We start from the raw sequence: 224954 nt of genomic DNA on the forward strand, positions 1-224954 counted from the left end.
CCCTCGCTATAGGGCCAGTCCAGCACCGGGCTGGCCAGTCCGGGCATCTGTTTCTTGTCGGCCAGCGTGAGGAACTGCACGTACTTGGCGCTGCCCTGCGGCTCGACGCGGCGCACCAGGTTCGCCAGGGAGTAACCGATCCAGGGGATCACCATCGACCAGCCCTCGACGCAGCGCATCCGGCAGATGCGCTCCTCCAGCGGCGCCAGCTTCAGCAGCTCATCCAGGTCGAACACCTTGGGCTTGTTGACCAGGCCTTCCACCACGACCTGCCAGGGGCGCGGGCGCAGCGTGTCGGCGAAGCGGGCCGGATCGGACTTGTCCGTGCCGAATTCATAGAAATTGTTGTAGGTGGTGATGTCCTCATAGGATGTCTGCCGGTCTGCCACCACATAGCTGCGGTTCAGCACCGCCGCCAGCCGCGGGCCGTGGCCGGCCGGCACCTGGGCACGCGCGTGGCGCGCGGCCCAGGGGCCGAGTGCGCCGATCGCTCCGCCGCCGGCCGCCAGCGCCAGCAGTCGCCGGCGCGACTCGAACAGCGAGCGCGGCGTGATCTCGGAGGCGGGCACATCGGTGCCGCGCAGCCATCGCGGAGGAGGAATCAGCATGGTCTTTCCTTTGTACGGGCCAGCCCGGGGACACACCATCGCGCCGCATCGGGCATCGGACACCAGCCTTGGTCGGACGGTACGCCCCGAACCTGACAGTTTTCTTGCCGTGCCGCCACCAAGCCACCCATCTCCCCAGGGCATGGCGGCCGCGCCGGCTCCGTCACGCCGGCGCGGGCCGCTCGGGCCCGATGCGTCAGGGCGTGGCGACGTGCCAGACGTTGTTGAAGTTGTCGCCGGCGCGGTCCCCCGGGCTGGCATCCTTGGCGAAGCGGTAAAGCGGACGGCCGCGGTAGGCCCACTGCTTGCTGCCATCCTCGCGCGTGATGATGGTGAAGTCACCGCTCGGCGACGTGCCGGGCTGGGCCAGCAGCGGCGGCCAGTTCTTTGCGCAGGCGCCGTTGCAGGCGCTGACGCCGGCCCCGACATTGTCACGGTCGAACACATAGAGGGTCAGGCCCTGGGGATCACTCAGCGCACCATTCGTCACCTTGACCGTGGGCGGCATATTGCCGCTGGAGCTTCCCATTCCCATGCTGGAACAGGCCGCCAGCAGGACAGCCGAGCAGGCCAGGGCCAGGGCGCCGGCGCGCGCGAAGGGAGCGGTACGACAGAAACGGGCCATGATGTCAGTCTCCAGTCAAAAGAAAAAAGCAAAAAAAGGCGCCGCCAGCCGGCGCCGTCCTCTCAGTAAACACCGAATACGGCGCTTTTCATCCTCGGCGCGAAAAAAAACCTGCCCAGGGGGCAGGTTCCTTGCGATGCGTCAAATCCGTCACATCACGACGGTGCGGCCGTGGTACGGGACTACAGCTCGCCGTAGCTGTGCAGGCCGGACAGGAACATGTTCACCCCCAGGAAGGCAAAGGTCGTGACCAACAGGCCGACCAGTGCCCACCAGGCCGCCATGGTGCCGCGCAAGCCCTTCATCAGGCGCATGTGCAACCAGGCTGCGTAGTTCAGCCAGACGATCAGCGCCCAGGTCTCCTTGGGGTCCCAGCTCCAATACCCGCCCCAGGCCTCGGCGGCCCACAACGCTCCCAGGATGGTGGCGATGGTGAAGAAGGCGAAACCGATCGCGATCGCCTTGTACATGACATCGTCCAGCACCTCCAGCGCCGGCAGGCGCTCGGCCAGGATGCCTTTCTGCTTGAGCAGGTAGGCCACTGCTACCATCGCGGCCAGCGCGAAGGTGCCGTAGCCGATGAAGTTCGCCGGCACGTGGATCTTCATCCACCAGCTCTGCAGCGCCGGCACCAGGGGCTGGATCTCCTGCGCATTGCGGCTCACCGTGTACCACAGCAGGAAGCCGACCGCGGCCGACACCACCAGCATCACGAAGGGACCCAGCGCGCGCGTGGCGTAGCGGCCCTCGTAGTACAGGTAGAACAGCGATGTGATCAGCGTGAACAGCACGAACACTTCATACAGGTTCGAGATGGGGATATGCCCGATGTCGGTGCCGATCAGGTAGGACTCGTACCAGCGCACCAGCAAGCCGGTGAAGCCCAGCGCGACTGCCGCCCAGCACAGCTGGTGGCCGATGCTGTAGCCGGTGGCGCTGCGCGCCAGCAGGCCGCCCCAGTAGAACAGCGTAGAAAGGAAGACCAGCGCGCTCATCCACAGGATGGCCGATTGGCTCGAGAGGAAATACTTCAGGAAGAAGGCCTGCTCGGCGCGCGCAAGCTGCCCCTGGTAAAGCTGCAGGGCGGACAGCGCCAGCACGGCCAATACCACCATCAGCAGGCGCACCGGTTTCCAGTGCCAGCCGAGCAGCGCGAAGGTCGGCACCGAGGCGATCAGCACGGCCTTGTCATAGCCGTTCATCCAGTTGCCGTAGCGGGTCAGCGCCACGCCCGCGCCGACGGCGAGCAGCAGGGCGAAGACCCAGTCGAGCCAGCCGAGGCGGCGCAGGAAAGACGGTTCGAGGTAAGGCGCCGGTTCGGCGGCGGCGCCGGGCCGCGCGGCGCCCATGCCGGCGCTCGCCTGGTTCACATTGGACGACATATCTCCTGCCTGCATCATCGCGCGCCGGCCGGACCGGCGCCGCTGTTTTCTCCGGCGCGTGCGGCGCGCCGCCCCGCCCGCCTGGCGCGGGCTGCCCTCGCGGACCTTGCCTGGCCGGCCTAGTGAGCCGGCCGGTCTTCTGCCGCCACCGCGGCCCCGGCCTCCTCGGCCGGCGCGCCTGCGGCGCGGCGCACATCGTCGCGCAAGGCCGTGAACTCCTTCTCGAAGTCCAGCGTGCGGCGCTGGGTCGACATGGCCATCAGCACGTGGCTGCCCGCCCCCTCGGCGCGGTCCTTGATCCAGATCCAGACGCGCCGCTCGCGGATATAGAGCATGGCGAACACGCCCAGCACCAGCAGCAGACAGCCAAGATACACGATGTTCTTGCCCGGCGCACGGGTCAGCTGGAACACGCTGGCCTGGACCTGCTGGAAGTCTTCGAGCTGCAGGAAGACCGGCGCCTGGTAGAAGACGCTGTCGGACAGCGCATTGACCGCCTGCTGCAGGAAGGCGCCGCTCTGCACGCTGTTGGGCACCACCGGTAGCTTGTCGTGCTCGCGCGATATCTGCCACAGCTCCCACATGGAACCGTTCAGGATCTTGAGCAGCACGTCGGCCGCCTTCTGCTGCTCGGCCTGCGGCACGGTCTTTTCCAGGAAGGCGGCCACCGCGGCAAAGCCGCCCGGCGGCGCATCCGGCGCCGGACGGCTGGCGCCTGCAAACAGGTCGAGCGCGCGCAGGGCGCTTTCGGCAAGTTGCGTGCGCAGCGTGGCCTTGTCCTCGCCGGGCATCGACGCCTGCGCAAAACGGCGCGCTGCCTCGCCGCGCATGCCACGGTCCTGCAGCGCGGCGCGCAGGCGCATCCAGTCGGCCACGCTGCCCTGGTCGTCGGCAGGAATGCGCAGGTAGCGGAAGGGCTCGTTGGGGGAGTCGCGCACGCCGGCCAGAAAGACCGTCTGCCCGTCGAGCTGTACCGGCACCATGTAGTTGTTGAACTCACGCGCCTGGCCATTGCGATCTCGCAGCTTGTACTGCACCGACGGACCGACGTTGCGCAGTTCCTTGGCGCGCTCGGGATTCGCGGCCGCGCCGAGATGGGATTCCAGTTTGGCATTGAGCGACTGGCGCGCCACACCGCGCGCGTCGGGCTTGCCCGAGGCATCGGTGACGTTCTCGATGTTCATTAGCCGGAAATCGCTGAACTCCACCGTCAGGCCATCCTGGTCCGCCGCGGTACCGGTGCCGGCCAGCGGGGCATTGCCGCCGACGCTGCCGGTAAAGGCGAATGTCTTGTCGGACGAGCCCTGCATCGGATAGCCGACGAACTTCAGGTGCGAGCCACCATCCTCGAAGCTCGACTGGTAGATGGCCACGCCATCCACCACCAGCGGCTCGTTGACCTTGATCGTGGCCTCGGTGCGCTTGCCGGTGGCGCGGTCGGTCACCACCACGTCCGAGGCGAACAGCTTGGGCATGCCGGTGGAATAGTGCTCGATGGTGAATTTCTTCAGCGTGAGCGTGAACGGCAGGTCCTGCACCAGGGCGCCGTCGGCCACGTTGAGAATGGCGGTGGAAACGGTGGCCCCCTCGGGCACGAAGGCATTGCCGCGGAAGCCCGGGTTGCTGGCCGACAGGCGATGCTGCGGCGGAATCTCGCTGATCACGGCATTGCCCGAGATCGGCGTCTTGCCGCCGAACCACATCTGTGCGCGGATCAGCATGTCGCCGTCGATCAGCCCGCCCAGGCAGATCACCACGATGGCGCTGTGAGCGAGGATGTAGCCCAGCTTGTTGGCAGCACCGGCCTTGGCCGCCAGCAGCGTGGCACCCTCGTGGGCCACCGGCCGGATGCGGTAGCCACGGTTGTGCAGCAGTGCCTGCAGGTGAGCGGCAGCATCGGCGCGCCCGCGCCCGGTATCGAATTCGCCGCGGTGGTGGAAGGCACGCAGGCTGCGCTCGCGCACATGGTCCTTCCACGAACGCATGTCGGCCACCATCTTGGGGGCGTTGCGCGCGATGCACAGCGAGGTCGAGATGACCAGGAAGGCCAGGATCAACAGGAACCACCAGGAGCTGTAGACCTTCTGCAGCGACAGCGCATGGAACAGGTCGGCCCAGAACGGCCCGAACTGGTTGACGTAGTTCGGGTAGGGCTCGTTCTGCTTGAGCACGGTGCCGATCACGCTGGCGATGGCGATCACCGTCAGCAGCGTGATGGCGAAGCGCATCGAGGACAGCAGCTCGACCGCGTCGCGCAGCAGGCGGTGGGGTGTCTTCAGGTGCAGTCCCGAAGTGGAAGCGGTCGACATGTGCGGTCAGGCCCTACAGCCGGTTGTGGCCAAACTTGTGGCCAGACGGGTGGCCGGATGCTTGGAGCATAGGTTGGCAAGAAAAAGGGCGGACCTGCTCGGCGAGCAGCCCACCCTGTTCGATGATACTCCGCGCGCCGGGCCGCGCCCCGTTCCTGCGTCAGCTTGCCGCAGGGCCTCGGGCCGCTCCGGCGCAGGCCAGCCTCAGCGGACGCCGGCGACGTAGTCGGCCACTGCCTTGATCTCGGCGTCCGACATGCGCGCGGCGATGGCCGTCATCACCGGGTTGTTGGTGCGCGTGCCCTGGCGGAACGCGACCAGCTGCGCCTCGGTGTAGTCGGCCCACTGACCGCCGATGCGCGGATACTGGGCCGGGATGCCGGCGCCGGTCGGGCCGTGGCAGGCGGCGCAGGCCGGCACAGCCTTGGCGGCAATGCCGCCGCGGTAGATCTTCTGGCCGGCCTCGATGGTGTCCTTGTTCTTGGCCGTGGCAGGCTTCAGTCCCTGCTTGGCCAGGTAGGCGCCGACATCGCGCATTTCCTGGTCGCTCAGCGTGGCGGCATAGGCCGACATGATGGCGTTGTTGCGGGTCTTCGCCTTGAAGTTCTGCAGTTCCTTGACGATGTACTCGGGATGCTGGCCGGCGAGCTTCGGATTGGCGGCGCCGCCGCTGTTGCCGTTGGCGCCGTGGCAGCTCAGGCAGGCGGGGACATTGCGATCGGGGGCGCCCTGCGTGTACAGCGTTTCACCCTTGGCGGGGTCCGCTTTCGGTGCCTGTGCGGCTTGTTCTGCAGCGGATGCCAGACTGGTCATGGTGGCGGCCGGCAGGGCCAGTGCCACGATAGCCAGGAATTGCGCAATGCGGTTCATTCGCACACCTTGTCTGATTTGTTATCGAAACCGTGCTGCGTGCCGCTTGCCTGCATGCCGCGGTGAGGACGCGCGGCGTGCAGGGTGGTGATGTCCAGGGTTCTACGCGACCTGCGCCCGGCGCCACCGCCCAGACCCGGCGGCGCGCCCCGCGGGCCCGCCGCGCGCCGGTCCGGGTAGAAGCTTCCGGCCCCCTCCGACCCGCCACGCACACGGCGTCGGGAAGGGACGCAGCGCCGATGGCGAGCGCGCAAAGGCCGCGCTGCTACCACAATGAAACGGACACGCAAGACCTCCTGGAGAAGCCTAGGGCGGCGCAAGGATGCCACGCGTCACCCAATCCGGAGACCGTAAACCGGCTTATTGTACAATAAATCGTCTCCTCGAAAGATGGCGCCGACCCCGGCGCGGCGGCAACGCCACCCGACCCGGCTCCCAAGGCGCGGCCTCGCCGCCGCCGGCCCCAACCCGCGCTGCCCGATGGCGCGAGACGACCTGTCTTGCCATCGTCCAGCCGCTTAGTCCCGACCGCATGTCCCTCCTACACCAGGCCCGCTTCTTCAATACCGTCAACCACCTGCGCGACCTGCCCGCCACGGCCGTGCCGGAAGTGGCGTTCGCCGGTCGCTCCAACGCCGGCAAGTCGACCGCCATCAACGTGTTGTGCAACCAGAAGCGCCTGGCCTTCTCGTCGCGCACACCGGGGCGCACCCAGCACATCAACTATTTCTCGGTGGCACCGGTCAAGGCACCGGAGCCGCTGGCCTTCCTGGTCGACCTTCCCGGCTACGGCTACGCCCAGGTCTCGGGCACCGCCAAGTTCCACTGGCAGGGCCTGCTGAGCGACTACGTGCAGACGCGCACGCAGCTCGCCGGCCTGGTGCTGATGATGGACGCCCGCCGCCCGTTCACCGACCTCGATTGCCAGATGGTCGAGTGGTTCCTGCCCACGGGGCGGCCCATCCACGTGCTGCTGACCAAGGCCGACAAGCTCACCAACAGCGAGAACGCCCTGGCCTTGCGTGAAACCCGGCGCATGCTGGCGGAATACGCGGCACAGCTCGAACAACCGGTGCCGCTGACCGCGCAGTTGTTTTCCAGCCTGAAACGGCGCGGCATCGAAGAGGCCCAGCGCGTCGTGGCCGGCTGGCTCGGCCTGCCCGAGGCGCAGGCGGCCGACGCCAAGCCCGCGACGCAGCCCGAGGCCCCCGACGCGGCCGGCGGCGAGCAGCCGGCGCCCTGAGCGCCACGGCACGCGGGCAAAAAAAACCCCGTTGCATGCAACGGGGAGGAACATTCCCGCCACGAAGGGCGACGGGTACCCGCTCAGGGAGGAGTAGCGGGGGACACCGCGCCGCGCATGGCGCAACGCAGAGTGTCCGCGAGTATGATAGCGGGCACGCCCGAAAGTTTAGTTTTTCTCGACTTTCTTTTTCACGGGACCGCCGGCCTGGCCGGCAACATGCCCATGCCGCAGCGCCGGCCAGGCCGGCCGGCGCATCACTCCGCTGATTCCGTTCATGTCCACCTTCCCCGAATACCGTCCCCGCCGCATGCGCCGCGATGACTTCTCGCGCCGCATGATGCGCGAGCATCGCCTGACCCCCGACAACCTGATCTATCCGGTCTTTGTGCTGGATGGCCACGACAAGCGCGAAAGCGTGGCGTCGATGCCGGGCGTCGAGCGCGTCTCGGTCGACCTGCTGCTGCCGGTGGCGCAGGACTGCGTGGAACTGGGGATTCCGGTGATTGCGCTGTTCCCGGTGATCGACCCGTCGCTCAAGACGCCGGACGGCATCGAAGCCACGAACGCCGAGGGCCTGATCCCACGCGCCGTGCGCGCGCTGAAGGAGCGCTTCCCCGAACTGGGCGTGCTGACCGACGTGGCGCTCGACCCCTACACCAGCCACGGCCAGGACGGCGTACTGGACGAAAACGGCTACGTGATCAACGACGTCACCGTGGAGATCCTGGTCCGGCAGGCGCTGACCCAGGCCGAGGCCGGCGTCGACATCGTGGCGCCGTCCGACATGATGGACGGGCGCATCGGTGCGGTGCGCAGCGCACTCGAGGAAGCCGGCCACATCCACACGCGCATCATGGCCTATTCGGCCAAGTACGCCTCGGCGTTCTATGGTCCTTTCCGCGACGCGGTCGGCTCCGCCGCCAACCTGGGCAAGGGCAACAAGATGACCTACCAGATGGACCCGGCCAACACCGACGAGGCCCTGCGCGAGGTAGCGCAGGACATCATGGAAGGCGCCGACATGGTGATGGTCAAGCCCGGCATGCCCTACCTGGACATCGTGCGCCGCGTGAAGGACGAGTTCCGCTTCCCCACCTACGTCTACCAGGTCAGCGGCGAGTACGCCATGCTGAAGGCCGCCGCGCAGAACGGCTGGCTCGACCACGACAAGGTGATGATGGAGTCCCTGCTGGCCTTCCGGCGAGCGGGCGCCGACGGCATCCTGACCTATTTCGCGCGCGATGCCGCGCGGCTGCTGGCACGCTGAGCGCCGCCGCCGCGCATGCAGCTGCTTGGCTTCTCCGCCAGCCAGGTCCACCCGCTCGACACCGTCGAGGCCGCGCGGGGCTTCCTCGCCGGCCATGCGTCGGCCCGTTTCATCTGGATCGATTGCACCATCGAGGAAGTGACGGCGGCAGCAAGCGCCTGGCGCGACCAGCTGGCCGCGCTGGCGGGCGCATCGGTGCTGGACCTGCATCTGGCGGATGCGACCAATCCCGCCCACCCGTCCTACTTCGATACCACCCATGCCTATGACATGGTGATCTTCCGCAAGCTGACGCTGGAGACCAGCCGCCTGATCGCGGAAGCCGGGGCGGGCAGCACGGAAGCGGGCAACGGCGAGGCAGCCGCTGCAGCCGGGCCCAGGCCGCGCCGGCGCGCGCCGGGCTTCCTGCCGGCGCTGGCGCGCATCGATACGCAGCCGGTGGCCTTCTTCGTCTTCGACAACGTGCTGGCCACGGTCGGGCCGGCCCAGTCGCGCACCATCGAGCAGGTGCGCCAGCGCCTGCTGGAACTCTGCCAGGCGCCGCCGGCGAAGGCCCGCGGCAACGGCCAGGCGGCGCTGGTCCACGGCATCCGCCCGCCGACGCGCCCCGAAGACCTGATGCTGCGGCTGCTCAATGCCATGGTCGACCGCTACCTGGAGCTGCGGGCACCGCTGACGCGCCAGCTCGACCGCTGGCAGCGGGCACTGCTGAACGCGCGACGCGGCTTCTCCAGCTGGGAAGGCCTGCTGGATGCACGCATCCAGCTGCGCCGCCTGGAACACCTCAGCGAAGAGCAGCGCGACGCGCTGCAGGAATTCCGCGACAGCCTGCTGGACAACCGCTACAGCGACGCCTCCGAGCCCGGGCCGGGTGCCGCCGCAGCCGGGGGACCGGCCGGGCGCGACGAAGTGCTGCTGGTGCGCATCAACGACCTGATGGAACACATCTCGCGTGTACTCGCCCATGCGCGGCGGTTGGAGGATTCGATCGAGTCGGCGGTGCAGATCCACTTCTCGGCAGTGGCGCATCGCACCAACCGCACCATGCGCACGCTGACGCTGATCACCGCGCTGTTCATGCCGCTGACGCTGATCACCGGCATCTTCGGCATGAACTTCGAGCGCATGCCGTGGCTGCATGAGCCGGACGGCTTCTGGTGGTCGCTCGGCCTGATGGGCGCGGTGGTGGTGGTACTGGGCGCGGTATGGCAGCTCAGCCGCTGGCTGGACCGCTGAGCCTGGCCTGCCGCCGCGGCTGGCGCAGCCTCAGGTACGCGTGGCGGAACCGAGCGCCCGCTGCAGGCTGTCGAGAAAGCGCTCGGCGGACTGGTAGCCGATCACCCGTACCGGGCGCTCGCTGCCATCGGCGCCGAACAGGATGATACCGGGCGGGCCGAACAGGCCGAAACGCTTGAGCAACGCCTTGTCGTCGGCATTGTTGCGGGTCACGTCGGCCTGCAGCAGCACCAGGCCAGACAGGCGCGAACGCACGGCGGTGTCACTGAAGGTCAGGCGCTCCATCTCCTTGCAGCTGACGCACCAGTCGGCATAGAAATCCAGCAGCACCGGCTTGCCCGCCGCCGAGGCTTGCGCGACGCGCGTCTCCAGTTCGGTCACCGAGGCGACGCGCTCGAAGCGGACCTCGGCATGCCCGGCCCCGCCCGGCACGGCGGCGCCCGCACCGCGCACCGCGGCCAGGTGCGACAGGGGCTGCAGCGGATCGCGGCCGCCCGAGGCCAGGCCCACCAGCAGGATGGCACCGGCCAGGGCCGCCAGCAGGCCCAGGCCCTTGCCCAGCCGCGCCAGTCCGTGCGGCTCGCTACCGAGCTGGTCGAAAGCGCCGAGAAAGACCGCCGCCACCAGCAGCAAGGCGGCCCAGGCCGCCATCAGCAGCCAGGCCGGCAGCACCGGACTCACCATCCAGATCGCCACACCCAGCAGCAGGAAACCGAAGAAGCGCTTGGTCACCTCCATCCAGCGTCCGGCACGCGGCAGCAGGTTGCCGGCCCCGACGCCGACCAGGACCAGGGGCACGCCCATGCCGAGGGCCATGGCGAACAGTGCACCGCCACCAGTGAAGGCATCGCCGGTCTGCGCGATATAGGCAAGCGCGCCGGCCAGCGGCGCCGTCACGCAGGGGCCGACGATCAGCGCCGAGATCGCGCCCATCGCGGCGGCACCGGCGACCTGGCCGCCCTGGCGGCGGTTGGAGGAAGCCGTCAGCCGCGTCTGCCAGCGCTGCGGCAGCTGCAGTTCATAGAGGCCGAACATGGACAATGCCAGCGCCACCATCAGCACGGCGAAGGCGCCCAGTACCCAGGGATTCTGCAGCGCAGCCGACAGCCCCTCGCCGAGCAGGCCGGCGGCCACGCCGACTGCGGTGTACACCACGGCCATGCCGAGCACATAGGCCAGCGACACCGCCAGCGCGCGGCCGCGCGTGACGTGCTCGCCCACCACGATGGACGACAGGATGGGCACCATCGGCAGCACACAGGGCGTGAAGGTCAGCAGCAGGCCGAGGCCGAAGAAGAGCGCGGCGATCAGCGGCAGGTTGCGGCTGGCCAGGGCGCCGGCGATGCGATCGCCATCGTCGCCGCCATCCAGCCTGGCCCCAGCGCTTGCGGCCGGGGCATCCGCGCCCGGCGCACGCGCCGTCGGCGCCTCGCTGCGCGCTGCCTTGCCGAGCAGTCCATCGAGCGCGCTGCCGCCGACCTGGAAGGCATGCTCCATCGGCGGATAGCACAACCCCTTGTCGGCGCAGCCCTGCGACGTCACCACCAGGGTCCAGCCGCCCTCGGGGGCCGACTCCACCGGCACGCGGATGGTGACGCCGTTGTGGTACGTCTCCATCTCCTTGCCGAAGTTCTCGTCGAACTTGACCTTGCCCGGTGGAAACTGGGGCTGACCCAGCTTCACTCCGGCCGGCTGCGCGGCAAAGGCGAAGCGGTCGCGGTACAGGTAGTACCCATCGGCCACGTCGAAGCGCACCTCGATGGCGTGCGCGTCGATCTGGCGGGCGGCGAAGCGGAAGGCCTGCTCGGGTGGCAGGAAGTCATCGCCGGTCGCTGCCACGGCGCCACCGGCCCCGCACAGCCAGGCGAACACCATCAGGCATGCCGCGGCGAAATGCCGCAGCGAGGCTGCGCGAGCCCGGCCTCCCGCCAGGCCTCCCGCTTGTCCGTGCCGTGCAGCCACCCACTCCAGAAACATACCTCGTCCTCGTCAGTCCAGTGCGCCGCGGGCGCGCCTCAGCGCCCGCCGGGCGTCGTTTCCGCGCTCACCCAGGCCAGGTAGGGCGCATGGCCGGCCGCCAGCGGCCACGCCACGATCTCCGGCACCTCGTAGGGATGCGCCGCGCGGATCGCCGCTTCCAGTGCCGGATAGCGTGCGGCAGTGGTCTTGATGAGCAACGGCCATTCGGCCGCCTGCTCGATCGCGCCCTGCCACCGGTATTCCGACTCGCATGGAGCCAGCCGGTTCACGCAGGCTGCCAGCCCCTCCTCCAACAGCACGTGCGCCATATGCCGTGCGCCGGCCTCATCGGGCAGGGTGGTCATCACTATCCAGATTGCTTCCACCGGCTCCATGTGCCACCTCGTCTCGTCTTGTCGTGCTCGTCCGACGCCAGCGACCAAAGCCCAAAAACAAAAGAGCCAGGCATCAGCCTGGCTCGATTGTAAGCGGTGCGCGCCGGCCCGTCCTCTCGGACGGGCTGCGCCACGGGCTTATTCCGCTGCTTCCTCGGCCGGAGCCTCGGTCACTTCCGGACGGTCGACCAGCTCGACCAGCGCCATCGGCGCATTGTCGCCCTGGCGGAAGCCGAACTTCAGGATACGGGTGTAGCCGCCCGGACGGGCGTTGTAGCGCGGGCCCAGTTCGGTGAACAGCTTGGTGACCATGTCGCGGTCGCGCAGGCGGGCGAAGGCCAGGCGGCGGTTGGCGACGGTGTCCTTCTTGGCCAGCGTGATGAGGGGCTCGACGACCTTGCGCAGTTCCTTGGCCTTGGGCAGGGTGGTCTTGATCAGCTCGTGCTGGAACAGCGAGTTGGACATGTTGCGCAGCATCGCGAGACGGTGCGACGAGGTGCGGTTCAGTTTCCGCAGACCATGACGGTGACGCATGATGATTCCTTTCTATTTCAGTGTTTGACCAGCTCTTCTATCGCCGCAGGCTTGCCAAAGGCTGCTTCCGACGCGGGCCGGTAGTCGATTGAAGCCGCCGGCACCTGCCGGCGGCCGCGCTTGCACGGGAGGCCGCTCACGCCGCCCCCCGACGCAAATTACTTCTCCAGGCCTGCGGGCGGCCAGTTCTCGAGCTTCATGCCGAGGGTCAGGCCGCGCGAGGCAAGGACTTCCTTGATTTCGTTGAGCGACTTGCGACCCAGGTTCGGGGTCTTCAGCAGCTCGTTCTCGGTACGCTGGATCAGGTCGCCGATATAGTAGATGTTCTCGGCCTTCAGGCAGTTGGCCGAGCGCACCGTCAGCTCCAGGTCGTCGACCGGGCGCAGCAGGATCGGATCGATCTGCGGCGCGCGGCTCGAGGCGGCTTCCGCCGACGACTCGGTGCCTTCCAGGGCAGCGAACACGGACAGCTGGTCGACCAGGATGCGGGCCGACTGGCGGATCGCTTCCTCGGGCGAGATCACGCCGTCGGTTTCGATGTTCATCACCAGCTTGTCGAGGTCGGTACGCTGTTCCACGCGGGCCGACTCGACCGCGTACGACACGCGGCGCACCGGCGAGAACGAGGCATCCAGCACGATGCGGCCGATGACCTTGCTCGCTTCGTCGCCGAACTTGCGCACGTTGCCGGGCACGTAGCCACGGCCCTGTTCGACCTTGATCTGCATGTCCAGCTTGCCGCCGGCAGACAGGTGGGCGATCACGTGGCCCGGGTTGATGATCTCGACGTCGTGCGGCAGCTCGATATCGGCAGCCGTCACCACGCCTTCGCCTTCCTTGCGCAGCGAAACCGTGACTTCATCGCGGTTGTGCAGCTTGAAGACCACACCCTTGAGGTTCAGCAGCAGGTTGACCACGTCTTCCTGCACGCCATCAATGGTGGAATACTCGTGGACCACCCCAGCGATCGTCACTTCCGTCGGCGCATAGCCGACCATCGAGGACAGCAGCACGCGACGCAGGGCGTTACCGAGCGTATGCCCGTAGCCACGCTCGAACGGCTCCATCACGACCTTGGCGTGATGATCGCCAAGCGGCTCGACGGCGATGATTTTTGGCTTGAGGAGTGCTGTTTGCATTAGGTTGTCCTTTTCAATACCCTCGGCTCGTTACACCGATAAGGCTGACGTATGGAACCTGAACATCCCATCGTGCGATGGGCAACAAGCCCGGCGCGCCGGGGCGCGTCGGGCTGAAGAGGGAGCTTGGCGAAAATACAAGCGTTGGACCGGTCTTGGGTCGGGCCAATGCCTGGAATTAGCGCGAGTAAAGTTCGACGATCAGGCTTTCGTTGATGTCGCCCGAGATATCGGCACGATCCGGCACTTGCTTGAAGGTGCCTTCGAACTTCTTGGCGTCGACAGCGACCCAGGTCGGGAAACCCGACTGCTCGGCCAGCGACAGCGCTTCGGCGATACGCACTTGCTTCTTCGATTGCTCACGCACCGTCACCACGTCACCGGCCTTGATCTGGGCCGACGGGACATTCAGGGCCTGGCCGTTCACCAGGATGGCCTTGTGCGACACCAGCTGGCGCGCTTCGGCGCGGGTCGAACCGAAACCCATGCGGTAGACGACGTTGTCCAGGCGCGATTCCAGCAGTTGCAGCAGGTTTTCGCCGGTGTTGCCCTTGCGGCGGTCAGCCTCGGCGAAGTAGCGGCGGAACTGGCGCTCGAGCACGCCGTAGATGCGCTTGACCTTCTGCTTTTCGCGCAGCTGGTTGCCGTAGTCCGAGGTGCGGGCACCCGAGGTGCGGCCGTGCTGGCCCGGCTTGCTGTCCAGCTTGCACTTGTCGGCCAGCGAGCGACGCGCGCTCTTCAGGAACAGATCAGTGCCTTCGCGGCGGGAGAGTTTGGCCTTCGGGCCGGTATAACGTGCCACTTTATCTTCCTTTGGTCGATCACGGCGCCATGCCGCCAGAAGGCGGTGCGCCGCGAGTCCGCCTGGTCCTGCCGCCTTATCGGCGCGGCTGGGCGAACGGTGGGCTTATCCGGCGCGGCCCTCCGATTGAAGGCCGCGCAAAACAGCATGTACTTGAATGGCCGCCCAGGCCACGACTGCCTGGCGGCGCAAAACGAAAACCTGCCACAAACAACTGGGCAGGCCAACGCGCGATACTACCACAAGCGATCGCAGCAGGGGAAGCCCTGCTGCGACCGTGCCTGGCGCTTAGATACGGCGGCGCTTCGGCGGACGGCAGCCGTTGTGCGGCACCGGCGTCACATCTTCGATCACCGCGATCTTGATGCCGAGGGCGTTCAGGGCACGCACGGCCGACTCGCGGCCCGGGCCCGGGCCCTTGATGCGCACTTCCAGGTTCTTGATACCCTGGTCTTGCGCCACGCGGCCGGCGTTCTCGGCTGCGACCTGGGCTGCAAACGGGGTCGACTTGCGCGAACCCTTGAAGCCCTGGCCACCGGCGGTCGCCCACGACAGAGCGTTGCCCTGGCGGTCGGTGATGGTGATGATGGTGTTGTTGAACGAAGCGTGGACGTGCGCGATGCCGTCGGCAACGTTCTTCTTGACCTTCTTACGCGCGCGCTGGGCGGCGTTGTTCGGACCTTTTGCCATTGTCTATCTTCCTCTGCCTTCGGCTTTACTTCTTCAGAGCCACGCCGGCCTTGCGCGGACCCTTGCGGGTACGTGCATTGGTGCGGGTACGCTGACCGCGCAGCGGCAGTCCCTTGCGGTGACGCATGCCACGATAGCAACCAAGGTCCATCAGACGCTTGATGTTCATCGTGGTCTCACGACGCAGGTCACCCTCGACCGTGACCTTGCCTACCTCGTCACGGAGCTTTTCCAGGTCGGCGTCGGTCAGGTCCTTGACCTTCTTGTCAAAAGGAACGCCGGTGGCCTCGCAGATTTTGCGGGCGCGCGAGCGGCCGATACCGTAAATGGCGGTCAGGCCGATCTCGGTATGCTTGTGGTTCGGGATGTTAACCCCTGCGATACGTGCCATTCGTCAATCCTCTCTACGATTAGCCTTGGCGTTGCTTGTGGCGGGGATCCGACGAGCAGATCACGCGCACGACACCGTTGCGCTTGATGATTTTGCAGTTGCGGCAAATGCGCTTAACAGAAGCCAGCACTTTCATAATTTTCCTCTTCCTTCAATTCCTGTTCGCTTCACTTCGTCCGGAAGACGATCCGTGCACGCGACAGATCATATGGGGTCAGCTCGACGGTCACCTTGTCACCCGGAAGGATCCGGATGTAATTCATCCGCATTTTTCCGGAGATATGGCCCAGTACCACATGGCCGTTCTCCAGCTTCACACGGAAGGTTGCGTTGGGGAGGTTTTCCAGCACCTCCCCGTGCATCTGGATGACATCGTCTTTTGCCATACCTAGCCCGTACCGACCCGGCTTCAGCGCAAGGTCAGATTACCCTTGAAATTCGCCTTCTTCAGCAGCGACTCATATTGCTGCGACATGACATAGGACTGGACCTGAGCCATGAAGTCCATCGTGACGACCACGATGATCAGCAACGAGGTTCCGCCGAAATAGAACGGAACATTCCAGCGCAGCACCAGGAATTCCGGCAACAGGCAGACCAGTGTGATGTAGATCGCACCAGCCAGCGTCAGGCGCACCAGGATCTTGTCGATATAGCGCGTCGTCTGCTCGCCCGGACGGATGCCAGGAATGAAGGCACCGCTTTTCTTCAGGTTGTCTGCAACTTCACGGCTGTTGTACACCAGGGCCGTATAGAAGAAGCAGAAAAATACGATTGCAGTCGAGTACAGCAGGATGTACACCGGCTGGCCGGGCGACAGGGTTGCGGCCAGGTCCTTGATGAACCGACCGACCGCCCCGGTCGAATCCGAGGTGAACCAACCCGCGATGGTCGCCGGGAACAGGATGATCGACGATGCGAAGATCGGCGGAATCACCCCGGCCATGTTCAGCTTCAGCGGCAGGTGCGACGACTGACCGCCGTACACCTTGTTGCCGACCTGACGCTTGGCATAGTTCACCAGGATCTTGCGCTGGCCACGCTCGATGAACACCACGGCGTAGGTCACGCCGATGATGATCGCCACGATCAGGATCGAGGCGATGATGCTCATCGAACCGGTGCGCACCAGCTCGAACAACCCTCCGATCGCATTGGGCAGGCCCGCTGCGATACCGCCGAAGATGATGATCGAGATGCCGTTGCCCAGACCACGCTCGGTGATCTGCTCACCGAGCCACATCAGGAACATCGTGCCGGTCACCAGCGTGATCACGGCCGTGACCCGGAACATCAGGCCCGGATCCAGCACCAGGCCAGGCTGCGACTCCAGTGCGACCGCGATCGACAGCGCCTGGAAGGTGGCCAGGACCACCGTGCCGTAGCGCGTGTACTGCGTGATCTTCCGCTGCCCTGCCTGCCCTTCCTTCTTCAGCGCTTCCAGCTGCGGCAGCACGATCGTCAGCAACTGCATGATGATCGACGCCGAGATGTACGGCATGATGCCGAGCGCGAAGACGGTAAAGCGCGACAGCGCACCGCCCGAGAACAGGTTGAACATCCCGAGGATGCCACCCGACTGACTCTGGAAAAGCTTCGCCAGCTGGTCCGGATCGATTCCCGGCACCGGAATGTGCGCACCGATGCGGTAGACGATCAGGGCCAGCACCAGGAACATCAGCCGGCGCTTGAGATCGCCGTACTTCGCCGTGTTCTTGGCTAGCGCGCTTGCATTGGGTTTCGCCGTGGCCAAACGATGCTCCGACTGTGACTCGCCTTGACTGCGAAATCAGCTGCTAGTTTATTCCGCGATCTGGCCGCCAGCGGCTTCGATCGCGGCCTTGGCGCCAGCGGTGGCACCCAGACCCTTGATCGTCACCTTGCGGGTCAGCTCGCCGGCCTTGATGACCTTGGCGCTCTTGACCAGGTCGCTCACCAGGCCGGCCTGCTTCAGAACCAGCAGGTCCACCTCGGTGGCTTCCAGGCGCTCGATGTCGCGCAGGGTCACTTCAGCGTTGAAGGCCTTGGTCAGCGAGGTGAAGCCACGCTTCGGCAGGCGACGGTACAGGGGCATCTGGCCGCCTTCGAAGCCGACCTTGTGGAAGCCGCCCGAACGCGACTTCTGACCCTTGTGACCGCGACCAGCCGTCTTGCCCAGGCCGGAGCCGATACCGCGGCCGACGCGACGCTTGGCGTGCTTCGAACCGGCGGCCGGTTTCAGGTTGTTCAGTTGCATCTTGCTCTCCGAGTTCCCGGTATCAGGCCAGAACCTTGACCAGGTACGAGACCTTGTTGATCATGCCGCGCACGGCGGGCGTGTCCTGCAGCTCCGAGACGGAGTTCAGGCGACGCAGGCCCAGGCCAATCACGGTGGCGCGATGATCCTGGCGCGTGCCGATCAGGCTCCGCACCAGTTGCACTTTTACGGTTTTCTGCGACATTTGCGGACTCCTTAGCCGAGGATGTCTTCGACCGACTTGCCGCGCTTGGCGGCGATCTCGGACGGAGTGCTCATCTTCTGCAGGCCATCCAGCGTGGCGCGGACCATGTTGTACGGATTCGTCGAACCGTGCGACTTGGTCACCACGTTGGTCACGCCCATCACTTCGAAGATCGCGCGCATCGGACCGCCGGCGATCACGCCGGTACCTTCCTTGGCGGGCATCATCAGCACCTTGGCGGCGCCGTGCTTGCCCACGACTTCGTGCTGCAGCGTGCCGTTCTTCAGTGCGACCTTGACCATCTTGCGACGGGCTTCATCCATCGCCTTCTGCACGGCCACGGGGACTTCCTTAGCCTTGCCCTTGCCCATGCCGATGCGGCCGTCGCCGTCACCTACAACGGTCAGCGCAGCGAAACCGAGAATCCGGCCACCCTTCACCACCTTGGTGACACGGTTGACCGAGATCATCTTCTCGCGGAGGCCGTCGTCGCGTTCGTCCTGCTGGACTTTTGCTTGCATCTTTGCCATGACGTATCTCTCTCTAGCGCTTAGAACTTGAGGCCGGCTTCGCGTGCAGCGTCAGCCAGAGCCTTCACGCGGCCGTGGAAGCGGAAGCCGGCGCGATCGAACGCGACGATTTCCACGCCGGCAGCCTTCGCCTTCTCGGCGATGCGCTTGCCAATCACGGTGGCGGCGGCGGTGGTCGCGCCACTGCCGGTCAGTTCCTTGCGCACTTCTGCTTCGAGGGTCGAAGCCGAGGCCACCACTTGGGTGCCGCACGGCGAGTAGACCTGAGCGTAAATATGCGAGTTCGTGCGGAACACCGTCAGACGATTCACTTTCAGTTCCGCGATCTTCGCGCGGGTCTGACGTGCACGGCGCAAACGAGCGTCTTTCTTGTTCATCTCTGCACCCCTTACTTCTTCTTGGTTTCCTTCAGGATGACGCGCTCGTCGGCGTAGCGCACACCCTTGCCCTTGTAGGGCTCGGGCGGACGGTACGCGCGGACTTCAGCGGCAACCTGACCGACTTTCTGCTTGTCCGCACCCTTGATGATGATCTCGGTCTGCGTCGGCGTTTCCGCCTTCACGCCTTCCGGCATCTCATGGATCACGTCGTGCGAGAAACCAAGCTGGAGCTTCAGCGCAGCGCCTTGGAGCTGGGCACGGTAGCCCACGCCAACCAGGGTCAGCTTGCGCTCGAAACCGGTGGTCACGCCCTTGACCATGTTCGCCGCGAGGGCGCGCATGGTGCCTTGCAGGGCGTTTGCTTCGCGCGATTCATCGGCCGGGGCGAAAGTCAGCGTGTCGTTCTCGACATTGACCTTGACCAGGCTGTGGATCGGCTGGGACAGCGTACCGAGCGGGCCCTTCACAGAGAGCACACCGGCCGCCACGTTCACTTCCGCGCCTTTGGGCAGCGCGATGGGAGCCTTACCTACACGGGACATGGTTCCTCCTTAAGCGACGTAGCAGAGAACTTCGCCGCCCACGCCGGAGGCACGTGCCTTGCGGTCGGTCATCAGACCCTTCGGGGTCGAGATGATCGCCACGCCCAGGCCGTTCATCACCTGCGGGATCTCGCTGCGGCCCTTGTAGACACGCAGGCCAGGCTTGGACACGCGCTCGATGCGCTCGATGACCGGACGGCCTGCGTAATACTTCAGACCGATGGTCAGTTGTGCCTTGCCGCCTTCTTCTTTCACTGCGTAGTCGTCGATGTAGCCTTCGTCCTTCAGGACCTTGGCGATCGCTGCCTTCAGCTTCGACGACGGCATGACAACCGACGCCTTCTGCACGCCTTGGGCGTTGCGGATGCGCGTCAGCATATCGGCGATGGGATCGCTCATGCTCATACTGTTTCTCCTGTAGCCTGTGCGTAATTACCAGCTGGCTTTCGTCAGACCCGGGATTTCGCCACGGAAGGCGATCTCGCGGATCTTGTTACGCGCCAGGCCAAACTTGCGGAAGGTACCGCGGGGACGACCGGTGATCGCGCAGCGATTGCGCTGGCGAGTCGGGTTAGCGTTGCGCGGCAGCTGCTGCAGTGCCAGACGCGCGCCGTAACGCTCTTCTTCCGACTTCTCTTGGTCGTCGATGATGGCCTTGAGGGCTGCGCGCTTAGCGGCGAACTTCGCCACCAGCTTGGCGCGCTTCTTCTCACGTTCAATCAGAGCCAGTTTAGCCACGGTTACCCCTTAATTACGGAACGGGAACTTGAATGCAGCGAGGAGCGCCTTGGCTTCCTCGTCATTCTTCGCCGTCGTCGTGATGCTGATGTTCAGACCACGCAGTGCGTCGATCTTGTCGTACTCGATTTCGGGGAAGATGATCTGCTCTTTCACACCGATGTTGTAGTTGCCGCGACCGTCGAACGAACGGCCCGACACACCACGGAAGTCACGCACACGCGGCAGCGCCACGGTGACGAAACGATCGAGGAATTCGAACATGCGCTCGCCGCGCAGGGTCACCATCGCACCGATGGGATAGCCCTGGCGGATCTTGAAGCCGGCGATGGCCTTCTTGGCCTTGGTCACCACGGGCTTCTGACCAGCGATCTTGGTCAGGTCGCCAACGGCGAGCTCGATGACCTTCTTGTCGTTGATCGCTTCGCCCAGACCCATGTTCAGGGTGATCTTGGTGATGCGCGGCACTTCCATGATCGACTTGAAACCGAATTGCTCGATCAGCTTCGGAACGACCTGTTCTTTGTAAAACTCTTGCAGACGTGCTGTCATGCTCAACTCCTATCCGTGCCCAGAATCAAGCAGCCACGACGGCGCCGGTGGTCTTCAGGAAGCGCACGCGCTTACCGTCTTCCACCTTGATGCCGACGCGCGACGGCTTGCCATTGGCATCCACGAGCGCAACGTTGGAAATATGCAGGGGCATGACCTTGTCGACCACGCCACCGGTGGTACCCAGCATCGGGTTCGGGCGAGCGTGCTTCTTGGCAACGTTCACGCCTTCGACGGCAACCTTGTCGCCCAGCACGGCTTGCACGGTGCCACGCTTGCCCTTGTCCTTGCCGGTCAGGACGATGACCTCATCGCCTTTGCGAATCTTGTTCATGGCGGCTCCTTACAGCACTTCCGGCGCGAGCGACACGATCTTCATGAAGCGCTCGGTACGGAGTTCACGAGTCACCGGCCCGAAGATACGGGTGCCGATCGGCTCGAGCTTGTTGTTCAGCAGGACGGCGGCATTGCCGTCGAACTTGACGAGCGAACCGTCCGCGCGGCGCACGCCCTTGGCGGTGCGGACCACGACGGCGTTATAGATGTCGCCCTTCTTGACACGGCCACGGGGGGCTGCGTCCTTGACGGTCACCTTGATGATGTCGCCAACGCTCGCATAGCGGCGCTTGGACCCACCCAGCACCTTGATGCACAGCACTTCGCGCGCACCAGTGTTATCGGCCACTTCGAGCCGGCTTTCTGTCTGAATCATGGTGTTATCTTCCCAACTTAATCCGCCTGGCTTGCCGGAATGCAAGCCCGCCGGTCAGTCTTGGTCCCGTCGGAACCGGCTTTGCGCCAGCACCGCTTGGGTTGATCAACTTTGAAGTCGGTAGTCGCCTGGCGACCCTGACTGGAGAGACCCCCCAGCCCGGCCCGCCGACCCCGGCTCGCCTCACAGGCCCGCCCGGGTGGTACAGCTAAGGCGAACGCAATAAAGCGGAAGTCCAGGATTATAACATATAACCCTGGACTTGCAAGCTAGGATACGACCGCGTTGTCGTTAGATGACGCGGGCGGCTTCCACCAGACGGGAGACTACCCAGGCCTTGGTCCGGGACATCGGACGGCCTTCCTGGATCTCGACCTTGTCGCCTTCCTTGTACTGGTTGGCTTCGTCGTGTGCGTGGTACTTCTTCGAACGCAGCACGTACTTGCCATACAGCGGGTGCTTGACGCGGTTTTCAACCAGGACCGTCACGGTCTTGTCCATCTTGTCGCTTACAACCCGGCCGACCAGCGTGCGGCGAAGCGACGATTCCGTTTTTGCAGTTTCAGTCATTTCGAGCTCGCCTTTTCACTCAGCACGGTTTGCACCCGCGCGATGTCCTTGCGCACCTTCTTCAGCTGGCTGGTGTTCTGCAGCTGTTGGGTGGCCTTTTGCATGCGCAGGCTAAATTGGGCCTTCAGCAGCTCGGAGAGCTCCTGGTTCAGCCCGGCGGCGTCCTTGCCGCGCAGTTCGGATGCTTTCATTCCTGCTCTCCTTACGTCCCGACCTGACGCACCACGAAGTTGGTGGCGATCGGCAGCTTGGCGGCCGCGAGGCGGAACGCCTCACGTGCCAGCTCTTCGCTCACGCCATCCATTTCGTACAGCATCTTGCCCGGCTGAATCTCAGCCACGTAGTACTCCGGGTTGCCCTTACCGTTACCCATACGGACTTCAGCGGGCTTCTTCGAGATCGGCTTGTCCGGGAAGATCCGGATCCAGATGCGGCCGCCACGCTTGATGTGACGGGTCATCGCACGACGTGCCGACTCGATCTGGCGAGCCGTCAGGCGGCCACGGCCCATTGCCTTCAGGCCGAACTCGCCGAAAGACACGGCGTTGCCACGGGTAGCCTTACCCGTGTTGCGGCCTTTCTGCTCCTTGCGGTACTTTCTGCGCTTAGGTTGCAGCATCGTTATTCTCCACTCTTCCCATCTGCGCCAGGCGCAGCGCGGCGGCCGGCACCGGCACCGCCGCGGCGGTTGCCACCCGGACGGCCTTCACCGTCACGGCGGCGACCATCGGGGCGACCCGGACGGCGGCGACGTTCGTCTTGCGGCTCTTCCACCACCGGCGCTTCGTTGCGGCCGAGGTGATCTCCCTTGTAGACCCACACCTTGACACCGATGATGCCGTAGGTGGTTTCCGCTTCGGAGAAGCCGTAGTCGATGTCAGCACGCAGGGTGTGCAGGGGCACACGGCCTTCGCGGTACCACTCGGTACGGGCGATTTCGATGCCGTTCAGACGGCCCGAGCTCATGATCTTGATGCCCTGGGCGCCCAGACGCATCGCGTTCTGCATCGCGCGCTTCATGGCGCGGCGGAACATGATGCGACGCTCGAGCTGCTGGGTGATCGAGTCGGCGATCAGCTGCGCATCGGTTTCCGGCTTGCGGATTTCCTCGATGTTCACGTGCACGGGCACGCCCATGCGACGCTGCAGCTCGGCCTTCAGCAGTTCGATGTCCTCACCCTTCTTGCCGATCACCACGCCCGGACGCGAGCTGTAAATGGTGATGCGGGCATTGCGGGCGGGACGCTCGATCACGACGCGGCCAACCGATGCGTTCTTGAGCTTCTTCTTCAGGAAGTCGCGAACTTCGATGTCTTCTTTCAGCATGCCGGCGAACTTCGTGTTGGCGGCGTACCAACGCGAGGCCCAGTTACGGCTGACGGCCAGACGGAAGCCAGTCGGATGAATCTTCTGTCCCATCGTGACTCCTTAGTTGCCGAGCGTCACAGTGATGTGACAGGTTTGTTTCTCGATGCGGTTGCCGCGGCCCTTCGCCCGTGCGGTGAAGCGCTTGAGCGAGGTCGCCTTGTCGACGTAGATCGATTTGACCTTCAGTTCGTCGATGTCGGCGCCTTCGTTATGCTCGGCGTTGGCGATGGCCGATTCGACCACCTTCTTCACGATCCCGGCGGCCTTCTTCGGGCTGAACGCCAGGATGTTGAGCGCGCGCTCGATCGGCAGACCACGGATCTGGTCAGCGACCAGGCGCGTCTTCTGGGCGGAGATACGGGCACCGCGATGAATCGCTTTCACTTCCATGATGGCACCTTACCTCTTCGCTTTCTTGTCGGCCGCGTGACCCTTGAACGTGCGAGTGATCGCAAATTCGCCGAGCTTGTGGCCAACCATGTTTTCCGTCACGTACACCGGCACGTGTTGACGGCCGTTGTGCACGGCGATCGTCAGGCCGATGAAGTCCGGCATGATGGTCGAACGACGCGACCAGGTCTTGATGGGCTTCTTGTCCTTGCCGCCTGCAGCCGCTTCCACCTTTTTCAGCAGGTGGGCGTCACAGAACGGACCCTTCTTTGCGGAACGTGTCATGTCTTTAGCTCCTACCTACCGATTAACGCTTGTGGCGCTTCTGCACGATCATGCTGGCAGTGCGCTTGTTGCTGCGGGTGCGGTAGCCCTTCGTCGGGGTACCCCACGGCGACACCGGATCGCGACCAGCAGCGGTCTTGCCTTCACCACCACCGTGCGGGTGATCCACCGGGTTCATCACCACACCGCGGACCGTCGGGCGGATACCGCGCCAGCGGGTCGCACCGGCCTTGCCGATGACGCGCAGGCTGTGCTCTTCGTTACCCACTTCACCAACGGTGGCACGGCATTCGATGTGAATGCGGCGCACTTCGCCGGAGCGCAGGCGGACCTGGGCATACACGCCTTCGCGGGCCATCAGCACAGCCGAGGCACCGGCGGCACGGGCGATCTGCGCGCCCTTGCCGGGCAGCATTTCCACGTTGTTGATCGTGGTACCGACCGGGATGTTGCGGATCGGCAGGTTGTTACCGGCCTTGATCGGCGCTTCCGAGCCGTTCATCAGCGATTGGCCGGCGACCATGCCCTTGGTGGCGATGATGTAGCGGCGCTCGCCGTCGGCGAACAGCACCAGCGCGATGTTCGCGCTGCGGTTCGGATCGTATTCCAGGCGCTCGACCTTGGCGGCGATGCCGTCCTTGTCGTTGCGCTTGAAGTCGACCACGCGGTAGTGGTGCTTATGACCACCGCCCTTGTGACGGGTGGTGATGTGACCGTTGTTGTTGCGGCCCGACTTCTGGAATTGCTTTTCCAGCAGCGGAGCATGGGGCGCACCCTTGTGCAGGTCGCGGTTGACGACCTTCACCATCGAGCGGCGACCCGGGGAAGTCGGCTTGGTCTTGACGAGTGCCATGATTACTTGGCCTCCGCTTCGAAGTTGATTTCCTGACCCGGCTTCAGCGACACGTACGCCTTCTTGACGTGGTTGCGACGGCCCATGAAGCGGCCGAAGCGCTTTTGCTTGCCCTTCTGGTTCAGGATCTGAACGGACTGCACCTCGACCTTGAACAGCAGTTCGACTGCCGCCTTCACTTCCGCCTTGTTGGCGTCGCGGGCGACTTCGAACACGACCTGTTCATTCTTGTCGGCGACCAGGGTTGCCTTTTCGGAAACCACGGGCGCGAGCAGCACCTGCATCAAACGATGATCGTTCTTGGCTACTTGCGTCATTTCAGCAACTCCTCGATCTGCGCGACGGCCGCCTTGGTGACCAGCACCTTCTTGTAGTGCACCAGCGACAGCGGATCGGCGTGGCGTGCTTCAACCACCGACACGTGCGGCAGGTTGCGAGCGGCCAGGTAGAGGTTCTCGTCGAGGCTGTCGGTGATGACCAGGACCGAGTCCAGGCCCATGGCCTTGAACTTGTCGGCCAGCAGCTTAGTCTTCGGGGCTTCGACGGTCAGACCTTCCACCACGTTGATACGACCTTCACGTGCGAGCTGCGAGTAAATCGAGCGCAGGCCGGCACGGTACATCTTCTTGTTGACCTTCTGGCTGAAGTTCTCTTCCGGCGAGTTCGGGAAGATACGGCCGCCCCCGCGCCACAGCGGCGAGGAGGACATACCGGCACGGGCGCGACCCGTACCCTTCTGGCGCCACGGCTTCTTGGTCGTGTGCTTGACCTCTTCACGATCCTTCTGCTTACGGTTGCCGCTGCGAGCGTTGGCCTGGTAAGCGACGACGATCTGGTGAACGAGGGCTTCGTTGTAGTCACGACCGAAGACTTCGGGCGAGGCGGTAACGCCGGCGCCGATCTGGCCGTTGTCCTGCAGGAGCTTGAGTTCCATTGTTTCCGCTCCTTAAGCTTTGGCTTTGGCCTTGACGGCCGGGGTCACGATAACCTTGCCGCCCTTGGAGCCGGGGATGGCGCCCTTGACCAGCAGCAGCTTGCGCTCTGCGTCGATCTTGGCGATTTCCAGGTTCTGGACGGTGCGGGTGACGTCACCCAGGTGACCGGTCATGCGCTTGCCCGGGAACACGCGGCCCGGATCCTGCGCCATACCGATCGAGCCCGGCACGTTGTGCGAACGCGAGTTACCGTGGGTGGCACGGCCGGAAGCGAAGTGGTAGCGCTTGATGGTACCGGCGTAGCCCTTACCGATGGTCACGCCCTGCACGTCGATCTTCTGACCGACTTCGAACAGGTCGACCGACAGCGAACCGCCAGCTTGCAGTTCGGCAGCCTTGGCTGCATCGATACGGAATTCGCGGATGATTTCGCCGGCTTCCACGCCGGCTTTGGCGAGGTGACCCGCCAGCGGCTTGGTGACGCGGCTGGCGCGTCGCTTGCCGAAGGTGACTTGAACCGCGGTGTAACCGTCGGTCTCGTCCGTCTTGATTTGCGTCACGCGGTTGTCGCCGACCTCGACCACGGTAACGGGGATCGAATCACCGTCGTCCGTGAAAATACGGGTCATGCCAACCTTGCGACCTACAAGGCCAAGGCTCATGGTTTGCTCCATTCCCAGCTGCGATTGGCCGGGGCTGATTGATACACGAAACTGTGTGATCTGCGGAATGCCGCAGGAGTCTGCCGCGGAGCGCATGGCTGCGCGCGGCACGGGCTTGCGCAAAAGAGGACAGCGCGAGGCCAAAACGGCCAGCCCACCACCCAGAGACACGGGTAGCCTTACACTATATCCGACCCAATTGGAAAGGGCAAGAGGTAAACCCGGATTCCGGGCGGGGCCGTTGCGGCGATGCGAAACAGGTGGCAGGCCGGCCGCCCGCTGCACGGAAGGCCGTCCCGGCCGCGATAGGCAATGGGCCGGCGGTCGGGCGATGGAGACCGCCGCCGCAAGCCGGGAACGACGGGGAGCGGTGCATCGATGGAGCCGCCTGCGCCGTGCGCAAAGGGCCTCGGGCCTAGGCAGCGATGCGCACGAAGCCGCCGCCGTAGAAGACCAGCGGCTCGCCCTCCCCCGCTTCGCAGCTTTCGACTTCGCCCACCACCAGCAGGTGGTCTCCGATCGGATCGGCGCGCACCACGCGGCAGGCCAGCGTGGCCAGGGCATCGTCGAGGTAAGGCACACCGGCCGGGCACCGGCGGTGGGCCACGCCGCTGAACTTGTCCGGCGCGGGCGTCGCGAAGTGGCGGGCCAGCGCCCCCTGGCCGGCATGCAGGACGCTGACGCCGAAACCCGCGGCCGGTACGAACAGTCCGGCGTTGGGCGAGTGCAGCGCGAGGCTCCAGAGGATCAGGGGCGGTGCCAGCGACAGGGAGGCGAAGGAGTTCACGGTCAACCCGACCGCCCTGCCCTGCGCGCCAGCCGCCCCGATCACCGCCACGCCGGTGGCGTAGCGCGAGCAAACCCGGCGCAGGGTACGGCCGTCGAGGGCGCCCGGCTGCTTGTCGGCTGCGGCGTCCATGTCAGGCCGCCTGCGGCAGGTACTGCTCGATCAGCGCATGGCAGGCCTGGGCATCGCGCCACCAGGGGAAGAAGTCGGGCGGATTGTCGAAGCCGTTGGCAATGCGGCCCGCCAGCGCCGGCGCCTGGCCAGCCGCGCCCAGCAGTGCCAGGATGTGCGGCGGCGGCGGCGCCAGCAGGGAGTTGGTCCAGTCCACCACATACGAGGCGTAGTCCCAGTAGCGGGCGAAGGTCTGCTCCATCCAGGCGGCGTCGAAGGGGCGGTCGCCGCGGGCGAGGATGGCATCGAGATAGACCTTGCAGCACTTGGCGGCATTGTTCGAGCCCTGTCCGGTGATGGGGTCGTTCACCACCACCGCATCGGCCATGCCGAACACCGGCCGGCCGGACGGCAGCGTCATCACCGGCTTGCGCACCGTGGGAGCGAAGCGCCCGGCCAGGATGCCGTTGGCGTCGGTCAGCTCGACCGCGGCGCAGCGTTCAGCCTCCCAGGGCAGCCAGGTGCGCAGGATGCGCAGGCTCTCCTGCAGGTGCTCCGCGGGCGTACGCGCGTCCTGCCAGCGGTCCATGGGGCCACCCGGCACGCCTTCGAACACCATGATCTCGCAGGGCCCGGACAGGGTCAGCGCGGGAAATACGAAGTATTCGCCCACGCCGGGGATCAGGTTGAAGCAGACCCGGGAGAACGGCTCGCGCGGCGCCATGCCATGCACATAGGTCAGGGCAAGCGAGCGCTGCGGCGCTGCGTAGGGACTGCGCGCGGCATCGCGCTCGAAGCGGCCGACGATCTCTCCCTTGCCGGCAGCCAGCAGCACCAGGTCATGGCTGGCCGCCAGCGCCTCCAGTTCGTCGATGCCGGCGTCACCGATGCGCAGGTCGCCACCACGCGCGGCGAAGGCCTCCATCCATGCCGGCATCTTGAGGCGCTGGTCGACCGCCTGCGCCGGCTTGTCCAGCGGCGCCGCCCAATCGATCAGGCGGGCGCCCGGCTGCTCGGGATGCGGCACGGCCAGGCCGATTCCCTCGACCGGCGGGCAGTCGGCCTCCCACCAGTTCAGGTCGAGGTCGCGCTCAGTCTGCAGCGCACGGTCGAACATGCACTGGCTGGACATGACCTTGCCGGCCCGGACCTGTTCCGGGGTGCGGTTGGTCATCAGGGTCACGTGGTAGCCCCGGGCCTGCAGGCCCAGGGCCATCTGCAGGCCGGACTGGCCGGCCCCGACGATGGCGATGCGTTGGCTCATGGCGTTGTCTCCTCGATGGACGGGTCGCGCGGTCTGGAAAAGGACGAAGGCAGCCGGCCGGCGGCGCGCGACGCCGCGCCGGCAGATAAGGCAACAGAGGGAATGCGGCGCGACGGCCGCGACGGCTCAGCCGGCCAGGCGCGGAATGGCCGGTTCGGCGCGCTCCGGCCCCATGGCCGAGTAACCGCCGTCGACCGCGTAGTCGGCCCCGGTCACGAAGCTGGCATGGTCCGAGCACAGGAACAGCACCACCTGGGCCACCTCGTCGGGCTCGCCGACGCGGCCGAGCAGGTGGAAGTCGGCCGCCACGCGGTCGGTGCGGGCGCGGTCGCCGCCTGACACCTCGTCCATCAAGCGGCACCAGGTCCAGCCGGGCGACACGGCATTGACGCGGATGCGGTCGGGCGCGAGGTCCATGGCCATGTTGCGCGTGAGTTGGCGCAGCGCGGCCTTGGACACCGGGTAGAGCCAGCGGCCGGTCTGGGCGACATTGGCGGAGATGCTGGTGAAGTTGACGATGGCGCCGCCACCGCGCGCGCGCATCAGCGGCTGCACCGCCTGCGCCAGCATCACCGCGGAGACCACGTTGACGTCGAGGGCGGTGCGCCAGTCGGCGCGGCTGGAGCGCAGCCCGTCATCAAGGTAGGTGCAGGCCAGGTTGACGAGGAAATCGACCCCGCCGAACTGCTCGGCAACCTGCGCCACGGCCGCTGCGACCTGGGCGTCATCGCTGATGTCGGTACGCAGGAAACGGCAGCGCTCGCCCAGTTCCGCCGCCACCCGCTCACCGCCGGCGGCATCGATGTCCAGGATGGCCACGCGCGTGCCGGCGGCCACGAAAGCACGCGCCACGCCGGCGCCGATCAGCGTCGCGCCACCGGTGATGATGGCGACCTTGTCCTGCAAGCCTTTCATGTCATCGTCTCCTCGTCTGCGGGCGGCGCCTCATGCGGGCGCCGGCTCCGGGGGTTGAAGCGGCCGCACGGCACCTGGCAGCACCTGGCGGTGCCATGCGGTGGCCATCGCGTCGGCCTTAGTGGTGGTCTTGGTGGTGGTCTTAGCGGTGGCCTACTTGCCTTCGCTGTCCTGCCAACGCGCCATCAGGGTGTTCGATGGCAGCGTTTCGTCGAGCAGCTTGCGCGCGGTCTCGATGCCGGCCACCGGCAGCCCAGCGGGGTCCAGCCTGCCGATCTGCACCAGCACGCTGGCCTGGTCCCAGTAGATGTGTTCGTGATAGAGCTTGTCGCCGCGGAACTTGACGATGGCGACCAGCGGAATCTCCACGCGGCGGCCGGTGGGCGCCACGCCGGGCAGCATCCAGTCGATCTCGCAGGTGTGCGTGAAACAGAACAGCAGCTCGTCGACGATCTGGCTCGCGCCGATGGTGCGCGACAGCGGGATCAGCGCGGTGTCCGGCGGATTGCTGTGCACGAAGTGGTGCTGGTAGAAGCGCTTGAGCTGGCGGTAGCCCACGCCGCCGGTCATGGTCGGAATATGGTTGACGTAGGGCTCGGCGACCATCGTCGCCATGGTGGCGTCGACGTCGCGCGTGGCGAATTCGTACTCGCAGTGCTTGTCCCACAGTGCCGAGAAATCGTAGTGCGGCCCCATCTCGCGACGCAGCGCGGCAATCGAGCGCTGGTGCGCCATCAGGGCGCTGGGCTTGTCGAAGTGCTCGCCGCCGGCGCGCGCGAAGGCGTGGTCCACGCCCGGGTAGACATAGACCTCGATGCCGTCGCGCCCGCCCAGCGCCGCCCCGATGCGCGCCTGAGACTCGGGCGGGCAGAAGCCATCCTGCGCAGCGATGTGCAGCACCAGGCGGCCGCGCACCCTGGCCGCCTCATCGAGGGCATGCTCGATGCCGACCCCGTAATAGGCGACGGCGCAGGCGACGTCCGGCAGCCTGCAGGCAGCCAGGTAAGCCAGCTTGCCGCCGAGGCAGAAGCCCAGCACGCTGGTGCGGCCGACGCATTCCGGGCGCTGGCGCAGGGCCTCGAGGGCAGCGCCGACATCCTTGACCCCCAGGGCCTCGTCGAAGCGCTGGTAGAGGCCCAGCGCGCGCTGGAAGTCTTCGCCGCGATCTCCCAGCTCGATGCCGGGCTCCAGGCGCCAGAACAGGTCCGGCACCAGCACCGTGTAGCCTTCTTCGGCGTAATAATCAGCTACCTGCCGCATGGTGGCGTTGACGCCGAAGATCTCCTGGCACAGAACGATCCCGGGCCCCTTGCCGGCCGCCGGGGTGGCGAGATAGCCGCTGAAGCTGCCGTCGGGGGTCTGGATCTGGATGGTCTGGCCCATTGCCTGGTCTCCTTGTTGGTGTGGGGGTCGGGCTGCCTGCGGTTGGCGCCGGCGGTGACGCCGAAGGGTGACACCGGAACCGGGCCGCGTCGCCACATGGATTCCATCATGGGCGCTCCGCACTGCAGCAAGCTAGCCGCCGCCTGCAGCGGCTATCCGATTAGTGCAGGAAATTGCAGCCGTGCGCAAGCCGGCGCACCCGCGGCCGGTGCGCGGCCCGCGCGCTCCGCTATAGTGGTGCGCAGGGAGTCCACCGCGCGGGCAGAGACCGGGCGTGGCGAGACCATCCCGGGATCGCGCGCGCCACCGGCAGCGCCCGGCCACCTCCAGTGGAGCGAGACATGCTGCTGCCCCCGACCGCCACGGCCACCATGGCCACCCCCGCGCTGGCCGCCGCCCTGCTGGGCGACCCCGGCCGCCTGGTGTTCGCCTCGACCGACCAGGACCAGGCCCGCGCGGCGGTGGGCGCCGTCTTCAAACCCCATCGGCTCGCCATCGGTGGCAACCGCCTGGCCGCCCGCCTGCACCACGCGCCGCTGGGAGCGGTCTCCTTCAACCGCCTCGCCTACGGTGCAGAGGTGGAGATCGACCCCGGGCCCATGGGTGATTTCCTGCTGGTGCAGATGCCGTTGTCGGGCCAGGCCGACGTCGCCTGCGGTACCCAGCGCATCCTGTCCGACGCCGACCTGGCCTCGGTGCTGACGCCGAGCGACCCCGTGCGCATGCGCTGGAGCGCCGACAACGACCAGCTCATCGTGCGGGTGGAACTGGGCGCGCTGGAACGTGTCTGCGCCGCCTACCTGGGACGGCGCCCCGAGCAGGCGCTGCGCTTCGCCCTGGGCATGGCCTGGCGCCGCCAGGCCGGCTGGTACCAGCTGATGCAATACCTGGCCGACCTGCTGGCCTGCTCACCCGAAGCCGCACAGCATCCCCTGACCGCCTGCCAGCTCGAGCAACTGGTGATCGGCACCCTGCTGACGGTACAACCGCACAGCTTGTCGGAGGACCTGCGCGGCCGCGGCAAGCCGCTCGCGCCGCGCCATGTGAAGGTGGTCGAGGAATACATCCACGCCCACGCCGACGACGCGCTGACGCCGGCCCACCTGGCCGAGGTCGCCGGCGTCAGCCTGCGCAGCCTGTACGCAGGCTTCCGCGAACACCGGGGCCTGAGCCCGATGGCCTATCTGCGCGCGGTGCGGCTGGAGCGCGTGCGTCATGATCTGCTCAACGTCGCAGCGGTGGGTTCGGTCAGCACGGCTGCGATGCGCTGGGGCTTCACGCATCTCGGGCGCTTCAGCGCCGAGTATCGGCGAGCGTTTGGGGAGTGTCCGGGGGAGACGTTGAGGAGGAGGGGGTGATCTGGCGGGCTGATGCCTGATGCCTGATGCCTGATGCCTGATGCCTGATGCCTGATGCCTGATGCCTGATGCCTGATGCCTGATGCCTGATGCCTGTATGAGCGTAAGCGGTATTCGGGGCAAGAGACTGTTTCGACTCCCCTGCGGGGAGCCGAAACAGGCCGTTGCCTCGCAAACCAACACCTCCGAACAGAGGGCGGAAGGGTATACAACGTACAACCCTGCCCCAAAAACAAAAACGGCGAACTTACGTTCGCCGTTTCCGCTGCAAAAGGCCACATCACTGCGGCCCAAGGCATCAAAACCTTACACCTTGATCTCGACGTCCACGCCGGCCGGCAGGTCGAGCTTCATCAGCGCGTCGACGGTCTTATCGGTCGGGTCGACGATGTCCATCAGGCGCTGGTGGGTACGGATCTCGAACTGATCGCGGCTGGTCTTGTTGACGTGCGGCGAACGCAGGATGTCGAAGCGCTGGATGCGGGTCGGCAGGGGCACGGGACCCTTGACGATCGCGCCGGTGCGCTTGGCGGTATCCACGATTTCAGCGGCCGACTGGTCGATCAGGCGATAGTCGAAAGCCTTCAGGCGGATACGGATCTTCTGGTTCTGCATGATATTTCCTTAAAAGAGCGATGGGCGGATAGCGCCCGGAAACAGGGAACAAGCCGGCGGTATTGTACGCCGACCTGCTCCAGGAAGTTTGCTTAGTCGATGATCTTTGCCACGACGCCGGCGCCGACGGTACGGCCGCCTTCACGGATAGCGAAGCGCAGACCTTCTTCCATGGCGATCGGGGCGATCAGCTTGACGGTGATCGACACGTTGTCGCCCGGCATGACCATTTCCTTGTCCTTCGGCAGCTCGATCGAGCCGGTCACGTCGGTCGTACGGAAGTAGAACTGCGGACGGTAGTTGTTGAAGAACGGGGTGTGACGGCCGCCTTCGTCCTTCGACAGAATGTACACCTCACCGGTGAAGTGGGTGTGCGGCTTGATCGAGCCCGGCTTGCACAGCACTTGGCCGCGTTCCACGTCTTCACGCTTGGTGCCGCGCAGCAGCAGACCGACGTTGTCGCCAGCCTGGCCCTGGTCCAGCAGCTTGCGGAACATTTCCACGCCCGTGCAGGTCGTCTTCACCGTCGGCTTGATACCGACGATTTCGATTTCTTCACCGACCTTGATCACGCCGCGCTCGATACGGCCGGTCACCACGGTGCCGCGACCCGAGATCGAGAACACGTCTTCCACCGGCATCAGGAAGGTACCGTCAACGGCACGCTCCGGCGTCGGGATGTAGGTGTCCAGGGCGTCGGCCAGGTTCATGATGGCCACTTCGCCCAGCTCGCCCTTGTCGCCTTCCAGCGCCAGCTTGGCCGAACCCTTGATGATCGGGGTGTCGTCGCCAGGGAACTCGTACTTCGACAGCAGCTCGCGAACTTCCATCTCGACCAGCTCGAGCAGTTCAGCGTCGTCCACCATGTCGCACTTGTTCAGGAACACGATGATGTAAGGCACGCCAACCTGACGGGCCAGCAGGATGTGCTCGCGGGTCTGCGGCATCGGGCCGTCAGCGGCCGAGCACACCAGGATCGCGCCGTCCATCTGGGCGGCACCCGTGATCATGTTCTTCACGTAGTCGGCGTGGCCCGGGCAGTCAACGTGCGCGTAGTGGCGGTTGGCCGTCTCGTACTCGACGTGGGCGGTATTGATGGTAATACCGCGTGCCTTCTCTTCCGGCGCTGCGTCGATTTCGTCGTACTTCTTGGCGGCACCGCCGAACTTCGCAGCCAGCACCGTCGCGATCGCTGCCGTCAGCGTCGTCTTGCCGTGGTCAACGTGACCAATCGTACCAACGTTCACGTGCGGCTTAGTCCGCTCGAACTTTTCCTTTGCCATGTTTCAGCTCCTAATGGAATACAGTCTGATTCAATTCTTTGCGCCGCCACGCAGGTCGTGCGTGGCGGCGCAGCGTTTATTACTTGCCCTTGGCCGTCATCACGGCTTCGGCGATGTTCTTCGGTGCCTCAGCGTAATGCTTGAATTCCATGGTGTACGTGGCGCGACCTTGCGTGGCCGAGCGCAGCGACGTCGAATAGCCGAACATTTCCGACAGCGGGACTTCGGCCTTGATGATCTTGCCACCGCCCACCATGTCGTCCATGCCCTGCACGATGCCGCGGCGGGACGACAAGTCGCCCATCACGGTACCCGTGTAGTCTTCCGGCGTTTCCACTTCCACGGCCATCATCGGCTCGAGCAGGACCGGGCTGGCCTTGCGCATGGCTTCCTTGAAAGCCATCGAGCCGGCCATGCGGAATGCGTTTTCGTTCGAGTCCACGTCGTGGTACGAACCGAACGTCAGCGTGACCTTCACGTCCACCACCGGGAAGCCAGCCAGGATGCCGTTCGGCAGCGTGTCGACGATACCCTTTTCGACCGCCGGGATGTATTCGCGAGGAATCACACCGCCCTTGATGGCATCGATGAACTCGAAGCCCTTGCCCGGCTCTTGCGGTTCCAGCGTGATCACAGCGTGACCGTACTGGCCGCGGCCGCCCGACTGCTTGACGAACTTGCCCTCGACGCCCTCGGCCGTCTTGCGAATGGTTTCGCGGTAGGCCACCTGCGGCGCGCCGATGTTGGCTTCCACGCCGAATTCGCGCTTCATGCGGTCGACCAGAATTTCGAGGTGGAGCTCGCCCATGCCCGAAATGATGGTCTGACCCGATTCTTCATCGGTACGCACGCGGAACGACGGATCTTCAGCGGCCAGGCGGTTCAGGGCGATGCCCATCTTTTCCTGGTCAGCCTTGGTCTTCGGCTCGACAGCCTGCGAGATCACCGGCTCCGGGAACACCATGCGCTCGAGCACGATCGGGGCAGTCGGATCGCACAGCGTATCGCCCGTGGTGGCATCCTTCAGGCCGACCGCAGCGGCGATATCGCCGGCCAGCACTTCCTTGATTTCTTCGCGCTGGTTGGCGTGCATCTGCAGAATACGGCCCAGACGCTCCTTCTTCTGCTTCACCGGGTTGTACACGGTGTCGCCCGAATTGATCTTGCCCGAGTACACGCGGAAGAAGATCAGCTGGCCAACGAACGGGTCGGTCATGATCTTGAACGCCAGTGCCGAGAACTTTTCGTTGTCGTCAGCCTTGCGCTCGAGCTTCTTCTCGCTGTCGTCCTCGTCCGTGCCCTTGACCGGCGGAATGTCGACCGGCGACGGCAGGAAGTCGATCACGGCGTCGAGCATGCGCTGCACGCCCTTGTTCTTGAACGCGGTGCCGCACAGCATCGGCTGGATTTCGCAGGCGATGGTACGGTCACGCAGCGCCTTGACGATCTCGGCGCGGGTCAGCTCTTCGCCGCCCAGGTACTTTTCCATCAGCTCTTCGCTGGCTTCGGCGGCGGACTCGACCATCTTCTCGCGCCATTCGTCAGCGGTGGCTTGCAGCTCGGCCGGGATGTCCTGGTATTCGAACTTCACGCCCTGGCTGGCTTCATCCCAAATGATCGCCTTCATTTCCAGCAGATCGACGACGCCTTGGAAGCCGTCTTCAGCGCCGATCGGCACCACGACGGGCACCGGGTTGGCCTTCAGGCGGGTCTTCAGCTGGTCGTAGACCTTGAAGAAGTTCGCGCCGGTGCGGTCCATCTTGTTGACGAATGCCAGACGCGGCACGCCGTACTTGTTGGCCTGACGCCACACGGTTTCGGACTGCGGCTGCACGCCACCCACTGCGCAGTACACCATGCACGCACCGTCCAGCACGCGCATGGAACGCTCCACCTCGATGGTGAAGTCCACGTGGCCCGGGGTGTCGATGATGTTGAAGCGGTGCTCGGGGTAGTTGCCGCCCATGCCCTTCCAGAAGGCGGTGGTCGCAGCAGACGTGATGGTGATGCCGCGCTCCTGCTCCTGCTCCATCCAGTCCATGGTGGCCGCGCCATCATGCACTTCACCGATCTTGTGGTTCACACCGGTGTAGAACAGGATCCGCTCGGTCGTGGTGGTTTTACCCGCGTCAATGTGAGCCGAAATACCGATGTTACGGTAGCGCTCAATGGGAGTCTTACGAGCCACTTTAATCCTCTATTCGTCCGTGAGACGCCGGCATCTCATCGCCGTCGCCCCTAACACAAACGGGCGAGATGTGTAGGAATACACAGCCCGCCCGGCAACCAACAGCTGTAATCGCGCGCCTTAGAAGCGGAAGTGCGAGAACGCCTTATTGGCTTCGGCCATGCGGTGCACTTCGTCGCGCTTCTTCATCGCGCCGCCGCGGCCTTCGGCAGCTTCCAGCAGCTCACCTGCCAGGCGCAGCGCCATCGACTTCTCGCTGCGTTTCTTTGCGGCCTCGCGCAGCCAACGCATCGCCAATGCCAAACGACGCGACGGACGGACTTCGACCGGAACCTGATAGTTGGCGCCGCCCACGCGACGGCTCTTCACTTCCACCACCGGCTTCACGTTGTTGATTGCAACGGAGAACACTTCGATGGGGGCCTTGCCTGCCTTCTTCTCGATCTGGTCGAACGCGCCGTACACGATGCGTTCGGCAACCGACTTCTTGCCGTCCAGCATCAGCACGTTCATGAACTTGGCAACTTCGACATTGCCGAACTTCGGATCAGGCAGGATCTCCCGCTTGGGGACTTCACGACGACGTGGCATCTTCTTTCCTTTAGATTCAGTTGAGAGCGCGGTAACAGGTTTCCGCTCTCCGGCCACCAACTAGCTTGCCGGCACTGGGCCTGGGCAAATTCGCCGGGTGACCACTTACTCGACGGCACGGCGCTGAACGCTCCGTTGTACCGCCGCCTGGTGACAGCACCATGACGCTGCGCGCCAAGGACCTGCCGCTTGTTGCTTGTCTTGCTTCACTGCTTCGCGACGCCTTGCCGGCGCCACGCGGACAGCCTGTCTTAGGCTGCCTTCGGGCGCTTCGCGCCGTACTTCGAACGCGCTTGCTTACGGTCCTTGACGCCTTGCAGGTCGAGGGAGCCGCGCACGATGTGGTAACGCACACCCGGCAGATCCTTCACACGGCCGCCGCGGATCAGCACGACCGAGTGTTCCTGCAGGTTGTGGCCTTCACCGCCGATGTACGAGATGACCTCGAAACCGTTGGTCAGGCGCACCTTGGCGACCTTACGCAGTGCCGAGTTCGGCTTCTTCGGAGTCGTGGTGTACACGCGGGTGCACACGCCACGACGCTGCGGGCAGTTCTCAAGCGCCGGGCTCTTGCTCTTGATGACTTCCGAGACGCGCGGCTTGCGAACCAGTTGGTTGATAGTTGGCATTGTTCAATCCAGCTTGGTTTTTACGACAAAACACCCTTCCGGGCGCCACGTGGCGGAACCGGAACGGCAACTACGGGTTTTGGGCGGGAACAGTGTGAGCGGGCGCTCTTGAGACGATAGACCGGCGGGAACCAGACTGACCAAAGAACGCGAGCTCGACCGGGATCCCCTGTGCCACACCATGCCACCGCCGCATCACGCGACTGGCCGACGGCGCTTGCCGAAAGCGCATCCGGCCTCACAGGCAGGGTGCAAGATCGACGGGCGAGCGAAATCCAAAGCCAAAAACTCGAATCTGACATGCTAGCAGGCAAACCGTAAACGGTCAAGCACGTTTACGTATACCGTAAAGCCTGACTCAGACGCCCTCGAGCGTCTCCAGAATCTCTTCGCCATAGCGCTCCAGCTTCGCGGCACCGATGCCCGGCACCTCGGCCAGTTCGTCGAGCGTGGCCGGCGCGCTGCGCGCGATCTCCGCCAGCGTGGCATCGTGGAAGATGACGTAGGCCGGCACGCCGTGCTCGCGCGCGGTGGCGGTGCGCCACTTGCGCAGCGCCTCCCAGTTGGCCAGCGCGTCTTCGTCCATGCCGGCGGTATGGTCGGTGCGGCTGCCGCGCGATGCGGAGCGCTCGCCGCCGCGGGCGGGCTTGCTGGCCTGCCGGCGCAGCGTGATGGTGGTCTCGCCGCGCAGCACCTGGCGCGCCGACTCGCCCAGCAGCAGCGCGCCGTGGCCGCCGTGGTCGATCATCAGCAGGCCGTGGGCGATCAGCTGGCGGAAGATGGCATGCCACTCCGCCACCGAGCGGTCGGCACCGATGCCGAAGGTGGACACCTTGTCGTGGCCCCACTGCCGGATCTTCTCCGACGCATTGCCGCGCAGCACGTCGACCAGGTGGGTGGCACCGAAATGCACGCGGCTGGCCTGGGCCACCCGATAGACGCAGGACAGCGCCATCTGCGCCTCGCGCGTGCCGTCCCAGGTGGCCGGCGGCTCCAGGCAGGTATCGCAGTTGCCGCACGGCTCGGACTGCTCGTCGAAATAGGCCAGGATGCGCACGCGGCGGCAACCTGCCGTTTCGCACAGGCCGAGCAGCGCGTCGAGCTTGGACGAGGACACGCGCTTGTGCGCGTCGTCGGCCTCGGATTCGTCAATCATGCGCTTCTGCTGCACCACGTCGCCCAGGCCATAGGCCATCCAGGCATTGGCGGGCAGGCCGTCGCGGCCGGCACGCCCGGTCTCCTGGTAGTAGCCCTCCATGCTCTTGGGCAGGTCGAGGTGGGCCACGAAGCGCACGTCGGGCTTGTCGATGCCCATGCCGAAGGCGATGGTGGCCACCATCACGATCCCTTCCTCCACGCGGAAGCGCGCCTGATACTGTGCGCGCAGTTGCGCATCCATGCCGGCGTGGTAAGGCAGGGCCTTGAGGCCCTGGGCGCCGAGCCAGGCCGCGGTCTCTTCCACCTTCTTGCGCGACAGGCAGTAGATGATGCCGCTGTCATGGGTGCCGTCGGCGTTGGCATGCTCGGCCTTGATGAAAGCCAGCAGTTGCTGGCGCGCATTGTCCTTCTCGACGATGCGGTAGCGGATATTGGGCCGGTCGAAGCTGGAGAGGAAGACGCGTGCATCCTGCAGCGCCAGGCGCTCGGCGATCTCCTGCCGCGTCAGCGCGTCGGCGGTGGCGGTCAGCGCGATGCGCGGTACCTGCGGGAAACGCTCATGCAGCACCGAGAGCTGGATGTATTCGGGGCGGAAATCGTGCCCCCACTGCGATACGCAGTGCGCCTCGTCGATGGCGAACAGGCCCACGCGGGTGCGCTCGAGCAGGTCGAGGAAGCGCGGCGTCATCAGCCGCTCGGGGGCCACGTAGAGGACCTCGAGCCGCCCGGCCAGCAGGTCGCGCTCGACCGCCGAGGCCTCGCTCGAGGTCAGCGTCGAATTGAGCACGGCAGCACGCACGCCGGCCTCGCTCAGCGCGGCCACCTGGTCCTGCATCAGCGCGATCAGTGGCGACACCACGATGCCCGTGCCCTGGCCTGCACGCTGGCGCAGCAGGGCCGGGACCTGGTAGCAGAGGGACTTGCCACCGCCGGTGGGCATCAGCACCAGGCTGTCGCCGCCGCCGGCCACGTGGTCGATGATTTCGGCCTGCTGTCCGCGGAAGGCGTGGTAGCCAAAGACATCTTTGAGAATGGCCAATGCGGACGACATAGGTGCGGGATCGGGAAAACGGGTGGAGCGGGTACGCCGGAAGGCGTAACCATACCATCAAGCGGGAGACGGATTGCTGCAGATTGTGCCGGCGGCCCGCTGGACGGCAGGCTGCCGCACGTGCGGCGCTGGCATGAAAAAAGCCCGGCGCGAAGGCCGGGCTGGTTCCGTTCGGCGCCGGAGCAGCGATCGCCGCCCCGGCCGGGAAACGCGTCAGGCCGCGTCGCCCTCGCCTTCGGTGGTGGTCGCCTGCACCACCGGCGGCTCGATGAAGAGCGACTGCTCTTCTTCGGCGATCGCCTGGGCGCGTTCGCGCTCGGCCGCCTCGCGCGCCTTGCGGGCACGGTGGTAGGCCAGGCCGGTACCGGCCGGGATCAGGCGGCCGACGATCACGTTTTCCTTCAGACCGCGCAGGTCGTCCGTCTTGCCCATGATCGCGGCTTCGGTCAGCACGCGGGTGGTTTCCTGGAACGATGCCGCCGAGATGAAGCTGTCGGTCGACAGCGACGCCTTGGTGATACCGAGCAGCAGGTTCTCGTAGGTGGCCGGACGCTTGCCTTCGGCGATCACGCGGTCGTTCTCGTCGAGCAGCTCCGAGCGCTCCACCTGTTCACCCGGGATGAACTTGGTGTCGCCCACATCCGAGATCTGCACGCGGCGCAGCATCTGGCGCACGATCACTTCGATGTGCTTGTCGTTGATCTTCACGCCCTGCAGACGGTACACGTCCTGCACTTCGTCGACGATGTAGTGCGCCAGTTCCTCGATGCCCTTCAGGCGCAGGATGTCGTGCGGGTCCGCCGGACCTTCCACGATCATTTCGCCCTTGTTCACCACCTGGCCATCGTGCACCAGGACCTGCTTTTCCTTGGCGATCAGGAACTCGTGGGCGTTGCCGTCCAGGTCCGTGATCACCAGGCGCTGCTTGCCCTTGGTGTCCTTGCCGAACGAGGTCGTGCCGGTGACTTCCGCCAGCACGGCGGCGTCCTTCGGCGAACGCGCTTCGAACAGCTCGGCCACACGCGGCAGACCACCGGTAATGTCGCGGGTCTTCTGCGATTCGGTCGGGATACGTGCGAGCACTTCACCCACGTGCACCTGCTGGCCGTCCTTCACGGTGATCAGCGCGCCGACCTGGAAGCCGATGGTCACGGAGTGGTCCGTGCCCGGGATCTTCACTTCCTGGTTGTTGGCGTCGAGCAGCTTCACCTGCGGGCGGATGCCCTTGGTGGCGGCCGTGCGGCGCTTGGCGTCGATCACCACGAGGGTCGACAGGCCCGTCACTTCGTCCATCTGCTTGGCGACGGTCACGCCCTCTTCGACGTTCTCGAACTTGATGGTGCCCGAGTACTCCGAAACGATCGGACGCGTCAGCGCATCCCAGGTAGCCAGCTGCGTGCCGGCCTTGATCGCCTGGCCATCCTGCACCAGCAGCGTGGCACCGTACGGGATCTTGTGGCGCTCACGCTCGCGGCCATGGTCGTCGGTGATCAGCGCCTCGCCCGAACGCGAGATGACGATCAGCTCGCCCTTGGCGTTGGTGACGTAGCGCATGGTCGCCGTGAAGCGCACGGTACCGGTCGCCTTGGCTTCCACGCTCGACGCGACTGCCGCACGCGATGCCGCGCCACCGATGTGGAAGGTACGCATGGTCAGCTGCGTGCCCGGCTCACCGATCGACTGCGCGGCGATCACGCCCACCGCTTCGCCCGAGTTCACCAGCACGCCGCGGCCGAGGTCGCGGCCGTAGCACTTGGCGCACAGGCCGTAGCGCGTGTCGCAGGACAGCGGCGTACGCACCTTGACCTCGTCCACGCCGATGTTGTCGATCAGCTCGACCAGATCTTCGTCCAGCAGGGTGCCAGCCTCGATCGCGGTTTCCTGGGTTTCCGGGTTCACCACGTCGGAGACGGTCACGCGGCCGAGGATACGGTCACGCAGGGCTTCGATCACTTCACCGCCTTCGACCAGGGCCTTCATGGCCACGCCGTTGCTGGTGCCGCAATCGTCTTCCACCACCACCAGATCCTGCGTCACGTCGACCAGACGGCGGGTCAGGTAACCGGAGTTCGCGGTCTTCAGTGCCGTATCGGCCAGACCCTTACGCGCACCGTGGGTCGAGATGAAGTACTGCAGAACGTTCAGGCCTTCGCGGAAGTTCGCCGTGATCGGCGTCTCGATGATCGAGCCATCCGGCTTTGCCATCAGGCCGCGCATGCCGGCCAGCTGGCGGATCTGCGCCGCGGAACCCCGCGCGCCCGAGTCGGCCATCATGTAGATGGAGTTGAACGACTCTTGCTTGACGGTATTGCCGTTGCGGTCGACCACGTCCTCGTGCTGGAGCTGCTCCATCATCGCCTTGCCCACCTGGTCGCCGGCGGCGCCCCAGATGTCCACGACGTTGTTGTAGCGCTCCTGGTCGGTCACCAGGCCCGACATGTACTGCTTGTCGTATTCCTTCACCTTGGCCGAGGCTTCGGCGATGATCTTTTCCTTCGCGGGCGGCACCAGCATGTCGTCGATCGCGATCGAGATGCCGGCGCGCGTGGCCAGGCGGAAGCCCGACTGCAGCAGCTTGTCAGCGAAGATCACGGTCTCACGCAGGCCGCACTTGCGGAAGGCGGTGTTGATCAGGCGCGAGATCTCCTTCTTCTTCAGCGGCTTGTTCAGCACCGAGAAGGGCAGGCCCTTGGGCAGGATCTCCGACAGGATGGCGCGGCCGACCGTGGTGGCCTGCAGCGTGATCTTGGGCGCGAAGCGGGCGTCGCCCTCGGCGTCCTTGTCCACCAGCTCGAACTCGGTGATACGCACGTTCACGCGGGAAGCCAGCTCGACTTCCTTGTTCTCGTAGGCGCGGATCACTTCGCTGATGTCGGCGAAGGTCATGCCCTCACCGCGGCCGTTGATCTTGTCGCGGGTGGTGTAGTACAGGCCCAGCACCACGTCCTGCGACGGCACGATCGACGGGTCGCCGTTGGCCGGGAACAGCACGTTGTTGGAGGCCAGCATCAGGGTGCGGGCTTCCATCTGCGCTTCCAGCGACAGCGGCACGTGGACGGCCATCTGGTCACCGTCGAAGTCGGCGTTGAACGCCGCGCAGACGAGCGGGTGCAGCTGGATCGCCTTGCCTTCGATCAGCACGGGTTCGAAGGCCTGGATGCCCAGGCGGTGCAGCGTCGGCGCGCGGTTCAGCATCACCGGATGCTCGCGGATCACCTCTTCGAGGATGTCCCACACCACCGGCGTCTGGCTTTCGACTTCCTTCTTCGCCGCCTTGATGGTGGTGGCGATACCCATCGTCTCCAGCTTGTGGAAGATGAAGGGCTTGAACAGCTCGAGCGCCATCAGCTTGGGCAGGCCGCACTGGTGCAGCTTCAGGGTCGGGCCCACCACGATGACCGAACGGCCCGAGTAGTCGACGCGCTTGCCCAGCAGGTTCTGACGGAAGCGGCCGCCCTTGCCCTTGATCATTTCGGCCAGGGACTTCAGCGGACGCTTGTTGGCACCGGTCATCGCCTTGCCGCGACGGCCGTTATCCAGCAGCGAATCCACCGCTTCCTGCAGCATGCGCTTCTCATTGCGCACGATGATCTCGGGCGCCTTCAGTTCCAGCAGGCGCTTCAGGCGGTTGTTGCGGTTGATGACGCGGCGATACAGGTCGTTCAGGTCCGAGGTGGCGAAACGACCGCCATCCAGGGGCACCAGCGGACGCAGCTCGGGCGGCAGCACCGGCAGCACTTCCATGATCATCCACTCGGGCTTGATACCCGAGCGCTGGAAGGCCTCCAGCACCTTCAGGCGCTTGGCGAACTTCTTGATCTTGGCTTCGGAGCCGGTGGCCTGCAGCTCGGCGCGGATCTGTTCGATCTGCTTCTCGATATCGATGCCGCGCAGCAGTTCGCGGATGCCCTCGGCACCCATCATGGCGACGAACTCACCCTCGCCGTACTCGTCGCACTTGGCCAGGTAATCGTCCTCGGACATGATCTGGCTCTTCTTGAGCGGGGTCATGCCGGGTTCGATCACCACGAATGCTTCGAAGTACAGCACGCGCTCGATGTCGCGCAGCGTCATGTCGAGCACCATGCCCAGACGCGACGGCAGCGACTTCAGGAACCAGATGTGCGCGGTCGGCGCGGCCAGTTCGATGTGGCCCATGCGCTCGCGGCGCACCTTGGCCAGCGTCACTTCGACGCCGCACTTCTCGCAGATCACGCCACGGTGCTTCAGGCGCTTGTACTTGCCGCACAGGCACTCGTAGTCCTTGATCGGGCCGAAGATCTTGGCGCAGAACAGGCCGTCGCGCTCGGGCTTGAACGTGCGGTAGTTGATCGTTTCCGGCTTCTTCACTTCACCGTACGACCACGAGCGGATCTTCTCGGGCGAGGCCAGGCCGATCTTGATCGCGTCGAACTGCTCTTCCTGCTGTACCTGCTTAAAGAGATCGAGCAATGCTTTCATTGCAACTCCTTGTTTCGCCGCCGTGTCCGGCTCCGGCCGGGCCGGCGGCATTCATCCTGTGGGAAATCCTTCGCTGGCGGGGCCGCACGCGCGGCCCCCGCATCGTCACGATCAGTAGCGATCGAGGTCGATGTCGATACCCAGCGAGCGGATTTCCTTCACCAGCACGTTGAACGACTCCGGCATGCCGGCATCGATCGAGTGCTCGCCCTTGACGATGTTCTCGTACACCTTGGTACGGCCGTTCACGTCATCGGACTTGACCGTCAGCATCTCCTGCAGCACGTAGGAGGCGCCGTAGGCTTCCAGCGCCCACACTTCCATCTCACCGAAACGCTGGCCACCGAACTGCGCCTTGCCGCCCAGCGGCTGCTGGGTCACCAGGGAGTACGGGCCGGTCGAACGCGCGTGCATCTTGTCGTCGACCAAGTGGTGCAGCTTCAGCATGTGCATCACACCCAGCGTGACCGGACGCTCGAACGCCTCGCCGGTGCGGCCGTCATACAGCGTGACTTGCTGCTTGGAGGCGGTCAGGCCCTTCTCCTTGGCCACGTCGCTCGGGTAGGCCAGGTCCAGCATGCGGCGGATCTCGTCCTCATGCGCACCATCGAACACCGGCGTCGCGAACGGCACGCCCTTCTTCAGGTTGGTGGCGAGTTCCAGCACTTCGGCGTCGGACAGGCTGTCCAGGTCTTCCGCCTTGCCGCTCTCGTTGTAGACCTGAGCCAGCAGCGGACGCAGTTCCTGTGCCTTCGCCTGTGCCTTGAGCATCGCGCCGATGCGCTCGCCCAGGCCGCGCGCGGCCCAGCCCAGGTGGGTTTCCAGGATCTGGCCCACGTTCATCCGCGACGGCACGCCGAGCGGGTTCAGCACGATGTCGGCAGGGGTGCCGTCGGCCATGTAGGGCATGTCTTCGATCGGCACGATCTTCGACACCACACCCTTGTTACCGTGGCGGCCTGCCATCTTGTCGCCAGGCTGCAGGCGACGCTTGACGGCAAGGTAGACCTTGACCATCTTGATCACGCCCGGCGGCAGTTCGTCGCCCTGGGTCAGCTTCTTGCGCTTCTCTTCGAAGGCGAGGTCGAACTCGTGGCGCTTCTGCTCGATGGCCTCCTTGACGGCCTCGAGCTGGGCGGCGACTTCCTCGTCGGCCGGACGGATGTCGAACCAGTGGTACTTGTCCAGTTCGGCCAGGTACTCCTTGGTCAGCGTCGCACCCTTCGACAGCTTCTTCGGGCCACCGTTGACGGTCTTGCCGACCAGCAGGCGCTCCAGACGCTGGAAGGCATCGCCTTCCACGATACGCAGCTGGTCGTTCAGGTCCAGGCGGTAACGCTTGAGTTCGTCATCGATGATCGACTGGGCGCGCTTGTCGCGCGTCACGCCTTCACGGGTGAAGACCTGCACGTCGATCACGATGCCGCTCATGCCCGAAGGCACGCGCAGCGAGGTGTCCTTCACGTCCGAGGCCTTCTCCCCGAAGATCGCGCGCAGCAGCTTCTCTTCCGGCGTCAGCTGGGTCTCGCCCTTCGGCGTGACCTTGCCCACCAGCACGTCGCCGGCTTCCACCTCGGCACCGATGTAGGTGATGCCCGACTCGTCCAGGCGCGCCAGCTGGGCTTCGGCCAGGTTCGAAATATCGCGCGTGATTTCCTCGGGTCCGAGCTTGGTGTCGCGGGCCACGACCGACAGTTCCTCGATGTGGATCGAGGTGTAGCGGTCTTCGGCGACCACGCGCTCCGAGATCAGGATCGAATCCTCGAAGTTGTAGCCGTTCCAGGGCATGAACGCGACCAGCATGTTCTGGCCGAGCGCCAGCTCGCCCAGGTCGGTCGACGCGCCGTCGGCGACCACGTCGCCGCGGGCGACGATGTCGCCGACCTTGACCATCGGACGCTGGTTGATGTTCGTGTTCTGGTTCGAACGCGTGTACTTGATCAGGTTGTAGATGTCCACGCCGACTTCGCCGGCCACGGCTTCGTCGTCGTTGACCCGGATCACGATACGCATCGCATCGACGTAGTCCACCACACCGCCGCGCATGGCCTGCACGGCAGTACCCGAGTCGACCGCGACGGTGCGCTCGATGCCGGTACCGACTAGGGGCTTGTCCGGACGCAGGCAGGGCACGGCCTGGCGCTGCATGTTCGCGCCCATCAGTGCACGGTTCGCGTCATCGTGCTCGAGGAACGGCACCAGCGAGGCTGCCGCCGAGACGATCTGCGACGGCGCCACGTCGATGTACTGCACGCGGTCCGGCGTGACCATGCGGGTCTCGCGCTCGGATCCTTCGCGCGCCGACACCAGCTCGTCGATCAGGTTGCCCTCGGCATCCACGGTGGCGTTGGCCTGCGCCACCACGTACTTGCCTTCCTCGATCGCGGACAGGTAGTCGACCTGGTCGGTCAGCTTGCTGTTCTCGACCTTGCGGTACGGCGTTTCCAGGAAGCCATATTCGTTCAGGCGGGCATACAGTGCCAGCGAGTTGATCAGACCGATGTTCGGGCCTTCCGGCGTTTCGATCGGGCAGACGCGGCCGTAGTGGGTCGGGTGCACGTCGCGGACTTCGAAGCCGGCGCGCTCGCGGGTCAGACCGCCCGGGCCCAGTGCGGAGACACGGCGCTTGTGCGTGATCTCGGACAGCGGGTTGGTCTGGTCCATGAACTGCGACAGCTGCGACGAACCGAAGAACTCGCGGATGGCCGACGAGATCGGCTTCGAGTTGATCAGGTCGTGCGGCATCAGGTTCTCGGTCTCGGCCTGGCCGAGGCGCTCCTTGACGGCGCGCTCGACGCGCGACAGGCCGGCGCGGAACTGGTTCTCGGCCAGTTCACCGACGCAGCGCACGCGACGGTTGCCCAGGTGGTCGATGTCATCGACCTCGCCCTTGCCGTTGCGCAGGTTGACCAGGATCTTGATGGTCTCGAGGATGTCCTCGTCCTGCAGCACCATGGCGCCTTCGCCGCTGGGGCGGCCCAGACGGCTGTTGACCTTCATGCGGCCCACGCGCGACAGGTCGTACGACTCTTCGCTGTAGAACAGGCGCTGGAACAGCGCTTCGACGGCCTCCTCGGTGGGCGGCTCGCCCGGGCGCATCATGCGGTAGATGGCGATGCGCGCCGCGGTCTGGTCGGCCGTGTCGTCCGTACGCAGGGTCTGCGAAATGTACGGACCCTGGTCCAGGTCGTTGGTGTACAGGGTCTGGATCTGCTTGACGCCGGCTTCGCGCAGGTTTTCCAGCACGGTCTCGGTCAGCTCGTCGTTGGCGTTGGCGATCACCTCGCCCGTGTCGGGGTCAATGATGTTCTTGGCCAGCACGCGGCCCAGCAGGTAGTCTTCCGGCACGCTGATCAGCTTGGTGCCGGCCGAGTCCAGGTCGCGGATGTGCTTGGCGTTGATCCGCTTGTCCTTCTCGACGACCACGCGGCCGTTCTTGTCGACGATGTCGAAGCGGGCGACTTCACCGCGCAGGCGCTCGGGCACGAACTCGAGCTGCGCACCTTCGGTCTGCAGCGTGAAGTTGTCGAAGACGAAGAAATGCGCGAGGATCTGCTCCGGCGTCAGGCCGATCGATTTGAGCAGGATCGTGACCGGCATCTTGCGACGGCGGTCGACGCGGAAGTACAGGATGTCCTTCGGGTCGAATTCGAAGTCCAGCCACGAACCGCGGTAGGGGATGATGCGCGCGGAGAACAGCAGCTTGCCCGAGCTGTGCGTCTTGCCCTTGTCGTGCTCGAAGAACACGCCCGGCGAACGGTGCAGCTGGGACACGATGACACGCTCGGTGCCGTTGATCACGAAGGAGCCGGTCGAGGTCATGAGCGGAATCTCGCCCATGTACACTTCCTGTTCCTTGACTTCCTTGACCTTGGTCGGGTTCTCGCGATCGTTGATGATCAGGCGCACCTTGGCACGCAGCGCCGAGTGGAAGGTCAGACCGCGCTGTTGACACTCCTTGACGTCGAACGGCGGGTTCGAGAGGTGGTAGGAGACGAACTCCATGCGGGCGAGGCCGTTATGGGACACAATCGGGAAGATTGCGTTGAAGGCGGCCTGCAGGCCTTCGCTCTTGCGACGCGCGGTTGGCGTATCCGCTTGCAAAAACTGGGTGTAGGATTCAATCTGAGTCGCAAGCAGGAATGGAACCTGATGGACCGTCGCGCGCTTCGCAAAGCTTTTGCGAATGCGCTTCTTTTCGGTGAAGCTGTACGCCATGGGATCTCCGAATCATCGCAGGGCTGGCTGGACCTGGCACAGCACCTGAGGTGTTCAGCGACTGGGAGGGGATTTGGCGGTTGGCCGCTACCAACCTCTGGCTGACGGTGCCCGCACGCAGTGGACCGGAGCGATCGTCGCGAAGCGACGCCATGCCTGCACCGGTCCGGGGACACCCGACCAAACTTGTCTTCTGCAGTCGGTTCAGAAGACAAACATCAGCAACCACTTAGTGTGCCACTGATGTTTAGCCTCTGCTGAGCCATCGGGCAAGGTCCGCATAAAAGCGCTCCCCACTCCACTCACAGGCCTCTTAAAACGCATTTGCGCGGAGAAAAAACACCCTCCGCTAAAGCGCAAAAAGGCTGGCGCCGGGATTCCCCTTTGCCAGCCCCATTCGCGTGCCCAAAAGGCACGCGAGCACCACTTACTTGACGTCGACCTTCGCGCCAGCGTCTTCCAGCTTCTTCTTGGCTTCGGCAGCAGCAGCCTTGTCCACGCCTTCCTTGACGGGCTTCGGTGCGCCATCGACCAGGTCCTTGGCTTCCTTCAGGCCCAGGCCGGTGATTTCGCGCACGGCCTTGATCACGCCAACCTTGTTGGCGCCGACTTCGGCCAGGATCACGTTGAACTCGGTCTGCTCTTCGGCAGCAGCGGCAGCACCGCCAGCGCCCGGAGCGGCGGCCACGGCCATCGCAGCGGCGGACACGCCAAACTTCTCTTCGAACGCCTTGACCAGGTCGTTCAGTTCCATCACGGACATCGCGCCTACGGCTTCGAGGATGTCGTCTTTGGTGATTGCCATTTGGATTACTCCTAGATGTGATTCGGTATCGGTATTGCGATCGGGTGGTGCGAGGCCTGGATTGCCTTAGGCTTCGGCGGCTTCCGCAGCAGCGGGAGCGCCTTCTTCCTTCTTGGCAGCCAGTGCGGCCAGCAGACGGGCAAAGCCCGACACCGGCGCCTGCATCACGCCAAGCAGCTGAGCGATCAGTTCGTCGCGGCTCGGGATCGTTGCCAGCGCCTTGACGGCGTTGACGTCGAGCACCTTGCCGTCGTACGACCCTGCGCGCAGGACCAGCTTGTCGTTGGTCTTGGCAAAGTCGTTCAGAACCTTGGCCGAGGCCACTGCGTCTTCGGAAATCCCGTAGATCAGCGGACCGGTCATTTGCTCTGCGAGGCCTGCAAACGGCGTACCTTCCACGGCACGGCGGGCCAGCGTGTTCTTCAGAACGCGCAGGTACACGCCTTGCTCACGGGCCTTGGTACGCAGCTTGGTCAGATCGCCAACCGTGATGCCGCGATATTCGGCGACGACGATGGTCTGAGCTTTCGCGACTTGCGCCGAAACCTCAGCAACGACGGCCTTCTTATCTTCAATATTGAGTGGCACGGTTAAGCTCCAAAACGATGCTTGTCTCCCGGAAGACCGGGACACGCACATCAGTCCAAACGAACGGCGTCCGATTGGCCCGAATCACCCGGGCTGGGCCCGGATTCTTCAATCCCTTCGGGTGCGCCATCTGCGCTGGTTGGGCGGTGATTGCCACGGCGGACCGGAGTCCGTCACTGCATGTCGCCCGATTAAGATCACGCTGCGCCAGGCGCGGCACGACCACCAGCGGTCTTTGATAACCAGCGGAAGCCGTCCGTGCTTGCGCATCGGCGGGCTCCACTGCCCAAAGCCTTGCTTCCTTCCCGGCCCGCCGGCGAGGCGGGTACCGTTCCGGAAGAACGCCGCGGCAGTGCCGCGGCTTGCGATTCTGTTCCGACCGGCGTTATCGGGTCCGGTCGGATCGCGCTGTCAGCCTCAGGCTGCCAGCGAAGCCTGCTCGACGCGCACGCCAACGCCCATGGTGGACGAGACGGCGATCTTGCGCAGGTAGACACCCTTGCTGGTGGCCGGCTTGGCCTTGACCAGCGCGTCCAGCAGCGCAGCCAGGTTGCTCTTCAGCGCGGCGTCCTCGAACGAACGGCGGCCGATGGTGGCGTGGATGATACCGGCCTTGTCGACACGGAACTGGACCTGACCGGCCTTGGCGTTCTTCACGGCCTGGGCCACGTCGGGGGTCACGGTACCGACCTTCGGGTTCGGCATCAGGCCGCGCGGGCCCAGGATCTGGCCCAGCGTACCGACGATACGCATGGTGTCGGGCGAAGCGATCACCACGTCGAAGTTCAGGTTGCCGGCCTTGACCTGTTCAGCCAGGTCTTCCATGCCGACCACCTCAGCGCCGGCGGCCTTGGCAGCCTCGGCCTTCTCGCCCTGGGCGAACACGGCCACGCGCACGCTCTTGCCGGTACCGGCAGGCAGCACCACGGAACCACGGACGACCTGGTCCGACTTCTTGGCGTCGATGCCCAGCTGGACGGCGACGTCGATCGACTCGTCGAACTTGGCGCTGGCGCAACCCTTGACCAGGCCCAGGGCCTCGTCGATCGGGTAGAACTTGGTACGCTCGATCTTCGCCTTGTTGGCGGCGACGCGCTTGGAAACCTTAGCCATTTACAGACCCTCCACGGTGATGCCCATCGAGCGAGCCGAGCCGGCGATGGTACGCACAGCCGCGTCCAGGTCGGCGGCGGTGAGGTCAGCGTTCTTCGCCTTGGCGATTTCTTCAGCCTGGGCGCGGGTGATCTTGCCGACCTTGTCGGTATGGGGCTTGGGCGAACCCTTGGTGATGCCTGCTGCCTTCTTGATCAGCACGGTCGCGGGGGGCGACTTCATCACGAAGGTGAAGCTCTTGTCGGCGAAGGCGGTAATCACCACCGGCACCGGCAGACCGGGCTCCATGCCCTGGGTCTGGGCGTTGAACGCCTTGCAGAACTCCATGATGTTCAGACCACGCTGACCCAGTGCCGGGCCCACGGGCGGGGAGGGATTTGCCTTACCAGCCGGAATTTGCAGCTTGATAAAGCCAACGATCTTCTTGGCCATCTTTACTCCAATCCAGACCGCTCCATCGCTGGATACGGTCCTGTTGAGTCGTAACGCGCTGTCGCCTTGCAAACCGTTGCCGGCCTGCCCGACCTCACGCTCCTCTTTCGGCACGCCATCTCTGGCCTGCCACGCTTGCTGCCTACCAGGAGGTCGGCCGCATGCGCAAAATCTTCAAACCGATCAGACCTTCTCGACCTGGCCGAACTCCAGTTCGACCGGAGTGGCGCGACCGAAGATGGTGACCGAGACGCGCAGGCGCGATTTCTCGTAGTTCACTTCCTCGACGTTGCCATTGAAGTCGGTGAACGGACCGTCCTTGACGCGGACCATCTCGCCCACTTCGAACAGCGTCTTGGGACGCGGCTTCTCGACCCCTTCCTGCATCTGGGTCATGATCTTGTCGACTTCCCTCTGGGAAATCGGGCTCGGGCGGTTGCGTGCACCGCCCACGAAACCGGTCACCTTGCTGGTGTTCTTCACCAGGTGCCAGGTCTCGTCAGTCATTTCCATCTCGACCAGCACGTAGCCGGGGAAGAAACGACGCTCGGTGACCGACTTCTGGCCACCCTTGATTTCCACCACTTCTTCCGACGGCACCAGGATGCGGCCGAACTTGTCCTGCATCTCGGCGCGCTCGATGCGCTCCTGCAGCGCCCGCTGCACGCTCTTTTCCATGCCGGAGTAAGCGTGAACCACATACCAGCGCTTCTTCGACGAAGGCGATTCAGCGGCGGCAGTTTCCTGCTGTGCGTTATCCGTCATGTCCTATTCCTTCATTTCCAGCCGAGCACGAGTGAGAAAATAACCCACTCGATCAGCTTGTCGGCCGACCACAGAAACAGCGCCATGATCACGACGAAGGCGAACACCAGCCCCGTCATCTGCCCCGCTTCCTTACGCGTCGGCCAGACGACTTTGCGGAGCTCCCGATACGATTCCTTGGCGAATCCGATGAATTCCTTGCCCGGCAGGGAGGTCAGGGCAACGGCTGCACCCAGCGCGAGACCGGCGATCAGCGCTGCCGCGCGAACGTAGGACGGCTGCTGCGCCAGAACATAGAAACCGATGACGCCGGCAACCACAAGAAGCACCGCGAGGCCGAGCTGCAATTTGCCGCCCGAGGCGTTGACGGTTTCGACGTTGGGATTGGCCATGTTTCGCAAACGAGATAGGCCGCGCCGCGAGGAAGATCGCGGCGCGGCCAAGGATTTGGCAGGGGCAGAGGGAATCGAACCCCCAACCTTCGGTTTTGGAGACCGACGCTCTGCCAGTTGAGCTATACCCCTAGAACAACTGTGGAGCCGACCGGATCGCCAGCTCCTCTGGCAACGAGCGCGACCGGTTGCTGCCGCGCTCGCCTGTTACAGCCTGTACTACTTAGTCGATGATCTTTGCCACGACGCCGGCGCCGACGGTACGGCCGCCTTCACGGATAGCGAAGCGCAGACCTTCTTCCATGGCGATCGGGGCGATCAGCTTGACGGTGATCGACACGTTGTCGCCCGGCATGACCATTTCCTTGTCCTTCGGCAGCTCGATCGAGCCGGTCACGTCGGTCGTACGGAAGTAGAACTGCGGACGGTAGTTGTTGAAGAACGGGGTGTGACGGCCGCCTTCGTCCTTCGACAGAATGTACACCTCACCGGTGAAGTGGGTGTGCGGCTTGATCGAGCCCGGCTTGCACAGCACTTGGCCGCGTTCCACGTCTTCACGCTTGGTGCCGCGCAGCAGCAGACCGACGTTGTCGCCAGCCTGGCCCTGGTCCAGCAGCTTGCGGAACATTTCCACGCCCGTGCAGGTCGTCTTCACCGTCGGCTTGATACCGACGATTTCGATTTCTTCACCGACCTTGATCACGCCGCGCTCGATACGGCCGGTCACCACGGTGCCGCGACCCGAGATCGAGAACACGTCTTCCACCGGCATCAGGAAGGTACCGTCAACGGCACGCTCCGGCGTCGGGATGTAGGTGTCCAGGGCGTCGGCCAGGTTCATGATGGCCACTTCGCCCAGCTCGCCCTTGTCGCCTTCCAGCGCCAGCTTGGCCGAACCCTTGATGATCGGGGTGTCGTCGCCAGGGAACTCGTACTTCGACAGCAGCTCGCGAACTTCCATCTCGACCAGCTCGAGCAGTTCAGCGTCGTCCACCATGTCGCACTTGTTCAGGAACACGATGATGTAAGGCACGCCAACCTGACGGGCCAGCAGGATGTGCTCGCGGGTCTGCGGCATCGGGCCGTCAGCGGCCGAGCACACCAGGATCGCGCCGTCCATCTGGGCGGCACCCGTGATCATGTTCTTCACGTAGTCGGCGTGGCCCGGGCAGTCAACGTGCGCGTAGTGGCGGTTGGCCGTCTCGTACTCGACGTGGGCGGTATTGATGGTAATACCGCGTGCCTTCTCTTCCGGCGCTGCGTCGATTTCGTCGTACTTCTTGGCGGCACCGCCGAACTTCGCAGCCAGCACCGTCGCGATCGCTGCCGTCAGCGTCGTCTTGCCGTGGTCAACGTGACCAATCGTACCAACGTTCACGTGCGGCTTAGTCCGCTCGAACTTTTCCTTTGCCATTTCGCGACTCCTGTCTTGGTAGCGATATTGCCAGTGCGGTGTATTGGTGCCCATGGGCAGGATCGAACTGCCGACCTCTCCCTTACCAAGGGAGTGCTCTACCACTGAGCCACATGGGCGAAACTTGACTTACTTCGATCGGCAGCGGCGCCTGGAGCGGGTGAAGGGAATCGAACCCTCGTCGTAAGCTTGGAAGGCTTCTGCTCTACCATTGAGCTACACCCGCCCGGTTACTACACTTGCTCACCGACGAGCCACTCGCGCCGCGATACTGCCTTGCGGCTGGCGCAGCGCTTGCTTGGCTCGCTGCCTTGCATTCTGGTGGAGAGGGTTGGATTCGAACCAACGTAGGCGTAAGCCAACAGATTTACAGTCTGCCCCCTTTAGCCACTCGGGCACCTCTCCGCAGAGAACTTGCGATTATGATGGAACTTGCCAGGGGTGTCAAGCACTTTCGGGTCGCGAAACCTGGCAGGTCCTGTTGGACCGCTCTGCTTGGTGGCTTGGCGCCGCTCAGCATTGCGTCACAATCGCACGCATCGAAGTTCGATGCTCTCACCCTATAGGGGCTCTGGAAACGCGCCAGGAGGCGCCGTCAGAGGGCTCGGCAAGGCATCGAGTGCGCCGCTGCGCAGCTCACGACACGCGCCGCGAGCGCCGCAAAGACAAAACCCCTCGCAGCGTCTGCTGTCGAGGGGTTTTGCGGGAGGGAGAGCCTGGCGATGACCTACTTTCACACGGGTAGTCCGCACTATCATCGGCGCAAAGTCGTTTCACGGTCCTGTTCGGGATGGGAAGGGGTGGTTCCGACTCGCTATGGTCACCAGGCATAAGGGGTTGCTGCGCCGGGGTTGAGCCGTCGCAGCGAATAGGGATGTAGTCTTGGTTGTGAGGTATCGGCACCGTCCTGGGCACACGCGATACGTCAGCCAGTGAAACACACTGGTTATAGGATCAAGCCTTACGGGCAATTAGTACTGGTTAGCTTAACGCATTACTGCGCTTCCACACCCAGCCTATCAACGTCCTGGTCTCGAACGACCCTTCAAGGAGGTCAAGCCTCCAGGGAATCCTCATCTTCAGGCGAGTTTCCCGCTTAGATGCTTTCAGCGGTTATCTCTTCCGTACATAGCTACCCTGCGATGCCTCTGGCGAGACAACAGGTACACCAGCGGTACGTCCACTCCGGTCCTCTCGTACTAGGAGCAGCCCCCGTCAAGATTCCAACGCCCACGGCAGATAGGGACCAAACTGTCTCACGACGTTTTAAACCCAGCTCACGTACCTCTTTAAATGGCGAACAGCCATACCCTTGGGACCGGCTACAGCCCCAGGATGAGATGAGCCGACATCGAGGTGCCAAACACCGCCGTCGATATGAACTCTTGGGCGGTATCAGCCTGTTATCCCCAGAGTACCTTTTATCCGTTGAGCGATGGCCCTTCCATACAGAACCACCGGATCACTATGTCCTGCTTTCGCACCTGCTCGACTTGTCGGTCTCGCAGTTAAGCACGCTTTTGCCATTGCACTTTAGGTACGATGTCCGACCGTACCAAGCGTACCTTCGAACTCCTCCGTTACACTTTGGGAGGAGACCGCCCCAGTCAAACTGCCTACCATGCACTGTCCCCGACCCGGATTCACGGGCCAAGGTTAGAACCTCAAACAAACCAGGGTGGTATTTCAAGGACGGCTCCACCGGAACTAGCGTCCCGGTTTCAAAGCCTCCCACCTATCCTACACAGATCGGTTCAAAGTCCAATGCAAAGCTACAGTAAAGGTTCATGGGGTCTTTCCGTCTAGCCGCGGGGAGATTGCATCATCACAAACACTTCAACTTCGCTGAGTCTCGGGAGGAGACAGTGTGGCCATCGTTACGCCATTCGTGCAGGTCGGAACTTACCCGACAAGGAATTTCGCTACCTTAGGACCGTTATAGTTACGGCCGCCGTTTACCGGGACTTCAATCAAGAGCTTGCACCCCATCATTTAATCTTCCGGCACCGGGCAGGCGTCACACCCTATACGTCCACTTTCGTGTTTGCAGAGTGCTGTGTTTTTATTAAACAGTCGCAGCCACCAGTTTATTGCAACCCCTTCACCCTTCTGGCGCAGGCCAGTCAAGCTACCAGGGCGTACCTTATCCCGAAGTTACGGTACCAATTTGCCGAGTTCCTTCTCCCGAGTTCTCTCAAGCGCCTTAGAATACTCATCTCGCCCACCTGTGTCGGTTTGCGGTACGGTCTCGTATGACTGAAGCTTAGAGGCTTTTCTTGGAACCACTTCCGATTGCTTCGCGACACATGGTCGCTCGCCCCACAGCCTTGAATCCCGCGCCCGGATTTGCCTAAGCGCCTTCTCCACTGCAGGGACCGGGACTTCCAACACCCGGACAACCTTCCGCGATCCGTCCCCCCATCGCATCATACGACGGTGCAGGAATATTAACCTGCTTCCCATCAGCTACGCATCTCTGCCTCGCCTTAGGGGCCGACTCACCCTACGCCGATGAACGTTGCGTAGGAAACCTTGGGCTTACGGCGAGGGGGCCTTTCACCCCCTTTATCGCTACTCATGTCAGCATTCGCACTTCTGATACCTCCAGCATCCTTTACAAGACACCTTCACAGGCTTACAGAACGCTCTCCTACCACGCACTTGCGTGCGTCCGCAGCTTCGGTGACTGGCTTAGCCCCGTTACATCTTCCGCGCAGGACGACTCGATCAGTGAGCTATTACGCTTTCTTTAAAGGGTGGCTGCTTCTAAGCCAACCTCCTGACTGTTTTAGCCTTCCCACTTCGTTTCCCACTTAGCCAATCTTTGGGACCTTAGCTGGCGGTCTGGGTTGTTTCCCTCTTGACACCGGACGTTAGCACCCGATGTCTGTCTCCCGTGATTGCACTCTTCGGTATTCGGAGTTTGCTATGGCGGGGTAATCAGCAATAGACCCCCCAACCATGACAGTGCTCTACCCCCGAAGGTGAGACACGAGGCACTACCTAAATAGTTTTCGGAGAGAACCAGCTATTTCCAGATTTGTTTAGCCTTTCACCCCTATCCACAGCTCATCCCCTAGTTTTTCAACACTAGTGGGTTCGGTCCTCCAGTACGTGTTACCGCACCTTCAACCTGGCCATGGATAGATCATCTGGTTTCGGGTCTACACCCAGCGACTGAACGCCCTGTTCGGACTCGCTTTCGCTACGCCTGCCCTAATCGGTTAAGCTTGCCACTGAATGTAAGTCGCTGACCCATTATACAAAAGGTACGCCGTCACCCGTTTCCAGGCTCCGACTGTTTGTATGCATGCGGTTTCAGGATCTATTTCACTCCCCTCCCGGGGTTCTTTTCGCCTTTCCCTCACGGTACTGGTTCACTATCGGTCGATCACGAGTATTTAGCCTTGGAGGATGGTCCCCCCATCTTCAGACAGGATTTCACGTGTCCCGCCCTACTTGTCGTACACCTAGTTCCACAACGCTGTTTTCGCATACAGGGCTATCACCTGCTATGGCCGGGCTTTCCATCCCGTTCTGCTAACAATGCTGCTAAAGAGTACAAGGCTCTTCCCATTTCGTTCGCCACTACTCTGGGAATCTCGGTTGATTTCTGTTCCTGCAGCTACTTAGATGTTTCAGTTCGCCGCGTTCGCTTCCCTTGCCTATGTATTCAGCAAGGGATGACCCATACGGGCCGGGTTTCCCCATTCGGACATCTCCGGATCAAAGCTCGTTTGCCAGCTCCCCGAAGCTTTTCGCAGGCTACCGCGTCCTTCATCGCCTGTGATCGCCAAGGCATCCACCACATGCACTTGTTCGCTTGACCCTATAACGAGTGTGTCTCAAGCTCGCGCTTGAAACGCTTCATTACAGGTTGAGTTCTCGCATTTGTGCCGTATTCCAAGTCATCTTTCGATCACTTAAATACTTTGGTTGATACAATCACAACCCGGTATCGTGTTGGTTACTTCAGCCTCTCATCAAGGCTTCACGACACCTTTACTACATCCCATATTGTTAAAGAACAGCCGATGCTTTCACATCGCTTGGCCAACGCCAAATGCAAGCGCTCAACGCTAAGCGCTTGCATTTGGCTTGTCCAACCCAAGGTCGATGGTGGAGGATGACGGGATCGAACCGACGACCCCCTGCTTGCAAAGCAGGTGCTCTCCCAGCTGAGCTAATCCCCCTCGGATAACTTGGTGGGTCTGGTAGGACTTGAACCTACGACCCCCGCCTTATCAAGACGGTGCTCTAACCACCTGAGCTACAGACCCTTGGCTGTAACAGCAAACAGACCGATAAGTGTGAACGCTTCACTTGGGAAGCACGCTCTGGAAAGGAGGTGATCCAGCCGCACCTTCCGGTACGGCTACCTTGTTACGACTTCACCCCAGTCATGAACCCTGCCGTGGTAATCGCCCTCCTTGCGGTTAGGCTAACTACTTCTGGCAAAACCCACTCCCATGGTGTGACGGGCGGTGTGTACAAGACCCGGGAACGTATTCACCGCGGCATGCTGATCCGCGATTACTAGCGATTCCAGCTTCACGTAGTCGAGTTGCAGACTACGATCCGGACTACGATGCGTTTTCTGGGATTAGCTCCCCCTCGCGGGTTGGCAACCCTCTGTACGCACCATTGTATGACGTGTGAAGCCCTACCCATAAGGGCCATGAGGACTTGACGTCATCCCCACCTTCCTCCGGTTTGTCACCGGCAGTCTCTCTAGAGTGCCCTTTCGTAGCAACTAGAGACAAGGGTTGCGCTCGTTGCGGGACTTAACCCAACATCTCACGACACGAGCTGACGACAGCCATGCAGCACCTGTGTCCACTTTCCCTTTCGGGCACCTGATGCATCTCTGCTTCGTTAGTGGCATGTCAAGGGTAGGTAAGGTTTTTCGCGTTGCATCGAATTAATCCACATCATCCACCGCTTGTGCGGGTCCCCGTCAATTCCTTTGAGTTTTAATCTTGCGACCGTACTCCCCAGGCGGTCAACTTCACGCGTTAGCTTCGTTACTGAAGAAATGAATCCCCAACAACTAGTTGACATCGTTTAGGGCGTGGACTACCAGGGTATCTAATCCTGTTTGCTCCCCACGCTTTCGTGCATGAGCGTCAGTCACGTCCCAGGGGGCTGCCTTCGCCATCGGTATTCCTCCACATCTCTACGCATTTCACTGCTACACGTGGAATTCTACCCCCCTCTGACGCACTCTAGCCTTGCAGTCACAAGCGCCATTCCCAGGTTGAGCCCGGGGATTTCACGCCTGTCTTACAAAACCGCCTGCGCACGCTTTACGCCCAGTAATTCCGATTAACGCTCGCACCCTACGTATTACCGCGGCTGCTGGCACGTAGTTAGCCGGTGCTTATTCTTCCGGTACCGTCATCCCTCCGGGGTATTAGCCCAAAGGATTTCTTTCCGGACAAAAGTGCTTTACAACCCGAAGGCCTTCTTCACACACGCGGCATTGCTGGATCAGGGTTGCCCCCATTGTCCAAAATTCCCCACTGCTGCCTCCCGTAGGAGTCTGGGCCGTGTCTCAGTCCCAGTGTGGCTGATCGTCCTCTCAGACCAGCTACTGATCGTCGCCTTGGTGAGCCTTTACCTCACCAACTAGCTAATCAGACATCGGCCGCTCCTATTGCGCGAGGCCTTACGGTCCCCCGCTTTCACCCTCAGGTCGTATGCGGTATTAGCTAATCTTTCGACTAGTTATCCCCCACAACAGGGCACGTTCCGATGTATTACTCACCCGTTCGCCACTCGCCGCCAGACCGAAGTCCGCGCTGCCGTTCGACTTGCATGTGTAAGGCATGCCGCCAGCGTTCAATCTGAGCCAGGATCAAACTCTTCAGTTCAATCTCTGTGTGGTTCCGCGCAGTTGCCTGCGCAAACCTCGCTCTTTCGAGCGGTCGCTCACTCTCAGAAAACTGACTGGCTCCGTCCGAAGACGAAACCAAACATGTTTACTGTGCGAGCACTGATAACTTGTAAGCTAGAAGACCGAGGTCTTCTGCTTCCCGCATCAAGCGCCCACACTTATCGGCTGTTTGTTTGTTAAAGAACTCACGCGATTCGCTTTGCTTACCGCGTCGCTGCGTTGTCAGCAGCAGAGAAACGAGATTATGAACAACTTTCTGCGTTTCGTCAACAGGTTCGAAGCATCTTTTTCGCTTCGGTCAGTCGCGCTTTGCAGCACCACCCACCACCCTGCCAACCCCGCAACCCGCGTCGCTGCTGGCTTTGCCGCTGCGCTTCGTGTTGCGAGGGGGCGAATAGTAGGCCAGTCCGGCCGCCTTGGCAAGCCTTTTTGACAAGAAGAAGAAAAGACCCAAAAAAACCAAGAAAAGAAACGCAAGCAGCTCTTTCCCCGGTCGGGTACGCATCGCCTCGCTGCCTGCAGGCCGGTCTCTATATATAGAGATAGAGGCTGGAGTACATCCATAAGCTCGCGACCCGCGTCCGGGGCGCCGCGCGGCAAGGGCCACGGCAGCCTCCAGCGCCGAGGCCGCGGGTATCATGCATTACCGCCGGCGGCGCGGATGCGCGGCGCCCGGGTCAATCCCAAGACTCCGCCCACCCGCGATGGCACTGAATTTCGTCTGGCTGTCCTTTTTCCTGCTCTCCTTCATCGTCGCCTGCGTCCGCCTGGTCGGCGGCGACGATGCCGTCTTTCCGGCCATGATGGCCAGCCTCTTCGACAATGCCCGGAGCGGCTTCGAAATTTCTCTCGGGCTGGCCGGTGTGATGAGCTTGTGGCTGGGCATCATGCGCGTCGGTGAGCGCGCCGGTGTGGTGGACATGTTCGCGCGGCTGGTGAATCCGCTGCTGCGCCACTTCTTTCCCGGCGTACCGCAAGGGCACCCCGCGCAGGGGGCCATGATGATGAATGTGTCGGCCAACCTCCTGGGCCTCGACAACGCCGCCACGCCACTCGGCCTGAACGCCATGCGCGAGCTGCAGTCGCTGAACCGGCAGCCGGACACGGCAACCGACGCGCAGATCATGTTCATCGTACTCAACACCGCCGGCCTGACCCTGATCCCGTCATCGGTCATCGCGATCCGCCAAGCGGTTGCCGTCAAGCAGGGGCTGACCGGCTTCAACGCTGCCGATATCTTCCTGCCCACCCTGCTGGCTACCGCAGCCTCCTGCCTGGCGGGCCTGCTGGCCGTAGCTTGGGCCCAGCGCATCAACCTGTTCAAGCCGCTGGTGCTCGCCAGCTTCGGCCTGACGCTGGCCGCCATGTCCGCGCTCGCGCTGTGGTTGCACCACGCGGCGCCAGGGCGCGCGGCCTGGCTGGCGGCCCAGGCGGGCAGCGGTGTGATCGTTGGGCTGATCGTGCTGTTCCTGGCCTGCGGGGCGTTGCGCCGTGTTTCCGTCTACGAGGCCTTCGTCGACGGGGCGAAAGAAGGCTTCGGCGTGGCGGTGCAGATCATTCCTTATCTGATCGCGATCCTGGTGGCGGTCGGCCTGTTCCGTGCCAGCGGCTGCATGCAGGCACTGATGGACGCGCTGACACGGCTCTTTTCCCACCTGGGCGTCGATACCGCCTTTGTACCGGCACTTCCGGTCGGACTCATGAAGATCTTGTCCGGAGCGGGCGCACGGGGCCTCATGATCGACGTCATGAACACCTACGGCGTCGATTCCTTCCAGGCCCGGCTGGCAGCAATCATCCAAGGATCGACCGAAACCACCTTTTACGTGCTGGCGGTCTATTTCGGCAGTGTCAATGTGCGCAAAACAAGACACGCGCTGGCGTGCGCCCTGTTCGCCGACTTCGCCGGCCTCGGCGCCGCCATCGGCATCGCCTACCTGTTTCGGTGATAAGCAAGATTCCGGCGCGGAAAATGCGACAATTACGTCACATGATTGAATGCCAAAGGCATGGAGTGTTGTAATGGAACAACAAAAGATCTTCGCGAGCCACGCCGCCGAACAAATTGCTTGGTGCGTCGCAGCAAAGCTAGTATAGTGAAACCTGTCTCCTCCACCACCTCGGTGGATTCCAACCCGCGCAAGCAATTGCGCGGGTTTTTTTTATCCCGATTCGACCCCGCGGAGGCAGATTCTGCCGAAGTGGCGCCAGCAGCATGCGCATCGCGCGCCGGCCGCAAGACCCTCCCGTGGGGTATCCGCGAGTCCCTTGCAGCCGTCTGCAGCCCCACGCGACCCGCCCTTTGATTCGATTTGTTGCATTGCAACAATCCCTATCGTAGAGTGGTACGGAATGCGCGCTGCGCCTTCGTCTCGTATCCACTACTTCCGCAGTCCGCCTCATCATGCTTGCCGCCTTGCGCCTGCCGCGCCCCGGGCCCGATGCCGAAATGCTCCGGCGAGGCGGGATCTACGCCACCGCCTTCCTGATGCTGGCGGGCATGGCCTGGCTGACCGGCCAGCCGGGATTTCTCTGGTCAGCCACAGCATCGCTCTGGACGTGCCTGGCCGACCGGCGCGGCACACCAGCCGAACGGCTCGGCGGGCTTGCCGCGGTAGGCGTCGGCGGCAGCGTGGCCGCAGCACTGGGTGCGGCGGTCGCCCCGATGCCCTGGCTGGCATTCCCGGTCATCCTCATCAGCGGCTTCGCCGCCGGCCTGGCCGAGACCCGCGGTCCTGCCCGCGCGCTCGAAGCCAAGCTGCTCTACGTGGTGCTGATCGCCGCCTGCCTGCAGCCGGCCACGGAGCCCGCGCTGGCGGCGCGGGTATTGGCCAGCGGCGTCGACTTCCTGTGCGGCGGCCTGTTCGCCTGCCTGGTCTGCCTGAGCCTGATCCCTTCCCGTCGCGATACCCGGCCACGGGCAGAAGTGAGCGCCGCCTTCGAAGCTCTCCGGCACCTGGCCGGCACCTTGGCCGCCAGCCCCTACCCGGCCGCCACGGTGATGACCGGCAAGCACGCGGTGCGTACCCGCCTGGAAGCTGCCAGGCAAGCGATCGCGGCCCGCCGCAACCTGCGCGAGACGCCGCAGCTGCTCTACTACGCCTATCTGCTGAAGGCCGCAGACGCTGTCTTCGGCCTGCTGATCGTCGCCGCAGAGTTGCGCGAGCGGGCCCCCGACGGTGCCGGCCTGCCACTGCGGCATATCGTCCGCTGTGCCAGCGATATCCACGAACTGGTGGCCCAGGCCTTGGCGCGGCACGCTCCCGACCTGCCGGCCCTCGCCAGCGCGATCGGGCGCGAACTGCGCCATCTCACCGCCCAGATGCCGAATGCCTGCGCCGCGCCCCCCTACCAGGCCGCGCTCGCCATGCTGGCGCGCTTCCCCGCGTTCGACACTTGGCGCGCCGCGCACCAATGGCCTCGGCCGAGCCTGCGCCATAGCTGGCAGCGCTGGCGCACGGCCGTCGGCGAGCATCTCGCGCGCGACGCCTTGGCCGGCAGGCATGCCTTGCGCTTGGCCCTCGCCGGCGGACTGAGCCTGTTGCCCGCCCAGGTCTGGCGCATGAACCATGGCTATTGGGTGGCCGTTACCGTGATCATGGTACTGAGCCCGCAGCTGACCACCACGCGCCAGATCTCGCTCAAGCGCTTCGCCGGGTCTCTGGCAGGCGCCACGCTGGCTTGCGCCGTCGGTCTGGCACACCCGTCGGAGGGACTGGCCCTGCTGCTGAGCGCCGCCTTTCTGGCCGGTGCCTATGCCTGGCGCCTGGCGGGTCAGCCGGCAGGCTTCGCCTTCTGTCTGACGCCGGCGGTCATCCTGTTTTCCTGGATCGGCACCCCTGCCGCCGACAGCAGCTATTTCGCCGCGCTGCGCGGTCTCGACACCGCACTCGGGTGCCTGATCGCGCTGGCCAGCTACGCCGTGTTGGCGCCCCGCGTGGAGCTTTCGCGCGTGTTCCGGCACAGCCTGGAGGCCTTGGCGGTGAACGCCGTCTACCTGCGCGCCGCCTTCGCCGCCAGCCGCCACGGCAGCGGAGATTCCGCGCGGCTGGAAGCCCTGCGGGTGGCAGCCGGCCGCGCCTCGGTCCGTGCCGAGCAAACCCTGCAGCAAGGACACAGCGCGCTGGCCACCGACATGAGCACTCACTATCAGCGCCTGCACGCCGACACGCGCCGATTGGCGGCCCTGGCCGGGCTGGTACGTACCCGAGTGGAGGGCGACTCCCGCGTGCCACCCGATCCGGCCACGCGATCGATGGTGGAGCAGGTCGAGGCAAGGCTGGCCAAACTGGCCATCCGCCCTGGCGACAACGGTACGGCCACGCCCTCTTTCCCCACGGCCGGCATCGACGCCTTCCTGCTGGAGCAGGCGACCTACGCCCTCGCCCATATCGCCGCGGCGCATGACACCGTGACGTCACTCAGGCAATTGGGGAAGGCCGCGCGGCAGCGCAACACGGCGCGTGCAACCGGCCTGCTCTAGCAGGAAGCCCCCCGCCTGGCGGCCCTAAGGCAAAGTACGGGGCTTCGGGATCGAATGGAATCGCCTAGAATGGTCCGCATCCACCTACCGTCGTGAGGTGCGCCATGGCCGAAATCACCTTCCCCCGCAGCCTTCCGACCTATTGCGCGGCAAGCTTGACGCTGTCATGCCCCGCCACCGTGGATGGGGAGCCCAGCCTTTATTCGGTCACCGCGGAAGCCCTCAAGAGCCAGTTCGGCGCGCGCTCGCCGCGCGAGGAAGACCTGGTCCAGGCCTTCACCGCGCATCGGGAACAGATCGAGAACATCGCCTTGAGCTGGTTCGAGATGACGCAGGCCCACGAGATCGTGCTGCGCAGCGGACATTTCCGCTTTGCCAACTAACTGACGCCAGGCGGGCCGGCGGGATGGTCAGGCTGGCGCGGTGCCACGCACCAGCAGCACGGGCAGCGTCGATTCGCGGATCACCTCCTCGGCCACGCTGCCCAGGACCAGGCGTCGCACGCCACGGCGGCCGTGCGTACCCAGCACGATCAGGTCCGCGCCCCAGGCCTCGGCCGCGCCATTGAGCGAGCCGGCCACGTCGCCGACCACGGCCGGCTCGTCCACCAATCGGGTCTCGTAGGCGACAGCGGCGGCTTTCAGGCGCTGCGCCGCATCCTCCAGCGCGCGCTTGCCGCTTTCGACAAAGGCATTGCGCAGCTGCGTCGGATCGTAGTAGCCCGCGTCGAACAGCACCTGGCCGTTATCGACCACATAGATCGCCAGCACTTGCGCGCCCGACAGACGCGCCACGCGGATCGCTTCGTCGAGCGCGCGCTCCGCCGTGGTGCTGCCGTCGACTGCCACCATGATCTTCTGATACGCCGAATCCGTCATTGCCATTGCCTCCAGCATGAGAAAGGAAAAGAGAAAGGGAATAGTCCGCCAGCAGCGCGGCAGCCGCGGCGCCAGGCCTGTCGTCACCCGGCGGCGCTACCGGCGAGGTGATCTTACCTCCGCCTGGCCGAGGTTGCTGGCGGTCTCATTGCATATTGGCCGTCGCGCCGGCCACGCCGCGTGGTGTCTCGCCCCGTACGGCAAGGGCCCCGGACACCTTGCGTGCCGAGTCCACGATGACCAGATAGCGGCCGGGAAAGGACACCGGCGTACGGTCTCGCCGCAGCACCCATAGCGCATCACCACGCGCGACCGCGTCGAGATAGTCGGCATCCAGCAGTCCGAAAGCATCGACGATGCGGTTCAAGGCTGCCGGGATGCGCACACAGCCCTTGGATGCGGCCTGACCCAGCCTGGGCTCCAGGTAGACAGGATCGGTGGCGTGCATCTGCAGCCGGATCTCGCTGCGCCCGCCTTTGCCCCAGCCCCGTTCGGCTTCCACCCAACCGAAATCGTAGACGCGCATGCCGCGCGCGCCGTAGCCGCGGATACCGTTCTCATTCAGCGTGCCCTCGGCGCGGAAGTCCATGTTGTCCAGGCTGTGCTCGAACACGCCGGTCGGCGTGACGAAGTAGTCGTAACGCCCGGGCCGTCCGGTCGAGATCGGCGCGGCACCCACCCATTGCCAGGGCCCGTCCGGCGCTGCGCGGGTGTAGACCAGGACGGTCTGGATGCGTGGATTACGGTCCACCACCAGCACCCAGCCGCCGGCCCGCGCCTCCAGCCCCTGCCGCGCCAGCGCCGCATCGAGCAGGCCGGCGTAATAGTCCGCCCTGGCGGGCGCCACCGCGCGGTGCCGTTTGATCCCGGCCACCAGCGCGGCGTGGACCCGCTCCAGGTCAGTGGCGGGCAGGGGCGCCGGTGCCGGCCATACGGCGCGCGCGACCAGCATCAGGATCAGGCTCGCCAGCGTGGACGAGCGCCTGGCCGGCGTAGCCAGCCAGTGGCCGGTGCCACTCGAAACGGGCGGGAACGGATGCCACATGGTCGGCCTCATGGTCGGGATGGCGCTTGCTGGGAACGGCGCCTCGACGCCGGGATCCGATTGCCTGCGAGGAGGATGTGCCTGCCACCAGCGGCAGACCTTGAGCAGGGTCACGGAGGGTCGGGACCTTGCGCGCGCCGCGGCGTGCGGCAGGCAACACCCGCGGCGCATTGCCGCCGTTCCCTGTTATGTAGACTGGGAGAACGGGCCCGGATATCCCGCGGGGGACAGAGCCCGTGGCCAGGAGGCCCGCTGCATCACATTCCGGAGCTGGCCGGAGGCGGTGGCAAACAGCCGTCCATGGCGCCGTTGCCGAACGCCTGGGCGCTATGGCAATATTGCAACGAAGTTGCATTTAAAAGGGGCTGTCGCCTGCGCCGTCGCCCCCTCCAAGAAGAAATACGAGTCCACCCGATGCGGCGACGCTGGCTACCCCTGCTGCTTGTCCTGTTCCTGCTGTGCGGGCAGGTCGCGGCATCGGTGCATGCGCTCGCCCACCTGCACGCACAGCGCAGCAATCCCTGTGCGGCACCAGCGGACCTGGAGCAGTGCGGGCCTTCGCACGAAGTCTGCCCCCAGTGCCTGGTGCTGGCGGCGCTGGCCGTCGCGCTGCCGGCCATGGCCCTGCGCCTGCCGGCCTCGGGACGCAGCTGGCACTTTCCTTATCTCGCGCAGCGCCACGCCGCACCGGTATGGCGGCCGCAACCCAGCAGCCGCGGCCCGCCCGTGCGGTCCGGATCGTTCTGTCTCGCTAGCTAGGGTCCTGATTCTTGAGTTCGTCGAGAAAGCGAACTCGTGATTCAGGACACTCGATGCCGGGCGCCCTGGGTGCCCGGCGACCGACGTTTCCGCACCGCCAAGGCTCACCATGTCCAGATTTCCGCTCCGCGCGCTCGCGGCCGGCGCCGCGTCGGCGTTCGCGCTCGCCGCGCAGGCGCAGTCCGCCCCGCCCGCCCCCGCCTCCAGCGCCTCCAGCGCTTCCACCAACCCGCCGGCCCTGCCAGCCGGCGACGGCACGCCGCCGCCCGACAGCAAGACACTGAACGCCGTGGTCGTGTCCGCCAAGCGCCTCGACGAGGCGCGCAACAAACTGTCCCCCGAGACCGGCAGTTCGGTCTACCGCTTCGACAAGGAAGACATCGCCGCACTGCCGCAAGGCGACAACACCGCACTGAACCAGGTCCTGCTGCAGGCCCCCGGGGTCACACAGGACTCCTTCGGGCAACTGCATGTGCGCGGCGACCATGCCAACCTGCAATACCGCATCAACGGCGTCATCGTCCCCGAGCCGATCAGCGGCTTCGGCCAGATGCTGGACACGCGCTTTGCCGACCAGGTCAGCCTGATCACGGGCGCGCTGCCAGCCCAGTACGGCTACCGTACTGCCGGCATCATCGACATCCGGACCAAGGGCGCCGCCGCCGGCGGCGAGGACGAGGAGACGCCGCCGAAGCCCTTCGGCGGCGAAATCGGCACCGTGATCGGCAGCCATGGCGACCGCGAGGTCAACGCTCAGGTGCAGGGCACCGCGGGACGGCTCAGCTACTACCTGAGCGGCTCCTTCATCGAGAACAACCTCGGCATCGAGAATCCGACCGGCTCGCGCAACGCCATCCACGATCACACCGACCAGGGCAAGGCCTTCGGCATGCTGTCCTACCTGATCGACCCCGACCAGCGCGTCAGTTTCGTCTTCGGCAACGCCAACAACCGCTTCGAGATTCCCAACCGGCCCGGGCTGACTCCCGCCTTCACGCTGGATGGTGCCGTCGCGCCAAGCTCCGCGAGCCTGAACGCCAGCCAGCGCGAGAAAACCGACTTCCAGATCCTGTCCTACCAGAACAAGGTCTCCTCGACGCTCGACTACCAGGTGTCGCTGTTCCACCGCACCAGCCGCATCGACTACAACCCGGATCCGATCGGTGACCTGGTCTACAACGGCGTCGCCTCCAACATCATGCGCAGCAACGAGGCCTACGGCATGCAGGCCGACGCCAGCTACGCGCTCAACGGCAGCCACACGCTGCGCAGCGGACTGTTCGTGCAATACGAGCATGCCATCGTCAACAACACCTCCAGCGTGTTTCCGGCCGGCGCCGACGGCAACCAGACCAGCAGCGCGCCGTTCAGCATCACCGACAACGGCACCCTCGGCGGCACCACCATGGGCTTCTACCTGCAGGACGAGTGGAAAGCCACCGACAAGCTGACGGTGAACTACGGTGCACGTTACGACCACGTCAACACGGTGGTCAGCGAACAGCAGTTGAGCCCGCGCCTGGGCCTGACCTACGAGCTGAGCCATGCCACCCGCCTGCACGCCGGCTACGCGCGCTACTTCACGCCGCCGCCGACCGAACTGATCGATACCACCTCGGTGGCCGCCTTCCAGGGCACCACCAACGCGCTGCCGTCGGGCGCCAACACTTCGGTGCGTTCGGAACGCTCGAACTACTTCGACCTGGGCATCTCGCACCAGGCCACGCGCAACCTGACGCTGGGCCTGGACGCCTACTACCGCGACGTGCGCCACCTGCAGGACGAGGGCCAGTTCGGCAACGCGCTGATCTTCTCTTCCTTCAACTACGCGCGCGGACGCATCTACGGCCTGGAAGGCACGGCCAACTACCGCCAGGGCAACTTCGGCGCCTATGCCAACCTGGCGCTGTCGCGGGCGATGGCCAAGGGCATCGAGAGCGGGCAATTCAACTTCTCCGCCGACGAACTCGCCTACATCGCCAATAACTGGGTGCACCTGGACCACGACCAGACCGTCAGCGGCTCCTTCGGCGCGTCTTACCTGTGGCGCGGCACGCAGTTCAGTGGCGACGCGCTGTTCGGCTCCGGGCTGCGCAACGGCTTCGCCAACACCACCCACCTGCCGGGCTATTTCCAGGTCAACGTGGGCGTGGCGCATACCTTCGATGCACCGGTCATCGGCAAGCTCAAGACGCGCTTCAGCATCGTGAACCTGTTCGACCGCTCCTACGCGCTGCGCGACGGCACCGGCATCGGCGTGGGCGCGCCCCAGTACGCGCCGCGGCGCAGCTTCTACCTGGCGCTGTCCAAGCCGTTCTGACATTTCCCTCCCCGGTGCGGGCCGGGCCGGGAAAAAGCGACGCCCGCTGCGCCGGCCCCTGTGCCGCGCGGCGGTGCCGCTCCCGCCCTCCCCACGCCGGCGCCGGCACACCCCAAGCCCTTGATTTTCTTATTAATTGACCGACTGGTCGGTTTATATATAATGATGCTACCCGCCCCTGGCCCCAGACCGACATGAAACGGGCGGACCGCCAAAGGAGGCGCCATGTACACACAAAGCCTGGACCTGCCCGCCGCGCCCGGTGCGCAGCCCGCAGTTTCCGAGCCGACCGATGCCGCGCGCCAGGCGGCCTTCGACACGCGCGTCGCAGCCGACGCCAAGATCGAACCGCAGGACTGGATGCCGCCGGCCTACCGCAAGACGCTGGTCCGGCAGATCTCCCAGCATGCGCACTCGGAAATCGTCGGCATGCTGCCCGAGGGCAACTGGATCCTGCGCGCCCCGTCGCTCAAGCGCAAGGCCATCCTGCTGGCCAAGGTGCAGGATGAGGGAGGCCACGGCCTCTATCTCTATTCCGCCGCGGAAACGCTGGACGCCTCGCGCGACGACATGATCGACGCGCTGCACAGCGGCCGCGCCAAGTATTCGTCGATCTTCAACTACCCGACCCTGACCTGGGCCGACGTCGGCGTGATCGGCTGGCTGGTCGACGGCGCGGCAATCATGAACCAGATCCCGCTGTGCCGCTGTTCCTACGGCCCCTACGCGCGGGCCATGATCCGCATCTGCAAGGAGGAGTCCTTCCACCAGCGCCAGGGCTTCGACGCCCTGCTGGCGATGATGCGCGGCACCGACGCACAGCGCGAGATGGTGCAGGACGCGGTGAACCGCTGGTGGTTCCCGGTGCTGATGATGTTCGGCCCCCCCGACGCCGCCTCGCCCAACAGCGCGCAGACCATGGCCTGGGGTATCAAGCGTATTTCCAACGACGACCTGCGCCAGAAGTTCGTCGATGCCACCGTCGAGCAGGCCAGGGTGCTGGGCGTGACCCTGCCCGACCCGGGACTGACCTGGAACGCCGCGCGCGGCCACTATGACTACAGTCCGCTGGACTGGGACGAGTTCTGGCGCGTGGTCAACGGCGAAGGCCCCTGCAACCGCGAGCGGCTGGCCACGCGCGTCAAGGCGCACGAGGATGGCGCCTGGGTCCGCGAAGCGGCGCTGGCGCATGCGGCCAAACAGGCACAGCGCGACGCTGAGGCGTCGCGCCAGGCCGCCTGAGCCCCACACACCGAATGGAGACAACGATGACGCAAAAGGAATGGCCGCTGTGGGAAGTCTTCGTCCGCAGCAAGCAGGGTCTGGAACACAAGCATTGCGGCAGCCTGCATGCCGCCGACGCGCAGCAGGCGCTGCACATGGCGCGCGACGTCTACACGCGGCGCCAGGAAGGCGTATCGATCTGGGTGGTGCCATCGGCGGCGATCACCGCCAGCGCGCCCGAGGAAAAGCCCGAACTGTTCGACCCGATGGCGGACAAGATCTACCGGCACCCGACCTTCTACCAGCTGCCTGCTGAAGTCAACCATATGTAAGGGCCGGCCGCCATGAGCTACCCGACTTCCCCGACCCTGCTGTCGCAATTGCCGCTGGCGCGCAGCGCGGCCTTGCAGTATGTGCTGCGCCTGGCCGACAACGCGCTGGTACTGGGCCAGCGCAACGCCGAGTGGTGCGGCCACGGACCCGTGCTCGAAGAGGACATCGCGCTGGCCAACATCAGCCTGGACCTGATCGGCCAGGCGCGCCTGCTGTACGGCCGGGCCGGCGCGCTCGAGGGCGAGCTGACCGGCCGCGCCTGCCAGGAGGACGACTACGCCTACTGGCGCGCCGAGCGCGAATTCCGCAACTGGACCCTGCTGGAGCTGCCGCACCGGGGACCGCTGGCAGGTACCGCCAGCGCCGACCGCGACTACGCCGTCACCATCGTGCGCAACTTCCTCTACAGCGCGCTGATGGCCGAGCTCTGGAGCCGCCTCGAAGCCAGCGCCGACGCCGAACTGTCCGCCATCGCCGCCAAATCGGTGAAGGAGACGCGCTACCACCTCCATCACGCCGCCGGCTGGCTGGTGCGGCTGGGCGACGGCACCGAGGCCTCGCACGCCCGCGTGCAACGGGCGCTCGACCATCTGCTGCCCTATATGAACGAGTGCTTCTCGCCCGACCCGGTCGAGGACGCCGCCGCCGCGCAGGGCGTCGGCGTGCGGGCTGCCGACTGCCGCGCGGCCTGGGAAGCGACCGTGCGCGACACCGTCGAAGCCGCCACGCTGGCCATGCCGCCCGCCTCGGGCTTCCTGACGAGCGGCAAGCACGGCGTACATTCGGAACACATGAGCTACCTGCTGGCCGAACTGCAGGGACTGGCGCGCGCCCACCCCGGCGCGCAGTGGTAAGCCGCCCGCGCCCGCCGACAGCCGATGGAGACCGCAGCCATGCCGGCAGCCACCCCGAAACCGACCACCCCTGGCGCTGGCGCGGACCGCACCAGCCTGGCCTGGGCGGTACTGGAGACCGTGCCCGACCCGGAGATCCCCGTCGTCTCCATCCGCGACCTGGGCATCCTGCGCGGGATCGGTACCGATGCCGACGGCACGCTCGAAGTAGTGATCACGCCGACCTATTCGGGCTGTCCGGCCATGGCGCAGATCGCCCAGGACATCGGTGCCGCCCTCGACGGCGCCGGGCTCGCCCCCTGGCGCATCCGCACCGCGCTGGCACCGGCCTGGAGCACTGACTGGATCAGCCCGGCCGGCCGCGCCAGGCTGCGCGACTTCGGCATCGCTCCGCCGGGCGCCTGCGGCAGCGGGCAGGAAGGCGGCGCGGCCCGGCCGCTGCGCTTCGTGCCGGGCGCCGCCGGCACGCGAGAGGCGGTGGCCTGCCCCCGCTGCGGCAGCCTGCATACGCAGGAACTGGCGCGCTTCGCCTCGACCGCCTGCAAGGCGCTGTACCGCTGCCTCGATTGCCGCGAGCCCTTCGACTACTTCAAGCCCTACTGAAAAGGCGGAGAAGCGAAGCAGCGCGAACCCTGAACCCGGTCCGGACGCCCCCCCCCGTTGCAAGGCGCCCGCGCCCCGACCCGCAACCCAGAACCGGCACCAGGCCGGAAGTGCGATGACCCCACAGTTCCATCCGCTGCGCGTGGCGCAGGTCCGCCCGGAAACGGCCGACACCATCTCGATCGCCTTCGACGTACCGCCCGCGCTGCGCGACGCCTACCGCTTCACGCAGGGCCAGTTCCTCACGCTGCGCGCGCCGCTCGACGGCCAGGACGTGCGCCGCTCCTATTCGATCTGCTGCGGTGTGCAGGACTACGAAGAGCGCGGCGAGTTGCGCGTGGCGGTCAAGCGGGTCGAGGACGGCCTGTTCTCGAACTACCTCCACGATAGCCTCGCCCCCGGCCAGGCCCTCGACGTGATGACGCCGGATGGCCGTTTCCACACCCCGCTGGAAGCCGGCGCGGCACGCCACTACGTGGCTTTCGCGGCGGGCAGCGGCATCACTCCGGTGCTGTCGCTGATCCGGACCACGCTGGCACGCGAGCCCGCCAGCCGCTTCACGCTGGTCTACGGCAACCGCAGCGTGGACAGCATCATCTTCTCGGAAGCGCTGGAAGACCTGAAGAACCAGTACCTGTCGCGCTTCACGCTGTACCACGTACTGTCGCGCCAGCCGCAGGAGGTCGAACTGCTGCACGGACGGCTGGACCGCGCCCGCGTGGCCGCCTTCCTCGGCGCGCTGATCCCGCCGCAGGGCATCGACGCCGCCTTCGTCTGCGGGCCGGCCTCGATGATCGATGACGTGGAGGCCGCGCTGCGCGAGGCCGGCATCGATCCGCACCGGATCCACGCCGAGCGCTTCGGCGTGCCGGCTGCCCCCGTGCGCCGAAGCCCCCCCGCGGCCCGCGCCAGCGATGCCGGCACGGCCGAGCTGGTAGTGGTGCTGGACGGCAAGCAGCACGCGATGCGCCTGCCGCTGCAGGATGCCAACGTGCTCGATACCGCGCTGGCGGCCGGGCTGGACCTGCCCTATGCCTGCAAGGGCGGGGTCTGCTGCACCTGCCGCGCCAAGGTGCTGGAGGGCAGGGTCGAGATGGAGAAGAACTACACGCTGGAGCCCTGGGAAATGGAAAAGGGCTTCGTGCTGACCTGCCAGGCGCGCGCGCTGACGCCGCGCGTGGTGGTCAGCTACGACGAGCGCTGAGGCCGCGGCGGACGCCGCCCGGCGCGCGCCCGCCCGCACGGTACGATCGCGCGCGATGACGCACCGCAGCTACAATGCATGGAGGAGAGGGATGCCGGGCCGGAGGTCGCCCGCGGCAACCCGTGCTCGGGTTCGGCGCCGGACCTGCCATCTACAATCTTGCCCATGCAATACATCCATGTCGTCAACGGTGACGTAGCGGGAAACACGATGCGCCAGGCCCTCGCGGAGGCCGCCCGGCCCGACCCGGTGGTGGTGCTGCGCGACGATCTCGCGGTGGGGCCGCTATCGGACATCGACAGTACCGGCCTGATCCGCTCCGGCTTCTGGCAGCGCGTTGCCCCGCACAGCGACATCGACTTCGCCGCCGAGATGCGCCAGGCGCTGGACCAGTTGCAGGACGTGCGCAAGAGCGAGACCGAAGTGGCGATCTGGCACGGCCAGAGCGCCTCCGACCAGCTGATGCTGCGCCGCGTGGTTTTCCACCTCTACCAGGCACCGCAGCGCATCAACGAAGTGGCGCTGGACGTGCGCGAGCTCGACATGCCGGCCCACAGCCATCTGGCCTCGGTCGGCATGTACCCCGCGGCACGGCTGGCGCGGCGCTTCTCCACCATCGCGCCGGTCTCGGTGCTGCGCCTGGGACGGCTGGGCTACGAGTGGCAGCAATGCGTCAAGGAGAACGCCGACGTGCGCCTGTGGAAGGGCAACACGCTGGTGCCGGCCGCCTACCACACGGTGGACGACGTGATCCTGGAGCGCTGCCCGGCCGCATGGACGCCCGCCGCGCAGGTGGTGGGCGGCGTGATGGGCGCGGTCGAGGGCCTGCTGGCCAGCGACTGGTTCGTCTTCTGGCGCTGCCGCGAGCTGATCGGCACCGGCCAGCTGGTGCTGCGCGGCAATGCCGATTCCCTGCAGACCTGCGAACTGCGCCGCAACGTCGTGGCCAGCCCGGAGTAATCGGAGCGACCCGCAACATGGCACGTACCAAGGCGCCCGACTTCGAGGCGCAGCGCGAGCAGATCCTGGAACTGGCGGCCACCGCCTTCGCCGCCAGCAGCTACCCCAGCACCTCGATGGCCGACCTGGCCGCCGCCTGCGGCACTTCCAAGGCGCGCCTGTACCACTACTACGAAAGCAAGGAAGCGATCCTGTTCGACCTGCTCGACCGCTATACCCGGCGGCTGATGCTGATCGTCACCGAGGTCGACGCGGAGGCCGAACGCCGCCACCTCGACGACCGCGCGCGCTTCGCCAACCTGATCCGCGCCTTCCTCGCCGAGTACGAGAATTCGCAGACGCGGCATATCGCCCTGATCAACGACGTCAAGTTCCTGGCCGAGGCACAGCGCGACCTGATCCTCAAGCGCGAGCGCGACGTGGTCTCCGCGTTCTCCCGGCTGCTGCGGCTGGCCTACCCCGAGCGTGTCACCCGGGACAACCAGACGGCCCTGACCATGACCGTGTTCGGCATGATCAACTGGACCTTCACCTGGCTCAAGCCCGGCGGCCGGCTGTCCTATGCGGACTTTGCCGAGATCGTCATCGAACTGCTGGCCGGCGGCCTGCCGGCCGCGGCAGCGGCCGCGGGCCAGCCGCTGACGGGCGGGGACGAAGTCCGCCTGGCGATCGGCGCCGGCAAGACGCAAGCCGGCCGCTGACGGCACGCCGCCCCGCGGCGGCGCGCCTCAGTCCCACTGCGCCCGTTCGCGCTGCCGGCGCTGCTCCCGGTCCTGCCGGAACATCTCTTCCAGCTCCTCGCGCGCCTGCCGCGCCAGCGAGACCAGCTTGGTCTGGTCGGTATAGTGCGGGTAGAAGCGGTCGATCGCATCGATATTGTGGCGGCGGAACTTGAGCGCCAGCTCGCGCGCCTCGGCACGGTCGTAGCCCAGCCCTTCCAGCACGCGGCGGCCCAGCGCCAGCGAACCCTCGAACAATTCACGCTCAAAGATTTCCACGCCACGGGCCTTGAGCTGGTAGACATGCGACACATGGCGCGCCCGGGCATAGATCTTCAGGTGGGGGAAGCGCTCGCGCACCCGGTCGATCAGCGCCAGGCCGTCCTCCATGCCGTCGATGGCGACCACCAGGATGCGCGCGTTGGCCGCCCCCGCCGACTCGAGCAGGTCGACGCGGGTGGCGTCGCCATAGAAGACCTTGAAGCCGAACTGGCGCAGGAACTCGATCTGGTCGGGATCATGATCCAGCACGGTCACACCCAGGCCCTGCGCATACAGCAAGCGCCCGACGATCTGGCCGAAGCGGCCGAACCCGGCGATCAGCACGGGGTTGTCCTGCGGTGGGATCACATCGTCCTCGCGCGCCGACAGCCGCGCCAGCCGGGGCGCCAGCAGCCGGTCGTAGGCCAGCAGCAGCAACGGCGTGCAGACCATCGAGAGCGCCACCACCAGTACCAGCAGGTCGGCACTGCCGGCCGGCAGCAGGCCGCCGCCCGCCGCCGCGCCGAACACCACGAAGGCGAACTCGCCACCCTGCGACATCACGCAGGCGAACAACAGGCGCTGGCCGCGCGCGATGGCGAAGCGCGGCGCCAGCAGCGCCAGCACGCCCACCTTGATCGCCACGAAAGCCGCCACCAGGCCTAGCACCTGCCACGGCGCCTGCGCCAGCACGCCGAAGTCGATGGACATGCCGACGGCCATGAAGAACAGGCCCAGCAGCAGTCCCTTGAAGGGCTCGATGTCGGCCTCCAGCGCATGGCGGTACTCGGAGTCGGCCAGCAGCACGCCGGCCAGGAAGGTGCCGAGTGCCATCGACAACCCGACCGCGTCCATCATCAGCGCGATGCCGACCACCAGCATCAGCGCGAAGGCGGTGAACATCTCGCGCATGTCCGTACGCGCGATCATGCGCAGCGCCGGCCGCACCAGGTAGCGCCCGCCCACCACCACCGTGCCGATCACCGCGACCGCCTTGAGCGCGGCCAGCCAGGCCGCGCCCGGCGCGGCGGCACCGCCTGCGCCCCCGGCACCCAGCAAGGGCAGCAGCGCGATCATCGGAATCGCCGCGATGTCCTGGAACAGCAGGATGCCGAAGCTGGCCGAGCCGGCCGGCGTGGCCAGCAGGCCGCGCTCGGCGAGGGTCGCCAGCGCGATCGCGGTCGATGACAGCGCGAGACCCAGGCCGGCCACCAGCGCCACCTGCCAACTGGCGCCGGCCAGCGCCGCGGCCCCGCCCAGCGCCAGCGCGCAGGCCGCCATCTGCGCACCGCCGAAGCCGAAGATGGATCGACGCAGGGCCCACAGCTTCTTCGGCTGGAGCTCCAGGCCGATCACGAACATCATCAGCACCACACCGAACTCGGAAAAGTGCAGGATGGAATCCACGTTGGTCACCAGGCGCAAGGCCCAGGGCCCGATGGCGGCACCGGCCAGCAGGTAGCCCAGCACCGCGCCGAGGCCGAAACGGCGCGCCAGCGGCACCGCCACCACCGCCGCTGCCAGGAACACCAGCAGGGCGATCAGGAAGTCATGCGGATTCATGCACGGCCTCCTTGCCCGGTACCCGGGCATGGCCGCCCAGGCAGGCCGAGACCCGGTCGATATGCCCCGCCAGGGTCGCGGCATCGGCCGCATTGGCGTCGAGCAGCAGCAGCGGCTCCAGCCAGTCCATGCCGCACAGCCGCGCGGTCTGCTCGAGCGGCAGCAGGAAGCGCTCGATCTCGTGGCCGTGGCTGCCCTGCGGGGAATAGGCATCGGCGCTGCCCCCGGCGCTGGCCACCACCAGCAGCGACTTGCCGCGCAGCGCGGTGCCGCCCGGACCATAGGCCCAGCCCATCTCCAGCACCTCGTCGATCCACAGCTTGAGCAAGGGCGGCACGCTGTACCAGCGCACCGGAAACTGGAACACCACGGTATTGGCCATGGCCAGGGCGCGCTGCTCCGCCACCACGTCGATGTCGTAGTCGGCATAACGGGCGTACAGATCGTGCATCGTCACGCCAGGCAGCCTGGCCAGCGCGGCGGCCAGCGGGCGGTTGATCCGCGAATGGCGCGGCAGGGGATGGGCGTAGATCACGAGGACAGGCGGCTCGATCATCGGGCTTGCGGATGGGTGATGTTGCGGATGGAAGATGCAGGGGGAATGGCAGGCGTCCAGGGCCGAGGATGGCTTGCTGCAAAGCAGCAAAACTTCCCCCACCACGCCTGTCGCGCCGACACCACAAGACAGACACCCTTGATTTTGTTGGATTTTTCCAAAATTTACAAAATCGAGCGCCTGTTGCGGCGCACGATTCTTACGTCAAACTGACAAATCCACTACAATAGTTTTTGCGTTGCAGCAAGATGGTGTTTGCCCGTATCGAGCATGCTGGTCTGGCAGACGATACGACAAGTGCCTGGACATCCACCTCCATCCTGCTATTTATATACTGACCGGAACAGCCGGAACCATAAGGAAAGACCGTGAATCCGCTCGAACTGAGCAAGGCCGTCGGAGCCGTCACCGACGAAGACATCCGCAAGGCAGCCGAGGCCGCACAGGCCGCGCAGCGCCCCACCATCCTGGTGCGGGAACTGGCAGCGCATCATCGCTCGCGACTGCTGAAGCATTTCCTCGCCCTCGGCGAGGAGGATCGCCTGCTCCGTTTCGGCCAGTCGGTGGGCGACCATGTGGTCGAGGCCTACGTGGACAGCATCGACTTCGACCACGACTCGGTCTTCGGCGTCTATGACGAGCATCTGGAGCTGGTCGGCGTCGGGCACTTCGCCAACCTGCGCGACAACGCCCAGGGCCGCGTGGCGGAGTTCGGCGTGTCGGTCTCGCGCAGCGCGCGCGGACGCGGCATCGGCAGCGCGCTGTTCGAGCGTGCCGCCATGCACGGGCGCAACACCAGCGTGCGCACGCTCTACATGCACTGCCTGTCGCGCAACGCCGCCATGATGCACATCGCCAAGAAGGCGGGCATGAAGGTGCAGTACGCCTATGGCGAGGCCGACGCCTACCTGGAACTGCCGCCGGCCGACACCGTCAGCCGCCTGACCGAAGCGCTGGACGAGCAGGTCGCCGACCTCGACTATCTGGTGCGCCGCAACCTGCGCGATGCGCGCCGCTTCGGGCTGCGCTTCTGGCGCTCGATGGTGCCCCAGAAGCACACGGCCTGAGTTGCACCCTGACGCCTCCGGCGCGCAAACGGCCCGCCCATGCTCGCATGGCGGGCCGTTTTGCCTGGATGGGCGAGCCGCGCACGAGGTCGCTCAGGTGCTGCCGGTGCTGCCGACCGGCAAGGCCGTCGTGTCCTTGATGCTTTCCAGCGCAAAGCTGGAGCGCACGTCGATCACCGCCGGATGCGCCAGCAGCTGCTCGTTCATGAAGCGGGCAAAATGCTCCATATTCTCCACGTACACCTTCAGCAGCAGATCCATCTCCCCCGTCATCGTGTGGCAGGCCACCACCTCGGGCCAGACCTCGATGGCGGCGCGAAACTGCTCCAGCGGCGCCTTGCCCTTGGGCGCGCCGCCATGCTTCTCGAGCCGCACGTTGATATAGGCCAGCAGGCCCAGGCCGATCTTGCCCGGCTCGAGCAGCGCCGCATACTGGCGGATCACGCCGATCTCCTCCAGCCGGCGGATGCGCCGCAGGCATGGGCTGGGCGATAGGTTGACCCGTTCCGCCACTTCCAGGTTGGTCAGCCGGCCGTTGGTCTGGAGCACCTCCAGAATCTTCCGGTCGATCTTGTCAAGCTCCACCTTGCTCACGATATTGTTGCTCCGCAATATATTTATCGGCAATTTTTTTGCGCAAATTTAGCAAGTCGTGCATAAGTACGCAATTTCTTGTGCGGGCCAAGCCCGGGCGTCGGCAACGTCGGCGTGAGCACGCGCCGACCGCACCGGCATGCGGCGGCCGCAGGAGCGCATCGGGCACTATCGCGGGGCTCGGTGCGTTCCGTTGCCGGCCGGCACGCACCGGGAACGGGCAACTGCGGCCGCGCGGCCCGGTCGAGGGTACCGACGAGCCCGGCCGTTGCGCTGCGCCCCTGGTCGCTGGCGCCTGAGGCAAGGACGGTGCCAGGCAAGCTGTGAGGAGCCCCAAAGAAAAACGCGGCCCGCAGGCCGCGTTTTTCTTTGGGGCGGGCATGGGCCCGCCGTGGCATCAGCCCCCCGACGGCGTGGTCGCGCCACCGGGCACCGGCTGCCCGCCGCCATCCTGGCGATGCTGCCAGCGCTGCATGCGCGCCTCGTGCATCTTGCGCATGCCGGCGCGGATCTCGTCCAGCGTCAGCTTGCCATCGTGATTGGCATCCAGCTGGTCGAAATGAGGCGCCAGGCGCGGCAGTCCGGCTTGCACCTCTTCCCGTGTCAGGGCACCGTCGCCGTTCTTGTCGGCAGCCTTGAACCTGGCCTCGAAACGGGCTTCCATCTTGGCCCGCCGCTGCTCCCACATCGCCTTGCGGAAGGCCTGGGCCTCAGCCTTGTCGATCTTGCCGTCGTGATTGGTATCGATGCGCCGGAACAAGGCATCGAACTCCGCCTTGGTGACGGCGCCATCGCCGTTGGCGTCGGCGGCATCGAGCCAGCCGAGGCCATCGCGATGGTGGCCCATATCCATGCCCATCATCGGCTTGGCACCATCGGCCGCCAACGCGGCGGGGTCGACAGCGCTCTGGGCGAAAGCGGCCCCCGTCACCAGGAAAACAGCCGATGCCGCCAGAAATCGCTGAATGTTCTGCTTCATCTTCTTGCCTTGCATGTCCGTGCTCCTTTCATTCAAGTGGGCATATGGCGATTAGAACGCGGACGATACCGACAAGTTGGCGGATTTAATAAGATGTTACGCCCCTCACAGAATAGCCTGAGGGGCGTAAGGAAGCGTAGGGCGCCGAAAGATACGGCGCGGGCGGGGCCGGCCCTCAGTCCTTGGCCGCCCCGGGCTCGCTACCGTGTTCGACCTGCGCAGGCGGCGGCACCGCCGGCGGATTGGCTGGCTGCGGCACGGCTGCCGGCAGGGTCTGGATCGGCGCCGCGGCCCCCGCCGGCGGAGCGGGCTGCGCCGCCGCGCCACGCGCGGGCACCGCGCCGGACTGCACCGGCAGCAGCACCTCCTGACGCACGCCGTTGCGCTCGATGACCACCGCACGGCCGCGGATCTCGACCAGGCGCAACTGAGGCGACAGCACGGCACCGGCGCGCACGGCCTTGGGCGGACCGCCGTCCAGCGAGACGATCGCCGCGCCGGCGCCATTGTCGATGTCGGCCACCACGCCGATCAGTTGTACGTCTCGCACGCCGGATTGCGCAGAGCCGCCGAACAAGGTGCCCAACGCCCCGCTCTCGACCGCCTCGCTCTGGACCACGCGCGCACTCTGCGGCACCGGAATCGTGTTCAGCGCGGCCAGCCGCAGCACCCACCAGGTGGCCAGGGCGCATAGCGCGACGAACAGGGCCACGCCTGCCAGGCGCGGCAGCCAGGGGCCGGGAGGTGCGATGCGCAGGGGGGGCCGGATCGAGAGTTGCACGGGAGCTTCGGCGAATGGTAAAGCGGCAAGGGTACCAGAGCCATGCGACAACTGTCTGACCCGCCGCCCCCCTCGCACGAAGCATCAATCCGTCATACAGCCGCGGTTATACTGAGCGGCTCGACCGGCCGCGGGCGGACGGTGCCGTCGCGTCCCGCCCCCTTCGCCGGTCCCTGCCAGCTCCCTGCCGGTCCGACCGGCTCCGTTCCAAAGACCCATGTCCGCGATGCAACGATTCGCCTCTGCTTCCCTCGCCCGCCGCCCCGGCACGCGCCGCCAGCGTGGCTTTACCCTGATCGAGATCATGGTGGTGATCGTGATCCTCGGCGTGCTGGCCGCCCTGGTCGTGCCGAAAATCATGAGCCGCCCGGACGAGGCCCGCATCGTGGCCGCGCGCCAGGACATCTCGTCCATCATGCAGGCGCTGAAGCTCTACCGCCTGGACAACGGGCGCTACCCGACCACCGAGCAGGGGCTTGCTGCCCTGGTCAGCAAGCCCACCGTCGAGCCGGTGCCCAACAACTGGAAGGGCGGCGGCTACCTGGAGAAGCTGCCCAAGGATCCCTGGGGCCACCCCTACCAGTACCTGAATCCGGGCGTGCGCAGCGAGATCGACGTGTTCAGCTTCGGCGCCGACGGCCAGGCCGGCGGCAGCGGCAACGACGCCGATATCGGCAACTGGGAATAAGCCCGTACGGCCCTCTCCATGCGTCCGGTGCCCATGCGTCCCGCGGCGGCCCGGAACGGGCGCCGGCACGGCTTCACCCTGCTCGAGCTGCTGGTGGTGATGGTGATCGCCGGCATCGTGATCTCGCTGGTGGCAGTCAATGCCTCGCCCAACGAGCGCGGCCGCCTGCTCGATGACGGGCAGCGCATCGCGCGCCTGTTCGAACTGGCGCAGGAAGAAGCGCAGCTGCGCGCGCGGGCGCTGGCCTGGGAAGGCGATGCCGGCGGCTGGCGCTTCCTGGTGGCCACGCCGAACGGCTGGCAGCCGCTGACGCAGGACGTGTTCGCCCCCGCCCGCTGGCGCCTGCCACCCGACCGCGTCAGCGTGCTCGAAGGCGGCACCATGGAGCGCGGCGTCGCACGCCTGGTATTCGGCCGCGAGCCGCTCGGCGATCCGCAGCGGCTGGTGCTGGTACGCGGCAACCTGCGCGTCGACATCGTGGGCGACGGCAGCGGCCGCTTCAGCGCCACGGCGCCATGACCACCATGACGCACCGCCCTGCGCGCCAGGCCCGGCGCGGCTTCACCCTGATCGAAGTGCTGGTGGCGCTGACCATCCTGGCGGTGGCGCTGACCGCCGCGATGCGCGCGATGGGGTCGATGATCGAGGCCGGCTCCGCCCTGCAGAACCGCATGCTGGCCGAGTGGAGCGCCGAAAACCATCTCGCCAACCTGCGCCTGACCAAGGCCTGGCCCGAACCGGGCACGCGCGGCTACGACTGCCCGCAGGGCGGCGTGGCGCTGTATTGCGAGGAAACGGTCTCGGGCACCCCCAATCCCTTCTTCCGCCGCGTCGAGATCGCGGTCTACCCGTCCGCCGCCGACCGTTCGGTGCGGCTGGCCTGGCTGGTCACCATCCTTCCCAATGAATCGCGCAATCTGCTCTGAGCGCGGGCCGCGCCGCGCCAGTCCGGGCTTCACCCTGCTCGAGATGCTGGTGGCCATCACCTTGCTGGCGGTGATCGCCGTGATCGGCTGGCGGGGCCTCGATGCGATGACGCGCGGGCGCGAACGCCTCGTCGACCACGATGCCCGCCTCGATGCGCTCAAGGTGCTGTACGGCCAGTTCCAGTCCGACTGCGAACACCTGGCGAGCCCGGCCGCGCTGCAGGGCAGCCCGGTGGAGTTCGCTCCCGGCCTGCTGCTGATGGTGCGCGATCGCCGCAGCGAGAACAATCCGACCACCTGGCAGGTGGTCGCCTACCGGCTCGACGGCAATACCGTGGTACGCGCGGCCGCGCCGCCCGCCGACAACCGCGGTGCCGTGCAGGCCGCCCTGCAGGCGCTGCGGCGTCCGGACGGCGGCCCGGCGCGGGCGCTGGTGGCCAACGCCGACGCGCTGACGGTTCGCGCCTGGGTCGAACCCGGCGGCTGGCAGACCGACAGCGCCGCGGTGCGCGGTGCGCTGCTGGCCGGCAGCGTGTCGGCGGTGCCGGCCTCCTCGGTCGTGGTCGCGGCCACCAGCGGCCCGGTGCTGCGCGGGCTGGAACTGACGCTGAGGGCACGCATGGGCGACGGCGACACGCCCCGCCGCTTCCAGAAGACCTGCCTGACCGGCCTATGACGACGCGCCGCCTGCCCGCCGCCCTCGCCACACGCCGTGCCGGTGCCCGCCGGCGTGCGCGCGGCGCCGCCGTGGTGACCGCGCTGCTGATCGTGACGCTGGCCGTGGTGGTGGTCTCCGGCATGCTGTGGCGCCAGCAGGTACAGATCCGCTCGGTGGAAAACCAGCGCCTGGTTGCCCAGGCGGCCTGGATCGAGCGCGCCGCGGTCGACTGGGCGCGCCTGATCCTGCGCGACGACCAGCGCCGCACCAGCGTCGACCAGCTCGGCGAGCCGTGGGCCGTTCCAGTCGCCGAGACGCGCCTGTCGGACTTCCTGGGCGCCGCGCTGCGCACCGACCAGGCCGGCGAGACCTCCTTCCTGTCCGGGCGCGTGATGGACGCCCAGGCGCGCTTCAACCTCAACAACCTGGTGATCTGGACCACCGTCGAAGGCCAGGGCAGCGCGGCCACCATCGATACCATCGCGCTGGCCGCCTACCGTCGCCTGCTGCAGACGCTGGGCCAGAACGGCGCCCTGGCCGATGCCACCGCACGCTACCTGCTGGCCGCCCAGCGCGGCCGCCAGGGCAGCGCGCGGTCGCCGCGCCCGCCCGACAGTGCCGAGGACCTGCTGGCGGTGCCCGGCTACACGCCGCAGATCGTGGCCGCGCTCGCGCCTTTCGTCATCCTGCTGCCCGAGCGCACCGTGGTGAATGCGAACACCGCCGACCCGGAAGTGCTGGCCGCCGTCATCGAAAACCTGCCGCTGGATCGCGCGCGCGAACTGGTGCGCCAGCGCGACCGCGCCTATTTCAACAATGTCGGCGACGTGCAGACCCAGTTGCGCACGCTGGCGCCGCAGGCCGATCCCAACAGCGTGGCCAACGCCGTCGACGTGCGCAGCCATTACTTCCTGATCTACGGCCAGGTCCGCCACGAGCGGGCCCTGCGCATGCAGGTCTCGCTGGTCTACCGTGCCGATGCCCAGCCCAACGCCAACAGCACGCGGATACTGTGGGTCCACGATATCGACCGCATGCCTGAATCGCGCTGACGGGCAATCCCCCCTTGGTCGGCCGTCAAAGGCCTGAACAAGGGCCGGAAATGCCTCAGAATTCCGTATTGACGCCAATCAGTCACACAGGCAAGGTATGCTCCGGCCTGGCGCAGGCATGCACCCGTCAGGCCGGCGCCCCAGCCTTGCGCCGGCCTGAGCGGCGCGCCACCGTAAGGGGGAGGCGGCGTTGCTCCCGCCCGGCCCGCCCGCCAGTTTCCGACCCGTTCCAGCCAGCAAGACCGCAAGACCTTGAGCACCTCCCTGTACGTCCGCATTCCGCCGCGCCCGCATGACCAGCCACAACCGTGGCGGTTCGGCGCCCTGCCCTTCGCGCTGGTGCGGGACCCGGCCGCCGCCGCGGGCCGGCGTGCCGCCGTCGCGCCGGCGTCCACGGTGTTGCGTGAAGGCAACGCTCGGGTCGAGGAACTGCCGGCGGCCGACCGCCTGGTGCTGATCCTGTCGGCCGGCGACGTGCTGCTGAGCGAGGCCGACGTCCCGCCGCTGGCACCGGCCCGCCTGAAGCTGGCGCTGCCCAACCTGGTCGAGGACATACTCGCGGGCGACGCCCTGCTCAGCCACATCGCGGTCGGCCCGGCGCTGGATGCCGCAGCGGCCGGTACGCCGCGCGCGGCGCGCCGCCGCCTGCTGATGGTGGTCGACCTCGCCTGGCTGCGCGCGGTGCTGGATGCCTTCGCCGAACACAGCCACCGCCGCCGCTGCGTGCTGCCGGCCCAGCTCTGCCTGCCGCTGGCCGAGCCGGCCGCGCCGGACAGCGCCGCCGACGGCGAGGCCGCCACCGAGCCGCCGCCAGCGGCGGCGGCCGCGCCGGCAACGCTGGCGATCGAGGATGCCACCCCGACACTGGAGCAGGCCGACGGCCTGCTCGCCGACGACGCCATTGCCGCGCCCCGCCAGGCGCAGCGGCTATGGCAGTTGACCGTGCGCACCGGACCGCATGCCGGCTACGGCCTGCTGCTCGGCAGCGAGTCGCTGGCCGGCTGGCTCGCGCTGGCGCCGGCAGGCAACTGGATTGCGGACCGCGAAGCGGGCCGCCACGCCGGCCTGCCGGTGGCGCCGGCCGCGCTCGGCTGGCCGCAGTGGCTGGCCGGCGCCCAGGACTGCCTGCGCGACGCGGCGCTCGACCTGGCCCAGTTCGAGTTCGCCCAAGGCCGTGCCGAGCGCTGGAACCTGCGCGCCTGGCGCCTGCCGCTGGCGCTCGCCGCCGGCCTGCTGCTGGTGCAGCTGGCCGGCATGAACATCCTGTGGCTGAAACTGCACCAGGAGCAGCAACGGCTCGCGGCCGCGCAGCTGCAGGCCCTGCGCAGCGCCTTCCCGCAGCTCCCCGTGGTGGTGGACCCGCCGTTGCAGATGCGCCGCCAGGTCGAGCAGCTGCGCCTGGCCAGCGGCCGCAGCGTGCCGGACGATTTCCTGCCGCTGGCCGACCGCTTCGCCCAGGCCGCCCGCCAGTTGCCGCCCGACGGCCTGCTGGGGCTCGAATACCGCAGCCGCACGCTCTATGTGACGCTCAAGGCCGGCACCGACACCGCCACCCTGCGCAGCGCGGCGCGCCAGGCCGGGCTGGCGATGGACGAAGACAACAGCCCGCGGGAAGGCAGCCAGGCCCCGGCCGGCAGCTCGCGCTGGACGGTCAAGCCCGCCCTATGAGCCCGCGCCCCGTCTCGACCGCCACTGCGCCCAGGAACGCCCCGTGATACCGACCAAAGACTCCGCACCCGGCCGCGCCCCGGGCCCGGCCGCGAACGGCGGCAAGCCGCGCAGCGCCCTGAACCGCCTGGCCGGCCTGGCGCGTCCGCGCCTGCCCGCGGCCTGGCGCGAGCGCTTCGACGCCTTCTGGTCGGCACGCAATCCGCGCGAGCAATGGATCCTGGCAGGCGGGGCGGCCGTGCTGCTGGCGGTCGCCGGCTACAGCCTGCTGTGGGAACCGGCCGCCGACGCCAGCGCCCGTCTCGCGCGCAGCCTGCCGCAGCAGCGTGCCGACCTCGCCGAGATGGACACCCTGGCGCAGGAAGCGCGCAGCCTGAACAGCAGCCCGCCGCCGGCGCTGCAGGGCGATGCCCTCACCCAGGCCCTGCAGGCCGGCCTGGCCCAGCAGGGCCTGAAGGCCACCCGGCTGGCCACCAACGGCGACGGCAGTGTGCAGGTCCAGCTCGACAAGGTGCCGTTCGGCGCGCTCGCGGCGTGGCTGCAGGACGTGCGCCAGCAGCAGCGGCTCAAGGTGACCGATGCCAGGCTGAGTTACGTCGGCGCGACCGCGCTGGTCAATATGACGGCCACCTTGCAGGGCCCCACCGCAGGCGGCCAGCGCTGATGGCACGGCTCGAAGCCCTGCGCCTGCGCCGGCCAGCCGCGCCCGCGCCACGCGGCTGGCGCCGCCTGGGCTGGCTGGCGCTCGGCGCGCTGGTGGTGGGCTTGACCACCCTGGCCGCCCTGCCGGCGGCCTGGATCGCAGACAGCGTGGCCGCGCAAAGCGGGCAGAAGCTGCTGCTGGCCGATGCGCAGGGCACGCTGTGGCAGGGCAGCGCCACGCTGGCCCTGTCGGCCGGCAGCGGCAGCGAGACCGCCACCGTGCTGCCCGGACGGCTGCAGTGGACGGTGGCCTTCTGGCCGCTGTTCACCGGCCGCCTGCGCGTGACGGTGCGCCATACCGAGGCCATGGACACGCCGGTGGCGCTGACCGTGGCGCCGGGTGGCTGGCAGGCCCAGGCCGGCGCGCTGCGCCTGCCGGCCACGCTGCTCGAAGGACTGGGCGCGCCATTCAACAGCCTGCGCCCCGACGGGCGCATGCAGCTCGACTGGACGGCGCTGAACGGCAGTTTCTCGGCATCCGGCGGCCAGCCGGCAGGACACCTGACGCTGCGCCTGGACAATCTGTCGTCCGCGGTCAGCCGCCTGCGCCCGCTGGGCAGCTACCGCGCCGAGATCGACTGGAGCGGCGGCGGCGGCAAGCTGCGGCTGCACACCGTCAATGGGCCGCTGCACCTGGAGGGCGACGGCACACTGGGACGGCAGGCGCGTTTCGAGGGCACGGCCTTTGCCGATCCCGACGCCGCCGCACAGCTGGTGGGCCTGCTGAGCCTGCTGGGAAGACGTGAGGACAATGTGACCACGCTGCGCTTCTGACCTGGCAGCCGGTACCAGCCGGCCATGCCCGCAGCCGCTAAACGATGATGAAAAAACAAGCTTTCCGCCCGTTCCTGCACACCGCCACCAAGCACGCCACCGTGCTGCTGTGCGGCCTTTCCCTGCTGGCGCCGGCGCCGCTGTGGGCCCAGCAGCCCGCCGGCGCGAACGGACGCGACCAGGTGGTGCTCAACTTCGTCAACGCCGATCTCGAATCGGTGGTCAAGGCGGTGGGCCAGGCCACCGGCAAGAACTTCGTGGTCGACCCGCGCGTCAAGGGCTCGGTCAACCTCGTCACCGAACAGCCGGTCTCGCGCGAACAGGCGCTGTCCACGCTGGGCTCGGTGCTGCGCATGCAGGGCTACGCCATCGTGGAAAGCAACGGCTTCACCAAGGTGGTGCCGGAGGCCGATGCCAAGCTGCAGGGCTCGCCCACCGTGGTCGGCCCCGCGCCGGCGCGCGGCGGCAGCGGCGGCGAGCAGGTGGTGACCCAGGTGTTCCGGCTGAACTACGAGTCGGCCAACAACCTGGTGCCGGTGCTGCGTCCCATGATCGCGCCGAACAACACCATCACCGCCTACCCGGGCAACAACACGCTGGTCATCACCGACTACGCCGACAACCTGCGCCGCCTTGCCCGCGTGATCGCGGCCATCGACGCGCCGGCCTCCGGCGAGGTGGAGCTGGTGCCGCTGCGCAATGCCATCGCCAGCGACGCCGCCGTGGTGCTGCAGAAGCTGCTCGATCCGGGTGCCGCCGGCGCCTCGGGCGGCGGCGGTGGCGGCCTGGACGCCAGCCTGCGCACCTCGGTGGTGGCCGAACCGCGCAGCAACTCGCTGCTGATCCGCGCCTCCAGCCGTGCACGGCTGCAGCAGGCACGCCAGCTGATCGAACAGCTCGACCAGCCCTTCTCGCGCCCCGGCAACATCTGGGTGGTACCGCTGAAGAACGCCGACGCGGTCAAGCTGGCGCAGACGCTGCGGGCCATCGTCGCCGCCGACAGCAGCTTCAACAGTACGCAGTCCGGCGCCGGCGTCGGCGGCACCGGTGCCACCAATACGCTGCAGAACACCGTCGCCAACACAGCCAGCCAGTACGCCACCAACACCACCAGCAGCACCGGGCGCAGCGGCACGAGCGGCGGCAGCGGCAATTCCGCCTTCAGCGCCTCGTTCGCCAGCCAGCAACTGCCCACCACCGGAGGCATCATCCAGGCCGACCCGGCCACCAACTCGCTGATCATCACCGCCAGCGAGCCGGTCTACCGCAACCTGCGCTCGGTGATCGACGACCTCGACATGCGGCGGGCCCAGGTCTACATCGAGTCGATGATCGTCGAGGTCTCGTCCACGCAGACCTCCAAGCTCGGCATCCAGTGGCAGGGCCTGCTCAACGCGAGCGGCAACACCATCGGCTTCGCCGGCACCAACTTCGGCACCGGCGGCGCCAACATCATCAACCTGGCCGGTGCCGTCGCCGCCGTGCGCGCCGACGGCGCCTCGGCCATCAACTCCGTCTCCGGCCTGGTGCCGGACCTGGCCGGCCTGAACCTCGGCGTGGTCAACAAGGCCGCCGGGCTGGGCGCGCTGCTGAGCGCGCTGAGCGCCGACGGCAGCACCAACCTGCTGTCCACGCCGAACCTGATCACGCTGGAGAACGAGGAAGCCAAGATCCTGATCGGGCAGAACATCCCGGTCACCACCGGCTCCTACGCCCAGACCGGCAGTTCCTCCACGGTCACGCCGTTCACCACCTACGACCGCAAGGACGTCGGCGTCACGCTGCGCGTCAAGCCGCAGATCACCGACGGCGGCCTGGTCAAGATGCAGATCTACCAGGAATCGTCTTCGGTGGTATCTGGCACCGCCACGCTGTCCCAGGGCCCGACCACCAACGTGCGCTCGATCGAGACCAATGTGCTGGTCAACGACGGCCAGATCATCGTGCTCGGCGGCCTGATCGAGGACACCTATGGCGACGGCGTGCAGAAGGTGCCGCTGCTGGGCGACATCCCCTGGATCGGCAACCTGTTCCGCTACGAGAACAAGAATCGCGGCAAGACCAACCTGCTGGTATTCCTGCGCCCCTACGTGATGCGCACCGCCGGCGCCACCGACCGCCTGACGCAGGACCGCTACGACTACATGCGCGCCAAGCAGCAGGGCTTCGTCTCGCCCAACAATATGGTGCGCGACCAGGACACGCCGGTGCTGCCGCCGGCAGACGCGCCGGCGGCGCCCTTCGTCGACCCGCGCGACAAGGGCGTGGCGCCAGCCGGGCCGCTGCCGCTGCCGCAGTCCGTGCCGCTGACGCGGTCCGGGCCGTTGCTGATGCCGATGCCGCAGTCCGGGCAGCCGACCTCGCAAGCGGCACCGCAAGCCTCCGCCCAGGCGCCGCAGGCCGCCGCCTCCGGCAACTGACGATGACGACGACGGCAACCGCATCTCCCGCCGCGAACGCGGCCCCCGCGCTGGAACCGCCCTCGCCGATGGCGGCCCGGCTGCTGCCCTACGCCTTCGCGCGCGAGGGCCGGCTGCTGGTCGCGCACCAGCGCGCCGACGGGCTCGAGGTCTGGGTCAGCCGCGCCACCGCACCGGCCGCGCTGGCCGAAGTGGCGCGCGTGCACGGCCCGCTGCAGCTGCGGGTACTCGAGCCCGACGCGCTGGAACGCGCCATGTCCGATGCCTACAACCGCCAGGACGGCAGCGCCGCCCAGGTGGTCGGCGAGGTCGAGGGCGAGGTCGACCTGTCGCGGCTGATGCAGGACATTCCCGCGGTGGAAGACCTGCTCGAATCCGAGGACGACGCCCCCATCATCCGCATGATCAACGCGCTGCTGACGCAGGCCGCGCGCGAAGGCGCCTCGGACATCCACATCGAGCCCTTCGAGTCGGCCTCGGTGGTGCGCTTCCGCGTGGACGGCACGCTGCGCGACGTGGTGCGCCCGAAGAAGGCGCTGCACGGCGCGCTGATCTCGCGCATCAAGATCATGGCCCAGCTCGACATCGCCGAGAAGCGCCTGCCGCAGGACGGCCGCATCACCCTGCGCGTGGGCGGCCGCCCGGTCGACGTGCGCGTCTCCACGCTGCCCACCGGCCACGGCGAGCGCGCGGTGCTACGCCTGCTCGACAAGGAAGCCGGGCGCCTCGACCTGGCCAAGCTCGGCATGGCGCCGGGCACGCTGGCCGGTTTCGACGGCCTGATCCGCCAGCCGCACGGCATCGTGCTGGTGACCGGCCCGACCGGCTCGGGCAAGACCACCACGCTGTACGCGGCGCTCTCGCGGCTGGACGCGCAGAGCACCAACATCATGACGGTGGAAGATCCGATCGAGTACGACCTCGACGGCATCGGCCAGACCCAGGTCAACGCCCGCATCGACATGACCTTCGCCAAGGCCCTGCGCGCCATCCTGCGCCAGGACCCGGACGTGGTGATGATCGGCGAGATCCGCGACCTGGAGACCGCGCAGATCGCCGTGCAGGCCTCCCTCACCGGCCACCTGGTGCTGGCGACGCTGCACACCAACGACTCGGCCTCGGCAGTGACCCGCCTGGTCGACATGGGCATCGAGCCCTTCCTGCTGTCGTCGTCATTGCTTGGCGTGCTGGCGCAGCGCCTGGTACGCCGCCTGTGCCCGCACTGCAAGCGCGAGGAGGTCATCGAGGCCGCGCCGGACGAGGGCGGGGCCCTGCAGCCGCAGGGACGGCCGCTGCAGCGCGTGTGGCACGCGGCAGGCTGCGACAAGTGCGGCCATTCCGGCTATCAGGGCCGCATGGGCGTCTATGAGCTGCTGAGCGTGGACGACCAGATCCGCACCATGATCCACCGCCAGACGCCCGAGGCGGAGATCAAGCAGGCGGCGCTGGCTCGCGGCATGCACACCATGCGCGGCGACGCGCAGCGCTGGATCGACAGCGGTGCCACCTCGCTCGAGGAAGTGCTGCGCGTGACGCGCGACTGAACGGGAGGCCCGCCACATGCCAGCCTTCCGCTATGAAGCCGTCGACGCGGCCGGCAAGACCGACCGCGGCGTGGTCGACGCCGACAGTCCCAAGCAGGCGCGCGCGCAGCTGCGCGCGCGCGGCCTGACCCCGCTCTCGGTCGACGTCCTCGGCGCCGGCAGCGACAGCGGACGCGGCAAGGCCGCCGGCCTGGTGCGGCGCCTGACCAAGCAGGAACAGGCGCTGTTCACGCGCCAGCTCGCCAGCCTGATCGTGGCCGGCCTGCCGCTGGACGAAGCGCTGGGCGCGCTGGCCGACCAGGCAGAGCGCGCCTACGTGCACGAACTGCTGGCCGGCATCCGCGCCGACGTGATGGGCGGCAATTCGCTGTCGGCGGCGCTGTCGCAGCACCCGCGCGACTTTCCCGACATCTACCGCGCCCTGGTCTCGGCCGGCGAGCACTCCGGCCACCTCGGCCTGGTGCTGGAGCGGCTGGCCGACTACGTGGAAGCGCGCAACGCGCTGACCGGCAAGATCCGCCTGGCCTTCACCTACCCCGCCATCGTCACCGTGGTGGCCTTCGCCATCGTCATCTTCCTGCTCTCCTACGTGGTGCCGCAGGTGGTGAGCGTGTTCGCCAACACCAAGCAGAAGCTGCCGACGCTGACCATCATCATGCTGGCGCTGTCGGATTTCGTGCGCAATTGGTGGTGGGCCGCGCTCGCCGCGATCGCCGCGGTGACGTTGGGCATCCGCGCGCTGTTGCGCCAGCCCGGCGTGCGCCTGTCCTGGCACCGCTGGCTGCTGACCGCGCCGCTGGCCGGCAAGCTGATCCGCGGCTACGACTCCGCGCGCTTCGCCAGCACCCTGGCCATCCTGGTCTCGGCCGGGGTGCCGATCCTGCGCAGCCTGCAGGCCGCCGGCGAAACCCTCACCAACGAGGCGCTCAAGGCCAACGTCGACGACGCCACCACGCGCGTGCGCGAAGGCGCCTCGCTGGCGCGTGCGCTGGCGGCGCAGAACCGGTTCCCGCCGGTGCTGGTGCACCTGATCCGCTCCGGCGAAGCCACCGGCAACCTGCCGACCATGCTGGAACGCGCGGCGCAGGGCGAGGCGCAGGAACTGGAGCGGCGCACGATGTTCCTCACCAGCTTGCTGGAGCCGCTGCTGATCCTGACCATGGGGGTGGTGGTGCTGTTGATCGTGCTGGCGGTGTTGATGCCGATTATTGAGATTAATCAGTTGGTGAGGTGAGGGGTTGGTTCTTTAGCGTTTGGGCGTTTGGGCGTTTGGGCGTTTGGGCGTTTGGGCGTTTGGGCCGGCGGTGTTGGTTTGCGAGGCAACGGCTTGTTTCGACTCCCCCTGCGGGGGAGCCGACCTACTTTCTTGGTCTTGCCCAAGAAAGTAGGCAAAGAAGGCGCGCCGGGTGCGGCTCAACACCCCCTCGCGTGCTGGGGCAAAGAGCGGCCGGGCCCCAACTCGGATCGCCTTAAGGCGATCCTCAGACAGGGGGCCCTCTTTTCCGCTCTTTGCCCCAGCACGCGAGGCGCCGCACACGGCAGGGAACAGATGCCACGCCTCGCTTCGCTTCGGGTGGGCGGTGTTCGGCCAGCTGCTGGCCGAACACAAAGGCTCAGCAAACCTGGCCGTTATGCAAAAGTGAGCCCGCTCGCATACCAACGGTTTGGCCTTTCCCTCCCGTGTGCGGCGCCTCGCGAATTAGCCCCGGCCGCCGATGAAGCCCGTCCGCTGTCTGAGCGGCCGCAGGCCGCGAGTTCGGACGGGCGCGGCGGCCGGGGCTAATTCGCGAGGGGGGGTCGCCGCACCCGGGTCGCCTTCTTTGCCTACTTTCTTGGGCGAGACCAAGAAAGTAGGTCGGCTCCCCGCAGGGGAGTCGAAACAGGTCGTTGTCTCGCAGACCAACACCGCCCGAACCCACACGACAAGCGTCAAGTCACGAGAGCCAAAACAAGCCATTGCCCCGCAGACCGACAGCCCCCGAATCCGGGCATCCAATCAACTGCCGATCTACTCCGCAACCTTCTTCACCGCCCGCTTGCGCGGCGCAGCCGCCCGCTTCTTCTTCACCGGCGCAGCCTCGCCCACTACCTCCGTCTCAGCCGCAGCCTCTACGACAGGCGCCGCCACAATCAACTCTTCGCCAGGCACGCCAGCCGTCAGCACGGTCGCCCCGGGCGCGGCGAACACGGTGGCGTCGATCGGCCACGGCGTCTCGCTCAGCATCACATCGGGGCGCTTGGGCGCACGCTTCGGGCGCCCCGCCGCCTTGGCCTTGGCGGGAACGGCTTCGGCCGGGGGCTCGCCCGCGTCCGCCGGTGCCGCGATCCCTGCCTCGGGCTCTGCCGCGGCCTCGGCCGGCACGATGGGCGCAGCCTCGGGTACGACCGCCGGCAACGGAGCTTCCTCGGGTTCCTGCAGCGCCGGGACTACCGCAATGGCCGCTGCCTCGGGAGCGGGAGACGGAGCCTGTCGTTGTTGCGCCCCATGGCGGTCGGGCCCGCGCCCTTCGCCGCGCGCGTGGCCGCCATGCTGCGGAGCCGCCGGCTGGGCCGGTGCCTGTGCCTTGCCTTCGCTTTCGGGTGCGTTGCGCGAGCGCTTCTTCAGGCGCACCCAGATGGTCTTGTTGTTGCCGCCGTTGCGCGTCTCCACCTCGAACAGGCCGGTGGCGACGACCAGTTCGGAGAGCTTGCCGTAGCCATAGTTGCGCGAGTCGAATTCCGGCGCCTGCTTGGCGATGTGGCTGCCGATGCCGCCCAGCGTGGCCCAGCCGTCTTCGTCCGACACGGCCTGCGAGGCGCTCTGCAGCAGGCGCACCAGGCGCGAGTCCTGGCGCAGTTCGCCGCCGCTGCGGCGCTTGGCGGGTGCCGCGGCTTCGTCGGTCTCGGCATCGGCACGCAACACGTCGGAGTAGATGAACTTGTCGCAGGCGGTGACGAAGGGCTTGGGCGTCTTGCGCTCGCCGAAGCCGTAGACGATCAGGCCCTGTTCACGGATGCGCGAGGCCAGGCGGGTGAAGTCGCTGTCGCTGGAGACGATGCAGAAGCCATCGAAGCGGCCGGTGTACAGCAGGTCCATCGCGTCGATGATCATCGCGCTGTCGGTGGCGTTCTTGCCGACCGTGTAGCGGAACTGCTGGATCGGCTGGATCGAGTGCGACAGCAGGCGCTCCTTCCAGCCGGCGAGGTTAGGCTTGGTCCAGTCGCCGTAGATGCGCTTGACGGCGGCCACGCCGTACTTGGCCACCTCGGCCAGCAGGCCTTCGACGATGGCGGGCGCCGCATTGTCGGCGTCGATCAGCACGGCCAGGGTCGCGCTGCCCTGGCGGGGGGAATTGGTCATGTCGTTTCCTGGTGTGCCGGGTGCCCCGGATCGGGGCGGGTTGCACCTGGCGCGATGTGGCGCCGGCCCGGCTTGCGCCCCTTCCGGGCGCCTGCTTTGAACGCAACGCAGTGTACACGCGAAGCCGCGTCCATACGGGAAATCACGGTCCCCCCGGGGGCGCATTTTGCTGCGCCGCAGGATATGCCGCGGCCGGGGGCGGTGCTACCATGCCGCGCAGAGACACAGCCGTGCCCCGCCTTCACAAGAGGCGCCAGCGGCTGCCCACAACCGAAGCGCCGGTGATCCCGGCAACACGCCAAGAGAGAGGAGCACGCATGAATGCCCCCCTGACCCCGCCTGTGAGCGACGCCATCCGCGAGGCGCTCGCCAGAGTTTCCCTGGACGACAAGTACACGCTCGAGCGTGGCCGCATCTATATCAGCGGCACGCAGGCGCTGGTACGGCTGCCGATGCTGCAGCAGGAGCGCGACCGCGCCGCCGGCCTCAACACGGCCGGCTTCATCTCGGGCTACCGCGGCTCGCCGCTGGGCGCGCTGGACCAGTCGCTATGGAAGGCCAAGAAGCACCTGGCCGCGCACAACATCGTCTTCCAGGCCGGCCTGAACGAAGACCTGGCCGCCACCTCGGTGTGGGGCTCGCAGCAGGTCAACATGTATCCGGACGCGCAGTTCGATGGCGTGTTCGGCATGTGGTATGGCAAGGGGCCCGGCGTGGACCGCACCGGCGACGTCTTCAAGCACGCCAACTCGGCCGGCTCGTCGAAGCACGGCGGCGTGCTGGTGCTGGCGGGCGACGACCACGCCGCCAAGTCGTCGACGCTGGCGCACCAGTCCGAGCATATCTTCAAGGCCTGCGGCCTGCCGGTGCTCTATCCGTCCAACGTGCAGGAATACCTGGACTACGGCCTGCACGGCTGGGCCATGAGCCGCTACTCCGGCCTGTGGGTGGCAATGAAGTGCGTGACCGACGTGGTCGAGTCGTCGGCTTCGGTGGAACTGGACCCGCACCGCGTGCGCATCGTCCTGCCGGACGACTTCCAGCTGCCGCCGGGCGGCCTCAACATCCGCTGGCCAGATCCGCCACTGGTGCAGGAAGCGCGCCTGCTCGACTACAAGTGGTACGCCGGCCTGGCCTATGTGCGCGCCAACAAGATCGACCGTATCGAGATCGATTCGCCGCACGCGCGCTTCGGCATCATGACCGGCGGCAAGGCCTACCTCGATACCCGCCAGGCGCTGTCCGACCTCGGCCTCGACAACGAGACCTGCGCCCGCATCGGCATCCGCCTGTACAAGGTCGGCTGCGTGTGGCCGCTGGAAGCACAGGGTGCGCGGGCCTTCGCCGAAGGCCTGCAGGAGATCCTGGTGGTGGAGGAAAAGCGCCAGATCATGGAGTACGCGCTCAAGGAAGAGCTGTACAACTGGCGCGACGACGTGCGGCCCAAGGTCTACGGCAAGTTCGACGAGAAGGACAACGCCGGCGGCGAGTGGTCGATCCCGCAGAGCAACTGGCTGCTGCCGGCACACTACGAGCTGTCGCCGGCCATCATCGCCAAGGCGATCGCCACGCGGCTGGAGAAGTTCGAGCTGCCGTCCGACGTGCGCGCGCGCATCGAGGCGCGCCTGGCCATCATCCAGGCCAAGGAGAAGGCGCTGGCCACGCCGCGCGTGGCGGTGGAGCGCAAGCCCTGGTTCTGCTCGGGCTGCCCGCACAACACCTCGACCAACGTGCCCGAGGGCTCGCGCGCGCTGGCCGGCATCGGCTGCCATTACATGACGGTGTGGATGGACCGCAACACCAGCACCTTCAGCCAGATGGGCGGTGAAGGGGTGGCGTGGATCGGCCAGGCGCCGTTCGCCGGCGACAAGCACGTGTTCGCCAACCTGGGCGACGGCACCTACTTCCACTCCGGCCTGCTGGCGATCCGCGCCTCCATCGCCGCCAACGTCAACATCACCTACAAGATCCTCTACAACGATGCGGTGGCCATGACCGGCGGCCAGCCGGTGGACGGCCAGCTGTCGGTGCAGGACATCGCCTTCCAGGTGGCGGCGGAGGGCGCCAAGCGCATCGAGATCGTCACTGACCAGCCGGAGAAGTACCACGGCGCCATCAAGCTGCCGGCCGGCGTGACCGTGCATCACCGCGATGAGCTCGACCGCGTGCAGCGCGAGCTGCGCGAGGTGCCGGGCGCCACCATCCTGATCTACGACCAGACCTGCGCCACCGAGAAGCGCCGCCGCCGCAAGCGCGGCACCATGGCCGACCCGGCCCGGCGCGCCTTCATCAACGACGCGGTGTGCGAAGGCTGCGGCGATTGCTCAGTCAAGTCCAACTGCCTGTCGGTGGAGCCGCTGGAGACGGACCTGGGCACCAAGCGCCGCATCAACCAGTCCTCGTGCAACAAGGACTTCTCCTGCGTCAACGGTTTCTGCCCGAGCTTCGTCACCGCCGAGGGCGCGCAGGTGCGCAAGCCCGAGCAGCACGGCGTGTCGATGGAAGGCCTGCCGGCACTGCCCGCGCCGGCGCTGCCCGGCCTGGCCCATCCCTATGGCGTGCTGGTGACCGGCGTGGGCGGTACCGGCGTGGTCACCATCGGCGGCCTGCTGGGCATGGCGGCCCACCTGGAGAACAAGGGCGTGACCGTGCTCGACATGGCGGGCCTGGCGCAGAAGGGCGGCGCGGTGCTGTCGCACGTGCAGATCGCCGCGCGTCCCGATGACCTGCACGCCACCCGCATCGCCATGGGCGAGGCAGACCTGGTGATCGGCTGCGACGCCATCGTCTCGGCCAGCGACGAGGTCCTGGCCAAGACCCAGTCGGGACGCACGCGCGCCGTGATCAACACCGCGCAAACCCCGACCGCCGACTTCATCAAGAATCCGAAGTGGCAGTTCCCCGGCCTGTCGGCCGAGCAGGACCTGCGCAACGCGGTGGGCGAGGCCTGCGAGTTCATCAATGCCTCCGGCCTGGCCGTCACGCTGCTGGGCGATACCATCTACACCAACCCGCTGGTACTCGGCTTCGCCTGGCAGAAGGGCTGGCTGCCCCTGTCGCTCGACGCCATGCTGCGCGCCATCGAGCTCAACGGCGTGGCGGTGGAGAAGAACCGCGCCGCCTTCGACTGGGGCCGCCACATGGCGCACGATCCCGAGCGCGTGCTGGCACTGGCCGGCAAGCTGCGCAACACGGCCGAAGGCGCCGAGGTGGTCAAGCTGCCGACCTCGTCCGGCGCCCTGCTCGACAAGCTGATCGCCGGCCGTGCCGAGCACCTGACCGCCTACCAGGACGCAGCCTATGCGCAGGCCTACCGCGATGCCATCGCCCAGGTGCGCACGGCCGAAAGCGCACTGGTCGGCGCCGGCAAGCCGCTGCCGCTGACCGAGGCGGCCGCGCGCGGACTGGCCAAGCTGATGGCCTACAAGGATGAGTACGAAGTGGCGCGGCTCTACACCGACCCGGCCTTCCTCGACAAGCTGCGCGCCCAGTTCGAGGGCGAGCCCGGCCGCGACTACCAGCTCAGCTTCTGGCTGGCGCCGCCGCTGCTGGCCAAGCGCGACGACAAGGGGCACCTGGTCAAGCGGCGCTTCGGGCCGTCGACGATGGCGCTGTTCAGGCTGCTGGCCCGCTTCAAGGGCCTGCGCGGCGGTGCGCTCGACATCTTCGGCAAGACCGAGGAACGCCGTACCGAGCGCGCGCTGATCGGCGAGTACCGCGCACTGCTCGACGAACTGCGCGGCGGCCTCAGCGCGGCCAACCACGCCACCGCGGTGACGCTGGCCGCGCTGCCGGACGACATCCGCGGCTTCGGCCACGTCAAGGAGAACAACCTGCAGGCGGTGCGTGGGCGCTGGCAGGCGCTGCTGGCGCAGTTCCGCGACCCGAAGGCCGCGCAGCAGGCAGCATGAGCCGGGACCGGACCGGCGGCCGCATGTCGGCATGACCAAGGGGCGCGATTCGCGCCCCTTTTCTTATTCCGGCGTGCGGTGGTGCCGCCGCACCTGCCCGGGTCAGGCCGCGCTGGCCAGCTTGTCCTCGCCCGGCTTCACGTACATCGAATTGCGCGGACGCGCGAGCACGCGCCGCACCATCGGCTCGAAGAAGGACAGCGGCAGCGTGTCGTAGTCGGTCATGAAGGCGGCCGCGTCGTACTTCTGGCAGAACTCGGCGGTGCGCGCGAACAGTTCGGGCTGGTCGCGGAACTGCTCGCGCAGGTTGCGGTCCAGGCCGAGGTGATGGAAGAAGTAGTAGCCCTGGAACACGCCGTGCTTCTCCACCATCCACAGGTTCTCCGGGCTGACGAAGGGCTTGAGGATGGCCGCCGCGATGTCAGGGTGGTTGTAGCTGCCCAGCGTGTCGCCGATATCGTGCAGCAGCGCGCAGACCACGTACTCCTCGTCGCGCCCGTCGCGGTGGGCCAGCGTGGCCGTCTGCAGCGAGTGCGTCAGGCGATCGACGGGGAAGCCGCCGAAGTCACCGTCGAGCAGGCGCAGGTGGGCCAGCACGCGTTCGGGCAGGGCCTGGGCGTAGGGCATGAACTCGGCGGAGATGGCGGCCCAGTCCTCGCGGGTGCCCTGCTCCATGTGGTGGAAGGTGGCGCGCGCGGCGCCGCCGTGGCCGGCTTCGTTGGTGCTCATGGGGTCTCCTGTTTCTTGTGACGGCCTGGCCGCCTTGTTGTCAGCCTGTCGGGCTTCGGGCATTGTGTCACCAAGCGCACCGCGACACTGTCAATATCCCGACTTTGGCGAGCCCCGACTCGCTGCACCGCACCATGCTGATCCGCTCCTACCGGCCCGCCGACGAGGCCGACATCATCGCCCTGTGGCAGGCCTGCGGCCTGACCCGCCCCTGGAACGACCCGAAGAAGGACATCGCGCGCAAGCTGACCGAGCAGCCCGAGCTGTTCCTGGTCGGCGAGGACGGCGGCCGCCCGGTGGCCTCGGCCATGGTGGGTTTCGACGGACACCGCGGCTGGGTCTACTACCTGGCGGTCGACCCGGCCCAGCAGCGCCTGGGCTGGGGCCGCGCACTGATGGCGCGCGCCGAGCAATTGCTGGTCGAGCGCGGCTGCCCCAAGATCAACCTGCTGGTACGCAAGGGCAACGACGCGGTGCTCGGCTTCTACGACAGCCTGGGCTATGCGCAGGACGAGGCGGTCAGCCTCGGCAAGCGGCTGATCCCGGACCTCTGAGGCGCCCCCGGGGGCCTGCCGGGACGCTCGACGCCGGCTGCCGCGCCTCGTAGGCTGGTAGGATGACAGGGGCCACCGCGAGACCGCCATGTTCCGCATCCTCGGCATCGACCACCTGGTTCTGCGCAGCGCCGACGTGCCGGCGATGCTGCGTTTCTACGTCGGCGTGCTCGGCTGCACCGTCGAGCGCGAGCAGGCCGCGCTCGGCCTGACCCAGCTGCGCGCCGGCTGCGCCCTGATCGACCTGGTCGCGCTGGACGGCCCCCTCGGGCGCGCCGGCGGCGCCGGACCCGGCGCGCAGGGCCGCAACCTGGATCACTTCTGCCTGCGCATCGACCCGTTCGACAGTGCCAGCCTGTCGGCGTGGCTGCGCGGGCTCGGTATCGAGCCGGGCCCCCCCGAGATGCGCTACGGCGCGGAAGGCCTCGGATTCTCCCTCTACGTGCGCGATCCCGACGGCAATGTGGTGGAACTCAAGGGTCCGGCGCAGCCGCCCGGGGCGAAGCCGGACGGCATGGGCGCCTGACACGCGCCACCGGAAGGCGGCGGCACCCCGTGCCGTGCACGCCACAATCGCCGCCAGCCAACGCGCACCGCCGCTACAATCGACGCTGGCAGGCCGCCGCAGCGGGTCCCCCGAGCCATCCCCGCGCGCGCCCGCTTCCCGACACCCGCACTCCAGCGAGGAAGCCCGCGCCGCCGGCCACCGGCCAGCGTCCGCGTGCCCGCGCGCACCATGACACAACAAGAACACCACACACCTTCCGGCCGGCATGCCGCACCAGCCGACCATAGTGGCAGCGCCCTGCGCAAGCTGGTCTGGGCCCTCGGCATCACCGAGGTGATTTCCTGGGGCACGCTGTACTTCAGTTTCACCGTCTTCATCGGGCCGATGAGCCAGGCCCTGGGCTATTCCAAGCCCTTCCTCGCCGGCGGCTTCTCGCTGGGCCTGCTGGTCTGGGCCCTGTGCTCCTTCGCCGTGGGGCGCCTGCTGGACCGCGTGCCGGCACGCCGCGTGATGTGCGCGGGCTCGCTGCTGGCCGGCGCCGGCATGCTGCTGTGGGCCTGGTCGCCGTCGCCGGCCGCCTTCCTGCTGACCTGGCTGCCGCTCGGCCTGGCGATGTCGAGCACGCTGTATGAGCCGGCCTTCCTGGTGCTGCGCCAGGCCTTCGGCGACGGCTACCAGAAACCCATCCTCAGCCTCACGCTGATCGCCGGCTTCTCCAGCACGATCTTCGTGCCGCTGGCGCAATGGCTGGTGCTGCATCTCGGCTGGCAGCCGACCCTGCTGGTCTTCGCCGCCCTCAACCTGCTGGTCTGCGCCCCGCTGCACGCGCGCCTGCGCTATGCCATCCACCCGAGCTATGCCGCCCCCGCCTCGCCGTTGCCGGAAGGCGCAGCGGGTGCCGGCATCGCCCGCGCCACGCTGCGCCAGCCGGTATTCTGGGCCGTAGTGGCGGCCTTCACGGCGACCGCCGTGATCGCCTCCCTGCTGGGGGCCCACCTGATCCCGATGCTGACCGAGAAGGGCATGCCGTTGTCGCAGCAGCTGATGGTGGCCGCGCTGATCGGACCGGCCCAGGTGGTGGGCCGCACCGTGATGATGCGCCTGCCGGTCAGTCATCCGGTGCGCCTGTCGATGCCTGTCTACGCGGTGATGGCGCTCGGCCTGCTGGGCTTCGCCCTGGGCGCGGGCGGCTGGCTGATGCTGGCCGCCGTCATCTACGGCTGCGCCAACGGCGTCAACACCATGCTGCGCGCGATGGCCATGCCGGAACTGATCTCGCGCCATCACTACGCCACGCTCAACGGCCTGATGATGACACCGGTGCTGCTGATGCAGGCCGCAGCGCCCTGGTTCGGCGCCCTGCTGTGGCGCGCCGCCGGTGGCTACTGGCTGATGCTGTGGCTGATGGTGGCATTGGCGCTGGCGGCGCTGGCCGCCTTCGCCTTCGCGCTGCAGCAGCGCGGCCTGCTGCGCACCGGTGCGGCACCGGCCTGAGCCGCCAGCGGCCGCGGGCGCGGCGCACGCGCGTCACGCGGCTGTGCGACCATGCGGGTCTCGCGCAGGCGGCGCGCCGGAACGGTCCGGCGCGCCACGCATGCGCCGCCGCCATCCGCATGTCCGATCCACATCACAGCCGGCCCTTGCCGGAACTTCCCGCGAGCCCGGTGCCCGCCGCCATGCCTGCCATGGCCGCCACCCGGCGGGTGGAACACGCCGCCTACGCCACCATGGCGCTGTTCTTCGTCAACGGCGCCACCTTCGCCACCTGGGGCGTCCATATCCCTACCATCAAGGCCCGCTTCGGCCTGTCCGATGCCGCGCTGTCGCTGGCCATGCTGGCGGTGGCCGGCGGCGCGATCGCGGCAATGGGGCCGGTCGGCCGCTGGGTGGCGCGCGTGGGCAGCGCGCGCGCCTCGCTGGCCAGCGGTGCGGCCTATGCCCTCGCCACCGCCCTGCTGCTGGCCATGCCGGATTTCCTGCTGCTGGTGCCGGCACTGCTGGCCTTCGGCATGGCCAATGCCGCATTCGACGTCGCCATGAACGCGCAGGCGGCCACGGTGGAAGCCAGCCGCAGCCGTCCCATCATGTCGCGCCTGCACGGCATGTTCAGCCTGGGCGGCATGGCGGGGGCGTCCTTCGGCGGGCTGATGCTGTCGCTGGGCGTGCCGCCGCTTGCGCACGCCGCCCTGATCGCGCTGATGACCGCGGCCACCTCGCTGTGCGCCGCGCCGCGGCTGCTGGACGACCATCCGGTGGCGCCGGCGCAGGCCGGTCACCACCACACCGGCCGTGTGTTGTGGCTGCTGGGTCTGATGGCCTTCCTGGGCCTGATCGGCGAGGGCGCCATGTATGACTGGACCAGCGTCTACATGCGCGAGGTCGCGGCGGCGCCGGCCGACTGGTCCGGCTTCGGCTACGCCGCCTTCTCGGCCGGCATGGCCTGCGGACGCTTCGGTGGCGACTGGCTGCGGGCGCGCTGGTCGGACCCGGCCACGCTGCGCGCCAGCGCCTGGCTGGCCTTCGGCGGCATCGGGCTGGCCCTGCTGCTGCCGTCACCGGCGTGCGCCCTGCTCGGCTTCACGCTGATGGGACTGGGCACCGCGAACATGGTGCCGATCTTCTTCATGGCCGCCTCGCAGCTGCCGGGCGTGGCGCCCGCCGAGGCCATCGCACGGGTGGCGCGCTTCGCCTACACCGGCCTGCTGCTCGGGCCGGTCCTGATCGGCGGCGTGGCGCATCTCGCCAGCCTGCGCCACGGCCTGGCCGTGGTCGCGCTGACCATGGGCTGGATCGCCCTGGCCGGCGTGCGCGTCGCCCGCCCCTACCTGCTGCGAGGCGAACGCTAGGTAGCCAGCAGCCGGGAATCAGGCTGCTGCGGGCTGCCGTTGCGGCGTGCCCAGGCCGTCGAAGACGAAGCTGTCCATGGCGAGCACGCCGTAGGTGACCTCGTCGGCCACGCGCGCAGCCTGGACGTGGGCGGATGCGCCCGCGGACGCATCGCGCGGGCCCAGCGCGGCGCCCAGCGCCACGTAGAAGGGCAGCAGGTGCTCGTCGGTCGGGTGGGCACGGCGCGCGTACGGCGCCTGCGCCCGGTAGTCGGCCAGCCGCGCGGTGTCGCCGGTGGCCAGCGTTTCATCGAGCGCCTCCAGCATCCAGCCGCGGAAGGCCTCGACATAGGGCTCCGGCGCCGGACCGTGCTGCGTGCGGTGGCCGCCGCTGCCGAACACATCCTGCAGGTTGTGGGTGAAGCTGCCCGAGCCGATCACCAGCACGCCCTCGTCGCGCAGCGGCGCCAGTGCGCGGCCGATCTCGATCTGCGTGGCGGGCGGCAGGTAGGGATTCAGCGCCAGTTGCACGACCGGCACGTCGGCAGCGGGAAACAGGTGGCGCAGCGGCAGCCAGGCACCGTGGTCGAGCGGACGGTCCTCGTCCTCGGCGACGAAAGCCGCGCCCGGAATCGCCGCCGCTTCCACCAGTTCCTTGACACGCGCGGCCAGTGCCGGCGCGCCGGGCGCATCGTAGCGCAGCGCGTAGAGCTCGCGCGGGAAGCCGCCGAAGTCGTGCCACGCTTCCTGGCGCTCGCGCGTGCTGACCGCCAGCGTGCTGTAGATCCAGTGCGCCGAGATGACCAGCACGGCGCACGGCGGCGAGCGGCGCAGCTGGTCGCCGAGGGCGTCGAATGCCGCGCCGGTCGGGCCGGGGTCGAGCGCCAGCATGGGAGAACCGTGCGAGAGGTAAAGCGAGGGAAGCATGGCGTCTGTCCTTGGAATCTTCTCTTCAAATGCTTTGTGTGGCTGCATACAAGTTTGGCAAAGAAGAGCAGATCGCACGGTCAAGCGATACGGACACCTCGCTCAATAATTTTGAATCGATTGGCGCAAGCTGCCGCCAGCGTCCCTGCGCCGTCGCCGCGCGCACGGTGCGGTGGCGGCGGACGTGGCGCCTCCGCATCACGTCCGGTGCCGCACCAGGCCGCGGCCCGGCCCCGCTGCGCGGCTGGCGCAATCGGCCTATGATGCAGTCAGGGCCGCCTGCGGCGGCCGCCGATACGGCGCCCGGCGCGCCGGCAGGAGAACAACGTGGCGAAGCGGACCCCACCCTGGCTCAAGTTGCCCCTGGCGCATTGGTGGCAGCCGGGACTGTTCGCCAGCCTGCCTGCGGTGGCGCTGTGGACCATCGCGCGGCTGCCGGCCGACCTGCTGGCTGCGCTCGGCGGCAGCACGCTGTCCGCGCTGCTCAACCATGCGGGCGACACGCTGTTCGTGGCGGGCTGGCTGCTTTCAGGCCTGCGCCTTTGGACAAGCCGCCGGCGCCCCGCCGCCGAGGACGGGCGCCGGCGCGAAGCGCCGCCCGCGGCGCCGTCGCGCCACCGCGCCGGCTGAGACGGCCCGGCTTCCCGACCTCGCCCCTGGCCTCGCACCCCGCACCGCACCTGCCCGCCGGCCGAAGCCGTCCGCGCCGCTCCCGCCATGTGACGGCTGCGCCGGATCGCTTAATATTCCAGGCAGGTGGCCGCGAGGCCCCTGGTTTTCTTCATCGCAGCACACCACAACAACATCATGCAAGGCACTGCCTACCCAACCCAACAAGTCTCGCCCGCCCATCGGCGCAAGGCCATCCTGGCGGCCACCATCGGCAACGGCCTGGAGTGGTTCGATTTCACCGTCTACAGCTTCTTCGCCGTCATCATCGCCAAGCTGTTCTTTCCCACCGGCAATGACCTGACCTCCTTCCTGCTGACCGTGGCGACCTTCGGCGTGGGCTTCTTCATGCGGCCGGTCGGCGCCATCGTGCTGGGCGTCTACGCCGACCGCGTCGGCCGCAAGGCTGCGCTGACCCTGACCATCCTGCTGATGGCGCTGGGCACGGCCATCATCGGCCTGGCACCCACCTATGACCAGATCGGCATGTGGGCCCCGGCGCTGATCGTGCTGGCCCGCCTGATCCAGGGCTTCTCCGCCGGCGGCGAGGTCGGCGGCGCGACCGCCTTCCTGATCGAGAATTCGCCCGATGCCAAGCGCGGCCTCTACGCCAGCTGGCAGCAGGCCAGCCAGGGCATCTCCTTCATGCTGGGCGCGGCCATGGGCGCGCTGGTCATCAATGGCCTGGAGCCGGCACAGGTAGATGCCTGGGGCTGGCGCATCCCCTTCCTGTTCGGCCTGCTGATCGGTCCGGTCGGCATGTACATCCGCTCCCACCTGGAAGAGCCGCCCGCCTTCCAGCAGCAGCGCGCCGAGCGCCAGGCCGCCAAGGTCAAGTTCTCGCCGCTGTCGCAGGTGCTGCGCGACCATCCGCGCGAGGTCGTGGCCGGGCTGGGCGTGACCATCCTGTGGACGGTCTGCACCTATGTGCTGGTGTTCTACATGCCGTCCTACGCCAAGCAGCAGCTGGGCCTGCCGCTGGGCGCGACCTTCAACTCGACCGCCCTGTGCGGCGCCATCATCCTGGTGCTGTGCCCTGTGATGGGTACCCTGTCCGACCGCATCGGCCGCAAGCGCATGCTGGGCGTGGTGGCGCTGGCGATCGGCGTGCTCGCCTACCCGCTGTTCCACTGGCTCAACCTGAGCCCGACCTCGCAGACTCTGCTGCAGGTACAGGTCGTGCTGGGCGTGCTGCTGGCAGCCTTCACCGGTCCCGCGCCGGCGGTGCTGGCCGAGCAGTTCCCGACCGAGGTGCGCTCCACCGGCCTGTCGCTGGCTTACAACTTCGCGGTCACCATCTTCGGCGGCTTCGCCCCGCTGATCGTGACGTGGCTGATCGAGTCCAGCGGCAACAAGCTGGCCCCCGCCTTCTACGTGATCGCGGCCGCCATCGCCAGCTTCATCGCGCTGCTCTTCATGCACGACCGCACCGGCAAGCCGCTGGCCTGAACGCCCGCGCCCCGGCCTTTGCCCAAAGCCAGCCATGCGCTGGCTTTTTTGTTGCCGCGATTCCTGGCGCGGTCCTTGGCATGATCGCGGCGCGGCCGGTGATGCCTGCGCCGCTGCCTGCGGCTACCATGGAAGGCCTGCCAGGAGACGAGCGACCATGAACCAGGACAAGACCCCACCGGCACCGCAACGCTGCGGCTGGTGCGGAACCCTAGAGGACTACTGCCACTACCACGACCACGAATGGGGCTTCCCCGTGGACGACGACCGCCGGCTGTTCGAGAAGCTGTGCCTGGAAGGCTTCCAGGCCGGCCTGAGCTGGCTGACCATCCTGCGCAAGCGCGAGGCCTTCCGCCGCGCCTTCGCCAATTTCGACATCGACAAGATGGCCCGCTTCGGCGAGCGCGACATCCAGCGCTTGCTGGGCGACGCCGGCATCGTGCGCCACCGCGGCAAGATCGAGGCGGCCATCAACAATGCCCAGCGTGCGCGCGAGCTGCTGGAAAGCGAATCCTCGCTGGCTGCATATTTCTGGCGTTTCGAGCCGGACCCGGCCAGCCGCCCGGACCGGCTCACTCCGGAGGTGCTGCGTGCCATGACCACCTCGCCCGAGGCCACCGCCCTGTCCAAGGACCTGAAGCGGCGCGGATGGCGCTTCGTCGGGCCCACCACCATGTACGCGCTGATGCAAGCGATGGGGCTGGTCAACGATCACCAGGAGGGCTGTGCCGCCGGCGAGGCGGTTCGGCGGGCGCGCAAGGCCTTCAAGGTGCCGAAGTAAACCGGGGTAAACGTCCGGCAGCAGTACATCGCGTAAACCGGCGGCGATGCGCGGGCCAGAACGAAGCCAGGACGCTGAACGTATACGCCGCCGCGCTCCCCGCGCGAGCGGGCCGCAGTAAGACAGATCCTGCCTGCGCCGGCGTATACGACAACGATCTCTCGTCTGGTTTCAATATTGTTTACGTATACAAAAATAGTAGTAGTAGGTAAACGGCACCCATTGCCGTGGATAAGCCACTTTTTTTGTTTCAATTCAATGACTTGAGTGATCGATAAGTGCTAGGAGCAAAGGCGGGTAAACGCTGATAAGTCTTGCGGATACGGAAGGGCGGCAGGTATACGTGGGGAGTTCTCCGTATACGCCCCACAAGGCGCCCCCAGGCAGGGCACAACTTGTCCAGCGGCTTATCCCCAGCCTGGCGGGGCATCTATCCACAGCCTGCCTGGATGCGGGGTGGCGGTGCGGCGGGCGGGGTATACGGCGGTTGGGGGCATCGCGATGCAGCAGAATGCAGCGAGTGCTGCGCGACGAAGAGGCGCGACAAAGAAAAAAGCCCGCCGATGTTGCCATCGGCGGGCTTCTGGTGCTGGCGGAGTGGACGGGGCTCGAACCCGCGACCCCCGGCGTGACAGGCCGGTATTCTAACCAACTGAACTACCACTCCCTGGCGCGGTGGCTCTCGCCACCGCCGCCACGCGCAAACCGCCTGTTGGCGGCCCGCGCGGATTTGGCGTCCCCTAGGGGATTCGAACCCCTGTACTCACCGTGAAAGGGTGATGTCCTAGGCCTCTAGACGAAGGGGACAGGAACCAGGTCATCGACGCGTTTCGCGCTGTGTTGCGTTTTGCGTCGCGAGGGGCGCGATTGTAACGCGACCTTTTGCGATTGTGAAGCCCCCATGCCCAGGTTTTTGCAGAGACCATGGAAATGCGCCGTACGAGCGGATGCAAACCGGGCCGGGCGCCGCTCAATTCCCTGCCGGCATGCTGTGCGGAAAGCGTCGTGCGCCGGCCTCCAGCGGCAAGCGCAGGGCATTGGTCAGGTAGCTGACGGTGCGATAGGAACCGGCCAGCATCAGCAACGCCAGCATGGCCTCCTCGCTGTAGCGGGTACGCAGGCGCGCCCACAGCGCGTCGTCCACATCGCAGTCGCGATGCAGCGCGTCACACAAGCGGATCAGGTCGGCTTCCTCGGGCAGCCAGCGGGCATCGCCGGGGCCGCCGCGCGCCGCGCAACGGCTCGACCACGATGGCTCGGTCTATGTGCTGACGGCGCGCTGCGTCGAACTGCTGGAGCTGATGCTGCCGCTCAATGCCTGGGCGCAGCGTTGGGCGAGCGATATCGAGGCGGGAGAGGATCGGCCATGAGGCGGTCACGGGTCTTGCCGGGCCTTCGCCGTCGCGGCGGTGGGAGAGCGTGCGTGGGGATGGTCGCGCGCGCGGCCATCCGCGCTGCGCAGCGGGCGCATGCCGCCCGAATGCCGCCGGGCCTGCCGGCAGAAACGACAACGCCCCGGAACACAGCGTGTTCCGGGGCGTTGAAGGAAATCCTGGTGGACCGAAGGAGGATCGAACTCCCGACCTCTGCATTGCGAACGCAGCGCTCTCCCAGCTGAGCTATCGGCCCGTAGCGAAGGATTGTAGCGCAAGTTTCCGACAGCATTCAAGCCGGCCGCCGCCGGCATGCGACGGCACGCGCTCAGGCCGCCATGCCGGGGTTGCCGTCCATACCGAGCACGCGCGGCACGTTGAGCGGGCGGGCATCGACCTCGCGCTGGCCGCGCAGCCAGTCGGCCATCACGTCCCAGACCGGGCGGCCGCCGGCCTGGCGCGCTTCCTCGGCCACCGGTGCCCAGCCCGCCACCTTGTAGGTCTTGCCGGCCTCGAGCGGCCGGCCATCGAGGCGCATGTCGCGGATGCGCTTGCCCATCGGCGCATTGGGCTCGATGGCGTACTGCAGGCCGCCCACGCGCACCATGTCGCCGCCTTGCTGGTAGTAGGGGTCGGGGTTGAACAGGTTGTCGGCCACGTCTTCCAGGATGGTCTTGATGGTCTCCCCGCTCATCGGTGTCACCGTGGTGTAGGGGTAGGTGATGGCGGTCTGGTCCATCAGGTGTTCCATCGTGATGGCCTCGCCGGGCAGCAGGCTGGTGCCCCAGCGGAAGCCCGGCGAGAAGGCGATCTGGGCATCCTGCATCTGCATCAGGCCGTCCAGGATCAGCTGGTCGAAGGTGCCGTTGAAATTGCCGCGCCGGTACAGCAGGCCGCGGTTGATCGCCAGCACTTCGCCCAGCTTCGCTTCGTAGGGCGCGCGCAGCTTGCCGATCAGGGCTTCCATGGCGGGATCGGCCGGCAGCGCATCGGAGAAGACCGGCAGCAGGCGGTAGCGGAAATCCCGTACGCGCTTGCCCTGCACGTCGAAGTCGAGCACGCCCAGGAACTTGCCGTTGGAGCCGGCATTGGTGACCAGGGTGACGCCGCCCGGGTTCTTGACCTGCACCGGCGCCGGCACGCCGTCGTGCGTATGGCCGCCGAGGATGGCGTCGAGGCCGCGTACGCGCGAGGCCAGCTTCAGGTCGACGTCCATGCCGTTGTGCGACAGCAGCACCACGGCGGCGGCGCCCTTGGCGCGCGCTTCGTCGATGACCTGCTGCAGGTTCTCTTCCTGGATGCCGAAGGTCCAGTCGGGCACCAGGTAGCGCGGGTTGGCGATCGGCGTATAGGGGAAGGCCTGGCCGATGATGGCGACCGGCACGCCGTTGATCTCGCGCATCACGTAGGCATCGAAGACCGGGTCGCCGAAGTCGTTGGTCTTGATGTTCTGCGCGAGGAACGACACCTTGCCCTTGAAGTCGCCTTCGACGATCTCCTTGACGCGCTCGGCGCCGAGCGTCATTTCCCAGTGCGGCGTCATCACGTCGACGCCCAGCGCCAGCGCCGCCTCGACCATGTCCTGCCCGCGCGTCCACAGGGCCGTGGCCGAGCCCTGCCAGGTATCGCCGCCGTCGAGCAGCAGCGCGCCGGGACGCCCGGCCTTGAGTTGCTTGACCAGCGTGGCCAGGTGGGCGAAGCCGCCGACCTTGCCGTAGCGCCGCGCGGCCTGCGCGAAGTCGAGACAGGTGAAGGCGTAGGCCTGCGCGCTGCCGGGCGCGATGCCGTAGTGGCGCAGCATGGCCGCGCCGACCAGGTGCGGCGGCTTGCCGGCGTAGTCGCCGATACCGAGATTGACATCCGGCTCGCGGAAATGGACCGGGCGCAGCTGGGCGTGGCAGTCGGTGAAGTGCAGCAGGTGGACGTTGCCGAAGCGCGGCAGCGCGTAGAGATCGCGCAGTTGCTGCGCGGCCTCGGCCTCGCGCGCGGGAAAGGTCATGCCGGCGGCGCCGGCCACGGCCAGCACCTGCAGGAACTCGCGTCGGTTCATCGTCTCTTCCTGTACCAGGGCCGCCGCGTCCGGACCAAGCCGGGCGCGGCAGCGCATGTCGTGCCGCTGCGCAGTGCGCACGCGGTCCTGTCGTGTCGTTGTGTTGTCGTGTTGCCGTCTTCTTGTGCCGCCGGGCCGGCCCGCCGTGCCCAGCGCGCGGCAGGCCACCGGAAGGGGAGCGGCCTCAGGGCCGCGCGTACCTGGCCAGCGCCGCCACGTCGTCGTCCAGCATTTCGCCCACCTCCTTCTGCACCACGCGCCCGTGCGCATCGAGCACGTAGAGCTCGGGCAGGCCCTTGCGCGGCCCGACGACGGCGCGCAGCGCCGGCGTCTCGAGTGCCGCGGGGAAGGTGTAGCCGTGCTTCTTCAGGTAGGCGGCCGCTTCGGCCGGCGTCTTGTCGATGCTGATCGCCAGTACCTGCAGCGGCGTGCCGCGGGTCGCGTCGTAGAGCTTCTGCAGGCGGGGATTCTGCAGCGCGCAGAACGGGCACCAGGAGGCCCACACCTCGATCACCACGGGCTTGCCGGCCCACTGCGAGGCGGGCACGGTGCGGCCGTCCAGCAACTGCAGCGCCGGCAGGCGCACGGTGTCGCCGACCTCGAGCGCCAGTGCCGCGCCGGCCTGCAGCAGCGCCAGCGCCGCGGCGCCGCCGGCGAGCGCGCGGCGCAAACCCGCCGCGCGCGGCGACGGCGGGCGCTTGGCGACGGGGGTGGGCATGGCCGTCATCGCCTTATTGGTTGACCGGCGAGGCCGGGTCCAGCAGCAACGCCATCACGTCGCGGATCTGCTGCTCGGTCAGGATGCCCTGGTGGCCGAAGCGCGGCATGTTGGAGCAGGCGGCGTAGGCGCTGGAATCCCAGATCTTGCCCCAGGTGTACTTGAGCACCGCCTCCGAATTGCCGCGCAGCTTGCCATACTGGTACAGCGAGGGCCCGATGTTGCCGAAGGAGATCTCGGCCTTGGTCAGCTGGTGGCAGGCGTAGCAGTTGCCGCCATTGGTGCCGCCGACCGGGTCGCTGAACTGCATGCCGCGGCCGTTCTGCGCGACCTTTTCGCCTTCCTTCCAGTCACCCAGCCAGGTCTTGTCGGCCGGGTACTTGACCTGCTTCAGCTCGGCGGCCTCGATTTTCCTGGCCACCTTTTCCGGCACCTTGCTGCGGTCCGGATACTGGCTGCAGGCCTGCTGCATGGTGTCCTGCTCCAGCACGCCGGCCACCGTGGCCGGTCCCTTGGAGCTGAACGACTGTTCGATCAGGTGCCGCATGTCGGCGTCGCTGACGGCGGGCGCGCGTGCGGCCTTGCCGCTGTCCTGCGCGTGCGCGGCCGTGCCCAGGCAGGCGGCGGCCACGATGGCGGCGGCGAATGCCGCGCGGTGGGTCTGATATGGCTTCATCTCGCGTCTCCCCTGCCTCAGCGTTTCATCGACGGGCCGTCGTAGGCGCCGCCGTTGGCGTTGCGCGCCAGGAACAGCGACAGCGCGGTGATCACGTCAGAGCCGTAGGCGGGCTCGGGGAAGCGCTGCTGGCGCAGGCAGTCGTAGAGACGGTGCTGCATGGTGCGTACCTCGCCCTGCGATACCCGGTAGGCCGGCCACGTGGTGTAGGCGGCCTGGGCGCCCTTCTGCGTCAGCAGGTTGGGCAGGTCCTGCAGCCGGATGCGCTGGCCGTCGACGGCATGGCAGGTGGCACAGGCGAAGTCATAGGCGCCGCCGCGGTAGAAGAACATCTTCTGCCCGAGTGCGTAGACCCGCTTCTCTTCCGGGTGCTTGAGCTGCACGTTCATCGGCAGGCCGCGCGATTCGGAGGTGATATAGGCCACCAGCCGCTCGATGTCGGACGACTTGCCCGGCGCCGAGAAGGGATTGCGCATGGCTTCGTCGCGTGTCAGGCCCTGCAGCGTCACGCGGCAGTAGGCCAGGCGCTGCTCCAGGTCCATCACCTTGCCGGTGTCGGGGAAGAAGCGCGGCAGCTCCGCATAGGCACCCTTGACCACACCCGGCCCCTTGCCCAGGTCGCACTGTTCCAGCGAGACGTTCCTGGGGCCGGCGGGCTTCTTCCACAGTTCCTCGCCGGCGGCCTCCCACAGTTCGGCGGGGTTGCCCTCGGCCAGCATCTGGCGGTACTTGGCGATTTCCGCGGCGGTGTTGTCCTGCGCACGCGCGGCGCCGGCCGCCAGCACGGCCGCCGCCGCGGCGGCGAGCGCTGCCGCCGGCAGCAGCGAGGCTCGGATGTGTTTCATGGGGCTTCTCCTCGCGGTCGCGCCGGCTGGCACGCCGCTGCGTTCTTGTCCGTTCTTCCCTGCCGCCAGGCTCGATGGCTCAGGGCTTGATATAAGCGTAGCCTTCGTCGAACTGCAGGCGCGCCACTTCCACCACGCCGGCCGGCACCACCTTGGCCTCCATCAGCAGGCTCGTTTCCGAGATCCTGCGCGCCGCCAGCGTGTTGTGGCAGACGCGGAACTCGACGCCGTCCGAGGCCAGCGCGCTCACCGGCGCCTCGAAGGTATTGCCGCGCGCGTCGCGCGCGCCTTCGACGAGGAAGTCCACCCCGTAGCCGAAGGCCACCACCACGATCTTGGTGCCGGGCGCGCCGTTCAGGTGGTTGCGCAGGTTGGCCATGGCGCGCACCGCCTGGTCGATGCCTTCCGACAACTGGTAGACCACCTTGACCCGCCCGCCCTTGCGTCCTTCCGGGCCGGCCTGGGCCGAGGCCTTGGCCGCCAGGCCGATGGCGGCCAGGGCCGCCGTTGCTCGCATGAATGCTCGCCGCATGCTGTTCCTTTCACACCGACTCCCCCGCGCGACGGCGCGGGACCGGATGGCCGGCAGGAACTGAACCTTAGCAGACGGCGCCGAATCCCGCCGGCATGCCGCCGGGCCCGGCCGGATCAGGAAATGGTGGCCGAGTCGGTACGGCTGTCGTTGTGGTTGTCGACCCAGGTCACGGTGACCTTGTCGCCCTTGTTGCCGCCCTTGAACTTGAAGTTCAGGAACGGGTCCTTCGACACCGCCGGCCCGAACTGGGCGCGGAACACTTCCTTGCCATTGCACTGCGCCACCACGGTCTGGATATGCCAGGCCGGGATGGTCTTGCCGGACGCGTCCTTGCGCTGGCCGGTCTCCATGTCGTGCTTCATCAGGATCTTGACGTCGACGACGCCACCGTTCTCGGTGGCGCGTACGCGCATCGGGTCTGCCATGCTGCTCTCCTGTTACGGCTGAATCCAGGCGGCTCCGCCTGCCTGGGATGACGGTCGCGGGCGCCGGCGTCAGCCGCCGCAGCCGCCCAGCGTCACCTTGATTTCCTTGGACGCCACATACCACTTGCCGCCCGCCTTGACTGCCGCGACCACCACCGAGGTCTGGCCCATCTTCACGCGCGTGGAGACGAAGGGCTCGGTGCCGGCGGGGATGGCGAAGTCGGCCGCCAGCGTGTTCGGGTTCTTTTCCACCAGGATGGCGATCTGCTCGGTGCCGGGGATATTGCTGGTCACCGCCACCGGCACCACGGCGCCGTTCTCGGCGATGTCGGGCGCGGTGAACACGATGGCCGTGCTCTTCTCGGTGCCGCTGCCGCCCAGGGCCTTGATCACGTCGGCGACGCTCTTGCCGTCGAAGGCGACCTTGTTCCACTCGGCGGCCTGCGCTTCGCTGATCAGGCCGGTGGCCGCCATCAGCGACAGCACCGCCGTCATGCGCAGCATGTCTCGTCGTTTCACATTCATTGAGGTTTTCTCCTGCGTCTCCGCTCCCGCCCGTTCCGGGCTCCGCCGCCGCCCGGGATGGCTGCGCGGCCTGTTCATGCTCGATTGTCGTGCCGCGCTATCCCATGGACTTGTGGCGCGGACTTGCCACGTAGGCTTGTTACGCGGTCTCGTCGCATCGTCTGGTCGCGCGGGAACCGGCATGGCGCCGGATCCCGCGCCGGCGGCGCCCCGCACGGGCCGCCGCCGGACTTGCCTTACTTGGCCGGGGCGCCCGCCAGCACCCACTCCACCACGGTCTTCACGTCGGCATCGCTGACGCCGGCGTTGGCCGGCATCGGGATCGGGCCCCAGACGCCGGAGCCGCCGCCCTTGACCTTCTTGATCAGCGCGGCCTCGGCATTCTTGTCGCCCTTGTACTTGGCGGCAACATCCTTGAAGGCGGGGCCGACCAGCTTCTTGTCGACCTGGTGGCAGCCCATGCAGGCGTTCTTATTGGCGATCTCCTGCGCCTTGGCGGCATCGACGGCGTGCGCCGACGCGGCGGCTGCCAGCATCAGCGTGGCGATGACAAACTGCTTCATTCTCTTGTGCTCCGAGATTTTCTAATGGCCGTGGGAACGGCGGGTGGGGCCGCGCGGATCCTGCCTTGCCCCTTGCGGCGCGGCAGCACCGGCCGCCGCGGGGGCGCAATGGCGGCCAGTGCGCTATTTTGCCTGAAGAATCCACCCCACCAGCGCCTGCAGGTCGGCTTCGGGCACCTGCGCCTGCGGCGGCATGGGCAGGCTGCCCCAGGCGCCCTGTCCTCCATCCCTCACCTTGCGCGCCAGCGTGGCCGCCGCGTCCTGGCCGTGGTAGCGGCGCGCGATGTCGGCGAACGACGGTCCGACCAGCTTGTGTCCGGCGGCGTGGCAGGCCACGCACTGGTAGCGGCTCGCCAGGGCATCGACTGGTGAAGCCGGCGCGGCAGGCGCGGTGCCATCGACGGCACCGGCCATCGCCGCGCTGGCGCCGGCCGGTGCCGTATGCAGGCCGCGCGTCGGGCCGAACCCGCGCTGCTGGCGCGCCAGGTCTCCGTGGGCATCGCGCGCGTAGTCGGGCAGCGACGACAGCAGCGTCACCGAGGCCTGGCAGTCGCGCATGCAGGCCGTGTTGTGCGTGTCCGGGCGCCCGCGTCCCGGCCACATGCCGTGGGCCGTGGTCATGCCGTTGCGATTCGGCATGCGTTGCTGCGCCTCGGCGATGCTGGTGTCGCTCAGCACGAAGTCGGCCGGCACGATGTCGCCCAGGTTGAGCAGGTAGGCGGTCACCGCGTAGACCTCGTCGGTCGACAGGCTCTTCGGCGCGTTCCACGGCATGGCGCGGCGGATGTAGTCCCACAGTGTGCTGACGGTGCTGACCTTCATCAGCGTGGTGCGGTAGGGCTGGTTGCCGGTCAGCGCTGCCACGCGGCCGCGGCGGATATCGTCCGCACTGGTGCCGCCTACCAGCGGCGAGAAGACGTCGTTGGATTCGCCGAATTCGCCGTGGCAGGCAGCGCACTTGCCGTCCCATACCTGCTGGCCCTGCGCCACGCTGCCCTGCCCGCGCGGCAGGCCCTGGAAATCGCCGCGCACGTCGATATCCCAGGCGCGCACCTCGGCGGGGGTGGCGGCGCGGCCCAGCGCTGTGCGGGCCCCCGCCGTTGCATCCGTGGCTGCCGCCGCGAGCGCCGGCCCGGTTGCGGCCATGGCAACGAGCGAGACGAGCGCGATGCGCACGAGAGGCATCCCCGGCACGGCCAGGGCCGGCGCATGCCGTGCGCCGCGCTCAATCCACCTGGACATTGGACACCTCGCCGCCGGGCGCCACCTGCCAGCTCTGGATGGCGTTGTTGTGGTAGATCGAACGCTTGCCGCGCACCGCGCGCAGTTGCGCCATCTTCGGCTGCACATAGCCGGTCTCGTCGATGGCGCGGCTCTGCAGGATGGCGGGCCCGCCGTCCCAGACCCAGTCCAGGTTGAAGCGTGTCAGGCATTTCGACAGCACGGGCGTCTCCAGCCGCGCCGTGCGCCAGTTGCGGCCGCCATCGGTGGAGACGTCCACGCGGCGGATGCGCCCGCGCCCCGACCAGGCCAGTCCGCTGACGTTGTAGAAGCCCCGCCCGACCAGCACCTGGCCACCCGATGGCGTGGTGATCACCGACTTGCATTCCTGGATCGAGGTGTACTGGCGCTGCATGCCGTCGGGCATCATGTCGACGTAGTGCACCGTCTCGTCCTTGGTATTCCAGGGCTGGTCGCCCAGCTTGAGCCGGCGCAGCCACTTGACCCAGGACACGCCCTGCACGCCCGGCACCACCAGGCGCAGCGGATAGCCGTTCTCGGGGCGCAGCATCTCGCCGTTCATGCCCCAGGCCACCAGGATCTCGTCGGCCAGTTCCATCGGGATGGTGCGCGTCATCGACGAGCCGTCGCCACCCTCGGCCAGCAGGTAGCGCCCGCGGCGCAGGTCCGCGCCTGCGTCCTCGAGCAGCACCTTGAGCGGCACGCCGGTGAACTCGCAGCAGGACAGCATGCCGTGCGTGTACTGCACCGTGGGCACGGCCACATTGCCCCATTCCATGCCGGTATTGGCGCCGCACTCGATGAAGTGGATGCGCGATACCGCGGGCAGGCGCATCAGGTCGTCCATGGTGTAGACGCGCGCTTCGCGCACCAGCCCGTTGACCATCAGGCGGTGGCGCGCCGGATCGATGTCCTGCCAGCCCTGGTGGTGCCGCTCGAAGTGCAGGCCGTTGGGGGTGATGATGCCGAACAGGCCCTGCAGCGGTGCGAAGGCGACCGAGGCGGCCGCGACGCGGGTCAGCCCGGGAGATTCGCGCCGGACCAGGTTCTGCTCGTACTGCGAGGGCTGGCCATAGGGACGCGCCGCGACCGGCTGGCCGAGCGAGGTGGCCCAGGGTTGCGGGGTCAGGATGGCGGGGTCGCCCTCGCCGGGGGTGGCGGCCGCCTCGGTGTTCCCGGCGGCGTGCGCGCCGCGCGCCAGCCCCGCCGCGGCGACCGCAGCGGCGGTGGCGCCGGCGAAGCTGCGGCGCAGGAAGGCACGCCGCGCGTCGTCGAGGCCGTGACGCGTGATCTGCTGCTGCAGGGATGCGGGAATGAAGCCTTCCGGCGCGCGCAACACGCGCCCGGGCCTGGCATGGTCCGGCACGGCGGTCTCCTCCGGCACGCTCTGGCGGCGTGCCTTGTCATGCGTGATCGGTGCCGGCCTGCCCGGGGCCGCTCAGCGCCGCGCGGCGCGCTTGCGCGCAGGCGCGGAAGGCGCAGGCTGGCCGGGCATGAAGCGGTCCACCACGGTCGGCGTCAGGGCCTCGTCTTCGAGCTGGCTCGCCACCTGCACACACACCGAGCGGCACAGCGCCACCACGCTCTCGTCGGCGATCGCGTAGTAGACCAGGTTGGCCTCCTTGCGGCGCGCCAGCACGCCGGCGCGATACATCGCGTTCAGGTGGCGCGACACATTGGTCTGCGACGAACCCACCGTCTCGACCACGGTGCCGACCGGTTTCTCGCCGTCGCACAGCGCGTGCAGGATCTTCAGCCGGGTCGGCTCCGCCAGCAGGCTGAAGTAGCCCGATACCTTCTCGAACACGCGGTCCAGTTCTTCCATGGCGTCCAATATATGCCTATATGCGTGTATGCGCATATATCGTTAACCCCCTGCTGCGCGGCAGCAGGGGCGGCGGCATGCCGGGCGGCTAATCCATTGCGTCAGAGAAGGCGCGCCCCTGGCGGCGATGCCTTTCGAATGACGCCGTGGACTAACCCAGCATCTCGCTCCAGATGCCGCGCGCCCAGGCCTGCGCGTAGATGCCCTCCTGCACATTCGGCGCGGCCGACAGGCCGCCGGCGCCGGGCACGGTCAGCATGGTCCGTTGCGCTGCGTCGTAGCGGTGCACGCTGGCCACGTGCACGGCTTCGGTCGCACTGGTGAAGCTGTAGCAGGTGTTGTTGTAGAGCGGCTCCGGATCCGGAGCCTGTCCCGACAGCAGGGCGACGATGGCGGCCGCCGCGGTCTTGCCGTGCTGGTTGGCCATGTGGCCGGATTTCGGCATCAGCGGTGCGATCTGGATGGCGTCGCCGAGCACGTGGATGCCCGCTGCGGCGCGCGACTCGAAGGTGAGGAAGTCCACCTCGCACCAGCGCCCGTTGGCGGTGGCCAGCCCCGCCGCGACCGCGATGGCGCCGGCACGCTGGGGCGGCAGCAGGTTGAGCACGTCGGCGCGCTCGTCTTCCTGTATCTCGAACTTGAGCGTGCGCGTGGCGGCATCGACGTCGACCGCCGCGTATTGCGGCCGGTATTCGACCATGCCGGCGTACTGTGTGGCCCACACACGCTTGAACAGCTCGCCCTTGGAGGTCACGTCGGGATTGGCGTCGAGGATCAGCACCTTGCTGCGCGGCTTGTGCTGCTTCAGGTAGTGCGCGACCAGGCAGGCGCGCTCGTAGGGGCCGGGCGGGCAGCGGTAGGGCGCCAGCGGGATGGCGATGACGAAGGTGCCGCCATCGCGCATGGCCTCGAGCTGCGCGCGCAGCGCCGCCGTCTGCGGTCCGGCCTTCCAGGCATGCAGGATGTGCTCGCCGCCGGGGCCGGCCAGGCCGGGCAGTTCGGCCGAGAGAAAGTCGACACCGGGCGACAGCACCAGCCGGTCATAGGGCAGCAGCGCGCCGCCGGCCAGGCGGACCTGGCGCCGCTGCGCGTCGATGGCCACCGCGCGGTCGCGTGCCAGGCGCACGCCGTGGCGCGCGGCCAGCGCATCGTAGGGCACGGTGATGTCGGCCATGGTGCGGGCCCCGCCGATCACCAGGTTGGAGAGCGGGCAGGAAACGAAGCTGGTGTCGGGCTCGACCAGGGTCACGTCGATGGCACCCCCGCTCCAGGCGCGCAGGTAGCGCGCCGCGGTGGCGCCGCCGTAGCCGCCGCCCACCACCACCACCTTGGCGTGCGCGGCCGATCGTGCGCGCGCCGCCGGCATGCCGGCGGCGAGGGCCGCGGCGGCGGCAAGGAATCGGCGTCTGCGCATCTCAGTCTCCTTGCGGCCGTGCCGCGGCGAACCAGGCGGCGATGGCCGCGATCTGCGCTTCGCTGTAGCCCTTGGCGATCTGCGGCATCACGGTGCCGTCGCGCCGGCCCGCCTTGAAGTCCGCCATCAGCGACGCGATCCGCGCGGCCGGACGCCCGGCCAGCGGCGGGATCGGGCTGCCCGCGGGCTGCTGTCCGCCGAAGCCGTGGCAACTGGCGCAGGCCGCGGCCCAGGCGCGCGCCTGCAGCGGCCGGTCGTCATCGGCGGCCGCGCGGCCGGGCATGGCAAGCGCTGCGATAGCCGCGCACACTGCCAGCAACGCCGGCATGGCCGGCAGGTGGGTCTTGCGCATGGTGTCGCTCCGGGGGCGGATGGGTGATGCGGTCGCGCGTGCCGCCGCGCGTGGCGTGGCAATCCTGGCACATCGCCCCGCGTGCGTGGCGGGGTGTCCGTGCCGCCGCCGGCATGCGCGCCGGCGGTGGCAGGAAACGTCAGGGCAGGTTGCGGCCCGGCGGCAGCGGCACCGGCGAGGTGACCGGGCTGGTGACGGGGCTGGTCACGGCGCCGCCGGGGGCGGCGCTGGCCGGCGAGCCCGTTGCCGCCGGGGCGGCGCCCGCTGCGGGGGCGTTGTCGAGGCCGTTGCGCACGCCGTCGTCGGGCTGCTGGCCCGGCGTCGTCTGGTTCTGCGCGTTGGCGGCCTTGTCGAGTCGGTCGCGTTCGGCCTCGCTGATGTAGTCGAAGGTCTTGACCACCTTGCTGACACCGCCCGCATTGCGCGCCACGTCGGTGGCGCGGTCGCCTTCGGCATTGGTGACGATGCCGAGCAGGTAGACCACGCCCTTTTCCGTCACCACCTTGATGGAGTTGGACGGCACCCCCTCGGCGGTCATCAGCTGGGTCTTGACCTTGCTGGTGATGAAGGCGTCCTCGCTGCGCGTCATGAAGGACGGGGAGGAGACCACCTCGATCTCGTTGATCACTTCGCGCGCATTGGGCAGGCTGCGCACGTACTGGTCGACCTGCTGCTTGACGTCGTTGTTCTGGGCCTCGCCGGTCAACAGCACCTTGCGGTTGAAGACCGTCACGTTGACGCGGGCGCGGTCGCCGAAGCGCGAGTTGATCGTGCTTTCGGACTCGATCTGCAGGCCGCGGTCGACGGTCTGCACGGCGGTGGGCCGCCGGTCGGTGGCGACCAGCACGCCGCCGGCCATGGCGCCGGCCAGCACGGGGAAGCAGCCGGTCAGCTGGGTGGCCGCCGCGGCGAGCGCCGCCACGGTGACCAGGGTGCGGGCCAGGCGCGGCAGGCCCGCGGGCACGGCGTGGCGCGCTGCCTGCCGGCTGGCCAGGGAGTCTTGCTGGGGATGCGGGTTCGTCGTCATGCGGTCCTTGCTGTGGCTGTGATGCGGATCGGGGGGCGGGTGCGGCACGCTCAGCCTTCGCCGAGCAGGGCCTCGTCGATGCCTTCGCAGAGGCAGTGCAGGGTGAGCAGGTGCACTTCCTGGATGCGCGCGGTGCGTTCGCTCGGCACGCACAGGTGCACGTCGAATTCGTCGAGCAATGCGGCGATCTCGCCTCCGCCCTTGCCGGTCAGCGCGATCACCGACATGTCGCGCTGGCGCGCAGCCTGGATGGCGCGGATCACGTTGAGCGAATTGCCGGAGGTGGAGATCGCCAGCAGGATGTCGCCCGGCTGGCCGAGCGCCTCGACCTGCTTGGCGAACACCACGCTGAAATCGTAGTCGTTGCCGATCGCGGTGAGGATGGAGCTGTCGGTGGTCAGGGCCAGCGCGGCCAGGCCGGGCCGTTCGCGCTCGAAGCGGCCGACCAGCTCGGCGGCGAAATGCTGGGCGTCGGCAGCCGAGCCGCCGTTGCCGCAGGCGAGGATCTTGTTGCCGCTGGTCAGCGCGCCGACCACGCGCTCGATCGCGGCCTCGATGTGCGGCGCCATCTCGGCCGCGGCGCGGCGCTTGGTCTCCGCGCTGTCCAGGAACTGCTGGTGAATGCTGTCAATGCTCATGGGGTCCGGCCGGCCTGCTTCGCCTGCTCTGCTTGCTGTCCTGTGCTGTCCTGCGCTGTCCTATCCTATGGTCCGCGCTGCCTGCGCCACCCGGGGCCACCTGCGTGGCCCGCGGCAAGGCGCATTATGACGCAGCGGCCGGCCGCCGGCGGCCTCAGTCGCCGCTCTCCAGGGCTTCCTGCCCGAAGGCACCCTGCAGCCACTCCAGCCTCGCGCCATCGATGGCCACCACGTCGAAGCGGCAGCCCGGCACGGCGGGCCATGCCGCCAGGAAATGGCTGGCGGCGAGCAGCACGCGGCGCTGCTTGGCTGGCGTCACGCTGGCCGCCGCGCCGCCGAAGGCGCGGCTGCTGCGCTGGCGCACCTCCACGAATACCAGCCCGCCATCCGCCTCCTGCATCACCAGGTCGATCTCGCCGCCATTGCAGCGATAATTGCGGGCGGCGAGCACGAGACCGTGCCGCTGCAGGTGCGCCAGCGCCCGGGCCTCGGCCTGGGCGCCGCGCGTCCTTGCGATGGTATTGGATGAGCGATGCAAAGGAAGTTCCCAAGATGAGTGACTGGATCTCGCTGGCGGCCGGCCAGTCCTACCCTGCCGGCACGCTGTACGTGGTGGCGACGCCGATCGGCAACGTGGCGGACCTGTCGCTGCGGGCGCTGCACGTGCTGGGCCTGGTCGATGCCATTGCCTGCGAAGACACCCGCAACACCGGGCAGCTGCTCGCCCGCCTGGGCCTGCAACGCCCGCTGGTGGCGGTGCACGAGCACAACGAGCGCGAGGCGGCCGGGCGCATCGTCGCGCGGCTCGCGGCGGGCGAGCGCATCGCCTACGTGTCCGATGCCGGCACGCCGGGCATTTCCGACCCCGGCGCGCGCCTGGTCGAGGCGGCGCGCGCGGGTGGCCACGCCGTGGTGCCGCTGCCGGGGCCAAGCGCCGCGGTGGCGGCGCTGTCGGTGGCCGGCGGCCTGCTGGATACCGGTGCGGGCCGCTTCACCTTCGTCGGCTTCCTGCCGTCCAAGGCGCGCGCGCGGGCCGAGGCCATCGCCGGGCTGGCCGGGCTCGACCATGCCTGGGTCCTCTACGAGGCGCCCCACCGCATCGCCGAGACGCTGGCGGCGCTGGCCGAGGGCCTGCCCGGCACGCGCCGCCTGCTGATCGGGCGCGAGCTGACCAAGCTGTTCGAGGAAACGCCGGTGCTGAGCGTGGCCGAGGCGCCGGGCTGGCTGGCGGCCGATGCGGCGCGCGCCAAGGGCGAGTTCGTGCTGGTGGTCGAAGGGGCGGCCGCGGTGGCGGCGGACGGCGCGCCGGATGCGCAGGCGCAGCGGGTGCTCGATCTGCTGCTGGCCGAGCTGCCGGCCAAGCGCGCGGCCAAGCTGGCGGCCGCCATCACCGGTGCGCAGACCGATGCGCTGTACCGGCTGGCGCTGGCGCGGCGTGGCGATGACGGCGCGGCATAGCGGGTGACATAGGGCGCGGCCGCGGTACCGGTGCCGGCGGCGTCGCGGCGCACGCGCGTACGGCAACGGCAACGGCGTGGGGATGTGCCCGGCCGGGGCCGGAAGGGATGCAGCGCTGGAAGTTATCCACAGGCCGGCAAGCTCCCGCCTGCTGCGCTCAGCGGGCCTTGTGCCTGGGCGCGGCCTTGCGCGTCTTGCTGGTCTTGCGTGCGGCGCGCGAGTGCTTGGTCCTGGTGGTGGTGTCGGCATCGGCATCGTCGGCATCGCCGCCGGCCTCGTCCGCCACGCTGTTGTCCACGCCGGCCTGCGGGCCCAGCGCCGCCACTTCGGTGCGCGACAGGCGGCGGATCTCCACCTGGGTGGCGCCGTGGTCGACGAAGCCGAGGCGCTTGGCCGCCGCGTAGGAGACGTCGAGGATGCGGTTGCCATGATAGGGGCCGCGGTCGTTGATGCGCAGCACGGCCACTTTGTCATTGCGCAGGTTGCGCACCAGCACCCAGCTGTCGAGCGGTAGCGAGGGGTGGGCGGCGGTCATGGCGCGCATGTCGAAACGCTCGCCGGTGGCGGTGCGGCGGCCGTGCAGGCCGCGCCCGTACCAGGAGGCAGAGCCGCGCTCCTCGAAAGTGCCGAGGTCCGCGCGCAGGCCGTCGAGCGAGCCCTGGCGGCCGAGGCCGGCGTCCCCGCCATTGCCGCCGTTGGCAGCGCTGTCGTCGTTGCCCCAGGAGAACAGGTTCCAGCCGCTGCCGCGCTCGTCGCTGGCGCCGGCCTGGGCATGCGCGGAGAGGCCGGACCTGGCCGTCGCGGGACGGTTGGCAGCCGGCGTGCGCTTCGCCGCCAGCGGCTGCGGCGAATCGGCATCGCCCGGGCCGGCGGTAGGCGGCAGCGCGCAGGCGCTCAGCGCGAGCGCGCAGACGCCGTGCGCGCCGAAGCGGGCAAGGCGTCGCAGGTCGGAGGGGAAGCGGAGCAGCGTGCGCATCGGGCGGAGTCTAGCATCATGCGAATGCCGCTACTGCACCGATTTTGTTACGAAATGTCCGGATCGCCAGGGCAATTCCGCGCAATCCACCAGCTGGCGCGGGATTGCGGGGAATCACCCCCCTTTGTCTTGACATGCATCATACGGCACCCAGACGGCCCGCATCCGGCGCGAAACGGGGCCGGAGGCTACAATGCGGCCACAGTTTCCGCGCGTCCGGCGCGGCGCCGACACCCCAGACGTCCACCATGAAAGTCCTGCTGATCCCGGTTACGCCCTTCCAGCAAAACTGCTCACTGCTGATCGACGAGAGCAGCGGCCGTGCCGCGGTCTGCGACCCGGGCGGCGATCTCGACCGCATCCTGGCCGCGGTCAAGGAACAGGGTGTGACGCTCGAGAAAATCTTTCTGACGCATGGCCACGTCGACCACTGCGCCGGCGCGGCCGCGCTGTCGCGCGAACTGGGGATTCCCATCGAGGGGCCGCAGCGCGACGAGCGTTTCTGGATCGAGCAATTGCCGGAGCAGACGCGGCGTTTCGGCTTCGGCCATGCCGAGGTGTTCGAGCCGGAGCGCTGGCTGGAGAACGGCGACACGGTCCAGTTCGGCAATGAGACGCTCGAGGTCTATCACTGCCCGGGACATACCCCGGGCCACGTGGTGTTCTTCTCGCGGCCGCACCGGCTGGCGATCGTCGGTGACGTGCTGTTCGCCGGCTCGATCGGCCGCACCGACTTCCCGCGCGGCAACCACGCCGACCTGATCCGCGCGATCCGCACGCGCCTGTGGCCGCTGGGCGACGACGTGACCTTCGTGCCCGGGCACGGCCCGGTCTCGACCTTCGGCGAGGAGCGCAAGCACAACCCCTACGTCGCCGACCACCTGATCGACGCCGCCTGAGCCCGGCGGCCAGGCGCATACCCCATGGCCAAGCACCAGGCTCCCGATACGCGGCCCGAGATCTACGTCAGCACCGACATCGAGGCCGACGGCCCGATCCCCGGGCCGCACTCCATGCTCTCCTTCGCCTCGGCGGCCATGCTGGCCGACAAGACCGTGGTGGGGACTTTCTCGGCCAACCTGCACACGCTGCCGGGCGCCAGCGGCCATCCGGTGCAGATGCGCTGGTGGGAGACGCAGCCGGAAGCCTGGGCGGCCTGCCGGCGCGACCTGCAGGCGCCCGAGGAAGCGCTGCCGCGCTACGTCGAATGGGTCGAGAGCCTGCCCGGCAAGCCGGTCTTCGTGGCCTTCCCGGCCGGCTTCGACTTCACCTGGATGTTCTGGTACATGATGCGCTTCGCCGGCCGCTCGCCGTTCGGCTGGGCCGCGCTCGACATCAAGACGCTCGGCTTCGCGCTGACGGGGCTGCCCTACCGCCGTACCGTCAAGCCGGCCTTGCCCGCCGAGTGGAAGGATCCGTTGCCGCATACCCACGTGGCGCTTGATGATGCGCTGGAACAGGGCGCTCTCTTCTGCAATATGCTGGCCGCGCTGCGCACACGGCAGGCCGCCGCGGCGGCCGATGGCGCGGGCGCTGCCGGTGCCACTCCGCTGGCGGCCGATAGCGGCCCGGCGTGAGCCGCCGCCGGGTGGGCCAGCGCCCGCTCGGCCCTTGTGCGCCCTGGGCGAGCGCGCGGATGGCCGCCTATAGTGATAGGGAGAGGCGACGGGCCGGGCGCGGCAGGGTGCCACTGCCGGCCGTTGCGTGCCGCGGCTACGCCTGCGGGCGACCCGGGCGGAGGAGGTGTCCATCATGCGTTTCCACCCCGATCTGCACTGGCGGCAGCTTGCCGAACGGCTGCACCGGGGGCGTCCGAGCCACCCCGCGCCGCACCTGATGCACTCACTGGACGACGATGCGGAAGCCGCCAAGGCCACGCTCTATGTCGCCACCATCGCCCTGCTGGTATTGCTGTTCGTGTTCGCTGGCATCGCTTTCGGTCAGGAGGCCATGCACTGGCTGGGTGTCGGCTAGACGACCCGCCTGAAGCAGACTGTCTGTCTGACCGGGCCGGCCCCCATGAGAATGGGGGCCGGCCTCTTTCTGGGGCAGTGGAAGGGGCAGTGGAAGTGGACCGCAGGGGGCGGTGGGCGGCGCATGGCGTGCGCCGCCGGGGTTCAGTCCAGCAGTGCCGCGACGTTCTCGGGCGGGCGGCCGATCGCGGCACGGCCCTTGCGTACCACCAGCGGGCGCTGCAACAGGATCGGGTGGTCGGCGACCGCGGCCAGCACCTCGGCATCGGTCAGCCCCGCATCGGCGAGGTCGAGTTCCTGGTAGATGGCCTCGTTGTCGCGCACCATCTGCCGGACCGGCACTCCCAGCATGGCGTGGAGTTGCTTGAGCGTGGCCAGGCTGGGCGGGGTCTTCAGGTATTCGACCACTTCCACCGGCTCGCCGAGGCGGGTGGCCGCGGCCTCGACCAGGGCTAGGGTCTCACGCGACTTGGAGCAGCGCGGGTTGTGGTAGATGGTGATCATGGCCAGGTTCTCCGGATGCGAATACCGGCACTATAACCAAGAGCGGCGTCCCGGGCACCAGGGTGGTGCACCTCGGGGCGGCCGCTTCCAGGCGGCAGCTCAGGGGCCGCGCTCAGCCGCGCTCAGGCATCGCGGCGGGAGGCCGGCGCCAGTGCGGACAGTGCCTCCACGGTGGCGCGCAGCCCGGCCTGCAGCGGCTTGTCGCGGCGCAGCACCACGGCCAGCGTGCGTCCCAGCGGGGGGGCCAGCCCGCGCACGGCGATGGCCGCGCCGCGCCGGCCGGGCGGCAGCGCCATCGAGGGCAGTACCGAATAGCCCAGGCCGGCACCCACCAGCTCCTTGATCGCCTCCACGCTGTCCAGCTCCATGACCGGATGGGCCGCCACGCCACCGCGTGCCAGCCAGGCGTCCACCAGGCTGCGCGTATTGCCGCTCGGCGAGAACAGCACCAGCGGGCGGCCGGCCAGGTCGGCGGGCGAGACCTCGGGCGGCAGCGGCTCGCCGTCGGCCGGGCCGATCGCGACAAAGGGATCGTCGACCACCGGGATGACTTCCAGCATGCGCCCGGAAGCCGGCAGCGTGACCAGGGCCAGGTCCAGGCTGTTGTCCTCGACCGCGCGCACCGCCTCGGCCGCATGGCAGGTGCGCACCACGATCTCCAGTCCCGGCAGGCGCCGCCGCAGTTCGCGCAGGACTGCCGGCAGCAGGTAGATGCAGGCCGTGGCGCCGGACCCCAGCCGCACCTGGCCGATCACCTCGGTGCCGTGGCGGGCCATGCCGGCTTCGGTGGCGGCCAGGGCCGCGGCCACGCTCCGTGCGTGGCGCAGCAGTTCTTCGCCCGCGGCGGTGGGACGTGCGCGCCGGCCGACCCGCTCCAGCAGCCGCAGGCCGTAGCGCTGCTCGAGCTGGCGCACCTGCTGGCTCACCGCGGGCTGGCTCAGGCCGAGACGGTCGGCCGCGGCCGAAAAGCTGCCGAGTTCGCAGACCAGCGCGAAGCTGCGCAGGTGATCGGGATGCAGCAGAGGACGCATACCAAAGTTCTGCTAATGCAGTGGATAAGCCGCCAAAGCTTCCCTTATAGCATGGCGCTGCGCTAAGGTTGGACCATGGCCCCGCCTTCCTGCCCGCCAGGTGCGCCAGGGCCGTGCCGGCCACGCGCCGGCTCCATCCTGCCGTCGTCACCACCCGATCATGAACGCCCCGCTGCCCGTCCACGCGCCGGCCTCCGCCGCGCCCAGCACCGCTCCTAGCATCCGCACCGCCGAAGCCGGCGATGTCCCGGCCATCCTGGCCATCTACGCCCACCACGTGCAATTCGGGCGCGCCTCCTTCGAGGAACAGGTGCCGACCCTGGCGGAGATGGAGCGCCGTTTCGCCGACGTGGGCCGCCAGGGCCTGCCCTACCTGGTGGCGCAGCGCGACGGCGTGGTGCTGGGCTACGCCTACGCTTCCGCCTATCGCACACGCAGCGGCTATCGCTTCACCATCGAGGACTCCATCTATATCGACCACCGCCATGCCGGCGCGGGGCTCGGACGGGCGCTGCTGCAGGAACTGCTGGTGCGCTGCGAGCGCGGCCCCTGGCGCCAGATGGTGGCGGTGGTGGCCAGTACCGCCAGCGGCGAAGGCGCCGGCTCGATCGCGCTGCACGAGAAGATGGGCTTCCGCGTGATCGGCCGGCTGGAGGCCGTGGGCTTCAAGCATGGGCAGTGGATCGACACCCTGCTCATGCAGCGCCCGCTCGGTGCCGGCAACGTCGGCTTGCCGGGCGCGGGCTGAAGGCGGCCCCGACTCAATCCCGGCCGGCGGCACCTGCCGCCAGCCGCGCGGCGACTGCTGCGCTCCAGTCGTCGAGCCTGGCGCGGGCGGCCTCGATGGCGGCCGGCTCGCGCCGCAGGTTCTCCAGCCGCAGCACCTCCACCTGCGTCAAGCCCATGCAGCCGAACACGGCGCGCAGGTAGGGCGAGAGGAAATCGACCTGGCTTCCCGGCCCGGCCTCGGCCTCGAAGGCCCCGCCGGCGGCGGCCACCACCAGGACCGGCCGGTCGGCCAGCAGGCCGACCTTGCCTGCCGGCGTGCTGAGGAAGGTGCGGCCAGGCCGCACCACGTGGTCGATCCAGGCCTTCAGCGCCGACGGCACCGTGAAGTTATGCACAGGCGTGCTCAACAGCACTAGGTCGGCCGCTTCGAGCTGCCCGATCCATTGCTCGGAGGCGGCCAGCGCGGCCTCCGCCGCAGGGCTGCGCGCCTGCGCCGGCGTCAGGCTGGCCTCGACCATGCGCGCGTCGGGATGCGGCGGCGGCATGGCGCCGAGGTCGCAGTCGAGCACGCGCAGCGGCCCCAGCGCCTGCTGCAGGCGCGCCAGCACGTGATGCCCGGCGGCGCGGCTGTGCGAGGCTCCGCCGCGGCTGCTGGCCGCGACGTGCAGCAAGGTGCGGGACGCTTCCCGCGAAGCAGCCCGCGCGCTCATGCCAGCGCCGTGTAAAAGCGCAGCGCCGAGGCCAGCAGGCCGTTGCGGTAGTAGAAGCGGTGGCCCAGCACATTGGTGAGCGGCGTATCCAGCACGAGCTTGGCGCAGCCGAGCGCAGCGGCCTCCTGCTTGAGGCGGGCCATCATGCGCTCGCCGTACCCGCCGCTGCGCAGCGCCCCGTCGGTGACCAGGTCGTCCACATAGAAATGCACGCCATGCACCAGGTTGTCCTGCAGCCGGAAGCCCGCCAGCGCCACCGGCCGGCCATCCTGCCACAGGGCCAACAGCCGGTAGCCGGCCGCGCGCTGGCGCTGCCAGCGCGACACCAGCTCGTCGGCCGATTCGAGGTGCGGGCGCAGTTGCTGCATCAGGGCGAAGCAGGCACGCACGCCGGCCTCGTCGTCGACATAGCGGATTCCGTCCGCTTCCGGCAGGTCGCGTACCGGTTGCGCGGCGGCGTTCATGCGGCGCTCCCGCGCACCGCCGGCGGCGGCGCGAAGCGGAAGCCCGCGGCGATGCGGTTCCAGGCGTTGATATTGGCCACCGCCGCGCTCAGGTGGGCGAGCTCGGCCGGCGCGAAGGCGGCGCTGGCCTGGGCGTAGACAGCGTCGTCCACCTCGTGCACGGCCACGCGCGTGAGTGCCTCGGCCCAGGCCAGCGCCGCCTGCTCGCGTTCGCTGTAGAGGCCGGCGTCGCGCCAGGCGGCGAGCAGGTCGAGCTTGCGCGGATCGAGGTCCAGCCCGAGCTGGCGCACGATATTGAGGTGGTACTGCAGGCAGAAGGCGCAGCCGTTGATCTGCGACACGCGCAGCTTGACCAGCTCGGTCAGGGCCTTGTCCAGGCCGGAGTCGTCGACCGCCTTGCCGAGGGCAGCGAGTGCGGCATGGACGGCGGGGGCGGCCTGGGCGAACTCCTGGTAGGCAAGGCGGACAGAATGTTGCGGCATGGACGTTCTCCTGTTGGCGAGCAAGGGAAGGGGCATCCGGCAGTCACACCGGAATGCGTTGCACCGGAATAATATCAGAGCACGAATACTATATTCGTACACTGATACCTTAGGCAAGTCACGGGGTGTTCGATGCGGGCCGGGAAAGCCATGGCGGCGGGAATCACACCCAGATCATTCTTGGTATGGATGCTGAGGGATAGTGGCTTCCTTGTGTATTCGATGCGACGAATAGTCAGGATAGTGCCGTGCGTATTGCGGCACGAATCGCCAGCGCAAAGCAGGACGCCCGCTGGCGCGGGCGTCTCGATGGCCGCCGCTGCTGCGGCGGCCTTGGCAAGGCGGGGGCCGACGCCCCCGCGGGCTCAGCCCAGCAGGTCCGACAGCGCCAGCGCGACCACCTTGGTGGCGCGGTTCAGGTCGTTGAGGCGCAGGTTCTCGTCCGAGTTGTGGCCGCGCGCTTCCATCAGCGTGCGCGGGCCGGCGCCGTACAGCACGGTGGGGATGCCGCGTGCGGTGTAGTGGCGGGCATCGGTGTAGAGCGGCACGCCCTGCACCGGGATCTCCACGCCGAACACGGCTTCCGCGCGGCTCTTGAGCGCGCCGATCAGCTTTTCCACGCCGGGCAGCTCGGACAGCGGTTCGGCCAAGATGATGCGCTCCACCTTGACCTCGATGCCCGGGCGGTCCTTGGCGGCCTGCTCGACCACCGCGCGGATCTCGCCTTCCGCGTCGAAGCCGAGCTCTTCGGGAATCATGCGGCGGTCGATGCGGAAGGTCACCAGGTCCGGCACCACGTTGGTGTTGATGCCGCCCTTGATCAGGCCCACGTTGAGCGTGGCGGTGTCGATGCCCGGCACCTTGGACTTGCGCTTGGCCAGTTCGGCGCGCAGGCCGTAGATGGCCTGCAGGATATGGGTGGCGGCCTCGATGGCGTCGACGCCGGTGTGCGGCATGGCGGCGTGGCCCTGCTTGCCCTTGACCGTCACTTCGACGTGCAGGCAGCCGTTGTGGGCCGAGGTGATGCCGTAGGAAAAGCCGGCCGAGATGGCGTAGTCGGGCTTGGTCAGGCCTTCGTCGAGCAGGAACTTGGGACCGATGTCGCCGCCGGTCTCCTCGTCATAGGTGAACTGCAGCTCGACCGTGCCGTTGAGCGGGACGCCCTGTTTCTCGGCCTCCATCAGCGCCAGCACCGCATAGGTGTAGGTGGCGAAATCGGACTTGGACACCGCCACGCCACGGCCGTACATCACCGGGCCGTGCTCGCTGTCGGCGATCTCGCCGCCGTAGGGGTCCTTGGTCCAGCCCAGGCCCGGCGGCACCACGTCGCCGTGGGCATTCATCGCGATGGTGGGGCCGCCCTGGCCGAAGGTCTTGCGCACGACCAGGTTGGTGGCGCTGATCATGCCGGCCGCCTTGACCTTGTCGTCCGGCACCTTGTGCGCCTCGACCCGGAAGCCCAGGCCTTCGAGCAGTGCCTTGGCACGCTTGCCGTGGGCGTCGCAGTCGCCCGGCGGGTTGTCCGAGGGCACCTTGACCAGTTCGGCCAGGAAGGCCTCCTGCTGCGGGCGGTGCTGGTCGATGAACTGGCTCAGGGTGGCGTCTTTGGCACTCATATTGTCTCGGGCGGTCATGATTTGGCTCGTTCTGTTCTGGGGATGGTAGGACACTTCGCGGCAAGGCGGCCGGGTGCGTTTGGTGCGGCTCAGTGCGGCCGCGCGAAATGCTCGACGAAGTCCGAGAAGACGCGGGCGGCCAGTTCGGCATCGTCGGCGCTCATGGTCTCGGTGGGATGGTGGCTGATGCCGCCGTTGCCGCAGCGCACGAACAGCATGGCGACATCGGCGATGGCGGCGATGGCCATGGCATCGTGGCCGGCACCCGACGGCAGGTGGCGCACCGGCAGGCCCTGGCGGGCGATGGCGTCGGCCCACTGCTGCTGCAGCCACGGGGCGCAGGGCACGCTGGCGGCCTCGTGGGTCTTGCGCACCTGCGCGCGCACCTGGCGCCGCGCGCAGACGCGCTCGATCTCGGCCAGCACATCGGCCACGGCGGCCTGGCGCACGGCATCGTCGCCGGCGCGGATGTCGATGGAGAACTGGGCGCGTCCCGGCACCACGTTGGTGGCGCCGTTGGGCACGTTGAACTGGCCGACCGTGCCGACCAGGCCCGGCGTGCCGCCGCAGCGGCGCTCGATGTAGAGGCCGATCTCGGCGGCCGCCATGGCGGCGTCGCGGCGCATGTCCATCGGCACCGTGCCGGCGTGGCCGGCCAGCCCTTCCAGGTCCACCAGGAAGCGGCTGGCGCCGGAGATGGCGGTGACCACGCCCAGCGGCAGCCCTTCGTTGAGCAGCACCGGGCCCTGTTCGATATGCACCTCGATGAAGCCCAGCACCTGGGCGCGCGGGTGCGCGGCGGCCGGCAGCCGGTCGGGCTCGAAGCCGGCGGCGCGCATCACGTCGCGCATGCTGCGGCCTTCGTCGTCCAGGTTGTCGAGCACCTTGCTGTCGAAGGTGCCGGCGATGGCGCGGCTGCCCAGCAGCGTGGCCTTGAAGCGCACGCCCTCTTCCTCGGCGAAGCCGACCACTTCGACAGCGAAGGGAAAGCGCTTGCCCTGGCGGTGCCAGGCGCCCACGCAGGCGATCGGCAGCAGCACGCCGAGGTTGCCGTCATAGCGGCCGGCGTCGCGCACGGTGTCGAAGTGCGAGCCGGTCAGCAGCGCGGGGGCGCCGGGCTCCAGTCCTTCGTAGCGGCCGATCACGTTGCCCGCGGCATCGCGGCGCACCTGCATGCCGGCTTCCTCCATCCAGCGTGCGAGCTGGGCCGCGGCGCCGTGGTGGGCTTCGGTCAGGTAGGTGCGGGTGAGCATGCCGGGCTGCTCGGTATGCGCGGCCAGGGTGTCGGCCCAGGCCATGATGCGCGTGCCGGTCTCGCCGGCCGGCGAAGGGGATGCTGCCATGCGTGTCTCCTGCTGGAAGTGCGTGAAAGCGACGGCGTGCCGGACGCAAGCACCGTGCCGGGCCCGGCCTTGCCGCCCGGCAATGCACCGCGCGGCGCGCCGGATGGTGGCACCGCGGCGGTCGCGCGCGGGCCCTGGCTCTCTATTCTGTGCGATCCATGGTAGCACAGTGAATTCAAAAATTGCATACAAAAATGATATGCACTATATTGGCCTCCACGCGTCGACAATCCGCCGCGGACAATCCGGTCCGGCGAGCGTATTGCGCGGGTTCCGCCCGTACCCGGGCGGCGCTCGGCGGGGTGGGCCTTCCGGCACCGGGGCCTGGCCCGGCGCCACCCGACCGGCCCCGACGGCCGGCATCACCGACAGAAAAGACGGCAAGCCAGGTGGCGCACCCGCCTCCGTGGACTGGCCGGATGGAGACAACCATGCAGCACGCGAACCTTTCGCGCCCTGGTACCGGCCTGCCCGGCAAAGGACCGGGCGTCCCTTTCCACATCCGCTTCACCCGTTCCCTGTTCGGCCAGGTGCTGATCGCGCTGGCGCTTGGCGCCGTGCTCGGCCTGCTCGCACCCGAGTTCGCCGCCAAGCTCAAGCCGCTCGGAGACGCCTTCATCAAGCTGATCAAGATGCTGATCGGCCCCATCGTGTTCTGCGTGGTGGTGGCCGGCATCTGCGGCGCCGGCGAGCTGAAGAAGGTGGGCCGGGTCGGCATCAAGGCCGTGGTCTACTTCGAGGTGGTCACCACCATCGCGCTGGCGCTGGGCGTGGCGCTGGCCTACCTGTTCGAGCCGGGCACCGGCATGAACGTCAACCCGCACTCGCTCGATGCGTCGGCCATGGCCGCCTACGTGGAGAACGCCGAGAAGATCAAGAGCGCGGGCATGGTCGACTTCCTGCTCAAGCTGATTCCCAACACGGTGATGGGCGCTTTCGCCAGCGGTGACGTGCTGCAGGTGCTGCTGGTCTCGGTGCTGTTCGGCTGCGCGCTGTCGCTGGTGGGCGAGCGCGGCCGCCCGCTGGTGGCGCTGATCGACACCTTCTCGCACACGCTGTTCAAGATGATGGGCTTCATCATCAAGCTGGCGCCGCTCGGCGTGCTCGGCGCGGTGGCCTTCACCGTGGGCAAGTACGGCATCGGCTCGCTCAAGCAGCTTGGCTTCCTGGTGATGCTGTTCTATGGCGCGGTGGCTCTCTTCGTGCTGGTGGTGCTGGGTACCGTGATGCGCCTGTGCGGCTTCTCCGTGCTCAAGCTGATCCGCTACCTGCGCGCCGAGCTGCTGGTGGTGCTGGGCACCGCCTCCTCCGACAGCGTGCTGCCGCAGGTGATGAAGAAGCTGGAGTTCATGGGCATCAAGAAGTCGGTGGTGGGCCTGGTGATACCGACCGGCTATTCCTTCAACCTGGATGCCTTCTCGATTTACCTGACGCTGGCGGCGGTCTTCATCGCGCAGGCCACCAACACCCCGCTGGCCTTCGGCGACCTGCTCGGCATCCTTGCCGTGGCGCTGGTCACCTCCAAGGGCGCGCACGGCGTGCCCGGCTCGGCCATCGTGATCCTCGCCGCCACGCTGTCGGCCCATCCCGCCATTCCCGCCATCGGACTGGTGCTGGTGCTGTCGGTCGACTGGTTCATCGGCATCGCGCGCGCGCTCGGCAACCTGGTCGGCAACTGCGTGGCCACCGTGGTGGTGGCCGCCTGGGAGAAGGATATCGACCGCGAGCGCGCCCATGCCGTGCTCGACGGCCGCGTGCCCGCCGGCGAACTCGACGAAGGCCTGTCGCCGCCGGTGCCCGCCGGGCCCGCGCCGGTGCTGCCCGATACCGTGGGCGGGCGCTAGCGCTAGAATCTCGGCATTCCCCCAACGCGCGCAGCCCCTGCGCCAGCGCATCGCCATGCCCGAGCACATCGATCCCGACATGACCGCCGAAGCGATCGCCGAAGACATCGTCGCGGCGATCGTCTCGCACCGCCTGCCGCCCGGCACCAAGCTGCGCGAGGAGGCCCTGGCCAGCGTCTACCGCGTCAGCCGCACCAAGGTGCGCGCGGCGCTGCTGATGCTGTCCAAGGACAAGGTGATCCAGATCGTGCCGGACAAGGGGGCCTTCGTCGCCAAGCCGAGCGCCGAGGAGGCGCGCGAGGTCTTCGCCGTGCGCCGCATCCTGGAGGCGGCGCTGGCGCGCGAGTTCGTGGCGCGCGCGGGCGCCGCCGACTACAAGCGCATCGACCGCCATCTCGCCGCCGAGAAGAAGGCGCTGGCGGGCAACGATGCCCAGCTGCGCACGCGCTTGCTGGGTGACTTCCACATCCTGCTGGCCGACGTGGTCGGCAACGGCGTGCTGACCGAGATGTTGCGCGAGCTGTCGACGCGCAGCGCGGTCATCACCATGCTCTACCAGTCGCGCCGCGACGCCGCCTGCTCGTCGGAAGAGCACCGCGAGTTCATCGAAGCCGCCCGCGCCGGCGATACCGAGCGCGCCGTGGCGCTGATGGTCGAGCACCTCGGCCACGTGGAAGGCGCGCTGCATTTCGAGGAGCTGCCGGCGGCCAAGGGCAAGGACCTGGTCGCCGCGCTGCTGGCCTGAGCGCGCAGCGCCGGTCGGCGCTGCCACTCCGTTATACGTAGCGCTTGACCTGCGTCAAGGCGGCCCCGGCCGCCATCGGCGATGATGGCATCGCCATGTAGCTGCGGGGGCGCGCTTCATGGCAGTCATGCCCCTCTGGGGCGGCCCGCACACCGCAATGGGTGCGGGCCTTTTTCTTTTCTGCGGCCATGCGCGGCCTTTGTCCTCCCGCCCCGCGCCCCAGCCTGGCTGGCGCCCGGTCGCCCACCGCTTGCGCCCGATCATTTCCCCGCCCGCAACAGCGCATGGTGCACTGCAGCCATGATGGAAGCCGGGCTTCGGGTTACGATGTGGCGGGCCCGCCCCCGCGGCGCCGTCGACAAGACAACGACAAGCAGAAAAAACGGAGACAAGCATGCCGATTCCCCGCGCGCGGCGCCGCCCGGCCGCGCCTGCGCCTGCCCCTGCCTCGTCGGATCCGACGAATCGCCGCCCGCGGTTTGCATGTCCAATGCCATCCATCCAGGACAGGCAGAGGAGGGGAATCGTATGACCAGTGCTTTCAAGGACCAGATGCTCGCCGGCAAGACGGCGTTCGTCGCCGGCGGCTCGTCCGGCATCAATCTCGGCATCGCCCAGGCGCTGGCGCGCGCGGGCGCCCGGGTCGGGCTGATCAGCCGCGACGCGGGTCGCATCGAGGCGGCTGCCGGCACCATCCGCGCGGCCGGCGGCAGCGCGCTGGGGCTGGCGGCCGACGTGCGCGACTTCGATGCGGTCGAGGCCGCGCTGGCGCGCACCCGCGCCGAGCTGGGCGCGATCGACATCGTCGTCTCCGGCGCCGCCGGCAACTTCCTGGCGCCGGCACTGGGCATGTCGGCCAACGGCTTCAAGACCGTGGTCGACATCGACCTGATCGGCACCTTCAATGTGTTCCGCGCCAGCTTCGCCCACCTGAACAAGCCGGGCGCCTCGCTGATCGCCATCACCGCGCCCCAGGCACACAACGCCATGATGTTCCAGGTCCACGCCTGCGCGGCCAAGGCCGGCATCAACATGATGGTCAAGTGCCTGGCGATGGAGTGGGGCCCGGCCGGCGTGCGCGTCAACGGCATCTCGCCCGGGCCGATCGCCGACACCGAGGGCATGGCCCGCCTGGCGCCCACGGCCGAGATGGAACAGCGCTACAAGGCACGCCTGGCGCTGCGCGACTACGGCGACAAGAGCGATATCGCCGACACCGCGCTGTTCCTGTGCAGCGACAACTCACGCTATATCACCGGCACCATCATCGACTGCGACGGCGGCAGCAAGCTGGGCGACGCCTCCGCCGACGCGCTCCAGCCGCCGCCGCGCGCCTGAACCGATCCGACAGACCATCCGCTACCAGAGGAGACCCCGACCCATGACCTCCCCCGTGCTCTACCACGTCGCCGACGGCGTGGCCACCATCACGCTGAACCGCCCCGACGTGCTCAACGCCCTCAACGCCGACCTGATGCGCGCGCTGCGCGAGGCCGTCGAGCAGGCCGCCGCCGATGAGGCAGTGCGTGCCGTGCTGCTGACCGGCAACGGCCGCGGCTTCTGCGCCGGGGCCGACCTCGCCGACCGCGCCGCCGGCAGCGGCGGCGCGCTGGCCGACTCGGGCACGCTGCTGCGCGAGCGCTACCACCCGATCATCCTGGCGCTGCGCGGCATGGCCAAGCCGGTGGTGAGCGCCGTCAACGGTGTCGCCGCGGGCGCGGGCATGAGCCTGGCGCTGGCTGCCGACGTGGTGCTGGCCGCGCGCGGCGCCAGCTTCCTGCAGGCCTTCTCCAAGATCGGCCTGGTGCCGGATGCCGGCAGCACCTACTTCCTGCCGCGCTATGCCGGCGAGATGCGCGCGCGCGCCCTGGCCATCCTGGCCGACAAGATCAGCGCCGACGAGGCCCACCGCATCGGCCTGGTGTGGCAGGTGCACGACGACGCCGCCCTGCACGAGGAAGCCGGCAAGCTGGCGCGCAGGCTTGCCCAGTCGCCCACTTTCGCCTACGGCCTGATCAAGCAGGCACTCAACGAAAGCCTGGACAACGACCTGCCGGCCCAGCTCGAGCTGGAAGCCACGCTGCAATCGCGCGCCAGCCGCAGCGAGGATTTCCGCGAGGGCGTGGCGGCCTTCCTGGAGAAGCGTCCGCCGGCTTTCAAGGGCCGTTGATCCAGGGCCGCTGAGCCACGCACCGCGCCGGCCGCCCCGGGGCACGGCGCCATGACACGATAAGGAGACACGCATCATGCTGGGCCTCATGCAAGACCACCCGCTGTTGATTTCTTCGCTGATCGAGTACGCCGCCGCCTACCACCCGGAGCAGGAGATCGTGTCGCGCACGGTCGAGGGCGACACGGTGCGCACCAACTACGCACAGGTCGAACGCCGCGCGCGGCGCGTGGCCAACGCGCTCGCCGGCCTCGGCGTGCGCGAGGGCGACCGCGTCGGCACGCTGGCCTGGAACACGCACCGCCACCTGGAGCTGTACTTCGGCGTATCAGGCTCGGGCGCGGTGCTGCACACGGTCAACCCGCGCCTGTTCCCGGAGCAGATCGACTACATCGTCAACCACGCCGAGGACCGCGTGCTGTTCTTCGACACCACCTTCGCCGAGCTGGTGGCGAAGCTGGCGCCGAAGCTGACCACGGTGCGGCACTTCGTCGCGCTGTGCGACCGTGCCCACATGCCCGCGCTCGACCTGCCCAACCTGCTGTGCTACGAGGACCTGCTCGCCGCCAGCAGCGAGGACTACCAGTGGCCGCAGTTCGACGAGCGTACCGCCTCCTCGCTGTGCTACACCTCGGGCACCACCGGCAATCCGAAGGGCGTGCTCTATTCGCACCGCTCCACGGTGCTGCACAGCCTGAAGGCGTGTGCCGCCGACACCTTCTCGGTGGGGGCCGACAGCAGCGTGCTGCTGGTGGTGCCGCTGTTCCACGCCAACGCCTGGGGCATGCCCTACGCGTGCGCGATGACCGGTGCCAAGATGGTGCTGCCCGCACAGCACCTCGACGGCGAGAACGTCTACAAGCTGCTGCGCGACGAGCGCGTGACCTTCTCCACCGCGGTGCCCACGGTGTGGCTGATGCTGTTCCAGTACCTGGATGCCCATCCCGACATCGACCCGCGCGCGCTCGGCCTGAAGATCGCCGGCGTGGGCGGCTCGGCCGCGCCGGCGGCGATGGTCGAGCGCTTCGAGCGGCAGTTCGGCGCGCGCGTGGTGCAGGGCTGGGGCATGACGGAGACCAGCCCGATCGGCGTCATCAACACACTGCTGCCGCGGCTGGAGAGCCTGCCGGCGGCCGAGCAGCTCAAGATCAAGACCAAGCAGGGCCGCGCGGTATGGGGCGTGGAGCTGCGCATCGAGGACGACGAAGGCCGCGCGCTGCCGCATGACGGCGTGGCCTTCGGCCGCCTCAAGGTGCGCGGGCCGTGGATTGCCTCCGGCTACTTCAAGGCCGGGCAGGATGCGCTCGACGCGGACGGCTGGTTCGACACCGGCGACGTCGCCAACATCGACCCAGACGGCTACCTGCAGCTGGTGGACCGTGCCAAGGACGTGATCAAGTCGGGCGGCGAGTGGATTTCGTCGATCGACCTGGAGAACGCCGCCATGGGGCACCCGGCGGTGGCCGAAGCGGCGGTGATCGGCGTCACCCATCCCAAGTGGCAGGAGCGGCCGCTGCTGGTGGTGGTCAAGCGACCGGGCCAGCAGGTGAGTGCAGCAGAGCTGCTGGAATTCGTCGCCGGCAGGGTGGCCAAGTGGTGGGTGCCGGACGACGTGGCCTTCGTCGACGCCCTGCCGCATACCGCCACCGGCAAGCTGCTCAAGCTGAAGCTGCGCGAGCAGTTCCGCGACTACGTGCTGCCGACCGCGCGGGTGGCGTGAGATGACATGAGGCGGCATCCCCGTCTTCAGAAACGATAGGCGAGCAAGGAACCATAGATGAGTGAAGCCAGCAGCCAGCGCATCGCGCTGACCATCGAGGACGGCGTGGCCGAGGTGCGCTTGAACCGTCCCGACAAGATGAACGCGCTGGACCCGGCCATGTTCGCCGCGCTGGTCGAGACCGGCCAGCGCCTGGCGCGCGAGCCGGACCTGCGCGCGGTGGTGCTGTCGGGCGAGGGCAAGGCCTTCTGCGCCGGGCTCGACATGCAGAGCATGTCCGGCCTGGCGGGCAAGGCGCCCGGCGAGGGCGGCAGCATGGGGCGCCTGGCGCCCCGCACCCATGGCATCAGCAACGCGCCGCAGTATGCCTGCATGGTCTGGCGCGAGCTGCCGGTGCCGGTGCTGGCGGCCGTGCACGGCGTGGCCTTCGGCGGCGGGCTGCAGGTCGCGCTCGGCGCCGACCTGCGCTATGTCACCGCCGATGCGCGGCTGTCGGTGATGGAGATCAAGTGGGGCCTGGTGCCCGACATGGCCGGCATGTTGCTGACGCGCGGCCTGGTGCGCGAGGACCTGCTGCGCGAGCTGATCTACACCGGGCGCATCGTCAGCGGCACCGAGGCCTGTGAACTGGGCCTGGCCACGCGTGTGGTCGACGACCCGCGCGCCGCCGCGCTGGCCGCCGCGCGCGAGATCGCCGGCAGGAGCCCCGACGCCATCCGCGCGGCCAAGCGGCTGATGCAGGTGGCCGCCGGCGGCGACGCCGCCGCCATCCTGCAGGCCGAGTCGGTCGAGCAGGAAGCCCTGATCGGCGGCGCCAACCAGCGCGAGGCGGTGCTCGCCAACGTCGAGAAGCGCGCGCCGCGCTTCGTGCCTGCGGCCGGCTGAACGGGGGCGGGCTTGCCCGGCTAGTGCCGCACGGGCCGCACGGGCCGCGCGCCATGCGCGCGGCGCCGCCGCCACTGGCGCCACCACAGGCCGTACCAGGCCAGGTTCAGCGCCAGCGCCAGCACGCCCAGCCACCACTGGATGGCGGGCGTCAGCCCGGCCGGGTAGATCCACGGCAGCAGGTAGCGGGCGATGAAACCGCCGGCGTAGCCGGCCTGCCCGGCGGCGTGGCGCAGCGCATTCTCCAGCGGCGTCAGCGGGCAGATCCAGCCGTTCCACTCCACCAGCACCCCCCAGGCCAGCGCCGGCAGGTGCAGCCAGGCCAGGCGCGGCCAGCGCGGCAGCAGCAGCGCGCCGGCCACGACGAAGGCGATGAAGGCGAAGTGCAGCAGCAGCACCGCGTCGGCCGCCCAGGCGCTCCAGGGGAACGATGCCGCCGCCGGCATGGTCAGCCTTCCTTGCGGCCGGTCCAGTAGCCCGGCTGCGCGAACTGCGCCTTCAGGTGCTCGATGAAGAAGCGGATCTTGGCCGGCACCGGACGCTGCTGCGGGTACACCGCGAGGATGTCGTAGTCGGGCAGCGCGTACTCGTCGAGCACGGTGATCAGCTCGCCGCTTTCCAGCTGCGGCAGGATCTCCCAGGTCGAGCGCCAGCCCAGTCCGAGGCCCTCGCCGGTCCAGCGGTGCAGCAGCTCGCCGTCGTTGCAGTCGAGATTGCCGTTGACGCGCACCGTCACCGTCTTGCCGTTGTGGCGGAAATACCAGCCGCGCTGCTGTCCGCCCTGCAGGTTGAAGGCCAGGCAGTTGTGCTGGGCCAGGTCGTCCAGCGTCAGCGGCACGCCGTGGCGGGCGAAGTAGGCGGGAGTGCCGCACACCACGCGCTTGTTGCTGGCCAGCTTGATGGCGACGAAGTTCGGGTCGATGGCACCGCCGATGCGGATGCCGACGTCATAGCCCTCGCGTACCAGGTCGACCACGCGGTCGGTCAGGTTGAACGAGAGCTGCACCTCGGGATTGGCGGCGAGGAAGGCGGGCGCGTGCGGCGCCACGTGCTTGCGGCCGAAGGCGGCCGGCGCCGACACGATCAGGTGGCCGGTGGCCTTGTGCTTGCCCTCGGCAATCAGCATCTCGGCGCGGTCGAGGTCGGCCAGCGCCTTCTTGCACTGCTCCATGAAGACGGCGCCCTGCTCTGTCACCACGATGCGGCGCGTGGAGCGGTGCAGCAGCTTGACGCCGATGCGTGCTTCCAGCGCGTTGATGCGGCGTCCGATCATCACCGGCGTGACGTCCTGCGTGAGCGCCGCCGCCGCCATGCTGCCGTGCTCCACCACGGCGATGAAGGCCTCGATCTGTTTGAGTTTGTCCATGTTCAGCAAGTCTCCTGGCCGCCATTGTGCGTCATCGGCGCCGCCGCGGCATGCGCACGGGCCGATGCCCGGGATCAGGCCCCGGCGCGCGCGCCGCGCCGCGGCGGCACCATCAGCCGTGCGCGGTGCCGCACTTCCTTGCTGAATTCGGCGCAGGCCTGCGTCATCAGGTCGGCCGAGCGGTAGACCAGGAAGACGCGGAAATCGGGCAGTTCGTCGCGTATCGGCAGCTGCAGCAGCGACTCCTGCACCAGGCGCAGCGGCCCGCCGGTGCCATGGAAGACGAAGTCGGACCACATGCTGATCAGGTCGGTACGCGCAGCGAGCTGCAGGCCCAACAGGTTGGATGCGCTCTGCACGATGCGGCGCGGCATGTCCAGCCGGTGCAGGCGCAGCAGGCTGGGCAGCGGACTGCCCGGATCGTCGAGCGGATCGAGCGTGAGCCAGTCGGCATCGAGCAGCGGGCGCAGCCGGCTGGCGCGCCGCAGCGGATGGCCCGGGCGCACTGCCAGCGACATGCCGACGGCGAACAGCGGCTCCCACTGGAAGGCACCGGTGCCCGGGCCGCTGTTGGTGGAGATCAGTCCCAGGTCGAGCCGCCCCTCGCGCAGCCCCTCCAGGATCTGCTGGGGGCGCAGCTCGAAGGCACACAGGTCGACATTGGGGAAGCGCTGGCGGAAGGCCGCCATGGCCTCGGGCAACGGCCCGCTCGAGGCCACCGCGGTGAAGCCGATATTGAGCCGGGCCTCGGCATGGCCGCGGATGGCCTCGATGTCCTCCAGCGCGTGGCGCAGCTCCTGCTCGACCACGCTGGCACGCTTGACCAGGGCCAGGCCGTAGGCGGTCAGGCTGACGCCGCGCACCGAGCGCGACATCAGCGTGACGCCAAGTTCGCGCTCCAGCTCCGCGATGGCCTTGGACAGTGCCGGCTGCGATACGTGGAGGCTGCGCGAGGCCTCGTGGATGCTGCCATGCTGGGCGACTGCCAGCAGGATGCGCAGTTGATGCAGTTTCACCGTCTCCCCTCTTCCTTGCCTCGTTGCTTCCTTGCCTTTGCCTGGGCACCGTTGTGCGTTGCCGCACGCACCGGCACGGTGCGCCGCCGCCCCGCGCCGTGCCGCTCGGTACTTTTCCCGATGGCCCCGAGACGCTGGTTATGACGGCGATTCGATTTGGTTATCAGGATGAAAATATATGATTTTTTACGGCCGCCGGCTTTATCCGATGATTGTCTGAGCCGGCTGGGCGTTCTCCTCGGAACCCGCTCCGGTGTCCCCCGAAAGCCGGCCGCCGCCTGCTGCACGGACCCAGTTCCCACTCCAGCCCCCATTTGGAGATCCGACATGAACGACGCCACCCTGGGCGCCGCCGGCACCGCCGTCCCCCATGCAGCCGCCGGCGCGGCCGCGCCGCGCCAGAGCCAGTTCCGCCTGATCGCCGCCTGCTCGATCGGCAACGCGCTCGAGATGTACGACTTCACCGTCTACAGCTTCTTCGCCATCCTGATCGGCAAGCTGTTCTTCCCCTCCGACAGCGCCTATGGTTCCCTGCTGCTGGCCGTGGCCACCTTCGGCATCGGCTTCGTGATGCGCCCGCTGGGCGGCTTCGTGATCGGCAACTACGCCGACCGCCACGGGCGCAAGGCCGCCATGACGCTCACCATCGGCCTGATGGTGGCCGGCACGCTGTGCCTGGCGCTGGCGCCGACCTATGCCGCGGCCGGCCTGTTCGGCCCGCTGATGATCGTCGCCGGACGCCTGCTGCAGGGCTTCTCGCTGGGCGGCGAGATCGGCGCCTCCACCGCCATGCTGATGGAGGCCGGCGGCGTGCAGGGCCGCGGTTTCCGCATCAGCTGGCAGCTCGGCAGCCAGGGCATCGCCGCGCTGCTGGGCGCGCTGACGGCGGCCATCCTGTACGGCGCACTGCCGCCGGACGCGCTCGAGAGCTGGGGCTGGCGCCTGCCCTTCTTCCTCGGCCTGGCGATCGCGCCGGTGGGCCTCTACATCCGCCGCCACCTCGACGAGACGCACGTGCCCGAGGCGCGCGCCGCGAGCCCGCTCGGCACGCTGTTCCGCGAGCATGGCGGCCTGGTGGTCAAGGGGATCCTGACCATCATCGGCGGCACCGTCGGCACCTACCTGGTGGTCTACTTCATGCCCACCTACATGATCCGCGAACTGCACCTGCCGGCCTCGCTGTCGCTGCTGGCAGGCTGCGTCACCGGTGTCGTCTGCCTGGCCGCCTCGCTGCTGTCGGGCTGGCTCGCCGACCGCCTGCCGCGCCGCAAGCCGCTGGTGGTCTGCGCCATGCTGTTCACGCTGGTGGCGCTCTACCCGTCGTTCTGGCTGATGACGCGCTACCCCAGCGTGCCGCTGGCGCTGGGCCTGTCGGCCATGCTTGCCGCCAGCCTCTACATCGGCGCCACGCCGATGCTGCTGGTGCTGATGGAAGCGCTGCCGGCCAAGGTGCGCGCCAGCGGCCTGTCGGTGATCTACGCCATCGGCGTGACGGTGTTCGGCGGCTCCTGCCAGTTCGTCGTGACGTGGCTGCTGGCCCGCACCCACAACCCGCTCGCGCCCGCCTTCTACATGATGGCCTGCGGCCTCATCACGCTGCTGGCCATCCTCAGCATCCGCGAGCGCCGCACCGATTGAACGACGGAGCGACTGAACAAGCGATCGCTCTTTTGCCCCTGCCGGGCCCGCGCGTCCCGCCGCGCGGCCCGCTCCACCTGCCGACGCCGGCCAAGGACAAGCTATGACACGCGAACCGACCCTGACCCCGTTCCAGTTGCTGCCGCACCTGCTGCCCGATATCCAGATCGATGCCGACACCTTCATCGGCATCCGCCGCCAGATCCATGCCCAGCCGGAACTCGGCTTCGAGGTCGGCGCCACCAGCCGGCTGGTGGCCACGCTGCTGGAGAGCTGGGGCTACGAGGTCCACACCGGCATCGGCAAGAGCGGCGTGGTCGGCCAGCTCAAGCTCGGCGACGGCAAGCGCCGGCTCGGCATCCGCGCCGACATGGACGCGCTGCCCATCGTCGAAGCCACCGGCCTGCCCTATGCGAGCAAGGCGCCCGGCAAGATGCACGCCTGCGGCCATGACGGCCACACCGCCATCCTGCTCGCCGCGGCCAAGGCGCTGGCCGACCGCCGCGATTTCAACGGCACGCTGAACCTGATCTTCCAGCCCGACGAAGAGAATTTGTGCGGCGCGCGCGCGATGATCGAGGACGGCCTGTTCGAGCGCTTTCCCTGCGACGCGGTGTTCGCGCTGCACAATATGCCCGGCGTGCCGGCCGGCACCTTCCGCGTGCTGCCGGGCCCGGTCAGCCTCTCGTCCGACGTGGCGGACGTGACCCTCAAGGGCGTGGGCGGCCACGGCGCCATGCCGCACCGCGCGCGCGACCCCATCGCGGCCGCCGCGGCGGTCGTCGCCGCGCTGCAGACCGTGGTGGCGCGCAACGTGGCGCCGGACGACACCGCGGTGCTGTCGGTCGGCTTCATCCGCGGTGGCGCCACCCACAACGTCATCCCCGAGTCGGTCACGCTCGGCCTGAACGTGCGCGCGGCGCGCCCCGAGACGCGCGCAATGGTCGAGCAGCGCATCCGCGAAATCGTCGCGCTGACCGCGCAGGCACATGGCGTGGAAGCCATCATCGATTACCGCCAGCTGACGCCGCCGATGGTCAACGCCGAAGCCGAGACGCAACTGGCGCAGCAGGTCTGCGCCGAACTGGTCGGCGCGGACAAGGTGGTCACGCAGGCGCCCAAGGGCCTGAACGGCAGCGAGGATTTCGCCTGGATGCTGAACGAGGTGCCGGGCTGCTACCTGATCCTCGGCAATGGCGAAGGCGAGTTCGGCGGCTGCATGGTGCATAACCCGGGCTACGACTTCAACGACCAGGTGCTGCCGCTGGGCGCGGCGTGCTGGGTGCGGCTGGCGCAGACGTTCTTGCGTTAAGCGCGCGCGCTGCGCCGGATCGCTCCGCTCTCCCGCTTGCGGGAGATGCGGCACACCCGTTGGTTCTGTCGATCAGCGCGGGCGCATCCGGTTGGTTCGTTCGAGCGGCTTCGGTGCACTGCCTTTGCGATTGCCTATCCCCGTGCGGTCGCTTCGACCTTCGCCCGCATTTCCGTCCCTCCCTTCCTCCCTTCCTCCCTCCAGCACGCAGGCCAGTCGCCGCGGCGCTTCGAGCAGTTCCAGCGTCGACGTCAGCCTGGCGTTCAGCGCCATCGCATCCTCGGGACGGTCGGCCGGCGGACTTCCATTGCTGCCTGCGCGCATGACCGCGCCGGAACAAAAAGGCCGTAAATCGTCCCTGGCAGCCTCGTGCGCTGCAGCGCAGCATCCCGATTTCTCGTCAGATTGCTTATCTCAGGTATCGAATCAATAGACCTTGCCTCCCTTTATCGCAACGGACCTGCGGGAATAGCATGGTCCCGAAACGAAATCCGCCAACCTGGACCTTTGGAGACAAGCATGCCGAAGATGAGAGCAGTCGACGCGGCCATCGCCGTGCTGGAAAAAGAGGGCATCACGACCGCGTTCGGCGTGCCCGGCGCCGCCATCAACCCGTTCTACTCGGCCATGCGCAAGGCCGGCAGCATCAGCCACGTGCTGGCCCGCCACGTGGAAGGTGCCTCGCACATGGCCGAGGGCTACACCCGCGCGGCGGCCGGCAATATCGGCCTGTGCATCGGCACCTCGGGCCCGGCCGGCACCGACATGATCACCGGCCTGTACTCGGCCTGGGCCGACTCCATTCCCATCCTGTGCGTGACCGGCCAGGCACCGCGCGCCCGCCTGTACAAGGAGGACTTCCAGGCGGTCGACATCGAGTCGATCGCCAAGCCGGTGACCAAGTGGGCGGTGACGGTGCGCGAGCCGGCGCTGGTGCCCCAGGTGTTCCAGCAGGCCTTTCACCTGATGCGCTCGGGTCGTCCGGGCCCGGTGCTGATCGACCTGCCCTTCGACGTGCAGGTGGCCGAGATCGAATTCGATCCCGATACCTACCAGCCGCTCGAGCCCTACAAGCCGGCCGCCTCGCGCGCGCAGATCGAGAAGGCCATCGCCATGCTGAACGCTTCGGCGCGGCCGCTGATCGTCTGCGGCGGCGGCGTGATCAATGCCGACGCGGCCGAGCTGCTGGTCGAGTTCGCCGAGCTGGTCAACGTGCCGGTGGTGCCCACGCTGATGGGCTGGGGCGTGCTGGCCGACGACCATCCGCTGCAGGCCGGCATGGTCGGCCTGCAGACCTCGCACCGCTACGGCAATGCCAACCTGCTGGCCTCGGACTTCGTGCTGGGCATCGGCAACCGCTGGGCCAATCGCCACACCGGCAGCGTCGACGTCTACACCAAGGGCCGCAAGTTCGTGCACGTGGACATCGAGCCCACGCAGATCGGCCGCGTGTTCGGCCCGGACCTGGGCATCGTCTCCGACGCCAAGGCCGCGCTCGCGCAGTTCGTCGAAGTGGCGCGCGAGATCAAGATGGCGGGACGCCTGGCCTGCCGCAAGGCCTGGGTGGCCGAGGTGCAGCAGCGCCGCCGCACCCTGCATCGCAAGAGCGACTTCGACAACGTGCCGATCAAGCCGCAGCGCGTGTACCGCGAGATGAACCGCTACTTCCCGCGCGACGTGCGCTACGTGTCGACCATCGGCCTGTCGCAGATCGCCGCGGCGCAGTTCCTCTCGGTCAACCAGCCGCGCCACTGGATCAACTGCGGCCAGGCCGGCCCGCTGGGCTGGACCATCCCGGCTGCGATCGGCGTCAAGGTGGCCTCGCCCGACTCCGACGTGGTGGCCATCTCGGGCGACTACGACTTCCAGTTCATGATCGAGGAACTGGCCGTGGCCGCGCAGTTCAACGTGCCCTACATCCACGTGGTGGTGAACAACTCCTACCTCGGGCTGATCCGCCAGGCGCAGCGCAACTTCGACATGGACTACTGCGTGCAGCTCGCCTTCGACAACATCAACGCACCGGAGCTGAACGGCTACGGCGTGGACCACGTCAAGGTGGTCGAGGGCCTGGGCTGCAAGGCGCTGCGCGTGTTCAAGCCCGAGGACATCGAGCCCGCCTTCGCGCAGGCCCGCAAGCTGATGGCCGAGTTCTCGGTGCCGGTGGTGGTGGAGGTGATCCTGGAGCGCGTGACGAACATCGCCATGGGCACCGAGATCGACAACATCAACGAGTTCGAGCCGGTCGAAGACCGCGCCGAAGACGACGACATCCTCAACGAGGAGGCGGAGACCGCCTGAGCGGTCCTGCCCGCGGGCGCTGCCCACAACACGCAGGCGCTCCCGCCACGGCGGGAGCGACCCGGCGGAACTTACCCGGAGATATCGATGACGAAACTTGCCGCCAACCTGACCATGCTGTTCAACGAGGTCGGCTTCCTTGACCGCTTCGAGGCCGCCGCGCGCGCCGGCTTCCGCGGCGTCGAGTTCCTCTTTCCCTATGCCTTCCACGCCGACCAGATCGCGGACCGGCTCAACCGCTTCCAGCTCGACCTGGTGCTGCACAACCTGCCCGCGGGCAAGTGGGAAGCCGGCGAGCGCGGCATCGCCTGCCACCCCGACCGCGTCGGCGAGTTCCAGGACGGCGTGGGCGAAGCGATCAAGTACGCCAAGGTGCTCGGCGTGCGCCAGCTCAATTGCCTGGTCGGCATCCAGCCGCAGAACGTCAAGCGCGAACAGGCGCAGGAAACGCTGGTGGAGAACCTGCGCTTCGCCGCCAGCGCGCTCGCCGCGGAGCAGATCGACCTGCTGGTGGAGCCGATCAATACCTTCGACATCCCCGGCTTCTTCCTCTCGCGCACGCAGCAGGCGCTGGAGCTGATCGAGCAGGTGGCCGCGCCCAACCTCTACGTGCAGTACGACATCTACCACATGCAGCGCATGGAGGGCGAGATCGCCGCCACGCTGAAGACCCACCTGCCGAAGATCAAGCACGTGCAGCTCGCCGACAACCCGGGCCGCAACGAACCCGGCACCGGCGAGCTGAACTACCGCTTCCTGTTCCAGTGGCTGGACGCCATCGGCTACACCGGCTGGGTGGGCTGCGAGTACAAGCCGAAGACCACGACCGAGGCTGGGCTGGGCTGGCGTGGGGAGCATGGGGTGCTGTGAGTTTCCGCCGATGGCCGTGCGGCTTGAAGCGTGAGCCTTGGACAAGGCTGGCGGTTTGCTCCCCTCTTCTTTCGCCATGAGGGGAGAGGGAGCCAGGACGTCGTGCTTGGCGCGCCGGATTGGCGCAACGTTTTTTGCTTTCAACTGAATTTCGATTTCACTCATCGTTCCTTAGGAGACTTCCCATGGCAAACCAACGCAACGTCGGCTTCATCGGTCTGGGCATCATGGGCGCGCCCATGGCGGGCCATCTGCGCGCGGCCGGCCATACGCTGTTCGTGCATGACGTGAACCCGGCGCCGCAGGCCCTGGTCGATGCCGGCGTGACGGTCTGCACCAGCGCCGAGGAGGTGGCCAAGCGTGCCGACATCATCATCATCATGGTGCCGGACACGCCGCACGTGGAAGCCGTGCTGTTCGCCGAGAAGGGCGTGGGCGCGGCGCTGAAGGCGGCCGGCAAGGAGGCTGCGCACGGCAAGATCGTGGTCGACATGAGCTCGATCTCGCCGATCGCCACCAAGGACTTCGCCGCGCGCGTCAACAAGCTGGGCGCGGCCTACCTGGACGCGCCGGTGTCGGGCGGCGAGGTGGGGGCCAAGGCGGCTTCGCTGACCATCATGGTGGGCGGCCCGGCCGAGGCCTTCGACGAGGTCAAGCCGCTGTTCGAGCTGATGGGCAAGAACATCACGCTGGTGGGCGGCAACGGCGACGGCCAGACCACCAAGGTGGCCAACCAGATCATCGTGGCGCTGAACATCCAGGCCGTGTCGGAGGCGCTGCTGTTCGCTTCCAAGGCCGGCGCCGATCCGGCCCGGGTGCGTGCCGCGCTGATGGGTGGCTTCGCCTCGTCGCGCATCCTGGAGGTGCATGGCGAGCGCATGGTCAAGCGCACCTTCGATCCGGGCTTCCGCATCGAGCTGCACCAGAAGGACCTGAACCTGGCGCTGCAGGGCGCCAAGGCGCTGGGCGTGTCGCTGCCCAATACGGCGACCGCGCAGGAACTGTTCAACGCCTGCGCGGCCAACGGCTTCGGCAAGCTCGATCACTCGGCACTGTGCCGCGCCATCGAGCTGATGTCGAACCACGAGATCGCCAAGGCCGCCAAGTAAGGCCTCCAGGTCAAGCCGCCCGGCAAGGCCTCTCCGTCAGGCCGGCCATGCCGGCGCCTCGGGCCGAGGCGCCGGCGCGGCCGCATCACCGCTCAGGGATTCCGTCATGTTCGTTCCCGCTTCACAGGCCGCGCTGCTGGCGCCCCAGCGCGCCCCCGGCCTCTCCGATCCGCGCGCGCTGCTGCGCGATCTGTTCGACACGGCGGTGGCAGCCGTCAGCGCCGGCCACTGCCTGCCGCAGCACCTGCCGGCCCCGCCCAAGGGGCGCACGGTGGTGATCGGTGCCGGCAAGGCGGCCGCCGCGATGGCGCAGGCCGTCGAGGCGCACTGGTCCGGTCCGCTCTCCGGCCTGGTGGTCACGCGCTACGGGCACGGCGCGCCGTGCCGCCGCATCGAGGTGGTGGAAGCCGCCCACCCGGTGCCGGATGCCGCCGGCCAGCGCGCCGCGCAGCGCATGGTGGAACTGGTGCAGGAACTGACGGCCGACGACCTCGTGCTGTGCCTGATCTCCGGCGGCGGCTCCGCGCTGCTGGCCGCGCCCGCGCCCGGGCTGACGCTGGCGGACAAGCAGGCGGTCAACAAGGCGCTGCTGCGCAGCGGCGCCAGCATTGCCGAGATGAACTGCGTGCGCAAGCACCTGTCGGCGCTCAAGGGCGGACGACTGGCGCTGCAGTGCGCGCCGGCGCGGGTGCACACGCTGCTGATCTCCGACATCCCGGGCGACGACCCCACGCTGATCGCCAGCGGCCCCACGCTGCCGGACGTGACCACCTGCGCCGACGCGCTGGCGGTGATCGCCAAGTACGGGATCGAGGTGCCGGCAGCGGTGCGCGCCCACCTGGAGAGCGGCGCGGGCGAGACGCCCAAGCCCGGCGATGCGCGTTTCGAGGGCCACCGCAGCGACACGCTGGCCAGCGCGCAGCAGGCGCTGGAAGCGGCCGCGGCGCGCGCGCGCGAACTGGGCCTGGCGGCCCACATCCTGTCGGACTGCATCGAAGGCGAAGCGCGTGACGTGGCGCTGGTGCATGCCGGTCTCGCACGCCAGATCGCGCAGCGCGGCCAGCCGTTCGACAAGCCCTGCGTGCTGCTGTCCGGCGGCGAGACCACGGTCACGGTGCGCGGCAACGGGCGCGGCGGACGCAACGCCGAGTTCCTGCTGGCGCTCGCGGTGGCGCTCGACGGCTTGCCCGGCGTGCATGCCATCGCCTGCGACACCGACGGCATCGACGGCTCGGAGGACAACGCCGGCGCGCTGCTGGGCCCGGACACGCTGGCGCGCGCGGCAGCGCTCGGGCAGTCGGCGCGGGCGCGCCTGGCCGACAACGACGGCTACGGCTTCTTCGCCGCGCTCGGCGACCTGATCGTGACCGGTCCGACGCGCACCAACGTCAACGACTTCCGCGCGATCCTGATCGTCTGAGCGCCTGGCCGCCGGCGCTGGTGCGCCGCGCTCCGCAGAAGATGCGCAGAAGATGCGCAGTAGGTCCGCAGTAGGTCCGCAGCACACGAGGGCCAGGGGGCCCGGCCGCGCGCCGGGCGCTGATGGTTCGCATTGATCGATTTGTTCGAGACGGGGCGCGCGGGCGCTCCGGGGATGGGAGGAGACAGCAAGATGAGACGCCAGCGCAAAGCCAAGATCGTGGCCACCCTCGGTCCGGCCAGCACGGAGATCGCGGTGATCCGGCAGTTGTTCGATGCCGGCGCCGATGTGTTCCGGCTCAACTTCAGCCACGGCAGCCACGAGGACCACCGGCGCCGCTACGACGCGGTGCGCGCGGTAGAGCGCGAGCGCGGCCGGCCCATCGCGGTGCTGGCCGACCTGCAGGGGCCGAAGCTGCGCATCGGCACCTTCGCCGCGGGCAAGGTCGCCTTGCAGGCGGGCGATGCCTTCGTGCTCGACAGCGATCCCACCCCAGGCGATGCCGCGCGCGTGCACCTGCCGCATCCGGAACTGTTCCGCACGGCCAACCCGGGCCAGGCGCTGCTGATCGACGATGGCAAGGTGCAGTTGCGCATCGAGTCGGTCGCGCCCGGCAGCCTCGCCACGCGGGTGGTCAACAGCGGCACCCTGTCGGACCGCAAGGGCGTCAACGTGCCCGATGCGGTGATCCCCATCCCCGCGCTCACGGCCAAGGACCGCAAGGACCTGGAGTTCGCCCTGTCGCTGGGGGTCGACTGGATCGCGCTGTCCTTCGTGCAGCGTCCGGCCGACATCGTCGAGGCGCGTGAGCTGGTGGGCACGCGCGCCGGCGTGCTGGCCAAGATCGAGAAGCCGGCCGCGCTGCAGCAGCTCGAGGAGATCGTGCGCGTGTCCGACGCCATCATGGTGGCGCGCGGCGACCTCGGCGTGGAACTGCCGCCCGAGCGCGTGCCGGGCGTGCAGAAGCGCATCCTGCGCTTGTGCCGGCAGCATGGCAAACCCATCGTGATCGCCACGCAGATGCTGGAGTCGATGATCGAGTCGCCGGTGCCCACGCGCGCCGAGGCCTCGGACGTGGCCAGCGCCATCTACGATGGCGCCGACGCGGTAATGCTGTCGGCCGAGTCGGCCAATGGCCGCCACCCGGTGCCGGCGGTGGCGATGATGGACCGCATCATCGGCGAAGTGGAACGCGATCCGCTCTATCGCAAGCTGCTCGATGCGCAGCACGAGGCACCGCTGGCCACGCGCCAGGACGCCATCTGCGCGGCGCTGCGCGAGGTGTCGCACATCATCGGCGCGGCCGCCACGGTGACCTACACCTCGTCCGGCGCCACCGCGCTGCGTGCCGCGCGCGAACGGCCGTGCGCGCCCATCCTGAGCATCACGCCGCACCGGGAGATCGCGCGGCGCCTGGCGCTGGCCTGGGGCGTGCACTCCACGGTCAGCCCCGACGTGCAGAGCGTCGACGAGATGGTGGATGCGGCCATCCGCGCCGCGGTGGCGGAGGACTTCGCCTGCGCCGGCGACCAGATCACCATCGCCGCCGGCACGCCTTTCGGCCAGGGCGGCACCACCAACCTGCTGCGCGTGGCCGAGATTCCCGGCCAGCCGGCGGTAGGCGTGGCGGACGGCGACGCCGCCGAGACGAGCGGCGCGCACCGCGAGGACCTCGCTACGCTTTGACCCCGTGCGCCGACCGGGCCTGGCGCGGAGACGGCCGCGCCAGGCCCGGCCGGCGCTTTTTTTCCGGCCTTGCCGCATGGCGGCCGGATACTGCCGGTCACACTTTTTTCAAATCGGGACGTGCCATGCCGTTGCTATACTGATCGGCACGCGGCGGCCGCAGAGCCGCCGCGTTCCCCATCAGCATCACGGAGTCATCATGCGTCTTGACGACGAGGCCGAAAGCCAGAACGTGGAAGATCGCCGCGGAGGTGGCGGCGGGTTCGGCGGACCGGGCACCATCGGCATCGGCACCATCATCGTCGCGCTGGCGGCGTCGTATTTCTTCGGCATCGACCCGCGCCTGATCATGCAGGGCGCGCAGGTGATGCAAGGTTCCGGGAACGTACCGCATCAGCAGGCGCCTGCGCACGCACCTGCCAACGACCCGCTCACGGTATTCACGCGCAAGGTGCTGGGCAGTACCGAGCGCACCTGGGAACGCGTGTTCGAGACCGACCTCGGCCGCCGCTACGAGCCGCCCACCCTGGTACTGTTCTCCAACGTCACGCCCACCGCCTGCGGCACCGGCCAGTCGGCGATGGGGCCGTTCTACTGTCCGGGCGACCGCAAGGTCTATATCGACCTGTCGTTCTACAACGAACTGCGCCAGCGCTTCGGCGCCAGCGGCGACTTCGCCCAGGCCTATGTGATCGCGCACGAGGTCGGGCACCATGTGCAGAACCTGCTGGGCGTGTCGGACAAGGTCGACGCCGCGCGCCGGCGCATGGGCGAGGCGCAGGCCAACCAGCTGTCCGTGCGCATGGAGTTGCAGGCCGACTGCCTGGCCGGGGTGTGGGCGGCGAATGCGCAGAAGATCAACCAGAAGCTGATCGAACCCGGCGATTTCGAGGACGGCCTGCGTGCCGCCGCCGCCATCGGCGACGACCGGCTGCAGAAGCAGGCGCAGGGCTATGTGGTGCCGGAGGCGTTCACCCACGGCACCAGCGAGCAGCGCGTGCGCTGGTTGCGCCAGGGCCTGACCACGGGCGATATGCGCCGTTGCGACACCTTCGCCGCCAAGCAGCTCTGACCGGTCTGCCTCAGGCAATCGCCGATCCAGATCTCAGAAACATCCGGGCGTGTGTGTCGTAAACGCAACTTTGTGAACATTGTTCACGAAATCAGTGGTGTTTATAATGCACCACATGTCCGCCCTGCCCCAGCCGTCTTCAGCACATTCCGGCCCGTCGCCCGCCCGCTCGCCGGGTGCCGCCGCGCGCCGCGAGGCGGTGCGGCAGGCCTTCTTCGACGCCGCCCGCGCCCTCTTCGCCGAGGCCGGCTACGCAGGCGTCACGCTGCGCCGCGTGGGCGAGCGCTGCGGCTATAGCGCCGCCGCCATCTATCGCCACTTCGAGGACAAGTCCGCGCTGCTGTTCGAGCTGTGCGCGCAGGACTGGGTACGCCTGGCACAGGCCCTGGCCACCGCGCGCGAGGGCTGCCAGCCGGGCCGCACGCTGCCGGCGGTGTTCCAGGCCTACCTGGACTGGGCCATGGCCAACCGCCATGGCTACCACCTGATGCTGATGATGGGCTTGCCGGCCGAGGCCGAGCGGGCCATCGACCAGCGCTGGCGCCAGCGTTTCCCGCAGGACCCGGTCGGCGCCGTGCTGGAAGCCTGCGTGCAGGACCTGCAGGCCGCCGGCGGCATCGCCACCCACCACCTGCCCGAAGACGTGGCCGATGCGCTGTGGACAGCGGCGCACGGGCTGGCGGCGCTGGAGATCACCTTCGAGCACCTGCCGCGCGAACACTGGCAACCGCTGGCGCACCGGCAGCACGTCTTGCTGGACGCGCTGCTGCGCGGCTTCGCCCCCTCTCCGCCTACCTAGGGTCGGCGGACCCGACAGCCAGCCGCCCCCTCCTGCCGCTCCGTTCCTGGCCTGCCGCACACCTGCGCGGTGACGCGGCCGGCCGCCGCTCGCCGCCGACGGGCGCCGACACCGGCCGTCCCTTGTCGGTCCTGCGTCGGTCCCGTTGTCACGTTGTCGTCTTCTGATCGTTGTTCCATCGTCGCTCATGGCGCAATTCTTCCTTCGCCGCCCCGCCTTCGCCTGGGTGCTGGCCATCCTGACCGTGGTCGCCGGCCTGCTGGCCCTGACCCGCATCCCCATCGCCCAGTATCCGGCGGTGGCGCCGCCCACCGTGATCATCTACGCCGACTATCCCGGCGCCTCCGCGCGCACGGTGGAAGATCGCGTCACGGCCATCCTCGAACAGCAGATGCACGGCATCCCGGGGCTGCTGCACCTGGACTCCAGCAGCGAACCCGGCGCCGCCACCGTGACGCTGGCCTTCCGCCAGGGCACCGATCCGCAACTGGCCCAGGTCAATGTGCGCAACCGCGTGGCCCAGGCCGAGCCGCTGCTGCCCGAGACGGTGCGCCGCGGCGGCGTCTACGTGGACCAGGCCAGCAGCAGCCCTTTCCTCTACGTGTCGCTGGTCAGCGACGGCAACCGCCTCGACGAGACCGCGCTGGGTGACTTCGCCGCCGGCGCCATCCTGCCGATGCTGCGGCGCCTGCCCGGCATCGGCAAGGCCGAGGCCTACGGCTCCGAATACGCCATGCGCATCTGGTTCGACCCGGACAAGCTGAACGCGCTCGGCCTGAACACCGAGGAGGTCGAGGCGGCCATCAAGGCGCGCAACGGCAACGTCACGCCCGGCCAGCTCGGCGGGGCGCCGGCCGTGCCGGGCCAGCCCTTCCAGGCCACCGTGCGGCCGCCGCCGGCGCTGGCCGACCCCGAGGCCTTCGGCCGCATCGTCGTGCGCGGCAGCAGTGCCGACGGCAGCGCCGTGCTGCTGCGCGACGTCGCCCGCGTCGAGATGGCCGCGGCCGACTACCGCTTCGGCTCCACGCTGGACGGACGCCCGGCCGCCGCGATCGGCCTCAAGCTGGCCGACGGCGCCAATGTGCTGGCCACCTCGCGCGCGGTGCGCGCGGCGCTGGATGCCGCCTCGGCCGGTTTTCCCGACGGCGTGCACTACGAGATCTCCTACGACAATGCCGCCTTCGTGCAACGCTCGATCTCGCGCGTGCTGCTGACGCTGGTGGAAGCGGTGGTGCTGGTCTTCCTGATCCTCTACCTGTTCCTCGGCAAGCTGCGCGCGACGCTGATCCCGGTGGTGGTGGTGCCGGTGTCGCTGCTCGGCACGGTGGCCTGCCTGTACGTGCTGGGCATGTCCCTGAACGCCATCACGCTGTTCGGCGTGGTGCTGGCGATCGGCATCCTGGTCGACGATGCCATCGTGGTGGTGGAGAACGTCGAACGCATCATGGCCGAGCACGGCGTGAGCGCGCGCGAAGCCGCCGCGCGCTCGATGCGCGAGGTCTCGGGCGCCCTGCTGGCGGTCACGCTGGTGTTGTGCGCGGTCTTCGTGCCGATGGCTTTCTTCGGCAGCGCGGTCGGCGTCATCTATCGCCACTTCGCTGTCACGCTGGCCATCTCCATCGCCTTCTCGCTGTTCTTCGCACTGTCGCTGACGCCGGCCATGTGCGCGGGCCTGCTGCGCCATGGCGCGCCGCCGGCGCACGGGCCGCTGGCCTGGTTCGAGCGCCGTTTCACCGCATTGACCGGCCGCTACGGACGCTGGGTGGCGGGCGCGCAGCGCCGCCGCCTGCGCTGGCTCGGCGCCTACCTGGCGCTGGTGCTGGCGTGCGGCTACGGCTTGTCGCAGACGCCCAGCGGCTTCCTGCCCGAGGAGGACACCGGTGAGCTGGTGGTCGATATCGAACTGCCGGCCGGCAGCACGCAGCAGCAGACGCGCGATCTGGTCGCGCGGCTGGAACACTGGTTGCGCGCCGAGGGCTACCCGCTCAAGTCCACCTTCGCCGTGATCGGCTGGGGCAACGGCGGCAACGGTGAACAGCGCGCCAACCTGGTGCTCAGCCTGACCGACTGGGCGCAGCGCGGCAGCCGGCAGCGCGCGGCGGCCGTGCTGGAGCGCCTGTCGGACGGTCTCGATCACTGGCCCGGACGCGGCGATGCCCAGCTGTTCGCCTACAACAGTTCCGCCTTGCCCGAGCTGGGCAGCACCAGCGGGCTCGACATGCGGCTGACCTCGGCCCACGGCGCCAGCCGCGACGCCCTGTTCGCGGCGCGCGACAAGTTGCTGCAAGCCGCCGCGGCCGATCCCGCGCTGCGCGAGGTGCGCGCCACCGCCGCCCAGCCGAGCTCGGCGCTGGACCTGCGCATCGACTACCGCAAGGCGGAGAGCTTCGGCGTCGCGGCCGAGACCATCCACCATGCGCTGGCGTCGACGCTCGGCTCGCGCTATGTCGACGAGGTGACGCGCGACGGGCGCATCCGCCGCGTCATCCTGCAGGCCGATGCTCCGCACCGGATGCAGCCCGAGCAACTGGCGCGCGTGCATGTGCGCAATGCCCAGGGCCGCATGGTCTCGCTGGCCTCGTTCGCCAGCATGGAGTGGGGCAACGGTGAGACCACGCTGGAGCGCTTCAACGGCCTGCCCTCGGTGCGCATCAGCGCCGACAGCGGGAGCGGCTACAGCAGCGGCACCGCGATGGCCCGGCTGAGCGCGCTGGTGCGCGACCTCGGTGCGCCCTTCGGCGTGCGCTGGACCGGCCGCGCCTTCGAGCAGTTGCAGAGCGGCGACCAGGCACCCTGGCTGTTCGCGTGCTCCGCCCTCTTCATCTTCCTGTGCCTGGTGGCGCTGTACGAGAGCTGGACCCTGCCGCTGGCGGTGCTGGCGGTGGTGCCGGCCGGCATGGTCGGCGCGGCCGCGGCGATCTGGCTGGGCGGCTTGCCCAACGACGTCTACTTCAAGGTGGGGCTGGTGGTGGTGATGGGCCTGGCGGCGAAGAATGCCATCCTGGTGGTGGAATATGCGCAGCAGCTGCGCGCGGGCGGCATGGCGCTGGGCGATGCCGCGCAGCAGGCGGCGCGCCAGCGCTTGCGGCCGGTGGTGATGACCTCGCTGGCCTTCATCCTGGGCGTGGTGCCGCTGGTGCTGAGCAGCGGTCCGGGCGCGGCAGCGCAGCGCGCGGTCGGCACCGGCGTGCTGGGCGGCATGCTGGGCGCCACCGTGATCGGCACGCTGGCGGTGCCGCTGCTGTATGCGCTCATCGGCAAGTTGCAGCGCCGGCACTGAGTCCGACCGGCCTGGGCGACCCGCTGGGGCGGGCCGCCCAGGCCTGTGCGGCGGAAGAAAAATCGCCTGCCCGGCGAAGAGAGAAAGAGGAGGAGGTCGAGCGGGCAGGCGGGTGGTAAAACGTGGCGGCCACCGTGAAGGTGGCCGCCGGGCGGGACCGTCCGCGCCAGGCGGACGGAACGGCGTCGAACGTGTCAGACGCGATAGCCGTACAGCGAGCCGTCGCCGGAGCGGGAGTTATCCAGCGACGAGGCAGCGATCTGGCCGGTGAAGGCGCGCGCGCCTTCCGAATACGGATCGAACTTGCCGCTGCGGGTGCCGTCGCTATACGGGTCGTACTTGCCCGACTTGGCGCCATCCGTGAAGCTGTCGAACTTGCCGGCCTTGGCGCCGTCCGTATAGGTGTCGAACTTGCTGCCGACACGCAGCGCGTCGGCGTAGACATCGAACTTACCAACCTTGCTGCGGGCGGGTGCGGCGATCGCCGTGGCCGACACGGCCACGGCGGCAACCATCAGCACGCCGCCAATCAAACGCTTGGCGATCATGTTGGGACTCCTTCAACTGAGATATCGTCTTTTTTATGTTTTCCGGCCAGCATGCACCGACGATATGGCATGTTGCGATGCGAGCGCGGACTGAAGATTAGGGCCTCGACAGGCAAGGAGAAATGCCGCTGCGACGAATGGTGCGTTGCGAGCCGTGAAACGCAGGGGATGGGGACGAACGGAGGCGCGGTGGTGCAGAGGGACGCTAGCGGCACCGGCACGCAAGTGCCCGATACGGCGCTAACACGAGACGAGTTGGCGGGCAAAGTGCCCTTCGAAAGACATTGCTCCGCCGGATCCGGAGCGGCGGCGCCGCCGCTCCGGGAGGCGGGTCAGAGGTTGAACTGGCCGTTGGCCTCCGGCTGGAAGGCGATCTCGATCACCGTCAGCCGCTGCTCGCGGCCGTCCGGCAGGCGATAGGCGACCGTCTCGCCGGCACGCGCGCCCAGCAGGGCCTGGCCGACCGGCGACAGCACGGACAGGCGGCCGGCGTCGAAATCGGCGGTGTCGGGATAGACCAGGGTCCAGTGGCGCGGCTCGGCGTCACCTTCCAGCGCGCAGCGCAGCTGCGAGTTCATCGTCACCACGTCGTGCGGGATGGCTTCGGGCGCCACGATGGCGGCGCGCTCCAGCAGCGCGTCGAGCATGTCGGACAGTTGCGCGCTCCCGGCGCGCTCGGCGATGCGCTCGAGGCGGGTCACATCGAGTTCGGTCAGGTACAGCGTGGTCTTGTTCGCGGAAGACAGGGTCATTTGAGCCTCCTTATGCTTGATGCGGCCGATGCCGTTCGGCGGGCTTCGCTGCCCGGGCGTGAGTCGGGGCGGCGCGCATCGGATCGATCGGATCGCTGGCGGAAACAGCGGCAATGCGGAAAGACGGAGAAGCGGCAATGCGCCGACCGGGACGGCATCGGCGGCCTGCGGCCCGGGCCCGGTCCGGGCCCGTACCCGCAAGCTGCGAAGACGGTCAGGCCGGGAACCGGGCCGGATCAAGCGGCTGGCTGATCCGGTAGCTGGCCGAAGCGGGGGTGGCCCGCATGCCCTCCACGCGCGCACGCGCGCCCGCTTGCCGCGCAAAGCGGGCAGGCATGGCAGCGATCGTCGGCAGGCGGTCGGGCATCATGACAAGGGGAAACTCGGGGTGATCAGGCCATCGCAGCGCCATGCTGGCGCGAGCGAGGGCTCACATACGGTGCCTCGCGATGCCTTGGCCGGCATGCGGGCGTCTGCTGGCGGCGCTTAAGCGCGCGCCCGGCCGTGGCAAAGCCTGCTCATGGCCGGAAGCTCCATCGTAGCACAGCCGCCGCAGCGGGCCGGCGCATCAGCCATGTGCGTGGCATTCGCAACTGGCGCCCGCGGCCGCCTGCTGCAGGTTCTGCAGGATGCCGCATTCGCTGGCCTGGTGCGGCTGCGTGCAGGTATGGCGCAGTGCCCGCAACTGGCCTTCGAGCGTCTCCAGCGCCATGCGCTGCGCGTGGATCTGCTCGATCTGCCGGTCCAGCAAGGCATTGATGTCGTCGCAGGCGAGACTCGGATTACGCTCGAAGTCGCGCAGGCGGCGCACGTCGGCCAGGCTCATGCCGAGCGAGCGGCAATGGCGCACGAAGTTGAGCTGGACCAGGTGGGGGTCGCCATAGCGGCGGTAGCCGTTGTCCTCGCGCTGCGGTGCGTCCAGCAGACCCTCGCGCTCGTAGTAGCGGATGGTTTCGACGTCGCAGAGGCCGCGGCGTGCCAGTTCTCCGATGCGCATGATGGCTCCTCAGCGGGCAGAACCCTGTAATGACTCAAGACTTTCAACAGTGTAGCCCAGCGTCGTCCGGCGTGCAGGACGTCACGGTACGGCCGTGCTCATCCTGTAGAATCGGCGCACGGCTTCATGCCATGTCATCGTCCTGAGCGACCCTTGCGCCTCCTACGTCCGTTCCGCCTGCTGCTGCTGATCGCGCTGCTCGCCTTCCTGCCCGTACAGGGATGGGCGGCGGCCGGCGCGCGCACGGCCGCCGCCGGCGCGCCGGCGGTGCCGGCCGGCCAGGCGGTCACCGCCGCGGACGAATTCGCACCGCTGGGGGCGGCCACCGCGCTGCCGGCGCCGAACGCGTTCATCGAGACGGCCGCCACCGCGGCCGCGGCGGGCGACGCCGACCTGCCCGGCCCGTTCGACGGCAAGGACAACAACACCGAGCGCGCCCAGGCGGGCGCCGATCCGGTCGAACAGTGGCTGCCGCCGACGCTGCCGCGGCTGGCCGCGCTGCCGGCCCGTACCGGCGCGCCGCGCTACACCGGCGCTCGCCTGTCCGACCCGGACCTGCCCCGGCAGCCGCGCCCTCCGCGCGCCTGATCCCCGGCGCGGGCATGTCCGCGCACCCTCCGTTTCTTCCGCCTGCCGCACATCGGTGCGGTGTGCGTTCGCGGCCTGGCCGCATTCCTCCGTCGTCCCCTGCGTTATCCACAACATGAAACGTATCCTGCTCTTCCTGGCGACCAACCTCGCCGTCATGCTCGTTCTCAGCCTCACCGCCAGCCTGCTCGGCGTGAACCGCTTCCTGACCGCCAATGGCCTCAACCTCGGCATGCTGCTCGCCTTCGCCGCGCTGATGGGCTTCGGCGGGGCCTTCATCTCGCTGCTGATGTCCAAGCCCATCGCCAAGTGGTCGACCGGCGCGCAGGTCATCACCCACCCTGGCACCAGCCGCGAACTGTGGCTGGTGCAGACGGTGGAGAAGCTGGCCACCCGCGCCGGCCTGCCGATGCCCGAGGTCGCCATCTACGAGGGCGAGCCCAACGCCTTCGCCACCGGCGCCACCAGGAACAGCTCGCTGGTGGCAGTGTCGACGGGCCTGCTGGAGTCGATGCGCGAGGATGAGGTGGAGGCCGTGCTGGCGCACGAGGTCGCCCACATCGCCAACGGCGACATGGTCACGCTGACGCTGATCCAGGGCGTGGTGAACACCTTCGTGATCTTCCTGGCACGCGTGGTCGGCTACTTCGTCGATTCCATGCTGCGCAAGAACGACGAGGAGTCGAGCGGCCCCGGCATCGGCTACATGGTGACGGTGGTGATCTGCGAGATCGTCTTCGGCATTTTGGCCAGCATCATCGTGGCGGCGTTTTCGCGCCAGCGCGAATACCGCGCCGACGCCGGCGCGGCCAAGCTGCTGGGCACCCCTTCGCCGATGGTGGCGGCGCTGCGCCGCCTGGGCGGCCTGGATGCCGACGGACTGCCGCAGAACATGCAGGCGATGGGCATCGCCGGCGGCAAGTCGTGGATGGAACTGTTCTCCAGCCACCCGCCGATCGAACAGCGCATCGCCGCGCTGCAATCGGCCCGCTGAGGCCGCCGGTGCCGGGGTGCCGATGGCGCCCGCGGCACCTTGCGCGGCGGGCCGTGCCGGCCTGCCGCGTTTTCGCCGATCCGCCGATCCGCCGATCCGCCGATCCGCCGATCCGCTTTTCCCCTTCCCTTTTTCCCCTGGTCCTTCCCGCGCCGCCCGGCGACTCAGGCCGCGCGGCCGTCCGCCGCAGGCACCGCGCGGAAGGCGGCGCGATAGCGTTCCGGCGTGGTCTGCACATGGCGCAGGAAGGCCTGGCGCATCACGTCTGCGTTGCCGAAGCCGGCCAGGCGCGCCACCGCCTCCAGGCGCTGGTCGCCGCTCTCCAGCAGGCGCCGCACCGCTTCCACCCGCAGGCGCTCCACGTACCGCGCCGGTGTTTCGCCGACCTCGCGGGCGAACACCCGCGCGAAGTTGCGGGGGCTCATCGCCACGCGTTCGGCCAGCACAGCCACCGACAGGTCGCGCGCCAGGTGGTCGGCGATCCAGGCCTGCAGTTCGCGCAGCTCCGGCGCCTGCGCGGCCTGGGCCTGCAGCACGGTGGAGAACTGTGCCTGGCTGCCGGGCCGGCGCAGGAACAGCACCAGTTCGCGCGCCACCGCGAGCGAAGCGGCATGGCCCAGGTCTTCCTCGACCAGCGCCAGCGCCAGGTCCATGCCCGCGGTGACGCCCGCCGAGGTGTAGAGCCCGCCCTCCCGGATCCAGATCGGATCCGGATCGACCTGCACGCGCGGGTGGCGGGCGGCCAGCCGGTCGGCGTGGCGCCAGTGGGTGGTGGCGCGGTGGGTGTCGAGCAGGCCGGTGGCGGCCAGCACGAAGGCGCCGGTGCAGACCGCGCCGAGCCGTCGCACGGTCGGCGCCTGCGCACGCAACCAGGTGGTCAGGCGCGCGTCGTCGGCCGCGCTCGCGTGGCCGGCGCCGCCGGCGATCAGCAAGGTGTCGATGGGCCCGTCCAGCCCGGCGGCGATGCCGTGATACGGCGCGTCGGCCAGCATCCTGAGCCCGCTTTCCGTGCGGATCAGGCCATCGTCGCGCACGCTGGCCACCCGCAGCCGGTACGGCGGGCACTCACGCCCGCTCACGCGGTTGGCCTGGCCGAACACGGCGCTGGGGCCGGTGACGTCGAGTTCCTGCGCCGGGTCGGGGGCGACGATGACGACCGTTCGTGGCGTGTCGCTGGCTAGGGAGAGGCGGGCTGGCATGGTGGCGTGGCGGTGGCTGTCACCGATCATACCGGGCCCGGCCCGCGCGGCGCGGCACTGCCACTCAAACCGCCGCGCCGGCCGCCAGCGCGCCGGCCTGCTCGCGCCGCACCTGGCGTTGCCAGGCCAGCGTGAGCGCCAGCGCCACCGCCAGCGCCGGCAGCACGGCCAGGTTGACCGCCTGCCAGCCGTGCCGGTGCAGCACCTGGCCCGCCGCCAGCGTGGCGAGCGCGGTCAGCACCGCGGCGGAAAACTCCGCGGCGGCCTGGGTGCGGGCCCGTTCGCTGGGCCGGTAGGACGCGGCCAGCAGCGCCGTGCCGCCCACGAACATGAAGTTCCAGCCCACGCCCAGGCACAGCAGGGCCAGGTAGAAGGCCGGCAGCGCCGTGGACGCAAGCGCTGCCAGCGCGGCCACGGCACACAGCAGCGTGCCGCAGGCCAGCATGCGCGCGGTGCCGAAACGCTGCAGCAACCAGCCCGAGAAGAAGGACGGCGCATACATGCCGACCAGGTGCCACTCGATGATCTGCGCGCCCTGCCCGATGCTGTGGCCGCAGGCGACGGCGGCGATCGGGGTCGCGGTCATTACGAACATCATCACGGCGTTGCCGATGCCGTTGTTGGCGAAGGCGGCCAGGAACACGGGCCGCCGCACGATCTCGCCGAGCGGACGTGCCGGCAGCACGGCCTCGTCGCCGGCGCCGGCTTCGGTGCGAACCGGCTCGCGGTAGGCGAGCAGCAGCAGCAGGATGGTCGCGACGCCGAACAGCGCCACCACGAGGTAGGAGCCGGCGAATGGCTCGGCCTGCAGCATGTCGCGGCTCCAGGCGGCGATCGCGGGGCCGCACACGGCGGCCACCACGCCGCCGGTCAGCACGGCGGCGATGGCGCGCGGCTTTTCCGCCACCGCGGCGGCATCGGCTGCGGCCAGACGGTAGAAGCGTGCGAAGGCCTGGAACACACCGACCAGCGCGGTGCCGACGCAGAAAGCGACGAAGTGCCGGTGCGAGATGGCCCACACCGAGACCAGGCCGCCCGCGGTGCAGGCGAGGCCGCCCAGGCAGAAGGCCAGGCGCCGGCCGCAGCGCTCGATGACGAAGGCGGCGGCGATCGCGGTGAACGCGGAGGCCACGGTGATCAGCGCGAAGGGCAGCGTAGCCAGCGCCTTGTCCGGTGCCAGCGTATAGCCGACCAGGCCGGTCAGGGTCAGGTCGACGGAAAGGGCTGCGGTGAACAGGGCCTGGCAAACCGCCAGTACCCGGGCCTGCGACATCGCCGGCGTGGCCATGGAACGCTCCTTGGGGGAAATGAGGACAGTCCCAAGGCTAAGTCCGGCGCGCCCGGCACGACGGACAACGATCCGTCGAATCCTGCCAGGCCGGCCGCCTGGCCCGGGCCTAGTTGAACACGTCCTGCCGGTAGCGGCCCTCGGCCACCAGGCCGGCGAACCAGGCCGAGGCGGCATCGCCGTCCAGGCCGCCCTCGGCCACGGCGATGTCCATCAGCGTCTTGCGCACCGCCGGCGCCATCTGGCGCCCGTCGCCGCACAAGTAGGCCACGGCACCGGCGCTGAGCTGGCGCCACAGCTCGGCGCGCTGCTGCCACAGCAGGTCCTGGACGAAGCGCGCGGGGGCGCCGGTGGCAGAGTGCGCCACGTGCAGGCGCGCCACACCCTGCGCCTGCCAGGCCAGCATCTCGTCGCGATACAGCCAGTCGTGCTGCGGGTGGCGGCAGCCGAAGTAGAGCTCGACCGGGGCCACGGCCTGTCCTGCGGCCTGCTGCGCGGCACGCTCTTCGAGGAAGCCGCGGAAGGGGGCGATGCCGGTGCCGGGCCCGATCAGGATCATGGCTTGCGCGGGGTCGGCCTCCGGCGCGAACGGCGGGTTGGGCGTGCGGATGGCGGCCGCCACCGTGGCGCCCGGCGCCAGTCCCTGCAGCCAGTTGGACGCCACGCCGCGGAACTGGCCGCGCCCCGACAGGGCCGGCGCCAGCACGGTGCCGACCGTGAGCGTGGCCACATCGGGCGAGACCAGCGGCGAGGAGGCGATAGAGTAGAAGCGCGGGCGCATCGGCACCACGCAGGCCAGCAGGCCGGCGAGGTCGAGCTCGATGGCCGGGAAGCGCGCCAGCAGGTCGGGCAGGCCGAGGCGGTGCGCCGCCACCTGGGCCGCGTAGCCTTGGGCGGCATCGTCCGAGCCCAGGCGCTCCAGCGACTGCCGCGTGAATGGGCAGCGTGTGCGCTGCGCCAGCAGGCGCAGGGTCTGGCGCGACACCACATCCTGCAGTTCGACGAAGTGCGTGAGCAGCGCGCGCAGTGGCAGGGGCTGTCCCAAGGGCAGGCCGCGCGCCGCGCCGGCGCGCGGCGCCGACAGCGTGACCACCGCTTCGGGATCGAGGTCGAGCCGCTCGCACAGGTCGTGCACCAGTGCCGGACGGTTCTGCGGGTAGACGGCGAGGTGGTCGCCGGCGGCATAGCGGGCTCCCTCGGGCAGGCGCAGCCGGATGTCGCGCGTCGAGGTGCGCGGCGCCTCGACGGCGAAGTCCCACAGGCCGGCGGGATCGCTCACCAGTTCGCGGTTGGCGAGCACGGTGAACGGCTGGGTGTTGGAAGGCAGCACGCTGGCGCGGATCTCGTCGATGCCGCGCAGCGCGACCTCGACCGCCAGCGGCGGCGCGCCCTCGGCGCCCGGGGCCGGGCCGGGCGCGTGCGGCTGCTGCTGCGCGAGCGCGCTCCACAGCGCCGCCAGCCACTGCTCGGCGGCCTGGTCGAAATCGGCATTGCCGTCGGCCTCCCCGCGCGCCAGCAGGGGCCGGGCGCCGGCGGCGGCGAAGAAGGTGTCGAGGCGCTTGGGAAAGGCCTGGTAGGTGGCCCACTGCGAATTGCCGCAGCCGAGCACCGCGTAGCGCAGGCCGCCGGCGCGCCAGTCGCCCGGCGCATCGCCGGCGGCATCCAGCATGGCTTCGAAGCGGCGCGCGTTGTCGGGCGCGCGGCCGTTGTAGGTGGCCGCCACGATCACCGCCAGCCCTTGCGTGGGCAGCTTGCCGAGCGCGTCGTCGAGGTCGTGCAGCGTGGCCTCGTAGCCGGCCGCCAGCGCGCCCGCCTGGACCTGCTCGGCCAGCTCGCGCGCGGTGCCGAGGCTGGAGGCGCACAGCACCGCCAGCGTCTCGCCGCCGGCTGCCACCACCGGGCGCGCCGCCGCGGCCGTGACGGCGCCGGAGGCGGGCGCCGCCACCACGATGCGTTCGTGCGGACGGCGCCGGCGCGCGCGCAGCAGGAAGTGGTCGGGCTTGAGGGTCAGCGTTTCCTTGATGCGGAACTGGTAGTCGTGCGGATCGTGCAGCTGGAAGTGGCGCAGCATCAGCGCCAGCGCCAGCTTGGCCTCGGTCAGCGCGAACTGGCGGCCGATGCAGGCGCGCTCGCCGTTACCGAAGGGCTTGTAGGCATGCGGATGGATGCGTGCCTCGTTCTCGGGCAGGAAGCGGTCGATGTCGAAGCGCTCGGGATCGTCCCACACGGCCGGATCGCGGTGCAGCGCCGTCAGCACCACCGCGACGCGGCGGTCCTTGTGGATGCGGTAGCGTCCGCCGATCACCGTATCCTCGAAGGGCGCCACCGAGAAGGCGGGCGCGGTCGGCCACAGGCGCAGCGTTTCCTTGAGCACGCGGTCCAGCACCTGCAGGCGCGCCAGGTCGGCGTAGGCCGGCGGCGCGTCGCCGGGCAGCACCGCGTCCACTTCGGCATAGGCCTGGGCCAGCACGCCCGGATGGCGCATCAGCTCGTACAGGGCGAAGGTCAGCAGGCCGCTGGTGGTCTCGTGGCCGGCGATCAGGAAGGTGATCACCTGGTTGCGGATATTGACGTCGTCCAGGCGCTGGTCGGTCTCGGGGTCGCGCGCCTCCAGCATCAGGTTGAGCAGGTCGCGCGCGGGCGTGGGCGACTGGCGGCGCTGGCGGATCACGTCGTCGACCAGTTCGCGCATGAAGCGCGTGTCCTCGGCGAACTTGCGGTGCGCCGCGTGCATGAAGCGGTCCTGCAGCGGGAAGCGCGTCAGCTTGCCCATGGCCTCTTCCAGCGCGCCGACCATGGCGTCGATGAAGGGATGGAGCTGCTGGCTGGCGAAGGAGTCGAAGTCGTAGCCGAAACCGGACAGGGCGATGGTGTCCAGCGTCAGCCGCGTCATGTCGTCGGAGACGGCGATGTCGGCATCCGGGCCCTGGCGGTCCCACTTGTCGACCAGGCGCATGGCCACGCGCAGCATCACGTCGAAGTAGCCCTTCATCGCGCGCTGGCTGAAGGCCGGCATCAGGATGCGGTGGGCGCGCCCCCAGTTGGCTTCGTCGGTATGCGCGGTGAACAGGCCGTCGCCGGCCACGTCGCGCAGGAAGGACAGCGGCGGGCCGATGAACTTGCGGAAGCGCGCGGCATCGGCCAGCTCCGCCGCCAGGGCCGCCGACGTGACGAAAGGCACGCGGCGCCCGGCGAAGTCGAGTTCGAAGATGCCCTCGTGCGCCCGCGCGCGCGCCATCAGGTGCTGAGCGAAGGCGCCCGGCTTGATCTGCAGGATATTGCCCACCAGCGGCCAGCCCGGATCGCGCGGGATCGGCTGCAGGGAGGCGGCGGGCCGGCCGGCAACCGGGGCCTGGGACGAGGAAGTGGCGGCTTGCGTCATAGTGGGCGCGCAGGGTCGGCTAGGAGTCGTAGGCGGCCGGCGCGCCTGGCGCGCCGGTGGGAAACATCCCGGGGCGATACCGGTAGACAATACGCACGTGGCAGCCGGTGCGGAGCACGGCAGCGGCACCGGAGATGCCACCGACACCGGAACCGGAGCCGCAGTCGATGTTCGGTAGACATTCGTCTACTTCTGCAGCAAAGTAGACGAATGTAGACAGGATGTCAATGCACATGGCGCGGGGTGCCGCGCGTTTGCATGGCCGGCGCCGCGCGCATGCGCAGGGTGCCGGGCACCGGGCACCGGGCGCGTCTGGTGCACAATTTGTAGATCTGAAGACACACGCGGGCCACCGCCCGCCAAGCTGGCAGCACATGGAAGACATCGCCGACGGCAAACGCAGATTGATCGACGCCGCCCTGCGGCTGGCCGCCGCCAAGCGCAGCTTCGCCGCGCTGGGCCTGCGCGAACTCGCGCGCGAGGCCGGACTCAACCCGAATACCTTCTATCGCCATTTCCGCGACATGGAGGACCTGGCGCTGACCGCCATCGCCGAGGTCAGCGATGCCTTGCGGCCGATGCTGCGCGAGGTGCGCTGGGCGGCCGCGCGCGACAGCTCGCAGGCCGTGGCCGAACGCACCTGCGGCGCCTTCTTCGCCTACGCGCATGGCCATGCCGATGCCTTCCTGCTGGCGCTGTGCGGCAGCACCGGTCCGCAGCCTGGGCTGCGCGCGGCGATCCGCCAGCTGCTGGCCGATATCGCCGCCGAGATCGCCGAGGACATCGAACGCCTGCAACTCATTCCCTCGCTGCCGCGCGCGACCGTCGACGCGGCCTGCGCGGAGATCGTCTTCCACCTGTTCCACCTGTCGGCCGAGTACCTGGAGGCGGACGAGGCCGGCCGGCGCGCCCACGTGGGGCGCGCGGTACGCTTCGTCGCCTGGCTGCTGCACGGCGCCGCCGCGACGCAGGCGGGCGAGGCCTGCCGCGCCGCCGAGGCCGCCGGCGCGGCGCGCCTGTCGGCCCGCTGAGACAGCCCTGATGCGGCTTTGATGCGGCGCGCGCGAGGCGCGCCTACTCGACCACCTTGCCGCGCTGCACCTTGAGTGCGCTGCGCTGGCTCTTGCCCTCCAGGCGGCGCCGGCGCGAGGCCAGCGTGGGACGGGTGGCACGGCGCACGCGCGGCGGCGTGGCCACGCTGCGCACCAGTTCGTGCAGGCGGCGCACGGCTTCCTCGCGGTTGGCTTCCAGGCTGCGGTGCTGCTGCGCCTTGATCACCACCACGCCGTCGCGCGTGATGCGGTGGTCGTGCAGCTGCAGCAGGCGCTCCTGGTGGTCGGCGGGCAGTGACGAGGCGCGGATATCGAAGCGCAGGTGGACGGCGTTGGAGACCTTGTTGATGTTCTGGCCGCCCGCGCCCTGGGCGCGGATCGCCGTGATCTCGTACTCGTGGTGGGGGATGGTCGGCTCGCCGTGCATGGCCGCATCTTAGCAAGCGGCGGGGCCGATATGGGGTACGGGGTACGGGGTACCGCGCCTGCCGCTCAGCGCGGCACGCTGACCGGATCGACGTGGGTCATCACGTTAAGCACGTCAGCGCGCGCCATGGCGCGGTTGCTGGCCTCGGTGGCGATGGCATGGCCCTGGGCCACGCTCAGGCTGCCGTCGACTTCCAGGTGCACGTCGACCAGGATCATGTCGCCCATCTTGCGCGTCTTCAGGTCGTGCACACCCTGCACGCCGGGCGTGGCGGCGATCAGCACGCGCAGGGCTTCCACCGTCTCGGCGTCGGCGGCGCGATCGGTCAGGTCGCGCAGGGCCTCCCGGCTGAAGCCCCAGCCCATGCGCGCCACCATCAGGCCCACCACGATGGCCGCCACCGGATCGAGCAGGTGGTAGCCAAGCAGATTGCCGCCGATGCCGCACGCGACCACCAGGGAGGAGGCGGCGTCCGAGCGCGCGTGCCAGGCGTTGGCCACCAGCATGCTGGAGCGCACCCGCTGCGCCGCCGCCAGCATGTAGCGGAACAGCGATTCCTTGGCCACCAGCGTGGCCAGCGCCACCCATAGCGCGACCGAGGTGACGTGCGGGATGTCCTCGGGGTGCTGCAGCTTGTGCGCGGCCGACCACAGCATGCCGATGCCGACCGCCAGCAGCAGCAGGCCGAGCGCGAGCGAGGCGGCGTTCTCGTAGCGCTGGTGTCCGTAGTGGTGGTCCTCGTCCGGGGCTTTGCCGCCCTGGTGGCCGGCGAACAGCACGACAAAATCGGCCACCAGATCCGACAGCGTGTGCACGCCGTCGGCCACCAGGCCGCTCGAGCCGGACAGCAGGCCGGCGACGATCTGCACCACGCTCAGCACGCTGTTGACTGCCACGCTCACCAGCGTGCTGAGGCGGGCGGTGGCCTGCCGGGCGGCGAGGCCGTCCTCGGCGTCGCCACGCAACGGCGCCATCGGCACCGTCTCCTGCGCCACGTCTTGCACCACGTCTTGTGCCGCCTGTCTCACTCCGTCTGCCTGCCCCACCCGTTCCGTCCCTTGCGATTCCCGCACCATGTTCCCGATCCTCTGGCGGGCCGTGCTCCGCCGGCGCACGCGCGGCGCCGGTGCCGGTGCCGGCCCTGTCGCCGGCAATGCTACCGCAGCCGCGTGTCGGCCGCGTGTCGGCCGCGCGGCAGGCGCCGCCCTGGCCGGGCGGCCGCGGTCATCGCGCGCGCGCCATCGCGCGTTAATGGCGTGGGAGCGTCGCCACGCGGCGCCTGCCCCACGTGGCGTGGCCGGCCCGGCCGCCCGCCCTGGCCGTTCCGGCCCGTATTCCGCCCCGCATCATGCCTGTCTCTTCCCTTTCCTCCCTGCGCCGGCCCCTGGCCGCCCTGGCCTCGCTCACCCTGCTGGCCGGCTGCCTGGCCTGCGCCACTGCCGCCCGCGCCGCCGAGCCCGTCATCGTGCTCGACTCGGGGGAGGCCTCGCTGACGCTGATCGACCAGGCCACGCACAAGGTGCTGCGCACCGAGCCCACCGGCAAGGAGCCGCACCACCTGCTGGCGACGCCGGACCAGCATGCGCTGATCGTCGCCAACTCGGTATCGAACAGCCTGATGTTCCTGGACCCGCACACCGGCAAGGTGCAGCGCCTGAGCGAAGGCGTGGAGGATCCCTACCAGCTCGGCTTCTCGCCCGACCACAAGTGGTTCGTCACCGCCGGCCTGCGGCTGGACCGTGTCGACATCTACCACTATGACGGGCAGCAGCTCACGCTGGCGCGCCGCCTGCCGCTGGGCCGCACGCCGAGCCACCTGAACTTCACCTCGGACGGCCGCCTCGCCTTCGTCACCCTGCAGGACTCGGGCGAACTGGCGGCGATCGACCTCGCCACGCAGAGCGTGTTGTGGAAGCTGCCGGTCGGCAGCACGCCGGCCGGCCTGTGGATGACGCCGGGCGACCGCTATCTGCTGGTCGGCATGACCGGCGAGGACGACGTCAAGGTGGTGGACTGGCGCGCACGCCAGGTGGTCAAGTCGATCCCGACCGGCCGCGGCGCGCACAATTTCCGCGATCTCGACGACGGCCAGCACGTGGCGGTCAGCAACCGCGTGGCCAGCACCATCAGCCTGATCGACTACCGCACGCTGCAGAAGACCGGCGACATCGCCGGCCTGCTGCCCGGCCCGGACGACATGGCGCTGAGCGCCGACCACCGCTACCTGTGGGTCACCTTCCGCTTCGCCCGCCACGTCGGCGTGATCGACCTGCCCGCGCGCAAGCTGGTCGATACCATCGCGGTCGGCCGCTCCCCGCACGGCATCTTCTTCGCCGACGGCGCGCCGGTGCACGCGCCCAATCCGGACTGAGCGCCGGCGCCGCACCGATCCGCCATCCGCCTCTGCTCCAACCGGGCCGCCCCATGCTGCACTCCTTGCTCGCCCTGCTCGACAACGCGGTCGCCGCGCTGCAGACGCTGCTCTACATCGACATCGTGCAGCCGCTGTGCTTCCACTTCGGCCTGATGGGCTACGACGAGGATGCCTACGATGCGCTGTACTGGGTCATCATCGGCGTACTGCAGGTCGCGGCCATGTACGCGCTGCTGCGGCCGCTCGAGGCGCTGCGACCGATCGAGCGCTGGCCCGACCGCAAGGACGTGCGCGCCGATGTGGTCTACACCTGGATCGGCAAGCTCGGCGTGATCAACCTGACCTTCTTCTTCCTGCTGCAGCCGCTGTTCCACCACTGGCAGAGCCTGCTGGTGATGCACGGCATGCCGGCCATCGCGCTGGACCGCCTGCTGCCGGACGCCGACGAGCGGCCGGTGGCGTCCTTCCTGGTCTACCTGGTGGCGCTGGATTTCGCCGGCTACTGGTACCACCGCTGGCAGCACCGCTTCGGCCTGTGGTGGGAGCTGCATGCCGTGCACCACAGCCAGCAACAGATGTCGCTGTGGACCGATGACCGCAACCACTTCCTCGACGAGCTGCTGCAGGCCGCCTTCTTCGCACTGATTTCGCTCTTCATCGGCATGCAGCCGTCGCAGTTCGTGGTCCTGGTGGCGCTGGGCAACTTCATGCAGAGCGTGCAGCACGTCAACGCCCGCCTGCCCTTCAGCCCCCTGCTGGAGCGGCTGGTGGTCAGCCCGGCCTTCCACCGCCGCCACCATGCCATCGGCTACGGCCACGAAGGCACGCGCTACGGCTGCAACTTCGGCGTGCTGTTCCCCTGGTGGGACATGCTGTTCGGCACGGCTTCCTGGGAGCGCCAGCCGGAGCCGACCGGCATCCGCGAACAGCTCCCGCCGCCGCTGGGCAGCGGGCGCGACTATGGGCGCGGCGTGATGGCGCAGCAGTGGCGCGCCTTCGGCCGCATGGCGCAGCGCCTGCGCGGTGGCCACGGCGCCGCCGTCGTCGTGCAGGACTGAGCGCCCGCCTCCCTCACCCCGGGCAGGCGTTCGCCTGCCCTTTCCTTTCACACCAGGCTTGCCGGATCGGCATCGACCGCGCCGCAGCCAGCCACCGGCCCAGCCCGGCGATCCCCCCACATGCTCAGGGCAGGCCCGCGTGCGGCACATCCACCTCCGCCATCAGGATCTGCCCGAGCCGCGTGGCACGGCGCTCGTGCTCGGCAAAGTTCGGTGCGGCCGCCATGAACAGCGTGGTGCCCCTGGGGCCGCCCAGCGCGGCGGCGAAGATGCCCTGCTCGCCGGTGTCGATCTGCTCCAGGATCCTGCCTCCCTGCTGTACGCGCACGATGCGCTTGCCGATGGCGTCGGCCACCCAGACCGCGCCTTCGGCGTCCAGCGCACCGCCGTCGGGGGCGATCGAGGCGGCGGCCATCAGGGTGCCGATGTCGTCGCTGTCGGGCATGGCGCCGAAGCTGGCCCAGTCGCGCCGCGGCCCGAGGTTGCCGCCGGGCAGGATGTCGAAGGCGGAGACGCGGTTGCCGAAGGTCTCGTTGACGATCAGGGTGCGGCCGTCCGGCGTGATGAAGGAGCCGTTGGGAAACCACAGGCCCTCGGCCACCACGCGCGCGGCGCCATCGGGCTCGACGCAGACCAGTCCGGTGGTGCGGAAGGGCGCGCCGGACATCAGGTCGAAGCCGAAATTGCCGACGTAGGCGCGGCCTGCGCGATCGACCACCATGTCGTTGATATGGCCGCCGGTCAGGGCGGTGAGGTCGGCATGCACGGCCAGCGTGCCGTCGGGCTCGCGGCGCAGTACCTTGCGGTCGCGCATCGACGAGATCAGCAGCCGGCCGTCGGGCAGCCAGCCCAGCCCGGACGGCTGCTGTGGTACCTGCGCCATCTCGGTGACGCGGCCGTCGAGGCCGGCGGCGATGACCTTGCCGGTGTAGAAATCCGACGCCCACAACCTGTCTTCATGCCAGCGCAGCCCTTCGAGGAAGGTATAGCCGGACACCAGAACCGATAACGCTCGCTTCGCCATGCATCGTCTCCTGTTCTTGTTCGTGTCCGGAACGCGCGACGGCGCACGCTCCGGGGAATGCATCAGTCGGGATGGAACGGTTCGCGCAGGCCGCGCGCGGGGCGGGCCTGCCGCGGTGCGACGGCACGGGATGAGGCGGGAAACAGCGGGAGGACGTGGCCAGGCCGGCGCCACGGGAGTACGAAAGCGGCACGTCGCCCGCGTACTGTAGCGGGGCGGTTTTTCAAGCGTCAAGGCGCGCGCATGCTGCAGCGCGGCGCCTCGGGCGGATCGCGCCGCGTTCAGTCCGGGGTGCCTGCCTTGGGTGCCTGGCAGGTGCGGATGCCCAGCAGGCTGTAGGCCGGGCAGACCCGGACGATGCCGGTCAGCAGGGGCACCACGCCGGTCCAGCCCCACGGGCCGATCTTTCCGGTGGCGGCCAGGCCGATCAGCAGCAGCCCGGCGATGATGCGGACGGCGCGGTCAATGGTTCCGACATTGGCGTGCATGGCGAGACTCCTCGCAGATATCCTCGCAGATTGGGAGAGGCCGGCACACGCGGGGATCCGCATGGGTCGGCGGTCGGTGCCGGCGGCAGCTTGCCACGAGCACTTATCCACAGGCTACGAGCGTCTCGCCTGCGCGGCCTTGACGCAGCGCAAGCGCAGAGCATGGGGAGGCCCGGCCAGGGCACGCCGCCGCCCGGCTCAGAACCGCTCGGGGATGCGCTTGTCCGAGTGGTCCGCCTCGACGTAGCCTTCCGGCCCCAGCCGCTCGGGCAGCACGGTCTTCTTGTGCGGCAGCTCCTGGTAGGGGATCCGGCCCAGCAGGTGGGCGATGACATTGAGCCGCGCGCGCCGCTTGTCGTCGGCATCGACCACATGCCACGGCGCATGGGCGCTGTGGGAGGCATCGAACATCGCGTCGCGGGCACGCGAATAGTCGTACCAGCGGCGATACGACTGCAGGTCCATGTCGGACAGCTTCCACAGCTTGCGCCCGTCGTCGATGCGCGATTGCAGGCGCCGGGTCTGCTCGGCCTGGCTGATTTCCAGCCAGTATTTGACCAGGATGATGCCGGCATCGATGATCGCCTTTTCCACCAGCGGCACGTCGCGCAGGAAACTCTCGACCTCCTGCTCCGTGCAGAACCCCATCACCCGCTCGACGCCGGCCCGGTTGTACCAGCTGCGGTCGAAAATGACGACCTCGCCACCGGCCGGCATATGCGGCAGGTAGCGCTGCACGTACATCTGCGTGCGCTCGCGCTCCGTGGGTGCAGGCAGGGCCACCACGCGGAACACGCGCGGACTCACGCGCTCGGTGATGGCCTTGATGGTCCCGCCCTTGCCCGCGCCGTCCCGGCCCTCGAACAGCACGCAGACCTTGGCGCCCGTCTGCTGCACCCAGCGCTGCAGCTTGACCAGCTCCACGTGCATGCGGAAGAGCTCCTTGTCGTAGGCCTTGGCGCCCAGCTTCGGCTTGCCTGCAGTGGTCTGGTCCGGCGTGACTGCGGTGGTGTCCTGATCGGACTGGCTTGCCATGGTCGTCCTCCTGGTCTGTGGTCGGCCTGTCCCGGTGGCCTGTCGGTGCCGGGCATGGGCGGCGCGATGATCCTGAAGCATAGCGCCGGCGTCGCCGCGGTAGCCCCTGAGCCGCCCCGCGACACTTGGAGGGCACCCGGGTCGGGCGGGAGGCCGGTGCATCACTCGCGGCGAACGAAGGCATCGGCAGCATGCGAGTGAACTATTCGGCACATTATGGACGTGCCGGCGGCAATACCAGGGGAGTCGATGCGGAAAAGCGGAAAGCGGCGGTGGCGCGCCCGGCTGGGATCGAACCAGCAACCCCTGCCTTCGGAGGGCAGTACTCTATCCATTGAGCTACGGGCGCGCGGAGCAGGTGGCGAAGGCGACAGCCTCCGCCGGAAAGGCGCATAGCATACCCTGTTTGCCCGGGATCGTCCAATCGGTGCACACCCGGCACTTTGAGCCAGGTCACGCAGCCGTCGCTTTTGCCGCCCCGAATCAGGCAACGCCGCTATAATCGCTAGCTATTTGTGCAAGGACGGGGCTGCTTCGTATCCACTTGGTGCGCCGCAGCCGTCGCGGTGGCGCCGGCGGGAGGAGAACCACGGCTCATCGCTGGCTCGACCGTCGCGCGCGAATCGTGGCGCCAGAAGAACGAGGCCGAGCCGATCAGAACTGAACGCATGCGGCCAGACAGGTTTCCTGCAAAAAACGAGAGTTCAGCATGAGCGACGTCCAACAACCACACGACGAACACGAGTCTCCCATCAAGACGCCCAAGCAGTTGATCGCGGTAGTCATCGCCGCGTTCCTGGTGCCGATCCTGGTCATCATCCTGCTGGTCAACTTCGTCGGCCATGGCGCCAAGGAAGGCGCTGGCGCGACGGACGCCACCGAAGCGGTGATCGACCGCATCAAGCCGGTCGCTTCGCTCGAGTTGAAGGATGCCAACGCGCCGCGCGTCTACAAGACCGGCGAACAGGTCTACAAGGAAGTCTGCTCCGCCTGCCACGCGACCGGCGCGGCGGGTGCGCCCAAGTACGGCACCGCCGGCGACTGGGCCCCGCGCATCGGCCAGGGCTTCGACGGGCTGCTGAATTCGGTGCTGCACGGCAAGGGCGCGATGCAGGCGCGCGCCGGCACCACGCCGGACGACTACAGCGACTACGAACTGGGCCGTGCCGTGGTCTACATGGCCGATGCGGGCGGCGCCAAGTTCCCCGAGCCGGCGGCACCGGCGGCTGCAACCGCCGCGGCTTCCGCGCCGGCGGCCGAGACCGCTGCGGCCGCCCCGGCTCCGGCGGCTGCCCCCGCGCCTGCCGCCGCCGCTGCACCGGCCGCGGCGTCGGCCGATACCGGCAAGAAGGTCTACGAGCAGGTCTGCGCCGCCTGCCATGCGGCCGGCGTGGCCGGTGCGCCGAAGTTCGGCGACAAGGCGGCCTGGGCGCCGCGCCTGAAGGAAGGCATGGACGTGGTGCACAACTATGCGCTGAAGGGCAAGGGCGTGATGCCGCCCAAGGGTGGCTATGCCGGCCCCGATGCCGACGTGCTGGCCGCGGCCGACTACATGGCGGCCGCCGCGAAGTAAGCTCCGCACGGCCGGACGCGATTCCGGCCGGCGCAGTCGACGCAGTAGAAAAAAGCCCGCGGCATGCCGCGGGCTTTTTGCTTTGTCCTGCTGCTTTCCTTCTGTTGCTGCTTCCCTTCTGTGCGGTCAATCGTCCGGCCGATCCGCACACTACGCCGGCCGCCAGCCCTGCGCAGGCGGCCGCCGGGGGCGCAGCGCGCCGCCCGGCCCCCGCTACACCACGCGCGAGTAGCGCACCAGCGGGGCCGCTACCGCTTCGTTGGCGGCCTCGCCGGCCAGCGCGCGCCGGCGTGCGGCGTCTTCGCGCAGGTGGCGGTCGAATACCATCGCCACGCGGCGCACCAGCAGGCGCCCGAGCGGTGTCACCTCGATGCGGCCGGGCCGGCAGTCCACCAGGCCGTCGGCGGCCAGGCGCTCCAGGTCCGCCAGTTCGGTGGCGAAGGCGGCTGCGAAATCGATGCCGTGGCGTGCCGCCAGCGCAGCGCTGTCGAGCACGCCGTTGCACATCAGCGCGCCGATGATCTCGCGCCGCAGGTGATCGTCGGCGGACATGTGGAAACCGCGGATCACCGGCAACCGGCCGGCGTCGAGCGCGGCGTAGTAGTCGTCCAGCGTGCGCGCGTTCTGCACGTAGCGTCCGGCCACCGCGCCGATCGCCGACACGCCGAGTCCGACCTGGTCGTAGCCGGCGTGCGTCGAATAGCCCTGGAAGTTGCGTTGCAGCTTGCCCTCGCGCTGCGCCACGGCGAGGTCGTCGCCGGGCAAGGCGAAATGGTCCATGCCGATGTAGACGTAGCCGGCGGCGCTCAGTTTCTCGATGGTGGCGACCAGGATCTCGAGCTTTTCGGCCGGCGCCGGCAGCGCCGCTTCGTCGATGCGGCGCTGCGGCTTGAACACATGCGGCAGGTGCGCATAGCTGTAGACCGAGAGCCGCTCGGGCCGCATCTCCAGCACGCGCTCGATGGTCACGGCGAAGCGCCGCGCGTCCTGGTGCGGCAGGCCGTAGATCAGGTCCATGCTGATGGAGCGCATGCCGAGGCGGCGCGCGGCATCGACCACGGCGCGCGTCTGCGCCACGGACTGCTCGCGGTGGATGGCGCGCTGCACCTCGGGATCGAAGTCCTGCACGCCCAGGCTGATGCGGTTGAAACCCAGTTCGGCCAGCAGGGCCATGCGCGCATCATCCACCACGCGCGGGTCGATCTCGATGGAGTGCTCGCCGTAGGCGGACAGTTCGAAGTGCTCCTGCAGCGCGGCCATCACACGGCGCATCTCGTCTTCGTCGAGAAAGGTCGGCGTGCCGCCGCCCCAGTGCGACTGCAGCACCTGGCGGCGCGCGCCCAGCGCCTGCGCCACCTGGGCGGCCTCACGCGCGAGGTAGTCGACGTAGCGCGCGCTGCGCCCATGGTCGCGCGTGATGATCTTGTTGCAGCCGCAGTAGTAGCAGATGTTCTCGCAGAACGGTACGTGCACGTAGAGCGAGAGCGGCGAACCCGTTGGCAGAACCGGCGCGGACGCCCCGCGGCTGCTGTCGGCCAGCGCCGTGCGGTAGTCGGCCTCGCCGATGCCGTCATGGAAGCGGTCGGCGGTCGGATAGGAGGTGTAGCGCGGGCCGTTGCCGTCGATGCGGCCGGCGAGCGCGCGGAAACCTGTCAGCGCGTCGCGGTCGAGCGTCCGCGCGGCGGGTGTAATGGGTGAGGCGGGTGTGAGGCGTGAGGTGGGAGCGGACATGGGGGCGCCCTCGGCGGACGGATTGCTGATGGCCCATGCTAGTCCCGGCGCGGCGCGGGGGGCTTGACCGGCGTCAAGCGCTGGCGGCGACGGCGGGACGGCCGTCGCCGAGCGGTGTCGACTGCCACGCTGGCGTCGCGTGCCGCCTTCGACGCCCCTGGCGCCAGGCCTTCCGGCGTTCCCGAGAGCACAGGCGCACTCGGAGGCACCTCAAACACACCTCAGCCCGCGTCAGACGCGCGGCAGCACCATGCGCACGCGCAAACCGCCTTCGGGGCGGTTGGCCAGGCTCAGCTCGCCGCCGTGGCGCGCCACGATGTCGGCCGCGATCGACAGGCCCATGCCGACACCGCCGGTGGCGCGGCTGCGCGAGGACTCCACACGGTAGAACGGCTCCAGTACACGCGGCAACTCCTCGTGCGGAATGCCGGGGCCGTCGTCGCAGACGTCGATCACCACGCGCTCGGGCGCGTCGGTCAGGCGGATCTGCGCGGCGCCGCCATAGCGGTGCGCATTCTCGATCAGATTGACCACGGCGCGGCGCAGTTCGGCCGGATAGGCCAGCAGCGGCGCCGCCTGGCCGTCCAGCGTGACGTCCTGGCCGAGTTCGGCGGCGTCGTCGACGATGGCGTGCAGCAGGGCCAGGATGTCGACCCGCTGGCGCGGCTCGCCGCTGTCGCGGTCGCGCAGGTAGTACAGGGTGGAGTCGATCAGGCCGTTCATCTCGGCCAGGTCCTGGCGCAGGCGGTAGCGCACGTCGCGGTCGTCGACGCGCTCGATGCGCAGGCTCATGCGCGTCAGCGGCGTGCGCAGGTCGTGCGATACGGCGGCGAGGAAGCGCGACTGCTGCCCCATCTGCGTGCGGATGCGCTGCTGCATGTGGTTGAACGCCACCGCTGCGGCGCGCGCCTCGACCGGGCCGGTATCCTCGTCGAGCTGCGGTGCATTGACGTCCTGCGCCAGGCGGCCCGCGCCGCTGGCCAACTGCTGGATCGGCCGCGCCAGCAGGCGGGCACCCACCCAGGAGGCGGCGACGATGGCGGCAAGCTGCAGCAGCAGGCCCGGGCGCGGCGGCCACCAGCCGTGCAGCCGCCGCGGCGGCCCGTGGGGTGGCATCGGCGGTGGCGGCAGGTCGGCGGCGAACAGATCATCGGGCGGCGGCGGTGGCATGCGCCCTGCCTCCAGCCCCGGCGGGCCCGGCGGCATCGCGCCGGAGGGCTGGCCGGGGGTGGCGTGGCGCGCGCCGGCGGCGGTGGTGTCGTGGCGCTCCAGGCCGGGGCGCGGGAAAATGCTCTCGATGACCGTGATGCCGAGCAGGTGCACGGCCAGCATGATGGTGGCCATCACCAGGAACAGGCGCACGAACATGGTGTCGTAGCGCGCCAGCGGACCGCGAAGACGCACGTTCAGCTTTCCACGTTGGCGGTGAAGACGTAGCCCTCGCCGCGCACGGTGCGGATCAGCACCGGATCGCGCGGATCGTCGCGCAGCTTCTGGCGCAGGCGCGACACCAGCAGGTCGATGCTGCGGTCGAACACGTCCAGGTCGCGGCCGCGCGCCTGGTTGATCAGCAGCTCGCGGTCGAGCACGCGGTGCGGATGTTCGATGAAGGTCAGCAGCAGGCGGAATTCGGCATTGGACAGCGGCACCACCGTATCCTCGCCGTCGACCAGCTGGCGCAGCGTGGTGTTGAGCCGCCAGGCGCCGAAGCGCAGTTCGTGCCCGGCGGCGGCGGCCGGACGGCGCTGCCCGCCCTGGCTGCGGCGCAGCACGGTGTGGATGCGCGCCACCAGCTCGCGCATCTCGAAGGGCTTGGTGACGTAGTCGTCCGCGCCGACCTCCAGGCCGACCACGCGGTCCGCCAGTTCGGCGCGCGCCGTCAGCATGATCACCGGCGTGTCGCTCTGCTCGCGGATCTCGCGGCACAGCGCCAGGCCGTTCTCGCCCGGCAGCGACAGGTCGAGAATGACCAGGTCATAGGTCTTGCCGGCCATCGCGGCGCGCATGGCGGCACCGCCCTCGGCACCGTCGGCCGCCATGCCGAAGGTCGACAGGTAGTCGGCCAGCATGGTGCGGATCTGGGTATCGTCGTCGACGACAAGTAGTTGCAGCGGAGCGGAGGCGGTAGCGGTGGATTCCATTCTCATGTCGGCAAGGCGGCATCCGCCGCAGCGCTCACTGTAGCAGCACAGCATACTCTGGCTTTGGCCGCTTTGTATCCACACCGATACAGACGAAAGCCAGGGCCGAACCTGTCTGTACAAGCAAGCGTCGGCGGCGTGACCAAGTGCTCAAGCTGGGCACGAAATCGGGGCATACCATCGAAAAAGTCGGCCATGCGCCGCTTGTTCGCGACCCTGCCATCCGGGGCCGACATCCTTCGTTGTTCACGGAGCCAAACCATGACACGCCCGACCCGCCTTCGGGACGCGCTGCGCCGCGTCCGCTTCCTCCTCAGCCTTGCCGTGCTCGGCGGCGCCTGCTCGCTGGCCTTGCCGGCCCATGCGCTGCAGAACGCCTCGTCCGATCCACCCGCACGGCCCGGGCCGAACCTTGCACCGCGCGAGGCACTCGGCCTGAATGCCGCGCAGAACGCGCTGTGGCAGGCCGCCGAGTCCACCACTCGTGAAGCACACGCCCATGCGCTGGAGCTGCGCGCGCGCTTCCTGCGTGAAAGCGGCGACCCCGAGGGCATGCGCGACGGCAGCGCACCGCTGCGCCCGCGCGTCCAGGCGATGGAGCGGCTGCACGATGCGCTGGAGAAGGACCGCCGCGCGGTCGATGAACGCTGGCTGGCGCTGGATGAGAGCCTCGATGCGTCCCAGCGGCGCCGCTTGCGCGCGATGCCCCAGGTGGCGCACTGGCTGGGCCTGATGCCGCCGATGCATGCCATGCACGAGCTGGAGATGGGCCGTCCCGGCGGGCCGGAAGGCAGGGACCAGGCGGGCCCCGGCTTCGACGGGCCGCCGCACTGAGCGCTGCCGGGAGTATCGCGGCGCGCGTGCCACGCCTCGCTGCACCCTGCCGACCTGGCTGCTGCATGCGTGGCGCCGCGGCGTGCAGCGATCGGCGGTGACCGGAATGTGGATAAAAGAACGCCCCCGCGCTTTGGGCCGGGGGCGTCAAACAGGGAAGAACCGGGCACGCATGCCCGACCGCGCAGGACAGAAGGGTTAAGCCCCGCACGGTACCCGCAGCACAAGGCCGCGGACGGGGGTGATCCTAGTCGGCGCGCCGGGGCCGGTCTTGTCTATCTCGTATCCCTATGTATCGACTTTGTATCAGACCCCGGCCTTTCCGTTACCGAGCAGCGCCTTGAGTCCGGCCAGGCGGTCCTTGGGGCTCATGGCCGGGGCCGTGTCCTTGGGCGCCGGCGCCTCTTCCAGCTTCATTTCACCGATGAAGCGCGACGGCTGGCAGGAATAGGTGTCACGCGCGCGCTTGCGCTTCTTGCACCAGCTGATGTGCAGGCTGCGCTGGGCACGCGTGATGCCGACGTACATCAGGCGGCGCTCTTCCTCGACCTTCTCGTCGCTCATGTCCTCGTCCTCGCGGCAATGGGGCAGGATGCCCTCCTCCACGCCGACCAGGAACACATGCGGGTACTCCAGGCCCTTGGAGGCATGCAACGTCGACAGCCGCACCGCGTCGGGATCTTCTTCGCGGCCCTCGAGCATGCTCATCAGCGCCACCGTCTGTGTCAGCTCGAGCAGGTTCCTGCCCTCGTCGCCGAAGCCGTCGGCGGTGTCGTAGCCAGTGGCCTCGCCCGTGCCGTCGCCACCCTCGGGCTTGGTGCCCTTGCGCTTGAGCCAATCGAGGAATTCCAGCGTGGTGGTCCACCTGGACTGTGCCTGGCGCTCGTCGAAGGTGTCGTAGAGGTAGGCCTCGTAGTGGATGCCTTCCATCAGGTCGTCGAGCACCTGCGTGGCCGGGTCTTTGGCGGCGCGCGCGGCCAGCCGCACCATCGACTCGCAGAACACGCGCAGCGGCTCCAGCTGGCGCGGCTGCAGCTTGCCTTCGATGCCGCCCATCATGGCCGCCTCGAACAGCGAGACCTTGGCCTGGCCGGCGAAGGTGCCCAGCACCTCCAATGTGGTATTGCCGACGCCGCGCCGCGGCGTGGTGATGGCGCGGATGAAAGCAGGGTCGTCGTCCGGATTGGCGATCAGGCGCAGGTAGGCGCAGATGTCCTTGATTTCCGCCTTGTCGAAGAAGCTCTGCCCGCCCGACAGCACATAGGGAATGCGTTCGCGGCGCAGGATCTGCTCGAACAGGCGTGCCTGGTGATTGCCGCGGTACAGGATGGCATAGTCGCGGAACTGCGCGCGGCGCTCGAACTTGTGGGCCGACAGGCGGAACACCACGGACTCCGCCTCATGCTCCTCGTCGTTCATCGGGTTGATGGCGACCGGGTCGCCCATGCCGTGCTCGCTCCACAACTTCTTGTCGAACAGCTTCGGATTGTTGGCGATGACGGCGTTGGCCGCTTCGAGGATGCGCACCGTGGAGCGGTAGTTCTGCTCCAGCTTGATCACTTTCAGGTCGGGGAAATCGGTCTGCAGCAGGCGCAGGTTGTCGAGCGTGGCGCCGCGCCAGCCGTAGATGGCCTGGTCATCGTCGCCGACCGCGGTGAAGGCCGGCGCGCGCAGGTGCGAGCCACCCGCCAGCAGCTTGAGCAGCTGGTACTGGCAGGCATTGGTGTCCTGGTACTCGTCGACCAGGAAGTAGCGCAGGCGGTTCTGCCACTTCAGGCGCACCGTCTCGTCGCGCGCGAACAGTTCGGCCGGCAGGCGGATCAGGTCGTCGAAATCCACCGCCTGGTAGGCATGCAGCGTGGCCACGTAGTTGCGGTAGACCAGTGCGGCCTGGTGCTGGTCGGCATCGGCGGCCTGCGCGATGGCCGCTTCGGGATCGACCATGCCGTTCTTCCACAGCGAGATCGTGCCCTGCACGCTGCGGATCAGCTTCTTGTCGGTGGTGCCGAGCTGTTCCTGCACCAGCCCGAAGCAATCGTCCGAGTCCATGATCGAGAACTGCGGCTTCAGGCCCACGTGCTCGGCCTCGGCGCGCAGGATCTGCACGCCGAGCGAGTGGAAGGTACAGACCGTCAGCTGCTTGAGCGGCAGACGCTTGCCTTCGCGCGTGGTCTTGCCTTCCATCAGCTTGCCGATGCGCTCCTGCATCTCCTTCGCCGCCTTGTTGGTGAAGGTGACGGCGGCGATGTGGCGGGGCTCGAAGCCCTTGTCCTCGATCAGGTGGGCGATCTTCTGCGTGATCACCCTGGTCTTGCCCGAGCCGGCGCCGGCCAGTACCAGGCAGGGACCATCGAGATAGCGGACAGCTTCGGATTGGGCGGGATTGAGTCCGTGGGTCATGCGCGGGAAGACAGCGTGGAAGTGTGACGGGAACGGCCGGGCCGCGGATGCGGTGCGGCGTGTGCAGGATCCGGCGCGCCTCGGCACCGTGCGAGCGGAGGATGTTAACACGCGCCGCCGCCGGGCCAGGCTGCTCGACGAGGCCTTTGTCCCCGGCCGTCATGTAACGCGCCGTAATGCTCTGTAATGAAAAGTAATGGCCGGGATCGCGTCCCGGATGGCGGTCTCTAAGAAGGATAGAGAGCTTGTATGACGGCTGCTCCAACACTGCTTCAACCAGGTGTGGCCTCATCATCACAAGGGAGCTGTCCTATGCGAACACAGAAGCGAGCACGTCCGGCCCTGGCCAAGGCCATCCTGATCAGCGCCACGCTGGTGGCGTTCGCCGGCTGCGCGGACATGTCGCCCAAGCAGCGCAACACCGCCATCGGCGCCGGTATCGGCGCGGTCGGGGGTGCAGTGCTGACTGGCGGCGATGCGCTGGGCACCGTCGGCGGCGCGGCCGTGGGCGGTGTCATCGGCAACGTCACCACCCCGAACCGCAGGGGCCGGTGAGCACCCTGCCCCGCCGGCCCGGGGCGCGTTGACAAAGCGGGGGGCGTCCCGTACATTGCGCGCATCCGGCCGGGAGAGCGCGCGAGGCATCGCGCCGCCGAAGGGGTATCACCCGAAAACTCTCAGGCACCATGGACTGGTCGGATCGGCGGGCAATATGCACACGATGCACGCCGTACTCTGGAGAGCGACACCCGCCATCGTTCGCATGAATGACGGTGAGCGTGTCCACCGAAGGGGCGCGCAGGGGCCGGTTCCGCCAGGAGCCACCCTGTAATCTCTCAGGTATCGAGGACAGAGGGGTCATCCGCCGCAGCGGATTCGCAGCGCGACGCGCGCGAGCCATGCGGCGGATGACCCTTTTTTCGTTTTCGCAACCGCAGAGATCCGTCCCCGAGGAACCCATGACGCTCCAGGCCACGCCCCTCAATGCCATCCACCGCGCCCTCGGCGCCCGCATGGTCGACTTCGGCGGCTGGGACATGCCGGTCAACTACGGCTCCCAGATCGAGGAACACCACGCCGTGCGCAGCGACGCCGGCATGTTCGACGTCTCCCACATGTGCGTGGTCGACCTCGCCGGTCCCCACGTGCGCGCCTTCCTGCGCGGCCTGCTGGCCAACAACGTGGACAAGCTGCAGACGCCGGGCAAGGCGCTCTACTCCTGCATGCTCGACGACAAGGGCCACGTCATCGACGACCTGATCGTCTACTTCTTCGCCGAAGACCGCTTCCGCCTGGTGGTCAACGCCAGCACCGCACCCACCGATATCGAATGGATCCGCGCCCGTAATGCCGCCACCGGCAGCGGAGTCGCGATCACGCCGCGGCGCGCCGACAACGCCCCCGCGGGCGTGGCGCCGCTGGCCATCGTCGCGGTGCAGGGCCCGAACGCGCGCGCCAAGGTATGGGGCGCCTTCCCCAGCACCCAGCCGAGCGAAGCGCTCAAGCCCTTCAACGCCCTCGTGGTGCAGGACCCGGCCATCGGCGAAATCATGGTCGCACGCACCGGCTACACCGGCGAGGACGGCTTCGAGCTGGTGGTGCCGGCCGACAACGTCGCCGCGGTGTGGGAAAAGCTGGATGCCGCCGGCGTGCGCCCGGCCGGCCTGGGCGCGCGCGACACGCTGCGCCTGGAAGCGGGCATGAACCTGTATGGACAGGACATGGATATCCACACTTCGCCGCTGGATGCGGGCCTGGCCTGGACCGTCGACCTGCAGAGCGAACGCGACTTCACCGGCAAGGCCGCCCTGCTGGCCGACGGCCAGAAGGCCGCCTTCGCCGGCCTGGTCCTGCGCGACAAGGGCGGCGTGCTGCGCGCCCACCAGACCGTCGTCACGCCCGCCGGCAACGGCGAGACCACCAGCGGCACCTTCAGCCCGACCCTGTCCCTTTCGATCGCCTTCGCCCGCCTGCCGCTGGGCGCGCAACCCGGCGACAGCGTCGAAGTGGAGATCCGCGGCCGCAAGCTGGCGGCGACTGTGGTTAAACTGCCGTTTGTGCGCAATGGCAAGGCACTCGTGAGCTGACGCTCGCAACGGTCAAACAAGGTCAAGAGCCAACGGTCATGGCGCGCCCGCGCGCGGGCGCGCCCAGAACAGACGAACCAACCGAATCCGGAGAATCCACATGAACTTCCCCCCCGAACTCAAGTACACCGAGTCGCATGAGTGGGTGCGCGTCGAAGCCGACGGCACGCTGACCATCGGCATCACGGACCATGCGCAGGACGCGCTGGGCGACATCGTCTTCCTCGAGCTGCCCGAAGTGGGCCGCAGCGTCGGCGCCGGCGACGCGCTGGCCGTGGTCGAGTCGGTCAAGGCCGCCTCCGACATCTACGCGCCGGTGGCCGGCGAGGTCATCGCCATCAACGACGCCGCCAGCGCCGAGCCGGAGAGCGTCAACGCCAACGCCTTCGAGGCCTGGCTGTTCAAGCTGAAGCCGGCCAACGCCGACGACGTCAACGGCCTGATGTCGGCCGACGCCTACAAGGCCAGCGTCGGCGCCTGACGCCGCGCGGCCCTGGCGACGGGGCCGCCGAGACCGAACGACCGCGCGGCGGCCGGCCGACCACCGGCGCCGCGCCTGACGAGACCCCTGCCATGAATGCCCCGCTGCCCATGAACGCCGCCCACGCCCGTCCCACGCTGGCCGAACTGGAGGCGCGCGACGCCTTCGCCGGACGCCACATCGGCCCCGACGCCGCCGAACAACAGCACATGCTGAAGGTGCTCGGCTACGACAGCCGCGCCGCGCTGATCGACGCCGTGATCCCCGCCGCCATCCGCCGCCGCGACCCGCTGCCGCTGGGCGAGTTCGCCGAGCCGCTCAGCGAGGAAGCCGCGCTGGCCAGGCTGCGCGCCCTCGCCGGCAAGAACAAGGTGTTCAAGAGCTTCATCGGCCAGGGCTACTACGACACGCATACACCCGCCGTGGTGTTGCGCAATATCTTCGAGAACCCGGCCTGGTACACCGCTTACACGCCCTACCAGCCCGAGATCTCGCAGGGCCGCCTGGAAGCGATGCTGAACTTCCAGCAGATGGTCACCGACCTGACCGGCCTCGACATCGCCAATGCCTCGATGCTGGACGAGGGCACCGCCGCCGCCGAGGCGATGACGCTGCTGCAGCGCGTCAACAAGCATGCCTCGCAGACCTTCTACGTCGCCGACGACGTGCTGCCGCAGACGCTGGAAGTGGTACGCACGCGCGCCAAGCCGCTCGGCATCGAGGTCAAGGTCGGGCCCGCCGCCGAGGCCGCGGGTGCGCATGCCTTCGGCGTGCTGCTGCAATATCCCGGCGTCAACGGCGACGTCAATGACTACCGCGCCATCGCCGACGCCGTGCATGCCGCCGGCGGCCTGGTGGTGGCCGCCGCCGACCTGCTCGCGCTGACCCTGCTGGCCGCGCCCGGCGAATGGGGTGCCGACGTCGCCGTGGGCAACTCGCAGCGTTTCGGCGTGCCGCTCGGCTTCGGCGGCCCGCACGCCGGCTACATGGCGGTCAAGGACGCGTTCAAGCGCTCGATGCCGGGCCGCCTGGTCGGCGTGACCGTCGACGCGCAAGGCAACAAGGCCTACCGCCTGGCCCTGCAGACGCGCGAGCAGCACATCCGCCGCGAGAAAGCCACTTCGAACATCTGCACCGCGCAGGTACTGCTGGCGGTGATGGCCTCGATGTACGCGGTCTACCACGGCCCGGCCGGCCTCAAGCGCATCGCGCAGCGCGTGCACCGCCTGACGGCGACGCTGGCCGCCGGCCTGGAAGCACTTGGCTTCGCGCGCGCCAATGCCACCTTCTTCGACACACTGACGCTCGAGACCGGCTTCAACACCGAGGCCATCCATGCCGCCGCCAGCGCGCGCGGCATCAACCTGCGCCATGCCGGCGCCACCCGCGTCGGCGTATCGCTCGACGAGACCGCCACGCGCGAGGACGTCATCGCGCTGTGGGAGATCTTCTCGCATGGCAAGCCCCTGCCGGCCTCGCTCGCCTTCGATGCCATCGAGGCCGCGGCGCAGGACGCCTTCCCCGACGGCCTGGCCCGCCAGAGCGCCTACCTGACGCACCCGGTGTTCAACACGCACCACGCCGAGCACGAGATGCTGCGCTACCTGCGCATGCTGGCCGACAAGGACCTCGCGCTCGACCGCACCATGATCCCGCTGGGCTCGTGCACGATGAAGCTGAACGCCACCAGCGAGATGATCCCGGTGACGTGGCCCGAGTTCAGCCGTATCCACCCGTTCGCGCCGCTGGACCAGACCGTCGGTTACCGCGAGATGATCGACCAGCTCGAGGCGATGCTGTGCGCCGCCACCGGCTATGCCGCCGTCAGCCTGCAGCCGAACGCCGGCTCGCAGGGCGAGTACGCCGGCCTGCTGATCATCCACGCCTACCATGCCAGCCGCGGCGAGAGCCACCGCGACATCTGCCTGATCCCGTCCTCGGCGCACGGCACCAACCCGGCGTCGGCGCAGATGGCCGGCATGAAGGTGGTGGTGGTGGCCTGCGACGAGAACGGCAACGTCGACCTGGACGACCTGGCGAAGAAGGCCGAGCAGCACAGCAGCAACCTGGCGGCCATCATGATCACCTACCCGTCCACGCACGGCGTGTTCGAGCAGGGCGTGCAGCAGATCTGCGAGATCGTGCACCGCCACGGCGGCCAGGTCTACGTGGACGGCGCCAACATGAACGCCATGGTCGGTACTGCCGCGCCTGGACAGTTCGGCGGCGACGTCTCGCACCTGAACCTGCACAAGACCTTCTGCATCCCGCACGGCGGCGGCGGCCCTGGCGTGGGCCCGGTGGCGGTCGGCGCGCACCTGGCGGACTTCCTGCCCAACCAGGACAGCGTGGGCTACCGCCGCGACGACAACGGCATCGGCGGCGTGTCCGCCGCGCCATTCGGCTCGGCCAGCATCCTGCCGATCTCGTGGATGTACGTCGCCATGATGGGCTCGGCCGGCCTGACCGCCGCCACCGAGAATGCCATCCTCGCCGCCAACTACGTCGCCAAGCGCCTGTCGCCCCACTACCCGGTGCTGTACACGGGCCAGCACGGCCTGGTGGCGCACGAGTGCATCCTGGACCTGCGTCCGCTGCAGAAAGTTACCGGCATCAGCAACGAGGACGTGGCCAAGCGCCTGATGGACTACGGCTTCCACGCGCCGACGATGAGCTTCCCGGTGCCGGGCACGCTGATGATCGAGCCGACCGAAAGCGAAGCGCTGCACGAGCTGGACCGCTTCATCGACGCGATGATCGCCATCCGCAAGGAGATCGCGCGCGTGGAAGACGGCAGCTTCGACCGCGAGGACAACCCGCTCAAGCACGCCCCGCACACCGCCGCGGTGGTGACTGCCGATGCCTGGCCCCACCGGTACACGCGCGAGGAAGCGGCCTACCCGCTGGCGTCGCTGCGCACGCAGAAGTACTGGCCGCCGGTCGGCCGTGCCGACAACGTGTACGGCGACCGCAACCTGTTCTGCAGCTGCGTACCCATCGGCGAGTACGCGCAGGACTGAACGACCGGGGCCGGAGCCGGCTCCGGCCCGGCCCCACGCAGGAATCCGGAGTCAGGAGTCGCGATGTGGAACCTGAGTGCTCCCTGGTGGGAGTTCGTGCTGCGCGGGCTGATCGTCTACGGCAGCGTGCTGGTACTGCTGCGCGTGACCGGCAAGCGCCAGATCGGGCAGCTCACGCCCTTCGACCTGGTACTCCTGCTGGTGCTGTCCAACGCGGTGCAGAACGCCATGAACGCCGGCGACAACTCGGTCACGGCGGGGCTGATCCTGGCCGTCACGCTGGTTGCGGCCAACCTGCTGCTGGCCACGCTGACGGCGCGCAGCCGCCGCTTCGAGCGGGTGGCCGAGGGCCGGCCCGAGGTACTCGTCCACGACGGGCGGGTCTACCATGAACTCATGCAGCGCGAGCGCATCACCCGCGACGACCTGCACAAGGCGCTGCGCCGCGCCGGCTGCGAGCGCCTCGGCGACGTGCACGTGGCCATCCTGGAAACCGACGGCAGCATCAGCGTGCTGGTGCACCGGGAAGCGCCGGCGACGCCGCGCGAGGCCGCCGGCTCGCTGTGGCACCAGGGCGCGGCGGACGACGACACGGTCTGAGGCGGACAGGGCCCTCACCCACCACCACGGCTGACCGCCATCCGGCGATCCGCCAGGCCATCGAGAAGGAGACTATCGTGGCTGTCAGCGTCTTCGACCTGTTCAAGGTCGGCATCGGCCCCTCGAGTTCGCACACGGTCGGCCCCATGCGCGCGGCCGGCCTGTTCGTCCATGGCCTGGAGCGCGACGGGCTGCTGTCGCGCGTGGCCACGGTGCGCGTCGAGCTGTACGGCTCGCTCGGCGCCACCGGCAAGGGACACGGCACCGACCGCGGCGTCATCCTCGGCCTGATGGGCGAAAGCCCCGACACCGTCGATCCCGACGGCATCGCCGCACGGCTGGCCGCGCTGCGCGCCGGCGGCCGCCTGGCGCTGCTGGGCCGGCACGAGGTGCCCTTCGTCGAGAAGGAACACATCGCGTTCTACCGCCGCGAGGCCATGGCGGAACACCCCAACGGCATGAAGTTCCATGCCTTCGACGCGGCCGGGGCCACGCTGCGCGAGGCGCGCTACCTGTCGGTCGGCGGCGGCTTCGTGGTCACCGCCGGCGCGCCCAATACGCAGGTGCTGGAGGCCGAGCGCCAGCTGCCCCATCCGTTCCGCAGCGGGCGCACCATGCTGGAGATGGCCGCCGCCAGCGGCAAGTCCATCGCGCAGCTGATGCTGGAGAACGAACTGGTCTGGCATGGCGAAGCCGAGGTTCGCGCCGGCCTGCTGCATATCTGGGACGTGATGCAGGCCTGCGTCGCGCGCGGCTGCCGCACCGACGGCCTGCTGCCCGGCCCCTTCCAGGTGCGCCGGCGCGCCCCTGAACTGTTCCGCCACCTGACCGAACGCGCCGAGCGCGCCTTGTCGGATCCCCTCTCCGCGCTGGACTGGGTCAACCTCTACGCCATCGCCGTCAACGAGGAGAACGCCGCCGGCGGCCGCGTGGTGACCGCGCCGACCAATGGCGCCGCCGGCATCATCCCTGCCGTGCTGCACTACTACGACCGCTTCGTGCCGGGAGCCAGCGCACAAGGCGTGGTGGATTTCCTGCTCACCGCCGGCGCCATCGGCCTGCTCTACAAGCTCAACGCCTCCATCTCCGGCGCCGAGGTGGGCTGCCAGGGCGAGGTCGGCGTGGCCTGTTCGATGGCGGCCGGCGCGCTCGCCGCGGTGCTGGGGGGCAGTCCGGCCCAGGTGGAGAATGCCGCCGAGATCGGCATGGAGCACAATCTCGGCCTGACCTGCGATCCGGTCGGCGGCCTGGTGCAGATCCCCTGCATCGAGCGCAACGCGATGGCCGCGGTCAAGGCGGTGAATGCCGCCCGCATGGCCCTGCGCGGCGACGGCATGCACTATGTGTCGCTCGACTCGGTGATCAAGACCATGCGCGAGACCGGCGCCGACATGAAGACCAAGTACAAGGAGACGGCACGCGGCGGCCTGGCCGTGAACATCGTCGAGTGCTGAGCGCCGGCGCGCCGGCGCGCCGGAGCGATGGGCGGCGGGCGCGGCGGAAGCAGGCCAGGCGGGCGGACAGGGCGAAGCGGACGGAAAGCACGAGTCTGCACTTTTTGCTAGGCTGGCGTCCTGCCCGCCTTCGCCGCGCCGCGGCGGGCAGGTGCAGCACGCGCCCGGCGCGGCCTCTCTTGCGACAACGAACGGGATCACCCCATGATCAAAGTCAGCATTCTCTATCCGTACCAGGAAGGCGGCAGGTTCGATTTCGACTACTACCAGTCGCGCCACATGGCGCGCGCCGACGAGCTGTTCCGCAGCGCGCCAGGCTACCGCGGCTACGCCATCGAACGCGGCCTGGGTGGCGCCGCCCCGGGCTCGGCACCGGCCTACGTGGCCATGGGCCACTTCCTGTTCGACGATGCCAACGCCTTTGCCGCCGCCTTCGGGCCGCACGCGGCCGAGCTGCAGGGCGACATCCCCAACTACACCGACGCCAGGCCATTGATCCAGCTCAGCGAGGTGCTGCTGCCGCGCTGAGCCGGGACGCGCCGCCGGCCGGCGCCACCTCCCGTGCGGCCTGAAATGGCCCCGCACTGGCCGCCACGCTGGCGCGCGGCGAGTTCGCGCCGACCGTCAATCTGAACGTGTCCTTCGCCCGGCCGCCTCTGCGCGACCGGGCGCGTGGTCCGGCGCGGCAGGCGTCAGGGACGCAGCAGCCCCGGGAAACTCAGGAGGCCCAGCTGTCGCAGCTCTGCCGCACCGTGTCGCGCAGGCTGCGCGATTCCGCATAGGTCCGGCGCAGCCAGCGCTGGTCGCCGCTGCGGCTTGCCGCCAGCGCGCGGATATTGGCCAGGGCCTCGAGCGAGCCGAGCGCCTCGGCATGCGGCACCAGCGCATCGCAGATCGACAGGATGTGATCGGCGATCGGCACCCGCGTCAGCTCGTTGGGATGCACATACTCGCCCTCCAGGCCGAAGCGGCAGGCCTGGAAACGGTTGAAGGTGTAGACCAGGTAGTCGTCCTCCTGCGGCATGAAAGGGCGCGCCAGCAGCAGGTAGCGCGCCAGCGCCTGGATGTAGGCGGCGATGTCGCAGGCCTGCCGCACCGTCAGCGGCGTGTCCATCACGCGGACTTCGATGGTGCCGAATTCCGGCTTGGGCCGGATGTCCCAATAGAAGTCCTTCATGCTCTCGATCACGCCGGTGGCGTGCATCTTGTTGAAGTAGGCGGTGAAGGCGTCCCAGGTCAGCACGAAGGGCGCGCGCCCGCTCATCGGGAACGCGGAGACCGAGTTCAGGCGCGCCGAGGCGAAGCCGGTGTCGACGCCCTGCACATAGGGCGAGGATGCCGCCAGCGCGATGAAGTGCGGCACGTAGCGGCCGATCGCATGCAGCAGGTAGAGCGACTCGTCGGCGCTCGGGCAGCCGATGTGCACATGCTGGCCGAATACCGTGAACTGCTTGGCGAGATAGCCGTACAGCTCGGAGATGTAGCGGTAGCGCGGCGAGTCGGAGATGGTGCGTTCGGACCACTGCTGGAAAGGGTGGGTGCCGCCGCCGCAGATGCCCAGGTTGAGCGCGTGCGAGGCCTCGACCATCAGGTCGCGCATGGTGCCGAGTTCATCCAGCGCCTGCGCGTAGCTGTGGCAGATGCCGGTGCTGATCTCGATCATCGACGGGCTGATCTCTGGCTTGATGTCGCCCTCGTGGCGGGCGCCCTTGAGCGCACGCAGCAGGTCGGGCGCAAACGGCGCCAGGTCATAGTCGTGCCGGTTGACGAGCTGCAGTTCCAGCTCGACGCCGAAAGTCAGCGCCTCGGAGTGCGTGAACGATTCCAGTGACATCAGTGCGCCCCTCCATTGCCATGGCCATGACTGTTGCCGCCACGCACCTCGCCGGCGAAGCGCAGGCCCAGCGCGGCCAGCGCGGGCGCCAGCAGCTGCTCGATGGCCAGCGTGCACAGGATGATGGCGGCCAACGGCTCGCCGGTGTCGGGATAGAGCCGCGCCACGGCGCTCATCAGCAGGAAGGCCAGCCCGGACATCGGCCCCAGCGCCAGCCCGAGCGCCATGCATTGCTTGAGGCTCAGCCCGGAGAAGGAGCCCAGCGTCACCACCCCGGCCAGCTTGGCGGCGTGGCGCAGCACCACCAGCACCACCGCCGCGGCACCGCCGACGGCCCAGTCGTGGGCCGTCAGCGGCAGGCCCAGCGAGACCACCATGACGATGATCAGCAGGCTGCCCGCACTGCCGAAGTGCGCCGGCCACACATGCGGCTGGCGGTCCTGGTGCTTGAACACCACGCCGGCCAGCATCAGCGTCAGCGGCATGGACAATTTTAGTACCTGCGTCAGCGCCAGCGCGAACAGCACCAGTCCGACCAGTACCAGGAAGCTGTAGTGATCGTCACTCGACATGCGCGCATAGATGGCGTGGCCGGCCTTGCCGACGCCCCAGGCCAGCGCGCAGGAGCCGACCAGCAGGTAGAGCGGGTGCAGCAGCGCGGCGCCCAGGTTGCCGTACTCGGAGTGCAGCCAGCCGGTGGCGAGCTGCACGATGATGGCCGCATAGATGCTGTTGAGCGCGGCCAGGGCCAGCAGGCGCTCGGTCACCTGGCCCTCGGCGCGCAGTTCGTTCTTGAGTTGCAGCACGATGGTGGGCGAGGTGCTCACCGCGATGCCGCCCGCCAGGATCGCCACCGCCGGCACCACGCCCATCCACTGCAGCACCGCCGCCACCAGGCCCCAGGTCAGCAGGCTCTCGAAGGCACTGGTGAAGAGCAGCCAGCGGTTGGCCCGCAACCAGGTGATGGAAAGGCGGTGGCCCAGCTCGAACAGCGCCAGCGCCAGCGCCATGTCGATCAGCACATGGGTCTGGGCCAGCATGTTCTCGTCGAGGATGCCGCGGCCCAGGGTGCCGGCGGCCAGGCCCGCAGCCGCATAGCCGATGATGCGCGGCAGGCGCAGCCAGGCGCGGCAGATCTCGCCGGCCAGGCCCGCGCCCACCAGCGCCAGCCCTACCCAGAACAGCCCGCCGGGGGCTAGCGGCAGGCTGGGAAACAGTTGGCTCAGTCCAGTCATGGCTGCCATGGTACTGGAAGCCCGTGACATTCCGTGTCGGAGTTTGTCCGACACCGCCCCCATCAGTGCGGCAACAGCCGCCAAGTTCGACCAAAAACCAGCCATCCAGCAGAAAAGGCCGGGGCAACGACGACTGTGCGGCCGCTCACACTCCCCACAGCTTCCACTTGGGACGCGTCGCCCGCAGCGCGGTCTCGACCTTGGCGTAGAGACCGCGGCTGCGCCCTTGCGCCGCACCGCGTGCGCGCGCCTTGCCGAAGTACTCCAGCGCAGTCTCGCGCCGCTCCATCCCCAGCGCGGCCTGCACCGCGACCAGGCAGGCCTCGGCATCCCAGTCGTCGCGCACGGCGAAGGCCGCGTCGAAGTCGGCCAGGGCCTCGGCATGGCGCTGCTGCTCGGTCAGGATCAGCGCGCGCTGCACGCGCGGGCCGGCCGCGTCGCGTGCATCGTCGCCGGCCAGCGCAATGGCCTGCTCGAACAGCGGGAACGCCCGCGCGCTGTCGCCGAGGCCGCGCCAGACCAGCCCGAAGCGGTTGAACAGCCAGGCATCCTCGACCAGCAGCGCACGGCGCTGCAGCGCTTCGATCTCCGCACACAGGTCGGCACGGTCGTGTTCGTGGGCGCCGACGGCGGCAGCCTGCAGCAGGGCTGCCAGATGCGCGCGCGCATGAGCCATGGCATGCGCCGACTCGCTGCGCGCCTCCACCGGCAGGCCATCCAGGCGCGTATCCATGTGAGCCAGCGCGATGCGCGCCGACTCGGTGGCCTCGCCGCCGCCGATGGCCAGCCAGGCCGCCATCAGGCGGCTGACCACCCAGCCGACGTTGGCCGGATCGCGCTCGACCGGGTAGCGGTTGAGCACCTCGCCGGCCGCTTCCACCGCCTTGTGGTGGTCGCCCGCCTCGGCGTAGCTGTCGAGCAGGTCGATCCACTGCGCGATGAACTCGCTGGCGGCGATGCCCTTGCGATGCAGTTCGATGCGCTCGGCCACGTGAGCCGCGCCGGCCGGCAGGCTGCGCGCCAGCAGGCGGCACAGCAAGGCGTACAGGTGGGGGTCGGCGTCGCCGCCATGGCCTTCCGCGCTGCCCTCGCCACCGTCGAAATAGTGCTCGAAGCGCTGCTGGCCCAGGCGCAGCGCCTGCACCAGCTGGGGCCGCAGCGCGGTCTCGGCCGCGGGCGTTTCGGCGATCAGGTCGGCCAGCGCCTCGGCCGCGCGGTAGTAGCCGGCCGCGTCCTGGGCCTGGGTATCGAAGGCGAAGCGCTGCCACAGCTCGCTGACCGCGGCGGCGTTGCCCGAAGCGGCGGCGGCCTGCTGGCGCCACGCCAGCGCGCGTACCTGCGCCTGCGGGTCGGGCTGCTGGCGCAGATAGGTGTCGAGGTCGTCGAGGGCACCGGCGATGTCGCCGACGCCATGCCGCAGCGGCGCGCGCAGGCGCCTGGCCTGCGGATGGTCCGGCGCTGCCGCCAGCACCTGGCCGGCCTGGTCGAGCGCCACCGCGTCGCCGCCCGCGGCGTCCATGCCGAGCAGGCCGGGGTTGTCCAGCGCGATGCGGCCGAGGCAAACCCGCAGCATCGGCTCGGCGCGCTCGCCCGCCGCGTTGACGTGTTCGACGCACAGCGGCAGGATCTCCTCCACGCCGAGATCGGGTGCGCGATACAGCAGCGCATACCAGAAGCGGCCGGCCTCGGCGAACTCGCCCAGGCGGAAGTGGGCCAGGCCGGCATGCAGCAGCGCGGTCCAGTCGCCCGTGGCGAGGCCGTTGCGGCGGGCCGCCTCGTGCAGCCAGGGCAGCGCTTCCCGGCAGCGGCCCTCGCTCATCAGCAACAGGCCGTAGCGCAGCACCAGCAGGCCGCGCGAGGCCAGGCGGTGGGCCGGCTGCAATGGCTGGCTCGACAGCGCCACCAGCGCCTCGTCGAGGATGGCGTAGGCGCGCGCCTTGTCACCACGGTCGAAGGTCAGCCGCGCCAGCAGCAGCACGTAGTCCACCACTTCCGGATGCGCGCGCGCTAGCTGGCCGGCGATCTGCAGCGCCTCGTCATAGCGCTCCGCGTTGGCCAGTTCGACGGCATGCGCGTAGCTCACTTCCTGCACGGACACGACAACTCCTTCTGCTCAATCTGAATGTGCGAGTGCGGATTATGCGCCAACGGCAGCACCAGCATCGCGAGCAATAGCGGCGAAAAAAAACGCCACCCCCTGCTGGAGTGGCGTTTTATGCCCTTGAGACGTGCGCTGGCTTACTTGCCGCCGACCGTCTGCAGCACGGTCCACTTGCCGCCCACGACCTTGTAGACGGTGATGCCGCCGTCCTTCAGGTCGCCGCGCGCGTCGTACGCCAGGGTCTTGGTGGTGACGCCCTGCATATTGGTCGCCGCCAGTACCGGCAGGTAGCGCGCCGGGTCGGCCGAGCCGGCCTTGATCATGGCCGTCATCATCGCGGTGGCGCCGTCGTAGGCATACGGCGAATAGGTCTGCACCTTGCTGCCGAAGCGCTTCTCGTACTTCTGCTCATATGCCTTGCCGCCCGGCATCTCGTCCAGCGGCAGGCCGGCCAGCGACACCACCGTGCCCTCGGCGGCCGTGCCGGCCAGCTTCAGGAAGTTGTCGGTCTTGGACATCTCGCCCGATACCATCGGCGACTTGATGCCCAGTTCCTTCATCTGCTTGGCCATCGGCGCGGACTGCGTCTCGGCGCCGCCGTAGAAGATGATGTCCGGATTGGCACGCTTGATGTTGGTCAGCACGGCCTTGAAGTCCACCGCCTTGTCGTTGGTGTACTCGCGCCGCACCACCTTGCCGCCGGCCGCCTTGGCCGCCTTCTCGAACTCGTCCGCCAGGCCCTGGCCATAGGCGGTGCGGTCGTCGACGATGGCGATGTTCTTGGCGCCCAGCTTCTTGACCACGAAGGCCCCGATCACCGAACCCTGCTGGGTGTCGGAGGTCATCATGCGGAAGGTCGTCTTGAAGCCCTGGCGCGTATACTCCGGCGCCGTCGCCATGGCGATCTGGGGGATGCCGGCGCGGTTGTAGACCATGGAGGCCGGGATCGTGGTGCCCGAGTTGAAATGGCCGAGCATGCCCTGGATGCCGGAATCCACCAGCTTCTGCGCCACCACCGAACCGGTCTTGGGGTCGGCCTGGTCATCCTCGGAGACCAGCACGAACTTGACCGGCTTGCCGCCGATCTTCGGCTTGGTGGCGTTCATGTCCTCGATGGCGAGCACCACGCCGTTCTGCATGTCCTTGCCATACTGCGCCTGGCCGCCGGTCATCGGCGCGGCGAAGCCCAGCTTGATCTCCTGCGCCTGCGCGAAGGCGGTGGTGGAGGCCATGCCTGCGGCGGCCAGGGCGACGGCTAGCGCCGTCTTGTGCAATGTCGAGTTCATCAGTTCTCCTTGGTCCCTTTGGGTCCCGATTGATGCCGCTTCCGGCAGTATGCGCGGAACGCCTTTGCGGCGCCTCGCTTTCTTGCGCAGGCAGGCAGGATCGCCGCCTGCCCGCGCGGTCCGATGTCCGTTGACGGCCGCAGCCGTTTCAGCCGTTTCAGCCGTTTCAGCCGTTTCAGCCGTTTCAGCCGTTTCAGCCGTTTCAGCCGTTTCAGCCGATGGTCATCAGGCTGGCATTGCCACCCGCCGCGGCCGTGTTGACCGACAGCGAGCGCTCGATCACCAAACGCTCCAGGGCCACATCCGGTTCACCGTGGGCCAGTCCTTGTACGCCGACGATGGGGCCCGTCCGTGCCGCCACCTGCTGGCAGACCGTGCGCAGCCGGTCGGAGTCGCCGTGGTGCAGCACGGCGTCGTAGCCACAGTCCGGCGCCGTCCAGTCGGCCACCAGGCGGACGCGCGATTGTACTGCCTGGGGCAGGCGCTCCCGCAGCGCGCGGCTGGCCTTGTCGTCGGGCCACAACGCCGGCGCGCCGACCGCCAGTGCCGCCGCCAGTTCGAGCAGCAGGTCGCCCTCCTCCTGCGCCAGGCACAGCACGCCTTCGCGCGGCAGCACGGTATAGGTATTGCGCTCGCCGGTGGGGCCCGGCAGCGTCACCTCCAGGCCCGCGGGCGAAGCGGCCGCGTAGCTGCGGCAGGCCTCGGCCAGCGCCGGATGCGGCTCGCCTGCCCACGCACCCAGCTCGGCCAGCAAGGCCAGTGCCGCCCGGCCGCCCGCCGTGCGCGGCGCGAGATCGCCCGCCGCGTCGTTGCCGCTGGTGCCGGCGCGCGCATCGGCGCGCGCCACCGCCAGTGCCGCGGCGCCGGCCGGGCGCAGCGCCAGCAGCCGGGGCAGGTAGAGCGGACCGCCGGCCTTGGGCCCGGTGCCCGACAGGCCCTCGCCGCCGAACGGCTGCACGCCGACCACGGCGCCGACCATATTGCGGTTGACGTAGAGGTTGCCGGCATGGATGCGCGCCACGACGTGGGCGATGGTCTCGTCGATGCGGGTATGCACGCCCATGGTCAGGCCGTAGCCGGTGCCGTTGATCTGGTCGATCAGCGCATCGAAATCTTCGCGCGCATAGCGCACCACGTGCAGCACCGGGCCGAATACTTCGCGCTGCAGTTCGCCGATGCTGTCGAGCTCGATCAGCGTCGGCGGCACGAAGGTGCCGTGCCGGCACGCCTCGGTCAGCGCCACGTTCGGCTCGGCCTGGTGCACGCGGCGGCCCTTGGCGCGCATGGCCTCGATATGGGCAACGATGCCGGCGCGCGCCTCCTCGTCGATGACCGGCCCGACGTCGGTGGAAAGCCGGTCGGGATTGCCCAGCACGAGGTCCGCCATGGCCCCCTTCAGCATCTTGAGGACCCGCTCGGCCACGTCTTCCTGCAGGCACAGCACGCGCAGCGCCGAACAGCGCTGCCCGGCGGAGTCGAAAGCGGACTGCATCACGTCGGCCACCACCTGCTCGGCCAGCGCCGAGGAGTCGACCACCATCGCGTTCTGGCCGCCGGTCTCCGCGATCAGCGGAATCGGGCGTCCGCCGGCATCGAGGCGGCCGGCCAGGCTGCGCTGCAGCAGGCGCGCCACTTCGGTGGAGCCGGTGAACATCACGCCGCGCACGCGGGCATCGGCCACCAGCGCCGCACCCACGGTCTCGCCGCGGCCCGGCAGCAGCTGCACCGCGCCGGCCGGCACGCCGGCCTCGCGCAGCAGGCGCACCGCCTGGGCCGCGATCAGCGGCGTCTGCTCGGCGGGCTTGGCCAGCACCGGATTGCCGGCTGCCAGCGCGGCCGCCACCTGGCCGGTGAAGATGGCCAGCGGGAAGTTCCACGGGCTGATGCAGACCACCGGCCCGAGCGGGCGGTGCGAATCGTTGGAGAAGTCCGCGCGCACCTGGGCCGCGTAGTAGCGCAGGAAGTCCACCGCCTCGCGCACCTCGGCGATGGCATTGGAGAAGGTCTTGCCGGCCTCGCGCATGATCACGTTCATCAGTGACTGCATCTGCGCTTCCATCAGGTCGGCGGCGCGTTCCAGCGCGGCCGCGCGGGTCGCCGGCGGGGTCGCCTGCCAGATCGGCGCGGCATTGGCGGCGGCCGCGAGCGCGGCCTGCACCTCGGCCTCGCCGGCCTCGACCACGTGGCCGACCACGTCGCGCCGGTCCGCCGGATTGAGTACCGGCACGGGTTCGCCCGCTGCACCCGGCTCCGCCGCCGCGCCCAGCATCGGCTCGGCCAGCGGACGATCGCCCGAGGCCGCCAGCAGGGCCGACGACAGCGACGCCAGGCGCTGCTCGTTCGACAGGTCGATGCCGGCGGAATTGGCGCGCACCGCGCCGTACAGTTCGCGCGGCAGCGGGATGCGCGGATGCGGGCGGCCGAGCACGTTTTCCTCGCGGTGCAGGCGCTCGACCACGGCCACCGGATCGGCGACCAGGTCTTCGATCGGCACCGAGTCGTCGCCGATGCGGTTGACGAAGGAGGTGTTGGCGCCGTTCTCCAGCAGGCGCCGCACCAGGTAGGCCAGCAGCGTCTCGTGCGTGCCCACCGGGGCATAGATGCGGCAGGGGCGGTTCAGCTTGCCCTGTGCGACCGGGCCGACCACCTGCTCATAGAGCGGCTCGCCCATGCCGTGCAGGCACTGGAATTCGTACTGGCCTGGATAGTAGTTGTGTCCGGCGATCTGGTAGATGGCCGCCAGCGTATGCGCGTTGTGGGTGGCGAACTGCGGGAAGATGGCGTCGGGTGCGGCCAGCAGCTTGCGCGCGCAGGCCAGGTAGGACACATCGGTGTAGACCTTGCGCGTGTAGACCGGGTAACCCTCCAGGCCGTCGACCTGCGCCCGCTTGATCTCGCTGTCCCAGTAGGCGCCCTTGACCAGGCGGATCATCAGGCGGTGGCGGCTGCGGCGCGCCAGGTCGATCAGGTAGTCGATGACGAAGGGACAGCGCTTCTGGTACGCCTGCACCACGAAGCCGATCCCGTTCCAGCCGGCCAGCTCCGGCTCGAAGCACAGGCGCTCCAGCAGGTCGAGCGACAGCTCCAGGCGGTCGGCCTCCTCGGCGTCGACGTTGAGGCCGATATCGTAGTGGCGTGCCAGCTGGGTCAGCGACTTGAGGCGGTCGTACAGCTCGTTCATCACGCGCTCGTGCTGGGCCCGGCTGTAGCGCGGATGCAGTGCCGACAGCTTGATCGAGATGCCCGGCCCCTCATAGATGCCGCGCCCGCCCGAGGCCTGGCCGATGGCATGGATGGCCTGTTCGTAGGCGGCGAGGTAGTGCTGCGCGTCGGCCTCGGTCATGGCCGCCTCGCCCAGCATGTCATAGGAATAGCGGAAGCCGTCGGCTTCGTAGCGGCGCGCGTTGGCCAGCGCCTCGGAAATGGTCTCGCCGGTGACGAACTGCTCGCCCATCAGCCGCATGGCCATGTCCACGCCCTTGCGGATCAGCGGCTCGCCGCCCTTGCCGATCAGGCGCGTGAGGGCATGGGTGAGCCCGGTCTCGGTGTGGGTGGTGACCAGCTTGCCGGTCAGCAGCAGGCCCCAGGTCGCCGCGTTGACGAACAGGGAGCGGCTCTGGCCCAGGTGCGACTGCCAGTTGGCGCCGCTGACCTTGTCGCGGATCAGCGCATCGCGCGTCGCCTTGTCGGGAATGCGCAACAGGGCCTCGGCCAGGCACATCAGCGCCACCCCTTCCTGCGAGGACAGCGAGAACTCCTGCACCAGTCCCTGCACCAGCCCCTGCTTGCTCCAGCCCGGGCTCCCGCCGGCCTTGCGCTCGCGCAGGCGCCGCGCCAGCGCCGCCGCCATGGCCACGGCCGCCTCCGACTGCACCGCTGGCAGGCGAGCCTGTTCCAGCAGCACCGGCACCGACTCTGGCTCGGGCCGGCGATAGGCGGAGGTGATGGCTGCGCGCAGCACCGATTGCGGCTGCACGCTCTGCGCGAATTCGAGGAAGGGCTGGGGCGCGCTCTCGGCGGCCGCGGCGTCCGCGCCGTCGGCCGCGCCCGACTCCGCCGCATCGGCGGCACCGTGCGGCAGCAGGCCGTTCTCGATCTGCTCGAGGTAGCTGAAGATGGCCTGCTTGATCAGCCAGTGCGGCGTGCGGTCGATGCGCTGGGCGGCGCGCTTGAGGCGCTCGCGCGAGGCGTCGTCGAGCTTGACGCCCAGGGTGGTGGTAGCCATGCGTGCGGTTCTCCTGGCTGGGCCGCGACCGGCCGTGGTCGCTGCGGCAATCGTTGGGTTGGCGCCATCTTACGCCGCCCGCAAGCCGCGGTGCAACCAGGCGCAACCAGCGTTTTCATAGGGGTAAACGCGGTTGCACCTCAAATATCCCGCTGGCGTGCAGCCGGGGCCGCTCAGATCCGCAGCGGATCCACCTCCAACTGCCAGCGCACGCCCTTCGCGGCCTCGCCGATGCCATCGAAAGTCAGCACCCATGCGCTGATAAACCTTTGCAGCGCCGCGCGCGAGTGGCTTTCCACCAGCATCTGGGCACGTTCGCGGTTGGCGACCCGCACCATCGACATCGGCACCGGATCGTGCAGTTGCACCTCGGGCGCCGGCACGCCCTGCTCCGCCTGCCGGCGCGCGGCCTGCAGGAAGGCCAGCGCCCGGTCCAGCTGGCCGTACTCGGCCGTCAGCAAGGCCTGGTAGGCGAAGGGCGGCAGGCCCGCCTGGCGGCGTTCGCGCAATTGGGCGCCAGCGAATCCATCATAGTCATGGCGGGCCAGCGCCTGCAAAGCCGGAGCGTCGGGGTAGCGCGTCTGGATCAGTACCTCGCCCGCCAGGCCGGCCCGTCCGGCGCGCCCGGCCACCTGCATCAGCGAGGCGAACAGGTGCTCGGCGGCGCGGAAGTCGTGGCTGAACATGGCGGCGTCCGGGTGGACGATGCCGACCAGCGTGACGCGCTGGAAGTCATGCCCCTTGGCCACCATCTGCGTGCCGACCAGGATGTCGACCTCGCCGGCGTGGACATCGTCGAACATGGCCTGGGCGCTGCCCTTGCGGCGTGTCGAGTCGGCATCGATGCGGGCGATGCGGGCCTGTGGAAAACGCGCCGCCAGGGCCTCTTCGACTCGCTGCGTGCCGCGCCCCAGCGGAGCGATGTCCATATTGCCGCAGTCGGGACAATGGTGCGGCACCGGCGCCTCCAGCCCGCAATGGTGACAGCGCAGCCGCCGCTCGGGCCGGTGCAGCACCAGGTAGGCGGAACAGCGCGGACAGCCGGACAGCCAGCCGCAGGCATCGCAGGCCAGCACCGGCGCATAGCCGCGCCGGTTGAGGAAGAGCAGGCTCTGCTCGCCGCGCTCGAGGCGCGCCTGCACCGCGTCCAGCAGCGGCACCGACAACCCCTCGTAGAGCGGCCGCTGGCGCTGGCGCTCGTGGTTCAGGTCGACCAGCCGCACCGCTGGCAGCACGGCGTCGGCCTGGGCGCGCTCGCGCAGCACCAGCTTGCGGTAGGCACCTTGCTCGGCGCGCCACCAGGATTCCATCGAAGGCGTGGCCGAACCCAGCACCACCGGAATGCCGAGCTGCTTGGCGCGCCAGACCGCGAGGTCCCGCGCCGAGTAGCGCAGGCCGTCCTGCTGCTTGTAGGAGGTATCGTGCTCCTCATCGACCAGGATCAGCGCCAGGCGCGGCAGGGAGGCCATGATGGCCATGCGCGTGCCCAGCACGATACGCGCCTCGCCGCGATGCGCGGCCAGCCATTGCAGGCTGCGCTCCTGCTCGGCCAGGCCGCTGTGCAGCACCGCCAGCGGCTCGCCCGGAAAGCGCGCGGCCACGCGCGCCTGCAGCTGCGGCGTCAGGTTGATCTCGGGTACCAGCATCAGCACCTGGGCGTGCGGGCCGGCGGCCAGCGCCTGCGCGATGGCGTGCAGGTAGACCTCGGTCTTGCCGCTGCCGGTGACGCCGTGCAGGAGGAACGGGGAAAAGCCCTGCGCCGCGCCGATCGCCTCGACCGCCTGCCGCTGCTCCGCATGGAGCGGCGGCGGCTCCGAGGGCGCCCGCCCGGGCTCGGTTGCCAGCAGCGGGCGGGCACGGGTCTCGGCCTCGATCCATCCAGCCTCTTCCCATTGCGCGAGGCGGGCCGGCGCGGCGCTGCACAAGGCGCGCGCCTCGCTGGCGGACAGGCCCGGCCCGCCATCCTCGCCGGCATCGTCGGCCGCGGCCGTCAGCGCCTGCGCCAATGCCATCACGCTGCGCGCACGCGCCGGCACGCTGTCGAGCAGGGCCTGGCCGGCCCCGGGCAGCAAGCGATAGAACCTGCCCTGCGCCCGCTGCGCGAGCCCCGCCCAGCCGGCGCTCTCGCGCAAAGCGGGAGGAAGGGCCGGCAGCATCACTTCACCGAGGCAGCGATGGTAGTAGCGAGCCGCAAAGACGGCCAGCGCCATCCAGTTCGCATCGAGCGGAGGCAGCCAGTCCACCTGCGCCCTCACCGGGCGCAGCCGCTCTGCCGGCACCTCGCTGCTGTCGGCACGGCCCAACACCACGCCGACCAGCTCGCGGCGGCCGAAGGGCACGCTGACGATCGCGCCGGGGGTGGCAGCGTCGCTGCCGAGGTAGTCGAAGCTGTCGGCCGCCGGCGTATCCAGGGCGACGCGCACGATGCCGGGCTCCGCGGCGGGAAACACCGCAGCCAGCCCCGCCGCGGCCGTTACGACGTCGGCCGCGCAAGCGCTGGCGGTGTCCTCGGTGGCGGGATTCACGGGTGCATTCCCCGCGCATGCGGCGGGCGGCGCACCAGGGGTGGGCGTCGCGCCGCGCCGCCCTTGTGCGCCGCCGCCGCGGGCAAATTTTGGGTGCGACGCAGCATCAACTTAAAGTAAAACATCAAATGTGCCTCTAAGTCGATGATCGATGACGGCTTTTCCACTGCCCCCTGGCTGCCTGTGGATAACTTTGTTGAAAACTGAGCGCCAGAACCCGCCAAGGCCCGTCAATCAAGGCATCCACCGGCTCGGGGTGTGGCTTAGGCGCAGATCCAATCCTTTTGAAATCAAGCACTTGCAGACACCCCTCAGATGAGTTAGGGAATAACCCGCTCTTGCACTGCGGCAAACCCATCGGTGTGCATAAGTCAAGCCTTGACAAGCAAGAAGCTGCACCGGATTGGCGAAATGGCACAAAAAAGTTTACTTGACAGCGCGTGCGCCGCGCCGTTTACGCCGCCGGCCAGGCGATACAGCCGCTCGCTGCAGCGCATGATCCCGCCGCCGCCTTGCGGCAGGCGGCGTTCCGGGATGTCACGCCTGCGCCGCACGCAGGCGCCGGCTGTGCCGGTGCACCTCGTCAACCAGGATGGTCACGTGCTCGGGCGGCGTGAACTGCGAGATCCCGTGTCCCAGGTTGAACACGTGGCCGTCGCTGCCCCCCGCTGCCGCATAGTCGTCCAGCACGCGCCGGGCCTGTTCGCGGATCGCCGCTTCAGGTGCGAACAGCACGGTCGGATCCAGATTGCCCTGCAGCGCCACGCGCCCGCCGCTGCGCCGGCGCGCCTCGGCGAGGTTGACGGTCCAGTCCAGCCCGACGGCATCGGCGCCGCTGTCGGCGAGCGCTTCCAGCCACAGCCCGCCTCCTTTGGTGAAGACGATGGCTGGCACGCTCTCGCCATCATGGCTGCGGCGGATCCCGGCCAGCACCCGCCGCATATACTCCAGCGAGAAAGCCTGGTAGATCCCGTCGGCCAGGACACCGCCCCAGGTGTCGAACAGCATCACCGCCTGGGCACCCGCCTCGATCTGCGCATTCAGGTAGGCGGTCACGGCCTGGGCGTTGATGTCGAGGATGCGATGCATCAGGTCGGGCCGCGCATACAGCATCGACTTCACGGTGCGGAAGTCGTCCGAGCCGCCGCCCTCCACCATATAACAGGCCAGCGTCCATGGACTGCCGGAGAAGCCGATCAGCGGCACGCGCTGGCGTCCGTCCTGCACCAGGGCGCGGCGGATCTCGGCCACGGCATCGAAGACGTACTGCAGCGAAGCCATGTCGGGCACGGCGAGTTGCTGGACGTCCGCTTCGGTGCGCAGTGGGCGGGCAAAGCGGGGACCCTCGCCCTGGGCGAAGGACAGGCCCAGGCCCATGGCATCCGGCACGGTCAGGATGTCGGAGAAGAGGATGGCCGCGTCCAGCGGATAGCGGTCGAGCGGCTGCAGGGTGACCTCGGTCGCATAGGCCGGATTCTTGGCCAGGCCGAGAAAGCTGCCGGCGCGCGCGCGCGTGGCGTTGTACTCGGGCAAGTAGCGGCCGGCCTGGCGCATCAGCCACAGCGGCGTGTACTCGGTCGGCTGCCGGCGCAGCGCGCGCAGCAAGGTATCGTTCTGCAAGGCGGTCATGGTCTCCCTCGTAAGACCGCCATTCTAAGGGATAGGCGGCCGGCCACCGGCGCTTCGGCGACGGCGGCGAGCGAACTCAGGCCTCGTCGAGCAGGCTGGTGAAGGACTGGGCCGCGCGGCGCATCCATTCGCGTGCCCGCGCGGCCTCAGGCTGCAGGCGTGCGAAGCCGTGCGTCATACCGGAGGCCTCGATGGTGATCACCGGCGCGCCATGGCGTACAAGGTAGTCGGCATAGGCGAGGCCGTCGTCGCGCAGCACGTCGTGCGCGGCCACCACCACCACGGTAGCGGGGGGCATGTGCCGCGGTGCGGCGCCCATCAGGTGAATGCGCGTGTCTTCCTGCCCGGCGCCGCGTGCGAGCGCCTCGTCGCCGATGAACTGCTGCCAGTACCAGGCCATTTCATCGCGCGTCAGCCCCGGGCCGGCGCCGAAGGCGCGGTAGCTTTCGCTGCTGAAGGCGGGCACCGCGGCCGGATAGATCAGCAGCTGGGCATCGACCAGGCCGGGGTGGGCAAACAGGCTGGCCTGGTTGGCGGCCTGCGCGGCCAGGTGAGCGCCCGCGCTATCGCCAGCGACCGCGAGGAAGGCGGGATCGAAGCCCAGGCGGACGCGTTGCTCGGCCAGCCACAGCAGGGAATCGCTGGCGTCGTCGCAAGGAGCGGGAAAGGGAAACTCGGGAGCCAGGCGGTACTCGACGCTGGCCACGGCGCACCCGGTATCGGCCGCCAGGAAGGCGGCCACGGAATGGTGCGTGTCGCGCGAGCCGACCACCCAGCCGCCGCCATGGAAGTACACCAGCAGCCGCGGGGAGACCTTTCCCTGGGGCCGGAACAGCCGTGCCGCCAGCGTGCGTCCGGGCAGGGGGATCTCGATCTCTTCGGTGCGCAGCATTTCCGCGTCTGGCGCGTGCGACATCAGCGCGATGTCGGCGAAACGGGCCCGCCGGTCCGCGGCATCCCGCGGCACGGGCTGGCCGGCGTAACGTTCGGCGAGGCGCTGGAAATAGGAGAGGAGCTGCGGATCGATGGCCATGGGCGGAAGTACGAGGACGCTGACTTGGGTACGCGATGGGCAGAGTGTAGCGGTGACGGGGGCGGTACTATGCTCAGCGGCGCATCCATTCGATCTTGCTGCAACGGTCCTGCACCGCCAGCAGGCCGGCCGCCCGGGCCCGCGCCGTGGCCAGCTCGTTGACGATGCCGAGCTGCAGCCAGACTCCCCGCAGTCCCAGCGCGATGGCCTCGTCGACGACCGCCAGCGCATCATCCGGCCGGCGGAAGATGTCCACCCAGCCGATCTCGCGCCCCTCGGCGCGCGCAGCCGCGACCGCCTCGGCCAGGCTCGCATGGCAAGGTTCGCCCAGGATGCGCTCGCCCGCGTGGCGCGGATTGACCGGCACGATGCGAAAGCCCTGGCGCTGCAGGAAGGCAGCCACCTCGTGGCTGGCCCGCTCCGGCCGGTCGGAAAGACCTGCCACGGCCACCGTCTTCATGGCCAGCATGGCCTGCACCGCGGACTCCATTACCGTCATCGCTTGATCTCCGGCGCCTGCGCGCCTGTCCCGTTGTTTGGTTGGCCAGCCCACATTGTGCGCCGAACGCCTGGAGCCGGCTGGCTCGCCCACCGCCGGCGCAGCAAGGCGATCGTACGCCACATGATATGGGAGGAGGATACGCCACAATATCCCGCTTCTGGTGCGGCCTGCTTTGCAACGCATTGCCAAAGCGCAGCATGCACCGCATTTCTGCAACGCTGGATGCCGATTGATGCACGTAACAGGTGTGGCGCCGATCGAGCCGCCACGCGCCAGATACGGCACAAACGGCGCAGATAAGCGGGAATTACGGTCAGATGCGGCTTTCAACTTCTTGCAAAACGATACACTTTGTTACTGCCATCCTAGGAAGTTTCCCCCACAATGGTTTCACAGTAAGCGTTTCGAATGCGCTGGCGCACGCGCCCCTTAGAGGGATTGGATAAGAAAGCCAGCTGGAAGAAAGCCCAGCAGAATGTCTGAAGTGCCTGGATCGCCCGAACAGATGAGGCTGTCCAGGCTTGCAGGATGACCCGATCGGCGACGCGGCCTTGGCCGGTACGCTCTGATGATGTGATTCCTGAACCGAACCCGTTCCTTCGAATTGACCCCTCGAAGGGATTTTCCCGTCCGCGCGGTGCCTCCCCGGCCCGCGCGTTTTTTTTGCCGGTTCAGGACGAAAGCATAGCGTGCCCGTAAGAAGAAAGGCAGCCTTCCGGCTGCCTTTTTCTCTGTCGCGCAAGAAAACAACAGTCCCGGCGCGCAAGACTCCAGCGACGCCTTAGCGACGCTTGCGGCGCAGGCGCGAGATTGCCGCGAGCTGGGCGGCGGCGACCGCCAGTTCGCTCTGCGCACGCGCCAGATCCAGGTCGCTGCTCTTGTTCTGCAGCGCTTCCTCGGCCGCGCGCTTGGCCTCTTGCGCCTTGGCTTCGTCCAGGTCGGCACCGCGGATAGCGGTATCGGCCAGCACGGTGACGTGCTTGGGCTGGACTTCGAGAATACCGCCGGCAACGAACACGAACTCTTCGCTGCCGTCTTCCTTCTCGATACGCACGGCGCCCGGCTGGATGCGCGTGATCAGCGGCGTGTGGCCGGGCAGGATGCCCAGTTCACCCGCCTCGCCCGGCAGCGCCACGAACTTCGCCTGACCGGAGAAGATCGACGCTTCCGCGCTGACGACGTCTACAAGAATGGTTGCCATGTGAATTCCTTTGTCCCGGTAAGCATCGGCTTCCCGTCGCCGGGAAGCCTGGTTTCCGTCCTGGCGCGCCACCGCTGCCGGCGCGCATCAGGACGAAGACGGTGCTTACTGGAGCTTCTTGGCCTTCTCGAAGGCTTCGTCGATCGAGCCGACCATGTAGAAGGCCTGCTCGGGCAGGTGGTCGCACTCGCCGTCCACCAGCATCTTGAAGCCGCGGATGGTTTCCTTCAGCGGCACGTACTTGCCCGGCGAACCCGTGAACACTTCCGCGACGTGGAAGGGCTGCGACAGGAAACGCTGGATCTTACGAGCGCGCGCCACGGCGAGCTTGTCTTCCGGAGCCAGTTCGTCCATGCCCAGAATCGCGATGATGTCGCGCAGTTCCTTGTAGCGCTGCAGGGTCTGCTGCACGCGGCGGGCGACTTCGTAGTGCTCGGTGCCGACGACTTGCGGGTCGAGCTGGCGCGAGGTCGAGTCGAGCGGATCGACGGCGGGGTAGATACCCAGCGCGGCGATGTCACGCGACAGCACGACGGTCGAGTCCAAGTGCAGGAAGGTGGTGGCCGGCGACGGGTCGGTCAAGTCATCCGCAGGCACGTACACGGCCTGGATCGAGGTGATCGAACCGGTCTTGGTCGAGGTGATGCGCTCCTGCAGCTTGCCCATTTCCTCGGCCAGCGTCGGCTGGTAGCCCACGGCGGAAGGCATACGGCCCAGCAGTGCCGACACTTCGGTACCGGCCAGCGTGTAGCGGTAGATGTTGTCGACGAAGAACAGGATGTCACGGCCTTCGTCGCGGAACTTCTCGGCCATGGTCAGGCCGGAAAGTGCCACGCGCAGACGGTTGCCCGGCGGCTCGTTCATCTGGCCGAACACCATGGCCACCTTGTCGAGCACGTTCGAGTCCTTCATTTCGTGGTAGAAGTCGTTCCCTTCACGGGTACGCTCGCCCACGCCGGCGAACACCGACAGACCGCTGTGCTGCTTGGCGATGTTGTTGATGAGCTCCATCATGTTGACGGTCTTGCCCACGCCGGCGCCACCGAACAGGCCCACCTTGCCGCCCTTGGCGAACGGGCAGACCAGGTCGATCACCTTGATGCCGGTTTCGAGCAGGTCAACCGAGGGCGACAGCTCGTCGAACTTCGGTGCCTTCTGGTGGATCGCGCGCTTCTCGTCCGAAGCGATCGGACCGGCCTCGTCGATGGGGCGGCCCAGCACGTCCATGATGCGGCCCAGGGTACCGTGACCGACCGGCACCGAAATCGGGGCGCCGGTGCCGCGCACGGCCATGCCGCGGCGCAGGCCGTCGGACGAACCCAGCGCGATGGTGCGGACCACGCCGTCACCCAGCTGTTGCTGCACTTCGAAGGTCAGGCCCTTCTCGGCGAACGAGGCCTCGGCGCTGTCTTCCAGCACGAGCGCGTCGTACACCTTGGGCAGCGCGTCGCGGGGGAACTCGATGTCCACCACGGCGCCAATGCACTGCACAATATTTCCGATACTCATTTCGTATCTCCGATAGCTTGAATTCTTGACGCCTCAGACGCGCATCAGACGGCGGCTGCGCCGCTGACGATTTCCGACAGTTCCTTGGTGATCGCGGCCTGGCGGGTCTTGTTGTAGTCCAGCTGCAACTCGCCGATCACGTTCTTGGCATTGTCGGATGCCGCCTTCATGGCCACCATGCGCGCCGACTGCTCGGACGCCATGTTCTCGGCCACGGCCTGGTACACCAGCGCTTCCACGTAGCGGACCAGCAGTTCTTCCACCACGGTCTGGGCGTCGGGCTCGTAGATGTAGTCCCACGAGTACGCGCGCTTTTCTTCCTCGGTCTGGGACAGCTTGTCCGCTGCCAGCGGCAGCAACTGCTCGACCACCGGCTCCTGCTTCATGGTGTTCACGAACTTCGTGTACGCCAGGTACACGGCGTCGATCTCGCCATTGGTGAAGGCATCGAGCTGGACCTTGATCGCGCCGATCAGCTTTTCCAGATGCGGGGTGTCACCGAGATGCACCACGTGCGAAACCACCTTGGCGCCGATACGGCCGAGGAACTGCATGCCCTTGGTACCGATGGCGGTCGCCTGCACCTGCACGCTGCGACCCTGCAGGTCGCGAAGCTCGTTCGTGACCGCGCGCAGCACGTTGGTGTTCAGGCCGCCGCACAGGCCCTTGTCGGTGGTCACCACGATCATGCCGGCACGCTTGACCTCGCGCGCTTCCATGAAGGGGTGCTTGAACTCGGGATTGGCTGCCGCCAGGTGCGCCGCGATATTGCGCACCTTCTCGGCGTAGGGACGGGCATTGCGCATCCGCTCCTGCGCCTTGCGCATCTTGGATGCGGCGACCATCTCCATCGCCTTGGTGATCTTGCGCGTGTTCTGCACGCTCTTGATCTTGGTTCGAATCTCTTTCGTTCCGGCCATATCTTCCTCTCCATTCACGCTGCGCCGGGCGCCACCTTGCGGCGGCGTCCGGCGCAGCGCTGCGGAATCACGTGGTTAGAACGCGGCGGACTTCTTGAAATCCTCGATCGCGGCACGCAGAGCGGCTTCGTCTTCCTTCGAGAGATCCTTGGTGTCCTCGATGCGGTTGACGAGGTCGGCGTACTTCGACTTCAGGTGGTCGTGCAGGCCCTTCTCGAACGGCAGCAGGTCCTTCACTTCCACGTTGTCGAGGAAGCCGTTGTTGGCAGCGTACAGCGACGCGGCCAGCTGCCACACCTGCAGCGGCTGGTACTGCGGCTGCTTCAGCAGTTCGGTCACGCGGCGGCCGCGCTCGAGCTGCTTGCGGGTAGCGTCGTCCAGGTCCGAGGCGAACTGCGCGAACGCAGCCAGTTCACGGTACTGGGCCAGGTCGGTACGGATACCGCCGGACAGCTTCTTGACGACCTTGGTCTGGGCGGCACCGCCGACGCGCGACACCGAGATACCGGCGTTGATAGCGGGGCGGATACCGGCGTTGAACAGGTCGGTTTCCAGGAAGATCTGGCCGTCGGTGATCGAGATCACGTTGGTCGGCACGAATGCGGACACGTCGCCGGCCTGCGTTTCGATCACGGGCAGCGCGGTCAGCGAACCGGTCTTGCCCTTGACGGCGCCATTGGTGAACTTCTCGACGTAGTCGGCGTTCACGCGGGCGGCACGCTCCAGCAGGCGCGAGTGCAGGTAGAACACGTCGCCAGGGTAGGCTTCGCGGCCCGGCGGGCGGCGCAGCAGCAGCGACACCTGACGGTAGGCCCAGGCCTGCTTGGTCAGGTCGTCATAGACGATCAGCGCATCTTCGCCGCGGTCGCGGAAGTATTCGCCCATCGTGCAGCCGGCGTAGGCGGCCAGGTACTGCATGGCGGCCGAGTCCGAAGCGGCGGCGGCGACGACGATGGTGTATTCCATCGCGCCGTGCTCTTCCAGCTTGCGCACCACGTTGGCGATCGTCGAAGCCTTCTGGCCGATTGCCACGTACACGCAGAAGACGCCCTTGCCCTTCTGGTTGATGATCGAGTCGACGGCGACAGCGGTCTTGCCGGTCTGGCGGTCGCCGATGATCAGCTCGCGCTGGCCGCGGCCGATCGGCACCATGGCGTCGATCGACTTCAGGCCGGTCTGCACCGGCTGGCTCACCGACTGGCGCGCGATCACGCCCGGCGCGACCTTCTCGATCACGTCGGTTTCCTTGGCGTTGATCGGGCCCTTGCCGTCGATCGGCTGGCCCAGCGTGTTGACCACGCGGCCCAGCAGTTCCTTGCCCACGGGCACTTCCAGAATGCGGCCGGTGCACTTGACCGTGTCGCCTTCGGAAATGTGTTCGTACTCACCCAGCACCACGGCGCCGACCGAGTCGCGCTCGAGGTTCAGCGCGAGGCCGAAGGTGTTGCCCGGGAATTCCAGCATCTCGCCCTGCATCACGCCGGACAGGCCGTGCACGCGGCAGATACCATCGGTCACGGAAATCACCGTGCCGGTGTTGCGCACTTCAGCGTCGGCGCCAAGGCCCGAGATGCGGGACTTGATCAGCTCGCTGATTTCTGAGGGGTTCAGTTGCATCACAATGCTCCTAATTCTTCAATCCGTCGGCCGGTGCGCTCAATGGCGCATCATGCGGTCAGCGCGGCTTGCATGGAAGCCAGGCGCGCGCGCACCGAGGTGTCGAGCACTTCGTCGCCGACCTTGACGCATACGCCGCCGATCAGGGACGGGTCGACCGCCACCTTGGGTTGCAGCTTGCGGCCGAACTTGCGCTCGAGCGCGGCGACCAGGTCGTTCAACTGGGCACCTTCCATCGGGAAGGCACTGGTGATCTCGACATCGGCCGAACCTTCGCGGGCGTTCTTGAGCACATGGAATTGCTCGGCGATCTCCGGCAGCACGATCAGGCGGTTGTTTTCCACCAGCAGCTGGACGAAGCGCTTGGCTTCGTCGTTGACCGGAGACTTCAGCACCGAGAGGAACGTCTCGGCCAGCTTCTCGCCGGGCACGTTCGGATCGGTGGCGAGCGCCTGCATGTCGGGGTTGGCGGCAACCTGCCCCATCTCCGACATCAGCTCGGACCATGCACCCAGATTGCCTGCGCTCGATTCGCTGGCGGCGCGGAACAGCGCCTCAGCGTAGGGACGGGCAATGGTTGCGGTTTCTGCCATGATTAGAGCTCAGCCTTGAGTTGGTTGAGCAGATCGGCGTGGACCTGCGCATTCACTTCACGCTTGAGGATCTGCTCGGCACCCTTGACGGCCAGCACGGAGACCTGGTCGCGCAATTGCTCGCGCGCCTTGGTGACCTGCTGCTCGGCGTCGGTCTTGGCCTGGGCGATGATGCGCGCGGCTTCGGCCTGAGCGTTCTGCTTGATCTCGTCGGCGACCAGCTGGGCGCGCTTCTCGGCGTCGGCAACGCGCTGCGCGCCTTCCGTGCGGGCTTCGGACATGGCCTGGTCCACGCGCTTGTTGGCGAGTTCGAGCTCAGCCTTGCCCTTCTCGGCGGCGGCGAGGCCATCGGCGATCTTCTTTGCGCGTTCGTCGAGCGCCTTCACCAGCGGCGGCCAAATGAATTTGGCAACAACCCACCACAGGATGAAGAACACGACCATCTGCGCAAGAAACGTTGCGTTCAGATTCATGGTGTGTTCCTTTCGGTAATCAAACTACAGATAAATGCGCAAAAGGCGGCCAGGCTGGTGGCCCGCGCCGCCCGTCAGCATCATGCAGACCGAAAAGAATTACTTGATGACAGCCAGCAGCGGGTTGGCGAAGGCGAACAGCATGGCCACACCCACACCGATCAGGAATGCCGCGTCGATCAGGCCAGCCAGCAGGAACATCTTGGTCTGCAGCGGGTTCATCAGCTCGGGCTGACGTGCGCAGGCTTCGATGTACTTGCCACCCATCAGGGCGATACCCAGGCAGGCGCCGATTGCGCCCAGACCGATGATGATGCCGATGCCGATAGCGGTCAGACCCTGGATGTTGGCGAGAAATGCTTGCATGATGACTCCTTTAATTTAGAGAGACTTAGAACCAAAAAACCAAAAAACCAAAAACCGGAAATCAGTGGTGATCGTGTGCCTGGCCGATGTACACCAGCGTCAGCATCATGAAAATGAAGGCTTGCAGCAGCACGATCAGGATGTGGAAGATCGCCCACACGGCACCCGCCAGCACATGGCCGACGAAGCCCAGCGCGCTCAGGTCGGCGCCGAAGGTCCACATCGAACCCAGCAGTGCGATCAGCAGGAACACCAGTTCGCCGGCGTACATGTTGCCGAACAACCGCATGCCGAGCGAGACGGCCTTGGCCAGGAACTCGATGATGTTGAGGACCAGGTTGAACGGGGCCAGATACCACTTGGCGCCGAACGGGGCCGAGAACAGCTCGTGCATGAAGCCGCCCGCGCCCTTGATCTTGAAGCTGTAGTAGATCATCAGGATCAGCACCGAGAACGACATGCCCAGCGTGCCGTTCAGGTCGGCCGTGGCGACCGCGCGGTGGTGCGGCAGGTGCAGGTGGAAGATGCCGAGGAAGCTGTTGAGGCCGGTGACCCAGTCGACCGGGATCAGGTCGACCGCGTTCATGATGGTGATCCAGCAGAACACCATCAGGGCCAGCGGGGCGATCCAGGAACGGTCACCGTGGATGATGCCCTTGGCCTGGTCGTCGACCATCTCGACGATCATCTCGACGAAGGCCTGGAAGCGGCCCGGCACGCCGGCGGTAACGCGGCGCGCGGCGATCATCAGGAAGCCGACGGCGATCAGGCCGCACAGCACCGACCAGAAGATCGTGTCATAGTTGAGAACGCTGAAGTCGACCACGGAGGCTTGCTTGCCGCCGATGGAGTTCAGGTTCTGCAAGTGTTCGGCGATATAGCCGGAGGGTGTCAGCGCGTGTTCCGCGCCCGGGATGGCTTCAGACATGTCGAACGAACGGTATATTGAGAAATCTGCCGCACCGGCGCGGCGCTCTGCCTGCGCCCGGTATGTTTCTTGCTCCGCCTTCGGCCCAGTGGCCGGTCACCGCGTGCAAGACCCTGTTAACCTATCCGTGCCCCGCGTCACCGTGATGACGCGCGCACTGCAACCCTTGAAAATCCACCTGCGCGCCCCATTTCGGAGCAAGGCGCCGCTTCCGGCCCCGGTCGCCCCGGGCAGCGCACTAGCGTATGGCCAGCGCCACCCAATAGGACTTGAGTGCAAGCAGGAACGTGACAAGCATCGGCACCCAGCGCAGATCGTGGTACAGCACTACCACCAGCACGAACAGTGCGGCGGTGCCGAACACCTTGATCGCTTCGCCAACGACCAGACCACTGATCGACGGACGCGCGCGCATCATCCACAGGCGCAGCGCGAAGAAGCCGCTCGGCACGAAGCACACCATGCCGCCGAACCAGGCCGACCAGGCCGATGCCGCACCGGGCCGGCCGAACCAGCCCCACGCCGCTGCCGACAACAGGGTCACCACCACCTGGACCAGTACCACCTTGCCAGGTGTCATGCGCGATGCGCGTAGCGCGCGCTCGCCGAAGAGGTTCACCGCGTCGGCATGCGACAGCGGTTCGACGATGTCGTCCTCTGTCTCCGCCTCGTCCGTCCAGTCTGCCCTGCGGGCCTTGTCTTCCCGATGCACCGCGTCCGCTTGCGGACCTGTCGCGTGATCGGTATCCGGGCCTTGCCGGTGTTGCTGCTGACGGTCTCGAGCCACTACCCTGCCTGCCTCGTTCCAGGCCGGAACTTTTCGGTCCGACCAGAATTCAAACCGCACGATTTTAAGGGGATTCCCCGATTCGAGTCAATCTGCTTACATTTGCCTTGCGAGATCGGCGCGGCAGCCGCGCCACGCCTTTGCCTTCAGCATGGGGCGGAAACGGCGGCGCGACAACGATGTGCGGGGTAATCGCACCGATTGCGATGCGGCCGCTGCATGGCGCCGTCCCTTCAGGACGGACCGGACTCAGGCGACGCGCTGGTCGCCGACCGCGCCACGCAGGCGCACCAGCACTTCATCCAGCGCGTCGTTGCTGGTGAAGCGCACGGTCAACTGGCCCTTGCCACGTGTATTGAGCTTGATCTGCACCGGCAGGCCGAGCGCATCCGAGAGTTCTTCTTCGAGACGGGCCACATCGCGCCCGCCTGCACCGGCACGGTGCTTCAGCGATGTCAGCTCGACCGGTTTCAGTGCGGCGGCAACCAGCTTCTCGGTCTCGCGCACCGACAGCCGCTTGTTGACGACCTGATTCGCCAGTGTGATCTGGGTGGCGCCGTCCACGGCCAGCAGCGCGCGCGCGTGGCCCATGTCGAGATCCCCGGCCATCAGCATGGTCTGCACCGGCTGGGCGAGATTGAGCAGGCGCAGCAGGTTGGAGACCGCGCTGCGCGAGCGGCCCACCGCTTCGGCGGCCTGCTCGTGGGTGAAGCGGAATTCGCGGATCAGGCGCATGATGCCCTGCGCCTCCTCCAGCGGGTTCAGGTCTTCGCGCTGGATGTTCTCGATCAGCGCCATCGCGGCCGCGACTTCGTCGGCCACCTCCTTCACCAGCACCGGTACCTTGTCCAGGCCCGCCAGCTTGGAGGCGCGGAAGCGCCGCTCACCGGCGATGATCTCGTAGCGATCGGGCTCGGCCACGCGGCGCACCAGGATCGGCTGCATCAGGCCCTGGGCGCGGATGCTCGCCGCCAGCTCCTGCAGCGCGCCCTCGTCCATGCGTGTGCGCGGCTGGTACTTGCCGGGCTGCAGCTGGTCCAGCCGCAGCACCTGCGGCGCGCCCTCCTGCCTGGCCGTCTCGACGATTTCGGCAGGGCCGCCCAGCAACGCCTCGAGGCCACGGCCCAGTCCCTTCTTCTTTACGGTACTCATGCTCGCTTCCTTGCTGCGCGCGGCGGACGCCACGCCTGTCCAGCCATCAATGTATGCAAATGTACTCAACCAAGCTGCTTGACGCGGGCGATCATCTCCGCGCCGAAGTCGAGATAGGCTTTCGCGCCCTTGGACGAGGCATCGAAAGCAACGCCCGGCATGCCGTACGACGGTGCCTCGGCAAGGCGCACATTGCGCGGGATCACGGTCTTGAACACCTTGTCGCCGAAGTGCGCCTCCAGCTGCGCCGATACCTGCTGCTGCAGCGTGACACGGGGATCGAACATGACGCGCAGCAGGCCGATCACCTTGAGGTCGCGGTTCAGGTTGGCGTGGACCTGCTTGATGGTATTGACCAGATCCGACAGGCCCTCGAGCGCGAAGTACTCGCATTGCATCGGCACGATCACGCCATGCGCTGCGCAAAGTCCATTGAGGGTCAGCAGCGACAGCGAGGGCGGGCAGTCGATCAGCACGAAGTCATAATCGGCATCGACCTCGGCGATGGCCTGCTTGAGCCGGCGTTCGCGCTGTTCCAGCTCGACCAGCTCCACCTCGGCACCCGCCAGCTCGCGGTTGGCGGGCAGCACATCGTACTTGCCGGACTCCGAACGCTGGCGCGCCTGTGGAATCGTGGCCAGGCCGACCAGCACCTGGTAGACGCTGTGCTCCAGCGACTGCTTGTCGATGCCCGAGCCCATCGAGGCGTTGCCCTGCGGATCGAGGTCGACCAGCAGCACGCGCTGATCCTGGGCGGCCAGGCCGGCGGCGAGGTTCACCGTGGTGGTGGTCTTGCCCACCCCGCCCTTCTGGTTTGCGATCACGAATACCTTGGCCATATGCTTCAGAGGCTCCTGCTTGTCATTCGATAGGCCGGAACGGGCGGCGCCAGGTGGCCGTGCCCTCTCCGGCATGGGTTCAGCGGCGCGACAGCACCACCAGGTGCCGTTCGGCGTCCAGTTCGGGAACAGCCAGGCGCGGCACGGCGTCCAGTTGCCAGTCGGCCATCAGGCCGGCCGCCTCCATCCGTTCCAGTTCAGCGTGCGGGTAGACGCCCTTCATCGCGACCAGCTTGCCGCCCGGTGCCAGCAGGTGGCCCGACAGGGTGACGAAATCGACCAGCTCGGCAAAAGCACGCGAAGTGATCACGGCGAAGCCCTGGGCATCGTCCAGTTTTTCCACCGGCCCCCAGTGCGCACCGGCATTCGACAGGCCGAGCTGCGCCCGGCACTGGGTCAGGAAGGCGGTCTTCTTCTGCACGATATCGACCATCAGCACCGACAGGTCCGGACAGGAGATAGCCAGCGGCAGGCCCGGCATGCCACCGCCCGAACCGACGTCCAGCACCCTGCCCCGTGCCGGAGGCGTCACGGCGGCTGCGCGCGCGGCCTCGGCCAGCGCCGGCACCGCTGCCAGCGAATCCAGCAGGTGATGGCTCAGCATCTCGTCGGGATGGCGGATGGCGGTCAGGTTGTAGACCCCGTTCCACTTGCGCAGCAGCGCCAGATAGGCGAGCAAGGTATCCACTTGTCCTGGCGCAAGCGCCAGGCCGATGGCGGACAGGCCGGCTTCGAGCCGGCGGCGCAGCGCGGTGTCGTCCGCGCCGGCGAAGGATTTCGGCGCCGTCACTCAGGCCGCCTCTTGCGGAGGCTGGCCCGTGCCGGCCTGGGCGGGCTGGCCGGCCTTGCGTCCCATGCCCTTCTTCTTCAGGTGAACCAGCAGCAGCGAGATCGCAGCAGGTGTGACGCCAGAGATACGCGAAGCCTGGCCCAGCGTTTCCGGGCGATGCTGGTTGAGTTTCTGGCTGACTTCGAAGCCCAGGCCGCGGACTTCGGTGTAGTCGAAGTCCGGTGGCAGCCGGGTTGCCTCATTGGCACCGAGCTTGTCCACCTCGGCCGCCTGGCGGGCGATGTAACCGTGGTACTTGATGCCGATCTCGATCTGCTCACGGATCTGGTCCGCGATCATCGGCTCGGCATCGAGCGGAGCCTCGGCTGCATGGCGCCCGCCCTGCAGCGCCATCAGCGCTTCATAGCTGACACCGGGACGGCGCAGCAGATCGGCCAGGCTGTATTCACGCTCGATGGCCTTGCCCAGCAGCGGCACCGCGTCCTCGGGCGGTAGCAGCGCCGGGTTGACCCAGGTGCTCTTGAGCCTTTCTGTTTCACGTGAAACAGCGTCGCGCTTGCGGTTGAACGCATCCCAACGCACGTCGTCAACTACACCAAGCTCCCGGCCGGCTTCGGTCAGGCGCATATCGGCGTTGTCCTCGCGCAGGCTCAGGCGGAACTCGGCACGGCTGGTGAACATGCGGTAGGGCTCGGTCACGCCGCGCGTGATCAGATCGTCCACCAGCACGCCGAGGTAGGCCTGATCGCGCCGCGGCGTCCACGGATCTCGCTCGCGCGCGAAGCAGCCGGCATTGATGCCAGCCAGCAGGCCCTGGGCCGCGGCTTCTTCGTAGCCGGTGGTGCCATTGATCTGGCCGGCGAAGAACAGGCCTTCGATCGCCTTGCTCTCCAGCGAAGCCTTCAGCGCGCGCGGGTCGAAGTAGTCGTACTCGATGGCATAGCCGGGGCGCAGGATATGTGCGCTTTCCAGGCCACGGATCGAGTGCACCAGTTCCAGCTGCACGTCGAATGGCAGGCTGGTCGAGATGCCATTCGGATAGAACTCGTTCGTGGTCAGCCCTTCCGGCTCGAGGAAGATCTGGTGGCTCTCCTTGCTGGCGAAGCGATGGATCTTGTCCTCGATGGAGGGGCAATAGCGCGGCCCCACTCCTTCGATGACGCCCGTGTACATCGGCGAGCGGTCGAGGCCGCCACGGATGATGTCGTGGGTCAGTCCGTTGGTATGGGTGATCCAGCACGGCAGCTGTTGCGGATGCTGTTCAGGGCGGCCCAGGAAGGAGAACACCGGCACGGGATCAAGATCGCCCGGCTGCTCTTCCATGACCGTGAAATCGATGGTGCGGCCGTCGATCCGGGGCGGTGTGCCGGTCTTCAGGCGGCCCTGCGGCAGCTTCAGCTCCTTGAGGCGTGCCGACAGCGATACCGCGGCGGGATCGCCGGCGCGTCCGCCGGTGTAATGATCCAGGCCGACGTGGATCTTGCCGTCCAGGAAGGTACCCGCAGTCAGCACCACGGCGCGGGCGCGGAAAGCAATGCCGACCTGGGTCATCGCCCCGACCACGCGGTCACCCTCCACCATCAGGTCGTCGACCGCCTGCTGGAACAGCATCAGGTTCGGCTGGTTCTCCAGCCGGGTGCGGATCGCCTTGCGATACAGCACGCGGTCAGCCTGGGCACGCGTGGCGCGCACGGCCGGTCCCTTGCTGGAGTTGAGAATGCGGAACTGGATGCCGGCCTCGTCGGTGGCGGCGGCCATCGCCCCACCCATGGCATCGACTTCCTTGACCAGATGCCCCTTGCCGATGCCGCCAATGGACGGATTGCAGCTCATCTGCCCCAAGGTCTCGATGTTATGGGTCAGCAGCAGGGTCTGGCAGCCCATACGGGCTGCGGCAAGCGCCGCCTCGGTGCCGGCATGGCCACCGCCGACGACGATAACGTCGAACTCTTTCGGGTAAAGCATGGGGACACCTCCTCCAGGAGGTCGCGAGGGAAAACGGGATGTCGAATTATAGCGGCATTCGACTACGCGGCCTTTTCAGCCGGCGTGTGTTTCACGTGAAACATCGTCAATGCGAAGCGGTCGGCACCTCGACTGTGTTCCACGTGAAACATCGAATCCGGACACAAAAAAGCCGGGCATGGAATGCCCAGCCAGTGTTTCACGTGGAACAACGGCTTGCCCCGCTCAGAGCTGCCTGCGCAGATAGTGCGCGATCTCCTCGGTCAGCAGGCCCAGGTCACGCTGCAGCTTGGCGAAGCCGCCGTTGCGCTCGCGGCTCACCTCGTCCATGTAGAGCGGGCGGCGGATCTCGATCTGCAGACTGTTGCGGCGCTCTGCCGGCCGGCCGATGCGCGCGATCAACTGCACGCCCTTGTAGGGATCATTGCGCGCCACCGTGTATCCCATGCCGCGCAGCACCGTCTCGACCAGGTCCACGATGCCAGGCTCGCAGGTGCTGCCGTCGCGATCGCCCAGCACGAAGTCCGCCAGCGGATGCGGGCTCTGGATCTTCAAGCGCTCGTAGGCATTGTTCGGCATCGAATGCAGGTTCAGGTGCCAGACCGCTCCGAAGCGTCGATGGGCCGCCTCGACGGCCTCCCCCAGTGCGGCATGGTAGGGCCGGTAGTAACGGTCGATCCGTTGCCGGACCTCATCCACGCCGAGCTTGCGCGCATAGATCGGCGTGGACGAGTCCATCCGGCTCCACACCAGGCCATAGCCCAGGCGCGTCTTCTCTCCCGGCGCAAGCGGCTCCGGCCACGCCCCTTCAAGCAGTTCCGGATCGAGATCCTCCAGCGTCCGGTTGGGGTCGATGTAGACGCGCGGGAACGTCGCCGCGAGCAGCGTGCCGCCGACGCGCGGCACATGCTCCCACAAGGCCTCGACGTGGGTATCCTCGCCGCCGCGCAGTCGCTGCTGCGGCAGCACCGAACCGAAATCGGCCGGGTAGAAGGTCCCGCTGTGCGGTGAATCGCACACCAGCGGCACGCCCTCCCCCTCTTCCGCCTGCCACAGGAGAAACGGTGCCGGCGCCGCCGGCTTGTCGAACGATGCCGTCATGCTCAGTCCAGCTTGATATTGGCGGCCTTGGCCACACGCGCATAGCGCGCCATCGCCTGCTGCATCTGCGCCCTGAACTGCTCCGGCGAGTTCGGGATCAGCGTGCCGCCCGACTCCTCCACACGGCGCTTGAAGTCCGGATTCTGCATCCCCTTGTGGATGGCCGCGTTCAGCCTGGCGACGATCGCGGGGGGCGTACCGGCCGGTGCCACGATGCCGAACCAGCCGCCGTCGCCCATATCCTTGAAGCCCAGCTCCGCATAGGTCGGCACGTTCGGCAGCAGCGGTGAGCGCGCCGCGCCCAGTACCGCCAGCGCACGCAGGCGGCCGGATTTCACGTGTGGCAGCGTCGACGACAGATTGTCGGTGATGGCGCTCACCTGCCCCGCCACCGCATCGTTCAGGGCCAGGCCCGCTCCCTTGTACGGCACGTGCAGCAGGTCGATCTTCGCCAGCATCATGAAGTTCTCGATGTTGACGTGCCCGAGCGAACCCGCCCCCGGGGAAGCGAAGCTGTACTTGCCCGGGTTGGCCTTGGCCAGTGCGATGAACTCCTGCATGGTCTTGGCAGGCACGCTCGGATGCACGGCAAACACGCTGGGGATGGCCACGACATTGGTGATCGGCGCGAAGTCCTTGATCGGGTCGTAGCTCAGCTTGGGGAATACCGCCGGATTCGAGCCATGGGTGCTGACCGTCGCCATGCCGATGGTGTAGCCGTCCGGCGCCGACCGGGCGACCTGCTCCATGCCGAGCGAGCCTCCCGCGCCCCCCTTGTTCTCCACCACCACCGACTGGCCCAGCTCACGGCCGGCATACTCCGAGACCAGGCGTGCGATCAGGTCCGTCGACCCGCCAGCGGCGAACGGTACCACCAACTTGATGGGGCGGCTCGGATACTTGTCCTGCGCCAGCGCGGAAGCCGCGGGCAGTGCGGCGGCCACGACAGCCGCAATGGCAAAGCAGGACAGGACGAATCGCCGGCGTGGCGCACAGGCTCGGTTCATGGGATATCTCCTTGGCTTTTCCCTGATTGAGCCGGCCAGTGTCGGCAGTTTACCGGCCTGGCACAAACGACTATATTGCACGCTTGCATTACCAACGGGCATCCTCGCCCCCCTCCCCTGCCCCATGCGGATTCGCTCGCCCTCGATGTCGGAACTGCACGCCTTCGCCGCGGCGGCGAAGCTGGGCAGCTTTACCCGCGCGGCAGAGCAGCTGTGCGTGACACAGGGCGCCATCAGCCGTGCCATCGCGCGCCTGGAGGACCATTTCGGCCAGCCCCTGCTGCAGCGCAACGCCCATCGCATCGTGCTGACGGCAAGCGGCCGGCAATTGCTCGAAGCGGTCGCGGGACCGCTGGCGGCAATCGAGAGCGCCAGCACCGCCCTCCTCGCCGGCGACCGGCGCCACGCCCTGACCCTGTCCGCCGTGCCGACCCTGGCCAGCGTCTGGCTGGTGCCGCGGCTGCCCGATTTCCACCGGCGCCACCCCGACATCGTGCTGGACTTCGTGCCCTATCGCCGCAAGGAGGACTTCTCCGGCCCGGCCCCTGACGCCGCCATCCTCGCCGGCACCGCCGGACAGTGGCCGCAATGGCAGGCCGACTACGTGATCGGCAGCGAGATGGTGCCGATCTGCCACCCCAGCCGAGCCGCCCTGCGCAGCGCCGAAGGCCGCTGGCGCCATCCCGCGGAACTGCAGGACGAGCCGCTGCTGCACCACACCACAGCGCCGGCAAACTGGCAGAACTGGCTGCGGGCGGCAGGCGTACCCGACGCTGCGCCCCGCCTGTCCACCGGCTTCGACCAGGTGTCGATCCTGGTGCAGGCGGTCAAGGCCGATATGGGGCTGGCCGTGCTGCAGCGCTGTCTGGTGCGCGACGAGATCGCATCCGGCAGCGTGGCCGTGCCATTCGACCTGCCGATCCGCCTGCAACGCGGCTATTACCTGTGCGCGCCGCGCGGGCGCAGCCATCCGGCGCTGGAGCATTTCCGCGCCTGGCTGCTGGAGATTGCGGGACGGGATCCCGATGTTCTCGATGCCGGACAGTTTATGCACGTGACGGATGAATGAATTGCAAAAAACAACCGTGCAATTCTTCATGCAAATAAACTGCCGTTGATTGCAACGCTCAACCGCTGAACTCCGTGGCTTCCCGGGTGGGAGGCATATGCACAGCGCCACGGAAGCCTCTATCCGGTATTGTGCGATCCCATCGCGCCCAAGAGACGCCTCACCAGGGCAAAGCTATCCGCCCGACAAATGAATAACGGCACGCAATGCGTGCCGTTATTCATCAAGCGCATTCGAGGCGCGGTGCAAGCACTCCCCGGAGTGCTATGCCGCCTTCTTGGCCAGCCCCAGGTAGGTTTCGATCACACGCGGATTGGCGGCCAGTTCCGCTGCCGGTCCTTCCATCGACATGTCGCCGGTCTCGATCACGTAGGCGTAGTCGGCCACCTGCAGCGCGGCACGCGCATTCTGCTCGATCAGCAGCGTGGCCACGCCAGTGCGGCGCAGATCGCTGATGATATGGAAGATCTCCTTGACGATCAGCGGCGCCAGCCCGAGGCTGGGTTCGTCCAGCATCAGCAAGCTGGGCTTGGCCATCAAGGCGCGTCCGACCGCCAGCATCTGCCGCTCGCCGCCGGACAGCGTGCCGGCTTCCTGCTTCGCGCGCTCCTTCAGGCGCGGGAACAGTTCGTAGACCACCTCCTTCTGGTCGAGGAAGTTCTTCTCGCCCGCGCGCTTGCGCCGGTAGGCGCCCAGCAGCAGGTTGTCCTCCACGCTCATGGTGGCGAACAACTCGCGCTTCTCCGGCACCAGGCACATGCCGCGCGAGACGCGCCCCTCGACCGGGATGCCGGCCATGTCGTGGCCCAGGTAGCGCACCTCGCCGGTGGCCGAACCGGTCGACGGCAGCGCCCCCATGATGGCGTTCAGCATGGTC

General features: G+C 68.0%; 207 protein-coding genes, 10 tRNA genes, 3 rRNA genes and 2 riboswitches (2 of these 222 only partly in view). Of the genes, 72 read left to right on the forward strand and 148 right to left on the reverse strand.

The genetic code is table 11. The features are described 5' to 3' along the window. The 5 genes from msrP to BKK81_RS00300 form a co-directional block, all read right to left on the reverse strand. Positions 1–608: the 5' portion of a protein-methionine-sulfoxide reductase catalytic subunit MsrP gene (gene msrP, locus BKK81_RS00280; protein WP_071010088.1), read on the reverse strand. Its footprint begins 403 nt before the window's first position; 608 of the gene's 1011 nt are visible here — the first part of the coding sequence; it begins with the start codon at positions 606–608; the stop codon falls past the left edge of the window. A 196-nt stretch (positions 609–804) separates the two neighbouring features. Beyond that, positions 805–1233 carry a COG4315 family predicted lipoprotein gene (locus BKK81_RS00285; protein ID WP_071010090.1) on the reverse strand — a complete coding sequence of 143 codons (429 nt, stop codon included), beginning with the start codon at positions 1231–1233 and terminating at the stop codon, positions 805–807. Between the two features lie 182 nt (positions 1234–1415). Then, positions 1416–2582, reverse strand: a complete 1167-nt coding sequence (ccsB, locus tag BKK81_RS00290; protein ID WP_197523956.1) for a c-type cytochrome biogenesis protein CcsB — start codon at positions 2580–2582, stop codon at positions 1416–1418. Between the two features lie 152 nt (positions 2583–2734). Then, on the reverse strand, positions 2735–4924 hold the full coding sequence (locus BKK81_RS00295; RefSeq protein ID WP_071010094.1) for a cytochrome c biogenesis protein ResB: 2190 nt from the start codon (positions 4922–4924) through the stop codon (positions 2735–2737). A gap of 204 nt (positions 4925–5128) precedes the next feature. Then, the gene (locus BKK81_RS00300; RefSeq protein WP_071010096.1) at positions 5129–5794 is read right to left on the reverse strand and encodes a c-type cytochrome; all 666 of its coding nucleotides are present in this window, start codon (positions 5792–5794) and stop codon (positions 5129–5131) included. A 532-nt stretch (positions 5795–6326) separates the two neighbouring features. Between BKK81_RS00300 and yihA the strand changes: the two genes are divergently transcribed. The 3 genes from yihA (at position 6327) to BKK81_RS00315 (ending at position 9543) form a co-directional block, all read left to right on the forward strand. Further along, a complete protein-coding gene (gene yihA, locus BKK81_RS00305) occupies positions 6327–7037 on the forward strand; it encodes a ribosome biogenesis GTP-binding protein YihA/YsxC (protein WP_071010097.1) in 711 nt (236 codons plus the stop codon). A 277-nt stretch (positions 7038–7314) separates the two neighbouring features. Then, positions 7315–8307, forward strand: coding sequence for a porphobilinogen synthase (hemB, locus tag BKK81_RS00310; protein WP_071010099.1), 993 nt, complete (start codon positions 7315–7317; stop codon positions 8305–8307). Positions 8308–8322: 15 nt separating this feature from the next. Beyond that, the gene (locus BKK81_RS00315; RefSeq protein ID WP_071010101.1) at positions 8323–9543 is read left to right on the forward strand and encodes a magnesium transporter CorA family protein; all 1221 of its coding nucleotides are present in this window, start codon (positions 8323–8325) and stop codon (positions 9541–9543) included. A gap of 30 nt (positions 9544–9573) precedes the next feature. Here the strand turns inward: BKK81_RS00315 and dsbD are convergent, their stop codons facing one another. From dsbD to BKK81_RS00485, 34 genes are all read right to left on the reverse strand, one after another. After that, complete coding sequence (gene dsbD, locus BKK81_RS00320; RefSeq protein WP_231907951.1) at positions 9574–11418, reverse strand: protein-disulfide reductase DsbD; 1845 nt, start codon at positions 11416–11418, stop codon at positions 9574–9576. A 140-nt stretch (positions 11419–11558) separates the two neighbouring features. Continuing rightward, the gene (gene cutA, locus BKK81_RS00325; RefSeq protein ID WP_071010103.1) at positions 11559–11897 is read right to left on the reverse strand and encodes a divalent-cation tolerance protein CutA; all 339 of its coding nucleotides are present in this window, start codon (positions 11895–11897) and stop codon (positions 11559–11561) included. Between the two features lie 138 nt (positions 11898–12035). Further along, positions 12036–12431, reverse strand: a complete 396-nt coding sequence (gene rplQ / locus BKK81_RS00330; protein ID WP_071010105.1) for a 50S ribosomal protein L17 — start codon at positions 12429–12431, stop codon at positions 12036–12038. A gap of 158 nt (positions 12432–12589) precedes the next feature. Next, on the reverse strand, positions 12590–13570 hold the full coding sequence (locus tag BKK81_RS00335) for a DNA-directed RNA polymerase subunit alpha (RefSeq protein ID WP_071010107.1): 981 nt from the start codon (positions 13568–13570) through the stop codon (positions 12590–12592). 178 nt (positions 13571–13748) lie between these two features. Then, entirely contained in the window at positions 13749–14372 is a 624-nt protein-coding gene (rpsD, locus tag BKK81_RS00340) for a 30S ribosomal protein S4 (protein WP_071010108.1), read from the reverse strand. A 288-nt stretch (positions 14373–14660) separates the two neighbouring features. Further along, on the reverse strand, positions 14661–15062 hold the full coding sequence (rpsK, locus tag BKK81_RS00345; RefSeq protein ID WP_008642963.1) for a 30S ribosomal protein S11: 402 nt from the start codon (positions 15060–15062) through the stop codon (positions 14661–14663). Between the two features lie 25 nt (positions 15063–15087). After that, positions 15088–15453: a 30S ribosomal protein S13 gene (gene rpsM, locus BKK81_RS00350; RefSeq protein WP_071010110.1), complete on the reverse strand. Its 366-nt coding sequence runs from the start codon at positions 15451–15453 to the stop codon at positions 15088–15090. A gap of 19 nt (positions 15454–15472) precedes the next feature. Further along, positions 15473–15589, reverse strand: a complete 117-nt coding sequence (gene rpmJ, locus BKK81_RS00355; protein WP_008642959.1) for a 50S ribosomal protein L36 — start codon at positions 15587–15589, stop codon at positions 15473–15475. Between the two features lie 31 nt (positions 15590–15620). After that, positions 15621–15839 carry a translation initiation factor IF-1 gene (gene infA / locus BKK81_RS00360; RefSeq protein WP_018313956.1) on the reverse strand — a complete coding sequence of 73 codons (219 nt, stop codon included), beginning with the start codon at positions 15837–15839 and terminating at the stop codon, positions 15621–15623. A gap of 23 nt (positions 15840–15862) precedes the next feature. After that, on the reverse strand, positions 15863–17206 hold the full coding sequence (gene secY / locus BKK81_RS00365) for a preprotein translocase subunit SecY (RefSeq protein ID WP_071010112.1): 1344 nt from the start codon (positions 17204–17206) through the stop codon (positions 15863–15865). A gap of 48 nt (positions 17207–17254) precedes the next feature. Then, complete coding sequence (gene rplO / locus BKK81_RS00370) at positions 17255–17689, reverse strand: 50S ribosomal protein L15 (protein ID WP_071010114.1); 435 nt, start codon at positions 17687–17689, stop codon at positions 17255–17257. A 22-nt stretch (positions 17690–17711) separates the two neighbouring features. Then, positions 17712–17894, reverse strand: coding sequence for a 50S ribosomal protein L30 (gene rpmD, locus BKK81_RS00375; protein WP_071010115.1), 183 nt, complete (start codon positions 17892–17894; stop codon positions 17712–17714). Between the two features lie 11 nt (positions 17895–17905). Further along, a complete protein-coding gene (gene rpsE, locus BKK81_RS00380; protein ID WP_039007559.1) occupies positions 17906–18424 on the reverse strand; it encodes a 30S ribosomal protein S5 in 519 nt (172 codons plus the stop codon). A gap of 20 nt (positions 18425–18444) precedes the next feature. Then, positions 18445–18801, reverse strand: coding sequence for a 50S ribosomal protein L18 (gene rplR / locus BKK81_RS00385; protein WP_071010117.1), 357 nt, complete (start codon positions 18799–18801; stop codon positions 18445–18447). A gap of 11 nt (positions 18802–18812) precedes the next feature. After that, the gene (rplF, locus tag BKK81_RS00390) at positions 18813–19346 is read right to left on the reverse strand and encodes a 50S ribosomal protein L6 (RefSeq protein WP_071010119.1); all 534 of its coding nucleotides are present in this window, start codon (positions 19344–19346) and stop codon (positions 18813–18815) included. Between the two features lie 9 nt (positions 19347–19355). Then, positions 19356–19751 carry a 30S ribosomal protein S8 gene (gene rpsH, locus BKK81_RS00395; protein ID WP_071010122.1) on the reverse strand — a complete coding sequence of 132 codons (396 nt, stop codon included), beginning with the start codon at positions 19749–19751 and terminating at the stop codon, positions 19356–19358. Between the two features lie 27 nt (positions 19752–19778). Then, positions 19779–20084: a 30S ribosomal protein S14 gene (gene rpsN / locus BKK81_RS00400; protein ID WP_071010124.1), complete on the reverse strand. Its 306-nt coding sequence runs from the start codon at positions 20082–20084 to the stop codon at positions 19779–19781. Between the two features lie 9 nt (positions 20085–20093). Beyond that, a complete protein-coding gene (rplE, locus tag BKK81_RS00405) occupies positions 20094–20636 on the reverse strand; it encodes a 50S ribosomal protein L5 (RefSeq protein ID WP_071010125.1) in 543 nt (180 codons plus the stop codon). Between the two features lie 25 nt (positions 20637–20661). After that, positions 20662–20970, reverse strand: coding sequence for a 50S ribosomal protein L24 (rplX, locus tag BKK81_RS00410; RefSeq protein ID WP_071010127.1), 309 nt, complete (start codon positions 20968–20970; stop codon positions 20662–20664). A 9-nt stretch (positions 20971–20979) separates the two neighbouring features. Next, the gene (rplN, locus tag BKK81_RS00415; RefSeq protein ID WP_006576237.1) at positions 20980–21348 is read right to left on the reverse strand and encodes a 50S ribosomal protein L14; all 369 of its coding nucleotides are present in this window, start codon (positions 21346–21348) and stop codon (positions 20980–20982) included. 291 nt (positions 21349–21639) lie between these two features. Then, positions 21640–21918, reverse strand: a complete 279-nt coding sequence (gene rpsQ / locus BKK81_RS00420; protein ID WP_071010129.1) for a 30S ribosomal protein S17 — start codon at positions 21916–21918, stop codon at positions 21640–21642. Continuing rightward, on the reverse strand, positions 21915–22109 hold the full coding sequence (gene rpmC, locus BKK81_RS00425) for a 50S ribosomal protein L29 (protein ID WP_071010131.1): 195 nt from the start codon (positions 22107–22109) through the stop codon (positions 21915–21917). The genes rpsQ and rpmC overlap by 4 nt, the downstream gene beginning before the upstream one ends. Before the next feature lie 11 nt (positions 22110–22120). Next, a complete protein-coding gene (gene rplP, locus BKK81_RS00430) occupies positions 22121–22537 on the reverse strand; it encodes a 50S ribosomal protein L16 (RefSeq protein ID WP_006576240.1) in 417 nt (138 codons plus the stop codon). A gap of 2 nt (positions 22538–22539) precedes the next feature. Continuing rightward, positions 22540–23337: a 30S ribosomal protein S3 gene (gene rpsC, locus BKK81_RS00435; RefSeq protein ID WP_071010132.1), complete on the reverse strand. Its 798-nt coding sequence runs from the start codon at positions 23335–23337 to the stop codon at positions 22540–22542. Between the two features lie 9 nt (positions 23338–23346). Continuing rightward, the gene (gene rplV, locus BKK81_RS00440) at positions 23347–23676 is read right to left on the reverse strand and encodes a 50S ribosomal protein L22 (RefSeq protein WP_061956552.1); all 330 of its coding nucleotides are present in this window, start codon (positions 23674–23676) and stop codon (positions 23347–23349) included. Positions 23677–23685: 9 nt separating this feature from the next. Beyond that, positions 23686–23961 carry a 30S ribosomal protein S19 gene (rpsS, locus tag BKK81_RS00445; protein ID WP_071010134.1) on the reverse strand — a complete coding sequence of 92 codons (276 nt, stop codon included), beginning with the start codon at positions 23959–23961 and terminating at the stop codon, positions 23686–23688. A gap of 22 nt (positions 23962–23983) precedes the next feature. Further along, complete coding sequence (gene rplB, locus BKK81_RS00450; RefSeq protein WP_071010135.1) at positions 23984–24814, reverse strand: 50S ribosomal protein L2; 831 nt, start codon at positions 24812–24814, stop codon at positions 23984–23986. 2 nt (positions 24815–24816) lie between these two features. Beyond that, on the reverse strand, positions 24817–25131 hold the full coding sequence (rplW, locus tag BKK81_RS00455) for a 50S ribosomal protein L23 (RefSeq protein WP_006576245.1): 315 nt from the start codon (positions 25129–25131) through the stop codon (positions 24817–24819). Next, positions 25128–25748: a 50S ribosomal protein L4 gene (rplD, locus tag BKK81_RS00460; protein WP_071010137.1), complete on the reverse strand. Its 621-nt coding sequence runs from the start codon at positions 25746–25748 to the stop codon at positions 25128–25130. The genes rplW and rplD overlap by 4 nt, the downstream gene beginning before the upstream one ends. Positions 25749–25760: 12 nt before the next feature. Beyond that, positions 25761–26411, reverse strand: coding sequence for a 50S ribosomal protein L3 (gene rplC / locus BKK81_RS00465; protein ID WP_071010138.1), 651 nt, complete (start codon positions 26409–26411; stop codon positions 25761–25763). Between the two features lie 415 nt (positions 26412–26826). Then, the gene (locus BKK81_RS00470) at positions 26827–27330 is read right to left on the reverse strand and encodes a flavin reductase family protein (protein WP_071010140.1); all 504 of its coding nucleotides are present in this window, start codon (positions 27328–27330) and stop codon (positions 26827–26829) included. A gap of 1 nt (position 27331) precedes the next feature. Continuing rightward, on the reverse strand, positions 27332–28573 hold the full coding sequence (locus BKK81_RS00475) for a styrene monooxygenase/indole monooxygenase family protein (protein WP_071010142.1): 1242 nt from the start codon (positions 28571–28573) through the stop codon (positions 27332–27334). A 126-nt stretch (positions 28574–28699) separates the two neighbouring features. Next, positions 28700–29488, reverse strand: coding sequence for an SDR family oxidoreductase (locus BKK81_RS00480; protein ID WP_071010144.1), 789 nt, complete (start codon positions 29486–29488; stop codon positions 28700–28702). Positions 29489–29641: 153 nt separating this feature from the next. Then, positions 29642–30871 (reverse strand): dienelactone hydrolase family protein, encoded by a 1230-nt coding sequence (locus BKK81_RS00485; protein ID WP_071010146.1) that lies wholly within the window; start codon positions 30869–30871, stop codon positions 29642–29644. Positions 30872–31212: 341 nt separating this feature from the next. On the opposite strand from BKK81_RS00485, the gene BKK81_RS00490 reads away from it, so the two are divergent. Then, positions 31213–32229, forward strand: a complete 1017-nt coding sequence (locus BKK81_RS00490) for an AraC family transcriptional regulator (RefSeq protein ID WP_071010147.1) — start codon at positions 31213–31215, stop codon at positions 32227–32229. A gap of 306 nt (positions 32230–32535) precedes the next feature. Here the strand turns inward: BKK81_RS00490 and rpsJ are convergent, their stop codons facing one another. The 25 genes from rpsJ to BKK81_RS35060 all read right to left on the reverse strand — a co-directional run bounded on the left by rpsJ (position 32536) and on the right by BKK81_RS35060 (position 60333). Continuing rightward, entirely contained in the window at positions 32536–32844 is a 309-nt protein-coding gene (gene rpsJ, locus BKK81_RS00495) for a 30S ribosomal protein S10 (protein ID WP_006160488.1), read from the reverse strand. Positions 32845–32936: 92 nt separating this feature from the next. Next, positions 32937–34127 carry an elongation factor Tu gene (gene tuf, locus BKK81_RS00500; RefSeq protein ID WP_071010149.1) on the reverse strand — a complete coding sequence of 397 codons (1191 nt, stop codon included), beginning with the start codon at positions 34125–34127 and terminating at the stop codon, positions 32937–32939. A gap of 79 nt (positions 34128–34206) precedes the next feature. Then, entirely contained in the window at positions 34207–36315 is a 2109-nt protein-coding gene (gene fusA, locus BKK81_RS00505) for an elongation factor G (RefSeq protein ID WP_071010150.1), read from the reverse strand. A 120-nt stretch (positions 36316–36435) separates the two neighbouring features. Continuing rightward, positions 36436–36906 (reverse strand): 30S ribosomal protein S7, encoded by a 471-nt coding sequence (rpsG, locus tag BKK81_RS00510; protein WP_006576502.1) that lies wholly within the window; start codon positions 36904–36906, stop codon positions 36436–36438. A gap of 251 nt (positions 36907–37157) precedes the next feature. After that, entirely contained in the window at positions 37158–37535 is a 378-nt protein-coding gene (rpsL, locus tag BKK81_RS00515) for a 30S ribosomal protein S12 (protein WP_006576501.1), read from the reverse strand. A gap of 358 nt (positions 37536–37893) precedes the next feature. After that, the gene (gene recQ / locus BKK81_RS00520; RefSeq protein WP_071010152.1) at positions 37894–39744 is read right to left on the reverse strand and encodes a DNA helicase RecQ; all 1851 of its coding nucleotides are present in this window, start codon (positions 39742–39744) and stop codon (positions 37894–37896) included. Positions 39745–39957: 213 nt separating this feature from the next. Further along, a complete protein-coding gene (gene rpoC, locus BKK81_RS00525; protein ID WP_071010154.1) occupies positions 39958–44205 on the reverse strand; it encodes a DNA-directed RNA polymerase subunit beta' in 4248 nt (1415 codons plus the stop codon). Positions 44206–44316: 111 nt separating this feature from the next. Beyond that, a complete protein-coding gene (rpoB, locus tag BKK81_RS00530; RefSeq protein ID WP_071010155.1) occupies positions 44317–48423 on the reverse strand; it encodes a DNA-directed RNA polymerase subunit beta in 4107 nt (1368 codons plus the stop codon). A 427-nt stretch (positions 48424–48850) separates the two neighbouring features. Next, positions 48851–49228 carry a 50S ribosomal protein L7/L12 gene (rplL, locus tag BKK81_RS00535; RefSeq protein WP_071010157.1) on the reverse strand — a complete coding sequence of 126 codons (378 nt, stop codon included), beginning with the start codon at positions 49226–49228 and terminating at the stop codon, positions 48851–48853. 66 nt (positions 49229–49294) lie between these two features. Then, positions 49295–49816, reverse strand: a complete 522-nt coding sequence (gene rplJ / locus BKK81_RS00540; RefSeq protein WP_071010159.1) for a 50S ribosomal protein L10 — start codon at positions 49814–49816, stop codon at positions 49295–49297. A 417-nt stretch (positions 49817–50233) separates the two neighbouring features. Continuing rightward, entirely contained in the window at positions 50234–50929 is a 696-nt protein-coding gene (rplA, locus tag BKK81_RS00545) for a 50S ribosomal protein L1 (protein ID WP_071010161.1), read from the reverse strand. Next, on the reverse strand, positions 50930–51361 hold the full coding sequence (gene rplK / locus BKK81_RS00550) for a 50S ribosomal protein L11 (RefSeq protein ID WP_019447978.1): 432 nt from the start codon (positions 51359–51361) through the stop codon (positions 50930–50932). Between the two features lie 183 nt (positions 51362–51544). Further along, complete coding sequence (gene nusG, locus BKK81_RS00555; RefSeq protein WP_071010163.1) at positions 51545–52126, reverse strand: transcription termination/antitermination protein NusG; 582 nt, start codon at positions 52124–52126, stop codon at positions 51545–51547. Between the two features lie 11 nt (positions 52127–52137). Beyond that, on the reverse strand, positions 52138–52518 hold the full coding sequence (secE, locus tag BKK81_RS00560) for a preprotein translocase subunit SecE (protein ID WP_071010165.1): 381 nt from the start codon (positions 52516–52518) through the stop codon (positions 52138–52140). Between the two features lie 56 nt (positions 52519–52574). Then, positions 52575–52650 (reverse strand) — tRNA-Trp (locus tag BKK81_RS00565). Positions 52651–52741: 91 nt separating this feature from the next. Next, positions 52742–53932 (reverse strand): elongation factor Tu, encoded by a 1191-nt coding sequence (gene tuf / locus BKK81_RS00570; protein WP_071010149.1) that lies wholly within the window; start codon positions 53930–53932, stop codon positions 52742–52744. Positions 53933–53976: 44 nt separating this feature from the next. Next, positions 53977–54051, reverse strand: a tRNA-Thr gene (locus BKK81_RS00575). 33 nt (positions 54052–54084) lie between these two features. Further along, positions 54085–54158: transfer RNA gene (locus BKK81_RS00580), tRNA-Gly, on the reverse strand. A gap of 93 nt (positions 54159–54251) precedes the next feature. Beyond that, positions 54252–54337, reverse strand: a tRNA-Tyr gene (locus tag BKK81_RS00585). Positions 54338–54646: 309 nt separating this feature from the next. Then, positions 54647–54760 (reverse strand): 5S ribosomal RNA (rrf, locus tag BKK81_RS00590). A 122-nt stretch (positions 54761–54882) separates the two neighbouring features. Then, positions 54883–57761, reverse strand: a 23S ribosomal RNA gene (locus BKK81_RS00595). Between the two features lie 288 nt (positions 57762–58049). After that, a tRNA-Ala gene (locus BKK81_RS00600) sits at positions 58050–58125 on the reverse strand. A 10-nt stretch (positions 58126–58135) separates the two neighbouring features. Then, positions 58136–58212 (reverse strand) — tRNA-Ile (locus BKK81_RS00605). A gap of 61 nt (positions 58213–58273) precedes the next feature. After that, positions 58274–59805: ribosomal RNA gene (locus tag BKK81_RS00610) — 16S ribosomal RNA — on the reverse strand. The 16S, 23S and 5S rRNA genes sit together here with 5 tRNA genes alongside, the layout of an rRNA operon. A 321-nt stretch (positions 59806–60126) precedes the next feature. Next, positions 60127–60333, reverse strand: a complete 207-nt coding sequence (locus tag BKK81_RS35060; RefSeq protein ID WP_156811063.1) for a hypothetical protein — start codon at positions 60331–60333, stop codon at positions 60127–60129. A gap of 199 nt (positions 60334–60532) precedes the next feature. On the opposite strand from BKK81_RS35060, the gene BKK81_RS00615 reads away from it, so the two are divergent. The 3 genes from BKK81_RS00615 (at position 60533) to BKK81_RS00625 (ending at position 64694) form a co-directional block, all read left to right on the forward strand. Continuing rightward, positions 60533–61777 carry a nucleoside recognition domain-containing protein gene (locus BKK81_RS00615; protein ID WP_071010166.1) on the forward strand — a complete coding sequence of 415 codons (1245 nt, stop codon included), beginning with the start codon at positions 60533–60535 and terminating at the stop codon, positions 61775–61777. 455 nt (positions 61778–62232) lie between these two features. Further along, positions 62233–64311 (forward strand): FUSC family protein, encoded by a 2079-nt coding sequence (locus tag BKK81_RS00620; RefSeq protein ID WP_071010168.1) that lies wholly within the window; start codon positions 62233–62235, stop codon positions 64309–64311. 104 nt (positions 64312–64415) lie between these two features. Further along, positions 64416–64694, forward strand: a complete 279-nt coding sequence (locus tag BKK81_RS00625; protein ID WP_071010170.1) for a DUF1488 domain-containing protein — start codon at positions 64416–64418, stop codon at positions 64692–64694. A 27-nt stretch (positions 64695–64721) separates the two neighbouring features. Here the strand turns inward: BKK81_RS00625 and BKK81_RS00630 are convergent, their stop codons facing one another. Continuing rightward, positions 64722–65189 (reverse strand): universal stress protein, encoded by a 468-nt coding sequence (locus BKK81_RS00630; RefSeq protein WP_071010172.1) that lies wholly within the window; start codon positions 65187–65189, stop codon positions 64722–64724. A 145-nt stretch (positions 65190–65334) separates the two neighbouring features. Then, entirely contained in the window at positions 65335–66234 is a 900-nt protein-coding gene (locus tag BKK81_RS36865) for a L,D-transpeptidase (RefSeq protein ID WP_071010175.1), read from the reverse strand. 414 nt (positions 66235–66648) lie between these two features. Here BKK81_RS36865 and BKK81_RS00640 point away from each other — a divergent pair, with 414 nt between their 5' ends. The 9 genes from BKK81_RS00640 (at position 66649) to BKK81_RS00680 (ending at position 75192) form a co-directional block, all read left to right on the forward strand. After that, on the forward strand, positions 66649–66993 hold the full coding sequence (locus BKK81_RS00640) for a hypothetical protein (RefSeq protein WP_071010176.1): 345 nt from the start codon (positions 66649–66651) through the stop codon (positions 66991–66993). A 109-nt stretch (positions 66994–67102) separates the two neighbouring features. Continuing rightward, a complete protein-coding gene (locus BKK81_RS00645) occupies positions 67103–69313 on the forward strand; it encodes a TonB-dependent receptor (protein WP_071010178.1) in 2211 nt (736 codons plus the stop codon). A 225-nt stretch (positions 69314–69538) separates the two neighbouring features. Continuing rightward, a complete protein-coding gene (gene paaA / locus BKK81_RS00650) occupies positions 69539–70555 on the forward strand; it encodes a 1,2-phenylacetyl-CoA epoxidase subunit PaaA (protein WP_071010179.1) in 1017 nt (338 codons plus the stop codon). A gap of 26 nt (positions 70556–70581) precedes the next feature. Beyond that, positions 70582–70869, forward strand: coding sequence for a 1,2-phenylacetyl-CoA epoxidase subunit PaaB (gene paaB, locus BKK81_RS00655; RefSeq protein ID WP_071010181.1), 288 nt, complete (start codon positions 70582–70584; stop codon positions 70867–70869). Positions 70870–70881: 12 nt separating this feature from the next. Beyond that, complete coding sequence (gene paaC / locus BKK81_RS00660; RefSeq protein ID WP_071010183.1) at positions 70882–71724, forward strand: 1,2-phenylacetyl-CoA epoxidase subunit PaaC; 843 nt, start codon at positions 70882–70884, stop codon at positions 71722–71724. A 39-nt stretch (positions 71725–71763) separates the two neighbouring features. After that, on the forward strand, positions 71764–72327 hold the full coding sequence (gene paaD, locus BKK81_RS00665) for a 1,2-phenylacetyl-CoA epoxidase subunit PaaD (protein ID WP_197523939.1): 564 nt from the start codon (positions 71764–71766) through the stop codon (positions 72325–72327). Between the two features lie 115 nt (positions 72328–72442). Further along, on the forward strand, positions 72443–73531 hold the full coding sequence (paaE, locus tag BKK81_RS00670; RefSeq protein ID WP_071010186.1) for a 1,2-phenylacetyl-CoA epoxidase subunit PaaE: 1089 nt from the start codon (positions 72443–72445) through the stop codon (positions 73529–73531). Between the two features lie 165 nt (positions 73532–73696). Continuing rightward, positions 73697–74491 (forward strand): DUF1835 domain-containing protein, encoded by a 795-nt coding sequence (locus tag BKK81_RS00675; protein ID WP_071010188.1) that lies wholly within the window; start codon positions 73697–73699, stop codon positions 74489–74491. 17 nt (positions 74492–74508) lie between these two features. Beyond that, the gene (locus BKK81_RS00680; protein ID WP_071010190.1) at positions 74509–75192 is read left to right on the forward strand and encodes a TetR/AcrR family transcriptional regulator; all 684 of its coding nucleotides are present in this window, start codon (positions 74509–74511) and stop codon (positions 75190–75192) included. Positions 75193–75219: 27 nt separating this feature from the next. Here BKK81_RS00680 and kefC read toward each other — a convergent pair whose 3' ends face one another. Together kefC and kefF are read right to left on the reverse strand one after the other, a co-directional pair. Further along, on the reverse strand, positions 75220–77034 hold the full coding sequence (kefC, locus tag BKK81_RS00685) for a glutathione-regulated potassium-efflux system protein KefC (RefSeq protein ID WP_071010192.1): 1815 nt from the start codon (positions 77032–77034) through the stop codon (positions 75220–75222). Continuing rightward, positions 77021–77590, reverse strand: coding sequence for a glutathione-regulated potassium-efflux system oxidoreductase KefF (gene kefF / locus BKK81_RS00690; RefSeq protein WP_071010193.1), 570 nt, complete (start codon positions 77588–77590; stop codon positions 77021–77023). The genes kefC and kefF overlap by 14 nt, the downstream gene beginning before the upstream one ends. Before the next feature lie 368 nt (positions 77591–77958). Here kefF and BKK81_RS00695 point away from each other — a divergent pair, with 368 nt between their 5' ends. Then, the gene (locus BKK81_RS00695; protein WP_071010195.1) at positions 77959–78657 is read left to right on the forward strand and encodes a GNAT family N-acetyltransferase; all 699 of its coding nucleotides are present in this window, start codon (positions 77959–77961) and stop codon (positions 78655–78657) included. A gap of 93 nt (positions 78658–78750) precedes the next feature. On the opposite strand, the gene BKK81_RS00700 is transcribed toward BKK81_RS00695, so the two are convergent. From BKK81_RS00700 to BKK81_RS00710, 3 genes are all read right to left on the reverse strand, one after another. Next, positions 78751–79251, reverse strand: coding sequence for an Lrp/AsnC family transcriptional regulator (locus tag BKK81_RS00700; RefSeq protein ID WP_071015866.1), 501 nt, complete (start codon positions 79249–79251; stop codon positions 78751–78753). Positions 79252–79648: 397 nt separating this feature from the next. Beyond that, positions 79649–80245, reverse strand: coding sequence for an EF-hand domain-containing protein (locus BKK81_RS00705; protein WP_071010196.1), 597 nt, complete (start codon positions 80243–80245; stop codon positions 79649–79651). A gap of 160 nt (positions 80246–80405) precedes the next feature. Continuing rightward, positions 80406–81011 carry a general secretion pathway protein gene (locus BKK81_RS00710; RefSeq protein WP_231907952.1) on the reverse strand — a complete coding sequence of 202 codons (606 nt, stop codon included), beginning with the start codon at positions 81009–81011 and terminating at the stop codon, positions 80406–80408. A 226-nt stretch (positions 81012–81237) separates the two neighbouring features. Here BKK81_RS00710 and gspG point away from each other — a divergent pair, with 226 nt between their 5' ends. The 11 genes from gspG to gspF all read left to right on the forward strand — a co-directional run bounded on the left by gspG (position 81238) and on the right by gspF (position 92677). Continuing rightward, complete coding sequence (gene gspG, locus BKK81_RS00715; RefSeq protein ID WP_071015870.1) at positions 81238–81699, forward strand: type II secretion system major pseudopilin GspG; 462 nt, start codon at positions 81238–81240, stop codon at positions 81697–81699. An 18-nt stretch (positions 81700–81717) separates the two neighbouring features. Continuing rightward, positions 81718–82218, forward strand: coding sequence for a GspH/FimT family pseudopilin (locus BKK81_RS00720; protein ID WP_071010198.1), 501 nt, complete (start codon positions 81718–81720; stop codon positions 82216–82218). Positions 82219–82223: 5 nt separating this feature from the next. Further along, the gene (gene gspI / locus BKK81_RS00725) at positions 82224–82625 is read left to right on the forward strand and encodes a type II secretion system minor pseudopilin GspI (RefSeq protein ID WP_156811065.1); all 402 of its coding nucleotides are present in this window, start codon (positions 82224–82226) and stop codon (positions 82623–82625) included. After that, a complete protein-coding gene (locus tag BKK81_RS00730; protein ID WP_071010202.1) occupies positions 82603–83301 on the forward strand; it encodes a PulJ/GspJ family protein in 699 nt (232 codons plus the stop codon). The genes gspI and BKK81_RS00730 overlap by 23 nt, the downstream gene beginning before the upstream one ends. Further along, positions 83298–84335 (forward strand): type II secretion system minor pseudopilin GspK, encoded by a 1038-nt coding sequence (gene gspK / locus BKK81_RS00735; RefSeq protein WP_071010203.1) that lies wholly within the window; start codon positions 83298–83300, stop codon positions 84333–84335. Before BKK81_RS00730 ends, gspK begins: the two co-directional genes overlap by 4 nt. Positions 84336–84587: 252 nt before the next feature. Continuing rightward, the gene (gene gspL, locus BKK81_RS00740; RefSeq protein ID WP_071010205.1) at positions 84588–86003 is read left to right on the forward strand and encodes a type II secretion system protein GspL; all 1416 of its coding nucleotides are present in this window, start codon (positions 84588–84590) and stop codon (positions 86001–86003) included. Positions 86004–86046: 43 nt separating this feature from the next. Then, on the forward strand, positions 86047–86667 hold the full coding sequence (locus BKK81_RS00745) for a type II secretion system protein M (RefSeq protein ID WP_071010206.1): 621 nt from the start codon (positions 86047–86049) through the stop codon (positions 86665–86667). After that, positions 86667–87479: a type II secretion system protein N gene (locus BKK81_RS00750; protein ID WP_071010208.1), complete on the forward strand. Its 813-nt coding sequence runs from the start codon at positions 86667–86669 to the stop codon at positions 87477–87479. The genes BKK81_RS00745 and BKK81_RS00750 overlap by 1 nt, the downstream gene beginning before the upstream one ends. A 47-nt stretch (positions 87480–87526) precedes the next feature. After that, positions 87527–89899 carry a type II secretion system secretin GspD gene (gspD, locus tag BKK81_RS00755; RefSeq protein WP_071015872.1) on the forward strand — a complete coding sequence of 791 codons (2373 nt, stop codon included), beginning with the start codon at positions 87527–87529 and terminating at the stop codon, positions 89897–89899. A 68-nt stretch (positions 89900–89967) separates the two neighbouring features. Then, positions 89968–91443 carry a type II secretion system ATPase GspE gene (gene gspE, locus BKK81_RS00760; RefSeq protein WP_071010210.1) on the forward strand — a complete coding sequence of 492 codons (1476 nt, stop codon included), beginning with the start codon at positions 89968–89970 and terminating at the stop codon, positions 91441–91443. Positions 91444–91459: 16 nt separating this feature from the next. Then, a complete protein-coding gene (gspF, locus tag BKK81_RS00765) occupies positions 91460–92677 on the forward strand; it encodes a type II secretion system inner membrane protein GspF (RefSeq protein ID WP_071010214.1) in 1218 nt (405 codons plus the stop codon). 774 nt (positions 92678–93451) lie between these two features. On the opposite strand, the gene BKK81_RS00770 is transcribed toward gspF, so the two are convergent. Beyond that, the gene (locus BKK81_RS00770) at positions 93452–94783 is read right to left on the reverse strand and encodes an NYN domain-containing protein (RefSeq protein WP_071010216.1); all 1332 of its coding nucleotides are present in this window, start codon (positions 94781–94783) and stop codon (positions 93452–93454) included. A gap of 317 nt (positions 94784–95100) precedes the next feature. Here BKK81_RS00770 and BKK81_RS00775 point away from each other — a divergent pair, with 317 nt between their 5' ends. After that, positions 95101–98694 (forward strand): indolepyruvate ferredoxin oxidoreductase family protein, encoded by a 3594-nt coding sequence (locus tag BKK81_RS00775; protein ID WP_071010218.1) that lies wholly within the window; start codon positions 95101–95103, stop codon positions 98692–98694. A 102-nt stretch (positions 98695–98796) separates the two neighbouring features. Here BKK81_RS00775 and BKK81_RS00780 read toward each other — a convergent pair whose 3' ends face one another. After that, the gene (locus BKK81_RS00780) at positions 98797–99423 is read right to left on the reverse strand and encodes an HD domain-containing protein (RefSeq protein ID WP_071010219.1); all 627 of its coding nucleotides are present in this window, start codon (positions 99421–99423) and stop codon (positions 98797–98799) included. Between the two features lie 134 nt (positions 99424–99557). Between BKK81_RS00780 and BKK81_RS00785 the strand changes: the two genes are divergently transcribed. From BKK81_RS00785 to BKK81_RS00800, 4 genes are all read left to right on the forward strand, one after another. Then, positions 99558–99977 carry a GNAT family acetyltransferase gene (locus BKK81_RS00785; RefSeq protein ID WP_071010221.1) on the forward strand — a complete coding sequence of 140 codons (420 nt, stop codon included), beginning with the start codon at positions 99558–99560 and terminating at the stop codon, positions 99975–99977. Positions 99978–100065: 88 nt separating this feature from the next. Next, entirely contained in the window at positions 100066–100503 is a 438-nt protein-coding gene (locus BKK81_RS00790) for a VOC family protein (protein WP_071010223.1), read from the forward strand. Positions 100504–100713: 210 nt separating this feature from the next. Next, positions 100714–101979 (forward strand): MFS transporter, encoded by a 1266-nt coding sequence (locus tag BKK81_RS00795; protein ID WP_071015874.1) that lies wholly within the window; start codon positions 100714–100716, stop codon positions 101977–101979. A gap of 182 nt (positions 101980–102161) precedes the next feature. After that, on the forward strand, positions 102162–103331 hold the full coding sequence (locus tag BKK81_RS00800; RefSeq protein WP_071010225.1) for an MFS transporter: 1170 nt from the start codon (positions 102162–102164) through the stop codon (positions 103329–103331). Positions 103332–103349: 18 nt separating this feature from the next. On the opposite strand, the gene BKK81_RS00805 is transcribed toward BKK81_RS00800, so the two are convergent. Continuing rightward, entirely contained in the window at positions 103350–104237 is an 888-nt protein-coding gene (locus tag BKK81_RS00805; protein ID WP_071010227.1) for a DODA-type extradiol aromatic ring-opening family dioxygenase, read from the reverse strand. 327 nt (positions 104238–104564) lie between these two features. Between BKK81_RS00805 and BKK81_RS00810 the strand changes: the two genes are divergently transcribed. The 3 genes from BKK81_RS00810 to BKK81_RS00820 all read left to right on the forward strand — a co-directional run bounded on the left by BKK81_RS00810 (position 104565) and on the right by BKK81_RS00820 (position 107136). Beyond that, positions 104565–104867: a hypothetical protein gene (locus tag BKK81_RS00810; RefSeq protein WP_071010229.1), complete on the forward strand. Its 303-nt coding sequence runs from the start codon at positions 104565–104567 to the stop codon at positions 104865–104867. A 177-nt stretch (positions 104868–105044) separates the two neighbouring features. Then, complete coding sequence (locus BKK81_RS00815; RefSeq protein WP_071015876.1) at positions 105045–106355, forward strand: MFS transporter; 1311 nt, start codon at positions 105045–105047, stop codon at positions 106353–106355. Positions 106356–106512: 157 nt separating this feature from the next. After that, positions 106513–107136 (forward strand): DNA-3-methyladenine glycosylase I, encoded by a 624-nt coding sequence (locus BKK81_RS00820; RefSeq protein ID WP_071010231.1) that lies wholly within the window; start codon positions 106513–106515, stop codon positions 107134–107136. A gap of 590 nt (positions 107137–107726) precedes the next feature. On the opposite strand, the gene BKK81_RS00825 is transcribed toward BKK81_RS00820, so the two are convergent. From BKK81_RS00825 to BKK81_RS00920, 20 genes are all read right to left on the reverse strand, one after another. Further along, a tRNA-Asp gene (locus BKK81_RS00825) sits at positions 107727–107803 on the reverse strand. A 64-nt stretch (positions 107804–107867) separates the two neighbouring features. Then, positions 107868–107943 (reverse strand) — tRNA-Glu (locus BKK81_RS00830). Between the two features lie 163 nt (positions 107944–108106). After that, positions 108107–108310, reverse strand: a complete 204-nt coding sequence (locus BKK81_RS00835; RefSeq protein WP_083383860.1) for a hypothetical protein — start codon at positions 108308–108310, stop codon at positions 108107–108109. Between the two features lie 379 nt (positions 108311–108689). Next, positions 108690–108765, reverse strand: a tRNA-Ala gene (locus BKK81_RS00840). A 72-nt stretch (positions 108766–108837) separates the two neighbouring features. Next, positions 108838–110559, reverse strand: a complete 1722-nt coding sequence (gene soxB, locus BKK81_RS00845) for a thiosulfohydrolase SoxB (protein ID WP_071010236.1) — start codon at positions 110557–110559, stop codon at positions 108838–108840. A 184-nt stretch (positions 110560–110743) separates the two neighbouring features. Continuing rightward, on the reverse strand, positions 110744–111277 hold the full coding sequence (locus tag BKK81_RS00850; RefSeq protein WP_083383861.1) for a TlpA disulfide reductase family protein: 534 nt from the start codon (positions 111275–111277) through the stop codon (positions 110744–110746). A 13-nt stretch (positions 111278–111290) separates the two neighbouring features. Further along, a complete protein-coding gene (soxX, locus tag BKK81_RS00855; protein ID WP_071010238.1) occupies positions 111291–111953 on the reverse strand; it encodes a sulfur oxidation c-type cytochrome SoxX in 663 nt (220 codons plus the stop codon). A gap of 17 nt (positions 111954–111970) precedes the next feature. Beyond that, entirely contained in the window at positions 111971–112798 is an 828-nt protein-coding gene (gene soxA / locus BKK81_RS00860) for a sulfur oxidation c-type cytochrome SoxA (protein ID WP_071010241.1), read from the reverse strand. Between the two features lie 79 nt (positions 112799–112877). Then, on the reverse strand, positions 112878–113330 hold the full coding sequence (locus tag BKK81_RS00865; RefSeq protein WP_071010242.1) for a DsrE family protein: 453 nt from the start codon (positions 113328–113330) through the stop codon (positions 112878–112880). Between the two features lie 116 nt (positions 113331–113446). After that, on the reverse strand, positions 113447–113758 hold the full coding sequence (gene soxZ / locus BKK81_RS00870; RefSeq protein ID WP_071010244.1) for a thiosulfate oxidation carrier complex protein SoxZ: 312 nt from the start codon (positions 113756–113758) through the stop codon (positions 113447–113449). Between the two features lie 69 nt (positions 113759–113827). Then, a complete protein-coding gene (gene soxY / locus BKK81_RS00875) occupies positions 113828–114283 on the reverse strand; it encodes a thiosulfate oxidation carrier protein SoxY (RefSeq protein ID WP_071010245.1) in 456 nt (151 codons plus the stop codon). 236 nt (positions 114284–114519) lie between these two features. Continuing rightward, positions 114520–114846, reverse strand: coding sequence for a c-type cytochrome (locus BKK81_RS00880; RefSeq protein ID WP_071010247.1), 327 nt, complete (start codon positions 114844–114846; stop codon positions 114520–114522). Positions 114847–114969: 123 nt separating this feature from the next. Beyond that, positions 114970–116031, reverse strand: coding sequence for a c-type cytochrome (locus BKK81_RS00885; RefSeq protein WP_156811330.1), 1062 nt, complete (start codon positions 116029–116031; stop codon positions 114970–114972). A gap of 40 nt (positions 116032–116071) precedes the next feature. Beyond that, positions 116072–117454: a sulfite dehydrogenase gene (gene soxC / locus BKK81_RS00890; protein WP_071010249.1), complete on the reverse strand. Its 1383-nt coding sequence runs from the start codon at positions 117452–117454 to the stop codon at positions 116072–116074. Positions 117455–117526: 72 nt separating this feature from the next. Next, the gene (locus tag BKK81_RS00895; protein ID WP_071010251.1) at positions 117527–117949 is read right to left on the reverse strand and encodes an ArsR/SmtB family transcription factor; all 423 of its coding nucleotides are present in this window, start codon (positions 117947–117949) and stop codon (positions 117527–117529) included. Between the two features lie 115 nt (positions 117950–118064). Continuing rightward, positions 118065–119327 (reverse strand): NAD(P)/FAD-dependent oxidoreductase, encoded by a 1263-nt coding sequence (locus BKK81_RS00900; protein ID WP_071010253.1) that lies wholly within the window; start codon positions 119325–119327, stop codon positions 118065–118067. 1 nt (position 119328) lies between these two features. Continuing rightward, positions 119329–119679 (reverse strand): c-type cytochrome, encoded by a 351-nt coding sequence (locus tag BKK81_RS00905; RefSeq protein ID WP_071010255.1) that lies wholly within the window; start codon positions 119677–119679, stop codon positions 119329–119331. Between the two features lie 139 nt (positions 119680–119818). Beyond that, positions 119819–120706, reverse strand: coding sequence for a BON domain-containing protein (locus BKK81_RS00910; RefSeq protein WP_071010257.1), 888 nt, complete (start codon positions 120704–120706; stop codon positions 119819–119821). Between the two features lie 50 nt (positions 120707–120756). Continuing rightward, the gene (locus BKK81_RS00915; RefSeq protein ID WP_071010259.1) at positions 120757–121344 is read right to left on the reverse strand and encodes a phosphoheptose isomerase; all 588 of its coding nucleotides are present in this window, start codon (positions 121342–121344) and stop codon (positions 120757–120759) included. Positions 121345–121498: 154 nt separating this feature from the next. Further along, the gene (locus BKK81_RS00920; protein WP_071010261.1) at positions 121499–121882 is read right to left on the reverse strand and encodes a YraN family protein; all 384 of its coding nucleotides are present in this window, start codon (positions 121880–121882) and stop codon (positions 121499–121501) included. Positions 121883–121896: 14 nt separating this feature from the next. On the opposite strand from BKK81_RS00920, the gene rsmI reads away from it, so the two are divergent. Next, entirely contained in the window at positions 121897–122802 is a 906-nt protein-coding gene (rsmI, locus tag BKK81_RS00925) for a 16S rRNA (cytidine(1402)-2'-O)-methyltransferase (protein ID WP_071010263.1), read from the forward strand. Positions 122803–122959: 157 nt separating this feature from the next. Here rsmI and BKK81_RS00930 read toward each other — a convergent pair whose 3' ends face one another. Then, the gene (locus BKK81_RS00930) at positions 122960–123778 is read right to left on the reverse strand and encodes a septal ring lytic transglycosylase RlpA family protein (RefSeq protein WP_071010265.1); all 819 of its coding nucleotides are present in this window, start codon (positions 123776–123778) and stop codon (positions 122960–122962) included. A 248-nt stretch (positions 123779–124026) separates the two neighbouring features. Between BKK81_RS00930 and BKK81_RS00935 the strand changes: the two genes are divergently transcribed. From BKK81_RS00935 to BKK81_RS00945, 3 genes are all read left to right on the forward strand, one after another. After that, on the forward strand, positions 124027–124677 hold the full coding sequence (locus BKK81_RS00935; RefSeq protein ID WP_071010266.1) for an MBL fold metallo-hydrolase: 651 nt from the start codon (positions 124027–124029) through the stop codon (positions 124675–124677). A 24-nt stretch (positions 124678–124701) separates the two neighbouring features. After that, a complete protein-coding gene (locus tag BKK81_RS00940) occupies positions 124702–125355 on the forward strand; it encodes an exonuclease (protein WP_071010268.1) in 654 nt (217 codons plus the stop codon). Positions 125356–125530: 175 nt separating this feature from the next. Continuing rightward, complete coding sequence (locus BKK81_RS00945) at positions 125531–125752, forward strand: hypothetical protein (protein ID WP_071010270.1); 222 nt, start codon at positions 125531–125533, stop codon at positions 125750–125752. Between the two features lie 143 nt (positions 125753–125895). On the opposite strand, the gene arsC is transcribed toward BKK81_RS00945, so the two are convergent. After that, positions 125896–126255, reverse strand: a complete 360-nt coding sequence (gene arsC / locus BKK81_RS00950; protein WP_071010276.1) for an arsenate reductase (glutaredoxin) — start codon at positions 126253–126255, stop codon at positions 125896–125898. Positions 126256–126377: 122 nt separating this feature from the next. Then, a complete protein-coding gene (locus BKK81_RS00955) occupies positions 126378–127286 on the reverse strand; it encodes a LysR family transcriptional regulator (RefSeq protein WP_071010278.1) in 909 nt (302 codons plus the stop codon). A gap of 160 nt (positions 127287–127446) precedes the next feature. On the opposite strand from BKK81_RS00955, the gene BKK81_RS00960 reads away from it, so the two are divergent. Further along, positions 127447–128034, forward strand: a complete 588-nt coding sequence (locus BKK81_RS00960) for a GNAT family N-acetyltransferase (RefSeq protein ID WP_071010279.1) — start codon at positions 127447–127449, stop codon at positions 128032–128034. Positions 128035–128047: 13 nt separating this feature from the next. Here BKK81_RS00960 and BKK81_RS00965 read toward each other — a convergent pair whose 3' ends face one another. From BKK81_RS00965 to BKK81_RS00985, 5 genes are all read right to left on the reverse strand, one after another. Next, the gene (locus BKK81_RS00965) at positions 128048–128725 is read right to left on the reverse strand and encodes an FMN-dependent NADH-azoreductase (RefSeq protein ID WP_071010281.1); all 678 of its coding nucleotides are present in this window, start codon (positions 128723–128725) and stop codon (positions 128048–128050) included. After that, positions 128722–129189, reverse strand: a complete 468-nt coding sequence (locus tag BKK81_RS00970) for a GNAT family N-acetyltransferase (protein ID WP_071010283.1) — start codon at positions 129187–129189, stop codon at positions 128722–128724. The genes BKK81_RS00965 and BKK81_RS00970 overlap by 4 nt, the downstream gene beginning before the upstream one ends. Then, positions 129186–129671, reverse strand: a complete 486-nt coding sequence (locus BKK81_RS00975) for a carboxymuconolactone decarboxylase family protein (protein WP_071010285.1) — start codon at positions 129669–129671, stop codon at positions 129186–129188. The genes BKK81_RS00970 and BKK81_RS00975 overlap by 4 nt, the downstream gene beginning before the upstream one ends. 365 nt (positions 129672–130036) lie before the next feature. Next, positions 130037–131305, reverse strand: a complete 1269-nt coding sequence (locus tag BKK81_RS00980; protein WP_071010288.1) for a M20/M25/M40 family metallo-hydrolase — start codon at positions 131303–131305, stop codon at positions 130037–130039. Between the two features lie 71 nt (positions 131306–131376). Beyond that, positions 131377–132630 carry an allantoate amidohydrolase gene (locus tag BKK81_RS00985; protein ID WP_071010290.1) on the reverse strand — a complete coding sequence of 418 codons (1254 nt, stop codon included), beginning with the start codon at positions 132628–132630 and terminating at the stop codon, positions 131377–131379. Between the two features lie 431 nt (positions 132631–133061). Here BKK81_RS00985 and BKK81_RS00990 point away from each other — a divergent pair, with 431 nt between their 5' ends. The 6 genes from BKK81_RS00990 to BKK81_RS01015 all read left to right on the forward strand — a co-directional run bounded on the left by BKK81_RS00990 (position 133062) and on the right by BKK81_RS01015 (position 139994). Next, positions 133062–134474 (forward strand): C4-dicarboxylate transporter DctA, encoded by a 1413-nt coding sequence (locus BKK81_RS00990; RefSeq protein WP_231907954.1) that lies wholly within the window; start codon positions 133062–133064, stop codon positions 134472–134474. 55 nt (positions 134475–134529) lie between these two features. Continuing rightward, the gene (locus BKK81_RS00995) at positions 134530–135219 is read left to right on the forward strand and encodes a GntR family transcriptional regulator (protein WP_071010292.1); all 690 of its coding nucleotides are present in this window, start codon (positions 134530–134532) and stop codon (positions 135217–135219) included. 528 nt (positions 135220–135747) lie between these two features. After that, a complete protein-coding gene (locus tag BKK81_RS01000; protein WP_071010294.1) occupies positions 135748–136557 on the forward strand; it encodes an SDR family oxidoreductase in 810 nt (269 codons plus the stop codon). A 43-nt stretch (positions 136558–136600) separates the two neighbouring features. After that, a complete protein-coding gene (locus BKK81_RS01005; protein ID WP_071010296.1) occupies positions 136601–137389 on the forward strand; it encodes an enoyl-CoA hydratase-related protein in 789 nt (262 codons plus the stop codon). A gap of 76 nt (positions 137390–137465) precedes the next feature. Next, positions 137466–139109 (forward strand): 3-(methylthio)propionyl-CoA ligase, encoded by a 1644-nt coding sequence (locus tag BKK81_RS01010; protein WP_071010298.1) that lies wholly within the window; start codon positions 137466–137468, stop codon positions 139107–139109. A 57-nt stretch (positions 139110–139166) separates the two neighbouring features. After that, positions 139167–139994 (forward strand): crotonase/enoyl-CoA hydratase family protein, encoded by an 828-nt coding sequence (locus tag BKK81_RS01015; protein ID WP_071010300.1) that lies wholly within the window; start codon positions 139167–139169, stop codon positions 139992–139994. A gap of 20 nt (positions 139995–140014) precedes the next feature. Here BKK81_RS01015 and BKK81_RS01020 read toward each other — a convergent pair whose 3' ends face one another. The 3 genes from BKK81_RS01020 to BKK81_RS01030 all read right to left on the reverse strand — a co-directional run bounded on the left by BKK81_RS01020 (position 140015) and on the right by BKK81_RS01030 (position 142376). Continuing rightward, complete coding sequence (locus tag BKK81_RS01020; protein WP_071010302.1) at positions 140015–140440, reverse strand: DUF2784 domain-containing protein; 426 nt, start codon at positions 140438–140440, stop codon at positions 140015–140017. Between the two features lie 2 nt (positions 140441–140442). Next, entirely contained in the window at positions 140443–141360 is a 918-nt protein-coding gene (locus tag BKK81_RS01025; protein ID WP_071010304.1) for a LysR family transcriptional regulator, read from the reverse strand. A 74-nt stretch (positions 141361–141434) separates the two neighbouring features. Then, positions 141435–142376: a LysR family transcriptional regulator gene (locus tag BKK81_RS01030; RefSeq protein WP_071010306.1), complete on the reverse strand. Its 942-nt coding sequence runs from the start codon at positions 142374–142376 to the stop codon at positions 141435–141437. 327 nt (positions 142377–142703) lie between these two features. Here BKK81_RS01030 and BKK81_RS01035 point away from each other — a divergent pair, with 327 nt between their 5' ends. Both BKK81_RS01035 and BKK81_RS01040 read left to right on the forward strand, forming a co-directional pair. After that, the gene (locus tag BKK81_RS01035; protein ID WP_071010308.1) at positions 142704–144014 is read left to right on the forward strand and encodes an MFS transporter; all 1311 of its coding nucleotides are present in this window, start codon (positions 142704–142706) and stop codon (positions 144012–144014) included. A 103-nt stretch (positions 144015–144117) separates the two neighbouring features. After that, positions 144118–145326, forward strand: coding sequence for a M20 aminoacylase family protein (locus tag BKK81_RS01040; protein WP_071010310.1), 1209 nt, complete (start codon positions 144118–144120; stop codon positions 145324–145326). Between the two features lie 72 nt (positions 145327–145398). On the opposite strand, the gene BKK81_RS35065 is transcribed toward BKK81_RS01040, so the two are convergent. Then, positions 145399–145599 carry a hypothetical protein gene (locus tag BKK81_RS35065; RefSeq protein WP_156811067.1) on the reverse strand — a complete coding sequence of 67 codons (201 nt, stop codon included), beginning with the start codon at positions 145597–145599 and terminating at the stop codon, positions 145399–145401. 246 nt (positions 145600–145845) lie between these two features. Between BKK81_RS35065 and gcl the strand changes: the two genes are divergently transcribed. The 8 genes from gcl to BKK81_RS01080 all read left to right on the forward strand — a co-directional run bounded on the left by gcl (position 145846) and on the right by BKK81_RS01080 (position 157863). Continuing rightward, on the forward strand, positions 145846–147627 hold the full coding sequence (gcl, locus tag BKK81_RS01045) for a glyoxylate carboligase (RefSeq protein ID WP_071010312.1): 1782 nt from the start codon (positions 145846–145848) through the stop codon (positions 147625–147627). 87 nt (positions 147628–147714) lie between these two features. Then, positions 147715–148497 (forward strand): hydroxypyruvate isomerase, encoded by a 783-nt coding sequence (hyi, locus tag BKK81_RS01050; RefSeq protein ID WP_071010313.1) that lies wholly within the window; start codon positions 147715–147717, stop codon positions 148495–148497. A gap of 185 nt (positions 148498–148682) precedes the next feature. Further along, entirely contained in the window at positions 148683–149606 is a 924-nt protein-coding gene (gene glxR / locus BKK81_RS01055; RefSeq protein WP_071010315.1) for a 2-hydroxy-3-oxopropionate reductase, read from the forward strand. A gap of 106 nt (positions 149607–149712) precedes the next feature. Next, complete coding sequence (locus BKK81_RS01060) at positions 149713–151026, forward strand: glycerate kinase type-2 family protein (protein ID WP_071010317.1); 1314 nt, start codon at positions 149713–149715, stop codon at positions 151024–151026. A gap of 192 nt (positions 151027–151218) precedes the next feature. Beyond that, on the forward strand, positions 151219–152712 hold the full coding sequence (gene pyk, locus BKK81_RS01065; RefSeq protein ID WP_071010318.1) for a pyruvate kinase: 1494 nt from the start codon (positions 151219–151221) through the stop codon (positions 152710–152712). Between the two features lie 199 nt (positions 152713–152911). Then, positions 152912–153784: a KPN_02809 family neutral zinc metallopeptidase gene (gene ypfJ / locus BKK81_RS01070; protein WP_071010320.1), complete on the forward strand. Its 873-nt coding sequence runs from the start codon at positions 152912–152914 to the stop codon at positions 153782–153784. A 115-nt stretch (positions 153785–153899) separates the two neighbouring features. After that, on the forward strand, positions 153900–154583 hold the full coding sequence (locus BKK81_RS01075) for a TetR/AcrR family transcriptional regulator (protein ID WP_071010323.1): 684 nt from the start codon (positions 153900–153902) through the stop codon (positions 154581–154583). A 187-nt stretch (positions 154584–154770) separates the two neighbouring features. Further along, entirely contained in the window at positions 154771–157863 is a 3093-nt protein-coding gene (locus BKK81_RS01080) for an efflux RND transporter permease subunit (RefSeq protein ID WP_071010325.1), read from the forward strand. 194 nt (positions 157864–158057) lie between these two features. Here the strand turns inward: BKK81_RS01080 and BKK81_RS01085 are convergent, their stop codons facing one another. The 4 genes from BKK81_RS01085 to BKK81_RS01100 all read right to left on the reverse strand — a co-directional run bounded on the left by BKK81_RS01085 (position 158058) and on the right by BKK81_RS01100 (position 160160). Continuing rightward, the gene (locus BKK81_RS01085; protein ID WP_071010327.1) at positions 158058–158411 is read right to left on the reverse strand and encodes a hypothetical protein; all 354 of its coding nucleotides are present in this window, start codon (positions 158409–158411) and stop codon (positions 158058–158060) included. Positions 158412–158743: 332 nt separating this feature from the next. After that, positions 158744–159163 carry a nucleoside diphosphate kinase regulator gene (rnk, locus tag BKK81_RS01090; protein WP_071010328.1) on the reverse strand — a complete coding sequence of 140 codons (420 nt, stop codon included), beginning with the start codon at positions 159161–159163 and terminating at the stop codon, positions 158744–158746. A gap of 214 nt (positions 159164–159377) precedes the next feature. Continuing rightward, the gene (locus BKK81_RS01095) at positions 159378–159533 is read right to left on the reverse strand and encodes a hypothetical protein (protein WP_156811070.1); all 156 of its coding nucleotides are present in this window, start codon (positions 159531–159533) and stop codon (positions 159378–159380) included. 198 nt (positions 159534–159731) lie between these two features. Further along, positions 159732–160160 (reverse strand): Cd(II)/Pb(II)-responsive transcriptional regulator, encoded by a 429-nt coding sequence (locus BKK81_RS01100; protein ID WP_071010332.1) that lies wholly within the window; start codon positions 160158–160160, stop codon positions 159732–159734. A 153-nt stretch (positions 160161–160313) separates the two neighbouring features. On the opposite strand from BKK81_RS01100, the gene BKK81_RS01105 reads away from it, so the two are divergent. Both BKK81_RS01105 and htpX read left to right on the forward strand, forming a co-directional pair. Next, positions 160314–160748, forward strand: coding sequence for a hypothetical protein (locus tag BKK81_RS01105; RefSeq protein ID WP_156811072.1), 435 nt, complete (start codon positions 160314–160316; stop codon positions 160746–160748). Between the two features lie 115 nt (positions 160749–160863). After that, the gene (gene htpX / locus BKK81_RS01110; RefSeq protein ID WP_071010335.1) at positions 160864–161742 is read left to right on the forward strand and encodes a protease HtpX; all 879 of its coding nucleotides are present in this window, start codon (positions 160864–160866) and stop codon (positions 161740–161742) included. 164 nt (positions 161743–161906) lie between these two features. Here htpX and BKK81_RS01115 read toward each other — a convergent pair whose 3' ends face one another. The 3 genes from BKK81_RS01115 to BKK81_RS01125 all read right to left on the reverse strand — a co-directional run bounded on the left by BKK81_RS01115 (position 161907) and on the right by BKK81_RS01125 (position 167611). Then, entirely contained in the window at positions 161907–162941 is a 1035-nt protein-coding gene (locus tag BKK81_RS01115) for a GlxA family transcriptional regulator (protein WP_071015884.1), read from the reverse strand. 64 nt (positions 162942–163005) lie between these two features. After that, positions 163006–164229, reverse strand: coding sequence for an MFS transporter (locus tag BKK81_RS01120; RefSeq protein WP_071010336.1), 1224 nt, complete (start codon positions 164227–164229; stop codon positions 163006–163008). 109 nt (positions 164230–164338) lie between these two features. Then, the gene (locus BKK81_RS01125) at positions 164339–167611 is read right to left on the reverse strand and encodes a bifunctional cytochrome P450/NADPH--P450 reductase (RefSeq protein ID WP_071010338.1); all 3273 of its coding nucleotides are present in this window, start codon (positions 167609–167611) and stop codon (positions 164339–164341) included. Positions 167612–167985: 374 nt separating this feature from the next. Between BKK81_RS01125 and BKK81_RS01130 the strand changes: the two genes are divergently transcribed. Then, the gene (locus tag BKK81_RS01130; RefSeq protein WP_071010340.1) at positions 167986–168642 is read left to right on the forward strand and encodes a TetR family transcriptional regulator; all 657 of its coding nucleotides are present in this window, start codon (positions 167986–167988) and stop codon (positions 168640–168642) included. Positions 168643–168685: 43 nt separating this feature from the next. Here the strand turns inward: BKK81_RS01130 and arfB are convergent, their stop codons facing one another. Both arfB and BKK81_RS01140 read right to left on the reverse strand, forming a co-directional pair. Continuing rightward, positions 168686–169090 (reverse strand): alternative ribosome rescue aminoacyl-tRNA hydrolase ArfB, encoded by a 405-nt coding sequence (gene arfB, locus BKK81_RS01135; RefSeq protein WP_071010342.1) that lies wholly within the window; start codon positions 169088–169090, stop codon positions 168686–168688. 65 nt (positions 169091–169155) lie between these two features. Then, on the reverse strand, positions 169156–170064 hold the full coding sequence (locus BKK81_RS01140) for a cation diffusion facilitator family transporter (RefSeq protein WP_071010344.1): 909 nt from the start codon (positions 170062–170064) through the stop codon (positions 169156–169158). Between the two features lie 374 nt (positions 170065–170438). Between BKK81_RS01140 and BKK81_RS01145 the strand changes: the two genes are divergently transcribed. After that, positions 170439–171461 (forward strand): YncE family protein, encoded by a 1023-nt coding sequence (locus tag BKK81_RS01145; RefSeq protein ID WP_071015886.1) that lies wholly within the window; start codon positions 170439–170441, stop codon positions 171459–171461. Positions 171462–171514: 53 nt separating this feature from the next. Further along, complete coding sequence (locus BKK81_RS01150) at positions 171515–172522, forward strand: sterol desaturase family protein (RefSeq protein WP_071010346.1); 1008 nt, start codon at positions 171515–171517, stop codon at positions 172520–172522. A gap of 124 nt (positions 172523–172646) precedes the next feature. Here the strand turns inward: BKK81_RS01150 and BKK81_RS01155 are convergent, their stop codons facing one another. From BKK81_RS01155 to BKK81_RS01170, 4 genes are all read right to left on the reverse strand, one after another. Beyond that, complete coding sequence (locus tag BKK81_RS01155; protein ID WP_071010348.1) at positions 172647–173546, reverse strand: SMP-30/gluconolactonase/LRE family protein; 900 nt, start codon at positions 173544–173546, stop codon at positions 172647–172649. A gap of 281 nt (positions 173547–173827) precedes the next feature. Beyond that, on the reverse strand, positions 173828–174034 hold the full coding sequence (locus BKK81_RS01160; RefSeq protein ID WP_071010350.1) for a YgaP family membrane protein: 207 nt from the start codon (positions 174032–174034) through the stop codon (positions 173828–173830). A gap of 198 nt (positions 174035–174232) precedes the next feature. Further along, a complete protein-coding gene (ppk2, locus tag BKK81_RS01165; protein WP_071010352.1) occupies positions 174233–175069 on the reverse strand; it encodes a polyphosphate kinase 2 in 837 nt (278 codons plus the stop codon). Between the two features lie 273 nt (positions 175070–175342). Further along, positions 175343–175418 (reverse strand) — tRNA-Arg (locus BKK81_RS01170). 360 nt (positions 175419–175778) lie between these two features. On the opposite strand from BKK81_RS01170, the gene BKK81_RS01175 reads away from it, so the two are divergent. After that, entirely contained in the window at positions 175779–176642 is an 864-nt protein-coding gene (locus BKK81_RS01175) for a c-type cytochrome (protein WP_071010353.1), read from the forward strand. A 213-nt stretch (positions 176643–176855) separates the two neighbouring features. Here BKK81_RS01175 and hemN read toward each other — a convergent pair whose 3' ends face one another. The 3 genes from hemN to BKK81_RS01190 all read right to left on the reverse strand — a co-directional run bounded on the left by hemN (position 176856) and on the right by BKK81_RS01190 (position 180514). Beyond that, the gene (gene hemN / locus BKK81_RS01180) at positions 176856–178373 is read right to left on the reverse strand and encodes an oxygen-independent coproporphyrinogen III oxidase (RefSeq protein ID WP_071010355.1); all 1518 of its coding nucleotides are present in this window, start codon (positions 178371–178373) and stop codon (positions 176856–176858) included. 231 nt (positions 178374–178604) lie between these two features. Beyond that, positions 178605–179741, reverse strand: a complete 1137-nt coding sequence (locus BKK81_RS01185) for an ATP-binding protein (protein ID WP_071015890.1) — start codon at positions 179739–179741, stop codon at positions 178605–178607. A 38-nt stretch (positions 179742–179779) separates the two neighbouring features. Next, entirely contained in the window at positions 179780–180514 is a 735-nt protein-coding gene (locus BKK81_RS01190) for a response regulator (protein WP_156811074.1), read from the reverse strand. Between the two features lie 261 nt (positions 180515–180775). Here BKK81_RS01190 and BKK81_RS01195 point away from each other — a divergent pair, with 261 nt between their 5' ends. Then, positions 180776–181348 (forward strand): hypothetical protein, encoded by a 573-nt coding sequence (locus BKK81_RS01195; RefSeq protein WP_071010357.1) that lies wholly within the window; start codon positions 180776–180778, stop codon positions 181346–181348. A 306-nt stretch (positions 181349–181654) separates the two neighbouring features. Here the strand turns inward: BKK81_RS01195 and BKK81_RS01200 are convergent, their stop codons facing one another. After that, positions 181655–183748, reverse strand: coding sequence for a UvrD-helicase domain-containing protein (locus BKK81_RS01200; RefSeq protein WP_071010359.1), 2094 nt, complete (start codon positions 183746–183748; stop codon positions 181655–181657). A 312-nt stretch (positions 183749–184060) separates the two neighbouring features. Here BKK81_RS01200 and BKK81_RS01205 point away from each other — a divergent pair, with 312 nt between their 5' ends. The 7 genes from BKK81_RS01205 to BKK81_RS01235 all read left to right on the forward strand — a co-directional run bounded on the left by BKK81_RS01205 (position 184061) and on the right by BKK81_RS01235 (position 191918). Continuing rightward, complete coding sequence (locus tag BKK81_RS01205; protein WP_071010360.1) at positions 184061–184303, forward strand: glycine zipper 2TM domain-containing protein; 243 nt, start codon at positions 184061–184063, stop codon at positions 184301–184303. Between the two features lie 60 nt (positions 184304–184363). Beyond that, positions 184364–184452, forward strand: a riboswitch (glycine riboswitch). A 21-nt stretch (positions 184453–184473) separates the two neighbouring features. After that, a riboswitch (glycine riboswitch) is annotated at positions 184474–184611 on the forward strand. 96 nt (positions 184612–184707) lie between these two features. Then, positions 184708–185835 (forward strand): glycine cleavage system aminomethyltransferase GcvT, encoded by a 1128-nt coding sequence (gcvT, locus tag BKK81_RS01210; protein WP_071010362.1) that lies wholly within the window; start codon positions 184708–184710, stop codon positions 185833–185835. A 100-nt stretch (positions 185836–185935) separates the two neighbouring features. Then, positions 185936–186316, forward strand: coding sequence for a glycine cleavage system protein GcvH (gene gcvH, locus BKK81_RS01215; RefSeq protein WP_071010364.1), 381 nt, complete (start codon positions 185936–185938; stop codon positions 186314–186316). 92 nt (positions 186317–186408) lie between these two features. After that, positions 186409–189336 (forward strand): aminomethyl-transferring glycine dehydrogenase, encoded by a 2928-nt coding sequence (gene gcvP, locus BKK81_RS01220; protein ID WP_071010367.1) that lies wholly within the window; start codon positions 186409–186411, stop codon positions 189334–189336. A gap of 63 nt (positions 189337–189399) precedes the next feature. Beyond that, complete coding sequence (locus tag BKK81_RS01225; RefSeq protein ID WP_071010368.1) at positions 189400–189936, forward strand: DUF421 domain-containing protein; 537 nt, start codon at positions 189400–189402, stop codon at positions 189934–189936. Positions 189937–190013: 77 nt separating this feature from the next. Then, entirely contained in the window at positions 190014–191390 is a 1377-nt protein-coding gene (locus BKK81_RS01230; RefSeq protein WP_071010370.1) for an L-serine ammonia-lyase, read from the forward strand. A gap of 204 nt (positions 191391–191594) precedes the next feature. Then, the gene (locus BKK81_RS01235) at positions 191595–191918 is read left to right on the forward strand and encodes an EthD family reductase (RefSeq protein WP_071010371.1); all 324 of its coding nucleotides are present in this window, start codon (positions 191595–191597) and stop codon (positions 191916–191918) included. 190 nt (positions 191919–192108) lie between these two features. Here the strand turns inward: BKK81_RS01235 and BKK81_RS01240 are convergent, their stop codons facing one another. From BKK81_RS01240 to BKK81_RS01355, 24 genes are all read right to left on the reverse strand, one after another. Beyond that, on the reverse strand, positions 192109–193224 hold the full coding sequence (locus BKK81_RS01240) for a YbdK family carboxylate-amine ligase (RefSeq protein WP_071010373.1): 1116 nt from the start codon (positions 193222–193224) through the stop codon (positions 192109–192111). Next, complete coding sequence (locus tag BKK81_RS01245; RefSeq protein ID WP_083384175.1) at positions 193224–194459, reverse strand: cation:proton antiporter; 1236 nt, start codon at positions 194457–194459, stop codon at positions 193224–193226. The genes BKK81_RS01240 and BKK81_RS01245 overlap by 1 nt, the downstream gene beginning before the upstream one ends. 145 nt (positions 194460–194604) lie before the next feature. Further along, positions 194605–196557, reverse strand: coding sequence for a tetratricopeptide repeat protein (locus BKK81_RS01250; RefSeq protein ID WP_071010376.1), 1953 nt, complete (start codon positions 196555–196557; stop codon positions 194605–194607). A 140-nt stretch (positions 196558–196697) separates the two neighbouring features. Continuing rightward, positions 196698–197846, reverse strand: a complete 1149-nt coding sequence (locus tag BKK81_RS01255; RefSeq protein WP_071010378.1) for a branched-chain amino acid ABC transporter substrate-binding protein — start codon at positions 197844–197846, stop codon at positions 196698–196700. Positions 197847–198057: 211 nt separating this feature from the next. Then, on the reverse strand, positions 198058–202071 hold the full coding sequence (putA, locus tag BKK81_RS01260; RefSeq protein ID WP_071010380.1) for a trifunctional transcriptional regulator/proline dehydrogenase/L-glutamate gamma-semialdehyde dehydrogenase: 4014 nt from the start codon (positions 202069–202071) through the stop codon (positions 198058–198060). A 173-nt stretch (positions 202072–202244) separates the two neighbouring features. Next, complete coding sequence (locus BKK81_RS01265; RefSeq protein ID WP_071015892.1) at positions 202245–204530, reverse strand: primosomal protein N'; 2286 nt, start codon at positions 204528–204530, stop codon at positions 202245–202247. A 603-nt stretch (positions 204531–205133) separates the two neighbouring features. Further along, complete coding sequence (gene hemE, locus BKK81_RS01270; protein ID WP_071010382.1) at positions 205134–206225, reverse strand: uroporphyrinogen decarboxylase; 1092 nt, start codon at positions 206223–206225, stop codon at positions 205134–205136. Positions 206226–206301: 76 nt separating this feature from the next. Beyond that, the gene (locus BKK81_RS01275; protein ID WP_071010383.1) at positions 206302–207258 is read right to left on the reverse strand and encodes an alpha/beta hydrolase; all 957 of its coding nucleotides are present in this window, start codon (positions 207256–207258) and stop codon (positions 206302–206304) included. A 73-nt stretch (positions 207259–207331) separates the two neighbouring features. Next, complete coding sequence (locus BKK81_RS01280) at positions 207332–207757, reverse strand: CoA-binding protein (protein ID WP_071010385.1); 426 nt, start codon at positions 207755–207757, stop codon at positions 207332–207334. Positions 207758–208541: 784 nt separating this feature from the next. After that, positions 208542–208961 (reverse strand): F0F1 ATP synthase subunit epsilon, encoded by a 420-nt coding sequence (locus tag BKK81_RS01285; RefSeq protein WP_071010386.1) that lies wholly within the window; start codon positions 208959–208961, stop codon positions 208542–208544. A gap of 105 nt (positions 208962–209066) precedes the next feature. Continuing rightward, on the reverse strand, positions 209067–210470 hold the full coding sequence (atpD, locus tag BKK81_RS01290) for a F0F1 ATP synthase subunit beta (protein WP_071010388.1): 1404 nt from the start codon (positions 210468–210470) through the stop codon (positions 209067–209069). 44 nt (positions 210471–210514) lie between these two features. Next, entirely contained in the window at positions 210515–211390 is an 876-nt protein-coding gene (gene atpG / locus BKK81_RS01295) for a F0F1 ATP synthase subunit gamma (protein WP_071010390.1), read from the reverse strand. A gap of 75 nt (positions 211391–211465) precedes the next feature. Further along, positions 211466–213007 carry a F0F1 ATP synthase subunit alpha gene (atpA, locus tag BKK81_RS01300; protein WP_071010392.1) on the reverse strand — a complete coding sequence of 514 codons (1542 nt, stop codon included), beginning with the start codon at positions 213005–213007 and terminating at the stop codon, positions 211466–211468. 50 nt (positions 213008–213057) lie between these two features. Next, complete coding sequence (locus BKK81_RS01305) at positions 213058–213600, reverse strand: F0F1 ATP synthase subunit delta (RefSeq protein ID WP_071010396.1); 543 nt, start codon at positions 213598–213600, stop codon at positions 213058–213060. A gap of 2 nt (positions 213601–213602) precedes the next feature. Then, on the reverse strand, positions 213603–214073 hold the full coding sequence (locus BKK81_RS01310; RefSeq protein ID WP_071010398.1) for a F0F1 ATP synthase subunit B: 471 nt from the start codon (positions 214071–214073) through the stop codon (positions 213603–213605). Positions 214074–214172: 99 nt separating this feature from the next. Next, positions 214173–214439 carry a F0F1 ATP synthase subunit C gene (atpE, locus tag BKK81_RS01315; RefSeq protein WP_013958389.1) on the reverse strand — a complete coding sequence of 89 codons (267 nt, stop codon included), beginning with the start codon at positions 214437–214439 and terminating at the stop codon, positions 214173–214175. Positions 214440–214500: 61 nt separating this feature from the next. Beyond that, positions 214501–215367, reverse strand: a complete 867-nt coding sequence (gene atpB / locus BKK81_RS01320) for a F0F1 ATP synthase subunit A (protein ID WP_071010400.1) — start codon at positions 215365–215367, stop codon at positions 214501–214503. Between the two features lie 238 nt (positions 215368–215605). Continuing rightward, complete coding sequence (locus tag BKK81_RS01325) at positions 215606–216079, reverse strand: ATP synthase subunit I (protein WP_071010401.1); 474 nt, start codon at positions 216077–216079, stop codon at positions 215606–215608. Between the two features lie 324 nt (positions 216080–216403). Further along, positions 216404–217306 carry a ParB/RepB/Spo0J family partition protein gene (locus BKK81_RS01330; RefSeq protein ID WP_071010403.1) on the reverse strand — a complete coding sequence of 301 codons (903 nt, stop codon included), beginning with the start codon at positions 217304–217306 and terminating at the stop codon, positions 216404–216406. A gap of 65 nt (positions 217307–217371) precedes the next feature. After that, positions 217372–218145 carry a ParA family protein gene (locus tag BKK81_RS01335; protein WP_071010405.1) on the reverse strand — a complete coding sequence of 258 codons (774 nt, stop codon included), beginning with the start codon at positions 218143–218145 and terminating at the stop codon, positions 217372–217374. 79 nt (positions 218146–218224) lie between these two features. Further along, complete coding sequence (rsmG, locus tag BKK81_RS01340; RefSeq protein WP_071010406.1) at positions 218225–218935, reverse strand: 16S rRNA (guanine(527)-N(7))-methyltransferase RsmG; 711 nt, start codon at positions 218933–218935, stop codon at positions 218225–218227. Beyond that, on the reverse strand, positions 218936–220900 hold the full coding sequence (gene mnmG, locus BKK81_RS01345; RefSeq protein WP_071010408.1) for a tRNA uridine-5-carboxymethylaminomethyl(34) synthesis enzyme MnmG: 1965 nt from the start codon (positions 220898–220900) through the stop codon (positions 218936–218938). Positions 220901–221125: 225 nt separating this feature from the next. Further along, complete coding sequence (locus BKK81_RS01350) at positions 221126–222001, reverse strand: N-formylglutamate amidohydrolase (protein ID WP_071010410.1); 876 nt, start codon at positions 221999–222001, stop codon at positions 221126–221128. Positions 222002–222003: 2 nt separating this feature from the next. Further along, complete coding sequence (locus BKK81_RS01355) at positions 222004–223008, reverse strand: tripartite tricarboxylate transporter substrate binding protein BugE (protein ID WP_071010412.1); 1005 nt, start codon at positions 223006–223008, stop codon at positions 222004–222006. Between the two features lie 124 nt (positions 223009–223132). Between BKK81_RS01355 and BKK81_RS01360 the strand changes: the two genes are divergently transcribed. Further along, positions 223133–224077, forward strand: coding sequence for a LysR substrate-binding domain-containing protein (locus BKK81_RS01360; RefSeq protein WP_071010414.1), 945 nt, complete (start codon positions 223133–223135; stop codon positions 224075–224077). A 264-nt stretch (positions 224078–224341) separates the two neighbouring features. Here BKK81_RS01360 and BKK81_RS01365 read toward each other — a convergent pair whose 3' ends face one another. Further along, positions 224342–224954, reverse strand: the 3' portion of a protein-coding gene (locus BKK81_RS01365) for an ABC transporter ATP-binding protein (protein ID WP_071010415.1). 131 nt of this gene lie beyond the right edge of the window; the window shows 613 of its 744 coding nt (coding positions 132–744); its start codon lies beyond the right edge, outside the window — the gene reads right to left on this strand; it ends in the stop codon at positions 224342–224344.

Source organism: Cupriavidus sp. USMAHM13, from assembly GCF_001854285.1.
GTDB lineage: Bacteria > Pseudomonadota > Gammaproteobacteria > Burkholderiales > Burkholderiaceae > Cupriavidus > Cupriavidus malaysiensis.

Excerpts from the sequence above, each read along its gene's own strand:
- BKK81_RS00285 (WP_071010090.1), bottom strand. The coding sequence starts at position 1,233 with ATGGCCCGTTTCTGTCGTACCGCTCCCTTCGCGCGCGCCGGCGCCCTG.
- ccsB (WP_197523956.1), bottom strand. The coding sequence starts at position 2,582 with ATGGGCGCCGCGCGGCCCGGCGCCGCCGCCGAACCGGCGCCTTACCTC.
- BKK81_RS00295 (WP_071010094.1), bottom strand. The coding sequence starts at position 4,924 with ATGTCGACCGCTTCCACTTCGGGACTGCACCTGAAGACACCCCACCGC.
- BKK81_RS00300 (WP_071010096.1), bottom strand. The coding sequence starts at position 5,794 with ATGAACCGCATTGCGCAATTCCTGGCTATCGTGGCACTGGCCCTGCCG.
- yihA (WP_071010097.1), top strand. The coding sequence starts at position 6,327 with ATGTCCCTCCTACACCAGGCCCGCTTCTTCAATACCGTCAACCACCTG.
- hemB (WP_071010099.1), top strand. The coding sequence starts at position 7,315 with ATGTCCACCTTCCCCGAATACCGTCCCCGCCGCATGCGCCGCGATGAC.
- BKK81_RS00315 (WP_071010101.1), top strand. The coding sequence starts at position 8,323 with ATGCAGCTGCTTGGCTTCTCCGCCAGCCAGGTCCACCCGCTCGACACC.
- dsbD (WP_231907951.1), bottom strand. The coding sequence starts at position 11,418 with ATGGTGTTCGCCTGGCTGTGCGGGGCCGGTGGCGCCGTGGCAGCGACC.
- cutA (WP_071010103.1), bottom strand. The coding sequence starts at position 11,897 with ATGGAGCCGGTGGAAGCAATCTGGATAGTGATGACCACCCTGCCCGAT.
- rplQ (WP_071010105.1), bottom strand. The coding sequence starts at position 12,431 with ATGCGTCACCGTCATGGTCTGCGGAAACTGAACCGCACCTCGTCGCAC.
- BKK81_RS00335 (WP_071010107.1), bottom strand. The coding sequence starts at position 13,570 with ATGCAAACAGCACTCCTCAAGCCAAAAATCATCGCCGTCGAGCCGCTT.
- rpsK (WP_008642963.1), bottom strand. The coding sequence starts at position 15,062 with ATGGCAAAAGGTCCGAACAACGCCGCCCAGCGCGCGCGTAAGAAGGTC.
- rpsM (WP_071010110.1), bottom strand. The coding sequence starts at position 15,453 with ATGGCACGTATCGCAGGGGTTAACATCCCGAACCACAAGCATACCGAG.
- rpmJ (WP_008642959.1), bottom strand. The coding sequence starts at position 15,589 with ATGAAAGTGCTGGCTTCTGTTAAGCGCATTTGCCGCAACTGCAAAATC.
- infA (WP_018313956.1), bottom strand. The coding sequence starts at position 15,839 with ATGGCAAAAGACGATGTCATCCAGATGCACGGGGAGGTGCTGGAAAAC.
- rplO (WP_071010114.1), bottom strand. The coding sequence starts at position 17,689 with ATGCAACTGAACAACCTGAAACCGGCCGCCGGTTCGAAGCACGCCAAG.
- rpmD (WP_071010115.1), bottom strand. The coding sequence starts at position 17,894 with ATGTCGCAGAAAACCGTAAAAGTGCAACTGGTGCGGAGCCTGATCGGC.
- rpsE (WP_039007559.1), bottom strand. The coding sequence starts at position 18,424 with ATGGCAAAGATGCAAGCAAAAGTCCAGCAGGACGAACGCGACGACGGC.
- rplR (WP_071010117.1), bottom strand. The coding sequence starts at position 18,801 with ATGAACAAGAAAGACGCTCGTTTGCGCCGTGCACGTCAGACCCGCGCG.
- rplF (WP_071010119.1), bottom strand. The coding sequence starts at position 19,346 with ATGTCCCGTGTAGGTAAGGCTCCCATCGCGCTGCCCAAAGGCGCGGAA.
- rpsH (WP_071010122.1), bottom strand. The coding sequence starts at position 19,751 with ATGAGCATGAGCGATCCCATCGCCGATATGCTGACGCGCATCCGCAAC.
- rplE (WP_071010125.1), bottom strand. The coding sequence starts at position 20,636 with ATGACAGCACGTCTGCAAGAGTTTTACAAAGAACAGGTCGTTCCGAAG.
- rplX (WP_071010127.1), bottom strand. The coding sequence starts at position 20,970 with ATGAACAAGATTCGCAAAGGCGATGAGGTCATCGTCCTGACCGGCAAG.
- rplN (WP_006576237.1), bottom strand. The coding sequence starts at position 21,348 with ATGATTCAGACAGAAAGCCGGCTCGAAGTGGCCGATAACACTGGTGCG.
- rpsQ (WP_071010129.1), bottom strand. The coding sequence starts at position 21,918 with ATGACTGAAACTGCAAAAACGGAATCGTCGCTTCGCCGCACGCTGGTC.
- rpmC (WP_071010131.1), bottom strand. The coding sequence starts at position 22,109 with ATGAAAGCATCCGAACTGCGCGGCAAGGACGCCGCCGGGCTGAACCAG.
- rplP (WP_006576240.1), bottom strand. The coding sequence starts at position 22,537 with ATGCTGCAACCTAAGCGCAGAAAGTACCGCAAGGAGCAGAAAGGCCGC.
- rpsC (WP_071010132.1), bottom strand. The coding sequence starts at position 23,337 with ATGGGACAGAAGATTCATCCGACTGGCTTCCGTCTGGCCGTCAGCCGT.
- rplV (WP_061956552.1), bottom strand. The coding sequence starts at position 23,676 with ATGGAAGTGAAAGCGATTCATCGCGGTGCCCGTATCTCCGCCCAGAAG.
- rpsS (WP_071010134.1), bottom strand. The coding sequence starts at position 23,961 with ATGACACGTTCCGCAAAGAAGGGTCCGTTCTGTGACGCCCACCTGCTG.
- rplB (WP_071010135.1), bottom strand. The coding sequence starts at position 24,814 with ATGGCACTCGTCAAGACCAAGCCGACTTCCCCGGGTCGCCGCTCGATG.
- rplW (WP_006576245.1), bottom strand. The coding sequence starts at position 25,131 with ATGACGCAAGTAGCCAAGAACGATCATCGTTTGATGCAGGTGCTGCTC.
- rplD (WP_071010137.1), bottom strand. The coding sequence starts at position 25,748 with ATGGAACTCAAGCTCCTGCAGGACAACGGCCAGATCGGCGCCGGCGTT.
- rplC (WP_071010138.1), bottom strand. The coding sequence starts at position 26,411 with ATGAGCCTTGGCCTTGTAGGTCGCAAGGTTGGCATGACCCGTATTTTC.
- BKK81_RS00470 (WP_071010140.1), bottom strand. The coding sequence starts at position 27,330 with ATGGACGCCGCAGCCGACAAGCAGCCGGGCGCCCTCGACGGCCGTACC.
- BKK81_RS00475 (WP_071010142.1), bottom strand. The coding sequence starts at position 28,573 with ATGAGCCAACGCATCGCCATCGTCGGGGCCGGCCAGTCCGGCCTGCAG.
- BKK81_RS00480 (WP_071010144.1), bottom strand. The coding sequence starts at position 29,488 with ATGAAAGGCTTGCAGGACAAGGTCGCCATCATCACCGGTGGCGCGACG.
- BKK81_RS00485 (WP_071010146.1), bottom strand. The coding sequence starts at position 30,871 with ATGGGCCAGACCATCCAGATCCAGACCCCCGACGGCAGCTTCAGCGGC.
- BKK81_RS00490 (WP_071010147.1), top strand. The coding sequence starts at position 31,213 with ATGCTGCTGCCCCCGACCGCCACGGCCACCATGGCCACCCCCGCGCTG.
- rpsJ (WP_006160488.1), bottom strand. The coding sequence starts at position 32,844 with ATGCAGAACCAGAAGATCCGTATCCGCCTGAAGGCTTTCGACTATCGC.
- tuf (WP_071010149.1), bottom strand. The coding sequence starts at position 34,127 with ATGGCAAAGGAAAAGTTCGAGCGGACTAAGCCGCACGTGAACGTTGGT.
- rpsG (WP_006576502.1), bottom strand. The coding sequence starts at position 36,906 with ATGCCACGTCGTCGTGAAGTCCCCAAGCGGGAGATCCTGCCTGATCCG.
- rpsL (WP_006576501.1), bottom strand. The coding sequence starts at position 37,535 with ATGCCAACTATCAACCAACTGGTTCGCAAGCCGCGCGTCTCGGAAGTC.
- recQ (WP_071010152.1), bottom strand. The coding sequence starts at position 39,744 with ATGTCGTCCGCATTGGCCATTCTCAAAGATGTCTTTGGCTACCACGCC.
- rpoC (WP_071010154.1), bottom strand. The coding sequence starts at position 44,205 with ATGAAAGCATTGCTCGATCTCTTTAAGCAGGTACAGCAGGAAGAGCAG.
- rpoB (WP_071010155.1), bottom strand. The coding sequence starts at position 48,423 with ATGGCGTACAGCTTCACCGAAAAGAAGCGCATTCGCAAAAGCTTTGCG.
- rplL (WP_071010157.1), bottom strand. The coding sequence starts at position 49,228 with ATGGCAATCACCAAAGACGACATCCTCGAAGCCGTAGGCGCGATGTCC.
- rplA (WP_071010161.1), bottom strand. The coding sequence starts at position 50,929 with ATGGCTAAGGTTTCCAAGCGCGTCGCCGCCAACAAGGCGAAGATCGAG.
- rplK (WP_019447978.1), bottom strand. The coding sequence starts at position 51,361 with ATGGCCAAGAAGATCGTTGGCTTTATCAAGCTGCAAATTCCGGCTGGT.
- nusG (WP_071010163.1), bottom strand. The coding sequence starts at position 52,126 with ATGACGGATAACGCACAGCAGGAAACTGCCGCCGCTGAATCGCCTTCG.
- secE (WP_071010165.1), bottom strand. The coding sequence starts at position 52,518 with ATGGCCAATCCCAACGTCGAAACCGTCAACGCCTCGGGCGGCAAATTG.
- tuf (WP_071010149.1), bottom strand. The coding sequence starts at position 53,932 with ATGGCAAAGGAAAAGTTCGAGCGGACTAAGCCGCACGTGAACGTTGGT.
- BKK81_RS35060 (WP_156811063.1), bottom strand. The coding sequence starts at position 60,333 with ATGCGTACCCGACCGGGGAAAGAGCTGCTTGCGTTTCTTTTCTTGGTT.
- BKK81_RS00615 (WP_071010166.1), top strand. The coding sequence starts at position 60,533 with ATGGCACTGAATTTCGTCTGGCTGTCCTTTTTCCTGCTCTCCTTCATC.
- BKK81_RS00620 (WP_071010168.1), top strand. The coding sequence starts at position 62,233 with ATGCTTGCCGCCTTGCGCCTGCCGCGCCCCGGGCCCGATGCCGAAATG.
- BKK81_RS00625 (WP_071010170.1), top strand. The coding sequence starts at position 64,416 with ATGGCCGAAATCACCTTCCCCCGCAGCCTTCCGACCTATTGCGCGGCA.
- BKK81_RS00630 (WP_071010172.1), bottom strand. The coding sequence starts at position 65,189 with ATGACGGATTCGGCGTATCAGAAGATCATGGTGGCAGTCGACGGCAGC.
- BKK81_RS36865 (WP_071010175.1), bottom strand. The coding sequence starts at position 66,234 with ATGTGGCATCCGTTCCCGCCCGTTTCGAGTGGCACCGGCCACTGGCTG.
- BKK81_RS00640 (WP_071010176.1), top strand. The coding sequence starts at position 66,649 with ATGCGGCGACGCTGGCTACCCCTGCTGCTTGTCCTGTTCCTGCTGTGC.
- BKK81_RS00645 (WP_071010178.1), top strand. The coding sequence starts at position 67,103 with ATGTCCAGATTTCCGCTCCGCGCGCTCGCGGCCGGCGCCGCGTCGGCG.
- paaA (WP_071010179.1), top strand. The coding sequence starts at position 69,539 with ATGTACACACAAAGCCTGGACCTGCCCGCCGCGCCCGGTGCGCAGCCC.
- paaB (WP_071010181.1), top strand. The coding sequence starts at position 70,582 with ATGACGCAAAAGGAATGGCCGCTGTGGGAAGTCTTCGTCCGCAGCAAG.
- paaC (WP_071010183.1), top strand. The coding sequence starts at position 70,882 with ATGAGCTACCCGACTTCCCCGACCCTGCTGTCGCAATTGCCGCTGGCG.
- paaD (WP_197523939.1), top strand. The coding sequence starts at position 71,764 with ATGCCGGCAGCCACCCCGAAACCGACCACCCCTGGCGCTGGCGCGGAC.
- paaE (WP_071010186.1), top strand. The coding sequence starts at position 72,443 with ATGACCCCACAGTTCCATCCGCTGCGCGTGGCGCAGGTCCGCCCGGAA.
- BKK81_RS00675 (WP_071010188.1), top strand. The coding sequence starts at position 73,697 with ATGCAATACATCCATGTCGTCAACGGTGACGTAGCGGGAAACACGATG.
- BKK81_RS00680 (WP_071010190.1), top strand. The coding sequence starts at position 74,509 with ATGGCACGTACCAAGGCGCCCGACTTCGAGGCGCAGCGCGAGCAGATC.
- kefC (WP_071010192.1), bottom strand. The coding sequence starts at position 77,034 with ATGAATCCGCATGACTTCCTGATCGCCCTGCTGGTGTTCCTGGCAGCG.
- kefF (WP_071010193.1), bottom strand. The coding sequence starts at position 77,590 with ATGATCGAGCCGCCTGTCCTCGTGATCTACGCCCATCCCCTGCCGCGC.
- BKK81_RS00705 (WP_071010196.1), bottom strand. The coding sequence starts at position 80,245 with ATGCAAGGCAAGAAGATGAAGCAGAACATTCAGCGATTTCTGGCGGCA.
- gspG (WP_071015870.1), top strand. The coding sequence starts at position 81,238 with ATGCAACGATTCGCCTCTGCTTCCCTCGCCCGCCGCCCCGGCACGCGC.
- BKK81_RS00720 (WP_071010198.1), top strand. The coding sequence starts at position 81,718 with ATGCGTCCGGTGCCCATGCGTCCCGCGGCGGCCCGGAACGGGCGCCGG.
- gspI (WP_156811065.1), top strand. The coding sequence starts at position 82,224 with ATGACGCACCGCCCTGCGCGCCAGGCCCGGCGCGGCTTCACCCTGATC.
- BKK81_RS00730 (WP_071010202.1), top strand. The coding sequence starts at position 82,603 with ATGAATCGCGCAATCTGCTCTGAGCGCGGGCCGCGCCGCGCCAGTCCG.
- gspK (WP_071010203.1), top strand. The coding sequence starts at position 83,298 with ATGACGACGCGCCGCCTGCCCGCCGCCCTCGCCACACGCCGTGCCGGT.
- BKK81_RS00750 (WP_071010208.1), top strand. The coding sequence starts at position 86,667 with ATGGCACGGCTCGAAGCCCTGCGCCTGCGCCGGCCAGCCGCGCCCGCG.
- gspD (WP_071015872.1), top strand. The coding sequence starts at position 87,527 with ATGAAAAAACAAGCTTTCCGCCCGTTCCTGCACACCGCCACCAAGCAC.
- gspE (WP_071010210.1), top strand. The coding sequence starts at position 89,968 with ATGGCGGCCCGGCTGCTGCCCTACGCCTTCGCGCGCGAGGGCCGGCTG.
- gspF (WP_071010214.1), top strand. The coding sequence starts at position 91,460 with ATGCCAGCCTTCCGCTATGAAGCCGTCGACGCGGCCGGCAAGACCGAC.
- BKK81_RS00770 (WP_071010216.1), bottom strand. The coding sequence starts at position 94,783 with ATGACCAATTCCCCCCGCCAGGGCAGCGCGACCCTGGCCGTGCTGATC.
- BKK81_RS00775 (WP_071010218.1), top strand. The coding sequence starts at position 95,101 with ATGAATGCCCCCCTGACCCCGCCTGTGAGCGACGCCATCCGCGAGGCG.
- BKK81_RS00780 (WP_071010219.1), bottom strand. The coding sequence starts at position 99,423 with ATGAGCACCAACGAAGCCGGCCACGGCGGCGCCGCGCGCGCCACCTTC.
- BKK81_RS00785 (WP_071010221.1), top strand. The coding sequence starts at position 99,558 with ATGCTGATCCGCTCCTACCGGCCCGCCGACGAGGCCGACATCATCGCC.
- BKK81_RS00790 (WP_071010223.1), top strand. The coding sequence starts at position 100,066 with ATGTTCCGCATCCTCGGCATCGACCACCTGGTTCTGCGCAGCGCCGAC.
- BKK81_RS00795 (WP_071015874.1), top strand. The coding sequence starts at position 100,714 with ATGACACAACAAGAACACCACACACCTTCCGGCCGGCATGCCGCACCA.
- BKK81_RS00800 (WP_071010225.1), top strand. The coding sequence starts at position 102,162 with ATGCCTGCCATGGCCGCCACCCGGCGGGTGGAACACGCCGCCTACGCC.
- BKK81_RS00805 (WP_071010227.1), bottom strand. The coding sequence starts at position 104,237 with ATGCTTCCCTCGCTTTACCTCTCGCACGGTTCTCCCATGCTGGCGCTC.
- BKK81_RS00815 (WP_071015876.1), top strand. The coding sequence starts at position 105,045 with ATGCAAGGCACTGCCTACCCAACCCAACAAGTCTCGCCCGCCCATCGG.
- BKK81_RS00820 (WP_071010231.1), top strand. The coding sequence starts at position 106,513 with ATGAACCAGGACAAGACCCCACCGGCACCGCAACGCTGCGGCTGGTGC.
- soxB (WP_071010236.1), bottom strand. The coding sequence starts at position 110,559 with ATGAACCGACGCGAGTTCCTGCAGGTGCTGGCCGTGGCCGGCGCCGCC.
- BKK81_RS00850 (WP_083383861.1), bottom strand. The coding sequence starts at position 111,277 with ATGCCCACCCCCGTCGCCAAGCGCCCGCCGTCGCCGCGCGCGGCGGGT.
- soxX (WP_071010238.1), bottom strand. The coding sequence starts at position 111,953 with ATGAAGCCATATCAGACCCACCGCGCGGCATTCGCCGCCGCCATCGTG.
- soxA (WP_071010241.1), bottom strand. The coding sequence starts at position 112,798 with ATGAAACACATCCGAGCCTCGCTGCTGCCGGCGGCAGCGCTCGCCGCC.
- BKK81_RS00865 (WP_071010242.1), bottom strand. The coding sequence starts at position 113,330 with ATGCGGCGAGCATTCATGCGAGCAACGGCGGCCCTGGCCGCCATCGGC.
- soxZ (WP_071010244.1), bottom strand. The coding sequence starts at position 113,758 with ATGGCAGACCCGATGCGCGTACGCGCCACCGAGAACGGTGGCGTCGTC.
- soxY (WP_071010245.1), bottom strand. The coding sequence starts at position 114,283 with ATGAATGTGAAACGACGAGACATGCTGCGCATGACGGCGGTGCTGTCG.
- BKK81_RS00880 (WP_071010247.1), bottom strand. The coding sequence starts at position 114,846 with ATGAAGCAGTTTGTCATCGCCACGCTGATGCTGGCAGCCGCCGCGTCG.
- BKK81_RS00885 (WP_156811330.1), bottom strand. The coding sequence starts at position 116,031 with ATGCCTCTCGTGCGCATCGCGCTCGTCTCGCTCGTTGCCATGGCCGCA.
- BKK81_RS00895 (WP_071010251.1), bottom strand. The coding sequence starts at position 117,949 with ATGCGCATACACGCATATAGGCATATATTGGACGCCATGGAAGAACTG.
- BKK81_RS00900 (WP_071010253.1), bottom strand. The coding sequence starts at position 119,327 with ATGCGCAGACGCCGATTCCTTGCCGCCGCCGCGGCCCTCGCCGCCGGC.
- BKK81_RS00905 (WP_071010255.1), bottom strand. The coding sequence starts at position 119,679 with ATGCGCAAGACCCACCTGCCGGCCATGCCGGCGTTGCTGGCAGTGTGC.
- BKK81_RS00910 (WP_071010257.1), bottom strand. The coding sequence starts at position 120,706 with ATGACGACGAACCCGCATCCCCAGCAAGACTCCCTGGCCAGCCGGCAG.
- BKK81_RS00915 (WP_071010259.1), bottom strand. The coding sequence starts at position 121,344 with ATGAGCATTGACAGCATTCACCAGCAGTTCCTGGACAGCGCGGAGACC.
- rsmI (WP_071010263.1), top strand. The coding sequence starts at position 121,897 with ATGAGTGACTGGATCTCGCTGGCGGCCGGCCAGTCCTACCCTGCCGGC.
- BKK81_RS00930 (WP_071010265.1), bottom strand. The coding sequence starts at position 123,778 with ATGCGCACGCTGCTCCGCTTCCCCTCCGACCTGCGACGCCTTGCCCGC.
- BKK81_RS00935 (WP_071010266.1), top strand. The coding sequence starts at position 124,027 with ATGAAAGTCCTGCTGATCCCGGTTACGCCCTTCCAGCAAAACTGCTCA.
- BKK81_RS00940 (WP_071010268.1), top strand. The coding sequence starts at position 124,702 with ATGGCCAAGCACCAGGCTCCCGATACGCGGCCCGAGATCTACGTCAGC.
- BKK81_RS00945 (WP_071010270.1), top strand. The coding sequence starts at position 125,531 with ATGCGTTTCCACCCCGATCTGCACTGGCGGCAGCTTGCCGAACGGCTG.
- arsC (WP_071010276.1), bottom strand. The coding sequence starts at position 126,255 with ATGATCACCATCTACCACAACCCGCGCTGCTCCAAGTCGCGTGAGACC.
- BKK81_RS00955 (WP_071010278.1), bottom strand. The coding sequence starts at position 127,286 with ATGCGTCCTCTGCTGCATCCCGATCACCTGCGCAGCTTCGCGCTGGTC.
- BKK81_RS00960 (WP_071010279.1), top strand. The coding sequence starts at position 127,447 with ATGAACGCCCCGCTGCCCGTCCACGCGCCGGCCTCCGCCGCGCCCAGC.
- BKK81_RS00965 (WP_071010281.1), bottom strand. The coding sequence starts at position 128,725 with ATGAGCGCGCGGGCTGCTTCGCGGGAAGCGTCCCGCACCTTGCTGCAC.
- BKK81_RS00970 (WP_071010283.1), bottom strand. The coding sequence starts at position 129,189 with ATGAACGCCGCCGCGCAACCGGTACGCGACCTGCCGGAAGCGGACGGA.
- BKK81_RS00975 (WP_071010285.1), bottom strand. The coding sequence starts at position 129,671 with ATGCCGCAACATTCTGTCCGCCTTGCCTACCAGGAGTTCGCCCAGGCC.
- BKK81_RS00980 (WP_071010288.1), bottom strand. The coding sequence starts at position 131,305 with ATGACCGCCCGAGACAATATGAGTGCCAAAGACGCCACCCTGAGCCAG.
- BKK81_RS00985 (WP_071010290.1), bottom strand. The coding sequence starts at position 132,630 with ATGGCAGCATCCCCTTCGCCGGCCGGCGAGACCGGCACGCGCATCATG.
- BKK81_RS00990 (WP_231907954.1), top strand. The coding sequence starts at position 133,062 with ATGCAGCACGCGAACCTTTCGCGCCCTGGTACCGGCCTGCCCGGCAAA.
- BKK81_RS00995 (WP_071010292.1), top strand. The coding sequence starts at position 134,530 with ATGCCCGAGCACATCGATCCCGACATGACCGCCGAAGCGATCGCCGAA.
- BKK81_RS01000 (WP_071010294.1), top strand. The coding sequence starts at position 135,748 with ATGACCAGTGCTTTCAAGGACCAGATGCTCGCCGGCAAGACGGCGTTC.
- BKK81_RS01005 (WP_071010296.1), top strand. The coding sequence starts at position 136,601 with ATGACCTCCCCCGTGCTCTACCACGTCGCCGACGGCGTGGCCACCATC.
- BKK81_RS01010 (WP_071010298.1), top strand. The coding sequence starts at position 137,466 with ATGCTGGGCCTCATGCAAGACCACCCGCTGTTGATTTCTTCGCTGATC.
- BKK81_RS01015 (WP_071010300.1), top strand. The coding sequence starts at position 139,167 with ATGAGTGAAGCCAGCAGCCAGCGCATCGCGCTGACCATCGAGGACGGC.
- BKK81_RS01020 (WP_071010302.1), bottom strand. The coding sequence starts at position 140,440 with ATGCCGGCGGCGGCATCGTTCCCCTGGAGCGCCTGGGCGGCCGACGCG.
- BKK81_RS01025 (WP_071010304.1), bottom strand. The coding sequence starts at position 141,360 with ATGGACAAACTCAAACAGATCGAGGCCTTCATCGCCGTGGTGGAGCAC.
- BKK81_RS01035 (WP_071010308.1), top strand. The coding sequence starts at position 142,704 with ATGAACGACGCCACCCTGGGCGCCGCCGGCACCGCCGTCCCCCATGCA.
- BKK81_RS01040 (WP_071010310.1), top strand. The coding sequence starts at position 144,118 with ATGACACGCGAACCGACCCTGACCCCGTTCCAGTTGCTGCCGCACCTG.
- BKK81_RS35065 (WP_156811067.1), bottom strand. The coding sequence starts at position 145,599 with ATGGCGCTGAACGCCAGGCTGACGTCGACGCTGGAACTGCTCGAAGCG.
- gcl (WP_071010312.1), top strand. The coding sequence starts at position 145,846 with ATGCCGAAGATGAGAGCAGTCGACGCGGCCATCGCCGTGCTGGAAAAA.
- hyi (WP_071010313.1), top strand. The coding sequence starts at position 147,715 with ATGACGAAACTTGCCGCCAACCTGACCATGCTGTTCAACGAGGTCGGC.
- glxR (WP_071010315.1), top strand. The coding sequence starts at position 148,683 with ATGGCAAACCAACGCAACGTCGGCTTCATCGGTCTGGGCATCATGGGC.
- BKK81_RS01060 (WP_071010317.1), top strand. The coding sequence starts at position 149,713 with ATGTTCGTTCCCGCTTCACAGGCCGCGCTGCTGGCGCCCCAGCGCGCC.
- pyk (WP_071010318.1), top strand. The coding sequence starts at position 151,219 with ATGAGACGCCAGCGCAAAGCCAAGATCGTGGCCACCCTCGGTCCGGCC.
- ypfJ (WP_071010320.1), top strand. The coding sequence starts at position 152,912 with ATGCGTCTTGACGACGAGGCCGAAAGCCAGAACGTGGAAGATCGCCGC.
- BKK81_RS01075 (WP_071010323.1), top strand. The coding sequence starts at position 153,900 with ATGTCCGCCCTGCCCCAGCCGTCTTCAGCACATTCCGGCCCGTCGCCC.
- BKK81_RS01080 (WP_071010325.1), top strand. The coding sequence starts at position 154,771 with ATGGCGCAATTCTTCCTTCGCCGCCCCGCCTTCGCCTGGGTGCTGGCC.
- BKK81_RS01085 (WP_071010327.1), bottom strand. The coding sequence starts at position 158,411 with ATGATCGCCAAGCGTTTGATTGGCGGCGTGCTGATGGTTGCCGCCGTG.
- rnk (WP_071010328.1), bottom strand. The coding sequence starts at position 159,163 with ATGACCCTGTCTTCCGCGAACAAGACCACGCTGTACCTGACCGAACTC.
- BKK81_RS01095 (WP_156811070.1), bottom strand. The coding sequence starts at position 159,533 with ATGATGCCCGACCGCCTGCCGACGATCGCTGCCATGCCTGCCCGCTTT.
- BKK81_RS01100 (WP_071010332.1), bottom strand. The coding sequence starts at position 160,160 with ATGCGCATCGGAGAACTGGCACGCCGCGGCCTCTGCGACGTCGAAACC.
- htpX (WP_071010335.1), top strand. The coding sequence starts at position 160,864 with ATGAAACGTATCCTGCTCTTCCTGGCGACCAACCTCGCCGTCATGCTC.
- BKK81_RS01115 (WP_071015884.1), bottom strand. The coding sequence starts at position 162,941 with ATGCCAGCCCGCCTCTCCCTAGCCAGCGACACGCCACGAACGGTCGTC.
- BKK81_RS01120 (WP_071010336.1), bottom strand. The coding sequence starts at position 164,229 with ATGGCCACGCCGGCGATGTCGCAGGCCCGGGTACTGGCGGTTTGCCAG.
- BKK81_RS01125 (WP_071010338.1), bottom strand. The coding sequence starts at position 167,611 with ATGACGCAAGCCGCCACTTCCTCGTCCCAGGCCCCGGTTGCCGGCCGG.
- BKK81_RS01130 (WP_071010340.1), top strand. The coding sequence starts at position 167,986 with ATGGAAGACATCGCCGACGGCAAACGCAGATTGATCGACGCCGCCCTG.
- arfB (WP_071010342.1), bottom strand. The coding sequence starts at position 169,090 with ATGCACGGCGAGCCGACCATCCCCCACCACGAGTACGAGATCACGGCG.
- BKK81_RS01140 (WP_071010344.1), bottom strand. The coding sequence starts at position 170,064 with ATGGCGCCGTTGCGTGGCGACGCCGAGGACGGCCTCGCCGCCCGGCAG.
- BKK81_RS01145 (WP_071015886.1), top strand. The coding sequence starts at position 170,439 with ATGCCTGTCTCTTCCCTTTCCTCCCTGCGCCGGCCCCTGGCCGCCCTG.
- BKK81_RS01150 (WP_071010346.1), top strand. The coding sequence starts at position 171,515 with ATGCTGCACTCCTTGCTCGCCCTGCTCGACAACGCGGTCGCCGCGCTG.
- BKK81_RS01155 (WP_071010348.1), bottom strand. The coding sequence starts at position 173,546 with ATGGCGAAGCGAGCGTTATCGGTTCTGGTGTCCGGCTATACCTTCCTC.
- BKK81_RS01160 (WP_071010350.1), bottom strand. The coding sequence starts at position 174,034 with ATGCACGCCAATGTCGGAACCATTGACCGCGCCGTCCGCATCATCGCC.
- ppk2 (WP_071010352.1), bottom strand. The coding sequence starts at position 175,069 with ATGGCAAGCCAGTCCGATCAGGACACCACCGCAGTCACGCCGGACCAG.
- BKK81_RS01175 (WP_071010353.1), top strand. The coding sequence starts at position 175,779 with ATGAGCGACGTCCAACAACCACACGACGAACACGAGTCTCCCATCAAG.
- hemN (WP_071010355.1), bottom strand. The coding sequence starts at position 178,373 with ATGTCCGCTCCCACCTCACGCCTCACACCCGCCTCACCCATTACACCC.
- BKK81_RS01185 (WP_071015890.1), bottom strand. The coding sequence starts at position 179,741 with ATGTTCGTGCGCCTGTTCCTGGTGATGGCCACCATCATGCTGGCCGTG.
- BKK81_RS01190 (WP_156811074.1), bottom strand. The coding sequence starts at position 180,514 with ATGGAATCCACCGCTACCGCCTCCGCTCCGCTGCAACTACTTGTCGTC.
- BKK81_RS01195 (WP_071010357.1), top strand. The coding sequence starts at position 180,776 with ATGACACGCCCGACCCGCCTTCGGGACGCGCTGCGCCGCGTCCGCTTC.
- BKK81_RS01200 (WP_071010359.1), bottom strand. The coding sequence starts at position 183,748 with ATGACCCACGGACTCAATCCCGCCCAATCCGAAGCTGTCCGCTATCTC.
- BKK81_RS01205 (WP_071010360.1), top strand. The coding sequence starts at position 184,061 with ATGCGAACACAGAAGCGAGCACGTCCGGCCCTGGCCAAGGCCATCCTG.
- gcvT (WP_071010362.1), top strand. The coding sequence starts at position 184,708 with ATGACGCTCCAGGCCACGCCCCTCAATGCCATCCACCGCGCCCTCGGC.
- gcvH (WP_071010364.1), top strand. The coding sequence starts at position 185,936 with ATGAACTTCCCCCCCGAACTCAAGTACACCGAGTCGCATGAGTGGGTG.
- gcvP (WP_071010367.1), top strand. The coding sequence starts at position 186,409 with ATGAATGCCCCGCTGCCCATGAACGCCGCCCACGCCCGTCCCACGCTG.
- BKK81_RS01225 (WP_071010368.1), top strand. The coding sequence starts at position 189,400 with ATGTGGAACCTGAGTGCTCCCTGGTGGGAGTTCGTGCTGCGCGGGCTG.
- BKK81_RS01235 (WP_071010371.1), top strand. The coding sequence starts at position 191,595 with ATGATCAAAGTCAGCATTCTCTATCCGTACCAGGAAGGCGGCAGGTTC.
- BKK81_RS01240 (WP_071010373.1), bottom strand. The coding sequence starts at position 193,224 with ATGTCACTGGAATCGTTCACGCACTCCGAGGCGCTGACTTTCGGCGTC.
- BKK81_RS01245 (WP_083384175.1), bottom strand. The coding sequence starts at position 194,459 with ATGACTGGACTGAGCCAACTGTTTCCCAGCCTGCCGCTAGCCCCCGGC.
- BKK81_RS01255 (WP_071010378.1), bottom strand. The coding sequence starts at position 197,846 with ATGAACTCGACATTGCACAAGACGGCGCTAGCCGTCGCCCTGGCCGCC.
- putA (WP_071010380.1), bottom strand. The coding sequence starts at position 202,071 with ATGGCTACCACCACCCTGGGCGTCAAGCTCGACGACGCCTCGCGCGAG.
- hemE (WP_071010382.1), bottom strand. The coding sequence starts at position 206,225 with ATGACCGCCTTGCAGAACGATACCTTGCTGCGCGCGCTGCGCCGGCAG.
- BKK81_RS01275 (WP_071010383.1), bottom strand. The coding sequence starts at position 207,258 with ATGGCCATCGATCCGCAGCTCCTCTCCTATTTCCAGCGCCTCGCCGAA.
- BKK81_RS01280 (WP_071010385.1), bottom strand. The coding sequence starts at position 207,757 with ATGACGGTAATGGAGTCCGCGGTGCAGGCCATGCTGGCCATGAAGACG.
- BKK81_RS01285 (WP_071010386.1), bottom strand. The coding sequence starts at position 208,961 with ATGGCAACCATTCTTGTAGACGTCGTCAGCGCGGAAGCGTCGATCTTC.
- atpD (WP_071010388.1), bottom strand. The coding sequence starts at position 210,470 with ATGAGTATCGGAAATATTGTGCAGTGCATTGGCGCCGTGGTGGACATC.
- atpG (WP_071010390.1), bottom strand. The coding sequence starts at position 211,390 with ATGGCCGGAACGAAAGAGATTCGAACCAAGATCAAGAGCGTGCAGAAC.
- atpA (WP_071010392.1), bottom strand. The coding sequence starts at position 213,007 with ATGCAACTGAACCCCTCAGAAATCAGCGAGCTGATCAAGTCCCGCATC.
- BKK81_RS01305 (WP_071010396.1), bottom strand. The coding sequence starts at position 213,600 with ATGGCAGAAACCGCAACCATTGCCCGTCCCTACGCTGAGGCGCTGTTC.
- BKK81_RS01310 (WP_071010398.1), bottom strand. The coding sequence starts at position 214,073 with ATGAATCTGAACGCAACGTTTCTTGCGCAGATGGTCGTGTTCTTCATC.
- atpE (WP_013958389.1), bottom strand. The coding sequence starts at position 214,439 with ATGCAAGCATTTCTCGCCAACATCCAGGGTCTGACCGCTATCGGCATC.
- atpB (WP_071010400.1), bottom strand. The coding sequence starts at position 215,367 with ATGTCTGAAGCCATCCCGGGCGCGGAACACGCGCTGACACCCTCCGGC.
- BKK81_RS01330 (WP_071010403.1), bottom strand. The coding sequence starts at position 217,306 with ATGAGTACCGTAAAGAAGAAGGGACTGGGCCGTGGCCTCGAGGCGTTG.
- BKK81_RS01335 (WP_071010405.1), bottom strand. The coding sequence starts at position 218,145 with ATGGCCAAGGTATTCGTGATCGCAAACCAGAAGGGCGGGGTGGGCAAG.
- mnmG (WP_071010408.1), bottom strand. The coding sequence starts at position 220,900 with ATGCTTTACCCGAAAGAGTTCGACGTTATCGTCGTCGGCGGTGGCCAT.
- BKK81_RS01350 (WP_071010410.1), bottom strand. The coding sequence starts at position 222,001 with ATGACGGCATCGTTCGACAAGCCGGCGGCGCCGGCACCGTTTCTCCTG.
- BKK81_RS01355 (WP_071010412.1), bottom strand. The coding sequence starts at position 223,008 with ATGAACCGAGCCTGTGCGCCACGCCGGCGATTCGTCCTGTCCTGCTTT.
- BKK81_RS01360 (WP_071010414.1), top strand. The coding sequence starts at position 223,133 with ATGCGGATTCGCTCGCCCTCGATGTCGGAACTGCACGCCTTCGCCGCG.